The sequence below is a fragment of the Brevibacterium metallidurans genome, from assembly GCF_037101285.1.
In the GTDB taxonomy this organism is placed as follows: domain Bacteria; phylum Actinomycetota; class Actinomycetes; order Actinomycetales; family Brevibacteriaceae; genus Brevibacterium; species Brevibacterium metallidurans.
Window position 1 is genome coordinate 280,432 of sequence record NZ_BAAAAF010000002.1, and the last position, 199,972, is coordinate 480,403.

General features: G+C 68.0%; 174 protein-coding genes and 5 tRNA genes (1 of these 179 cut by a window edge). 53 read left to right on the plus strand and 126 right to left on the minus strand.

The features are described 5' to 3' along the window. The 10 genes from AACX88_RS03975 to AACX88_RS04020 form a co-directional block, all read right to left on the minus strand. Window positions 1–1,140 carry the 5' portion of a hypothetical protein gene (locus AACX88_RS03975; RefSeq protein ID WP_339391803.1) on the minus strand. It extends 306 nt beyond the left edge of the window, so only the first 1,140 of its 1,446 coding nucleotides appear in the window; the start codon lies at window positions 1,138–1,140; the stop codon falls past the left edge of the window. Continuing rightward, window positions 1,133–1,738, minus strand: a complete 606-nt coding sequence (gene nadD / locus AACX88_RS03980) for a nicotinate-nucleotide adenylyltransferase (RefSeq protein WP_339391804.1) — start codon at window positions 1,736–1,738, stop codon at window positions 1,133–1,135. The genes AACX88_RS03975 and nadD overlap by 8 nt, the downstream gene beginning before the upstream one ends. A 1-nt stretch (window position 1,739) precedes the next feature. Continuing rightward, window positions 1,740–1,892 (minus strand): hypothetical protein, encoded by a 153-nt coding sequence (locus AACX88_RS03985; RefSeq protein ID WP_339391805.1) that lies wholly within the window; start codon window positions 1,890–1,892, stop codon window positions 1,740–1,742. A gap of 93 nt (window positions 1,893–1,985) precedes the next feature. Beyond that, window positions 1,986–3,275: a glutamate-5-semialdehyde dehydrogenase gene (locus AACX88_RS03990; protein ID WP_339391806.1), complete on the minus strand. Its 1,290-nt coding sequence runs from the start codon at window positions 3,273–3,275 to the stop codon at window positions 1,986–1,988. Window positions 3,276–3,278: 3 nt separating this feature from the next. Next, window positions 3,279–4,406 carry a glutamate 5-kinase gene (gene proB / locus AACX88_RS03995; RefSeq protein WP_339391807.1) on the minus strand — a complete coding sequence of 376 codons (1,128 nt, stop codon included), beginning with the start codon at window positions 4,404–4,406 and terminating at the stop codon, window positions 3,279–3,281. Window positions 4,407–4,429: 23 nt separating this feature from the next. After that, window positions 4,430–6,004: a GTPase ObgE gene (obgE, locus tag AACX88_RS04000; RefSeq protein WP_339391808.1), complete on the minus strand. Its 1,575-nt coding sequence runs from the start codon at window positions 6,002–6,004 to the stop codon at window positions 4,430–4,432. Window positions 6,005–6,089: 85 nt separating this feature from the next. Further along, on the minus strand, window positions 6,090–6,341 hold the full coding sequence (gene rpmA, locus AACX88_RS04005) for a 50S ribosomal protein L27 (RefSeq protein ID WP_339391809.1): 252 nt from the start codon (window positions 6,339–6,341) through the stop codon (window positions 6,090–6,092). Between the two features lie 15 nt (window positions 6,342–6,356). After that, entirely contained in the window at window positions 6,357–6,665 is a 309-nt protein-coding gene (gene rplU, locus AACX88_RS04010) for a 50S ribosomal protein L21 (protein ID WP_009375428.1), read from the minus strand. 192 nt (window positions 6,666–6,857) lie between these two features. Then, entirely contained in the window at window positions 6,858–7,175 is a 318-nt protein-coding gene (locus AACX88_RS04015; protein WP_339391810.1) for a chorismate mutase, read from the minus strand. 89 nt (window positions 7,176–7,264) lie between these two features. Beyond that, window positions 7,265–8,797, minus strand: coding sequence for an alanine/glycine:cation symporter family protein (locus AACX88_RS04020; RefSeq protein WP_339391811.1), 1,533 nt, complete (start codon window positions 8,795–8,797; stop codon window positions 7,265–7,267). A 142-nt stretch (window positions 8,798–8,939) separates the two neighbouring features. On the opposite strand from AACX88_RS04020, the gene AACX88_RS04025 reads away from it, so the two are divergent. Next, on the plus strand, window positions 8,940–9,992 hold the full coding sequence (locus AACX88_RS04025) for an SPFH domain-containing protein (protein ID WP_339391812.1): 1,053 nt from the start codon (window positions 8,940–8,942) through the stop codon (window positions 9,990–9,992). A gap of 82 nt (window positions 9,993–10,074) precedes the next feature. Here AACX88_RS04025 and AACX88_RS04030 read toward each other — a convergent pair whose 3' ends face one another. Next, window positions 10,075–12,984, minus strand: a complete 2,910-nt coding sequence (locus AACX88_RS04030) for an Rne/Rng family ribonuclease (protein WP_459891661.1) — start codon at window positions 12,982–12,984, stop codon at window positions 10,075–10,077. A 351-nt stretch (window positions 12,985–13,335) separates the two neighbouring features. Here AACX88_RS04030 and AACX88_RS04035 point away from each other — a divergent pair, with 351 nt between their 5' ends. Beyond that, window positions 13,336–13,998: a vitamin K epoxide reductase family protein gene (locus AACX88_RS04035; protein WP_339391814.1), complete on the plus strand. Its 663-nt coding sequence runs from the start codon at window positions 13,336–13,338 to the stop codon at window positions 13,996–13,998. Between the two features lie 432 nt (window positions 13,999–14,430). Here the strand turns inward: AACX88_RS04035 and ndk are convergent, their stop codons facing one another. The 6 genes from ndk to AACX88_RS04065 all read right to left on the minus strand — a co-directional run bounded on the left by ndk (window position 14,431) and on the right by AACX88_RS04065 (window position 22,338). Beyond that, on the minus strand, window positions 14,431–14,847 hold the full coding sequence (ndk, locus tag AACX88_RS04040) for a nucleoside-diphosphate kinase (protein ID WP_339391815.1): 417 nt from the start codon (window positions 14,845–14,847) through the stop codon (window positions 14,431–14,433). A gap of 120 nt (window positions 14,848–14,967) precedes the next feature. Then, window positions 14,968–15,342, minus strand: a complete 375-nt coding sequence (locus tag AACX88_RS04045; RefSeq protein WP_339391816.1) for a DUF4233 domain-containing protein — start codon at window positions 15,340–15,342, stop codon at window positions 14,968–14,970. Continuing rightward, entirely contained in the window at window positions 15,339–16,709 is a 1,371-nt protein-coding gene (locus AACX88_RS04050) for a bifunctional folylpolyglutamate synthase/dihydrofolate synthase (RefSeq protein ID WP_339391817.1), read from the minus strand. Before AACX88_RS04050 ends, AACX88_RS04045 begins: the two co-directional genes overlap by 4 nt. Next, a complete protein-coding gene (ileS, locus tag AACX88_RS04055; protein WP_339391818.1) occupies window positions 16,706–19,987 on the minus strand; it encodes an isoleucine--tRNA ligase in 3,282 nt (1,093 codons plus the stop codon). The genes AACX88_RS04050 and ileS overlap by 4 nt, the downstream gene beginning before the upstream one ends. Before the next feature lie 363 nt (window positions 19,988–20,350). Continuing rightward, window positions 20,351–21,106 (minus strand): SDR family oxidoreductase, encoded by a 756-nt coding sequence (locus AACX88_RS04060; protein WP_339391819.1) that lies wholly within the window; start codon window positions 21,104–21,106, stop codon window positions 20,351–20,353. Between the two features lie 137 nt (window positions 21,107–21,243). Beyond that, on the minus strand, window positions 21,244–22,338 hold the full coding sequence (locus tag AACX88_RS04065; protein WP_339391820.1) for an acyltransferase: 1,095 nt from the start codon (window positions 22,336–22,338) through the stop codon (window positions 21,244–21,246). 129 nt (window positions 22,339–22,467) lie between these two features. Between AACX88_RS04065 and valS the strand changes: the two genes are divergently transcribed. The 3 genes from valS to AACX88_RS04080 all read left to right on the plus strand — a co-directional run bounded on the left by valS (window position 22,468) and on the right by AACX88_RS04080 (window position 26,950). Then, window positions 22,468–25,113: a valine--tRNA ligase gene (gene valS / locus AACX88_RS04070; RefSeq protein WP_339391821.1), complete on the plus strand. Its 2,646-nt coding sequence runs from the start codon at window positions 22,468–22,470 to the stop codon at window positions 25,111–25,113. A gap of 194 nt (window positions 25,114–25,307) precedes the next feature. After that, window positions 25,308–25,997 (plus strand): AIM24 family protein, encoded by a 690-nt coding sequence (locus tag AACX88_RS04075; protein ID WP_339391822.1) that lies wholly within the window; start codon window positions 25,308–25,310, stop codon window positions 25,995–25,997. 545 nt (window positions 25,998–26,542) lie between these two features. Then, window positions 26,543–26,950 (plus strand): SRPBCC family protein, encoded by a 408-nt coding sequence (locus tag AACX88_RS04080; RefSeq protein WP_339391823.1) that lies wholly within the window; start codon window positions 26,543–26,545, stop codon window positions 26,948–26,950. 475 nt (window positions 26,951–27,425) lie between these two features. Here the strand turns inward: AACX88_RS04080 and AACX88_RS04085 are convergent, their stop codons facing one another. From AACX88_RS04085 to AACX88_RS04110, 6 genes are all read right to left on the minus strand, one after another. Beyond that, the gene (locus tag AACX88_RS04085) at window positions 27,426–28,712 is read right to left on the minus strand and encodes an MFS transporter (protein WP_339391824.1); all 1,287 of its coding nucleotides are present in this window, start codon (window positions 28,710–28,712) and stop codon (window positions 27,426–27,428) included. A 13-nt stretch (window positions 28,713–28,725) separates the two neighbouring features. Further along, the gene (clpX, locus tag AACX88_RS04090) at window positions 28,726–30,012 is read right to left on the minus strand and encodes an ATP-dependent Clp protease ATP-binding subunit ClpX (protein ID WP_339391825.1); all 1,287 of its coding nucleotides are present in this window, start codon (window positions 30,010–30,012) and stop codon (window positions 28,726–28,728) included. 256 nt (window positions 30,013–30,268) lie between these two features. Beyond that, window positions 30,269–30,916, minus strand: a complete 648-nt coding sequence (locus AACX88_RS04095; RefSeq protein ID WP_339391826.1) for an ATP-dependent Clp protease proteolytic subunit — start codon at window positions 30,914–30,916, stop codon at window positions 30,269–30,271. Between the two features lie 17 nt (window positions 30,917–30,933). Beyond that, a complete protein-coding gene (locus AACX88_RS04100) occupies window positions 30,934–31,494 on the minus strand; it encodes an ATP-dependent Clp protease proteolytic subunit (protein WP_339391981.1) in 561 nt (186 codons plus the stop codon). A 329-nt stretch (window positions 31,495–31,823) separates the two neighbouring features. Further along, window positions 31,824–33,176, minus strand: a complete 1,353-nt coding sequence (tig, locus tag AACX88_RS04105) for a trigger factor (RefSeq protein ID WP_339391827.1) — start codon at window positions 33,174–33,176, stop codon at window positions 31,824–31,826. A gap of 282 nt (window positions 33,177–33,458) precedes the next feature. Next, window positions 33,459–33,532 (minus strand) — tRNA-Gly (locus tag AACX88_RS04110). 125 nt (window positions 33,533–33,657) lie between these two features. On the opposite strand from AACX88_RS04110, the gene AACX88_RS04115 reads away from it, so the two are divergent. Together AACX88_RS04115 and AACX88_RS04120 are read left to right on the plus strand one after the other, a co-directional pair. Then, window positions 33,658–33,731, plus strand: a tRNA-Pro gene (locus AACX88_RS04115). A gap of 95 nt (window positions 33,732–33,826) precedes the next feature. Further along, window positions 33,827–34,990 carry a PQQ-dependent sugar dehydrogenase gene (locus tag AACX88_RS04120; RefSeq protein WP_339391828.1) on the plus strand — a complete coding sequence of 388 codons (1,164 nt, stop codon included), beginning with the start codon at window positions 33,827–33,829 and terminating at the stop codon, window positions 34,988–34,990. A gap of 41 nt (window positions 34,991–35,031) precedes the next feature. On the opposite strand, the gene AACX88_RS04125 is transcribed toward AACX88_RS04120, so the two are convergent. From AACX88_RS04125 to AACX88_RS04135, 3 genes are all read right to left on the minus strand, one after another. Continuing rightward, window positions 35,032–36,144, minus strand: a complete 1,113-nt coding sequence (locus tag AACX88_RS04125) for an alcohol dehydrogenase catalytic domain-containing protein (protein WP_339391829.1) — start codon at window positions 36,142–36,144, stop codon at window positions 35,032–35,034. 34 nt (window positions 36,145–36,178) lie between these two features. Beyond that, a complete protein-coding gene (locus tag AACX88_RS04130) occupies window positions 36,179–36,652 on the minus strand; it encodes a ribose-5-phosphate isomerase (RefSeq protein ID WP_339391830.1) in 474 nt (157 codons plus the stop codon). 111 nt (window positions 36,653–36,763) lie between these two features. Beyond that, window positions 36,764–37,369: a mycothiol-dependent nitroreductase Rv2466c family protein gene (locus AACX88_RS04135; RefSeq protein ID WP_339391831.1), complete on the minus strand. Its 606-nt coding sequence runs from the start codon at window positions 37,367–37,369 to the stop codon at window positions 36,764–36,766. Window positions 37,370–37,529: 160 nt separating this feature from the next. Here AACX88_RS04135 and pepN point away from each other — a divergent pair, with 160 nt between their 5' ends. Genes pepN through AACX88_RS04150 form a run of 3 tightly spaced genes read left to right on the plus strand, consistent with a single transcriptional unit; the run spans window position 37,530 to window position 41,840 of the window. Next, window positions 37,530–40,184 (plus strand): aminopeptidase N, encoded by a 2,655-nt coding sequence (gene pepN / locus AACX88_RS04140; RefSeq protein WP_339391832.1) that lies wholly within the window; start codon window positions 37,530–37,532, stop codon window positions 40,182–40,184. Window positions 40,185–40,197: 13 nt separating this feature from the next. Continuing rightward, window positions 40,198–41,439: a mechanosensitive ion channel family protein gene (locus AACX88_RS04145; protein ID WP_339391833.1), complete on the plus strand. Its 1,242-nt coding sequence runs from the start codon at window positions 40,198–40,200 to the stop codon at window positions 41,437–41,439. Next, window positions 41,436–41,840 carry a globin gene (locus tag AACX88_RS04150; RefSeq protein ID WP_339391834.1) on the plus strand — a complete coding sequence of 135 codons (405 nt, stop codon included), beginning with the start codon at window positions 41,436–41,438 and terminating at the stop codon, window positions 41,838–41,840. Before AACX88_RS04145 ends, AACX88_RS04150 begins: the two co-directional genes overlap by 4 nt. Window positions 41,841–42,020: 180 nt before the next feature. Here AACX88_RS04150 and AACX88_RS04155 read toward each other — a convergent pair whose 3' ends face one another. Both AACX88_RS04155 and AACX88_RS04160 read right to left on the minus strand, forming a co-directional pair. After that, window positions 42,021–42,734, minus strand: a complete 714-nt coding sequence (locus AACX88_RS04155) for a DUF8185 domain-containing protein (RefSeq protein ID WP_339391835.1) — start codon at window positions 42,732–42,734, stop codon at window positions 42,021–42,023. Beyond that, window positions 42,731–43,270 carry an acyl-CoA thioesterase gene (locus AACX88_RS04160; RefSeq protein WP_339391836.1) on the minus strand — a complete coding sequence of 180 codons (540 nt, stop codon included), beginning with the start codon at window positions 43,268–43,270 and terminating at the stop codon, window positions 42,731–42,733. The genes AACX88_RS04155 and AACX88_RS04160 overlap by 4 nt, the downstream gene beginning before the upstream one ends. A gap of 85 nt (window positions 43,271–43,355) precedes the next feature. Here AACX88_RS04160 and AACX88_RS04165 point away from each other — a divergent pair, with 85 nt between their 5' ends. Together AACX88_RS04165 and AACX88_RS04170 are read left to right on the plus strand one after the other, a co-directional pair. After that, window positions 43,356–44,264, plus strand: a complete 909-nt coding sequence (locus AACX88_RS04165) for an acyl-CoA thioesterase (RefSeq protein WP_339391837.1) — start codon at window positions 43,356–43,358, stop codon at window positions 44,262–44,264. Continuing rightward, window positions 44,261–44,509 carry a hypothetical protein gene (locus tag AACX88_RS04170; RefSeq protein ID WP_339391838.1) on the plus strand — a complete coding sequence of 83 codons (249 nt, stop codon included), beginning with the start codon at window positions 44,261–44,263 and terminating at the stop codon, window positions 44,507–44,509. Before AACX88_RS04165 ends, AACX88_RS04170 begins: the two co-directional genes overlap by 4 nt. A gap of 157 nt (window positions 44,510–44,666) precedes the next feature. Here AACX88_RS04170 and ettA read toward each other — a convergent pair whose 3' ends face one another. The 10 genes from ettA to AACX88_RS04220 all read right to left on the minus strand — a co-directional run bounded on the left by ettA (window position 44,667) and on the right by AACX88_RS04220 (window position 54,190). Beyond that, entirely contained in the window at window positions 44,667–46,349 is a 1,683-nt protein-coding gene (gene ettA / locus AACX88_RS04175; RefSeq protein WP_339391839.1) for an energy-dependent translational throttle protein EttA, read from the minus strand. A 44-nt stretch (window positions 46,350–46,393) separates the two neighbouring features. Next, window positions 46,394–47,077: a DUF6993 domain-containing protein gene (locus AACX88_RS04180; protein ID WP_339391840.1), complete on the minus strand. Its 684-nt coding sequence runs from the start codon at window positions 47,075–47,077 to the stop codon at window positions 46,394–46,396. A gap of 116 nt (window positions 47,078–47,193) precedes the next feature. Next, on the minus strand, window positions 47,194–47,991 hold the full coding sequence (locus AACX88_RS04185; RefSeq protein WP_339391841.1) for a single-stranded DNA-binding protein: 798 nt from the start codon (window positions 47,989–47,991) through the stop codon (window positions 47,194–47,196). Between the two features lie 178 nt (window positions 47,992–48,169). Next, on the minus strand, window positions 48,170–49,750 hold the full coding sequence (locus tag AACX88_RS04190) for a GTPase (protein WP_339391842.1): 1,581 nt from the start codon (window positions 49,748–49,750) through the stop codon (window positions 48,170–48,172). Then, window positions 49,747–51,444 carry a dynamin family protein gene (locus AACX88_RS04195; RefSeq protein ID WP_339391843.1) on the minus strand — a complete coding sequence of 566 codons (1,698 nt, stop codon included), beginning with the start codon at window positions 51,442–51,444 and terminating at the stop codon, window positions 49,747–49,749. The genes AACX88_RS04190 and AACX88_RS04195 overlap by 4 nt, the downstream gene beginning before the upstream one ends. A gap of 77 nt (window positions 51,445–51,521) precedes the next feature. After that, window positions 51,522–51,595, minus strand: a tRNA-Arg gene (locus AACX88_RS04200). A 104-nt stretch (window positions 51,596–51,699) separates the two neighbouring features. Next, a complete protein-coding gene (locus AACX88_RS04205; protein WP_339391844.1) occupies window positions 51,700–51,909 on the minus strand; it encodes a hypothetical protein in 210 nt (69 codons plus the stop codon). A 59-nt stretch (window positions 51,910–51,968) separates the two neighbouring features. Next, on the minus strand, window positions 51,969–52,292 hold the full coding sequence (locus AACX88_RS04210) for a thiamine-binding protein (protein WP_339391845.1): 324 nt from the start codon (window positions 52,290–52,292) through the stop codon (window positions 51,969–51,971). A gap of 42 nt (window positions 52,293–52,334) precedes the next feature. Continuing rightward, window positions 52,335–52,952: an MOSC domain-containing protein gene (locus AACX88_RS04215; RefSeq protein WP_339391846.1), complete on the minus strand. Its 618-nt coding sequence runs from the start codon at window positions 52,950–52,952 to the stop codon at window positions 52,335–52,337. Between the two features lie 47 nt (window positions 52,953–52,999). Continuing rightward, complete coding sequence (locus tag AACX88_RS04220; protein ID WP_339391847.1) at window positions 53,000–54,190, minus strand: acetyl-CoA C-acetyltransferase; 1,191 nt, start codon at window positions 54,188–54,190, stop codon at window positions 53,000–53,002. 230 nt (window positions 54,191–54,420) lie between these two features. On the opposite strand from AACX88_RS04220, the gene AACX88_RS04225 reads away from it, so the two are divergent. Continuing rightward, the gene (locus tag AACX88_RS04225; protein WP_339391848.1) at window positions 54,421–55,968 is read left to right on the plus strand and encodes a coiled-coil domain-containing protein; all 1,548 of its coding nucleotides are present in this window, start codon (window positions 54,421–54,423) and stop codon (window positions 55,966–55,968) included. 99 nt (window positions 55,969–56,067) lie between these two features. Here AACX88_RS04225 and AACX88_RS04230 read toward each other — a convergent pair whose 3' ends face one another. Then, window positions 56,068–56,364 (minus strand): hypothetical protein, encoded by a 297-nt coding sequence (locus AACX88_RS04230; protein ID WP_339391849.1) that lies wholly within the window; start codon window positions 56,362–56,364, stop codon window positions 56,068–56,070. A gap of 30 nt (window positions 56,365–56,394) precedes the next feature. On the opposite strand from AACX88_RS04230, the gene nucS reads away from it, so the two are divergent. Beyond that, window positions 56,395–57,090 (plus strand): endonuclease NucS, encoded by a 696-nt coding sequence (gene nucS, locus AACX88_RS04235; RefSeq protein WP_339391850.1) that lies wholly within the window; start codon window positions 56,395–56,397, stop codon window positions 57,088–57,090. A gap of 77 nt (window positions 57,091–57,167) precedes the next feature. Here the strand turns inward: nucS and AACX88_RS04240 are convergent, their stop codons facing one another. The 30 genes from AACX88_RS04240 to guaB1 all read right to left on the minus strand — a co-directional run bounded on the left by AACX88_RS04240 (window position 57,168) and on the right by guaB1 (window position 89,283). Further along, window positions 57,168–58,133 carry a hypothetical protein gene (locus AACX88_RS04240; RefSeq protein WP_339391851.1) on the minus strand — a complete coding sequence of 322 codons (966 nt, stop codon included), beginning with the start codon at window positions 58,131–58,133 and terminating at the stop codon, window positions 57,168–57,170. A 210-nt stretch (window positions 58,134–58,343) separates the two neighbouring features. Then, window positions 58,344–59,657, minus strand: a complete 1,314-nt coding sequence (gene murA, locus AACX88_RS04245; protein WP_339391852.1) for a UDP-N-acetylglucosamine 1-carboxyvinyltransferase — start codon at window positions 59,655–59,657, stop codon at window positions 58,344–58,346. Further along, entirely contained in the window at window positions 59,657–60,124 is a 468-nt protein-coding gene (locus AACX88_RS04250; RefSeq protein ID WP_339391853.1) for a DUF2550 domain-containing protein, read from the minus strand. Before AACX88_RS04250 ends, murA begins: the two co-directional genes overlap by 1 nt. Before the next feature lie 23 nt (window positions 60,125–60,147). Beyond that, the gene (locus tag AACX88_RS04255) at window positions 60,148–60,408 is read right to left on the minus strand and encodes a F0F1 ATP synthase subunit epsilon (protein ID WP_339391854.1); all 261 of its coding nucleotides are present in this window, start codon (window positions 60,406–60,408) and stop codon (window positions 60,148–60,150) included. A gap of 3 nt (window positions 60,409–60,411) precedes the next feature. Continuing rightward, the gene (gene atpD, locus AACX88_RS04260) at window positions 60,412–61,863 is read right to left on the minus strand and encodes a F0F1 ATP synthase subunit beta (RefSeq protein ID WP_339391855.1); all 1,452 of its coding nucleotides are present in this window, start codon (window positions 61,861–61,863) and stop codon (window positions 60,412–60,414) included. Window positions 61,864–61,890: 27 nt separating this feature from the next. Further along, the gene (locus AACX88_RS04265; RefSeq protein ID WP_339391856.1) at window positions 61,891–62,823 is read right to left on the minus strand and encodes a F0F1 ATP synthase subunit gamma; all 933 of its coding nucleotides are present in this window, start codon (window positions 62,821–62,823) and stop codon (window positions 61,891–61,893) included. Window positions 62,824–62,854: 31 nt separating this feature from the next. Then, a complete protein-coding gene (gene atpA / locus AACX88_RS04270; protein ID WP_339391857.1) occupies window positions 62,855–64,489 on the minus strand; it encodes a F0F1 ATP synthase subunit alpha in 1,635 nt (544 codons plus the stop codon). 77 nt (window positions 64,490–64,566) lie between these two features. Then, window positions 64,567–65,373 carry a F0F1 ATP synthase subunit delta gene (locus AACX88_RS04275; RefSeq protein ID WP_339391858.1) on the minus strand — a complete coding sequence of 269 codons (807 nt, stop codon included), beginning with the start codon at window positions 65,371–65,373 and terminating at the stop codon, window positions 64,567–64,569. Continuing rightward, window positions 65,373–65,924: a F0F1 ATP synthase subunit B gene (locus tag AACX88_RS04280; RefSeq protein WP_339391859.1), complete on the minus strand. Its 552-nt coding sequence runs from the start codon at window positions 65,922–65,924 to the stop codon at window positions 65,373–65,375. Before AACX88_RS04280 ends, AACX88_RS04275 begins: the two co-directional genes overlap by 1 nt. A gap of 27 nt (window positions 65,925–65,951) precedes the next feature. Further along, on the minus strand, window positions 65,952–66,176 hold the full coding sequence (gene atpE / locus AACX88_RS04285; RefSeq protein ID WP_339391860.1) for a F0F1 ATP synthase subunit C: 225 nt from the start codon (window positions 66,174–66,176) through the stop codon (window positions 65,952–65,954). Between the two features lie 80 nt (window positions 66,177–66,256). Continuing rightward, window positions 66,257–67,069, minus strand: a complete 813-nt coding sequence (gene atpB / locus AACX88_RS04290; protein WP_339391861.1) for a F0F1 ATP synthase subunit A — start codon at window positions 67,067–67,069, stop codon at window positions 66,257–66,259. Between the two features lie 221 nt (window positions 67,070–67,290). Then, window positions 67,291–67,743, minus strand: a complete 453-nt coding sequence (locus AACX88_RS04295; protein ID WP_339391862.1) for a Cg1360 family ATP-synthase-associated protein — start codon at window positions 67,741–67,743, stop codon at window positions 67,291–67,293. Next, complete coding sequence (locus AACX88_RS04300; protein WP_339391863.1) at window positions 67,740–68,849, minus strand: MraY family glycosyltransferase; 1,110 nt, start codon at window positions 68,847–68,849, stop codon at window positions 67,740–67,742. The genes AACX88_RS04295 and AACX88_RS04300 overlap by 4 nt, the downstream gene beginning before the upstream one ends. Beyond that, window positions 68,850–69,500, minus strand: coding sequence for an L-threonylcarbamoyladenylate synthase (locus tag AACX88_RS04305; protein WP_339391864.1), 651 nt, complete (start codon window positions 69,498–69,500; stop codon window positions 68,850–68,852). Between the two features lie 14 nt (window positions 69,501–69,514). Next, on the minus strand, window positions 69,515–70,453 hold the full coding sequence (prmC, locus tag AACX88_RS04310; RefSeq protein WP_339391865.1) for a peptide chain release factor N(5)-glutamine methyltransferase: 939 nt from the start codon (window positions 70,451–70,453) through the stop codon (window positions 69,515–69,517). Continuing rightward, window positions 70,437–71,510 (minus strand): peptide chain release factor 1, encoded by a 1,074-nt coding sequence (gene prfA / locus AACX88_RS04315; RefSeq protein WP_339391866.1) that lies wholly within the window; start codon window positions 71,508–71,510, stop codon window positions 70,437–70,439. Before prfA ends, prmC begins: the two co-directional genes overlap by 17 nt. A gap of 1 nt (window position 71,511) precedes the next feature. Continuing rightward, a complete protein-coding gene (gene rho, locus AACX88_RS04320; protein ID WP_339391867.1) occupies window positions 71,512–73,452 on the minus strand; it encodes a transcription termination factor Rho in 1,941 nt (646 codons plus the stop codon). A gap of 219 nt (window positions 73,453–73,671) precedes the next feature. Next, on the minus strand, window positions 73,672–74,580 hold the full coding sequence (thrB, locus tag AACX88_RS04325; protein ID WP_339391868.1) for a homoserine kinase: 909 nt from the start codon (window positions 74,578–74,580) through the stop codon (window positions 73,672–73,674). Next, window positions 74,577–75,698 carry a threonine synthase gene (gene thrC / locus AACX88_RS04330; RefSeq protein WP_339391869.1) on the minus strand — a complete coding sequence of 374 codons (1,122 nt, stop codon included), beginning with the start codon at window positions 75,696–75,698 and terminating at the stop codon, window positions 74,577–74,579. The genes thrB and thrC overlap by 4 nt, the downstream gene beginning before the upstream one ends. Further along, window positions 75,695–77,002 carry a homoserine dehydrogenase gene (locus tag AACX88_RS04335; RefSeq protein ID WP_339391870.1) on the minus strand — a complete coding sequence of 436 codons (1,308 nt, stop codon included), beginning with the start codon at window positions 77,000–77,002 and terminating at the stop codon, window positions 75,695–75,697. The genes thrC and AACX88_RS04335 overlap by 4 nt, the downstream gene beginning before the upstream one ends. Before the next feature lie 40 nt (window positions 77,003–77,042). Then, window positions 77,043–78,482, minus strand: coding sequence for a diaminopimelate decarboxylase (gene lysA, locus AACX88_RS04340; protein WP_339391871.1), 1,440 nt, complete (start codon window positions 78,480–78,482; stop codon window positions 77,043–77,045). After that, entirely contained in the window at window positions 78,483–79,322 is an 840-nt protein-coding gene (locus AACX88_RS04345) for a DALR anticodon-binding domain-containing protein (RefSeq protein ID WP_339391872.1), read from the minus strand. Window positions 79,323–79,396: 74 nt separating this feature from the next. After that, a complete protein-coding gene (locus tag AACX88_RS04350; protein WP_339391873.1) occupies window positions 79,397–80,560 on the minus strand; it encodes an MFS transporter in 1,164 nt (387 codons plus the stop codon). A gap of 43 nt (window positions 80,561–80,603) precedes the next feature. Next, a complete protein-coding gene (locus AACX88_RS04355) occupies window positions 80,604–83,141 on the minus strand; it encodes an ABC transporter permease (RefSeq protein ID WP_339391874.1) in 2,538 nt (845 codons plus the stop codon). Continuing rightward, window positions 83,138–83,896 (minus strand): ABC transporter ATP-binding protein, encoded by a 759-nt coding sequence (locus tag AACX88_RS04360; RefSeq protein WP_339391875.1) that lies wholly within the window; start codon window positions 83,894–83,896, stop codon window positions 83,138–83,140. Before AACX88_RS04360 ends, AACX88_RS04355 begins: the two co-directional genes overlap by 4 nt. A gap of 74 nt (window positions 83,897–83,970) precedes the next feature. After that, window positions 83,971–84,043, minus strand: a tRNA-Arg gene (locus AACX88_RS04365). Between the two features lie 80 nt (window positions 84,044–84,123). Further along, window positions 84,124–85,089 carry a M15 family metallopeptidase gene (locus AACX88_RS04370; protein ID WP_339391876.1) on the minus strand — a complete coding sequence of 322 codons (966 nt, stop codon included), beginning with the start codon at window positions 85,087–85,089 and terminating at the stop codon, window positions 84,124–84,126. Between the two features lie 245 nt (window positions 85,090–85,334). Continuing rightward, window positions 85,335–86,372: a hemolysin family protein gene (locus AACX88_RS04375; RefSeq protein ID WP_339391877.1), complete on the minus strand. Its 1,038-nt coding sequence runs from the start codon at window positions 86,370–86,372 to the stop codon at window positions 85,335–85,337. Continuing rightward, the gene (locus tag AACX88_RS04380) at window positions 86,369–87,700 is read right to left on the minus strand and encodes a hemolysin family protein (RefSeq protein ID WP_339391878.1); all 1,332 of its coding nucleotides are present in this window, start codon (window positions 87,698–87,700) and stop codon (window positions 86,369–86,371) included. The genes AACX88_RS04375 and AACX88_RS04380 overlap by 4 nt, the downstream gene beginning before the upstream one ends. Before the next feature lie 125 nt (window positions 87,701–87,825). Further along, window positions 87,826–89,283, minus strand: a complete 1,458-nt coding sequence (guaB1, locus tag AACX88_RS04385; RefSeq protein WP_339391879.1) for a GMP reductase — start codon at window positions 89,281–89,283, stop codon at window positions 87,826–87,828. Window positions 89,284–89,384: 101 nt separating this feature from the next. On the opposite strand from guaB1, the gene AACX88_RS04390 reads away from it, so the two are divergent. Genes AACX88_RS04390 through AACX88_RS17640 form a run of 3 tightly spaced genes read left to right on the plus strand, consistent with a single transcriptional unit; the run spans window position 89,385 to window position 93,912 of the window. Then, window positions 89,385–93,164, plus strand: coding sequence for a multifunctional oxoglutarate decarboxylase/oxoglutarate dehydrogenase thiamine pyrophosphate-binding subunit/dihydrolipoyllysine-residue succinyltransferase subunit (locus AACX88_RS04390; RefSeq protein ID WP_339391880.1), 3,780 nt, complete (start codon window positions 89,385–89,387; stop codon window positions 93,162–93,164). Further along, window positions 93,161–93,778 carry a GDSL-type esterase/lipase family protein gene (locus AACX88_RS04395; protein ID WP_339391881.1) on the plus strand — a complete coding sequence of 206 codons (618 nt, stop codon included), beginning with the start codon at window positions 93,161–93,163 and terminating at the stop codon, window positions 93,776–93,778. The genes AACX88_RS04390 and AACX88_RS04395 overlap by 4 nt, the downstream gene beginning before the upstream one ends. A gap of 59 nt (window positions 93,779–93,837) precedes the next feature. Then, complete coding sequence (locus tag AACX88_RS17640) at window positions 93,838–93,912, plus strand: 50S ribosomal protein bL37 (protein WP_100227367.1); 75 nt, start codon at window positions 93,838–93,840, stop codon at window positions 93,910–93,912. Between the two features lie 128 nt (window positions 93,913–94,040). Here AACX88_RS17640 and rsrA read toward each other — a convergent pair whose 3' ends face one another. After that, on the minus strand, window positions 94,041–94,307 hold the full coding sequence (gene rsrA / locus AACX88_RS04400) for a mycothiol system anti-sigma-R factor (protein ID WP_339391882.1): 267 nt from the start codon (window positions 94,305–94,307) through the stop codon (window positions 94,041–94,043). Further along, the gene (locus AACX88_RS04405; protein WP_422614403.1) at window positions 94,304–94,921 is read right to left on the minus strand and encodes a sigma-70 family RNA polymerase sigma factor; all 618 of its coding nucleotides are present in this window, start codon (window positions 94,919–94,921) and stop codon (window positions 94,304–94,306) included. The genes rsrA and AACX88_RS04405 overlap by 4 nt, the downstream gene beginning before the upstream one ends. A gap of 231 nt (window positions 94,922–95,152) precedes the next feature. Here AACX88_RS04405 and AACX88_RS04410 point away from each other — a divergent pair, with 231 nt between their 5' ends. Genes AACX88_RS04410 through AACX88_RS04430 form a run of 5 tightly spaced genes read left to right on the plus strand, consistent with a single transcriptional unit; the run spans window position 95,153 to window position 100,028 of the window. Continuing rightward, window positions 95,153–95,650, plus strand: a complete 498-nt coding sequence (locus AACX88_RS04410; RefSeq protein WP_339391884.1) for a DoxX family protein — start codon at window positions 95,153–95,155, stop codon at window positions 95,648–95,650. After that, entirely contained in the window at window positions 95,637–96,950 is a 1,314-nt protein-coding gene (gene aroA, locus AACX88_RS04415) for a 3-phosphoshikimate 1-carboxyvinyltransferase (RefSeq protein ID WP_339391885.1), read from the plus strand. The genes AACX88_RS04410 and aroA overlap by 14 nt, the downstream gene beginning before the upstream one ends. Window position 96,951: 1 nt before the next feature. After that, window positions 96,952–97,971 (plus strand): ribosome small subunit-dependent GTPase A, encoded by a 1,020-nt coding sequence (gene rsgA / locus AACX88_RS04420; RefSeq protein WP_339391886.1) that lies wholly within the window; start codon window positions 96,952–96,954, stop codon window positions 97,969–97,971. A gap of 9 nt (window positions 97,972–97,980) precedes the next feature. Continuing rightward, on the plus strand, window positions 97,981–98,772 hold the full coding sequence (hisN, locus tag AACX88_RS04425) for a histidinol-phosphatase (RefSeq protein ID WP_339391888.1): 792 nt from the start codon (window positions 97,981–97,983) through the stop codon (window positions 98,770–98,772). Continuing rightward, on the plus strand, window positions 98,769–100,028 hold the full coding sequence (locus tag AACX88_RS04430) for an aminotransferase class I/II-fold pyridoxal phosphate-dependent enzyme (protein ID WP_339391889.1): 1,260 nt from the start codon (window positions 98,769–98,771) through the stop codon (window positions 100,026–100,028). The genes hisN and AACX88_RS04430 overlap by 4 nt, the downstream gene beginning before the upstream one ends. 114 nt (window positions 100,029–100,142) lie before the next feature. On the opposite strand, the gene AACX88_RS04435 is transcribed toward AACX88_RS04430, so the two are convergent. Next, window positions 100,143–100,691: a YceI family protein gene (locus AACX88_RS04435; protein ID WP_339391890.1), complete on the minus strand. Its 549-nt coding sequence runs from the start codon at window positions 100,689–100,691 to the stop codon at window positions 100,143–100,145. A 203-nt stretch (window positions 100,692–100,894) separates the two neighbouring features. On the opposite strand from AACX88_RS04435, the gene AACX88_RS04440 reads away from it, so the two are divergent. Beyond that, window positions 100,895–100,971, plus strand: a tRNA-Met gene (locus AACX88_RS04440). Window positions 100,972–101,594: 623 nt separating this feature from the next. Here AACX88_RS04440 and AACX88_RS04445 read toward each other — a convergent pair. Together AACX88_RS04445 and AACX88_RS04450 are read right to left on the minus strand one after the other, a co-directional pair. After that, window positions 101,595–104,591, minus strand: a complete 2,997-nt coding sequence (locus AACX88_RS04445; RefSeq protein ID WP_339391891.1) for a UPF0182 family membrane protein — start codon at window positions 104,589–104,591, stop codon at window positions 101,595–101,597. Next, window positions 104,588–105,628, minus strand: a complete 1,041-nt coding sequence (locus tag AACX88_RS04450) for a YlbL family protein (protein WP_339391892.1) — start codon at window positions 105,626–105,628, stop codon at window positions 104,588–104,590. The genes AACX88_RS04445 and AACX88_RS04450 overlap by 4 nt, the downstream gene beginning before the upstream one ends. Before the next feature lie 258 nt (window positions 105,629–105,886). Between AACX88_RS04450 and AACX88_RS04455 the strand changes: the two genes are divergently transcribed. Both AACX88_RS04455 and AACX88_RS04460 read left to right on the plus strand, forming a co-directional pair. Next, window positions 105,887–107,425, plus strand: a complete 1,539-nt coding sequence (locus AACX88_RS04455; RefSeq protein ID WP_339391893.1) for a zinc-dependent metalloprotease — start codon at window positions 105,887–105,889, stop codon at window positions 107,423–107,425. Then, on the plus strand, window positions 107,426–108,007 hold the full coding sequence (locus AACX88_RS04460) for an NUDIX hydrolase (protein WP_339391894.1): 582 nt from the start codon (window positions 107,426–107,428) through the stop codon (window positions 108,005–108,007). A 108-nt stretch (window positions 108,008–108,115) separates the two neighbouring features. Here the strand turns inward: AACX88_RS04460 and AACX88_RS04465 are convergent, their stop codons facing one another. Then, window positions 108,116–108,667, minus strand: coding sequence for a M48 metallopeptidase family protein (locus AACX88_RS04465; protein ID WP_339391895.1), 552 nt, complete (start codon window positions 108,665–108,667; stop codon window positions 108,116–108,118). A gap of 538 nt (window positions 108,668–109,205) precedes the next feature. Between AACX88_RS04465 and AACX88_RS04470 the strand changes: the two genes are divergently transcribed. Next, the gene (locus AACX88_RS04470; protein WP_339391896.1) at window positions 109,206–110,081 is read left to right on the plus strand and encodes a hypothetical protein; all 876 of its coding nucleotides are present in this window, start codon (window positions 109,206–109,208) and stop codon (window positions 110,079–110,081) included. Here the strand turns inward: AACX88_RS04470 and AACX88_RS04475 are convergent. Together AACX88_RS04475 and nudC are read right to left on the minus strand one after the other, a co-directional pair. Next, entirely contained in the window at window positions 110,058–112,097 is a 2,040-nt protein-coding gene (locus tag AACX88_RS04475; RefSeq protein ID WP_339391897.1) for an ATP-dependent DNA helicase UvrD2, read from the minus strand. The genes AACX88_RS04470 and AACX88_RS04475 overlap by 24 nt on opposite strands. Further along, complete coding sequence (gene nudC, locus AACX88_RS04480; RefSeq protein WP_339391898.1) at window positions 112,094–113,068, minus strand: NAD(+) diphosphatase; 975 nt, start codon at window positions 113,066–113,068, stop codon at window positions 112,094–112,096. Before nudC ends, AACX88_RS04475 begins: the two co-directional genes overlap by 4 nt. Window positions 113,069–113,161: 93 nt before the next feature. On the opposite strand from nudC, the gene AACX88_RS04485 reads away from it, so the two are divergent. Next, complete coding sequence (locus tag AACX88_RS04485) at window positions 113,162–114,202, plus strand: phosphotransferase (protein ID WP_339391899.1); 1,041 nt, start codon at window positions 113,162–113,164, stop codon at window positions 114,200–114,202. Window positions 114,203–114,206: 4 nt separating this feature from the next. Here AACX88_RS04485 and AACX88_RS04490 read toward each other — a convergent pair whose 3' ends face one another. Both AACX88_RS04490 and AACX88_RS04495 read right to left on the minus strand, forming a co-directional pair. Beyond that, window positions 114,207–117,311, minus strand: coding sequence for an ATP-dependent helicase (locus AACX88_RS04490; protein ID WP_339391900.1), 3,105 nt, complete (start codon window positions 117,309–117,311; stop codon window positions 114,207–114,209). Continuing rightward, the gene (locus tag AACX88_RS04495) at window positions 117,308–120,619 is read right to left on the minus strand and encodes a PD-(D/E)XK nuclease family protein (protein WP_339391901.1); all 3,312 of its coding nucleotides are present in this window, start codon (window positions 120,617–120,619) and stop codon (window positions 117,308–117,310) included. The genes AACX88_RS04490 and AACX88_RS04495 overlap by 4 nt, the downstream gene beginning before the upstream one ends. 75 nt (window positions 120,620–120,694) lie before the next feature. On the opposite strand from AACX88_RS04495, the gene AACX88_RS04500 reads away from it, so the two are divergent. Continuing rightward, entirely contained in the window at window positions 120,695–121,294 is a 600-nt protein-coding gene (locus AACX88_RS04500) for a TetR/AcrR family transcriptional regulator (protein WP_339391902.1), read from the plus strand. Window positions 121,295–121,476: 182 nt separating this feature from the next. After that, window positions 121,477–121,701: a DUF3107 domain-containing protein gene (locus AACX88_RS04505; protein WP_339391903.1), complete on the plus strand. Its 225-nt coding sequence runs from the start codon at window positions 121,477–121,479 to the stop codon at window positions 121,699–121,701. A gap of 156 nt (window positions 121,702–121,857) precedes the next feature. On the opposite strand, the gene AACX88_RS04510 is transcribed toward AACX88_RS04505, so the two are convergent. After that, complete coding sequence (locus tag AACX88_RS04510) at window positions 121,858–122,490, minus strand: ferritin-like fold-containing protein (RefSeq protein WP_339391904.1); 633 nt, start codon at window positions 122,488–122,490, stop codon at window positions 121,858–121,860. 61 nt (window positions 122,491–122,551) lie between these two features. Between AACX88_RS04510 and AACX88_RS04515 the strand changes: the two genes are divergently transcribed. After that, window positions 122,552–124,036 carry a DEAD/DEAH box helicase gene (locus AACX88_RS04515; RefSeq protein WP_339391905.1) on the plus strand — a complete coding sequence of 495 codons (1,485 nt, stop codon included), beginning with the start codon at window positions 122,552–122,554 and terminating at the stop codon, window positions 124,034–124,036. Between the two features lie 122 nt (window positions 124,037–124,158). On the opposite strand, the gene AACX88_RS04520 is transcribed toward AACX88_RS04515, so the two are convergent. After that, complete coding sequence (locus AACX88_RS04520) at window positions 124,159–125,016, minus strand: PHP domain-containing protein (RefSeq protein ID WP_339391906.1); 858 nt, start codon at window positions 125,014–125,016, stop codon at window positions 124,159–124,161. A gap of 81 nt (window positions 125,017–125,097) precedes the next feature. On the opposite strand from AACX88_RS04520, the gene AACX88_RS04525 reads away from it, so the two are divergent. From AACX88_RS04525 to AACX88_RS04550, 6 genes are all read left to right on the plus strand, one after another. After that, window positions 125,098–126,612 (plus strand): aminopeptidase P family protein, encoded by a 1,515-nt coding sequence (locus tag AACX88_RS04525; RefSeq protein ID WP_339391907.1) that lies wholly within the window; start codon window positions 125,098–125,100, stop codon window positions 126,610–126,612. Continuing rightward, window positions 126,609–127,712: a P1 family peptidase gene (locus AACX88_RS04530; protein ID WP_339391908.1), complete on the plus strand. Its 1,104-nt coding sequence runs from the start codon at window positions 126,609–126,611 to the stop codon at window positions 127,710–127,712. Before AACX88_RS04525 ends, AACX88_RS04530 begins: the two co-directional genes overlap by 4 nt. Before the next feature lie 123 nt (window positions 127,713–127,835). After that, window positions 127,836–129,110, plus strand: a complete 1,275-nt coding sequence (locus AACX88_RS04535) for a magnesium transporter MgtE N-terminal domain-containing protein (protein ID WP_339391909.1) — start codon at window positions 127,836–127,838, stop codon at window positions 129,108–129,110. Window positions 129,111–129,112: 2 nt separating this feature from the next. Then, entirely contained in the window at window positions 129,113–129,634 is a 522-nt protein-coding gene (locus AACX88_RS04540) for a DUF1003 domain-containing protein (protein WP_339391910.1), read from the plus strand. Window positions 129,635–129,638: 4 nt separating this feature from the next. Next, window positions 129,639–130,763, plus strand: coding sequence for an Mrp/NBP35 family ATP-binding protein (locus AACX88_RS04545; RefSeq protein WP_339391911.1), 1,125 nt, complete (start codon window positions 129,639–129,641; stop codon window positions 130,761–130,763). A 306-nt stretch (window positions 130,764–131,069) separates the two neighbouring features. Next, on the plus strand, window positions 131,070–132,581 hold the full coding sequence (locus AACX88_RS04550; RefSeq protein WP_339391912.1) for a polysaccharide deacetylase family protein: 1,512 nt from the start codon (window positions 131,070–131,072) through the stop codon (window positions 132,579–132,581). A gap of 133 nt (window positions 132,582–132,714) precedes the next feature. Here the strand turns inward: AACX88_RS04550 and AACX88_RS04555 are convergent, their stop codons facing one another. After that, the gene (locus AACX88_RS04555) at window positions 132,715–133,215 is read right to left on the minus strand and encodes a twin-arginine translocase TatA/TatE family subunit (RefSeq protein WP_422614404.1); all 501 of its coding nucleotides are present in this window, start codon (window positions 133,213–133,215) and stop codon (window positions 132,715–132,717) included. A gap of 70 nt (window positions 133,216–133,285) precedes the next feature. On the opposite strand from AACX88_RS04555, the gene AACX88_RS04560 reads away from it, so the two are divergent. Together AACX88_RS04560 and AACX88_RS04565 are read left to right on the plus strand one after the other, a co-directional pair. Beyond that, window positions 133,286–133,624 carry an MGMT family protein gene (locus AACX88_RS04560; protein WP_339391914.1) on the plus strand — a complete coding sequence of 113 codons (339 nt, stop codon included), beginning with the start codon at window positions 133,286–133,288 and terminating at the stop codon, window positions 133,622–133,624. A 30-nt stretch (window positions 133,625–133,654) separates the two neighbouring features. Then, window positions 133,655–134,293, plus strand: coding sequence for an O-methyltransferase (locus tag AACX88_RS04565; RefSeq protein ID WP_339391915.1), 639 nt, complete (start codon window positions 133,655–133,657; stop codon window positions 134,291–134,293). Window positions 134,294–134,418: 125 nt separating this feature from the next. Here the strand turns inward: AACX88_RS04565 and AACX88_RS04570 are convergent, their stop codons facing one another. From AACX88_RS04570 to dapE, 6 genes are all read right to left on the minus strand, one after another. Further along, entirely contained in the window at window positions 134,419–134,589 is a 171-nt protein-coding gene (locus AACX88_RS04570) for a DUF3117 domain-containing protein (protein ID WP_009375197.1), read from the minus strand. Window positions 134,590–134,709: 120 nt separating this feature from the next. Further along, window positions 134,710–135,945 (minus strand): hypothetical protein, encoded by a 1,236-nt coding sequence (locus AACX88_RS04575; RefSeq protein ID WP_339391916.1) that lies wholly within the window; start codon window positions 135,943–135,945, stop codon window positions 134,710–134,712. A 3-nt stretch (window positions 135,946–135,948) separates the two neighbouring features. Continuing rightward, window positions 135,949–136,212 (minus strand): DivIVA domain-containing protein, encoded by a 264-nt coding sequence (locus tag AACX88_RS04580; protein ID WP_339391917.1) that lies wholly within the window; start codon window positions 136,210–136,212, stop codon window positions 135,949–135,951. 30 nt (window positions 136,213–136,242) lie between these two features. After that, a complete protein-coding gene (gene folP / locus AACX88_RS04585; RefSeq protein WP_339391918.1) occupies window positions 136,243–137,136 on the minus strand; it encodes a dihydropteroate synthase in 894 nt (297 codons plus the stop codon). 13 nt (window positions 137,137–137,149) lie between these two features. After that, the gene (locus AACX88_RS04590; protein ID WP_339391919.1) at window positions 137,150–138,097 is read right to left on the minus strand and encodes an LOG family protein; all 948 of its coding nucleotides are present in this window, start codon (window positions 138,095–138,097) and stop codon (window positions 137,150–137,152) included. A gap of 5 nt (window positions 138,098–138,102) precedes the next feature. After that, window positions 138,103–139,269 (minus strand): succinyl-diaminopimelate desuccinylase, encoded by a 1,167-nt coding sequence (gene dapE / locus AACX88_RS04595; RefSeq protein ID WP_339391920.1) that lies wholly within the window; start codon window positions 139,267–139,269, stop codon window positions 138,103–138,105. 43 nt (window positions 139,270–139,312) lie between these two features. Between dapE and dapD the strand changes: the two genes are divergently transcribed. Next, entirely contained in the window at window positions 139,313–140,257 is a 945-nt protein-coding gene (gene dapD, locus AACX88_RS04600; protein WP_339391921.1) for a 2,3,4,5-tetrahydropyridine-2,6-dicarboxylate N-succinyltransferase, read from the plus strand. A gap of 386 nt (window positions 140,258–140,643) precedes the next feature. Here the strand turns inward: dapD and AACX88_RS04605 are convergent, their stop codons facing one another. The 3 genes from AACX88_RS04605 to fdxA all read right to left on the minus strand — a co-directional run bounded on the left by AACX88_RS04605 (window position 140,644) and on the right by fdxA (window position 143,536). Continuing rightward, window positions 140,644–141,927 carry a citrate synthase gene (locus AACX88_RS04605; protein ID WP_339391923.1) on the minus strand — a complete coding sequence of 428 codons (1,284 nt, stop codon included), beginning with the start codon at window positions 141,925–141,927 and terminating at the stop codon, window positions 140,644–140,646. Between the two features lie 171 nt (window positions 141,928–142,098). Further along, the gene (gene dapC / locus AACX88_RS04610) at window positions 142,099–143,211 is read right to left on the minus strand and encodes a succinyldiaminopimelate transaminase (protein WP_339391924.1); all 1,113 of its coding nucleotides are present in this window, start codon (window positions 143,209–143,211) and stop codon (window positions 142,099–142,101) included. Between the two features lie 4 nt (window positions 143,212–143,215). After that, the gene (fdxA, locus tag AACX88_RS04615; protein ID WP_339391925.1) at window positions 143,216–143,536 is read right to left on the minus strand and encodes a ferredoxin; all 321 of its coding nucleotides are present in this window, start codon (window positions 143,534–143,536) and stop codon (window positions 143,216–143,218) included. A gap of 190 nt (window positions 143,537–143,726) precedes the next feature. On the opposite strand from fdxA, the gene AACX88_RS04620 reads away from it, so the two are divergent. Next, window positions 143,727–144,797, plus strand: a complete 1,071-nt coding sequence (locus tag AACX88_RS04620) for a GNAT family N-acetyltransferase (RefSeq protein ID WP_339391926.1) — start codon at window positions 143,727–143,729, stop codon at window positions 144,795–144,797. 78 nt (window positions 144,798–144,875) lie between these two features. On the opposite strand, the gene AACX88_RS04625 is transcribed toward AACX88_RS04620, so the two are convergent. The 7 genes from AACX88_RS04625 to AACX88_RS04655 all read right to left on the minus strand — a co-directional run bounded on the left by AACX88_RS04625 (window position 144,876) and on the right by AACX88_RS04655 (window position 156,474). Continuing rightward, complete coding sequence (locus AACX88_RS04625) at window positions 144,876–146,636, minus strand: VanW family protein (protein WP_339391927.1); 1,761 nt, start codon at window positions 146,634–146,636, stop codon at window positions 144,876–144,878. Window positions 146,637–146,714: 78 nt separating this feature from the next. Then, entirely contained in the window at window positions 146,715–148,049 is a 1,335-nt protein-coding gene (locus AACX88_RS04630; protein ID WP_339391928.1) for a PIG-L family deacetylase, read from the minus strand. Beyond that, window positions 148,046–149,956, minus strand: coding sequence for a translational GTPase TypA (typA, locus tag AACX88_RS04635; protein ID WP_339391929.1), 1,911 nt, complete (start codon window positions 149,954–149,956; stop codon window positions 148,046–148,048). Before typA ends, AACX88_RS04630 begins: the two co-directional genes overlap by 4 nt. Before the next feature lie 139 nt (window positions 149,957–150,095). After that, window positions 150,096–151,988 carry an ABC transporter ATP-binding protein gene (locus tag AACX88_RS04640; protein WP_339391930.1) on the minus strand — a complete coding sequence of 631 codons (1,893 nt, stop codon included), beginning with the start codon at window positions 151,986–151,988 and terminating at the stop codon, window positions 150,096–150,098. Further along, window positions 151,988–153,019: an ABC transporter permease gene (locus AACX88_RS04645; RefSeq protein WP_339391931.1), complete on the minus strand. Its 1,032-nt coding sequence runs from the start codon at window positions 153,017–153,019 to the stop codon at window positions 151,988–151,990. Before AACX88_RS04645 ends, AACX88_RS04640 begins: the two co-directional genes overlap by 1 nt. Then, window positions 153,016–154,560, minus strand: coding sequence for an ABC transporter permease (locus tag AACX88_RS04650; protein WP_339391932.1), 1,545 nt, complete (start codon window positions 154,558–154,560; stop codon window positions 153,016–153,018). Before AACX88_RS04650 ends, AACX88_RS04645 begins: the two co-directional genes overlap by 4 nt. Before the next feature lie 102 nt (window positions 154,561–154,662). Then, window positions 154,663–156,474 (minus strand): ABC transporter family substrate-binding protein, encoded by a 1,812-nt coding sequence (locus AACX88_RS04655; RefSeq protein WP_339391933.1) that lies wholly within the window; start codon window positions 156,472–156,474, stop codon window positions 154,663–154,665. 246 nt (window positions 156,475–156,720) lie between these two features. On the opposite strand from AACX88_RS04655, the gene AACX88_RS04660 reads away from it, so the two are divergent. After that, window positions 156,721–157,302 (plus strand): hypothetical protein, encoded by a 582-nt coding sequence (locus AACX88_RS04660; protein ID WP_339391934.1) that lies wholly within the window; start codon window positions 156,721–156,723, stop codon window positions 157,300–157,302. A 6-nt stretch (window positions 157,303–157,308) separates the two neighbouring features. Here the strand turns inward: AACX88_RS04660 and AACX88_RS04665 are convergent, their stop codons facing one another. The 5 genes from AACX88_RS04665 to AACX88_RS04685 form a co-directional block, all read right to left on the minus strand. Next, a complete protein-coding gene (locus AACX88_RS04665; RefSeq protein ID WP_339391935.1) occupies window positions 157,309–157,965 on the minus strand; it encodes an MBL fold metallo-hydrolase in 657 nt (218 codons plus the stop codon). Continuing rightward, entirely contained in the window at window positions 157,959–159,029 is a 1,071-nt protein-coding gene (locus tag AACX88_RS04670; RefSeq protein WP_339391936.1) for an NADH:flavin oxidoreductase/NADH oxidase, read from the minus strand. Before AACX88_RS04670 ends, AACX88_RS04665 begins: the two co-directional genes overlap by 7 nt. A 29-nt stretch (window positions 159,030–159,058) precedes the next feature. Then, window positions 159,059–160,693 (minus strand): SLC13 family permease, encoded by a 1,635-nt coding sequence (locus AACX88_RS04675; RefSeq protein ID WP_339391937.1) that lies wholly within the window; start codon window positions 160,691–160,693, stop codon window positions 159,059–159,061. Between the two features lie 128 nt (window positions 160,694–160,821). Beyond that, the gene (locus tag AACX88_RS04680; protein WP_339391938.1) at window positions 160,822–161,595 is read right to left on the minus strand and encodes an alpha/beta fold hydrolase; all 774 of its coding nucleotides are present in this window, start codon (window positions 161,593–161,595) and stop codon (window positions 160,822–160,824) included. A gap of 73 nt (window positions 161,596–161,668) precedes the next feature. Next, a complete protein-coding gene (locus tag AACX88_RS04685) occupies window positions 161,669–162,301 on the minus strand; it encodes a thymidine kinase (protein WP_339391982.1) in 633 nt (210 codons plus the stop codon). Between the two features lie 149 nt (window positions 162,302–162,450). On the opposite strand from AACX88_RS04685, the gene AACX88_RS04690 reads away from it, so the two are divergent. The 3 genes from AACX88_RS04690 to AACX88_RS04700 all read left to right on the plus strand — a co-directional run bounded on the left by AACX88_RS04690 (window position 162,451) and on the right by AACX88_RS04700 (window position 166,172). Beyond that, complete coding sequence (locus tag AACX88_RS04690) at window positions 162,451–164,679, plus strand: NADP-dependent isocitrate dehydrogenase (protein ID WP_339391939.1); 2,229 nt, start codon at window positions 162,451–162,453, stop codon at window positions 164,677–164,679. Window positions 164,680–164,940: 261 nt separating this feature from the next. Beyond that, window positions 164,941–165,408: a LapA family protein gene (locus tag AACX88_RS04695; protein WP_339391940.1), complete on the plus strand. Its 468-nt coding sequence runs from the start codon at window positions 164,941–164,943 to the stop codon at window positions 165,406–165,408. A 2-nt stretch (window positions 165,409–165,410) separates the two neighbouring features. Next, window positions 165,411–166,172, plus strand: a complete 762-nt coding sequence (locus AACX88_RS04700; RefSeq protein WP_339391941.1) for a 4'-phosphopantetheinyl transferase superfamily protein — start codon at window positions 165,411–165,413, stop codon at window positions 166,170–166,172. Between the two features lie 148 nt (window positions 166,173–166,320). Here the strand turns inward: AACX88_RS04700 and AACX88_RS04705 are convergent, their stop codons facing one another. Both AACX88_RS04705 and pdxR read right to left on the minus strand, forming a co-directional pair. After that, on the minus strand, window positions 166,321–166,698 hold the full coding sequence (locus AACX88_RS04705; protein ID WP_339391942.1) for a hypothetical protein: 378 nt from the start codon (window positions 166,696–166,698) through the stop codon (window positions 166,321–166,323). A gap of 160 nt (window positions 166,699–166,858) precedes the next feature. Beyond that, a complete protein-coding gene (gene pdxR / locus AACX88_RS04710; protein ID WP_339391943.1) occupies window positions 166,859–168,280 on the minus strand; it encodes a MocR-like pyridoxine biosynthesis transcription factor PdxR in 1,422 nt (473 codons plus the stop codon). A 253-nt stretch (window positions 168,281–168,533) separates the two neighbouring features. On the opposite strand from pdxR, the gene pdxS reads away from it, so the two are divergent. The 3 genes from pdxS to AACX88_RS04725 are packed head-to-tail and all read left to right on the plus strand — an operon-like array spanning window position 168,534 to window position 171,578. Beyond that, the gene (gene pdxS, locus AACX88_RS04715; RefSeq protein WP_339391944.1) at window positions 168,534–169,415 is read left to right on the plus strand and encodes a pyridoxal 5'-phosphate synthase lyase subunit PdxS; all 882 of its coding nucleotides are present in this window, start codon (window positions 168,534–168,536) and stop codon (window positions 169,413–169,415) included. Then, window positions 169,409–169,990 (plus strand): pyridoxal 5'-phosphate synthase glutaminase subunit PdxT, encoded by a 582-nt coding sequence (pdxT, locus tag AACX88_RS04720; protein WP_339391945.1) that lies wholly within the window; start codon window positions 169,409–169,411, stop codon window positions 169,988–169,990. Before pdxS ends, pdxT begins: the two co-directional genes overlap by 7 nt. After that, window positions 169,980–171,578: a helicase HerA-like domain-containing protein gene (locus AACX88_RS04725; protein WP_339391946.1), complete on the plus strand. Its 1,599-nt coding sequence runs from the start codon at window positions 169,980–169,982 to the stop codon at window positions 171,576–171,578. Before pdxT ends, AACX88_RS04725 begins: the two co-directional genes overlap by 11 nt. A 116-nt stretch (window positions 171,579–171,694) precedes the next feature. Here AACX88_RS04725 and AACX88_RS04730 read toward each other — a convergent pair whose 3' ends face one another. After that, the gene (locus tag AACX88_RS04730) at window positions 171,695–172,600 is read right to left on the minus strand and encodes a diacylglycerol/lipid kinase family protein (RefSeq protein WP_339391947.1); all 906 of its coding nucleotides are present in this window, start codon (window positions 172,598–172,600) and stop codon (window positions 171,695–171,697) included. Window positions 172,601–172,623: 23 nt separating this feature from the next. Further along, window positions 172,624–173,706: a winged helix DNA-binding domain-containing protein gene (locus AACX88_RS04735; protein ID WP_339391948.1), complete on the minus strand. Its 1,083-nt coding sequence runs from the start codon at window positions 173,704–173,706 to the stop codon at window positions 172,624–172,626. A gap of 139 nt (window positions 173,707–173,845) precedes the next feature. On the opposite strand from AACX88_RS04735, the gene AACX88_RS04740 reads away from it, so the two are divergent. Then, the gene (locus tag AACX88_RS04740) at window positions 173,846–176,713 is read left to right on the plus strand and encodes a LuxR C-terminal-related transcriptional regulator (RefSeq protein WP_339391949.1); all 2,868 of its coding nucleotides are present in this window, start codon (window positions 173,846–173,848) and stop codon (window positions 176,711–176,713) included. A gap of 5 nt (window positions 176,714–176,718) precedes the next feature. On the opposite strand, the gene AACX88_RS04745 is transcribed toward AACX88_RS04740, so the two are convergent. The 11 genes from AACX88_RS04745 to AACX88_RS04795 all read right to left on the minus strand — a co-directional run bounded on the left by AACX88_RS04745 (window position 176,719) and on the right by AACX88_RS04795 (window position 185,846). After that, window positions 176,719–177,540, minus strand: coding sequence for an LPXTG cell wall anchor domain-containing protein (locus AACX88_RS04745; RefSeq protein WP_339391950.1), 822 nt, complete (start codon window positions 177,538–177,540; stop codon window positions 176,719–176,721). Then, on the minus strand, window positions 177,537–178,226 hold the full coding sequence (locus AACX88_RS04750) for a SipW-dependent-type signal peptide-containing protein (protein WP_339391951.1): 690 nt from the start codon (window positions 178,224–178,226) through the stop codon (window positions 177,537–177,539). The genes AACX88_RS04745 and AACX88_RS04750 overlap by 4 nt, the downstream gene beginning before the upstream one ends. Further along, window positions 178,223–178,828 (minus strand): hypothetical protein, encoded by a 606-nt coding sequence (locus AACX88_RS04755; protein ID WP_339391952.1) that lies wholly within the window; start codon window positions 178,826–178,828, stop codon window positions 178,223–178,225. The genes AACX88_RS04750 and AACX88_RS04755 overlap by 4 nt, the downstream gene beginning before the upstream one ends. Further along, window positions 178,825–179,415, minus strand: coding sequence for a signal peptidase I (locus AACX88_RS04760; protein ID WP_339391953.1), 591 nt, complete (start codon window positions 179,413–179,415; stop codon window positions 178,825–178,827). Before AACX88_RS04760 ends, AACX88_RS04755 begins: the two co-directional genes overlap by 4 nt. A gap of 52 nt (window positions 179,416–179,467) precedes the next feature. Continuing rightward, window positions 179,468–180,070: an alternate-type signal peptide domain-containing protein gene (locus AACX88_RS04765; protein WP_339391954.1), complete on the minus strand. Its 603-nt coding sequence runs from the start codon at window positions 180,068–180,070 to the stop codon at window positions 179,468–179,470. A 28-nt stretch (window positions 180,071–180,098) separates the two neighbouring features. Beyond that, the gene (locus AACX88_RS04770) at window positions 180,099–182,174 is read right to left on the minus strand and encodes a vWA domain-containing protein (RefSeq protein ID WP_339391955.1); all 2,076 of its coding nucleotides are present in this window, start codon (window positions 182,172–182,174) and stop codon (window positions 180,099–180,101) included. Window positions 182,175–182,392: 218 nt separating this feature from the next. Beyond that, window positions 182,393–183,739 carry a carboxylesterase family protein gene (locus AACX88_RS04775; RefSeq protein WP_339391956.1) on the minus strand — a complete coding sequence of 449 codons (1,347 nt, stop codon included), beginning with the start codon at window positions 183,737–183,739 and terminating at the stop codon, window positions 182,393–182,395. Beyond that, the gene (locus AACX88_RS04780) at window positions 183,703–184,212 is read right to left on the minus strand and encodes a phosphoribosyltransferase (protein ID WP_339391957.1); all 510 of its coding nucleotides are present in this window, start codon (window positions 184,210–184,212) and stop codon (window positions 183,703–183,705) included. Before AACX88_RS04780 ends, AACX88_RS04775 begins: the two co-directional genes overlap by 37 nt. 179 nt (window positions 184,213–184,391) lie before the next feature. Further along, window positions 184,392–184,913: a DUF2087 domain-containing protein gene (locus AACX88_RS04785; RefSeq protein ID WP_339391958.1), complete on the minus strand. Its 522-nt coding sequence runs from the start codon at window positions 184,911–184,913 to the stop codon at window positions 184,392–184,394. A 211-nt stretch (window positions 184,914–185,124) separates the two neighbouring features. Beyond that, window positions 185,125–185,565 carry a YchJ family protein gene (locus AACX88_RS04790; RefSeq protein ID WP_339391959.1) on the minus strand — a complete coding sequence of 147 codons (441 nt, stop codon included), beginning with the start codon at window positions 185,563–185,565 and terminating at the stop codon, window positions 185,125–185,127. Further along, complete coding sequence (locus tag AACX88_RS04795; protein ID WP_339391960.1) at window positions 185,511–185,846, minus strand: hypothetical protein; 336 nt, start codon at window positions 185,844–185,846, stop codon at window positions 185,511–185,513. The genes AACX88_RS04790 and AACX88_RS04795 overlap by 55 nt, the downstream gene beginning before the upstream one ends. Before the next feature lie 325 nt (window positions 185,847–186,171). Here AACX88_RS04795 and AACX88_RS04800 point away from each other — a divergent pair, with 325 nt between their 5' ends. Continuing rightward, window positions 186,172–186,750, plus strand: coding sequence for an HhH-GPD-type base excision DNA repair protein (locus AACX88_RS04800; RefSeq protein ID WP_339391961.1), 579 nt, complete (start codon window positions 186,172–186,174; stop codon window positions 186,748–186,750). 7 nt (window positions 186,751–186,757) lie between these two features. Here AACX88_RS04800 and AACX88_RS04805 read toward each other — a convergent pair whose 3' ends face one another. Both AACX88_RS04805 and AACX88_RS04810 read right to left on the minus strand, forming a co-directional pair. Continuing rightward, window positions 186,758–189,094 carry an HNH endonuclease signature motif containing protein gene (locus AACX88_RS04805; protein WP_339391962.1) on the minus strand — a complete coding sequence of 779 codons (2,337 nt, stop codon included), beginning with the start codon at window positions 189,092–189,094 and terminating at the stop codon, window positions 186,758–186,760. Between the two features lie 233 nt (window positions 189,095–189,327). Continuing rightward, window positions 189,328–190,281 (minus strand): cytochrome c oxidase assembly protein, encoded by a 954-nt coding sequence (locus AACX88_RS04810; RefSeq protein WP_339391963.1) that lies wholly within the window; start codon window positions 190,279–190,281, stop codon window positions 189,328–189,330. 304 nt (window positions 190,282–190,585) lie between these two features. On the opposite strand from AACX88_RS04810, the gene AACX88_RS04815 reads away from it, so the two are divergent. Continuing rightward, window positions 190,586–191,155, plus strand: a complete 570-nt coding sequence (locus tag AACX88_RS04815) for a hypothetical protein (protein WP_339391964.1) — start codon at window positions 190,586–190,588, stop codon at window positions 191,153–191,155. Window positions 191,156–191,445: 290 nt separating this feature from the next. Then, on the plus strand, window positions 191,446–192,015 hold the full coding sequence (locus tag AACX88_RS04820) for a hypothetical protein (RefSeq protein WP_339391965.1): 570 nt from the start codon (window positions 191,446–191,448) through the stop codon (window positions 192,013–192,015). Window positions 192,016–192,061: 46 nt separating this feature from the next. Here the strand turns inward: AACX88_RS04820 and AACX88_RS04825 are convergent, their stop codons facing one another. Then, entirely contained in the window at window positions 192,062–193,585 is a 1,524-nt protein-coding gene (locus tag AACX88_RS04825; RefSeq protein ID WP_422614406.1) for a DHA2 family efflux MFS transporter permease subunit, read from the minus strand. 120 nt (window positions 193,586–193,705) lie between these two features. Between AACX88_RS04825 and AACX88_RS04830 the strand changes: the two genes are divergently transcribed. Continuing rightward, window positions 193,706–195,157: an NAD(P)-binding domain-containing protein gene (locus tag AACX88_RS04830; protein ID WP_339391966.1), complete on the plus strand. Its 1,452-nt coding sequence runs from the start codon at window positions 193,706–193,708 to the stop codon at window positions 195,155–195,157. Here AACX88_RS04830 and AACX88_RS04835 read toward each other — a convergent pair. Next, window positions 195,132–195,797: a hypothetical protein gene (locus tag AACX88_RS04835; RefSeq protein WP_339391967.1), complete on the minus strand. Its 666-nt coding sequence runs from the start codon at window positions 195,795–195,797 to the stop codon at window positions 195,132–195,134. The two genes, AACX88_RS04830 and AACX88_RS04835, sit on opposite strands and share 26 nt — an antisense overlap. 225 nt (window positions 195,798–196,022) lie before the next feature. On the opposite strand from AACX88_RS04835, the gene AACX88_RS04840 reads away from it, so the two are divergent. Beyond that, the gene (locus AACX88_RS04840; RefSeq protein WP_339391968.1) at window positions 196,023–196,739 is read left to right on the plus strand and encodes a PIG-L deacetylase family protein; all 717 of its coding nucleotides are present in this window, start codon (window positions 196,023–196,025) and stop codon (window positions 196,737–196,739) included. Between the two features lie 283 nt (window positions 196,740–197,022). Here the strand turns inward: AACX88_RS04840 and tpx are convergent, their stop codons facing one another. From tpx to AACX88_RS04860, 4 genes are all read right to left on the minus strand, one after another. After that, window positions 197,023–197,523, minus strand: a complete 501-nt coding sequence (gene tpx, locus AACX88_RS04845; RefSeq protein ID WP_339391969.1) for a thiol peroxidase — start codon at window positions 197,521–197,523, stop codon at window positions 197,023–197,025. Between the two features lie 86 nt (window positions 197,524–197,609). Beyond that, window positions 197,610–198,602 (minus strand): DUF368 domain-containing protein, encoded by a 993-nt coding sequence (locus AACX88_RS04850; protein WP_339391970.1) that lies wholly within the window; start codon window positions 198,600–198,602, stop codon window positions 197,610–197,612. Window positions 198,603–198,704: 102 nt separating this feature from the next. After that, window positions 198,705–199,220 carry a DinB family protein gene (locus AACX88_RS04855; RefSeq protein ID WP_339391971.1) on the minus strand — a complete coding sequence of 172 codons (516 nt, stop codon included), beginning with the start codon at window positions 199,218–199,220 and terminating at the stop codon, window positions 198,705–198,707. Between the two features lie 98 nt (window positions 199,221–199,318). Next, window positions 199,319–199,690 carry a VOC family protein gene (locus AACX88_RS04860; protein WP_339391972.1) on the minus strand — a complete coding sequence of 124 codons (372 nt, stop codon included), beginning with the start codon at window positions 199,688–199,690 and terminating at the stop codon, window positions 199,319–199,321. Between the last annotated feature and the right edge of the window lie 282 nt (window positions 199,691–199,972).

Here is a 199,972-nt window from a genome sequence, read left to right on the forward strand (position 1 = left end):
GTCGTCGGTGCGCTCCTCCCGGCGGGCTGTCGGGGGCACGGGAGTCGTCTCGGTCGCAACGACCTCGGTGACCTCCGTGCTCTTGGGGGTCTCGGTGACCTGCGCCGAGGCGGCCGTGACGACGCGGACGCCCGAGGTCGTCGGCGGCTGGACGATCGGCATCCGGCGTGAGCGCGTCGACGGCTCTGCCTGCCTGCCGGTGTCCGCGGCCTTCTCCTCCGTCGCCGGGGCGGCCGGCAGGGTCAGCGCATCATCGGAGCTCGGCTTCTCGGTCGCCTCGGCGGGCTTGGCGACGGTGTAACCGGCCGGTGCGGTCTCGGCAGGACGCGAGAGAGCGTCGTCACCGGAGGCCGGACGCGGTGCGGAATCCGCGGTGACCGGGGATTCGAAGTCCCGGGCGGCCACCTCGTCGGAGGTGCCGCCGAAGCCCGCGGTGTCGAAGGATTCGTGTTCGCGCGGCGCTGCCACCGTCTCAGCGTCGGCGCTCTCGGCGTCGGCGGCCGCGGTCTCCTCGGGAGTCGCGATGACGGGGATCGCCCCCGTCGAGAGATCGCCGTCGAGGGAGAGCCCGTGCTCCTTCAGGTAGCGTTTGCGGGCGGCCCGCGACTCGAAGTGCGGCAGCGGTGCCCGCCTCGGGTCCAGACGGTCCTCGGCATTGACCGGGGGCCTCTCCTGCGGAAGGTGATCGGAGGCCAGGGCTCCGCGTTCGTGCGAGATGCGCTCCGCCGGGGCCGGATCGATCCGCGAGGCCGGAGCAGCATCGCCCTTGTCGGCAGCGCCGTCGTTCTTCACAGCCGCCGACTCGTTGTGCTCGGCGTTCTCAGGCGTCGGTGCCGGCGCGGCCGGGGCCTGCGGCGCGGGAGCGCTCGGGGCGGAAGCGCCCTGAGACGGACCGCTCGGTGCGGGTGCGGGTGCGCTCGGAGCGGCGGGGAGGTCGCCTGGGGCGCTCGTCGCCGACGGTGCGGCCGCCTCGGCGGGAGCCTTGGGCTTCTCGGTGGGACGCTGCGGCGGGGTCAGCAGGTCGGCGCGGTTGGTCTCGGTCGGCTGTGCAGGGGTGGACCTGGCCTCGAACTCCTGTTCGGCCGCCAATCGTTCGGCTTCGCGCCTGGCACGCCGTGACGTGAACTGCTCTTCAGCCATTATCACTCCTGTACAGATCGTGTTTCGCGATGTACTGCACCACGCCGTCGGGCACGAGGTACCAGACCGGGGCTCCGTCCATCACCCGTTGTCTGCAATCCGTTGACGAGATCGCCAGCGCCGGGATCTGCGCCAGTGACAGACGGTCGACGGGCAGACCCTCACTGCGCAGTTCGTGGCCGGGCCTGCTGACTCCGACGAAGTGCGCCAAGGAGAACAGCTCATCGACATTCTTCCACGTCAGAATCTGAGCCAAAGCGTCCGCGCCGGTGATGAAGAACATCTCCGTGTCCTCATCGAGCGTCGCGGTGAGGTCGCGCAAGGTGTCGATCGTGTACGTCGGCCCGGGCCGGTCGATGTCGACGCGGGAGACCTTGAACCGCGGGTTCGACGCCGTGGCGATGACGGTCATGAGGTACCGGTGCTCGGCATCGGTGACCGCTTGGTCGTCCTTCTGGTAGGGCCGTCCGGTGGGGACGAAGATCACCTCGTCGAGGTCGAAGGTCGATTGGACCTCGCTCGCCGCGACCAGGTGTCCGTGGTGGATGGGGTCGAAGGTGCCGCCCATGACACCGACCCGACGGGTGCGCTCTGCCATATCAGTGGCGGTACGAGATGCCCTTCCACGACCGAGCCACAATGGCCATGGTGATGAAGATCGAGAGCGTGATGAGGCCGTAGAAGATCGGCTCCATCGGCAGCTCGGGGTGGCCTGCTGCTTCTTCGGCGGCTGCCAGCAGAGTTGCGTTCACGGTGGTGCTCCTTGTGTCGTGGACCGGTGGTGGCCGGTGCGGTTTCTCTTCAGTTTCTCATGTCCAGTCGCCGGCGCATGCAGCGACATGGGGTCAGTCGCGGATCTGTCCGTTGCCCTGCATGATCCACTTCGTCGTCGTCAGCTGTTCGACGCCCATCGGGCCGCGGGCGTGGAGCTTCTGCGTCGAGATGCCCACCTCCGCGCCGAAGCCGAACTCGCCGCCGTCGGTGAAGCGGGTGGAGACGTTGACGCCGACGGCGGCGGCGTCGATGGCTGTGACGAAGGTCTCCGCATTGTCGATGTCCTTCGTCACGATCACCTCGGTGTGTCCGGAGGTGTAGGCGCGGATGTGCTCGATCGCCTCGTCGATGCCGGAGACGAGCTTGACGGCGAGTTCAAGGTCGAGGTACTCCTTGGCCCAGTCGCGACGGGAGACCCGACGGATCCGCATCGACTCCGGCGCCAGGGCCGCGACGTCGGCATCGGCATGGACGACGACGCCGGCCGCCTCGAGGCGTTCGAGGATCTTCGGCAGCACCCGCTTCGCGGCCTTCTCGTGGACGAGGAGGGTCTCGAGCGAGTTGCACACGCTCGGGCGCTGCGTCTTCGAGTTGAGGACGAGGTCGACGGCGTTCTTCACCGTCGCCGAGGAGTCGATGAACATGTGGACGTTGCCGATGCCGGTCTCGATGACCGGGACGATCGAGTCCTGGACGACGGCGTTGATGAGGTCGGCACCCCCGCGCGGGATGAGGAGGTCGACGTAGTCGCGGGAGTTCATGAGCACGCTCGCGCCCTCGCGCCCGTACTGGTCGATGGTGTTGATCGTGTCCGCGGGCAGCCTGACCGATTCGACGGCCCGGCGCAGGACCGCGACGAGTTCGGCGTTCGAGTGCTCAGCCGCCGAACCGCCGCGAAGGATCGTCGCATTGCCTGCCTTGAGGGCGAGGATCGCGATGTCGACGGTGACATTGGGGCGGGCTTCGTAGATGGCACCGATGACGCCCATGGGCACCCGGGACTGGGTGAGGCGGATGCCGTTGGGCAGGGTGCGCCCGAGCACGGTGGTGCCGACGGGGTCGGGGATGTCGATGACCTGCTCGACGGAGTCGGCGATCGCTGCGATCCGGGCCTCGTCGAGGCGCAGCCGGTCGAGGAGGGACTCGCTCATCCCGTTCTCGACGCCCGCGGCGAGGTCGGCTTCGTTGGCCTTGACGATGCGGGCCGAGGACTCCCGCAGGCCGTCGGCGATCGCCTGCAGTGCGGCATCCTTCTCCGCTGTCGACGTCGTCGCCAGTCTGGCCGCGGCCGCTTTCGCGTTCCGCGCGATCCTCGTCACCCCGCGCACGGTCTTGGGGTGGATGTCGGCTGCTGCGGTCATGGACTAACTCCTCTCGCTCACATGCGTGAGAACGAGATCATTGCGATGGATGACTTCTTTACGGTAGTCACTTCCCAGCCGGGTGCCAAGTTCCTCGGTGGTCAGGCCGAACATCATCGGCAGCTCGGCCGAGGAGAAGTTCGTCATCCCCCGGGCCACCGTCTCACCGCGCAGATTGCGGATCTCGACGGGATCTCCGGCTTCGAACTCTCCGTCGACGCCGACGACTCCGGCGGCGAGGAGACTCGTCCCCCGGGAGCGCACGGCCGCCTCGGCGCCGTCGTCGATCGTCACCGAACCGAAGGTCTTCGCGAGGTGCCGCAGCCACAGGAGCCGGGTGCCGCGACGACGGTGGGTGACGGAGAAGGAGGTGCCGACGCAGTCCCCGGCGAGCACCTCGGCGACCCTGTCGGCGGAGGTGAGCACCGCGGGGATGCCCGAATCGGTGACCATGAGGGCCGCGTCGACCTTCGTGGCCATGCCGCCGGTGCCGGTCCCAGCCGCCCCGACTCCCCCGATCGCCACCCCGCCGAGGTCGTCGGGCCCGGCCACGTGATCGATCCGGGAGGAGGTCTCCAGGTTCGGAGGTCCCGTGTAGAGGGCGTCGACGTCGGAGAGGAGGACGAGGGCGTCGGCGTGGGAGAGGTGGGCGACGAGGGCGGCGAGCCGGTCGTTGTCGCCGAAGCGGATCTCCTCCGTGGCCACGGCGTCGTTCTCGTTGACGATCGGCAGGGTGCCGAGGGTCAGGAGCCTGTCGATGGCCCGCTGTGCATTCTTGTACCGGGTGCGGCGGATGAGGTCGTCGGCGGAGAGCAGCACCTGCGAGGGCACGAGGTCATAGCGGCCGAGCGCCCGCGTGTAGGCGGCCATGAGGAGGCTCTGCCCGACGCCCGCTGCGGCCTGCTGGGTCGCGAGGTCCCGGGGCCGGCGGCGCAGGCCCACGGGTTCGAGGCCTGCGGCGATCGCACCGGAGGAGACGAGGACGACCTCGCGTCCGCCGGCGCGGTGGGCGGCGATCGCGTCGGTGAGCGCGATGAGGCGGGACTCGTCGAGTCCGCCGTCGAGCGTCGTCAGCGACGAGGAGCCGACCTTGATGACGATGCGCTTGGCTCCGGCGATGTCGGCACGCACCGCCGACGCCTCATCTTCAGGCCTCACTGCTCGTCGGCGGACTCGACGTCGGCGGACTCGACCTCGGCGGGCGCTGTGCCCGCACGTTCCCGGGCGGCGCGTTCGGCCAGGCGCTCCTTCTCGAACTCCGCGCGCGTGGCAGCCTTGGCGTCCTGGCGCTCATGGTAGGCGGCCTTGCGCTCCTTGCGGCTCGCGCGGGCCTCCTCTTCGAGGCGGAGGTCGGTGCCGCGGGAGCCGAGCAGCTCGGCACCGCCGACGCTCGTGGGATCCCAGTCGAAGACGACACCGGCGCCTTCGCCGATGACGACCGTGTCGCCCGGCTTCGCACCGGTCTTGAACAGCGCCTCCTCGACGCCGAGGCGTTCGAGCCGATCGGCGAGGTAGCCGACTGCTTCGTCGTTGGCGAAGTCGGTCTGGCGCACCCAGCGTTCGGGTTTGTCGCCGAGCACGCGGAAGACGGGGCCATCGGCATCGTGTTCGGCGCGGATCGTGAAGCCCTTGTCGTCGACGGCCTTGGGGCGGATGACCACGCGCTGGGGCACGGCCTCGAGTTCGGCGCGGCGTTCGCGTTCGGCGGCGACGAGTCCGGCCATCGCGAAGGAGAGCTCCCGCAGGCCGGCATGGCTGACCGCGGAGATCTCGAACACCTGGTAGCCGGCGGCTTCGAGGTCGGGACGGACGATGTCGGCGAGTTCACGACCGTCGGGGATGTCGACCTTGTTCAGCGCCACGAGCTTCGGGCGCTGGGACAGCGGCACATCGTTCGCGCCCTCGCCGAGGTCGACGGAGTAGGCGGCGAGTTCGGCTTCGATGACCTCGAGGTCGGAGACCGGGTCGCGGCCGGGTTCCCACGTGGCCATGTCGATGACGTGGACGAGGGCCGCGCAGCGTTCGACGTGGCGGAGGAACTCGAGGCCGAGTCCCTTGCCCTCCGAGGCACCGGGGATGAGGCCGGGGACGTCGGCGATCGTGTATCGCACGTCGCCGGCTTCGACGACGCCGAGGTTGGGCACGAGCGTCGTGAACGGGTAGTCGGCGATCTTCGGCTTCGCCGCCGAGAGGGCCGCGATGAGGCTCGACTTGCCGGCCGACGGGTAGCCGACGAGGGCGACGTCGGCGATGGTCTTGAGTTCGAGGACGAGCGTGGCCTCCTCACCGGGTTCGCCGAGGAGGGCGAAGCCGGGGGCCTTGCGCTTCGTCGAGGCCAGCGCCGCATTGCCCAGTCCCCCGCGACCGCCGGCCGCGGCGACGAACTCGGTGCCGGGGCCGACGAGGTCGGCGAGGATCTCCCCTGACGGCGACTTCACGACCGTGCCGTCGGGCACGGGGACGATGAGGTCTCTGCCGTCGGCGCCGTGGCGCAGGTCGCCCTTGCCGATGCCGCCGCCGTCGGCCTTGAGGTGGGGACGGTGGTGGAGAGGCAGCAGGGTCGTCGTCTGCGGGTCGACGACGAAGGTGATGTCGCCGCCGCGGCCGCCGTTGGCGCCGTCGGGTCCGCCGAGGGGCTTGAACTTCTCCCGTCGGATGGAGCTGCAGCCGTTTCCGCCGTCACCGGCAGCCAGGTGGACCGTGACGCGATCAATGAACTCGGTGGCCATAATGTCCTTATATCAGATGAAGGGTGAGTCGTGAGACTCACCCTTCATGCACCCCCGAGAGCGGGGGAAGATCAGTATCGGTCGGTCAGACGCCGACGATGTTGACGATCTTGCGACCGTTGCGCTTGCCGAACTCGACGGCGCCTGCCGTGAGTGCGAAGAGCGTGTCATCGTTGCCGCGGCCGACGTTCGCACCGGGGTGGAACTTGGTTCCGCGCTGGCGGACGATGATCTCGCCGGCCTTGACGACCTGGCCGCCGAAGCGCTTGACGCCGAGGTACTGCGGGTTCGAGTCGCGACCGTTGCGGGTCGAGCTGACTCCCTTTTTGCTTGACATGTCAGGTGTCTCCTCTTACTTGATGTTCGTGATCTTCAGACGGGTGAGGTCCTGGCGGTGGCCCTGACGCTTCTTGTAACCGGTCTTGTTCTTGTACTTCTGGATCACGATCTTGGGACCGCGCAGTTCATCGACGACCTCGGCGCTCACCGAGATCTTCGAGAGGGCATCGGCATCGGTCGTGACCGCATCGCCGTCGACGAAGAGGACGGCATCGAGTTCGACGCTGTCTCCGGCCTTCGCCTTCATTCGGTTGACTGTGATGATGTCGCCGACGCTGACCTTTTCCTGGTGGCCACCGGCACGGACAATGGCGTAGACCATGGTCGAACCCTTTCTGCTGTTTCACAAACGAACGGCGGTTGATCCCTTGGCTCGGACGGGAGCGAGGCTTCCGCGGGAGACCCATTGAGAGGAATCACCAGCCGTGGTGCGTCAGATCGCACCGACGTATGAGTCTAGTCGATGAGGGCCCGGCACGGCAAACCGCCGATCCCACGACGCTCGGCTCTCGACTCAGGCTTCGCGGGACTCCGCGATCCGTTCGTGATGGTGGATCACCTCGGCGACGATGAAGGCGAGGAACTTCTCCGCGAATTCGGGATCGAGGTGGGATTCCTCGGCCAGCCGCCGCAGCCGCGCGACCTGCCTGGCCTCCCGGGACTCGTCGGCCGGGGGCAGGCCGTGGTCGGCCTTGAGCTCCCCCACGGTCTCGGTGAGCTTGAACCGCTCGGCCAGCAAATGGATGAGGGCGGCGTCGATGTTGTCGATGCTGCCGCGCAGCTGGACGAGGCGCTCCTGTGCGCGGGCCGGGGAATCATGGTCGTCGTTCACCGGACCAGTCTAACCGGGCGGTGACGCACTGCGCCCCGGAACCCGTGGCGGGTCCCGGGGCGCAGTGGGAGCTGAATCAGGCTGCTGACTCAGGCGGGCTGTTCGACAGGGACGGCGTCCTTGGTGTCCGGGTCGGTGAGCGTACCGGCCTTGCGGTCGGCGAGGTACTTCTTCATCTCCTTCTTGACCACCGGCATGAGCAGGTAGAGGCCGAGGATGTTGATGAAGGCGCACATGAACAGGGCCGCGTCGGCGAACTCGACGACCTTGCTGAAGCTGGCCACACAGCCTATGACGACGAACACGCAGACGATGACACGGAAGACCATGATCGTCGCCTTGCTCCGACCGAAGAGGAAGCTCCACGCGCGCTCACCGTAGTAGGCCCAGGTGATGAGCGTCGAGAACGCGAAGAGGGCGACGGCGATGGCCAGCAGCACCGGGTACCACGAGGCGACGGTCGAGAACGCATCCGAGGCGAGGGTGACGCCGCCGATCTCGCCGGTGCCGATGGATTCGGTGTACGAGGGCTGGTTGGCGACGATGATCGTCAGCGCGGTCATGGTGCAGATGACGACGGTGTCGATGAAGGGCTCGAGGAGGGCGACGAAGCCCTCGGAGATCGGGCGGCGGGTCTTGACCGCGGAGTGCGCGATCGCAGCCGAGCCGATGCCGGCCTCGTTCGAGAAGGCCGAGCGCTGGAAGCCGATGATCATGACACCGACGATGCCGCCGGCAATGCCCTGCGGGTTGAACGCGCCTTGGAAGATCTCCCCGATCGCCATAGGGATCGAGGTGAAGTTGATGGCGAGGACGAGCAGGCAGGACAGGACGTAGAAGATGCCCATCGCGGGGACGAGCTTGTCGGTGACCTTCGCGATCGAGCGGATGCCGCCGAGGATGACGAGGCCGACGAGGAGGGCGAAGAGGATGCCGAAGATCAGGCCGGCGAACGGGCCGCCGAGGAAGCCGTCCTCACCGCCGGTCGCGGTGCGCACCTGCGCGAAGGTCTGGTTGGCCTGGAACATGCCGCCGCCGACGACGCCGAAGATGAGGATCGCGACGGCGAAAACGCCGGTCAGCGTCATCGCGACGGGACGGGAGAAGCGGCGGAACGCGACCGGCAGGTACTTGAAGGGCCCGCCGTGGACGACGCCGTTCTCGTCGATCTCGCGGTACTTCACGCCGAGGGTGCACTCGACGAACTTCGTGCACATACCGAGCAGACCGGCGATGATCATCCAGAACGTCGCACCGGGACCGCCGAGGGCCACAGCCACGCCGACACCGGCGATGTTGCCGAGTCCGACGGTTCCCGACAGTGCCGAGGCCAGCGCCTGGAAGTGGGTGACCTCACCGGGGTCGGTGGGCGAGGAGTACTTCCCGCGGACGACGTCGAGGGAGACCTTGAAGCCGCGGAACTGGATGAAGCCGAAGTAGATCGTGAAGATGAGCGCGCCGATGATCAGCCACGCGACGACGAACGGGAAGGAGATCTCGCCGATGGTCACGGGAACGAAGATGACGCTGGAGAACCAGGTGGCGATCGGATCGAACCACGCGTTGATGGCGTCGTCGACAGGTGATGTGGGAGCCTCTGAGGCAAGTAGGAGTGTGTCCATGAGGCCCAAATGTTCCGCAATGGGGAGTCTGGATCAAGCGAAATCGCGTCCGTCATTCGGACAGTTACAGAACTGTTACCTGCATCACATATTCGGCGCCGCCGTACGATGGACGGTGCCGCCTGTGGCCTAGGCTGGCGTCATGTCACAGAATCAGCCACAGCCATCGCCTGACGATCCCCGACGCCCGCACGGGCCGGGGCCTGCAGGCCACCTCGGCGGACCGGGAGGACAGGGTGTGCCCCGCGGGCAGGACGGTCCGGGTGTCCCGACCCGGCTCGTCTCCCCCGAAGGCGAACGGGTGCGCGAACGCCCCGCGGGTGGGGTCTCCGGGTACTTCGCGATCGTCGCCGCCGTCGGCCTCCTCGTCGTCGCGGCTCTCCTCGCGCTCATCGGCTTCGGATTGATGGTCTCCGGTCAGGGCTTCGGCATCATCCTCATCGTCCTCGGCGTGCTCACCTTCATCGCCTCGATGTTCCTCTTCAAGGGCTGCACCTCGGTGGCCCCGGGCCAGGCCGTCGTCCTCCAGCTCTACGGCCGCTACGTCGGCACGGTGCGCCAGTCGGGGCTGCGGTTCGTCAACCCGTTGTATTCGAAGGAGCAGGTCTCGACGCGCATCCGCAACCATGAGACCTCGACGCTCAAGGTCAACGACGCCGACGGCAACCCGATCGAGATCGGCGCCGTCGTCGTCTGGCAGGTCAGGGACACCGCGCAGGCCCTCTTCGAGGTCGATGACTTCGAGGAGTTCGTCGCGATCCAGGCCGAGACCGCGGTGCGCCACATCGCGAACTCGTATGCCTACGACTCCTCTGACCCTGCCCGGATGTCCCTGCGCGACAACGCCGACGAGATCACCTCGAAGCTCTCTGCGGAGGTCGCGGCCCGCGTCGCCTCGGCCGGCGTGACGGTCATCGAGTCGCGGATCACGCAGCTCGCCTACGCCCCGGAGATCGCCCGGGCGATGCTCCAGCGCCAGCAGGCGACGGCGGTCGTCGCGGCCCGTCAGCTCATCGTCGAAGGCGCGGTGGGCATGGTCGAGACCGCGATCGAGCAGATCGAAGGCCGCGACATCGTCACGCTCGGCCATGCCGAACGCAGCGACCTCGTCACGAATCTCATGATCGTCCTCTGCGGCGATCAGGCGGCGCAGCCGACGATCAGCACGACGCGGAACAAGCAGCCGGGCGCCTGAGTCCCGGATGCGACGAGCGCCCCGCGTCGGCTGACGCGGGGCGCTCGTTCTCGTCTCGGGCGGGCTCAGTGCTCGCCGTCGCTCAGTCCTCGCCGATGATGACGAACGAGGTCGGCAGCGACTCCTGCGGGGCCGGCTCCGCCTTCTTCTTCGGCGCCCTGCGCCGCGGGGCTGCCTCCGGCGCCGCCACGGCGACCTTCGTCGTCGTATCCGCACCGATCATCAGCGGCAGCTCACCGGCGGGCTCGGCCGCTGCGGGTTCGGCTGTCGTCTGCTGAGCGGCGGGCTCGGCCGCGGGAGCCTGGTCGGCCGCGGGCTCGGCCTGCGTCTGTTCGGCCGGCTTCTCGGTCTTCGCGGACTTCTTCCGTCCCCGGGACTTCGACCGGTTCGACTTCGACTCCGTGCGCTCGTCCGCCGCGGATTCTCCGCGCTCTTCAGTTCGCGGGGCCGCCTCGGCGGGAGTCTCCTCATCGTCCTTCTTCAGCGTCGCCTTCGCGATCGCGGCGACCGCGGACCGGGAGGCCTCGTTCGCCGCCGACTCCGCATGCGACTCGGTCTCGGCCGACTTCGAGTTCGACCGGCGCTTGCGATCGCGCTTGTTCCCGGAAGACGAATCGGAGTTCGACGGACGACCGCCGCGGTGGGCCTTCGTCCCGTCCTCCTCCGAACCGGGCAGGAGGAGTCCGCGACCGGTGAGGTCGGCGCCGGCGGAGACCATCGATTCGGCCAGTCCGGTGCCGATGCGCTTGCGGGTCATCTGTACGAGACCCAGCGAGGTCACCTCGGCGACCTGGTGCTTCGTCCGGTCCCGGCCGAGGCATTCGACGAGGCGGCGGACGACGAGATCGCGGTTGGACTCGAGGACCATGTCGATGAAGTCGACGACGATGATGCCGCCGATGTCGCGCAGCCGCAGCTGGCGGATGACCTCTTCGGCAGCTTCGAGGTTGTTCCGCGTCACGGTCTCCTCGAGGTTGCCCCCGGCACCGGTGAACTTGCCGGTGTTGACATCGATGACGGTCATCGCCTCGGTGCGGTCGATGACGAGTGACCCGCCCGAGGGCAGGTTGACGGTGCGGTTGAGGGCCTTCTGGATCTGCTCCTCGACCCGGTAGTGGTCGAAGATGCCCTCGTCCTCGGAGTAGCGGTGGACGCGGTCGAGGAGGTCGGGGGCGACCGCTTCGACGTATTCGTGGATCGTGTCCCAGGCGCCGTCGCCGTCGATGACGAGGGAGTTGAAGTCCTCGTTGAACACGTCGCGGATGATCCGCACAATCATGTCCGGCTCACTGTAGAGCAGCTGCGGGGCGAGGACCTTCGTCGACTTCGACTTCTTCTCGATCGTCTCCCAGCGCTTGGTCAGGCGCTCGACGTCGCGGCTGAGCTCCTTGTCAGTCGCCCCTTCGGCGGCGGTGCGCACGATGACGCCGTTGGAGTCGCCGACGAGCTCCTTGAGGAGCTTCTTCAGGCGGGCGCGCTCGACGTCGGGCAGCTTGCGGGAGATGCCGGTCATCGAGTTCCCGGGCACGTAGACGAGGAAGCGTCCCGGCAGGGAGATCTGGCTCGTCAGGCGCGCGCCCTTGTGGCCGACAGGGTCCTTCGTCACCTGGACGAGCACGGAGTCGCCGGGGCTCAGCGCCGTCTCGATGCGACGGGCCTTGCCGTCCATGCCGAGGGCGTCCCAGTTGACCTCACCGGCGTAGAGGACCGCGTTGCGGCCCTTGCCGATGTCGATGAACGCCGCCTCCATGCTCGGCAGGACGTTCTGGACCTTGCCGAGGTAGACGTTGCCGATGAGCGAGGACTGCTGGCGGTTCTCCTTGAGGTAGTGCTCGACGGCGATCCCGTCCTCGACGACGACGAGCTGGGTCTGGTCGCCGCTCTCGCGCACGAGCATCGTCCGGTCGACGGATTCGCGGCGGGCGAGGAATTCGGCTTCGGTGATGACCGGGCGGCGACGCCCGGCCTCACGGCCCTCCTTGCGGCGCTGACGCTTGGCTTCGAGGCGGGTCGATCCCTTGAGCGAGGTGACTTCGTCGGAATCGGAGCTGCGCGAACGGGAGCGGCGACGGCGGCGACGGCGCGAACCGCCGTCCTCGTCATCACTGTCGTCATCGGTATCGCCCGACCGGTCGGCGGGTTCGTCCTCGGACTTCTCGGTGTCCTGACGCTCGGACTTCCGGTCACCGCGACGCCGCGAGCGGGCAGGACGCTCGTCGTCGGATTCGGTCTTCTCGGACTTCTCAGTCTTCTCGGACTCCGCGGCCTCCGACTTCTCGGAATCGGACTCGTCCTCATCGCGGTTGCGCGAGCGGCGGCCGCGACCGCCGCGGCGGCGGCGACGGCCACCGGACTCCGTGTCGTCGTCGGTCTCGCGGTCATCGGAGTCGCGATCGCGGGTCTCGCGGTTCTCGGGCTCGTCGCGGTCGCGGTCGTCGGTGAGGTCGTCGTCCTCGTCGTCGTAGTCATCGTCGGCGACGACGACCTCGGCGAGTTCGGCCTGTGGGACCTGGAAGATCAGTCCGCCGTGCTGCGGTACGGCGGGAGCCGGACGGCTCGCAGGCTCGGCCGGCTGGGGCGCCGCCGGGGCGGCGAAGGGGTTGCGGGGGTCGAAGGCGGGAGCCTGTGGCGGCTGTGGCTCGGACTCGTCGTCGGCTGTGTCAGCGTCGTCTGCCGCTGCCTCGGGGCTGGTCTCGCGGACGAACTCCTCGAAGACGAGGCCGCGGTTGGCCACGGCGTCGCGGGCTTTCTTCGGTGCCCGGCGACCGCGGGGCCGGTCGTCGTCGGTGTCGGAGCCTGAGTTCTCGGCGCCGTCGCGCAGGGAGCCGGCGGCGTCGGCGAGGCTGTCGAGCTCTTCGCGGACCCTCTCATCGACCGGGCTGTCCGCACCGCGTGCGGCGTTGGCACTCTCCTGCAGATCAGCGAGATCGGCGAGGATGCCCTCGGTGGCATCCGATGTGCCGTTGTCGTTCGTCGAATCGTTCATGTTCACTCCTGGACCGGAGTCTCCGTCCACACCACACGGATGACCGGTGTCCTGCATGGTCCGCGATCGGACCGAAACCTGTGGATGGCATGTCGGGCTCGCGCTCAGCGCGTAGGCCGTCGATGCTGCCTCAACTTCGTGTCGACCTGCGAGGCCGTTCCCTCGACTCGGTGGAGGCACGTCGCCTGCCCGGTGTGGAGGCAGGTATCCGTCGCACCATTATGTCACAGTTCTCCCCGGTCCAGCCCGGCGACAGGCACGCCGATCCGTACCGTGCGTCGATCGCAGTGCCTGGGACTGTGGCGGTGGGATCGCTGTGGGTTTGCCGCATTCCGCGTGGCCGGGCATGCTTGAGGGGTGAACACCGCACCCGCGCCCGCAGAAGAGACCTTCGACGACGACTTCGCCACCGGCACACCGATCCGGTCGTGGGTGCTGCGTCCCACGGCGCTGGGGATCTTCCTCATCGTCGGTTCGGTCGTCGGCTTCCTCGCCGCCTTCGCCCTGTCAGTGGAGAAGTACTGGAAGCTCGAGAACCCCGATGTCTCGCTCTCGTGCGACCTCAACCCGTTCTTCTCGTGCGGTTCGGTCATGGAGTACCCCCAGAGCCAGCTCTTCGGTTTCCCCAACCAGCTCCTCGGCGTGGCGGCTTTCATCTTCCCGCTCCTCCTCGGCGTCCTCCTCGTCGCGAAGGCGCGAATTCCCGGCTGGGTGATGGTCGGGCTCAACATCGGGCTCGCCCTCGGCGTCACCCTCGTGATGTTCCTCTTCTACACCTCGATCTACGTCATCGGCGTCGGCTGCCCGTGGTGCATGGTCGTGTGGGCGATGACGATCCCGATGTTCTGCGCGGTCACGGCCCACAATGCGCTGGCCGGCAACTTCGGCTCCGGGATCCGCGACAATGCCGTCGTCCGGGTGCTCGCCCGGGAGAACATCGCGATCTCCGTCGTCTGGCTGCTCATCATCGCCTTCTGCATCGTCATCCAGTTCTGGAACTTCTTCTCCACCCTCTTCTGAGGCGGGTCCTCCCCTCTCTCCCGAGGTGGGCCAACCGCCTGAACCGGCATCTCCTACCCGTGCGCGCATTTCACCCCTCGAGGCACAATCCCTACCCTTAGCGCGTATTCCGCGGTCTGGCTCAGCGAAACTTCCAAGGAGCGGCTCGTCCTACCCGTGCAAAGGTAGGACGAGCCGCTTGAGGTGAGGGGTGGCCGCTCGCGCTCGGGTGCGTTTGCTTGGCGCGGCGCCCGGTTGCGGCTGCTGGTTAGGCCGGCTGGGTGCGCCGGCCAGAAGTGGCGAATGTGCGAATACCCCAGCGGACGAGTTGTCCGATGGGGTATTCGCAGCCCAGCATCGCCGAGGCGGACGGTTGCGCCCAGCATCACCGACGCGTGATTGTCGCCGAGGTGGAGTTCAGTTCCCAGACCTACTGCGCCGAGGTGCCGGTGCTCAGAGGTCGGGGTACCAGATCGCGATCTCACGTTCGGCCGACTCTTCCGAGTCCGAACCGTGGACGAGGTTCTTCTGGACCTTCTCGCCCCAGTCGCGTCCGAGGTCGCCGCGGATCGTGCCGGGAGCGGCCGCCGTGGGATCGGTGGCGCCGGCCAGTGACCGGAAGCCGGGGATGACGCCCTGCCCGGAGGCGACGATCGAAACGATCGGGCCTTCCGACATGAAGTCCACGAGCGGCTGGTAGAACGGCTTGCCCTCGTGTTCGGCGTAGTGGGCGGCGAGTTCCTCACCGGTGGCCGTGCGCAAGCTCAGCGCATCGATCGTGTAGCCCTTGGCTTCGATGCGCGAGAGGATCTGTCCCACGAGCCCGCGGGCGACTCCGTCGGGCTTGATGAGGATGAGCGTGCGTTCCATTCCGGTCCTTCCGGTCGAAGAGATCAACGAGGGCAAGTCTACTAGCGCAGAATCGACGCCCGACGCAGGATCGGTGCCGGACGCAGTCCTACGCGTCCGACGCAGGTCCCCGCGCCCGAGTCACCCCTGTGCTGCGCGTTCGACGACCTCACGATCGATGCGCGCCGACCAGTAGACCGAGACCGCGAACATCGCGACGAAGATCGCTGCGACGAAGAACATCGCGGGAATGATAAAGCCGGTGGCGACGAGGAGGACCTGGACGAACCAGCCGATGGCCACCCCGGGGCGCCGCTGCCCGATCCGCCGAGGCAGGAGGACGACGGCGACGATCGCGACCACGGCGATGGCCGAGGCCCCGATGAGCAGCTGGGGCAGGGTGAGCGTGCCGTTCGTCTTCACCGTGAGACCGAAGGCGGTCAGTGCGGCGAAGTAGACGACGACGAGTTCGCAGATGAGGATCGACCCGGCGAGCACGGGATACTTCGACTTCATTCCCCCTCCTCCCGACCGAGGAGCACACGCGCCTCGGCGACGGTGTAGAGCGACCCGGTGACGATGACTCCCGGACTCTCGGCGGCGGAGGCTTCGACGAGGTCGAAGGCCTTCATCAGCGCCGCATTGAGGTCGGGTGCTGTGAGCACCGCATCCTCGTCGACCCATTCGCGGGCCGCTGCGGCGAGCGTGTCGACCTCCAGCGCCCGATCGCTCACCGGTGCGGTGACGACGAAGGCATCGGCGGAGCGGTGGAGGGCCTCGAGGACGCCGTGGACGTCCTTGTCGGCGAGCATGCCGAGGACGATGACGGTGTAGTCGAAGTCGAACGCCTCGGCGATCGTGTCGGCGAGCACACGCGCGGCATCCGGGTTGTGCGCCCCGTCGACGAGGACGGCCGGTCCCGTGCGCACGAGTTCGGCGCGCCCGGGCGAGGTGACATGGGACAGCCCTTCGGCCACGGTGTCGCGGTCGAGCGGCTTGTCCTCATCGCCGAGGAAGGTCTCAGCGGTGACGAGGGCGACCGCGGCGTTGTGCGCCTGGTGCTCGCCGTGCAACGGGAGGAAGAGGTCGCTGTAGACGTCGCGCAGACCCTGCACGGAGATGAGCTGACCGTCGACGGCCCGCTGCCGCTCGAGGAGCCGGAAGTTCCGATCCTCGACGAGCGTGGGAACACGGCGTGCGGCCGCCTCGGCGTCGAGGACCGTGAGAGCCTCGTCCTCCTGCAGGGCGATGACCGCGGTCGGTTCGGGGGCCGGGCTCGGGTCGATCGAACGGTTGAGGATGCCGGCCTTCGTCGCCGCGATCTCGGCGAGGGTGTCGCCGAGGAAGGCCTGATGGTCCATGCCGATGCGGGTGAACACGCACACCTCGGCGTCGGCGACGTTCGTCGAGTCCCATTCCCCGCCCATGCCCACCTCGGCGACGACGACGTCGACGGGAGCGTCGGCGAAGATCGCGAAGGCGAGGATCGTGAGCACCTCGAAGTACGTCAGGCGCGCCCGACCCGCCTCGGCGAGTTCCGCGTCGACGATGTCGAGGTAGGGGGCGATCTCATCGAAGATCCGCACGAAGTCCTCATCCGGGACCGGGGCGCCGTCGACGGAGACCCGTTCGGTGACCGAATGCAGGTGCGGGCTCGTGAAGCGGCCCACCCGCAGGTCGTGGGCGGTGAGGATCGCATCGATCATCCGCGCCGTCGAGGTCTTGCCGTTGGTGCCGGTGACGGTGATGACGGGCGCGGCCCGGTGGATGTCGCCGAGGAGTTCGACGGCGCGCTTCGTCGCATCGAGGCGGACCTCGATCTGCGTCTCCCCCGCCCGGGTGAGCAGGGCTGCGTACACGCGGGTAAGTGCCTCCGAGCTCATGCCCTCACCACCGTGATCCGGGTTCCCTTGGGAAGCTCTTCGGGGGCGAAGACCTCGGCGGCGCCGTCGAGCGAGGCGAAGTCGAGTCCGGTCGCCAGGGTCTCGGTGCTGATGAGGTCCCGGTGCGCCTGCAGCGCCGCAGTGACCGCGTCCTCGGCTTCGACGACGACGGTGATCCGGTCGGCGACATTGAGGTCGAGCTGCTTGCGGATGCCCTGGATCGCGCGCACCGTGTCCCGGGCGACCCCTTCGGCCTCGAGTTCCGGGGTGACCCGGGTGTCGAGGGCGAGGAAGCCGGAGTCGAGGGCGGCGAGCTCCATGCCCTCGGAACCGGATTCGGCGACGGACTCCAGGGTGTACTCGCCGTCGACGAGTTCGATGCCGCCGCTGGTGACGACTCCGTCCTCGCTCACCGACCAGTCACCGGACTTCGAGCCCTTGATGGCCGCCTGCACCTGTTTGCCCAGGCGGGGACCTGCCGCACGGGCGTTGACGACGAGGTTCTGCGACAGCGAGAACCCGGCGGCCTCCGCCTCGGCGAGATCGAGCGATTCGACGGTGCGGACGTTGAGCTCATCGGCGATGATGTCGGTGAACTCCGTGCCCAGGTGCTCGCCGCTGGCGACGACGAGGCGGTTGAGCGGCAGGCGCACGCGCAGCCGGTTGGCTTTGCGCACCGAGGAGGCCGTCGAGCTGATGTCGCGGGTGAGGTCCATCGCGGCGACGAGCTCGGGATCGGCCGGGAACGCCTCGGCGTCCGGGTAGTCCTCGAGGTGGACCGAGCGGTGACCGGTGAGCCCGCGGTAGATCTCCTCGGCCGTGAACGGCAGCAGCGGGGCCGCGACCCGGCAGAAGGCCTCGAGGCACGAGTAGAGCACGTCGAAGGTCTCGTGCGTCTCGGCACTGCCCGACCAGAAGCGGCGCCGGGAGCGGCGCACGTACCAGTTGGTGAGCATGTCGAGGTAGCTGCGGACGATCTCGCAGGCAGCCCAGACGTCGAAGTCGTCCATGGCCTCAGCGAAGTCGGCGATGAGGTCATGGGTCTTCGCGAGCAGGTAGCGGTCGAGGACCTGGGAGGACTCGAAGCGCTTCTGTGCGCGGTAACCGGAACGGTCCCCGGCTTCGCCGACCCCGGCCGCAGGGTCCGCGGTGTTGGAGTACGTGGCGAAGAACTGCCACGTGTTCCACAGCGGCAGCACGACCTGGCGCACGGCGTCGCGGATGCCCTGTTCGGTGACGACGAGGTTGCCGCCGCGCAGGATCGACGACGCCATGAGGAACCAGCGCATCGCATCCGAGCCGTCACGGTCGAAGACCTCGTTGACGTCGGGGTAGTTGCGCAGGGACTTCGACATCTTCTGCCCGTCGGAGCCGAGGACGATGCCGTGGGAGATGACGTTGCGGAACGCCGGGCGGTCGAAGATCGCGGTGGCGAGGACGTGGAGGAGGTAGAACCAGCCCCGGGTCTGGCCGATGTACTCGACGATGAAGTCCGCCGGGAAGTGGTTGTCGAACCATTCGGCGTTCTCGAACGGGTAGTGGACCTGGGCGTAGCTCATCGAGCCCGAGTCGAACCACACGTCGAAGATCTCCGGGATCCGGCGCATCGTCGACTTGCCAGTCGGGTCGTCCGGGTTGGGACGGGTGAGGTCGTCGACCCACGGACGGTGGAGGTCGACCTCGCCCTTGTCGTTGACCGGGAGGCGGCCGAAGTCGGCTTCGATCTCCGCGAGCGAACCGTAGACATCCGTGCGCGGGTATGTGGGGTCATCGGAGATCCACACGGGGATCGGCGAACCCCAGAACCGGTTGCGCGAGATCGACCAGTCGCGGGCGTTCTCGAGCCACTTGCCGAACTGGCCGTACTTGACGTTCTCCGGCACCCAGTTGATCTGCTCGTTGAGTTCGACCATCCGGTCCTTGAACTCGGTGACGCGGACGAACCACGAGGAGACCGCGCGGTAGATCAGCGGGTTCCGGCAGCGCCAGCAGTGCGGGTAGGAGTGCTCGTAGCTCTCGTGGCGCACGAGCAGGGCGTGACGGCCCTCGAGCGGACCGGTGTGGTCGCGCAGGTCCCGGATGATGGGTCGGTTCGCGTCGAAGACCTGCTCGCCCTGGTAGTCGGGCACGAGCGCATCGAAGAGGCCGGCGTCGTCGACGGGGCGCACGGCGAGGATGTCGTAGGAGTCGGTGAGCTCCTTGTCCTCCTCACCGAAGGCCGGCGCCTGATGGACGATTCCGGTGCCGTCCTCGGTGGTGACGAAGTCGGCGGAGAGGATCGTGTGCATCCGCTGCCCGTACTCGTCCTGGCGTCCCTCGAAGTAGGGGAACGGCGGTTCGTACTCGCGGCCGACGAGCTCACCGGCGGGGAAGGTGCGCAGGATCTCGGGGTTCTCCCCGAGTTCACGGGCGTAGGCACTCAGGCGCGCCTCGGCGAGGATGAGGGTTTTGCCCTGGAGTTCGGGCGCACCGTCAGGGCCGGGGACGACGGCGACGAGCGGGATCTCCGGGTTGACGGCCACGGCCTGGTTCGAGGGCACCGTCCACGGGGTCGTCGTCCAGATGAGGACCCATTCGTCCGCGTCGACGAGTTTGTAGCCGATCGTCACCGCCGGGTCCTGGCGCATCTTGTAGACGTCGTCGTCCATGCGCAGCTCATGGCTCGAGAGCGGGGTCTGGTCCTTCCAGCAGTAGGGCAGGACACGGTAGCCCTCGTAGACCAGGCCCTTGTCCCAGAGCTGCTTGAACGCCCAGATGACGCTCTCCATGTACCGGACGTCGAGCGTCTTGTAGTCGTTGTCGAAGTCGACCCACCGTCCCTGGCGGGTGACGTACTCCTCCCACTCCTGCGTGTAGCGCAGCACGGAGGCGCGGCAGGCGTCGTTGAAGGCGGCGAGACCCATCCGCCCGATCTCGGACTTGTCGGTGATGCCCAGCTGACGTTCGGCTTCGAGTTCGGCGGGCAGGCCGTGGGTGTCCCAGCCGAAGCGACGGTCGACCTTCTTCCCGCGCATCGTCTGGAACCGGGGCACGACGTCCTTGACGTAGCCGGTGAGCAGGTGGCCGTAGTGGGGCAGGCCGTTGGCGAAGGGAGGACCGTCGTAGAAGACGAACTCGTTCGAGCCGTTCTCGCCCGGGTCGCGCTCGTCGATCGAGGCCTGGAACGTGTCGTCCTGCTTCCAGTACTCGAGCACGGCGCGCTCGATCTCCGGGAAGTTCGGGGAGGCGCTGAGGCCGAAGGCGGAGGTCGACACCTTGGGGTAGAGCGGTTGCGTCATGAGCGTCCTTGTGCGTAGCAGCGGTCACTGTCCGCGAGGACGACATCGCTGCCGCGGTACCACCCCGCTTATCCGCATCCGCCGGCGCGTGCGCCGACCGAGCGCGGATCGCTCATTGAGGGGACGATGACGGGTCCGACCGTCCGGTTCTACTGGGCGACCTCCCTCGCCGAGGCGGGTCGCCGTTCTTCCGGATGCTCCCCGGTGATGGCCGGATCGATGCACACACGATTCTATACCCTGCCCGGAGCCTGCGACCACCCGCCGCGGGAGGGTCACACGGGAATGTGCGGAACCTCCCGGGTGGAATCTGCGCCGAGATCGCCCGTGAGTGGGCGCACAGGAACCATGTCTGGTCGGCAGTCACAGACCTCGGTTGCGGGCCACCTTGTGCTGGGCGGCCTGAGCGATGGGCCGGATGACCATGAGGTCGACGTTGAAGTGGTGAGGGCGGGTGAGCGTCCACGTCACGGCGTCGGCGACGTCCTCGGCGGTCAGGGGGTTCTCCACGCCTTCGTAGACCTTGCCGGCACGGTCGGCGTCGCCGCCGACGCGTTTGAGGGTGAACTCGTCGGTGGCGACCATGCCGGGGGCGATCTCGATGACGCGGACCGGCTCGCCGGCGAGTTCGAGGCGCAGGGTCGCAGCGATCGAGTGGGTGCCGTGCTTGGCCGCGACGTACCCGCCTCCGCCTTCGTAGGCCTGGTGGCCTGCGGTCGAGGACATGACGACGATGTCGCCGCGTCCGGACTCGATGAGCGCGGGCAGGAAGGCCTTGACGACGCGCAGCACTCCGAGGACGTTGATGTCGAACATGTCCCGCCAGCCCTCGACGGAGGCCTCGGCGACGGTGTCGGTGCCGTACGCGGCACCGGCGTTGGCGACGAGGGCGTGGACGGGTCCGCCGGCGAGCACCTCGGCGGCCATCGCGGCCACGGCCTCGTCGTCGGTGAGGTCGGCGACGATCGTGCTCGCACCGGTCTCCTCGGCCAGGTCGGCAAGCTTGTCCGCGCGCCGGGCCACGGCGACGACGTCCCAGCCCTGTGCCCGCAGGTCGCGCACCGTGGCCGCGCCGATGCCCGAACTCGCTCCTGTGACCACTGCCCGCAGAGTCTCCATGTGTCCTGCTCCTTCGCATCCGCCTGAGTTCGTCGGTTCTCGTTGACGACGATGTGCGCCCAGTCTAGAGGAGCATCCGAGGTGGGCTGGGTCGATCCGGATCGCGGATCCCGGCGGTCGCCTCGGCGAGGATATGCCTAGGACGACGCCTTCGGTGGGGAGGAGTGCGGGTTGCGGGGCCCGCCTTCGCCGAAGACGGCGCGCACTCCGGGGATCTTCACCGCCACCCAGGTCACGGCCACGCAGATGACGGTGTAGACGATCGGCATGACGAAGGCGTGGAGGAGCACGCCGGGCACGGTCGTGGGCAGGCCGATGAGGTTGCGCAGGGGGTAGAGGACGAGGGGATGGAGGAGGAAGACGCCGAAGGAGTACGGGTAGAACCAGTGGAGGAAGCGGAATCCGGTGCGCATGTAGTGGTGGAGGAGCAGGTAGGCCGCGAGCGAGGCGACGACGACTCCCGGGGAGAGGTACTCGTACGGGTAGAGCCACGGCTTCTCCCCGGGTCCGAAGCCCGCCCACAGGGCGGTCGTGGCCGTCGCCGCGATGAACGCGACCCAGGCCCAGATGACGGTCCGCGTGGTGAGGACGACGTCGCGCAGCACCCAGCCGAGGATGTAGAACCCGGCCATCGGCAGGAACCGGGTCGCGATGTTCGCCTCCCCCACGGAGAAGATCATCGACACGAACTGGTCGACCATGCCGATGCCGAGGAAGATCAGTCCCGTCCCCCACTGCAGGCGCCGCGAGCCGTGGACGCTGAGGAGGCGGAAGAACGGGGTGAGGAGGGTGAGGCCGGCGAGCACGTAGAGGAAGTAGAGCTGGACGAACGGGGATCCGGAGAGGATCGCGAGGAAGGCGTTCCAGTCGGAGTCGGGTCCCAGGAGGTAGAACCGGCGGAAGGCGACGTAGACGATCGTCCAGAAGACGAGCGGGATGCCGATGCGCCACACCCGCTTGGACAGGAACTTCCGCGGTTCGGTCCCCCGTCGCGGATCGAGGGCGAGGGCGCCGGAGATCATGATGAACACCGGCACCGACCACCGGCACGCGGAGTCGATGATGTTCGCCAGCCACCAGTCGGGTCCCTGACCTGCGAAGTTCGCTTCGACGACCGTGCCGAGGGAGTGGATGGCGACGACGGCGACGATCGCGAACGCACGGGCCGGGTTAATCCAGCCCGTCGAGGTGGGCGGCGGATTCTCTGTGCCGATTCTGTCCAAGGTCGCCATGGCCCCATCGTCTCATCTCCCCTCGTCGGTGCGTCCCAAGCTCGCGTTCAGCGGCAGGTCAGCACGCGGTGAGGAACGCGGCCGGGACCGGTTTGGCGAGTCGGGGCGCGAGTGGGAAAATCGACAACTATGAACTCACCTGCCTATGGAGACTCGACGCACGAGTCGGTCAGCCTGCCGGACAAGCCGGCCCTCGAAGGACTTCGCGACAAATGGGATGCCGCCTGGGCAGAATCGGACGTCTACGCGTTCGACGCCGACACCGATCGCGAGCAGGTGTACTCGATCGACACTCCCCCGCCCACGGCCTCGGGGTCGCTGCACGTCGGACACGTGTTCTCCTACACGCAGACCGACATCATCGCCCGCTACCAGCGCATGCAGGGCAAGAACGTCTTCTACCCGCTGGGCTGGGACGACAACGGCCTGCCCACCGAACGGCGCGTGCAGAACTACTACGGGGTCACCTGCGATCCCTCGCAGCCCTACGACGCGGACTTCGTGCCGCCTGCGAAGCCGGCGAAGAACTCCCGTGACTTCGAGCGCGTGTCGAGGCAGAACTTCATCGAACTCTGCGAACGCCTCTCCGCCGAGGACGAGCAGGTCTTCGAGGACCTCTTCCGCTCGACGGGGCTGTCGGTGGACTGGAAGTACACGTACCGGACGATCGACGACACCTCGCGGGCGGTGAGCCAGCGGGCGTTCCTCGCCGATCTCGCCGGCGGACACGCGTACTCGCAGGACGCCCCGACGATGTGGGACGTCACCTTCGGCACCGCCGTCGCTCAGGCCGAACTCGAGGACCGGGAGAAGGAAGGCGCCTATCACAAGGTGAAGTTCTTCCCGCAGGGCACCGACGGCCTCGCCGACACCTCGGTCGATCCGATCATCATCCTCACCTCACGGCCCGAGCTCATCCCGGCCGTCGTCGCCCTCGTCGCCCACCCCGAGGACGAGCGCTACCAGCCGTTCTTCGGCACCACCGTCGTCTCCCCGCTCTTCGGCGTCGAGGTCGAGGTCAGGGCCCACGAGCTCGCGAAGTCCGACAAGGGCACCGGCATCGCCATGGTCTGCACCTTCGGCGACCTCACCGACGTCACGTGGTGGCGCGAACTCGACCTGCCGACCCGGGCCGTGGTCAATCGCGCCGGACGCCTCAGCCTCGAGGTCCCTGAGTGGATCAGCGACTCCCCGAAGTCCGATGCCGTGGCCAACTACGAGCAGCTGGCCGGCAAGACGACGTTCACCGCCCGCAAGGACATCGCGGAGATGCTGCGGGACTCCGGCGATCTCGTCGGTGAGATCGAGGCGATCACCCACCCGGTGCCGTTCTACGAGAAGGGCGACAAACCGCTCGAGGTCGTCACCTCCCGCCAGTGGTACATCCGCAACGGCGGTCGTTCTGCTGCGCTCCGCGATGAGCTCATCGCCCGCGGCCGCGAGATCGACTGGCACCCGTCGTTCATGCGCTCCCGGTACGAGAACTGGGTCGAGAACCTCAACGGCGACTGGCTCGTGTCCCGGCAGCGCTACTTCGGCGTGCCGATCCCCCTGTGGTACCGCCTCGACGAGGCCGGCGAGCCGGACTACGAGAACCCGATCGTGCCGCAGTCGCTGCCCGTCGATCCCATCGCCGAGGTGCCTGCCGGCTTCACCGAGGAGCAGCGGGATGTGCCCGGCGGGTTCTCCGCCGACCCGGACGTCCTCGACACGTGGGCGACGTCGTCGCTGACCCCGCAGCTGCTGGGCAAGTGGAGCCGGGACGAGAAGTTCTTCGAGACCGTCTTCCCCTTCGACCTGCGCCCGCAGGGACACGACATCATCCGCACGTGGCTGTTCTCCACGGTCGTGCGCGCGAACTCCCTCAACGATGCGGCCCCGTGGAAGCATGCGGGACTGTCCGGCTGGATCCTCGATCCCGACCGGAAGAAGATGTCGAAGTCGAAGGGCAACGTCGTCGTCCCCTCGGACATCCTCGCCGAGGCGAAGCCCGGGTTCGGTCCCGACGCCGTGCGCTACTGGGCGGCGAGTGCGAAGCTCGGCGCGGACACCGCGTACGACGTCTCGCAGATGCAGATCGGCCGTCGTCTGGCGATGAAGCTGCTCAACGCTTCGAAGTTCGCGCTCGCTCAGGGCGTCCATGCCGGACTCGTCGGCCAGGTCGGCGCGGTCACCCATGACCTCGACCGGGCACTGCTCGTCCGCCTCGGCGAGGTCGCTGCGACCGCGAGCGAGCACATGGCCGCCTACGACTACGCGCATGCGCTGCGGGTCGTCGAGAGCTTCTTCTGGGAGTTCACCGACGACTACGTCGAACTCGTCAAGGACCGGTCCTACGGCGCCGGCAGCGAGGACGACCAGCTCTCGGCCCATGTCACCCTCGCCACGGCCCTCGATGTCCTGCTGCGGCTCTTCGCCCCGTTCATGCCCTTCGTCACCGAGGAGGTCTGGTCGTGGTGGCGCACCGGGTCCATCCACCGGGCGCCGTGGCCGGGCAAGGAGCAGCTCATCGACCCGATGGGGTCGGTCGACCCGCAGCTGCTCGCCTCCGTCGCCGCGGTGCTCACCGAGATCCGCCGCGCGAAGACCGAGGCGAAGGTGTCCCAGAAGACCCCGATCCTCAGCCTCACGATCGAGGCTCCGGCCCAGATCACCGGGGCCGTCGCCTCGGCGGAAGGCGACCTCAAGGCCGCCGGTCGGGTGCACAGCCTGAAGACCGACGTCGGCGGTGACGGGATCACCGTGGCAGCGATCGAGTTCGAACCGCAGGCCTGATCTGCCAGCCGGCGCGAGTCGGCGGCTGCAGAGACGAAGGCGGGATCGGGACTACTCCCGATCCCGCCTTCGTCGTCCGTGTTCCAGATCCAACACACGAAGCTTCGGCGTTTCGCGGTCGCAGCCGCATATCATTGAGTCGTCGCAGGGGAAGGACAATCGGTCCCAACCGGAACGAAAGGCATGAGACGACCATGAGAAGTGAGCTCTTTGCGCAGCGCAATGCTGAGGTTCAGAACCAGGATCGGTGGACGCTGCAGTCGAGCAAGATGCTGCGCACGGTGATCACGCCGAACGCTCCCATGATCGCCACGAAGGGCGCTATGGTCGCCTACCAGGGCGATGTCCGCTTCTCCCACCAGGGGTCGAAGTCGATGGGCCAGTTCATGAAGAAGGCGGCCACCGGCGAGGGCGGCAACGTCATGCGCGTCGAAGGCCAGGGCGAGGTCTTCTTCGCCCGCGAGGCCTCGAACATCTTCATGATGTCGCTCGAAGGGCAGCAGGACGCGCTGACCGTCAACACCTCGAACCTGCTCGCCTTCGACGACGCCCTGGCGTGGGAGATCAAGCGCATCAAGGGCGGCGTCGGTGCCCTTGTCAGCGGTTCGGGTCTGTTCAACCTCGAACTCAGCGGCACCGGCACGGCGGCGATCTGCTGCAAGGGCGACCCAATGGTCCTCGACGCCTCGCAGCAGCCGACCTTCGTCGACCCGCAGTCGGCCGTGTGCTGGTCGTCGTCGCTGGCCCCGCAGATCAAGACCGACGTCAGCGTCGGATCGTTCTTCGGCCGCGGTTCGGGCGAATCGATCCAGCTCGCCTTCCACGGTCCGGGCTTCGTCGTCGTCCAGCCTGCCGAGAACGCGGTCTACTCCGCCCAGGCCTGATACCCAGGCACTCCCCTCACGCGCGCGTCTCGGCTGCGAGCCTCGAAGCGCGTACCCAATGCGTGTACCCAGCGCGTAGGCAATGCGCGTATATCGCGCATCCCCATGCAGAGACGGTCGTCGGTGACATCGCCCGGCGGCCGTTTCGCGTGCCCGGGGTGCGGGTGGTGAGGCTCTGGGGCACGCTGGGGCGCGGAGCGATGCGGCGCGCGGCTTCACGGGGCTCGAGTTCGCTGCGGCGTCCGGTTCGACAGGGTTCGCGGTCGCTGCGGCTGTCGGCGCATGCACCACCCTCCGCGCCACGCACCACCCGAGGCCGCACACACTACCCTTGGCTCAATACAACGCCCGCTCAGCTCCAAAAACTACCTGTGCACGGGTGGTTTTTGGAGCCGGACCGTCGTATAGATTATCCGCGCGAACACGCCCGTACCCGCCAGCAACCCGAAATCCGGCGTAGCGTTGGACACCGTCGAGCGCTGACGGAGAATGCGCCTCGGCGACCTGACCGCGACCCGCGACCCCGAACGAAACGGAGACTCACGATGACTGATGAGCGCACGATCGACGTCGACCAGTTCATCACCCACTCCCCCGAGACTGTCTGGCGGGCACTGACAGAGCCGGAGCTGCTCGCCGCATGGTGGGCGCCGGGCGACATCGCTCCCGTCGTCGGGCATGCGTTCACCCTCGACATGGGCGGATTCGGCCAGCAGCCGTGCACCGTGACCCACGTTGAACCCGGACGCCTCATCGCGTTCACGTTCGCCGAGGGCAGCCTCGATTCGACGCTGACGTTCACACTCGAACCGGAGGGCACCGGGACGCGTGTCCTCCTTGCCCATTCGGGTCTCGACGTCGACTCCCCGCTGGGGCTGCAGGCCTACAAAGGCATGGGCGCCGGATGGCCGGGTGTGCTCGCTCGCATGGAGCCGGCCCTCGCCGAGGTGTGAGCACGTCCCCGCGCGGACGCCACGGTCCCGACGTCCCAGCGGGGACGCTGATGTCCCCACGTCCTCGCGGGGACGTCCGACACGGAAGAGCGAGAGCGTCGCACCGGTGCGAAAGCGTCCCCGTGGGGACGTCGCTGTCTCCACTTCCGCGAGGGGACGTACATCCCCGAGGAATGAGCGCGAACTCGAGGTGTGAATGCGACCCTGCGGGGACGTCCGACGCCGAGGTGTGAGAGCGTCCCCGTGGGGACGCCGCTGTCCCGACGTCCCCGCTGGGACGTCCGACATCGAAGTGTGAGAGCGCCACAGCAGTGCGAAGGCGTCCCCGCGGGGACGTCCGAGGCCGGGGAATGAGTGCGGACCAGCGTGGCAGAAGCGTCCCCGCGGGGACGTCCGAGGTCGAGGCTTGAGCGCGTCCCCGCAGCATGAAGGCGTCCCCGCGGGGACGCCCGCGGCAACGAGGCCGACGTCCGGCTCACGCCACCGTTCGGAGGTCGTCCTTCCCGCCGCGCTCCACGCGGTAGCGCCGGAACGCCGGGAACGCGAACGCACAGACGAGGACGAGGACGATCACGGCGATGCCCCCGCCCGCCGAGGCGATGGTCGTGTTCGTCGCCTCCGCGGCGTAGCCGTGGACGATGTCGGCGATCCGCGGACCGCCGGCGACGACGACGATGAAGACACCCTGCATGCGGCCGCGCATGTCTTCGGTCGCCGCTTCCTGAAGCATCGTCGAACGGAAGGCCGCGGAGATGATGTCCGCTCCCCCGCCGAGGGCGAGACCGAACAGGGCGACGATGAGGGCAGCCGTCCAGAAGCTGCGGGCGAACTCGAGGGAGAACCCGAAGATCGTCATCGCCGCACCCCACACGATGATCGCTGTGATGACGGCCAGACCCTGCCGCTCGACCTTCGAGACCCAGCCGGAGAAGATCCCGGCCAGCGCACTGCCGGCGGCCAGCGCGGCGAAGAGCAGCGAGAACACGATGCCGCCCTCGGGCGGACCGTCGAAGGTCTCGGTCGCGATCTGCGGGAACAGCGCCCGCGGCATGCCGAAGACCATCGCGATGACGTCGACGAGGAGAGAGACCATGACGACGGTGTTCGTCCCCAGATACCGGAAGCCGTCGATGACCCCTTTGAAGCCCGACCGGGTGTCCGGCTGACTGTCCGGCACGAGCGCCGGCAGCCGGATCACCGCGTAGAGGGTGGTTGCGAGGAAGACGGCGTCGAGGATGTAGAGCATCTGATACCCGAAGACCGGGATGAGCGCACCCCCGATGACGGGACCGGCCACCGCCCCGAGCGTCGCCACCGTCATATTCAGCGAGTTCGCCGCCGGCAGGAGCGAGAGCGGAACGATCGTCGGCAGCAACGCACCCCGTGCCGGCTGGTTGAGCCCGAAGAACGCCTGCTGCATCGCGAACACACTGAGCAGCAGCCACACGTTGTCGACCTGGAGGACCGCCAGCAGCGCCAGCACGATGCTCGTGAGAATGAGACTGGCGGTGGAGACGATGAGCAGCTTGCGCCGGTCGATGACATCGGCCAGTGAGCCACCCCAGAGTCCGAAGACGATGAGCGGGACGAGACCGAAGATGCCGCTCAGCCCCACATAGCCCGAGGAGCCGGTGATGTGGAAGATCTGCGCAGGAATGGCGACGACCGTCATCTGCGCACCGAGGACGGTGACGATGTTGGCCAGCCACAGCCGGCGGTAGTTGTCGTATCTGAGCGGTCGGGTATCCGCGAACAGCTTCATCCGCGCGGTGGCGTCAAGCTGACTTCTTGCGGGTCCGCGTCTGCTCCCGGGGAACGAGGGTGGGGGCGACGTTGCTCTCGACGACGTCCTTGGTCACGACCACCTCGGCGACATCCTCACGGGAGGGCACGTCGAACATGATCGGCTGGAGGACTTCCTCCATGATCGACCGCAGGCCGCGGGCACCGGTTCCGCGCAGCAGCGCGAGATCGGCGATCGCCTCGAGGGCCTCGGTCTCGAAGCTGAGTTCGACCTTGTCGAACTCGAACATCCGCTGGTACTGCTTGACCAGGGCGTTCTTGGGTTCCGTGAGGATCGACATGAGGGCGGCACGGTCGAGGTTGGAGACCGTGGCGAGCACCGGGAGGCGGCCGATGAATTCGGGGATGAGACCGAACTTGAGCAGATCCTCGGGCAGGATGTCCGCGTAGAGGTCCTCATCGTCGTTCTTCGACTGGAGCAGGGCGCCGAAGCCGATGCCGTGCTTGCCCTTGCGTCCGGCGACGATCTCCTCCATCCCGGCGAACGCACCGGCGACGATGAAGAGGACGTTCGTCGTGTCGATCTGGAGGAAGTCCTGGTGCGGGTGCTTGCGTCCGCCCTGCGGCGGCACCGAGGCCTGGGTGCCCTCGAGGATCTTCAGCAGCGCCTGCTGCACGCCCTCGCCGGAGACATCGCGGGTGATCGACGGATTCTCCGACTTGCGGGCGATCTTGTCGATCTCGTCGATGTAGATGATGCCGTGCTCGGCGCGCTGGATGTCGAAGTCCGCGGCCTGGATGAGCTTGAGGAGGATGTTCTCGACGTCCTCGCCGACGTAGCCGGCCTCCGTCAGCGCGGTCGCGTCGGCGACGGCGAACGGGACGTTGAGGCGCTTGGCCAGGGTCTGGGCGAGGTAGGTCTTGCCCGAGCCGGTGGGGCCGACGAGGAGGATGTTGGACTTCGAGATCTCGACGTCCGAGTCCGCGGCACCGAGGGTCTTCGCGTCGTCGCCGCCCTGGAGCGCGCGGATGCGCTTGTAGTGGTTGTACACGGCCACGGACAGGGCCTTCTTCGCAGGGTCCTGACCGACGACGTACTCGTGGAGGAAATCGAAGATCTCCCGCGGCTTGGGCAGCTCGAGTTCGGCGTGCTCGGCCGTGGTCTCGCTGAGCTCCTCTTCGATGATCTCGTTGCACAGTCCGATGCATTCATCGCAGATGTACACCCCAGGTCCGGCGATGAGCTTCCGCACCTGCTTCTGTGATTTGCCACAGAAGTTACATTTGAGCAGATCTGCTCCGTCCGCACTGCGAGCCACTGTCACAACCTTTCGCCAGGGCGCTTCGCCCCAACTCTACCGCTCGTGTTTCCTGTACCTCAATAGCTTCCCATACGACACTGACACAGACCCTGCGCGGTGTCATACGGTGTGTCGCCGCCCCGGTGTCCTGGGCAGGCGCGCCCCGGTGTCCCGAGTGGAGTCCGACCTGGTGTCCGACCCGGGCGCTGAAGTGGGCGCCGACGCCGAACGGGCCCGGACGATCGAGGATCGTCCGGGCCCGCATGGCCGTGTCTCAGACTCCCTTGCGGGAGGTGAGCACCTGGTCGACGAGACCGTAGTCCTTCGCCTGTTCGGCGGTGAGGAAGAGGTCGCGCTCGATGTCGTTCGAGACCTGCTCGGCGGTCTTGTTCGAGTGGTCGGCCAGGGTCTGCTCGAGCCACTGGCGCATCCGCAGCACCTCGGCGGCCTGGATCTCGATGTCCGAGGCCTGTCCCTGTCCCTGACCCTGCATCGAGGGCTGGTGGATGAGGACGCGGGCGTTGGGCAGCGCGAGGCGCTTGCCCGGGGTGCCCGCAGCCAGCAGCACGGCGGCTGCCGAGGCGGCCTGACCCAGGCACACGGTCTGGATCTCCGGCTTGATGTACTGCATCGTGTCGTAGATCGCCGTCAGCGCCGTGAACGATCCGCCCGGTGAGTTGATGTAGAGCGTGATGTCCCGGTCGGGGTCCTGCGACTCGAGGACGAGCAGCTGGGCCATGATGTCGTCGGCGCTCGTGTCATCGACCTGCACGCCGAGGAAGATCACGCGATCCTCGAACAGCTTCGTGTACGGGTCCTGACGCTTGAAGCCGTACGGCGTGCGCTCCTCGAACTGCGGCATGACGTAACGCGAGACCGGCATCTGGCCGGCGGTCGAACCCGGCATGATCATTTCGTTCATTCTTCCCTGTCTCCGTCTCAGTTGTCGGTGACTTCGGACGACTGGGTCACGACGTTGTCGATGAAGCCGTATTCGAGGGCCTCCTCGGCGGTGAACCAGTGGTCGCGGTCGTTGTCTTTGAGGATCTGCTCGAGCGACTTGCCGGTCTGTTCGGCGGTGAGCTCGGCCATCTGCTTCTTCATGTGGAGGATGAGCTCGGCCTGGATCTTGATGTCCGTGGCCGTGCCGCCGATGCCGCCGAGCGGCTGGTGCATGAGGATGCGTGCGTGCGGGGTCGCGTACCGCTTGCCCTTGGCACCGGACGAGAGCAGGAACTGCCCCATCGAGGCGGCCATGCCCATCGCGACGGTCGCGACGTCGGGCTTGATGTACTGCATGGTGTCGTAGATCGCCATGCCCGCGGTGACCGATCCGCCCGGCGAGTTGATGTAGAGCCAGATGTCGGAATCCGGGTCCTCGGCTGCCAGCAGCATCATCTGCGCGCAGATCGCGTTGGCGTTGGAGTCACGCACTTCCGAGCCCAGCCAGATGATCCGCTCTTTGAGCAGACGGTTGAAGATGTGGTCGTCGAGGCCCATGCCCCCACCGGCGTCGAGGCCGACGGGCGCTGTCGTGTCGTGTGCGCTCACGTTTCTCTCCTGATTGGTCGTGATTGGCTTGCTATGGACTCTAACTGGTGACACCTGGGTTTTAGTCCCCCCGCTCACCCGTGTTCGCCCTCAGCGTGATCCCCCGGATCCGCGGGGAGGATCGCCGGCGATGCCCGCTTCGCTGAATGCGGAAACGGCGGGCACGGTCATCCCGTGCCCGCCGTTGTCCCCTGCTGAGGCGGAAGCTGAGCTCACCCGCCGAGGTGGAGGTGCGATTCCCCCGCCGAGGCGGTCAGAGCGTTCGGCTCAGAGCGTTCTCACTTCTCGGTCTCGACCGTTTCGGTCTCCTCGACCTCGACGTCGTCAGCATCGTCGGCTGCGGTTTCGTCACCGGCGGGAGTGGTGAACTCCTCCATGTCGACGACGTTGCCGTCGGTGTCCTTGACGATCGCGCCGGCCAGCGCGGCGGCGAGGGCCTTGCGGCGGGAGACCTCGCCGACGAGGGCGTTGACCTGACCGGAGTTGTCGAGCATCTGCGCGAACTCGTTCGGGTTCATCCCGTACTGCTGCGAGGCGGAGATGAGGTACTCGATGAGCTCGGGCTGGGTGACCTCGACGTCCTCGGCTTCGGCGATCGCATCGAGGACGAACTGCGTGCGCAGGTTGCGCTCGGTCTCCTCGGTGACCTCCTTGCGGTGCTCGTCGTCGTCGACACGGTCCTCGGATTCGAGGTGGCGCTCGACCTCGTCGGCGACGATCTTGCCGGGAACCGGCACGTCGACGGCGGCGATGATGGCTTCGAGGACCTTGTCGCGGGCCTCGGCGCCCTGCGCGAACTCCTTCTGCTTGCCGGCCTGGACCTTGAGGTCCTCACGGAGTTCGTCGATGGTGTCGAACTCGCTGGCCAGCTGCGCGAAGTCGTCGTCGGCCTCGGGGAGCTCGCGCTCCTTGACGGCCTTGAGCGTCACGGTCACACTGCCGGACTCGCCTTCGTGCTCGCCGCCGGCGAAGGTCGTGGAGAAGGTCGTCGACTCATCGGCCGAGAGTCCTTCGAGCGCTTCGTCCATGCCCTCGAGCATGGTGCCTGCGCCGACCTGGTAGGAGATGTCGGAGGCCTGATCGATCTCCTCGTCGTCGATCTTCGCAACGAGATCGAGGGTGACGAAGTCGTCCTTCGCAGCCGGACGGTCGACAGCGGTGAGGGTGCCGAAGCGGGAGCGCAGCTGCTCGAGCTCAGCCTCGACGTCGGCGTCGGTGACCTCGATGGGGTCGACCTCGACGGTGATCGAGTCGTAGGCGGGCAGGGTGATCTCGGGGCGCACGTCGACGTCGACGGTGAAGACGAGGTCGCCGTCCTCGGTGCCGTCGAGGCCGGGGACCTCGGAGATCTCGACCTCGGGCTGGCCGAGGGGCTTGAGGTCGTTCGCCTCGACCGCGTCACGGTAGAAGGCGTCGAGTCCGTTGTTGATGGCTTCCTGGATCACCGTCGGGCGGCCGATGCGCTGGTCGATGATGCGAGCCGGGATCTTGCCCTGGCGGAAGCCGGGAACGGTGACCTGGCCAGCGATGGTCTTGTAGGCCTCGTCGACGCTCGGCTTGAGTTCGGCGTAAGGGACTTCCACGCTGATCTTGACCCGGGTGGGGTCGAGTTGCTCGACGGAGCTCTTCACAGTGTGACCTTTCAGAATCGACAGTCATGCTCGGGGTCGGCATGACCCTGCAGGGTCATGGGACCGGTGAGGCTGCGGACATGGGCCATGTCCGCAAGATGCAGTCACCCATCCTACTTGACACCGGGTCCAAAACACGAAACCCGCCGAGGCGCTCAGCCGCCCGAGTCCGAGCCGGGCTGACAGCGATGCAGGTCCGTCGCCGAGGCGGGCACAGGTGCGGGGTGGATTCGCACCCGGTGAATGCAGAAACCGGCCGGACCCTGAGGTCCGACCGGCCGGTGGAGGGGATGACGGGAATCGAACCCGCACCATCAGTTTGGAAGACTGAGGCTCTACCATTGAGCTACATCCCCGTGTTGCGAATATGACTATAGCCGAGGTCCGCAGGAGCGGACAAATCGAGCTTTCGTGACGTGTCTCACGCCCGGTCCTCCTCGTTGGGCGCCGACGCGCGGGTGTGGTTAGATTGAGTCCGTCGCGGGATGTGGCGCAGCTTGGTAGCGCATCTGTTTTGGGAACAGAGGGTCGCAGGTTCAAATCCTGTCATCCCGACGATCGAGAGCCGTCCGGACCGTATGGTCCGGACGGCTCTCGCGCCTGCGGGCGGTCTTCGGTGACAATGGTGTCCCGACGGGAAAGGACCCGAGATGTCGTGCACGCATCCTCCAGTGAACCCGCAGCGCCGACCGAATCCACGACGGACGACCGCCCTCCTCGCCGGGGTCAGCCTGGCTCTCGCCGCGTGCTCGTCCCCTGCCCCCACAACCGCGCCGACCTCCCCTGCCTCGAGCTCCGCGGCGGCAGCGTCGTCCGACCCCTCAGCGGAAGGGACTCCCCCGGACATCAGCGCCCCGGAGACCGTCGTCGACAACCTGGCCGCACCCTGGTCGATCGCCTTCGCCGGAGATGTCGCGCTGGTGAGCGAACGCGATTCGGGTCGGATCCTCGAACTCTCCACCACCCGCCCCGCGCAGACCAGAGAGGTCGGGACCGTGCCGGGCGTGACGCCGGCGGGCGAAGGAGGTCTGCTCGGCCTCGCCGTCGCCGATGACTTCCTCTACACCTACTTCACGGCCGCACAGGACAACCGGATCGTCCGCTTCCCCCTCACCGGCGGGCCCGGGTCGTACAGCCTCGGCGACCCCGAGGTGCTCCTCGACGGCATCCCCAAGGCGGGAACCCACAACGGCGGGCGCATCGCCTTCGGACCCGACGGCCGCCTCTATGCGACCGCCGGCGACGCCGGAGACCGCGAATCCGCGCAGAACCGGCAGGCGCTCTCCGGCAAGATCCTCCGCCTCGACCCCGACGGTTCCGTGCCCGCGGACAATCCGTTCCCCGGCTCCTACGTCTACACCTTCGGGCATCGGAACCCGCAAGGCATCGGCTGGGATTCCTCGGGTCGGATGTATGCGAGCGAGTTCGGGCAGAACGCATGGGACGAGCTCAACGTCATCGAACCCGGCGGCAACTACGGGTGGCCCGAGGTCGAGGGCATGGCCGAACCCGGGGAGGGCTCGGACTACGTCGACCCCGTCCAGCAGTGGCGCACGGACGAGGCAAGTCCGAGCGGACTGACCGTCCTCGGCGAGTCGATCCTCATCGCCAACCTCCGCGGGCAGGTGCTCCGTGAGGTTCCGACGACCGATCTCTCCCAGTCGCGGACGTTCTACCAGGGCGAGTACGGCCGCCTCCGCGATGTCGTCACGACCCCGGACGGTCAGCTGTGGATGCTGACGAACAACACCGACGGTCGCGGCAGCCCGGCGGCCGGGGACGACAGGATCCTCCGGATCCCCATGCCCGACTGAGCCGAGGTGCAGGAACGTTCCTCAGCCGGTGAGGTCGTGCCTCAGCGGGTGAAGTCGATGACCTGTCGGATGACGCGCCCCTCGGCGAGAGCGTCGAAGGCCGCATTGATGTCGTCCAAGCCCACCGTGTCGGAGATGAGCACCTCGACGGGCAGCCGACCCTCGCGCCAGGCCTGCGCGTAGACGGGGATGTCGCGACTCGGCACGGCAGAACCGAGGTAGGACCCGATGACCGTGCGCGCCTCGGCGGTCAGGGTCACGGGCGCGATGGAGGTCCGAGCCTCCGGCGACGGCAGCCCCACGGTGACAGTCGTCCCGCCGACGGCGGTCGCTGTGAATGCGGTCTCGAAGGCCCGCGGGTGCCCGACGCATTCGATGACGATCGGGGCCCGCCGCTCCCCCAGCTCCTCCGGGGTGTACGTCTCGATCGCGCCGAGCTCCTCCGCGAAGGCGAGCTTGTCCGGATTCGCGTCGACCCCGATGACCCCGGCGGTCTCGACCGACAGGGCAGTGATGAGCGCGGCCATGCCGACGCCCCCGAGGCCGACGATCATCACTTCGTCCTCGGGTCCCGGCGCGCCTGCGTTGAGGACGGCACCGCCGCCGGTGAGGACCGCGCAGCCGAGCACCGCGGCGATTCCGGGCGGCACATCGTCGCCGACCGGAACGACCGAGGCACGGTTGACCACGGCGTAGGTGGCGAACACGGACGCGCCGAGGTGGTGGAGCACCTCGGCGCCGGAATCGTCGTGCAGCCGCACCCGGTGCCCGTCGAAGGGCAGGGTGCCGGCGGAGTTCGTCGCACTGCCGGGAATGCACGGCAGCTTGCCGTCGGTGAGGCAGTTCCGGCACACCCCGCAGCGCGGGAGGAACACGGTGACGACCTGCTCGCCGAGGCGCAGATCGTCGACGCCCTCGCCGAGGGCCTCGACGATGCCGGCGCCCTCGTGGCCGAGGAGCATCGGCAGGGGCCTCGGCCGGTTGCCGTCGACGACGGAGAGGTCGGAATGGCACACGCCGGCCGCAGTGAGCCGGATGAGGACCTCACCGGGGCCCGGCGCATCGAGGTCGAGGTCCTCGATCGTCAGCGGACGGGAGTCCGCGTACGGCCGCTGACGTCCCATCTCGCGCAGGACCGCGCCCCGGATCCTCATCGCCGGATTCCCCCAGCGGGCGCGGTCGGCTCGCTCACAGTCCCGCCTGTCCCTCGGACTCGTAGGCGGCCATGATGCCGATCCGCCGAGAGTGGCGGTCGTCGCCGGAGAACGGGGTCGTGAGGAATGCGTCGACGATCGCGAGCGCCTCGGCCTCCGGATGCTGTCGGGCACCGACGGCGACGATCTGGGCGTCGTTGTGCTCCCGGGCGAGCTTCGCGATCTCCGGGTTCCAGGCCAGGGCCGCACGGGCGCCGGTGACGAGGTTCGCGGCCATCTGCTCGCCGTTGCCGGAGCCGCCGATGACGACGCCGAGCGAGTCGAGGCCGGCCGCACGGTCGTCGACGACGGCCTGGGCGGCGGCGATGCAGAAGGCGGGATAGTCGTCGAGGGCGTCGTATTCGAGGGCGCCGTGGTCGATGACCTCGTAGCCCTCATCGCCGAGGTGGGTCTTGAGGACCTCTTTGAACTCGAAGCCTGCGTGGTCGGTGCCGAGGTGGACCTTCATCGTGTTCCTTTCGTCCCCGGTCGCCGTCGCGGGCCGGGATGAGTCAGTGCAGTCGGTGCGGGAGGCGGCGCCGGGAGGACGCCGGTGCCGTGGGCAGCGCCGAGGTGCCGGTCAGTCGAAGATCGGCCCCTGGTCGCGGGTGCGCTTGAGTTCGAAGAAGCCCGGGGTCGAGGCGACCGCGAGGACGCCGTCGAAGAGGCGTCCGGCGTCTTCGCCCTTCGGGGCGGGGGTGACGACGGGGCCGAAGAACGCGGTGCCCGCGACCTGGCAGATCGGGGTGCCGACGTCGTCGCCGACGAGGGCCATGGCCTCGTCGTGGGACTTCTGCAGCGCCTCGTCGTAGTCGTCCTTCTCGGCGTACTCGATGAGCTCGGCGGGCAGCTCGAGCTCAGCGAGCGCCTCGGCGACGGCCTTGTCGAAGTCCTTCTCCCCGCCCGGGTGGATGCGGGTGCCGATCGCGGTGTAGAGGGGTTCGGCGATCTCCTCGCCGTGCTGGGCGATCGCCGCGGTGACCACGCGCATGGGTCCGAGCGTGCGGTCGATGAGTTCGCGGTAGTCCTCGGGCAGCTCACGGCCGCGGTTGAGGATGTTGAGGCTCATCGGGTGGAAGCGGACGTCGACGTCACGGACCTTCGCGACCTCGAGCCCCCAGCGGGAGGTCATCCACGCCCACGGGCACGCCGTGTCGAACCACAGGTCAAGGGTCTCTCTGCTCATGCTCACTCCTCGTCAGGTCTGCGCGGCGATGCGCCACCGCGATCTCCGAGGCCAATCTACCAACTTCCCGCGTGCCCCACCGAGTGGACCGATGGGTGGGAAGGGTTCATGACAGAATGACGACGAACACACCCGGTCCCGATGCGGAGGTCGCCAGACAGTGCCCCAGTACAACCTCACTCGCGAAGAAGCCAGAACGCGTGCGTCCCATATCCACGTCACCAGCTACGAGCACACCCTCGTCCTCACCGGGACCGGTGAGAGCTTCCGGGTCCGCTCCCGGATCCGGTTCACCGCCGATCCGGGTGCCGAGACCTTCATCGATGCGATCACCGCCAGCGTCGAACGCGTCCAGCTCAACGGCATCGACCTCGAGATCGCCGAGGTGGTGGCCCCCTCCCGCATCACCCTGGCGGGGCTGGCGGCGGAGAACGAACTCGTCGTCGACGCCCACTTCTTCTACATGAACACGGGTGAGGGCCTGCACCGCTTCGTCGACCCGATCGACGACGAGGTCTACCTCTATTCGCAGTTCGAGGTGCCCGATGCCCGGCGCGTCTTCCCGGTCTTCGAACAGCCCGACCTCAAGGCGCCGTTCTCCTTCACCGTCATCGCCCCCGAGCATTGGACGGTCGTGTCGAACTCGCCGACGCCCACCCCGGGCGATGCGAGCGAGACCTTCGCCGACCTCGACGAGGAGGAGACTGCAGGGCTCGCCGTGTGGCAGTTCGCCCCGACCACCCCGATCTCGTCCTACATCACCGCGATCGTCGCCGGACCCTACCGCAGCGTCCACTCCGAGCTCGTCTCCTCCGACGGACAGCCGGTGCCGTTGGGCCTCTACTGCCGGCAGTCGCTCTTCGAGCACCTCGATGCGGAGAACCTCTTCGCGATCACCCGGGCGGGCTTCGAGTTCTTCGAACGCGAGTTCGGCGTGCCCTACCCGTTCGAGAAGTACGATCAGCTCTTCGTCCCCGACTTCAACGCCGGGGCCATGGAGAACGCCGGGGCGGTGACGATCCTCGAGAACTACATCTTCCGCTCCCGCCCCACCGAGGCCCTCGTCGAGCGGCGCACGGTCACCGTCCTCCACGAACTCGCCCACATGTGGTTCGGGGACCTCGTAACGATGCGCTGGTGGAACGACCTGTGGCTCAATGAGTCCTTCGCCGAATTCATGTCGACCCTGGCGACGGCGGAGGCGACGAAGTACTCCGACGCGTGGACGACGTTCGCGACGATCGAGAAGTCGTGGGCCTACCGCCAGGACCAGCTGCCGAGCACCCACCCCATCGTCGCCCCCATCGAGGATCTCGCCGATGTCGAGGTCAACTTCGACGGCATCACCTACGCCAAGGGCGCCTCGGTGCTCAAGCAGCTCGTCGCCTGGGTGGGTCGGGCCGAATTCTTCGCCGGGCTCTCCCAGTACTTCGAGAAGCACGCATGGTCGAACACGGAACTCGATGATCTGCTCACCGAACTCGAGGCCACGAGCGGACGCGACCTCGCCGCATGGTCGAAGCTCTGGCTCGAGGAGTCCGGGGTCAACCTCATCGAGGCCGCGGTGGAGACCGCGACCGCACCGGACTCCCCCGCCGAGGTGGTCCAGCGGCTGCGGGTGACGCAGAAGCCGTGGGTGATCGACGGCCAGCCCGTGCCGTCCCTGCGCTCGCACCGCCTGGCGATCGGGTTCTACTCCGAGAATGCCGACGGCCGGCTCGTGCGCACCCATTCCTTCTCACTCGACCTCGACTCCGCCGAGGCGGATGTGCCGGAGGCCGTGGGCCTGCCGGTGCCCGCGGTCATCGTCGTCAACGACGCCGACCTCACGTACGCGAAGGTCCGCTTCGATCCGGCGAGCATGGCGACCGCGGCCGCCCGGCTCTCGGACTTCGACGACTCGCTCACCCAGCTCCTCGTGCTCTCGACCCTGTGGGACAGTGTGCGCGACGGCGAGGTGCCCGCCCAGGACTACATCGACACCCTGCTCGACCATCTCCTGGCGATCACCCACTCCTCGGGTCTGCTCACGCAGATGCGCCAACTCGACACCGCCGTCGGCGCCTACCTTCCGCCTGCGGCCAGGGCTGCCGCGCACACCCGCATCGCCGACCGCCTCGGCGAGCTCTTCGCCCAGGCCCCGGCCGGCACCGACCAGGCGTTCCAGTTCTTCCGCGGCATCATCCGGCATGCGCAGTCCCCGGAGCAGATCGCGACTCTGAGGGAATGGGTCGACGCCGAGGAGGTCGGGGGCATCACGATCGACACCGACTTAAGGTGGGAGCTGCTCATCGCCCTGTCCAACCACGACGCGATCGACGAGTCCGCGATCGCGGACATGGCCGCCGACGATCCCAGCGCCACAGGTCAGCGGCAGGCCGCGACCGCTCGGGCCGCGCGGACCACCTCGGCGGCGAAGTCCCAGGCATTCACGGCGATGATCGAGCAGATCGACATGCCGAACTCGGAGCTCGGGGCACTGGCCACCGGTTTCGGGATGGGACTGCAGACCGGTGACGGTGAGCTCATTCCCGCGCAGGCGCCGCTGACGGACTTCGCCTCGGAGTACTTCCAGCGCATCTCCGGGTGGTGGGAGACGCGGACGCTGGAGATGGCGCAGACGATGACCCTGCGCCTCTTCCCGCCGGCGAGTGCGAAGGCCGTCGAGGCAGCCCGGACCTGGCTGGAGCAGCATCCGGCGGCACCGAAGGGGCTGACCCGGCTGATGCGGGAGAACCTCGCCGACGCCGAGCGCGCGCTGGCGGCTCAGCGGACGTCCAGCGACGTTGAGGACCCGTCCAAGAACAGCCGATAGGGTCGTTGGCATCATGACAGCTGAATCACTGCAGACCACCCTGCTCTCCGCCGCCCAGATCGACTGGTCGTTCCTCCTCGACGTCCCGCTGCGGGTGACGATCATCATCGTCGGCGCCCTGCTGATCAACTTCCTCATGCGCATCGTCATCCGGCGCTTCGCCGCGAGCGTGGCTAAGGGCACCGTCGATTCGTCGAAGGCGAGCTCGCGCTTCTCCACCTCGGCGATGGAGTCGCAGCTCACCGGCATCGATCAGGCGACGATCAGGGAGCGGCGCGCACAGCGGGCGCAGACGGTGGGGCGGATGCTGTCCTCGGTGACCTCGATCGTCATCGCCATCGTCGCCGGACTCATCGTGCTCAGCGAACTCAACTTCAACGTCGGCCCGATCCTCGCCTCGGCCGGTATCGCCGGTGTCGCGATCGGCTTCGGCGCGCAGGCGCTCGTCAAGGATTACCTGTCCGGGTTCTTCATGGTCATCGAGGACCAGTACGGCATCGGCGATTCCGTCGACCTCGGTGAGGCGATCGGCGTCGTCGAGGATGTGGGACTGCGCACGACCCAGGTCCGCGGGCTCGACGGCACCCTGTGGCACGTGCGCAACGGTGAGATCCTCCGCGTCGGCAACCAGTCCCAGGGCTGGGCGAGGGCCGTCCTCGACATCCCCGTCGCCTACAACACCTCGGTGGCGACGTACTCGACCGTCATCGACGACACGACGAAGGCGATCGAGAAGGACCCGGAGATCGCCGATGCGATCCTCGAACCGCCGGAGATCTGGGGTGTCGAATCCCTCTCCGCACAGTCGCAGGTCATCCGCACCGTGCTCAAGACGAAGCCGAACCAGCAGTGGAAGGTCGCGCGCGCCTTCCGGGCCGAGCTCAAACGTCAGATGGACAGCCGCGGGATCCACATCCCGATCACCCAGGAGACGGTGTTCCGGACCCTGCCCGATCCCAGCGAGGCGGTGCGGATCAAGTCGATGGACGACTCGGTCACCGACGCCGACGAGCACGAGAAGCGGGCTCAGCGCGAATCCGCTGAGGGTGCGGACGAACGCGAGGCGAACGAGGCATCCGGTGCGTCGGCGAGTGCGGGTGCTACAGCGGGTGTAGGTGCATCGGGCACCGGTGCATCCGGTTCCAGTGCGGGCCGGCCTGCGGGCGGCACGGGGACGAACGGGAACACGGGCGGGGCGAACAGCTCCGGCGGGGCGACTGGATACAAAGGACCGAAGACGGGAAGCGGACGATGAGCGAGCAATCGAGCACGGAGACGATCTTCGCGGCCGTCGGCGGCCATCCCACGTTCACCCGGCTCGTCGACGTCTTCTACGAGCACGTCGCCGCCGACGAGGTGCTCATCGCGATGTACCCCGAGGGCCATGAGCTCACCGGCGCCAAGCACCGGCTGCAGATGTTCCTCGAACAGTACTTCGGCGGTCCCACGACGTATCAGGCAGAGCGCGGGCACCCGCGGCTGCGGATGCGCCACTTCCCGTTCCCCGTCGACTTCGACGCCCGGGACCGCTGGCTGAAGAGCATGCGCGCCGCCCTCGACGACGTCGCCCTGCCCCCGCTCTACGACGAGCTCTTCTGGGACTACTTCCAGCGTGCGGCCACGGCGATGGTCAACACGAACAGCACCGGTGCCTGAAGCGCGAAGCGCAGGATCGGAGTCCGGCCTCGCGTGTCGGTGCACGGAGCGGGAGCTTAGCCGACGCTTGGACTGCGGGCTTCAGCGGGCGCGTCGGTGCGGGCCCCGGACGGCTCCTGGAGTGTGTGCTTCGCCGAACGCCTGGAATGAGGGCCTCAGCGAACGCCTGAAATACGCGCCTCAGCCCGCGCGGCGGGTGAGCAGATGACCGCCGGGGGTGACCAGGCGCAGCCACCCCGCGCTCTCCATCACCGCGACCTCGGAGCCGGAGTCTCCCCTGCTGGCCGCCACGGTGCCTGAGCCACCGGCCGCCTCGGTGCCTGAACCTGACGGCAGGAACCGCAGACCGTCGGCGGCGAACGCGAGCCCGCTCGGAATCGGCGTGCCGCCGGTCGCTTCGACGGGACGCGACCACACGCGTGCCCGCAGCGCCTTGACCGCATGCGAGCCCGCTCCGTCGGGAGTGCCCGCACCCACCTCAGCGATGCCCGCCTCGGCGGTCGAGCGCAGCAGCCCGGCATCGACCGTGTCGGTGCGCTCCCACGGACCGCGCGGCGGGGCGATGCCCGCCCAGGACACGAGTGCGGTCGTCGGCGGCAGCGGCAGGGTGCTGCCGTTCTCTGACCGCGCGAAGCGGTCGGTCAGCGCTGAAAGCGGCACGACCTCGTCGAGGCCGTCGAGTTCGGGACGTTCGAGCCGCTGCATGCGCATCGCCAGCACGAGCGGCGTGGAATCCCCGATGCCGTGCGGGTACAGCGGGGCGACGGTGAGGACGAGGACGTTCGAGACGACCTGCAGCCGCATCGCCCCGTCCCGGTCGAGCCGGTGGGCCAGCGAAGTGAACGCGGTGAGGTCGCGCATCGCCTTCTCGTCGGCGATCTCCAGGGTCGTCATCGGCGGCTCCGCAGGCGCACGGGCTCCCGGACGACCTCGGTGAGCCCGGTGGTCTCCTCCTCGGTGAGGCGGCGGGGTCGACCGGTGGTGGTGTCGACGAAGGCGATGACGGTCTCGGCGACGGTGTAGACCCGTGAGCCGTCGGGTTCGCAGACGACGTAGCCGATCGTCACCGAGGCGGGCTTCACCTCGCTGACGACGAGGTCGACGGCGATGGGACCGGGACGGTAGGCGATGGGGCTGCGATATTCGACCAGGTGTGAGGCGACGAGCAGCTCGGTGGTCGCCGAGGCGGCGCCGAAGACCACAGGCATCGGCAGTCCCGAGACCACCTCGGCGGCACCATGGGCACCGGGGACGGCCACGGCGTCGCGGCTCTGCGTCGGCGAACCCAGGGCACGCACGCGCGCCTCTTCGAGCAGCTGCATCTGGGTGACGTTGTTGACGTGCCCGTACGCGTCCATGTCACCCCATCTCAGTTCGAGGAGCACTCGGGTGAAGTCGGTGAGAAGGGGGTTCGTGGGGCCGTTGCGCATGTGTCCATGATGCCATCTCCGCACCCGTGACGAAGACCGCGATAGGATCGGGAGACGACACCCGACCCCGTCCCCGGAGGCCCCTGTGAGCGAAACCGAACCGTCATCCGCCGAGGCGAACGTCGCGCGTCTGCACGAACTCCTCACCCTGCGGAGACTGGAGTCGGAGGCCGGTCCCCGGGAGTCCGATCTCTTCGTCGGCCCGAGCCAGTACAAGCCCGACGGCAGGGTCTTCGGCGGACAGGTCCTCGCCCAGTGCATCGTCGCGGCCTCGGCGACCCTGCCCGAGGACCGGCTCATCCATTCCCTCCACGGATACTTCCTCCGGGCCGGCGACGTCGCCGAACCGATCGAGTTCGGCGTCGAGCGCCTCCGAGACGGACGCTCGTTCTCCGCCCGACGGGTCCATGCGTATCAGAAGGACGCTCCGATCCTCTCGCTCATCGCCTCGTTCCAGGAGGAGCAGCCGGGCTTCGAGCATTCGGAGTCGATGCCCACCGGCATTCCCGGCCCCGAGGACTCCCCCGACCTCCGTGAGCTCCTCGCCGCCGTCGATACCGTCCAGGTCACCGAGTGGCTCAACCGACGCCCCTTCGACATCCGCCCGGTCGAGCCCTTCGGCGTGCCGGGCACGACGATCGACACCGAGCTGCCCGAACAGCACATCTGGTTCCGGGCCAGCGCCCACTTCGGCGACGATCCCGTGCTCAACGCCGCGGCACTGGCGTACGCGAGCGACTTCAACCTCCTCGAACCCGTGCTCCGCCGGCACGGCCTCTCATGGGGCTCTCCCGGTCTGCGGGTCGCCAGCCTCGATCACGCGATGTGGTGGCACCGGCGGGTCCACGTCGACGACTGGATGCTCTACGTCCAGGAGTCCCCTGCGGCCAGGGGTGGGCGCGGACTCGGCTACGGCCGCATCTTCTCCCGCGACGGGGCGCTTCTCGCCACGGTCGCCCAGGAGGGCATGGTCCGGGTCAAGGACATGCCGTGAGCGATGAGAAGACCGCGATGATCGAGATCCTCTCCTCGATCCTCAGCCGCCTCGTCAACGTCGCCCTCTGCCTCGTGATCACGTCGATCGCTCTGCTCCGGCTGCGCAATGGGACGGACCTCCACTTGGGCGTCATCGTCGCCCTCGCTCTCGTCATCGGCGTCCTCGGCACGATCGCGGTGCGCTGGGTGCTCCGGCTCCTCCACCGCCTGTGGCGGAAGGTCTTCGACTCCTTCGCCCGCTGAGGCGGCTCCGCCTCCCCCCCTAAGCCAACCCCGCCTTCCGCTCACGCAACTCTGCCACCGGCCGAGGCTATGCGGTCGGCAGACGTCGACCGCGCGAACGACGTCGGGCCCCAGCGCAGTCGCTGGGGCCCGACGTTCGTGCTGGCGCGGCTGACGTTCAGTCGCGGGTGAGGCGGCGGTGCGTGACCCGGTGGGGGCGCGCCGCTTCCTCGCCGAGGCGGTCGATCTTGTTCTTCTCGTAGGCTTCGAAGTTGCCCTCGAACCAGTACCACTGAGCCGGGTTCTCCTCGGTGCCCTCCCACGCGAGGATGTGGGTGGCGACCCGGTCGAGGAACCAGCGGTCGTGGGAGACGACCACGGCGCAGCCGGGGAATTCGAGCAGGGCGTTCTCGAGCGAGCTCAGGGTCTCGACGTCGAGGTCGTTCGTCGGCTCGTCGAGCAGGAGGAGGTTGCCGCCCTGCTTGAGGGTGAGCGCGAGGTTGAGGCGGTTGCGCTCACCGCCGGAGAGGACGCCGGCCTTCTTCTGCTGATCGGGTCCCTTGAACCCGAACGCGGAGACGTAGGCGCGCGAAGGCATCTCGACGGCGCCGACCTGGATGAAGTCGAGTCCGTCGGAGACGACCTCCCACAGGGTCTTGTCGGGGTCGATGCCGCCGCGCGACTGGTCGACGTAGGAGATCTTCACGGTCTCGCCGACCTTGAGGTCTCCCCCGTCGAGACCTTCGAGTCCGACGATCGTCTTGAACAGCGTCGACTTGCCCACGCCGTTGGGTCCGATGACGCCGACGATGCCGTTGCGCGGCAGCGAGAAGCTCAGACCGTCGATGAGCAGACGCCCATCGAAGCCCTTCTCGAGGTCCTTGGCTTCGATGACGATGTCGCCGAGGCGGGGGCCGGCCGGGATCTGGATCTCTTCGAAATCGAGCTTGCGGGTCTTCTCGGCCTCCGCAGCCATCTCCTCGTAGCGGGCGAGTCGGGCCTTCGACTTCGTCTGCTTGGCCTTCGGGTTCGAGCGCACCCATTCGAGTTCGTCCTTGAGGCGCTTGGCGAGCTTCGCGTCCTTCTTGCCCTGGACCTGGAGGCGCTCCTGCTTCTTCTCCAGGTAGGTGGAGTAGTTGCCCTCGTACGGGTAGAGGTGTCCCCGGTCGACCTCGGCGATCCATTCGGCGACGTGGTCGAGGAAGTACCGGTCGTGGGTGATGGCGATGACGGCGCCGGGGTAGGACTTGAGGTGCTGCTCGAGCCAGAGCACGGATTCGGCGTCGAGGTGGTTCGTCGGCTCGTCGAGGAGGAGCAGGTCGGGCTTCTCGAGGAGGAGCTTGCACAGGGCCACCCGGCGGCGCTCACCACCGGAGAGGACGCTGACGTCGGCGTCGGGCGGCGGGCAGCGCAGGGCGTCCATGGCCTGTTCGAGCTGGGAGTCGAGGTCCCACGCGTCGGCGGCGTCGATGGCTTCCTGGAGCTTGCCCATCTCCTCCATCAGGGCGTCGAAGTCCGCGTCCGGATTCGCCATCTCCTCGGAGATCTCGTTGTACCGGTCGAGCTTCGCCTTGATCTCGGCCACGCCCTCTTCGACGTTGCCGAGCACGGTCTTGTTCTCATTGAGCGGCGGCTCCTGCATGAGGATGCCGACGGTGTATCCGGGGCTCAGCCGGGCTTCGCCGTTCGACGGCTGTTCGAGGCCGGCCATGATCTTGAGGATCGTCGACTTGCCGGCGCCGTTGGGGCCGACCATGCCGATCTTCGCCCCGGGGTAGAAGGACATCGACACGTCGTCGAGAATGACTTTGTCACCGTGCGCTTTGCGCGCCTTGTGCATGGTGTAAATGAATTCGGCCATAGTGGCCCCAGATTATCGGTTGGGCACCCCATGTGCCAATCGATCTAGCCCCCGCCGAGCGACGGCGAATCGCCGTCCGAGGAGCCGTCGGACGACCCTCCCGACGACGAGGATCCACCCGAGGAGGACGAACCGCCAGAGGAAGACCCTCCACCGCCGGAGGACGATCCGCCCGAGGACGACGAGCCGTCGGAGGAACCCGGGCTCGGGGTCTCTGCGTCGTCGCCGGTGATGTTCTCACCCGGCATGTGTCCGGCACCGTTGGAGTCGCCGTCCTCGTCGCGCTTCTCCCCCTTGGGGGCGTCGACGCCTTCGGGTCGGTCGACGTCGCCGAGCAGGCACGCGCCGGTCGACTCGGTGGGCGGCATGAGCTCGGCGGTGGCCTTGCCCTTGCGGATCTCTCCGACCACGCAGCCCTTCTTCGTCTTCACCCCGAACACCTTCGAGGGGACTTCGTTGCCCAAGGGAGAGGCGTCGAGGGTGGCTTCGAGCTGATCGGGCTTGTAGCCGGCATCGATCATCGTGTCGAAGAACTTCTTCGTCGACGGAATCTTATCCTCGTCGCCGGTGAGCGGTTCGACGGCCTTGAGGACCTTGTCGACCTCAGCCGCGGGCTTCTCCTGCGACTTCTTCGGCGCCGGTCCGGCGTCGTCGTCCAATCCGAGCAGGGAGCATCCCGACAGGGCAAAGGAGAGGGCTGCGACACCCAGGAGGGGAGCGAGACGCATGGATCACCTCGGTGAGGACGAACACGAACGACACCACTCTAGCCGATCAGCCTCCTCGTCCGGGTCGCCCGCCTCATCGTGCGGGTCGCCACGACTGATGCATCCGTTCACAGGGATCAGAACGGGGCGGCAGCGGCGACCGTCGCGCCCGCGATGCCGTCGTCGGACTCCTCCCCATCGTCGTCGACGTCAGGGCCGCCGGCTCCGGTGGCGGAGAACTCGCCGCGATCGTCGGCACGGCCATCATCGTCGCCGCTGCGACCATCGTCCTCGCCGAATCCGCCGTCTGCCACGGAGTCCTGATCGTCGCGGTCGTCGACATCCGCGTCACCGTCGACGTAACCGCTTGACTCTGCGTCGGTGCTGAAGCCCGGAGAGACGGTGGCCGCGGCGACCGACACCCCTTCTGTCGTCTCGAACGTCCCCGCATCGCCTCCGTCCGCTCCGAACGGGCCCGCACCGACGCGTGCGGCCGGATCGTCGGCGATCCCACCCCAGCCCGACGATGAGGCCTCACCGGCCTGGGGAGCGGACGACGGCTTCGCCGCGTTCGGTCCCGGCACCTTGACGTAGTGCGCGGTGCCGTACTTGAGGTCGGGACCGAGGTGGTCGGCGATGATCGTCGGTGCGATGCCCGAGCGCTCCCCGGACTCCCATCTGCGGATGCGCAGGTGGCCCTGGACGACGACGTTCATGCCGAGGCTGACCGAGGAGCCGACGTTGCTCGCCAGCTGCCCGTAGCAGTCGATACCGAACCACGAGGTCGTGTCGGTGACGAACTCACCGGTCTGCTTGTCCACCCGCCAGTGGTTGACGGCGAGCCGGAACGACGCGCATGGGCGTCCGGTCGGCAGGGTCCGGGGCTGTGGGACGGTTGCGACTGTGCCGCACACGGTGATGGGGATGTTCGACATTGCTCATTCCTCGCTCTGCTCTGGGGCGGCGGGAACCGTCTGGTCGCGCCCGCCAGGGGTCCCTCCAGCACAGCGCGGTCGACGCAGAGCTGTCGAGGGTGCGAAAAGGCCCTGTGGACGGCGGTTATGCGTCCACAGGGCCGGAGCACACGAGTGAGCGGGCCTGTGAGGATGAGTCTCAGGCGAGGCGCTGATACGCGTCGCGGTGCGTGGCGATGACCGCGTTGACCGGCTGCAGGTACGAACTCTGCGCCGCATGCGCCACCGCCGATCGCAGGTCGGCGTCGACGGCCGCGGCGGCCTCGTTCGCGCCCTTGTTCCGCGCGTTTCGGGCGCTCACCGAGGTGATGACCGACCCGAGGATGCCGAGGACGAGGACGCCGATCGTCACCGCCCACGTCCACCACGGCATCGCACCCGGGGCGGCGAGTTCAAGGGCGGCGACGACGATGAGCCCGAGCGCCCCGATGATCGTGGCGAGGAAGAAGATGACCTGGAGGACGTTCGCAAGCGACCACCAGCCGGGGGTTCGGCGTTCGATATCCACAGCCGTGACGGCCGAGTCGAGGGTGTCGGCGAGCTGATTCGTGCTCGTCCGCTCCGCCTCGGCGGCCGCGGCCTGCCAAGGCCTGGGCAGGGTCGAGACGGACTCCGTGATGAGGTCGTGGGCCATGAGCCGGACCTGGGAGCTCTGCGTCTTGCTCGTCGCCGGCACCGAGGCGCGGACGAGCTCGTCGCGGTTGTCCCCGTGCTTGGCGCCGAGGGGGTCCGGGGCGTTGCGCTGCATCCAGGCGAGCAGCGGATAGCCGGTGCGCCGGTAGGCGCGGCGGATGTAGTCGTCGTGGACGGTCTGCGCGACCGCCTCGACGCCGGCGGCCTCCGACATCGTCTGCATCAGGTGCGCGGCGCCGGGCAGCTCATCGGGGGTGGCGACCGGTTCACCGAGTTCGCCGCGGATGCGACGCGCCATCGCCTGCATGTCCGAGAGCAGGCGTTCGGCGGCGGCCTGCTTGGAATCGAGGGTGTCGGCGAGGATCGAGCGGATCTCCGGGATCCCCTCGCGCGTCACCGCGGAGGACAGGCGCACCGCGGTGTCGGTGAGTCCGTCCTCGTTGAGCAGCTGACGCAGGTGCGCGGCGGCGGCCTTCTGCTCCTCGAGGCTGAGCTTGTCGACCTGGTTGAGGACGACGACCATGTTCGCGCTGTTCTCCGCCAGTTTCGTCAGATACTCCGAATGGAGGGAGAAGTCCGCGTACTTCTGCGGGTCGACGACCCAGAAGACGACGTCGACGAGGCCGACGAGGCGGTCCGATTCGACGCGGTGCTCGACGGCGGTGGAGTCGTGGTCGGGCAGGTCGAGGAGGATGAGTCCGTGCAGGCGGCGCTGGTCGTCGCCGTCGAGGGCGGATTCGCGCCAAGTCCGACTGCGCGGGGGCACGGAGAGCCAGTCGAGGATCTCGGTACCGCCGTCGCCCCACACGCAGGCCGTCGGCCGTGAGGTCGTGGGACGGCGCACGCCCACACGGGCGATGTCGAGGCCGGCGACGGCGTTGAACAGGGACGACTTGCCCGAGCCGGTCGATCCGGCGAAGGCGACGACGGTGAAGTCCTCGCCGAGGTCGAGGCGATCGTCGGCCCGCTCGAGCAGGCTCGCCGCGTCCGCGCGCACCTCGGCGCTGATCCTGTCGTCCTCGAGGGCCAGCGAATGGCGGATGCCCTCGGCGAGTCGCCTGATCTCGGACTGGGCCGAATCGTTCACAATGCCTCCTCGAGGCGGACGCCGGCGGTGCGGAGTGCTCCGGACTGCCTGGTGGGAACCGCTGTCAGTCGTAGTGCTTGGTCGAATGGGATGCGGCAGTCGCCGACGATGCCGGCCGCAGCGGTGAGGAAGCGGTCGCGGATCGAGGCGATGAGGTTGACGGCCTCCTCTTCGCCGAAGATCGTCCCGGCGAGGCTGAGCGCGACTCCGGCGCCCGAGCGGGAGGCGGCGTCGTGCGACGAGGTGTGCCGTGGGTCCCAGAAGGTCGCGTATTCGAGGACGGCGCAGACGCCGCCGACGCCGAAGGAGAGGATCCTCGCCTTCGACTTCTTCCCCTGCCCGATGTCGCGGACCAGCGCGTTGACCTCGTTCGACCAGCCGCTCACGGCGTCCTTGACGCGGTCCTCGAGTTCCGCGGAGGGATTGTGCAGCGCCGGTTCGGATTCGACGAGGGCGTCACCGGCGGGAATGCGGCGCCAGTCGTCGGCGACGACGTCGACGACGTCGACGGCCGCCTCACGCAGGGTGATCGCCGCGCTGCGGAGGATCGCGACGTGCAGGGGGGCTGCGGCATCGTGCTTGCCGGTCACCGCCGCGGAGATGCGGTCGCGCATCCGGGCCATCGTCGGCTCGAGGCCGCGGAAGAGCTGACCGGTGCCGACGAAGTCCTGCCAGCGGGCGTTGACGGCGCCGTGGAGGATGCGTCCGTCGGTGACGACGGTGGCCAGTGACTCGTGGGCGGCGCGGAAGCGCTCGTCGACGATCCCCGCGAGCTCGGCGTGTGCGCGCTCCTGGGATTCGGCCGCCTCGGCGAGGGCGTCGACCCGACCGGGCAGGGAGCCGATGGCCCCGGTCAGCGTGCGGCGGCGGATGCGGGCGCGGGAGTCCGCCTCGGCGCTGACCTCGCGGATCCACGATTGGATCGGGTAGACGGCGGTGTGCGGGAGGAGACCGTCCTCGAGCGGGAGCTCGGCGACGGAGAAGATCGGCGACTGGGCCAGTCCCGCCTCGGAGAGCAGATGGGAGAGGTGGTGGCGGACTTCGCGGTTCGCCTCCGGGGGCACGCGGTCGAGGACGATGGCCACCGAGGTGCTCCGGTCGGCGGCCTCGCGCAGCAGGGCCCACGGGGCGGCGTCGGCGTACCGGTTGGCCGTGGTGACGAACAGCCAGAGGTCGGCGCACATGAGGATGCGCCGGGCGAGGTCGCGATTGGATTCGGCGATCGAGTCGATGTCAGGGCAGTCGAGGATGGCCGTGCCCGGGGCGATGTCGGCGTCGGGGACGAGGACGAGGGCCGGGGACGTCGACTCGGGATCGGAGCTACGCGGCAGGTCGCCGAGGAAGGTCTGGGCCTCGAAATGCTTGGCGTCGGCGGGATTGTGGATGACGATCGGATTGGCCGTCGTCGGCCGACGCACCCCGGCCGGGCTGACGATGCGGCCGACGAGGGAATTGACCAGGGTCGACTTCCCGGCCCCTGTCGATCCGCCGACGGCGATGAGGAAGGGAGCCGGGGCGCGGTTGATCCGCGGGAGGATGAAGTCGTCCATCTCCGAGGTCAGAGACGAAAGCAGGCGACGGCCGGCGGTCGCGTCCTCGGTCTGCAGGGTGAACCGGGTCTCGGAGAGCTTCTTCGCGATATCGCTCAGTGCTCCGCCCACCGGTGGCGTCACGGCATTTCCGCTGTCTGTCATCACGCATCCACTTTCCCTGTTTTCACAGATGAGCACCACGAGGCACGCCGTGACGAGGGACAATTGCCTGCACACTGCGCCCCCGGCGGGGCTCGAACCCGCGACCTACCGCTTAGAAGGCGGTTGCTCTATCCGACTGAGCTACGGAGGCCCACACATCGTAACCGATGAGCTGTGGGCAGACGAAAGCGGCCCCGCACTCGCCCTGCCGGGTCTGAGACCGGGGGCGTGCGGGACCGCGTGAAGGGGCGGGCGTCAGTGGTCGCTGCCGGCTTTCTCCAATGCCTTGCGGATCGTGACGAGCGCGAGGATGACGACACCCGTGAGCGCGAGGAAGACCGCGAGGGCCTCGACGCCGAAGGCGACCTCGGCCGCGATCGGGACGAACCCCGCAACCATGAACCCGAGCAGGGCGATCATGGTCAGAGCAGTGGCTGTGGTGAAATATGCGGATCCATTCTTCATGGGTCATCCTCCTTCTTCCTTAAGCCGAGGATAGACCCGATTGCGATCCGCGTCACTGCCTACTGGTCGGAAACCTTTCGGCGGGCTTCGATCGCCTCTTCGAGACGGTCGACCTTCGCCTCGATCTCGCCGTCCCGGCCCGGTCGGATGTCGGCCTTGATGACGAGTGAGATCCGAGTGCCGAAGGGCGCGACCGCCTCGGTGGCCCGCTTGACGACGTCGAAGACCTCGTCCCAGGTCCCTTCGATCTCGGTGAACATGCTCGTCGTGCGGTTGGGCAGCCCGGAGTCGCGGACGACCTCGACGGCCGCGGCCACGGCCTCGTGGACCGAACCGTCAGCGCTGTCGCCGCCGCTCGGGGCGACTGAGAATGCGAGAAGCATGGTGGGTCTCCTTACTGTTGTGTCGTGACTGGTGAGTCGTCATCACACCGGAGCCAAGGGCTGATGCTCCCCTGTCGGCACCCCGACAGTGATGGTGTCTCCTGATCGAACGATCCCGCCGCGGGAGACGATCCCCATCACCCCGGCGCGCCGCACGACCTCACCCTCGCCGTCGCGCGAGACGACGTGGCGCAGGAGACCGGACTGCCATGAGTCGATCTGTGCGCACGGATTGCGCAGTCCGGTGAGCGTGATGACGGCGGCGCCGATCGTCAGCCGAGTGCCGACAGGGAGCCCGAGAAGGTCGAGGCCTGCCGTCGTGATGTTCTCCCCCAACTGACCCGGGCCGACGGCGAATCCTGCCTCGGCAAGCTCGTCGAAGAGTTCGGAATGGAGGAGATGGACCTGGCGCAGATTCGGAGCAGACGGCGTCCTCTCCAGGCGCGAGCGATGCTGGACGGTCACCCCCGCATGGGCATCGCCGCGCACGCCGAGACCCTCAATGAGTTCGATCGACTCCCGGACGGGCTTGGAGAAGCCGTGCTCCCCATCGCAGGCGACGCTGACGATCTGCGGAACAGCCCGCAGTTCCGACCTGGGCACGACCGGAGCGGAGCGCGTCGCACTGACGTCGCCCCGCTCCCCCGTTGTCGGGCCCATCGGTCGGGTCTCCTCGTCGACCTCGGCAGCCCGTCGGCTCCCTGGCCTCAGCCCTGTTCCGGAACGGTGATGATGAGCGAATCACCCTGCCCACCGCCGCCGCAGAGGGCAGCGACTCCGGTGCCCCCGCCTCGGCGCTGGAGTTCGAGCGCGAGGGTGAGGACGATGCGGGCGCCCGAGGCACCGATGGGGTGGCCGAGCGCGATCGCTCCGCCGTTGACGTTGACCTTCTCCGGATCGATGCCGAGGTCCTTCGTGCTCGCCAGCCCCACGGCGGCGAACGCCTCGTTGATCTCGTAGAGGTCGAACGAGTCGGCGGCCACACCTTCGGCCTCGGCGGCCTTGCGGATCGCCTGCGAAGGCTGGTGCTGCAGCGTCGAGTCGGGTCCGGCCGTCCAGCCGTGGGCGCGGATCTCGGCGAGGATCGGGGCACCGAGCTCCTCGGCCTTCTCCCGGGACATGACGACGACGGCGGCCGCGCCGTCGGAGATCTGCGAGGCGTTGCCGGCGGTGATCGCACCGTCCTTGCGGAAGGCCGGACGCAGCTTCGCCATCGACTCGACCGTCGTGTCCGGGCGCACGCCCTCGTCGACGGAGACGGTGACGTCGCCCTTGCGGGTCGAGATCGTCACGGGCACGACCTCGTTCTCGAACGCGCCCTTCTCCCAGCCGGCGGCGGCCCGCTGATGCGACTGGGCGGCGAAGGCGTCCTGCTCCTCGCGGGAGAACTCGGACTCGCCCTTGTTCGCGTCCTCGGTGAGACCGCCCATGGCCTGATCGGTGAACGCGTCCCAGAGGCCGTCGTAGTCCATGTGGTCCTTGACGACGACGTCGCCGTACTTGTACCCGGCGCGGGACTTCTCGAGCAGGTGCGGGGCCAGGGTCATCGACTCCTGTCCGCCGGCGACGACGACGTCGTACTCCCCTGCCCGGACCAGCTGCGCTGCCTGGGTGATCGCATTGATGCCCGAGAGGCACAGCTTATTGATCGTGATCGCCGGCACGCTCATCGGGATGCCCGCCTCGGCGGAGGCCTGACGTGCCGGTCCCTGACCGAGGCCGGCCTGGAGGACCTGGCCCATGATGACGTATTCGACCTGGTCACCGGAGATGCCCGCGCGGTCGAGCGCGCCCTTGATCGCGGCGGCGCCCAGGTTGACCGCCGTCTGCGTGCCGAGTGCTCCCTGGAGCCGCCCGAACGGGGTGCGCGCACCGGAGACGATCACTGCTTCAGTCATGTTTCCTCCTCGAAGGACTGTGGCTCCGTCGAGCAGCCGCAGTCGGCGGCCGCGCACGCGGAGAGCTGTTGAGTCAAGGGTAGTCGAGGCCTCTGTGGCCTTCGTCACCGGGGTCGCCGAGGCGGCCCTCCGCAGGCCGGATTCGGACACAACACTCATCTTGAGTCCGATAGAGTAGGGAACGCGCAGGCATGACCACATCCCCTTTGACACGACAGGAGTCAGCTTCAGTGACGCCCACCGAAGAATTCCGCACAGCGATGCGCGGGTACGAGAAGAGCGAAGTCGATTCCCGGCTGCAGCAGCTGCGGACGGAGATCGAATCCGTGCGGAAGGCGCTGTCGGATGCTCGCAGTCAGGTCATCAACGCCGATCGCGCGAAGCTTCAGATCGCCGGCGAGCTGTCCGAGGCGAAGGCTCAGCTGAAGAAGGCGGCCAATGAGAACGCCGAGGCGGCCGGTCCCCCCGGAAGCCGCATCGACCATCTGCTCAAGATCGCCGAATCCCAGGCCCGCGAGACGCTGGCTCAGGCGAACTCCGATGCCGAGACGATCCGCAACAAGGCTCGCGCCGAGGCGGCTTCGGCCCGTGCGCGCATGCACACGGAGAGCAACGACACCCTCAACAACGCGCGTTCGGAGGCCGATGCGATCATCAGCTCGGCCGAGCTGCGCGCCGAGGAGGCCGTGAAGTCCGCGGAGAAGCGCGCCGCCGAACTCAAGGCCACCGCCGAACGTGAGTCGGCACAGGCCAAGGAAGCCAACGACGCCGCGTCGAAGGACGCCCGCGAGAGCCTCGAGCACGAGCTCTCCGAACTGCGTGCCGCCGCCCAGAAGGAGGCCACCGACCTCCGCGCCGAGGCGAAGACCCAGGCCGACGAGACGATCGCCGCCGCTCAGGCCCAGGCCGACGAGCTGCTCTCCTCGGCGAAGTCGCGCGATGAGGCATCGAAGAAGGCCGCAAACGACCTCGACGTCGAACTCGCGACGAAGCGCCAGGAGGCCGAGGCCGAGCGCAAGCAGCGCTACGACACGGCGCAGGCGGAGAACAAGAAGCTCATCGAAGAGGCGCAGGAGCGCGCGGCGAAGGCCGACGCCGAGGCGAAGACCGCCGCGGAACGTGCAGAGACGACGCGCGCCGAGGCCGTGACGAAGGCCGACGAGATCATCGCCGACGGCAAGACCCGCGCGCAGACGCTCATCTCGGAGGCGCGTGCGACCGCCGAGGCGACGATCGAGGAATCGGCTGCCGAAGCCAAGCGCAACGTCGCCTCCGCACAGTCGCAGGTCGACCTGCTCACGAAGCAGCGCAAGACGATCACCGCGCAGCTCGACCAGTTGCGTTCACTCTTCGCGATGCCCGGCGTGATGGGCGGCGAAGCGGTCGATCCCGCGAAGGCCGAAGCCGCGACGCATGCGACCGAGCAGATCGCCGACGGCGAGGCGCTGGCCGATCTCATCGCCGCCGATTCCGCCGAGGAGGATTCCGAGGCGAAGGATTCCGAGGCCGGCGCCGAGGACGCATGCTCGTCGTCCTCTGACGCGACGGCCGAGACCGAGACGGTGCAGGCTGAGACCGTGCAGGCTGAGACCGTCGAGGAAGCTGACGACGCCGAGGCGACCGATTCCGAGGATCTGCCCAACGGCGCCACGGATGCCGAGACGATCGCGATCGACGCCCAGGTCTCGGGATCGCCGAAGTCGGGAGACAGCGGTCAGGGTGCGAACCGCCCCGGTGCCAATCCCAAGGCGGCGCGCTCGCGCAACTCGCTGCGCTGACACCAGCGTCCGACTGACGTCACAGTCCGACTGACACCGGCGTCCGACTGACGCCAACGTCCGGAACGGGCCCGCTCGATCGAGCGGGCCCGTTCTGCGTCAGCGGAAGCGCTGAAAGCACCTCGTGTGCCAGTGCCTGCGCGATTCGAGTCCGATGTCGATGCCGTGCGCGGCATCCTGCCGCCACGCGACGATGTGCGCGATCGCCGCTGCGACCTGCTGACCGCAGCCGGGGCACACGTAGGACTTGCCGCTCGAATTCCCCGCGACGTGCTGAATCGACCACGTCCCGTCGGGCAGGTCGCGGCTCCTGCGCATGCCGCTGACGGACTCGGAGAGGTCCCGTGCGGGCGCGCTCCATTTGTTCCGGCGACGCGAGGAGTTCGATCGTGGCATAAGGGGATTCTCTCACGTAGGGTGAGACGCGTGCGTCTCGTGATAGCTGAATGCTCTGTCGATTATGCCGGTCGTCTGACCGCGCATCTGCCCCTGGCCACCCGTCTCATCATGCTCAAGTCTGACGGGTCGATCCTCATCCACTCCGACGGCGGATCGTACAAGCCGCTCAACTGGATGACTCCCCCGGCCACGGTGGCGATCGCCGAACCGACCGAGGAGCAGGCCGCGGCAGGACTGAGCGAGGTCTGGACGGTCGCGCAGGCGAAGACCGGCGACCGACTCGTCATCTCGATCACGAACGTCCTCTCCGACACCAGCCACGACCTCGGCGTCGATCCCGGGCTGGTCAAGGACGGCGTCGAAGCCCACCTCCAGGAGCTGCTCGCTGAGCACATCCACACCCTCGGCGACGGCTACAGCCTCGTCCGCCGCGAGTACATGACCGCGATCGGTCCCGTCGACATCCTCGCCCGCGACGAGGCCCAGCTTTCGGTGGCCGTGGAGATCAAACGCCGAGGCGACATCGACGGCGTCGAACAGCTCACCCGCTACCTCGAGCTGATGAATCGCGATCCGCTGCTCACCCCGGTCACCGGCGTCTTCGCCGCGCAGGAGATCAAGCCCCAGGCGCGGACGCTCGCCGAGGATCGCGGCATCCGCTGCGTCGTCCTCGACTACGACGCGCTGCGCGGCATGGACGATCCGGAGACCCGCCTGTTCTGAGCCGCTCGTTTGGTCCGCAGCGCGGATCGTGGGCCGTGCACCGCCCACGATCCGCGCTACGACCCAATCGAGCGCGGTCAGTCACCGGTCACTCCTCGCCTGCGGACCGCTTCTCTGATCTTGAGGAAGACGTCGGCCCGGAACAGGTCCCGCCAACGGATGCGGAAGACCATATAGCCCTCGTTGCGCAGCGCATACTCGCGCCGACGCTCTTGTTCGAACGCCCGATGCGGGTCCTGGCCGTCGAGATAGTACTTGCCTGCGCCGTCGAATTCGGCTAAGACCTTCGCGGCTTCGTTTCCGAAGTCGGACCGGGCAAGGAAACGACCGTGCTGGTCACGGACGACGAACTGCGGTTCGAAGCCGGGAATCGAATACTCGACGAAGCGCACAGCGCAGATCGATTCGGCCACTGTCTCTCTGCGTCCGTCGATGTTCGCCAGCATCGCGTCGATCCGGCGCCGGCCGGTGCGGACCGGATGGGCTCGGCTGTAGACGCGGAGATCCTCGAGCGCGATGAGCCCCTGATGGACAGCCGCATCGGCTGCAGCCACGGCGAAGTCCAGCGGGCAATCTCGGGCCACGTCGATCAGGGTCTGCGGGAGCGAGGTCACCGGGATCCCGCCGACCGACGTCACCGCCTCGGTGTCCAGGGACCGAAGCCTGATCACCAGGTCGGTCTGCCGGGACGGGTAGTGGGGGCTGACCGCCTCGGCGCGGACATCGCTGCGTTCGAGAAAGGGAACGGGAAGTCCGTGGACGATGAGCGCGCTCCGATGGGAGAACACTGCGTCACGCGGCAGTGCGCCGACGAAGGAACGGACGAGGATCCGCAGGTCCTCAACCCGTTTGCGCATCCCGGTCGTCTCAACGGGCAGATCGGTCGTTGCGGCCCCCGCGATCGCGGCGACGAAGCTGTGCTCGGGACGCGAACACACGCGTGTGACGACATAGTGACCGCGTCGCAGTCGGCGCAGACAGCACCCCACTGCGGAACCGACCCGGTGGAAGTCCCACCCGGCACCGTCGAAGTCGGCAGTCACCAGACACGCGAACATAATCGCAAGGATGGACGAGACTGTCTCGCCTCGCAAGGGCGTCGAGCGCACCTGTGGACAACCCTCCACTTGTGCATCGACCCTTGTGGACAGGCGTGTCGACGATCTCGTTTGGGCCTTAGCTCGTGTTGAGGGCGGTGCACGGGCCTCGATCCGAGCTGCGGCCCAAACGAGGGCGCCCGAGTGAGACGGCGGTCAGTCGAAGCTGAGCGCGTCGGCGCGGCTGACGCGCTCGATGTCGGCACCGAGCGCCCGCAGCTTCTCGACGAAGCCCTCGTACCCGCGGTCGATGTGGTCGACGCCCGAGACCTCGGTCACCCCGGCAGCCCGCAGGCCTGCGAGCACGAGGCCCGCACCGGCGCGGATGTCGGAGGCCTCCACCTCGGCGCCGGAGAGCTCCTCGACACCCGTGACGAGGGCGTGGTTGCCGTCGATGCGGACCTTCGCGCCTAGACGGGCGACCTCCTGGACGAAGCGCCAGCGGGCCTCGAAGAGGTTCTCCGAGAGCAGGCCGACCCCGTCGGAGACCGCGTTGAGGGCGATGACGAAGGGCTGGAGATCCGTCGGGAACCCCGGGAACGGCATCGTCGCGACCCGGATCGCCCGGGGACGCTTGGGCCCGATGACGCGGAAGCCGCGCCCGATCGTGCCGTCACCGAGTGCGATCTCGCCGAGGTCGTCGACCGTGGCCCCGGCATCGCGGAGTTTGATCGCGACGTTGGGCATGATCTCCAGCCCCACTCCCCTGACGGTGACGTCGCCGGCGCTCAGCGCCGCGGCGAACGCATAGGTGCCCGCGACGATCCTGTCGCCCACCGTGCGATGGTCGACGGGGCGCAGCGCGGAGACGCCGGTGATCGTGAGCTCGGCGGTGCCGATCCCCTCGATCTGCGCGCCCATCTCGACGAGCATGAGGCAGATGTCGACGATCTCCGGCTCCTTCGCCGCGTTCGCGATCGTCGTCGTCCCCTCCGCCAGGGTGGCGGCCATGATGAGGTTCTCGGTGGCGCCCACCGAGGGGAAGTCGAGGGCGATGTCCGTGCCGGTCAGCCCCGTCGGGGCCTCGGCGACGAAGTAGCCGTGGTCGAGGCGGACCTGTGCACCGAGCGCTTCGAGACCGGCCTGGTGCATATCGAGTCCGCGGGAGCCGATCGCATCGCCGCCGGGCAGCGCCACATGCGCCGCGCGCATCCGCGCGGTGAGCGGCCCGAGGACGGAGATCGAGGCTCGCATCGCGCGGACGAGTTCGTAGTCGGCCTGGATCCCCACCTCGGCGGGGACGTCGATGCTCACGGTGCCGGCCTCGGCATCGTAGTCGACGGCGCAGCCCAGCCGGCTGAGCAGCTCGACCATGATCCGCACGTCGAGGATCGCGGGCACGTTCCGGATCGTCGAGCGGCCCACGGCGAGCAGGGTGGCCGCCATGAGCTTGAGCACGCTGTTCTTCGCACCGCGGACGTCCACGGTGCCGTGCAGCTGCGTGGGTCCCTTGAGTCGGAGGACTTCCATTACGTGAACCGTCCCATCGTCGGATTGAAGCCGGGGGGCGAGGATTCGAGCCACGAGGACATCGTCGACAGGGATTCGGTGTCCATCGCCAGGGACACGTTCCGGGGACGGCCGTCGGCTTTGCCGTACGAGCAGTCGACGACGACGGCGTCGGGCAGCACCGAGTACTGCTCCCCCGAGGTGGGCTTGCGCCGCACGAGGATGTCGAGATCGGCGCGCGGCAGACGGACGGCCGCGCGCCGATTGAGGGCGAAGACGGGATACCAGTCCAGCGAGGTCACGGCGAAGACCGCAACGCCCAAACGCCAACGTGGGCGGGAACTGGATTCCTCGCCCACGTTGATCGAACAGTCAAAGGCACCCGACAACTTCGAGATCGACCTGCGCCGGATCGTCACCACGACGATCAGGGCAAGCGCCAGTCCCACCAGCGAAAGCAGAACGATGAGCAGGACTGAAGGGTTCACGGTTGCCAAGTGTAATTGACTGATCAGAGAAGTTCGGCCTGATCAGCCGCAATGATGACGCGATTGTTCTCGACCGAGAGGAAACCCCCGTCGGCCTGCACCCGGATGGTCTCATCCGAGGTGGTGAGAATCCGCGCCTCACCGTCGGCCACGACCCCGAGAATGGGTTGGTGACCGGGCAGGATGCCGATCTCGCCGTCCAGGGTACGGGCGATGACGCGCTTGGCCTCACCGACCCATACCTCCTGGTCGGCTGCGACGACGTTGACATCGAGGACGGCCATGGCTTACTTCTTCTGCATTTCTTCGTAGTTGCGCATGACATCGTCCATGCCGCCGACGTTGAAGAACGCCTGCTCCGGGATGTGGTCGACCTCGCCGGAGACGATCTTCGCGAAGCCCGCGACGGTCTCGGCGACGGGAACGGTCGAACCGGGAACGCCGGTGAACTTCTCCGCGGTGTACGTGTTCTGCGAGAGGAACTGCTCGATGCGACGCGCACGGTGGACGACGAGCTTGTCCTCTTCCGAGAGCTCGTCGACGCCGAGGATGGCGATGATGTCCTGCAGCTCCTTGTTCTTCTGCAGGATCGCCTTGACCTCGTTGGCCACGCGGTAGTGCTCCTCGCCCACGACCAGCGGGTCGAGGATGCGCGAGGACGAGGTCAGCGGATCGATCGCGGGGTAGAGACCGCGCGAGGCGATGTCGCGGTTGAGCTCGGTGGTCGCGTCGAGGTGGGCGAAGGTCGTCGCCGGAGCCGGGTCGGTGTAGTCGTCGGCCGGCACGTAGATCGCCTGCATCGAGGTGATCGAGTGACCGCGCGTCGAGGTGATGCGCTCCTGGAGCACACCCATCTCGTCGGCGAGGTTGGGCTGGTAGCCCACGGCCGAGGGCATGCGACCGAGCAGGGTCGAGACCTCGGAGCCGGCCTGGGTGAAGCGGAAGATGTTGTCGATGAACAGGAGCACGTCCTGGTTCTCGACGTCGCGGAAGTACTCCGCCATCGTCAGCCCGGCCAGGGCCACGCGCAGGCGCGTGCCCGGCGGCTCGTCCATCTGGCCGAAGACGAGGGCGGTGTCACCGAAGACGCCGGCTTCGTCCATCTCGAAGACGAGGTCGTTGCCCTCACGGGTCCGCTCGCCCACACCGGCGAACACCGAGGTGCCCGAGTGGTTATGCGCGATGCGGTAGATCATCTCCTGGATGAGGACGGTCTTGCCCACACCCGCGCCGCCGAAGAGGCCGATCTTTCCACCCTGGACGTACGGGGTGAGCAGGTCGATGCTCTTGATGCCGGTCTCGAGGACCTCCTGCTTCGACTCGAGTTCGTCGAAGGCCGGAGCCGGACGGTGGATCGGCCAGCGTTCCTTGATGTCGAGCGTCTCACCCTCGGCGAGGTTGAGGCAGTCGCCGGTGGTATTCCACACGTGTCCCTTGGTGACGTCGCCGACGGGCACCGTGATGGGTGATCCGGTGTCGGTGACCTCCTGACCGCGGACGAGTCCGTCGGTCGGCTGCAGGGAGACGGCGCGGACGATGCCGTTGCCGAGGTGGAGGCTGGTCTCGAAGGTGAGCTTGCGCGTGCCTTCGGACAGTTCCACGGTCGTGGTCAGGGCGTTGTAGATCTCCGGCACGGAGTCGAGCGGGAACTCGACGTCGACGACCGGGCCGATGACCCGGGAAATGCGACCGAGGGCAGTGCCCTGTGCCGGGGAGTTATCCGTAACTGTGGCAGTCATGGTCTCTTTCTTCTCTGCTCGTACCGGTCAGTCGCCGGCTGCCGATGCCGCAAGGGCGTCGGCCCCACCGACGATCTCGGTGAGTTCCTGGGTGATTTCCGCCTGACGGGCCGTGTTGGCCAGCCGGGTGTAGGTCTTGATGAGGTCGTCGGCGTTGTCCGTCGCCGTCTTCATCGCCGCCTGGCGCGAGGCCTGCTCCGAAGCCGAGGCCGAGAGCAGTGCCGAGAGGATCCGCGAGTCGATGTACCGGGGCAGAAGCGCGTCGAGGACGGCTTCGGCGCTGGGTTCGAACTCGTAGAGCGGCTGGCTGCCGGAATCGGCAGATCCCGTCGATCCCGCCGAGGTGGTGGCCTCGTCGGCGTCGACGACCTCGAGGGGCAGCAGGCGCCGGTACTCCGGGTCGTGCTTGACGGAGGAGACGAAGCGCGTGAAGACCATGTAGATCTCCTGCACACCGCCGTCCGCGGCATCCTCACCGAAGGCCTTGAGCAGCGCTTCGCCGATCGCGCGGGCGTCCTCGGCGGTGGGGTTCTCGGAGAACCCGGTCCAGGCCTGGACGATCGGACGATCGCGGAAGGTGTAGTAGCTCTCGGCCTTGCCGCCGACCGTGAACAGTGCGACCTCTTTGCCCTCGCCCTTGAGCAGGCGGACGAGCTCTTCGGACTCACGGATGAGGTTGGCGGAGTAGGCTCCGGCGAAGCCCCGGTCCGGACCGATGACGAGCACCGCAGCGCGGGTGACATGGTCCGGTTCCGAGGTCAGCACATGGTCGACGTTCGATTCGCTGGCGACGGCGGAGACAGCGCGGGTCAGGGCGTTGGCATACGGGCTGGCCGCCTGCGAACGCGCGATCGCCTTCTGAATCCGGGACGCGGCGATGAGCTCCATGGCCTTGAAGATCTTCCTCAAGGACTGAGTCGAGCGGATCTTCTGCTTGAAGACCCTCTGCTGGGCTCCCATCAGTTCTTCCTTTCGCCGTTACAGATCAGGTTCAACGCTTCTGCCGAACGATCTGCTCCTGCTCGACCTCATCGGTCGAGGCCACGGACGAATCCTCGGAGCCGACGTGCGAGCCGTCGTTCTCCTGGGCGACCCAGTTCTCGTTGAACTCCTTCAGCGCCTTCTCGAGCTGCTCGCGGACGTCGTCCTCGAGCTTCTTGGTCTCGCGGATGACGGTGAGGATCTCGGTCTTGCGCTCGAGCATGTCGAGCATCTCGGCTTCCCAGCGCAGGACGTCGGAGACGGCGATCTCGTCGAGGTAGCCGTTGGTGCCGGCGAAGATCGACACGGTCTGCTTCTCGAACGGCATCGGCGAGTACTGGGGCTGCTTGAGCAGCTCCATGAGGCGGGCACCGCGGGCGAGGTCGCGCTTGGTCGCATCGTCGAGGTCGGAGGCGAACATCGCGAAGGCCTCGAGCGAACGGTACTGCGCGAGCGAGAGCTTGAGCGTACCGGAGACGCCCTTGAGCGCCTTGGTCTGTGCGGCACCGCCGACTCGGGAGACCGAGACGCCGACGTCGACAGCGGGACGCTGACCGGAGTTGAACAGATCCGACTGGAGGAAGATCTGTCCGTCGGTGATCGAGATGACGTTGGTCGGGATGAACGCGCCGACGTCGTTGGCCTTCGTCTCGATGATCGGCAGACCGGTCATCGACCCGGCGCCGAGGGCGTCGGAGAGCTTCGCGCAGCGCTCGAGGAGGCGCGAGTGGAGGTAGAAGACGTCACCCGGGTAGGCTTCGCGGCCCGGCGGGCGGCGGAGCAGGAGGGAGACGGCGCGGTAGGCCTCGGCCTGCTTCGAGAGATCGTCGAAGACGATGAGGACGTGCTTGCCGCCGTACATCCAGTGCTGGCCGATGGCCGAGCCCGAGTAGGGGGCGAGGTACTTGAAGCCGGCCGGGTCGGAGGCGGGCGACGAGACGATCGTCGTGTACTCGAGTGCGCCGTTCTCCTCGAGGGCACGGCGGACGTTGGCCACGGTCGAGCCCTTCTGGCCGACGGCGACGTAGATGCAGCGGACCTGCTGCTCGGGGTCACCGGTGGCCCAGGCGTCGCGCTGGTTGATGATCGTGTCGATCGCCAGAGCGGTCTTGCCGGTCTTGCGGTCGCCGATGATGAGCTGACGCTGACCACGGCCGACGGGGATCATGGCGTCGACGGCCTTGTACCCGGTCTGCAGCGGCTGGCGGACTTCCTGGCGGTCCATGACGCCGGGCGCCTGGAGCTCGAGCTCGCGGCGGCCTTCGGTCTCGACTTCGCCGAGGCCGTCGAGCGGACGACCGAGCGGATCGACGACGCGGCCGAGGTAGCCGTCGCCGACGGGGATCGAGAGGACCTCACCGGTGCGGTAGACGTCCTGCTCCTCGGCGATGCCTGCGAAGTCGCCGAGGACGACGACGCCGATCTCGCGCTCGTCGAGGTTCTGGGCCAGGCCCAGGGTGCCGTCTTCGAACCGGAGGAGCTCATTGGCCATGGTGCCCGGGAGACCGGAGACGTGGGCGATGCCGTCACCAGCGGTGACGACCTTGCCGACCTCGGTCTTCTCCGAGCTCTCGGGGTTGTACGACTCAACGAACTTCCCCAGAGCGTCCCGGATCTCCTCCGGGCGAATTGTCAGTTCCGCCATTGTGGTTTCCCTGCTTCCTTTACTTGTCCGGCGACCGGTGGGCCGCCTGCGTCGCCGGACAGACCGGCGAGGGCGATTCAGCTTGCGAGTTTGCGGTGGACCTCGGCGAGGCGATCCGCGATGGTCGAGTTCATCACTTCGTCGCCGACCTGGACCCGGACTCCCCCGATGACCTCGGGGTCGACCTGGACGTTGAGCACGAGCTCACGACCGTAGTTCGCAGCCAGGGCTGCGGCGAGACGGTCGGTCTGCTCCTGGCTCAGCGGCGCGGCCACGGTAACCTCGGCGACGGAGCGCTGCTGGCGAGCGGCGAGGATGTCGCTGAAGTGATCGAGGGCGATCGCCACGCGCAGTCCGCGCGGGTGCACCGCAGCATGCTCGACGAGGGTGATCGTGTCGGGTTCGGCCTTGCCGGAGAGAAGGTTCTCCACGAGAGCCCGCTTGGCCTCGGCTCCGGCGTCGGAGTCGAGTGCGCGCGAGAGCTCGTGATCGCTCTCGAGCAGACGGGCGAAGCGGAAGAGCTCCTCTTCGACCTGACCGAGCTGACCGATCTCCTGGGCGGCCGCGGCGATCGCCGTGACGCCGGCGACCTCGAGGCTCGTGACGAAGTCCTGCGTCCTCGCCCAGCGCTTCGACACGGCCACCTCGGCGACGCGCAGCGCCGCTTCGGGGACCTGGGCTGCGAACACGGCGCGAAGCAGTCCCTGCTTCTTCTCCGCAGGCTCCGAGGAGTCCGCGAGCGCCTTGCGCAGGCCGAGGTTGTCGGCGAGGACGCCGACGACGCCGAGCAGCGACTGCCCGATCTCCCGGGCGTTGCCGCCGGAGATCTCAGCGTTCGCCGCTTCGAGAACGGCTTGCAGGGAGACTCTGCTCGACTGGAGCATCACGCCCCCTTGACCGGCTGGCCGGACGACTGCGTTTCGAGATCGGCGATGAAGCGGTCGACGACGCCAGCGGAGCGCTGGTCATCGGTGAGCGATTCGCCGACGATGCGCGACGCGAGGTCCGTGGCGAGCGAGCCCACTTCGGAGCGCAGCTGCACCATGGCGGACTGGCGTTCCGCGTCGATCTGGGTCTGTGCCTGAGCGATGATGCGATCAGCCTCGGTGTGAGCCTGTGCCTTCATCTCGGCGATGATCTGGGCGCCCTCTTCCTGAGCCTCGGCGCGCAGTCGTGCGGCTTCCGCACGACCGTCGGCGAGCTGCTTCTGATATTCGGCCAGAGCCTGGTCGGCTTCGGCCTGCACCTTCTCAGCCTTCTCGATGCCACCCTGGATGCGCTGTGCGCGCTCGTCGAGTGTCTTGTTGAAGGCGGGGAGGACGTACTTCCAGACAACCAGGAAGACGATCAGCAGACAGACGGCACTCCAGACGATGTCATACAGCGCCGGGAGAAGCGGGTTCTCAGACGCTGCAACGATTTGTACCGGAGTCATCGTTTAGTCCTCTTCGGATCTGTCGGATCAGGGCAGGAAGAACGGGGTCGCGATGCCGATGAGGGCCAGGGCCTCGATCAGAGCGATACCGAGGAACATGTTTCCGCGGAGCGTGCCGGCCATCTCGGGCTGACGAGCGGTTCCCTCGATGGTCTTGCCGATGACGATTCCGACACCGATGCCGGGGCCGATGGCGGCGAGGCCGTATCCGACGGTGGCGATACTGCCGTTGACTGCAGCGAGCATATCCATAGGATGCTTTTCCTTTCATATGGCGGTCGGGGGGTTGGCCCGACCTTGTAACACCTGGGTTACAGACTTAGACGGTCGACTCAGTGGTCTTCCGAGATGGCGGCGTTGATGTACACGCACGAGAGCAGGGCGAAGATGTAGGCCTGGAGGACGACGACCAGCATCTCGAGGAGGAAGACGAAGAATCCGCCGGCGAAGGTAAGGATCGCGAAGAACTGGAAGCCGTTGGAGGCGTCGAAGAGGAAGAAGCTCGTCGCGGAGAAGCAGAGGACGAGGAGGAGGTGGCCGACCATCATGTTCGCGAAGAGTCGGATTGCGAGCGTGAACGGCTGCGTGACGAACTTCGTGATGAACTCGATCGGGATGAGGAGGAAGTGCATCGGCCACGGCACGCCGGGGAGGATGAGCGCATCCTTGAGGTAGCCGCCGAGGCCCTTCTCGGCGATGCCCGCCCAGTGGTAGGTGATGTAGACGACCGCGGTGAGCACGATCGGCAGTCCGATGACGCCTGAGGCCGGCATGTTGAGGAACGGGATGAGCTTCGTGACGTTCCAGAACAGGACGCCGAAGAAGATCGCCACGATGAGCGGCATGAACTTCTTCGCCTTCTCCTTGCCCATCGTGTCCTCGGCGATGCCGACGGTGACGAACTCCATGGCGATCTCCATCGCCGACTGGAAGCGGGTGGGGATGAGCTTCATGCGCTTGGCCCACACGGCCAGGAGGATGACGACGGCGAGAGTGGCGAGGATGCGGATGAGCATCACGCGGTTCATCTCGAACGGCGTGCCGACGAACGCGAACGGTGAGGGAAAGAACTCCGCCATCGACGGGGCTTCGAATCCGCCTTCAGCGGCTTGGATCATTGTCTGCGCGGCGTTGAGTTTACCCACGTTTTCGTTTCTCTCCCATGGTCATTGGCCCTAGATGGCCTGGCCTTCGCACCGCGCGATGAGTGCGCGGCGAACAGATCAGGAGCGACATGGAGCGACACGGCTCCAGCACCGGAACTACTCTACCAACGGTAGAGAGCGCCGACAAATCCATGCGCCCTCGCTGAGCGAAGCCTGTGTTCGCTATGCGGACGGATCAGCGGTTCGCACCGCGCTGCGTCTCAGCGGCTCTGCCCGGCCTCGGGATCGACATAGGGCACGCGGCCCTTGACGACGGTGAGCGCCTCGACGAGTGAGGATCCGATGACGGCGACGACGATGGTGACGAAGGCGACCGTGCCGTCGAGCCAGGCGGCGTCCTTGAGCCGCCAGATGACGATCATGAAGACGAACGCCTTGAACAGGAAGCCCATGCCGAGGAAGCCGGCGATCGCGGTCAGCCCCAGATTGCGGCCGAAGTACATGATGACGAGGGTGACGACGATGAACACCGCTGCCAGTCCCCCGCCGACGGCTCCCCCGGCCAGCCCGCGGGACCCGGAGACGAGCCAGCCGACGCCCATGCCGCCGAGGGCGACGACGGCGACGAGGATCGCCCCGCGGATGAGCATCGTCCTCCACACGCGGGTCCAGGCGGCCTGGACGGCGGTCTCTTCGGGCTGGCGATCGGTCACGAGATCTCCTCTCGGGCATGGCGGCGGATCCGCAGCGGGTAGAACGTAAAGACGAGGGTGACTGCGAAGAGTGCGCCGATGATGGTGATGACGAGCAGCGGGGGCATGAGCAGGAGCATGACCGAGCCGAAGGCGATGAGCGCGGTCCACGTGTAGAGGATGAGCACCGCGCGGGCGTGCGAGTGCCCGAGCCGCAGCATCCGGTGGTGGAGGTGCTTGGCGTCGGCGGAGAACGGCGACTGCCCGGCCATGAGCCGCCGGACCACGGCGAGACCGAGGTCGAGCAGCGGCAGGAACATCACGGCGATGGGGAGGATGATCGGCAGGTAGGTCGCGAACACCCGCTCCTGACCGATGAGCGCGGGGTCGACCTGACCGGTCACCCGGATCGTCGAGGCGGCGAGCAGGAGGCCGATGAGCATCGAACCGGAGTCACCCATGAAGATGCGGGCCGGATTGAAGTTGTGCGGCAGGAAGCCGAGGCATGCCCCGACGAGGATCGCGATGATGAGCGAGGCGAGGTTCGCATACGAGTCCGGTGAGGCGTCGGTGGCCAGCCAGTACGAGTAGATGAAGAACGCGCTGCCGCCGATCGCGACGACCCCGGCGGCGAGTCCGTCGAGGCCGTCGACGAAGTTCACGGCGTTGATCGTCACGAGGACGACGAGGATGGTGATGATGATCGACATCCGCGGGGAGCCGATGATCACCCCGCCGAAGGGGATCGAGAGCAGGGCGACGCCGTTGATCGCCATGAAGCCGGCCGCCAGCGCCTGACCGGCGAGCTTCGTGATCCAGTGGAGGTCCCAGATGTCGTCGATGACGCCGAGGATGCACAGCAGTCCCGCGGCCCCCGCGATGCCGATGATCGGGCCCATATCGACGAAGATCCGGGCGAGGAACGGGGTCTGGGAGGCGAAGACGAGGCCGACGACGACCGCGCCGAACATCGCGACTCCCCCCAGCCTCGGCGTGGGCACGGAGTGGACGTCGCGCTCGCGCAGGGGCGAGAAGATCAGTCCGCGTTCGGCGACCCGCCTGACCATGGGCGTGAGCAGGTACGCCACCAGAGCGGAGACGACGAGGATGAAGAGGTAGGCGCGCACTCAGCCGTCCAGGTCGAGGAGGTCGGGGACGATCTCGCGCAGTTCCTCGGCGGTGATCGGCCCCTGCCGCACGATGCGCGGGGTGTCACCGGAGAGGTCGATGATCGTCGACGCGGTCCCCGCGGTGCGTTCTCCCCCGTCGAGGTAGATCTCGACGTCGGATCCGAGCATGTCCTGGGCCTCGTCCGCCGAGGTGGCCGCCGGCTTCCCGGAGATGTTCGCACTCGAGACGGCGAGCGGTCCGGTCCGAGTCAGCAGAGCCAGGGCGTCATCGTCGTCGGGCATGCGCACGGCCACCGTGCCGTGGGTCTCGCCCAGGTCCCAGTCGAGGGAGGGCTGGGCTGCCGCGATGATCGTCAACGGGCCCGGCCAGAACCGGGCAGTGAGGGTGAGGATCGTCTCATCGACGCCGTCGACGAGGCCGAAGACGGTGTCCGCACGCGGCACGAGCACCGGTGGGGGCATCTCGCGTCCGCGTCCCTTCGCCTTGAGCAGCGCGGTCACGGCGGAGGCGCTGAAGGCGTCCGCGGCGATCCCGTAGACCGTGTCGGTGGGGATGACGAGCAGGTTCCCCGCCTCGATGACGCGTGCGCACTCGTCGAGGACGAGGTCGCGGATGTCGGCTTGGCTGACGTCGAATCGACGGGACACTGATTCTCCGTTTCTCATCTGGTCTCACGCGCTGGGCGGGCCTGTCGGCGGGCCACGGTGTAGCGCTCGCGTCCAGTGTAGTCCGGGAACGTGGCCGCATCGCTCAGGCCGGGCGTGCGCGCGAGCATCTCGCGCACGCCCTCCCCCTGATCCTCGGCGTGCTCCATGGCGAAGAGTCCGCCGGGGCGCAGGAGCTGAGCCGCTTGGACGGCGATGAGGGCGGGCACCTCGAGACCCGTGGTCCCGCCGTAGAGGGCGGCGGCGGGGTCGTGGTCGCGGACCTCGGGGTCCCTGGGCACGGCGGCGTCGGGGACGTAGGGCGGATTGCTCACGACGACGTCGACCGTGCCGATGAGCTCGGGCCGGTCGACGGCGACCGTCGTCGCATCCCCGGAGACGAGTTCGACGTGCGAGGATCCCAGGTCGAGGGGCTCGAGGTTCGCCCGTGACCATGCCAGCGCGGCCTCCTCCCGTTCGACGCCGATGACGCGGGCACCGGGGTGCTCGAGACCGATGGACAGGGCGATCGCCCCCGACCCGGAGCACAGATCGACGATGAGCGGGGTGCCCGGGATGCCCGGACCGCCGAGGTGGTCGAGCACCTCCCCGACGAGCAGCTCGGTCTCCGGCCTGGGAACGAAGACCCCGGGTCCGACGCGCAGTTCGATGCGACGGAAGTGGGCGATGCCGGTGAGATGCTGAAGCGGGATGCGGCGGGCGCGCTCGTCGATGAGATGGGCGAAGCGGGCGGCGACGGCGGCAGGCACCGCCTCGGCGAAGAGACGCCTGCGGGACAGCGTCGCGGAATCGATGCCCCACGCATGCGCGAGCAGGGCCGCGACGTCGGCATCGGGCGAAGGCACGTCCGCCTCGGCGAGCACACGGGCACCGGCGCGCAGCAGCGTGGGGGCGTCCGTACGGGGCTGAGTATCCAGCTCAGTCCCCCAGTGCATCGAGGCGGGCGGCCCGGTCGGCGTCCCGGTTCGAGCCGACGACGGGATCGAGGTCGCCGGCAAGCACCTGGTCGAGGTTGTAGGCCTTGAACCCGGTGCGGTGATCGGTGATCCGGTTCTCCGGGAAGTTGTAGGTCCGGATGCGTTCGGAGCGGTCGACGGTGCGCACCTGGGAGCGGCGGATGTCGGCTGCTTCGGCGGCGGCCTCCTCGGCCTGTTTGGCCAGGATCCGGGCGCGGAGCATGCGCAGGGCCGCTTCCTTGTTCTGCAGCTGGGACTTCTCGTTCTGGCAGCTCGCGGTGATCCCGGTGGGCAGATGCGTGATGCGCACCGCCGAGTCCGTCGTGTTCACCGACTGGCCGCCCGGGCCCGAGGACCGGTAGACGTCGATGCGCAGATCGCTCTCATCGAGGCGGACCTCTTCGGGTTCGTCGACCTCGGGGAAGACGAGGACGCCGGCCGCCGAGGTGTGGATGCGGCCCTGGGATTCGGTGACCGGGACGCGCTGGACCCGGTGGACGCCGCCTTCGAACTTCAGCCACCCGTAGGCGCCGTCGTCACCGGCTTTGACGGCGAAGCTGACGTCCTTGTAGCCGCCGAGGTCGGAGTGCGTGGCGGTGAGTATCTGGGAGGACCAGCCGTGGGAGTCGATCCAGCGCTGGTACATGCGCAGGAGGTCACCGGCGAAGAGCGCCGACTCGTCGCCGCCCTCACCGGCTTTGATCTCGACGATCGCATCGCGGGCGTCGTCGGGGTCGCGGGGCACGAGGAGGTCGCGCAGCTCGGCCTCGGCGCTCTCCTGCTCGGCGCGCAGACGCTGCGCCTCCTCGGCGAGCTCGGGATCCTCGGCGCTCAGCTCCTCGGCGGTGAGCAGGTCCGCGGCGAGTTCGTCGACGCGCTTCGCGGCCACCGCGATCCGGTCGAGTTCGGAGTAGCGGCGGGTGAGCTTCCGCGCCCGGCCGGCATCAGCGTGCACGGCCGGGTCGGAGAGCTCCTCGGACAGCCTCGCATGCTCGTCGAGGAGCATGCTCACACTGGCCCTGAGGCTGTCACTCATCTCAGTGGTCGTCGGTCGCGGACTTCGGCAGCGGCGTCGTCTTCTGCACCTGCATGAGGAACTCGGCGTTCGAACCGGTCTCCTTGAGCTTGGACATGAGGAGCTCGACGGCCTGCTGCTGCTCGAGACCCGAGAGGAGGCGGCGCAGGCGCCACATGACCTTGGTCTCCTCCGGCGTCATGAGCATCTCCTCACGACGCGTCGACGAGGCGTTGACGTCGACGGCCGGGAATATGCGCTTGTCCGCGAGCTGACGGGACAGGCGCAGCTCCATGTTGCCGGTGCCCTTGAACTCCTCGAAGATGACCTCGTCCATCTTCGAGCCCGTCTCGACGAGCGCGGTGGCGAGGATCGTCAGGGAGCCGCCGCCCTCGATGTTGCGGGCGGCACCGAAGAACTTCTTCGGCGGGTAGAGCGCGTTCGCGTCGACACCGCCGGAGAGGATGCGGCCCGAAGCCGGCTGCGCGATGTTGTACGCCCGGCCCAGACGGGTGATGTTGTCGAGGAGGACGACGACGTCCGAGCCCATCTCGACGAGGCGCTTGGCCCTCTCGATGGCGAGTTCGGCGATCGTCGTGTGGTCGTCGGCGGGACGGTCGAAGGTCGAGGCGATGACCTCGCCCTTGACCGCGCGCTGCATGTCCGTGACCTCTTCGGGGCGTTCGTCGACGAGGACGACCATGAGGTGGACTTCCGGATTGTTCTCCGTGATCGCGTTCGCGACCTGCTGCATGATCGTCGTCTTGCCGGCCTTGGGCGGGGCGACGATGAGGCCGCGCTGACCCTTGCCGATCGGGGTGACGAGGTCGATGAGGCGGGTCGACTGCAGCTTCGAGGTCGTCTCGAGGCGCAGGCGCTCCTGCGGGTAGAGCGGGGTGAGCTTGGAGAACTCGACGCGGTTCTTCGCATCGTCGACGCTCAGACCGTTGACCGAGTCGAGGCGGACGAGGGCGTCGAACTTCTCGCGCTTGCCCCCACGGTCGTTCTCGCGCGGCTGGCGGATGGCGCCGGCGACGGCATCGCCCTTGCGCAGGCCGTTCTTGCGCACCATCGAGGCCGAGACGTAGACGTCGTTGGGCCCGGGCAGGTAGCCCGAAGTGCGGAGGAAGGCGTAGTTGTCGTGGACGTCGAGGATGCCGCCGACGGGGATGAGGACGTCGTCGCTGCGGATCTCCGGCTCGTCGCCGCCGCGTCCACGACGCTTGCGATCCCGTCCGCGGCCGCGGCGTCCGCCGCGCTCGTCGTCGTCATTGCCGCGGTTGCGACGGTCGTCGTCGTTGCGGTTGCGACGATCATTGTCACGACGGTCATTGTCACGGCGGTCGTTGGTCCGGCCTCCGCGGTCGTCGCCGCGGTCGTCGCCCTCGCCCTGACGATTGCGACGCTCGCCCTTGCGGTCGTTGTCGCGACGGTCGTTGTCGCGACGGTCCTCGCCCTTGCGGTCGTCCTCGCGACGGTTCCGCCGGCCGGTCTCCTCGCGGGATTCGGGCTGGGCATCGGTCTCGGTCTGCGCGTCACCGCCGCGCGAACGCGAACGGCTGCGGCGGCTGCGCTGACGGTCCTGGCCCTCGCCCTCGGAGGCGTTCGCCTCGGCGGGCTGGGCATCGGCAGACGACTCCGCCGACGGAGCCTCTGCAGACTTGGCCTCGGCAGCCTCGGATGCCTGCGCGGTGGCGGACTCGCCGCGGGCGGCATCGGCGGCGCTGCGGCGGGCCGGGCGACGTCCGCGCCCTGCCTCGCTGGTCTCGGCAGAGGCCGAGTCGGTGGTGGCCGGTTCGCTCGGGGCGCCGGCGGAGTTGATGGCGTCGATGAGTTCGCCCTTGCGAAGTCGACGGTATCCTTTGATTCCCATTCCCGCTGCCATCTCCTGCAGCTGGGGAAGGCGCAGAGCGGTCAGACTGCCGGTGCGCGGTGTGGAATCCGGGGTTGTGGTTTCAGACACGAAGGTCCTTCTCCCTCATTCGGCCGTGCGGCAAGAGCCGTAGTCCCACGGCGACGGAAACACCCTTGACGGTGCATTGTGAAAGTCATCCTGCTCAAGACGGAGCAGGAGATGTTCCAGAAGAATTGATGTGGAGTTCGGAGCGACTGCCCCGGAGTCCGTTCATCGGAGGAACGATGTTCAGTTTACCCTCAGCGGGCCGATCTTGCGAATCCGTGCTCAGACTTCCGCGCTCAGCCGAAAGCCGCCCTGCGCGATCGGGACCGTCAGGGCGCGGACGCCTGTGGGGACCGCCTCGGCGGGGACCGAATCGGTCAGGGCGAGCACGGTCGGACCGGCTCCCGAGATCACCGCGGGGATGCCCCGGGCGCGCAGCGAGTCGACGAGGTCCATCGATTCCGGGTACGCCGCCCGACGGAACTCCTGGTGGAGCTCGTCGACGGTGGCTTCGAGCAGTGCGGACGGGTCGGTGGTGAGCGCGTGGACGAGCAGGCCCGTGCGCGCGGAGTTGCCTGCCGCGACCGCGTGCGCGATGTCCTGCGGGATCGCCCCGCGCGCGGTCTTCGTGTCCAGGCGCACCTCGGGCACGAGCACGGTGACCTCCCCGATCGTGCGCACGGGAACGGTCCAGGCGCGGGCCGGATCCGACAGTGAGATCGTCAGTCCTCCGACGACCGCGGGAGCCGCATTGTCGGGATGGCCTTCGATGACCGCGGCGCGTTCGAGGATCTCCGCGCGGGAGAGGCCGGGCCCGCCGGCAGATTCGGAGAGCGCACCGGCCAGCGCGATGCCGGCGACGACGGCGGCCGCTGAGGAGCCGAGGCCGCGCGAGTGCGGGATCCGGTTGACGCTCTCCAGCGTGATCCGGTCGATGAGTCTCCGGTGGGTCTCGGGGCTGAGCTCGGCGAGCACCTCCCCGAGCACGCGGACGATGAGGTGGGAGCGGTCCCGCGGCAGCTCGTCGGCGCTCTCCCCCTGCACCGTGACCACGGTGCCCGGGTCGACGGGGGCGTCGTGGACGGTGAGCGTCAGCGAGTCGACCAGGCCGATGGCGAGGCCGAACGAATCGTAGCCGGGGCCGATGTTCGCCGAGGTGGCGGGCACCTCGATGTGCAGGGTCCGGATCATTGCCCCTCGAGCCCGAGCGCGCGGGCGGCGGAAACGGCGTCGACGGGCACGCGCACCGGTTCGATCGCCGACCCGTCCTCGGTGTGCAGCGCCCACGACGGGTCCTTGAGACCGTGGCCGGTGACGGTGACGGCGATGACGGCGCCGGCGGGCACCCGCCCCGCCTCGGCCATCTTGAGCAGTCCGGCCACCGAGGCGGCCGAGCCGGGTTCGACGAAGATCCCCTCCTGGCGGGAGAGCACCTTGTGCGCGGCGAGGATCTGCTCATCGGTGACGGAGTCGATGAGTCCGCCCGAGGCGTCGCGGGCCTCGATCGCCCGGTCCCAGCTCGCGGGGTTGCCGATGCGGATGGCGGTGGCGATCGTGTCGGGTTCGGTCACGGGGTGGCCGAGGACGAGCGGGGCGGCGCCGGCGGCCTGGAATCCCCACATCTGCGGCAGCTTCGTCGAGACCCCGATGCCCTGGTACTGGTTGTAGCCCTTCCAGTACGCGGTGATGTTGCCGGCGTTGCCGACCGGCAGGACGTGGATGTCGGGGGCGTCGCCGAGGACGTCGACGACTTCGAACGAGGCCGTCTTCTGTCCTTCGATGCGGTCGGGGTTGACCGAGTTGACGAGGTGGACGGGGTAGGACTCGGAGAGCTTGCGGCACAGCGTGAGGCAGTCGTCGAAGTTCCCGTCGACCTCGAGCAGGGTCGCACCGTGGGCGACGGCCTGGCTCATCTTCCCCGGCGAGATCTTGCCCGCGGGCACGAGGACGGCGCACGTGAGGTCGGCCTTCGTCGCGAAGGCGGCGGCCGAGGCCGAGGTGTTGCCAGTCGATGCGCAGATCACGGCCTTCGCCCCGTGGGCCTTGGCCTTGGTGATCGCCATCGTCATCCCGCGGTCCTTGAACGAGCCGGTCGGGTTGAGGCCTTCGTACTTCACCCACACCTGCGCGCCGGTGAGCTCGCTGAGCTTCTCCGCGCGGATGAGCGGGGTCCCGCCCTCGCCGAGGGTGACTGCGGGGATGTCGGCTGCGATGTCGAGCAGGCTGCGGTATTCGTCGATGACGCCCTGCCACTGGTGGCGGGGGTACTGGGGTGTCGTCACAGGGGTTGCGTCCTTCGTCTCTGTCACTGTCCCTCCGCCCGGATGACGGAGGCCACCGCGCGCACCACGTCGAGGTCGCCGAGGCGGTCGACCGTGCGGGAGAGCGCGGCGTCGGTGTTCTCATGGGTGGCGAGCACGAGCTTCGCGTGCTGCACGCCGTCGTCGTCGACCTCGCCGATGGTCTGGCGCATGAGTTCGATCGACGCACCTTCGTCGGCGAAGACCTCGGAGACCGCGGCGAGCACGCCGGGCCGGTCGACGACGTCGAGGGTGATGTGATAGCGGGTGGTGATCGCCGAGATCGGCAGCAGCGTCGTCTCGGGGTGCAGGGGGCGCTCGTACTGTCCGCGTCCGCCGAGCACCCTGCGCCTGGCCACGGAGACGACGTCGCCGAGCACCGCCGAGGCGGTCGGGGCTCCCCCGGCTCCCTGGCCGTAGAACATCAGCGAGCCCGCGGCCTCGGCTTCGATGAACACGGCGTTGAACGCGCCGTGGACCGACGCCAGGGGGTGGGTGCGCGGGAGCAGGGCCGGGTAGACGCGGGCGGAGAGCCCGGGTCCTGCCGGTGAGTCCTCGACGCGTTCGCACACGGCGAGGAGTTTGATGACGAAGCCCTGGTCCTTCGCGGTCTCGACCATCTCCGCGGTGATGCCGGTGATCCCCTCGACATGGACGTCGTCGATCGTCACGGGTGCGTGGAAGGCCAGGGAGGAGAGGATCGCGGCCTTCGCGGCGGCGTCGTGGCCGCCGATGTCGGCGGTCGGGTCGGCTTCGGCGTAGCCGAGCTCCTGCGCCGAGGACAGGGCGTCTGAGAAGTCCCAGCCCTGGGAGTCCATCTGGTCGAGGATGTAGTTCGTCGTCCCGTTGACGATGCCCATGATCCGGTCGATCCGGTCACCGGCGAGCGAGTCGCCGACGGGGCGGATGATCGGGATCGCCCCGGCCACCGCGGCTTCGTGCTCGAGCCGGACCTCGGTCTCGTCGGCGGCGGCCATGAGCTCGCCGTAGGCCGCGGCGAGCAGCGCCTTGTTCGCGGTCACGACCGAGGAGCCCTGGGCCAGGGCGCTGGTGATGAGCGACTTCGCGGGTTCGATCCCGCCCATGAGCTCGATGACGATGTCCGCTCCCGCGATCGCCGCCTCGGCGTCGGTGGTGAGCAGGTTCGGGTCGATGCCCGGACGCTCCTTCTGCGCGTCACGGACGACGACGGCGGTGAGCTCCAGGGGAGCGCCGATGCGCTCCTCGAGCGCCTCAGCCCGCGACTGCAGTCGAGCCGCGACTTCCGAGCCGACGACTCCGCATCCGAGCATGGCGACTTTCAAAGGCTGCATGGCTCACTCTCTCGTCTGTGTGGTTGGCGCCCAGTGGTGCTCACTGGGCGGTGGTCGGGTCCGCCATTCCCGGGTCGCTGGCGAAGAGCTGCGCATACGTCTCCGGGGTGACGATCCAGTCCACCCTATCCCGGGTCACGGCGAGAACCCCCGGCCGAGTGACATGATTGTAATTGCTCGACAGGGCCCGGCAGTACGCGCCGGTGCCGGGAACGGCGACGAGGTCGCCGGGTGCGACGTCCGCGCCCATGTACTCGTCACGGACGATGATGTCACCGGACTCGCAGTGCATTCCGACGACGCGGACGACGACGGGTGCGGCAGGCGAGTTCCGATTGGCCAAGGTACACGAATAGTCCGCGTCGTAGAGAGCTGTCCGAATGTTGTCGCTCATCCCGCCGTCGACGGCGACGTAGGTGCGCACTCCCTCGTCGGTGACGACCTCCTTGACGGTCCCGACCCGGTAGAGGGTGAACACCGCAGGCGAGACGATCGCACGCCCGGGTTCGATCGAGATCCGCGGGACGTTCGTGCCCAGTCCCCGGCACTCCTTGGCCACGACCGCGGCGAGTTCGGTGGCCATCTCGGCCACGGGGATCGGGGTGTCCTGGGAGGTGTAGCGGATGCCGAAGCCGCCCCCGAGGTCGACCTCGGGGACGTCGACGCCGTGGTCGGCCATGATCTGGGCCCGCAGAGCCAGCACGCGGGCGGCGGCGACCTGGAAGCCGGAGATGTCGAAGATCTGCGAGCCGATGTGCGAGTGGAGGCCGTCGAGGCGCAGGTGGGCGGAGTCGATGACGCGGGCGGCGGCCTCGGCGGCCTTGCCCGCGGAGACCGAGAGGCCGAACTTCTGGTCCTCGTGCGCGGTGGCGATGAAGTCGTGGGTGTGGGCTTCGACGCCGACGGTGACGCGGAGCATGACAGGGGCGATGAGCCCCTTGGCCGCGGCGACGGTCTCGAGTCGGTCGATCTCGTCGAGGCTGTCGACGATGATGCGACCCACCTCGTAGTCGAGGGCGTACTCGAGTTCGGCAACGGACTTGTTGTTCCCGTGCAGGCCGACGCTGGAGCCGGGGACCCCGGCGGCTCGGGCGATCATCATCTCCCCCAGCGAGCACGTGTCGAGGCCGAGCCCGGCCTCGTGCACCCAGCGGGCCACGGCCGTGCAGAGGAAGGCCTTACCGGCGTAGAAGACGTCGATGCCGGCGAGTCCGTTGCCGGGCGCGAACGCGGCCGTGTACGCCTGCCGGTAGAGCTGCGCCCGGGAGATGAAGTCGTCGACATCGAAGACGAAGGTCGGAGTGCCGTACCGGTCGGCGAGATCGGTCACCGGATGACCGGCCACCGTGAGCACCCCGGACTCGTCCTTGGTCACATTGTCCGACCACAGGCTGGGCATGACGGCGTTGACGTCGTCGGGATAGGGCAGCCACACGGGTGCGGGGGTCGCGTGCAGGGGTCCTGCGATGTGCGCGGGCATCTACATCCTCTCCGGGGCGGGTGCGCCCAGCTGTCGCAGTCCTCGGGCGAGGACCGTGGTCACGCCGACCACGAGGCGCAGGCGCGCGGCGTGGAGGCCGGTGAAGTCGTGGTCGAGAGTGGGCACGATCTCGTGGTCGCCCGTCCACGCGAGGTAGGCGCGGGAGAGCTCGTCGAGGGCCGCGATGAGAGTGCGCAGGTCGCCTGCGGTGACCGCGCGGTCCGCGGTCGCGGGGGTGTCGATGATGTGCACGAGGAGGCTGCGATCGACGGCGTCGAGCTGCTCTGCGGCCGCGTCCGGCGCAGCCACGGGCAGGCCAGCGGCCACGGCGCGACGGTGGAGCCTGCGGGTGTGTGCGTGTGTGCGCATGAGCAGGTAGGCCGGATTGGCGTCGACGGCCCGGCGGGAGAGCTGAGCGTCGACCCCCCACACGGTCGACTCCGCTTCGTTCGGCGCCCTCACCGCCGGCACCCGATCGGCATCCCTCGACTCAGGGACGTCGCTCCGTTCAGGGTCGCTGCTCGGTTCAGGGTCGGCGATGAGCGCGGTGACCGCGGCGAGGAGGGACGCCGCGCGGACCTCGATGCCGAGGAACCCGGGACCCGTCACAGTCACGGCCGCGATGTCGGGGTGGGCACGGACGACCTCGGCGATGTGGTCGGCCACCTCGAGGGGGTCGCCGCCGGACTGTGCGGCGGCGCGCAGCGCGATGGTCGAATGCCAGTGGCCGGGGGTGCGCGCATCGGCGCGCCGGAGCACCGCGCCCTCGGGCTGCTGAGCGCACCGGGTGGTCTCGGCCACCGCCTCGACGAGGACGGTGCGCAGCTGTTCCGGGGTCACGCGACCAGCGTACTCGGCGGGCGTCTCGGGCACCGAATCGTCCGCGGACGATGCTCCTGCGCCCGGGGGCCGCCTCAGATGTGGCCGGGTCGGGTCGCCGGCACGGTGACGGCGAGTTTGACCACGACGGAGGCGAGCACGAGGGCGAATGCGGCCCCCAGGCCCGGGCCGCTGTCGACGAGGAGGCCGAAGAGGAGCGGACCGGTCGCGGCGAGCAGGTAGCCCCCACCCTGGACGAAGCCCGAGAGGGCCGCCGAGGCCTCGGGGCCGCGCGAGCGCAGGGTGATCAGCGTCAGGGCGAGCGGGAACGTCGAGATCCCGATGCCCAGCAGCACGGTCCAGAGCACAGGGGCCGCCTGCGGGGCGAGCCAGAGGCCGAGGTACCCGGCGGCGAGGCTGAGGCAGAAGGCGATGACGATCGACGCCGCCGAGCGCAGCCGGACGGCCAGGGCGGGCAGGACGAAGCCGAGCACGAGCGGGATCGCGGTGACCAGGGCGAGCATCGCCCCGGCGAAGGCCGAGTCGAATCCGGCGCGGGTGAGCAGCGGCGGCAGCCACGTGAAGAGGATGAAGTTGTTGAACGAGGTCATGCCCGTCATCGTCATGAGCGCCCAGGCCCGCGGAGTCGAGAGCAGCCGTCGCAGCTCCCGGCCCCCGACCGCGGTGGCGCTCACCGCCGTCCGGGGCGCGGGGCGGACTGCGGTGATGACGATCCACACGGCCACGGCGAGGACGGCGGTGCCGGCCCACACGAGCAGGGAACCCCGCCAGCTCAGCGCGTTCGCCAGCGGCACCGCGACGAGCGGCGGGACGAAGGTGCCCAGTTGGAGGAGGCCGACGTGGAGGGTCGAGACGGAGGCCACCCGGTCGGGGAAATAGGCCTTGACGATCGGGGGCAGGACGACGTTGCCGATCCCCATGCCGGCCAGCGCAAGCACGCTGAGCAGCAGGAACGCGGACGGGTCGGACACGAGGGCGCGGACGCCGAGTCCCACCGCGATCATCACGGTCGCCGCCAGCGTGATCGTCACCGCGGAGAAGCGGGCGATCAGCCGTGGGGCAGCGAAGCCGCAGAGCCCGAACAGCAGCGGCGGCAGCATGCCGATGACGGCGAGGAATCCCCCGCCGAAGCGGATCTCCTCCCCCATCGTCTCGAGCAGCGGAGAGAGCCCCGTGACCCCGGGACGGAGGTTGAATGCCGCGACGACGATTCCTGTGAGGATGAGCGCGGTTCTCATGGGGCCTTTCTACCACTGCCCGCACAGCCGGCCACCGACCGGGTCAGTTCTCCTGCTTGAGCCCTTCGACCGGAGAGAGCCGAGACGCGCGCCTGGCCGGGGCGAGGGCGGAGAGGATGCCGGCGACCACGGCGACCGCGAGAATGCCCAGGGAGGCGGGGATCGACCAGTCGACGACGAAGGCGTTCGAGAAGTCGACGGTGATGAGTCGGGTCCCGACGATGCCGAGCGCACCGCCCAGGGCGAGGCCGATGAGCGCCGAGACGACGGAGATGAGGACGGCTTCGAAGGCGAGGAGGGCGCGCAGCTGGGTGAGACTGAGGCCGAGCGCCCGGAGCAGCGAGTTCTCCCGCCGGCGTTCGATGACGGAGAGGCTGATCGTGTTCGACACTCCGATGAGCGCGATGAGGACGGCGATGAGGAGCACGCCCACGGCCATGAGGAGGAGGATGTCGATGACCTGCGCGAACAGCCCGCGGTCGACGGCGGAGCCGATGACCTCGTCGGTCGTGACATCGAGCGCCTCGGCGACGTCCTGGCGGATGCGCAGCACGTCGGTGACGCTCTGGTCGGGGCGCAGGGTGATGAGCACGGCCGTCGACGCGGCGGAGACCCCGATCCGGTTGCCCACATCCGCGGTGGTGAAGTACACGCGGTCCGATTCCCCGGACTTCTCGACCGGCAGGGAGGCCGTGGTCAGTCCGCGCACCTGAACCGTGTCCCCCGTGAAGCCCTCGGGCACCGTCACGCGTCCCGGCACGAGGGTCGGGGCCGACTCGCCGAGGAGGGCGCTGAGCGAGTCCGGGTCGACGATGTAGAGCTCCGTGTCGCTGTCGACCACGGCCCCGTGATAGGCCAGAGCCGCCGTGTCGACGCCGTCGATGCCGCGGATGCGGTCGACGACGTCCTGGTCCGCGGCATTGCCGAGGTTGACGGCGACGTCGACCGGGAAGTGCTGGGTCAGGCCCGCACTGAACGTCGCCTTCGTCGACATGCCGCCGACGACGAGCGTGGACACGAGGGTGACCCCGATGACCAGGGCCGCCGCCGTCGACCCGGTTCGCCGGCGGTTGCGCAGGGTGTTCAGGGTCGCCAGCTGCCCGGGCAGTCCCCACGGACTGACGACGAGGTCGCCGAACCACGAGACCACCGGCGGGATGATCTCACCCGAGCACAGGACGAGGCCGATGACGACGAGGGTGCCCCCGAGCGCCCCGACGAACACCCAGACACCGGAGGCCGCGGCGAAGAGGAGGGAGAGGGAGACGGCGACGATCCCGAGGCCGATGCTCCCCCACCCCAGCAGCCGCCGGGCACGGGACTGGGAGGTCGGTGCGCTCGGCACGTCGAAGGGCTGGAGGGCTTCGAGCGGGGTCACGGCGATCGCCGCGCGGGCGGGTCGGATCGTCGCCGAGAGGGTGAGCAGCACCCCGACGACGACGCCCGCGATGAGCGTCCACGCCGGCACGGACAGGGACACGTAGGAGAGTTCGCGCTGCCACACCTCGGCGACGATGCCGATGAGCACCGCACTGACCCCGACGCCGGCGAGCACCCCGAGGATCGAACCGACCACCCCGACGATGACGCCTTCGACGAGCACGGAGCCGTAGAGCTGGGACCGCGAGGCCCCGATGCACCGCAGCAGCGCGAGCTCCCGGCGGCGTCCGGCGACGATGACGGAGAAGGTGTTCGAGACGACGAGGACGGCGACGACGACGGAGATCCCCGCACAGCCGAGCAGCATCCACGCGATGAAGTCGCTGCCTTCGGAGAACTCGGCCACCTTCCGGTCGACCGCCTCGTCGACGGTCATCGTCTCCATGCGCTCGGCCAGGACGGTCCCGCCCAGCGCCGCCTCGATCCCCTTGCCCACCTCGGCGGGGTCGGCGCCCGTGGCCGTTCCGATCTGGATCGCGGAGACGTCGCCGGTCCGGGCGAAGTGCTCCCGGTAGCTCGCCGAGGTGGTCATCGCCCGGGCCGTGCCGACGTATCGGGGGTCGTTGCCCATCTCCGCGAGCCCGACGACGGTGAAATCCGTCGCCGAGTGCCGCGGACCGCGGTAGATCGGCTGCGAATCGGCATCCGTGTCGATGCGCGCCGTGCCCGTGGAGAACCGCAGGGTGTCCCCGACGCGCAGGCCGAGGTCGGCCGCGGTGTCCGCGGACAGGACGAGATCGGTGGGGCCGATCGGCCGGGTGCCGGTGGTGATGGAGAAGGTGTCGAGCCGCGGATCGACCGGGGCGGGAGCGACGGCGAAATCGGTGTCGCGCACGCCGCTGCCGCGGGCCGAGGCGATCGCGGTGGCGCTGACCTCGACAGCCCGCACCCCCGGAACTCCGGAGAGCTCCTGGGTCAGGGCTGCGACCTCGGCGGGTTCGATGGCGGCTCCCGGGGCGGGCAGGACGACGACGTCGGCCCGGGCGAAGGTCGCTCCGATCCCCTCCCGCATGCTCTCCTGGAGCGAGGAGTTGACGATGAGGGTGGCCGAGACGAAACCGGCCGCCAGCGCGATGCCCAGCCCGATCGCCGTGAACCGCGCCCAGTGGACGCGGATCTGGGCGAGGGCGACCGCGATCATCGGGCGCTCAGCTCGCTGAGCGCGGTGACGACGGACTCCGTCGTCGGCGCGGTGATCTCACCGCCCACACGACCGTCCTTGAGCAGCACGACGCGATCGGCATGGGCGGCCGCGACGGGGTCGTGGGTGACCATGATGATCGTCTGACCGTACTGGGAGGCGGCGGCGTGGAGGAGATCGAGGACCTCGGCGCCGGAGAGGGAGTCGAGGTTGCCGGTGGGTTCGTCGGCGAAGACGACATCGGGTTTCGTCAGCAGCGCCCGGGCCACGGCCACGCGCTGCTGCTGTCCGCCGGAGAGTTCGTGCGGGCGGTGCTTGAGCCGGTCGCCGATGCCGAGGCGCTCGACGATCTCCGCCTTCCACTCCTCGTCGACGGTGCCTCTGGCCAGTGAGACCGGCAGGTCGATGTTCTGGTCGGCGTTGAGGGTGGGGACGAGGTTGAAGGCCTGGAAGATGAAACCGACGCGGTCGCGGCGCAGCTGCGTCAGCTCACGGTCGTCGAGCCCGGTGATGTCCTCGCCGCGCATGAGGATCTGCCCGGAATCGACCCGGTCGAGGCCGGCGAGGACGTGCATGAACGTCGACTTGCCCGACCCGGAGGGTCCCATGATGGCGCTGAAGCGACCTGCGTCGAAGTCGACGGTGATGTCATCGAGGGCGGTCACCGCCGTCTCGTCGCGGCCGAAGCTCTTGCGCAGCCCGCGGGCGCGCAGGACCACCTCATCCGGGTCCTTGCCAGTGTTCGCGTTCGACATCGGTGACCTCGTCAACGGTTGGGGGCGCAAACGAAGAACCGCCCATCTCGGCGATGGAGATGGGCGGATCGCTGTGCCCGCGACAGGATTCGAACCTACGACCTTCTGCTCCGGAGGCAGACGCTCTATCCACTGAGCTACGCGGGCAACGCATGTCATGCTATCACCGACGATGCACCGATCCCAAAACGACGCCCCGTGCTGGCAACCAGCACGGGGCGAACGGGTCAGGAGCCCTTCATGTCCTTGCGACCGGGGACGTACTCCCAGTGCCAGAGCTCATAGGCATTCGCCTTGGCCCAGTCCGGGTTCTCCCAGCCGTACTTGCCGGCATTGGCTTCGAGCCAGTCGTAGTTCGAGGTGTCGAGGTCGAGGGCGAGCCCCCACCCGTGGTTCGACGTGCCCGGGCGGGCGGCGAAGCCGGGCTTGCGGGCGGCCACGGAGACCTGACCGGCCATGTCGCGGTACGAGTCGGTGATGCCGATGTCCTTGCCGGTGTCCTTCTTGAACGCGGCGTTCATCTCCGCGAAGGCGACAGCGGCGTCCGAGCGCAGCTTGTGATCGCCGACGCCGACCTTGCACAGCCATTCCTCGGGCAGTTCGCCGTTCGACGGCGAGCCCGTCGGCGCCTTCCCGGAGCAGCCGGGCAGAACCGTCTTCTCGATCGCCCGCGAGGCGGCCTCGACCTTGTTCTGCTTCGCGCTCGGGGCGCCGATCTCGACGCTCGTCTTCTCGTCGGTGGCGGGGATGTCCGCGGAGACGGTCTCGGCGTTGATCGCCTTGGCCTGCGAGGCGGCGACGGTCTCGTCGACCTTGACTTCCTGTCCGCCCATGTTGCCCGCGATCATCACCGCGGCGATCGCCGTGCCGGTGACGGAGACGGTGGCCAGCGCCGAGGCGGTGGTCACGCGCTTGCGGCGGACCGAGCGGAGCAGAGCGCCGTCGGAGCCGCGGTTGCCGGCGAAGGCGGCGACGGAGCCGGAGGTGCGCTCGGCGGCCATCGCGGCGCGACGCGGCGAACCAGCCTGCGCTGCGGCCTCGGCGGCCATGGCGGCGCGACGCGGGGACAGCGACTGAGTCGCCGTGGAGGGCTGGAAGGAGGAAGAGGAAGAAGGAACGCTCGAAGAGGCGTGCTGCTTGCGTAGATCGCGGCGGCGGATCGGCGCCTCCACGGTCGAGGTCTCACTCGACATATCACTCCGTACTGTCGGGCACGCCCGCTGTCATCGCGAGCGAAGGAAAAGCTTATGTCACAACACTATAACGGCATTGTTACAGAATGTCATGTCTCGGCAACGTTTCGGCTCTCACCTCGAGCGATACGTCCGTTATGCGTGTCGGAACGAGACCTGGCAGGCCTCGGGCACGCAATCTTCGTAACATTCCGTTACACAGGCCACAGCTGCGCGGAGATGCGAGTCACCGGACGTGGCCGAACTCACAGCCGTCCGCGCTGCATCGCGTCCTGGACTTCGCCGACGAGCTCCTCGAGGACGTCCTCGAGGAAGAGCACGCCGAGCACCTCGTCCTCGTCCGAGAGCACCCTCGCGACGTGGATGCCGACCTTCTGCATCTGCGCGAGCGCCTCTTCGACCTCGTCGTCGGCGCGGACGGTGAAGAGCGGGCGGAAGCGCTTGGCGGGCACGGGCTCGGTGTCGCGGTCGGTGTAGAGGACATCCTTGATGTGGAGGTAGCTCTCCGGATAGCCGTCCTCGTCGACGACGAAGTACCGCGAGTACCCGGTCTTCCCGACAAGGGTGACGAGTTCGTCCGGTGTCACACTCTCGCTGATCGTCACGAGGTCGGTCATCGGCACCATGATGTCGGCGGCGGTCTTGTCGCTGAACTCGAGGGCGCCCTTGAGCAGGCCGGTCTCGTCGCTGAGCAGTCCCTCGCGCTTGGATTCGGCGACGATCGACTCGACCTGTTCGATCGTGTACGCCTCGTTGACCTCGTCCCTGGGTTCGATGCCGATGAGCCGCAGCACGGCGTTGGCCAGCCCGTTGAGCGGGCGGATGACGAAGCCGAAGACCCGGGAGAGGAAGACGAGCGGTGGGGCCAGCAGCATGACGGCGCGGCCCGAGGTCGCCAGGGCGATGTTCTTGGGCACCATCTCCCCGATGACGACGTGGAGGTAGGTGACCACGCCGAGGGCGAGGATGAACGAGATCGTCGTCGACAGGCTCTCGGGGATGCCGAGGCCCTCGAGCGGACCGGAGAGCAGATGCTTGATCGCCGGTTCGGAGACGTTGCCGAGCAGCAGCGAGCACACGGTGATGCCGAGCTGGCAGATCGCGAGCATGAGCGAGACGTGCTCCATCGCGTAGAGCGCGGTCCGGGCGGCGGCCGAGCCCGCCGCGGCGCGCGGCTCGACCTGGGAGCGCTTGGCGGCGACGATGGCGAATTCGGCGGCGACGAAGAACGAATTGCCCAGCAGCAGGACGACGAGCCAGATGAGACCCACCCAGTCACTCATGCCGCACCTCCGTCCTGTTCGTAGAGGGCGTGGTCGGTGGCCCGCAGCACCACCCGGAGGCGTTCGATCCGGCGTCCGTGCATCCGCTCGACGCGGATGAGCGCGTCCGGGGTGCGCACCTCGTCGCCGGGGACGGGGATGCGGCCGAGTTCCTTGAGCACGAATCCGGCGATCGTCTCGTAGTCGGGGTCCTCGGGGATGCTCAGCCCGATCGTCGTGCGGATCTCGTCGGGTCGCAGCTGGCCGGGCACGATCCACGAGCCGTCGCGGGCCGGACGGGCGGCCACGCGCATGCGGTCGTGTTCGTCGGCGACCTCGCCGACGAGCTCCTCGACGACGTCCTCGAGGGTGACGACCCCGGCGGTGCCGCCGAACTCGTCGACGACGACGGCCATCTGCATGCCCTTGCCGCGCAGCTCCATGAGCAGCGGGTCGAGGCGCAGGGTCTCGGGGATCTCGGTGACCTCGGTCATCAGTCCCCCGGCATAGGCGTCGTCGCGGTTGGCCACGGGCACCGCGAAGGCCTGTTTGACGTGGACGACGCCGACGATGTGGTCCTTGTCCTCACCGGCGACGGGGAACCGGGAGTAGCCGGTCTCACGCGCCTGTTCGATGATCTGGCGCGCCGTGGTGTCCTTGACGACCGAGGACATGCGCGTGCGCGGGGTCATGACGTCCTCGGCGGTGCGTTCGGAGAAGGAGAGGGTGCGCTCGAGCAGTCCCGCCGTCTGCTCGTCGAGGACGCCCTCCTCGGCGGAGTGGCGCACGAGCGAGGTGAGCTCGTCGGGCGAGCGGCCCACCGAGCCCTCCTCCTGGGGTTCGATGCCCATGGCCAGGAGGATCTTGTTCGCCGTCCCGTTGAGCGCGGCGATGACCGGGCGGAGGACGACGGAGAAGACGTACTGGATCGGGGCGGCGATCCGGCCGGTGGCCAGGGGCACGGCGATCGCGAGGTTCTTCGGCACGAGTTCGCCGAAGATCATCGACAGCACGGTGGAGACGATGAGCGCGATCGTCAGCGCCAACGGCTCCGAGAGGCCGGGGCTCAGCCCCCACGCCTCGAAGACCGGGGAGAGCAGCCGACCCAGCGACGGCTCCATGAGGTAGCCGGTGAGCAGAGTGGTGATCGTGATCCCGACCTGGGCCGCGGACAGCTGCGTCGACAGGTGCGTCATCGACTGCCGCAGCGTCTTCGCCCCCACGACGCCGTCGGCGACGGCCTGATCGGCCGTGTGCCGGTCGAGGGTGAGGAGCGAGAATTCGGCTGCGACGAAGATGCCCGTGCCGCAGATCAGGAGGAGGGCCAGGGCGAGGAACAGCCATTCCATCAGTGACGTGTCCCCTCGGACGGGGTGAGAGTCAGATCTCTCGTGATGAGCCTCGCGGGGAGGGGGTCATCGTCTGGGGCGCCGGCTTCCCGCCGGCAGGGACTGTCACTGAGCATGGGACGATCCTACCAACTTCCGCTCACGGGTCGACCCTCTTCGTAGCCGGCGGCGCTCTGGACGCCGACGCTGGCGAGCTCGGCGAATCCGCCGAGGTCGCGGGCACCGGCATAGGTGAATGAGCTGCGCACTCCGGAGGTGATCGCGTCGAGGAGGTCCTCGACACCCGGGGAGGACGGATCGATGTACATCGTCGACGAGGAGATGCCCTCCTCGAACAGGCCCTTGCGGGCACGGGAGAACGCCGACTCCGTGCGGGTGCGGTTGGCCACGGCGCGCGCCGAGGCCATGCCGAAGCTCTCCTTGTACTTCCGTCCCTCGCCGTCGACGAGGAGGTCGCCCGGGGATTCGTGGGTGCCTGCGAACCATGAGCCGATCATCACCTGGGAGGCACCGGCGGCCAGTGCCAGGGCGACGTCGCGGGGGTAGCGGACTCCCCCGTCGGCCCACACGTGGGCGCCGAGTTCGGCGGCCGCCTCGGCGCATTCGGCCACCGCGGAGAACTGGGGACGGCCCACGGCCGTCATCATCCGCGTCGTGCACATCGCCCCGGGACCGACCCCGACCTTGACGATGTCGGCGCCGGCGGCGACGAGGTCGCGGACCCCGTCGGCGGTGACGACGTTGCCGGCGACGATGGGCACGCCGAGGTCGGCCGCGGCGACGGCGGTGAGCACGTCGAGCATCTTCGCCTGGTGACCGTGGGCGGTGTCGATGACGAGCGCATCGGCCCCGGCGGCCACGAGTGCCCGGGCCCGTTCGACGGCGTTGCCGTTGACGCCGATCGCCGCCGCGATCTTCAGGCGACCCTGGGCGTCGAGGTTGGGGGTGTAGATGGAGGAGCGCAGCAGCGACTTCGGGGTGAGCGCGCCGAGGAGGACGCCGTCGTCGTCGACGACCGCGGCGTAGTCGGTGCGCGCTTCGTTCATCGTCTCGAACAGACCAGCCAGGGCCTCCGGGTCCTCCCAGTCGACCTCGGAGGCGCGGATGACCTGCGGCGAGGTCTGCATGAGTTCCCCGACCGAGGCGAACCGGTCGACTCCGCGCAGATCGTCGGCGGCGATGATGCCCTCGAGCCGACCCGCCTCGTCGACGACGACGCCGAATCCGTGGGCGCGCTTGCCGAGGACGTGGAGGGCTGAGAGGACGGTATCGCCTGCGGAGAAGCGCAGCGCGGATTCGAAGACGCGGTCGCGGCTCTTGACCCAGCCGATCGTGTCCTCTGCGGCGGTGAGCGGGATGTCCTGGGGCAGGACGGCCAGTCCGCCGCGGCGGGCCATCGTCTCCGCCATCCGTCGGCCCGAGACCGCCGTCATGTTCGCCGCGACGATCGGCGTCGGCGAGCCGGTGGGATCCGTCGTCGTGAGGTCGACGTCGAAGCGCGAGGTCAGCGCCGAGGAATTGGGGACAAGGAAGACGTCGGAATACGTGAGGTCGTGATCCGGTTGGTGTGAAATGAAACGCATGACACTATTGTCCCCCATGTGCACATAGCGGAGCACATCGCGTTAGGCTGGTATGTGTCGTATTGCAGCTATTCTTGAACAGGAAGTAGGCGATCAGCGCCGTGTCCGTCAATACTCCGAACCGCACCGTCGACGACTTCGGATCGAACGAGTGGTTGGTTGAGGAACTGTACGAACAGTACAAGTCAGACAAGAACTCTGTTGACAAGTCGTGGTGGCCGTTCTTCGACCAGTACGAGAAGACGGACGGAGCGCAGACGACCTCCGCTGCGGATTCCGCACCTGCGGGCCAGTCGACGAAGCCTGCGGCGAAGTCCGAGAAGGCGGCAGAGCCGAAGAGCTCCTCCGCCAAGGCCGCCCCGCAGTCGAAGGACGCAGCCCAGACCGGCCGTCCCGACGCGGTGCCGGCCTCGAAGGAGTCCGCCCGCGGCGTCTCCCCGTCCTCGGCGGAGTCCGAGACGCTCAAGGCCGAGACGAAGTCGGTGCCGAAGGTGACGACGAAGGACACCGAGCCGAAGCCGGCCCCGGAGGAGACGGTCACCCCGCTGCGCGGGCCCGCGAAGCTCATCGCCAAGAACATGGACGAGTCGCTCGAGATGCCGACGGCCACCTCGGTGCGGGCCCTGCCGGCGAAGGCGCTCATCGACAACCGCATCGTCATCAACTCCCACCTCAAGCGCACCCGCGGGGGCAAGGTCTCCTTCACCCACCTCATCGGCTTCGCCGTGATCCGGGCGCTGAAGAACTTCCCGTCGATGAACGTCTCCTACGACGTCCGCGACGGCAAGCCCGCCATGGTCTCGCCCGCGCACATCAACTTCGGCCTCGCGATCGACGTCCCGAAGAAGGACGGCACCCGGTCGCTGCTCGTGCCCAACGTCAAGAAGGCCGAGACGCTGTCCTTCCGCCAGTTCGTCGACGCCTACGACGGCCTCGTCGACAAGGCCCGCAAGGGCAAGCTCACCGCCGATGACTTCGCCGGCACGACCGTGTCGCTGACGAATCCCGGCGGCATCGGCACCGTCCACTCGATCCCGCGCCTGACCAAGGGCCAGGGCGCGATCGTCGGCGTCGGCGCGCTCGACTACCCGGCGGAGTTCCAGGGTGCGAGCCAGAAGACGATCAACAACCTCGCCGTCTCGAAGGTCCTCACGCTCACCTCGACGTACGACCACCGGGTCATCCAGGGCGCCGGCTCCGGCGAGTTCCTCAAGCTCGTCCACGGCTACCTGCTCGGCGAGGACGGCTTCTACGACGACGTCTTCGAGTCCCTGCGCCTGCCGTACGAGCCGGTCCGCTGGGTTCCCGACGTCTCGGCCGAGGACCAGGACGACGTCAACAAGACCGCGCGCGTCATCGAGCTCATCGACGCCTACCGGACCCGCGGCCACCTCATGGCCAACATCGATCCGCTCGTCTACCGGCAGCGCTCGCACCCCGACCTCGACATCAACCAGCACGGCCTGACCCTGTGGGACCTCGAGCGCGAATTCCCCACCGGCGGCTTCGGTGCGAAGCCGATGATGGCCTTCCGCAACATCCTCGGCCTGTTGCGCGAGAGCTACTGCCGGACCATCGGGTTCGAGTACATGCACATCGCCGATCCGCTCCAGCGCCGCTGGTTCCAGGCGAAGATCGAGGTCCCCCACCAGGAGCTCACGCGCGCCGAGCAGGGTCACATCCTCGGCCGCCTCAACGCCGCCGAAGCGTTCGAGACGTTCCTGCAGACGAAGTACATCGGCCAGAAGCGCTTCAGCCTCGAAGGCGGCGAGTCGGCCATCGTCCTCCTCGACGAGGTCCTCAACCAGTCCGCGGACTCCGGGCTCGAAGAGGTCGCGATCGGCATGGCCCACCGCGGACGCCTCAACGTGCTCACGAACATCGCCGGCAAGTCGTACGCGCAGATGTTCCGCGAGTTCGACGGCACGATGTCACCCGACAGCGTGCAGGGCTCCGGCGACGTCAAGTACCACCTCGGCACGCAGGGCTCGTTCACCTCGCCCTCGGGCAATTCGACGAACGTCTACGTCGCGGCGAACCCGAGCCACCTCGAGACCGTCGACCCGGTCCTCGAAGGCATCGTGCGCGCGAAGCAGGACGTCATCGACCAGGGTGAGACCGGCTTCACGGTCCTGCCCGTCCTCGTCCACGGCGATGCCGCGTTCGCCGGTCAGGGTGTGGTCGCCGAGACGCTCAACCTCTCCGAGCTGCGCGGCTACCGCACCGGCGGCACGATCCACATCATCATCAACAACCAGGTCGGGTTCACGACTCCGCCCGCCTCGGCGCGGTCCTCGTTCTACTGCACGGACATCGCGAAGTCGATCAACGCCCCGATCCTCCACGTCAACGGCGATGACCCCGAGGCCGTCGTCCGTGCGGCCCGGCTGGCCTTCGAGTACCGGCAGGAATTCAACCGCGACGTCGTCATCGACCTCGTCTGCTACCGCCGCCGCGGCCACAACGAGGGCGACGACCCGTCGATGACCCAGCCGCTCATGTACTCCCTCATCGAGAAGAAGGGATCGGTGCGCAAGCTCTACACCGAGTCCCTCGTGGGCAGGAAGTGCATCACCGACGACGAGGCCGCCGAGGCGCTCAAGGACTACCAGTCGAAGCTGGAGTCCGCGTTCGCCGAGACGAAGGCCGCAGAGTCCGGCTCCGGCAAGGGCAGCGCCTTCAACGCCCCGCATCGTCCCAGCGACATCGAAGCGCTCAACGACGTGTCCACGGCGATCAGCCCGGAGACGCTGAAGCGCATCGGCGAGGCGTTCGTCGACGTGCCCGAGGGCTTCACCGTCCACAAGAAGCTGCGGGCGCTGCTCGAGAAGCGCCGGGAGATGGCGCTGCACGGCGGCGTCGACTGGGGCTTCGCCGAGCTGCTGGCCTTCGGCTCGCTGCTCATGGAGGGCATCCCCGTCCGGCTCGCCGGGCAGGACTCGCGCCGCGGCACCTTCGTCCAGCGCCATTCGGTGCTCATCGACTCGGTCAACGGCAACGAGTGGACGCCGCTGCAGAACCTCAGCGACGACCAGGCCCGCTTCTACGTCTACGACTCCCTGCTCAGCGAGTACGCGGCTGTCGGCTTCGAATACGGCTACTCGGTCGAGCGCAAGGACGCCCTCGTGGCGTGGGAGGCGCAGTTCGGCGACTTCGCGCAGGGCGCGCAGTCGGTCATCGACGAGTTCATCTCCTCCTCCGAGCAGAAGTGGCAGCAGAACTCCGGTGTCGTCATGCTCCTGCCCCACGGCTACGAGGGACAGGGACCCGATCACTCCTCGGCCCGCATCGAGCGCTACCTGCAGCTGTGCGCGGAGTCGAACATGACCGTGGCCTTCCCGTCCTCGGGTGCCTCGTACTTCCACCTTCTGCGCCGGCACGCGCTCACCCCGAACAAGCGTCCGCTCATCGTCTTCACCCCGAAGTCGATGCTGCGCCTCAAGGCTGCGGCGAACTCGCCGGAGGACTTCACCTCGGGGAAGTTCGAAGCCGTCATCGACGATCCGCGTGTCGATCCCTCGCAGGTGAAGAAGGTCGTCCTCGTCTCCGGCAAGCTCTACTGGGAGCTGCTCGCCCAGCGCGAGAAGGCAGGCGACGACACGACCGCGCTTGTGCGCGTCGAGCAGCTCTACCCGCTCGACGAGACCGCGATCACCGCCCTCCTCGACCGGTACCCGGCCGATGCCGAGCTCGTCTGGGCGCAGGAGGAACCGGAGAACCAGGGTGCATGGCCGTTCATGGCCCTCAACCTCACCCCGCTCCTCGGCGGTCGTGACCTCACCCTCGTCGCCCGTCCCGCCTCGGCGTCGACGGCGACCGGACTCAAGCACGTCCACGAGCTCCAGCAGGAAGAGGTCGTCGGCAGGGTGCTGCAGCGGTGAGCTCCGAGACCTCGACGACGATCGCCGTGGTCGGCGGCCCCCTGGTGGCCGGCCACGGCGACGGCCGCGGTCTCGGATGGGTGGGCAGGGTGACCGCGCGGACCCTGCCGTCGCTGCCCGGTCTGCGCGTCTATCCCCTGGCCGTGGGCCGGGAGGATTCCGCAGGCCTCCACGCGCGGGCGATGTCCGAGGCCGCACTGCGCTTCTCCGAGGACGGCGACAATCGTCTCGTCCTCGCGCTCGGCTCCGGTGACCTCGACACGGGCCGCTCGGTCGCCCGGGCGCGCCTCGATGTCGCCAATGTCCTCGACGAGGCGCTCTCTCGCAAGGTCTCCGCGTTCGTCATCGGGCCTCCGCCCGACCACGGCACCGACCGCAACCGGGCGATCGCGGAGCTCAACGGCAGCTTCTCCGATGTCGCCAAGCGCCGCGGCATCCCCTACGTCGACACGTACACCCCGCTGCTCGGCCATCCGGTCTGGCAGCGGGAGCTCGCGTCCTCCCATGACCGTCTGCCCGCCCAGGAGGGCTACGGGCTGCTCGCGTGGCTCGTCCTCCACCGCGGGTGGTTCCCGTGGCTGGGAGTCAGGGACGTCCTCGGCGACGACGCGTGAACTTGGACCCCGGTCCGCTGACGTGAAACAATGAACCGTCCAATCGAAGGAGAACTGCTATGAGCAAGCGAGGCCGCAAGCGTCGCGATCGCCGTCGTTCGAATGCCAACCACGGCAAGCGTCCGAACAGCTGATCCAGGGTGCACCTGAGGTGCACACACGAAGGCGGGGAGAGTCAGATGACTCTCCCCGCCTTCGTGGTTCACAAGCGCTGGTGTCCGCGCGCAACGCTGCGCTCAGTGCTCAGCGCTGCGCTTGGTCCTCAGCGCTGCCAGCGGACCTGTTCGACGGCAATGCGCCGCCGGATCTTCTCCTTCAGCCCGAGGGGCGCCTCCTCCCGACCGCACGAGCGGCGGACGACCTCTTTGAGCATCGCCTCGATCTCATACTCGTCGTGGCAGGAGGGACAGTGCTCGAGGTGGATGGAGATCTCACGGATCTCCGTGGTCGTCAGCTCACCGTCGAGGTAGTGGTAGATGCGCATGAGCGACTCGGCGCGCACGCTCTCACAGCATTCGCTCTCACTCATTTCTTCGCACCTCCCTCGGACGTGCCGAAGCCGCGCTCGGCCGCGTACTCCGAGAGCATCTCACGCAGCTGGCGGCGGCCCCGGTGCAGGCGCGACATCACGGTGCCGATGGGAGTGTCCATGATCTCGGCGATCTCCTTGTACGGCAGGCCCTCGACGTCGGCGTAGTAGACGACCATCCTAAAGTCCTCCGGCAGAGCCGAGAGGGCATCCTTGATGTCGGAGTCGGGCAGGTGGTCGAGGGCTTCGAGTTCGGCGGACCGACCTTCGGACGAGGTGTGGCTCGCCGCCTGGGCGATCTGCCAGTCCTCGATGTCCTCGCTGCCGTGTTCCTGCGGCTGCCGCTGCTTCTTGCGGTAGTTGTTGATGAAGGTGTTCGTGAGGATCCGGTAGAGCCACGCTTTGAGGTTCGTGCCGGGGGTGTACTGGTGGAACGCTGCGTAGGCCTTCGCGTACGCCTCCTGAACCAGGTCCTCGGCGTCGGCAGGGTTGCGGGTCATCCGCAGGGCCGCAGCGTAGAGCTGGTTGAGGTATTCGAGGGCATCGCGCTCGAAGCGGGCCGAGCGCTCGGCTTCGGTCTCGGCTTCGGTGGCTTCTCTGACTGATTCGGTCATCACGGTCAATGGTACGCCCGATCTCTCCAGCACGGCAGTGGCGCTCATCGACTCCTCCTCATCCTCGGTTCACTCGGACCCTGCACACAGCCCACGCCGAGGCGGGTCCCGGGTCGCGGGGACGTGGAGCCCCAGCGACGTCTGCTCAGTGAACGCCCAGCGGCGGTCACGATATTCCCGTCTCGGCTATGCTTGCGGGTGAGATGCCCGACAGCGTCAGGAAGGAACCCTGTGTCTCCGATTCGTCTTCTCGCCCGGCCCATGCTGGCTGCCGGCTACATCAGCAACGGCGTCGCCCGACTCCGCCACCCTGAGGCGGCCGCGGCCTCGATCTCCCCCCTGCTCGCCCAGGCGCGCAAGCGGGTCGATGTGCCGCTCGATGCGACGACCCTGGCCCGGGCGACGGGAGCCGCACAGGTCGCGGCGGGCTCCCTGCTCGCGATCGGCCGCTTCCCCCGCTTCAGCGCCTCGATCCTCGTCGGGACCTACCTGCTCGACACCATCGGCGAACGCATCGCCGCCGAGAAGGCCACGTCGAAGGAGGAGAAGCGCGCCCGCCTCGAACGCACGCTCACCCGCACCTCGATGCTCGGCGGTGCCCTGCTCGCCAGCGTCGACACCGCCGGCAAGCCCGGACTGTGGTGGCGCACCCAGCACGCCGCCGAAGACCTGTGGTCCTCGGTCGAGAACACCTCGAAGCAGGCAATGAGTGCCCTTGGCGTCGACTGAGGCCGCACCCGTGGCCTCCGGGGACTGGCGGCCGGCGCCTCCGGTCGGCCGGATCGACGCCGTCGTCACCGTCCCCGGATCGAAGTCGCTGACCAACCGCTACCTCGTCCTCGCCGCACTCGCCGAATCCGAGTCGATCGTCCGCGGGTGGCTGCGCAGCCGTGACACCGAGCTCATGGTCGCGGCCCTGAGACAGCTGGGCGCGACGATCGTCGAGGACGGGGACGCGCTCATCGTCACTCCCATCGACTTCGCCACGGCCGCCTCGGCGGGACCGGCCGTCGTCGACTGCGGACTCGCGGGCACCGTCATGCGCTTCGTGCCGCCGATCGCGGCGGCCACGGGCCGGGAGGTCGTCATCGACGGCGACGAGCAGGCCCGGGTCCGTCCCATGGACGTCACCATCGACTCGCTGAACCGCCTCGGCGCGACGATCACCGCGACCGAGAACACCCTGCCGATGACGATCCACGCCGGGTCGGCGCTGCGCGGAGGTCACCTCGAGATCGCGGCGGGCTCATCGAGCCAGTTCGTCTCCGGTCTCCTGCTCGCCGCTGCGGCGATGCCGCTGGGCCTCGACCTGAGCAACCGCGGCCGGCCCGTGCCCAGCCGGGCGCACATCGACATGACCCTCGAGGTCCTCGCCGATGCCGGGGTCGATGTCAGCGAACCCGCTGCCGAGCACTGGATCGTCGAACCGGGACTGCCGCGCGGACTCGACGTCGTCGTCGAACCCGACCTGTCCAATGCCGCAGCCTTCCTCGCCGCGGCGCTCGCGACGGGTGGGACGGTGACCGTGCCCGGGTGGCCTGCACACACGACCCAGGCAGGCGATGACTTCCGGCGCATCGCCGCGGCCTTCGGCGCCGAGGTCGACCTCACCCGGCAGGGTCTGCGCGTGAGCGGACCGGCCGACCTCTCCCCCGTCGACCTCGATCTCTCCGCGGTCGGCGAGCTCACCCCCGTCGTCGCGGCCCTGGCCGCGCTCGCACCGGGCACCTCTCATCTGCGCGGCATCGGCCACCTCCGCGGGCACGAAACGGACCGGCTGGCAGCCCTGACCGCCGAGCTCAGCGCGCTGGGCATCGCCGTGGACGAGGCGCCCGATGCGCTGACGATCACCGGCGGCCGCCTCGGCGCGGGCCTCTGGCATACCTACCACGATCACAGGATGGTCATGGCCGGAGCGGTGCTCGCCCTCGTCGGACCCGGCATCGTCATCGAGAACGTCGGCACGGTGGGCAAGACCCTTCCCGAGTTCGCGCACCTGTGGGAAGCCATGCTCGGCTCCGAGGCCTGAGATGGCGCGCATCTTCCGTGACGAGGACTACCGTCCGCGACCGAACCGGAAGGGCACTCGCCCCCGCACGAAGAACCGCCCCAGCCACGAGGAGGCGGTGACCGGCCTCGTCATCGCCGTCGACCGGGGCCGCTACCGCGTCGTCCTCGCCGACGCCGCCGGCGCCTTCGACGCCGAGGGGACGACCGTGACCGCGGTGCGTGCCTCCCATCTGCGCCGCGTGGCCGTCGTCCCCGGCGACATCGTGCGCATCGTCGGCGACACCACGGGCGCCGAGGGCAGCCTGGCCCGACTCGTCGAGGTCACCGAGCGGCGCACCCTGCTGCGCCGCAGCGCCGATGACACGGACCCGACCGAACGCGTCATCGTCGCCAACGTCGACCTCATGGGCATCGTCACCGCGACGGTCGACCCGGAACCCTCCTTCGGGCTCATCGACCGGGCCCTGACCGCGGCCATCGACGCCGGTATCACCCCGCTCATCATCGTCACGAAGACGGATCTCGCGCCCGCCGACGAGATCGCCCGACGCTTCTCCGCCGCCGAGGTCGACATCGTCTCCTCGGGCCTGCGCCCCGACGGCAGCCTGTCCGACGACGAGGTGGCCTCCCGGCTGGCCGGTCACATCAGCGTCCTCGTCGGCCATTCCGGCGTCGGCAAGTCGACGCTGACGAACGCCCTCGTGCCCGCCGCCGACCGTGCCACCGGGGACGTCAACGACGTCACCGGCCGCGGTCGCCACACCTCCTCCTCGGCGGTGTGCCTGCCCCTGGCGACCGGCGGATGGCTCATCGACACCCCCGGAGTGCGCAGCTTCGGCCTCGCCCACGTCGACCGGGACGGCCTGCTCGCCGCGTTCCCCGAACTCGTCGAGGCGACCACCGAATGTCCGCGCGGGTGCACCCACCTCGCCGATGCCCCCGGCTGCCGACTCGACTCGTGGGTCGCCGGGGGCCGGGCCGGGCCCGGCGGGGTCTCACGGCTGGAGTCGCTGCGGAGGCTGCTGGCCAACGCTGGCTAGAGTGGAGGGATGAACGACCTCGACCTCGCCCTCGACCTCGCCGATCTCGCCGATTCGCTCAGTCTCTCTCGGTTCATCGCCCAGGATTTCACGATCGAGACGAAACCGGATCTCACCCCCGTCACCGAATGCGACCGGGCCGTCGAGGCCGCGATCGTCGAACGGCTCGCGCTCACCCGCCCGGACGACAGCGTCCTCGGTGAGGAGTTCGGTGCGCACGGGACGAGTGAGCGCCGGTGGATCATCGATCCCATCGACGGGACGAAGAACTACGTGCGCGGCGTGCCCGTGTGGGCGAGCCTCATCTCCCTCTACGAGGGCGAGCGTCCGCTGCTCGGCGTCGTCTCCGCTCCCGCCCTCTCCCGCCGCTGGTGGGCGGCCGCGGGGCAGGGAGCTTTCGCTTCGTTCCCGGGCGGGCCGGTGCGTCGGATCGCGGTCTCCGGGGTCGACGACCTCGGCGATGCCTCCCTGTCGTTCGCGTCGCTGAGCGGTTGGCGGGACCTGGGCGTGAGGGAGGAGTTCCTCGCCCTGACCGACCGGGTGTGGCGCACCCGCGGCTACGGCGACTTCTACTCGTACATGCTCGTGGCCGAAGGGGCCGTCGACATCGCATGCGAACCCGAACTCGCCCTCTACGATATGGGGGCGCTCGTGCCGATCGTCGCCGAGGCGGGCGGGACGTTCACGAACACGCTCGGCGTCCCCGGTCCCTTCGGCGGCAATGCGGTCGCGACGAACGGGCGCCTGCACACTGCGGTGCTCGACGCCCTCGGCCGGGTCGCGCCGGAGGTCGTCTCATGAGCATGCCGGACCTCTCACGCTCCCCGCTGTGGCGGGAGATGGCCGAGGCGGCGGGGCTCATCGGGGCCGACGGGACGATCTCGGAGACGATCTACGGTGAGATGACCCGGCTGGCGGCGGAGACCGGGGCGATCAACCTCGGTCAGGGCGCCCCGGGCACGGATGCTCCGCCTGCGCTCATCGAGGCGACCGCCGAGGCGATGCGCCAGGGATACAACCGGTACGCTCCCGGTCAGGGTCATCCCGCCCTGCTCGAGGCCGTCGCCCGACAGCGGGCACGGGACTTCGGTCAGGCCGTCGACACCGCGCAGGTCCTCATCACCTGCGGGGCGACCGAGGGGCTGACGGCGGCGATCCTCGCGCTCGTGCCCCGAGGCGGGACGGTCGTCGCGTTCGAACCGTTCTACGACTCGTATCCGGCCGCAGTGGCCGCCGCTGGCGGTGAGTTCGTCACCGTTCCCGTGCTGCCCGACGGCGACGGCTTCCAGCCCGACTGGGAGGCCTTCGCTGCCGCGATGGCGACCGGGCCGGCACTCGTCATCGTCAACAGTCCGCACAATCCCACCGGGTTCGTCTTCTCGCGTGCCGACCTCGCCCGCATCGGGGAGGCCGCCGAGGCGGTCGACGCGTGGATCCTCACCGACGAGGTCTACGAACAGCTCGTGCTCGGTGAGGCGGAGCATGTGCCTCCGGCGCTCGCGGTCGCCGACGCCTCCCGGGTCGTCACCGTCTCCTCGGCGGGCAAGAGCTGGAACATCACCGGCTGGAAGCTCGGATGGGTCATCGCCGCCCCGCCGGTGCGCGCCGCAATCCAGGCCGTCAAACAGTTCCTCACGTTCACCGGAGGCGGGCCGATGCAGATCGGGCTCGCCCGCCTGCTGGATTCCGACGACGCCTTCGTCTCATCGAACCGGCGGTCGCTGGCCGAACGGGCCGGAGTGCTCGTGCCGGCGTGTGAGGCCGTTCCCGGGGCCGTCGTCTCGAGGCCTGCGGCGGGATACTTCACGGTCGTCGACTTCTCCGCGCTCACGGGACTCGATGCGTTCGCCCTCAACAACCTGCTCGCCCGCGAGCACGGCCTCGTCGGCATTCCCGTGCCGGCCCTGTGCAGAGCGGGGACTCCCGCGCACGCGGCGTACCGGAGCGCGATCCGGTATTCGTTCTGCAAGTCGCCCGCCGACGTCGAGGAGGGTGCGGCGCGCTTCCGGACGCTGGCAGCCGCCATCGAGGCCGATCCCGACCTGCTTCGGCGCTGACTTGCTTCGGCGCTGAGCGGACTGCGCTCAGTCGCTGGCGAAGAGACGACGCAGCGGACCGTTCCGGCAGGAACGGTCCGCTGCGTGCGTATCGGCGCCGATGGGGCCGAGTGATCAGGCCTTCGCGAGCTCGAGCTCGAGGGCGATCTTGATCTTGTCGGAGACGAGGAGCTCGCCGCCGCCGAGGACGGCGCTGAACTCCATGCCGAACTCCTTGCGATCGACCGTGGTCTCGGCCGAGAGTCCCGCAACAGGGGTACCGGCCGGATCGGTGCCGGCGCCGTTGAATTCGGCGTTGAAGACCACGTGCTTCGTCACGCCGCGCATCGTCAGGTCGCCTTCGAGAGCGAACTCGTCACCCGATTCGGCCTTGATGCCGGTCGAGGTGAAGGTGAGCTTCGGGTGCTGATCGGCGGCGAAGAAGTCGCTCGTCTTCAGGTGCTGGTCGCGCTGGGCATTGCGCGTGTTGATCGAGTCAACGACGGCCTCGGCGGTCACCGAGCTGTCCTCGAGGGTGTCGCCGACCTCGACGGTGCCGGCGATCGTCTCGAAGTTGCCGCGGACCTTCGACACACCGGCGTGGCGGGCGGTGAAGGTGAACTCGGAGTGGTTCGGGTCGATGTTCCACGTGCCGGCGGTGAGTCCGTTCGGAAGAGCGGTCATCTGGCTTGTCTCCTTATGGTTGAAATTTGAAGTACGTGAAGGACTATAGTTCAACGTTCAACTACATGCAAGTCCCCCTCGCGCAAGATCCAGCCGCCTCTCAGGATGGGCGGCGAGAGTGAACCCCAGGTTACCGTGTGGCAAAGGTCACTTGTCCAGGATTTGTCTCCGGGAAATGCGCTCCTGTAATGTTGAGACCACGCCGCGGGGTGGAGCAGTTCGGTAGCTCGCCGGGCTCATAACCCGGAGGTCGGAGGTTCAAATCCTCCCCCCGCCACCACAGTGGCAGAACCCCCAGTCAGTTCAACTGGCTGGGGGTTCTTCTCATTCACAGATCTTCCGGGCTATGACCCCACTCCCCTGCTCGGTCGCTCCCGATCCGGTCTACAGTCCCACCCTCCCCTGCCTGGTCGCTCTCGATCCACGCCGAGGCGGATTATCGCTGCTCCGTCGCAAGCCTCCTGCTCTCGATCCACGCGGGGCAGGAATTCCGCGTCGCCCGCGACGCGGATTTCAGAGCCCACGTGGATCGAGAGCGAACCGTGGGTAGAAGTGCGCATGGATCGAGACCGACCCGCAGACAGAAGCACAGACGGACCTGGTCGCTCTCTATCCGGTCTACAGCCCCATCCTCCCCTGTCTGGTTACTCTCGATCCACGCGAAGGCGGAATATCGCTGCTCCGTCGCAAGCCTCCTGCTCTCGATCCACGCGGGGCAGGAATTCCGCGTCGCCCACGACGAGGATTTCAGAGCCCACGTGGATCGAGGGAGACCCGCAGGCAGACGTGCGCATGGTTCGAGAACGCCCTGAATGCAGGAACGCAGACGGCCGCGGCTCCCGAAGGAATCCTCCGGGAGCCGCGGCCACTCTCAGCTCAGCGCTGTCTCAGCCCAGCGCCGGCTCAGTTGCTGCCCTGTTCGGGGGCCGGCGTCGTCGGAGCCGGCGAGGCTCCGCCGTCCTCGGCGATCGAGGGATCGGCGGCCACCGCATCCTCGATGGCCTTGCGCAGACGATCCTGCGCCTTGCCGTACTCCTCGAAGTTGCCGTCCTTGAGCGCGGCGTCCGAGTCCTCCATGGCCTTGCGAGCCTCCTGGAGCGCGTCGTTGAGGCTCTTATTGTCCGAGGCTCCGGAACCGCCTTCACCGCCGGAGGTCCCTGAGGTCCCACCGCCGCCGGACTCGGTTCCGGCGTCGCCGGCCTGGGCGCCGGAGTCGCCGCCGAACACCTGATCGAGCGCTTCGTCGAGCGTCGGCGCGAAGCCGATGTTCTCACCGAAGGCGACGAGCACGTGCTGAAGCAGCGGGTACGACGTCTCACCGGCCGAGCGGACGTAGACGGGCTGCACGTAGAGCAGTCCGCCGCCGAGCGGCAGCGTGAGCAGGTTGCCGTTCTGCACCTGCGACTCGCCCTGACGCAGCAGGTTGAGGCTGCGCTGGACCTCGGGCGCGGTGTTGAAGTTGTTCTGTGCCTGACCGGGACCGGGCACCGTCGTGTTGCGCGGCAGCTGGAGGAGCCGCAGCTTGCCGTAGTTCTCCGAGATCTGCCCCTTCGTCGATCCCGCATCGGCGTCAGCGGAGAGGAACCCGGTGAGGTTGTTCCGCGACTGGCCCTCCGAGGAGCGGGCCGGGATGTAGGAGCTCGTGAGCGAAAACGACGGCGCCTGCTGGCCCGGCATCTGCAGGGTCATGTAGAACGGCGGCTGCGTCAGTCCGCTGTTGGCGTTCTTCGTCGGATCCGTGGGCAGAGCCCAGAAGTCCTGACCCGTGTAGAACTCGCTCGCCGTCGTCACGTGGTAACGGGTGAGCAGCTCGCGCTGGACCTTGAACAGGTCCTCCGGGTAGCGGACGTGGCTCATGAGGTCACCGGACATCTGGTCCGAGGACTGGATGAGGCCGGGGAAGATCTTCATCCACGTCTTGAGCACCGGATCGTTCTTGTCCCATTGGTACATGTCGACCGAGCCGTCGTAGGCATCGACGGTGATCTTCACGGAGTTGCGGATATAGTTGACCTCTTCGTCCGGCAGTGTCGCCACCGTGCCCGGAGCCGAAGCCGTCGTCGAATCCTCGGTCGCCTCCTGCAGCGGCTGCGGAGTCGAGTACGGGTAGTCCTTCGCGGTGGTGTAGCCGTCGAGGATCCACTTGATCTTCCCGTCGACGACGGCCGGGTACGGGTCGCCGTCGATCTTGAGGAAGGGCGCGAGCTTCTGCACGCGCTGACGCGGGTTGCGTTCGTAGAGGATCTGCGATTTCGAGTTGACCGCGTCGGAGAGCAGGATCTGCTCGTCCTGGTACTTCAGCGCATACGCCAGACGGTTGAACAGATTGCCCACCGACGGTCCGCCGCTGCCCTGGAAGGTGTTGTTGACCTGGCCCGATCCGCCCTCTTCGTCGGAGGGGTAGTCGAGTTCGCGCGGGGTCGCGCCTTCCGGAGCGCCGACGATCGAGTACTCGGGTGAGCTCTCACCGAAGTACACGCGCGGCTCGTAGTCGGGGAACTCGCCCTTCGGCGGGATGTCGGACTCCATGAACGTCGGTTCGCCGTCGGGATTGCGCTGGTTGCCGTTGGCGGCGACGACGCCGAAGCCGTGCGTGTAGACGATCGCCCGGTTGTACCAGCTCTGGTTGTTCACCGAGGCGGGGCTGAGCTCACGCACCGCGATGACGGTGTCGCGCATCTGTCCGTCGATGTTGTAGCGGTCGACGTCGAGCTGGGCGGGGAACGAGTAGTAGGGACGCACCTGCTGCAACTGGCGGAAGGTGTCGGAGACGAGGTTGGGATCAAGCAGGCGGATGGATGCCGCGGTCTCCGCATCCGAGCGCAGCGCCCCCTTCTCACCACTCGTGCTCGGTTCGTAAGGGGTGACCTCGATGTCCTGGAAGTCGAAGGCCTCCCGGGTGGCGTCGATGTTGCGCTGAATATACTCCGACTCGAGGCTCTGCTGCGAGGGGTTGACCTGGAACTGCTGGACGAGCGCCGGGTAGGCGATGATCGAGACGCCGCCGAGGACGAGGAGCGTGAGGGTCGCGATGATCGAGATCCGCCAGTTGCCCTTCCACGCCGTGTAGACGAAGAGAAGGGCGACGAGCACCGCGGCGATCGCGACGATCGCCATCGCCGGCAGGGCGGCTCGGTCGTCGACGTAGGTCGCGCCGGGCACGATGCCGCCGGTCGCGGTGAGCCGGTCGTAACGGGCCAGCCACAGGCGGCCGGCCTGGACGAGGACGAGGACGGCGACGGTGATGCCGATCTGCCACTGGGCGGTCTTCGTCAGCACGATGCCCCGCTGGTCGCCGGGGCGGATGCCGCCGAAGAGGTAGTGCGCGACGAGGGCGGCGATGAGCGAGAGGACGAGGGCCATGCCGAGTTGGTCGCCGATGAGGCGCAGTCCCGGCAGGACGAAGACGAAGAAGGACTTGTCGATGCCGAACTGCGGGTCGGACTCCCCGAACGAGCTCGCATTCATCCACTGGAGCACCGTGCTCCACTGGGAGGAGGCGGTGATGCCGGCGAGGATGCCGACGACGGCGGGGATCGCCAGGGTCGCGACGCGGCGCAGAGGCTCGATGGCCTCACGGTAGCGGTCGAGGTTCTCCTGCCGCGGCGTCGTGGGCGCGTAGACGGGGCGGTTGCGGTAGGCCAGGTGCAGGCTCAGCCACACCGGCACGGCCATGACGATGAAGCCGCCGAGGAAGGTCAGACCGCGGGTGAACCACATTGTGCGGAAGACGTCGGAGGCCCCGAGCTGACCGAACCACAGCACCTCGGTGTAGACCTGGGTGAAGGCGATGAAGGCGACGAGCAGGATCGCCACCGACACGAGGGTGAGCAGCAGGGGGGAACGCTTGGAACCCGATCCGGGCAGTTTGGCGGAGGTGGGTGAGGACGAAGTGCTCACTGCTTCCCTTTCTCATTGGTGGTCTCGCCTGCCGGGCACGTCTTCAGTGCTGACGTGTCGCCGGCGGCGAAGCCTTCGACGGCGTTCTGGGCGTCGTCGAGGGTGTCGATGCGTGCAACGGTGATCTTCGACTGGTCGGCCGCGGCGATGACCTCGGCGCAGTTGCCGGCCGGAGAGAGGAAGAGCTTCGCGCCCTTCGCGGTCGCGGCGGCCACTTTCTGACGGGCACCGCCGATGGGTCCGACCTGGCCGGACGGGGTGATCTCGCCGGTGCCGGCGACATGCTTGCCCCCGGTCATGGCTCCCGGTGTGAGTTCGTCGACGATCGCGAGGGCGAACATCGTTCCGGCAGAGGGTCCGCCGATGCCGTCGACGTTGAACGTGACATCGACGGGGAACTCGAAGTCCTGCTTCATGGTGATGCCGATGGCCTTCCGCCCGTCGACTGTGCCGGGTGTGAGTGTGAGGTTGACGTCCTTGCCGTCGCGGCTGACGACGAGATCGACGGAGTCCGAGTCCCGGACGGTCCGGCTCATCTTCGTCGCCGCTTCGGGATCGGACTTCAGCGAGGTGCCGTTGACGGAGAGGATCCGGTCACCCGATCGCAGCTGACCGTCCGCAGGAGCCCCCGGGGTCACCTCGTCGACGAGGAGAGAGACGGAGTACGGCTTGTCCAGCTGCTCCATCGCCGCGGCGACGGCGACATCCTGGCTCGAGGTCATCTCGACCGAGTTCGATTCCGCGACCTGTTCGCGGGTGGTCTCGAGCGGGTAGTAGGCCTCGGTGGGCACGACCGTCTCCTTGCCGTGCAGCAGCGCGCCGAGGGCCTGCGAGGCGTAGGTGTCACGGCCCGGCCCCCCGCTCACGGCGACGGTGAGCATGTCGATCTCACCGGAGGTGGGATAGGTCTGCGCACCGGAGACCGAGATCATCGGCTTGCCCTGGTAGTCGCCGAGGGTGTTGAACACCGGCCCCGGCAGCTGAAGCATGTAGGGCACCGGCAGGAGCACGGCAAGCGCGATGAGGAGATAGGTCATGACGCCGGACACTGTGGCAAAACGGGGTGAACGTCGACGTGGTCGGCTCCGCTGGGACGGTGCCGTCACCGGCACGGCCCGGGGGGCATTCTCTGACATGTATTCCTTTCGCTGCACCGCGTGACCAGTCTAGTTGAATCCCGGTCACCGATTTCCCAGACTCCTTTCGCCCGGTGCGAACATCGCACCGGATTGGGAAGCTTCTGACAGGGAGGACCGTTAACGTGGTGATGACTACGAGTGAAGGCGCGTGAGATCATGAGCAACGACAACACCAATGACAACGGCAACGGCAACGAGCAGAACCCGTTCGAGCAGATCTTCGGCATGCTCTTCGGCCAGGGCGGTCCCGGTGGCCAGGGGGACGGCTCTCAGGGTGCCGGCGGTGCGCAGGGCTTCTCGATCGATCCCGCGATGATGGCGACGATCATGAACCAGATGCAGGGCCTCTTCGGCCAGGGCGCGGACCCGTCGGCACAGGCGACCCAGGTGGCGCTGCGCAGCGTCCCCTCCCCCGATCCGGCCGTCAGCGATGACGCGGGCCATGCCGCCACCGACGCTTTCCGTCTCTCCGAACTCTGGCTCGCCGAGGCGACCGACCTTCCCGTGACCAACCGGACTTCGGCGGCCCTGACCCGGGCCGAGTGGGTCACGCGCACGATGCCGGGCTGGCAGCGGTTCGTCCTCCCGATCAAGGAGAACATGTCGACCGCGCTCACGGACACGCTGCAGACGCAGATGCCCGAGGAGATGAAGGGCATCCTCGCCGGAGCCTCGTCGATGTTCTCCACGATGAGCGATTCGATGTTCTCCATGCAGATCGGTCAGGCCGTCGGTGCCCTCTCGGAGAGCGTACTCACCGGCACCGAGGTGGGTCTGCCGCTGCTCCCCCACGACCAGGCCGTGCTCGTCGAGGCCAACCTCGACGCCTTCGCCGAGGAGATCGGCGTCGAGGTCTCCCAGGTCCGCATCTACCTCGCCGCTCAGGAGCTTGCGCATCTCGCCCTGTTCGAACGCGCACCGTGGCTGAGTGCGCAGGTCGAGACGGCGCTGACCCGGTATGCGCAGGGACTCAAGGTCGACACCTCGCAGATCGAGGAGATGGCATCGTCGATCGATCCCTCGAACATCTCCGATCTGTCCGACAACATCCGGCAGGGACTGTTCAACCCGCCGACCACCGATGAGCAGAAGCGGGCCCTGACGACCTTGGAGAACCTCCTGGCTGTCATCGCCGGCTGGGTCGATGTCGTCGTCTACGCCGCGTGCGAGAAGCTGCCGGCCCGCGAGCAGATCCGTGAGGCCCTGCGCCGTCGACGGGCGACGGCAGGTCCGGCGGAGAAGACGTTCTCCACCCTCGTGGGACTCCAGCTCAACCCGCGTCGCCTCCGCGACGCCGCGGCTCTCTTCGCCTACCTCGAGACGCAGGGCGGTGCGGAGGCGCGCGACAAGGTCTTCTCGCACCCCGACCTGCTGCCGACGACGGAGGATCTCGACGATCCGCTCGGCTACAGCGAACGCCGGCGCGCCGAATGGGAAGGTGAGTCGACGCTCGACGAGGCGCTCAGCCGCATCCTCGCCGAGGGAGCCGCCGGCACCGCGGGCACGGAGGGTACCGAGAGCACGGGCGATGCGAGTTCCACGACCGAAGGCGCGGGCGACGCGACTGCCGGGACCGAGGGTTCAGGCGCGGTCGATTCGGACTCCCGCACCGACGATGCCGGCCCTGACGCTCCTGCCTCCGGCACTGACGATGCCGGCGAGGACGACACCCCCTCGGACCGCGACGAGAAGTGAATGATCACCCTCGACACCGCGCGGGCTGAGGTCGCCGGCGCCGCGCGCACCGGAGGGTTCGCCGAGGAGTTCGCGCAGCTCTTCGCCGCAGCGGGCCCCGCGTCACTCGTCCGCGAGGGCACCGCTGAGCATGTGACCGCGAGCTGCCTCGTCGTCGATCCCGCCGCCGAGGCGGTGCTGCTCACCCACCACCGTCGGGCCAGGCGGTGGATGCAGTTCGGCGGGCACCTCGAGTCCGCGGATTCGAGCCTGCACGCCGCGGCCTCCCGCGAGGCGGCGGAGGAGAGCGGACTCGACTCGTTCACCTGGGTCTCCCCCTCCCCCATCGACCTCCACGTCCATGACCTGGCCGGGGACTTCGGCACGTGCCGACGCCACTTCGACGTCGTCTTCGCCGCCGTCGCGCCGGTCTCACAGCTGCCTGCTGTCTCCGAGGAGTCCCTCGACGTCGCATGGTTCCCGCTTTCACAGCTGCCGGAGGCGCTCATGCCCGACCTCGTCGTCAGGCTTCCGCAGCTCTACCGCAGCGCGGTCGAGCAGTTCGATCGCGCCGCGCCCAAGGGCCTCAGCCCCCGCCGCTGAACCGCTCGAACCCGGTCGTAGATACCGCGCCCGCACGACACCGCTCGCGTCCCGCGACTGCACCGCTCACGCCCGCACCGGCGCCGCTTACGCCCGCACAGGCACCGCTCACGCTCCGCGGCTGAACCGCTCCCCCGCGCTGAAGCCGTCGAGGAAGAGCTTCGCCTCGGCCTGCCGAGGATGCCGATCGGCAAGAGCGTGGAACTCCTTCGTGTGCGGACCGATCTGCAGGTGCGCGAGCTCATGGACGATGACGGTCTCGAGCACCCACCTGGGCACTGCCTGCAGCCGATGCGAGATCCTGATGTCGCCGGTCGAGGTCGTCGTCGACGCCCACCGGCTGAGGTTCTGATTCGTCACCCACCTGATAGAGGCCGGTCTCAGCCGCCCGGAGAAGTACCGCTGACTGAGCTCCGCGGCGAGCTCGACGAGGTCGGCGGTCGAGGAGTGGTCTCTCGCGGCGAGCCGGTTGAAGAGATCGGTGAGCGCCCGGATGTTCGACTCGACGCTGTAGCGGATCGGTGCGCTGAGGACGAACGTGTCGATCTCCTTCGACACCGCAATCGTCTTCTTCCGCCGCGCCGAACGCCGCACCACGATCTCGCCGCGGGCGATCGCCCGCAGCACTCGCTCTTCCGTCCACCGGTCTACTGCTGCCATTCCCCCATGATAGGGAGGCGCACTGACACGAGAGACCGCCGCGGTGTTACTTGTGAGTTTCCTGAGTATCCGTGCGCGGTGTCGACGAGCGTGTGTCCACAGACCTCCGCACCGGTCGGGATCGTCCGGCATCGGAAGTGACCTACGCATTCATCCGGAGGGGATCGATTCCCGGTCCGCTCGCCTCACGGTGGTCCTCCACAGCCGTTCGCGGCTTGTCCACACCTTATCCACAGACACGGGCGTCGCGGCGGCCCGAAGCGCCATTGACGGGGCCGGGAATGGGGCATAGGTTCTATGTTTGACCCCGGAAAACCCGGAGATGCGTGCGGAAGGGGAAGCCGCACGAGTCACCGCGAGCGCCTGGGGCACAATGCGGTTGAGGGCATGTCGGAAGCACTTTCCGGCCTGTCCTCTTCCGTTTTTCCACAGGCTTTTCCACAGACTTGAGCACACCCTGGCGCTCGGGACGCGCAGTCACTAGCGTTGATGGCCCGAACCGACGATGAGGTGCCCGATGCTGAGGATCTGTCCGAGCGTGCCGATCACATGGCGCAGCCATACCTGCCTGCAGTTCGGCGTCGAGGATCCCGTCCTCATCGACGGACTCCTCCCCGCCGAGGCCTCACTCATCGACGACCTGCGCATGGGGTTGGGCTCGGCCCAGTTCCATGCCCGCGCGCAGGAGCTCGGCATCGATCTCGCGCGAGCCACGTCGCTGATCTCCCTGCTCGCCGAGGCCGACGTCCTCATGGATGCCGATGCCTCGGCGGTCGCCAAGGGCTCGCGGTCACTGTCGACCGCGCGACTGTTCCGCCGCCCGCCCGGCGAGGTCACGGGCGTCTTCGCCGCCCGGCCGGTCAGCGTCCTCGGTCCCCTCCGCGCACCCGTCGCCCACCAGCTGTCACTCGCCGGATTCGCGGTCTCGCAGGCGACGAGGGTCGAGGACGTCGAGGTGCTCGGCCGGCCCGTCGTCGTCTCCACCGCGCATCTCGTGCCCGATCTCCACTCCGCCACGTGGCTCGTCGACCGGGAGATCGACCACTGCCAGATCGTGTGCGGGGAGTTCACCGTGACGATCACCGGACTGGTCCGACCGGGGCGCACTCCGTGCACGATCTGCGCGTGCCTCGGGTTCAAGGACCTCGATGCGGACTGGTTCGACCAGTACCCGCGGATCAGGGCGCTCAGCGACCGGGACGAACTCGGCGACCCGCTCTCCCCCGGTGTCGGGGCCGTCCACCTCGCCCTCGTGCTGCGTCGCGCCCTGCTCACGGACACCGCGGACGCGGTGTGCCGGAGGGTGGATCTGCGCACCGGTCTCGCCGATGATGACCTCCTCGACTTCCACCCGCGCTGTCACTGCCGGGTGCCGGTACCGGGCCTCGACCTAACCGGCGAGCAGGCGCAGTAGGCTCGCGCCGTAGAGTTCGAGCTTCGTCGCCCCGACCCCGGGCACCCGTGCCAGGGCGCCGAGGTCGCTCGGACGCATCTCGGCGATCGCCGAGAGCGAGGTGTCGGTGAGCACGAGGTAGGGCGGCAGCCCCTGTTCGAGCCCGACCCGTGCCCGCCACCGACGCAGCTGGTCGAGGAGGGCGAGGTCGACCTCGCCGGGACAGTTCGCGCACCGGCCCAGGGACCGGTCGACCTGGGAGACGAGGACGCGTCCGCACACCCGGCAGCGATTCGTCGTCACCGTGGCGCTGGGCCTGCGCCCGCTGCCGGGGCCGGACTCCACCCGGCCGAGTTCGGCGAGGAACCGTGAGGCGGCACGCGGCTTCTGCTTCGACTCATGCCTGGCCAGCGACCAGCTCAGCGACAGGTCGGTGCCGGCGCGGGTGAGGGCGACGTAGAAGAGCCGACGCTCCTCGGCGATGGCCCGCGGGGTCTGGGCGTAGCTGATCGGCAGCAGTCCTTCGCTGAGTCCGACGAGGTGGACGCTGTCCCATTCGAGGCCTTTGGCCGCGTGGAACGACGCGAGCGTCACTCCTTCGATGTCGGGGGCGAACTGGTGTTCGGCACGGTCGGCGAGGTCGGCGAGGAAGTCCTCGAGCGGCACGGGCAGCTCCGAGGCCGCCTGATGGGTCTCGGCGAGATCGACGAGGGCTTTGAGCGACTCCCATCTCTGTCGGCTCGCGCCGGGCGGCGGAGGAGTGCGCGCGAAGCCGGCGCTCACGAGCACCTCGGCGACGATCTCCGGCAGCGGTCTGGCCCCGGCGGCGGCACGGGCCGCCCGGAGCATGAGGACGGCCTCCTTGACCTCCTTGCGGGCGAAGAAGCGCTCCCCGCCGCGCAGCACATACGGGATCCCGGCGCCCGTGAGCGCCTGCTCGTAGGCGGGGCTCTGCCCGTTGGTGCGGAAGAGGACCGCGATGTCGCGGGGGCGGCGACCCGCCCGCACCTCGGCGGTGATGGCCTGGACGACGCCGAGGGCCTCCGCTTCGTCGGTGGGGTACTCGGTCATCCGCGGCGGCCTGCCCTCGGGATTGTCGGTGCGCAGGCTCAGTGCGGTGCGCGAGGTGTGGCGCAGCAGGCTGTTGGCCGTTGTCACGATCGACTGCGTCGACCGGTAGTTGCGCACGAGGCGAATCGTCGTCGCCGACGGCAGGGTCGACGGCAGCGCCTCGAGGAGGGAGGCGTCGGCACCGGCGAAGGAGTAGATCGTCTGTGCGGGGTCGCCGACGACGCAGAGGTTCTCCCTGGGTCCCAGCCACCGGGAGAGCAGGTCGAACTGGAGCGGTGAGACGTCCTGGAACTCGTCGACGACGAAGTGCCGGTACTGCTGCCGGATCTCCGCGGCGATCGCCGGGTACTCGGCGAGCACACCGTCGAGGACGAGGAGGACGTCTTCGAAGTCGAGGAGGCGTCCGCGGGTCTTCGCCTCCGAGTAGGCTTCGGCGATGCGGACCATGTCCTCGACTCCGAGGTCGCCGGGAAGGTCCCTGGCCTGCGCCTTCGTCGCATAGTCGGCGATGCCGAGCAGGGAGGCCGCGGCGAACTCGATCTCCGCGGCGACATCGCGGGTCAGCTCCCGGCTGACCTCGATCCCGAGCTCCTGCATCACTGAGGCGAGCACGCCCGTCTTGTTCTCGATGATGCGCGGGAAGTCCCCGGTGGCGAAGCGGTCCCAGAAGAACCGCAGCTGACGCAGGGCGGCGGAGTGGAAGGTGCGCGCCTGCACGGCAGGCACCCCGAGTGATCGCAGCCGGGCCCGCATCTCTCCGGCCGCCTTCGCGGTGAAGGTGAGGGCGAGGACCTGGGTGGCGGGGAAGACCTCGGTGGCGATGCCGTAGGCGATGCGGTGCGTCATCGCCCGGGTCTTTCCGGTGCCGGCCCCGGCGAGGACGATGACCGGGGAGGAGAAGTGGGTGGCGACCTCCCGCTGCTCGTCGTCGAGGGCGGCGAGGAGGCCGGCGGCTCGAGCGTTCACGCGTTCTCCAGCCAGGCGTGCAGAAGCTGCCCGGCGATCGAGACGGTGCCCGGTGCGCTCACCCGGCCGGCGGCGATGTCAGCGGCCAGCTCCTCTCTGGTGAACCAGCGCAGCGAGGCGATCTCCGTCTCATCGGCGGCGAAGTCCATGGTCGTCGCCTCGGCGGAGAACCCGAGCATGAGCGAGCACGGGAAGGGCCACGGCTGGGAGCCGAGGTAGCGCGGGTTGGTCACCGGCAGGTGCGCCTCCTCCCAGATCTCCCGGATCACCGCGTTCTCCAGTGTCTCCCCCGGTTCGACGAAGCCGGCGAGGAGGGAGAACCGGTCGGCCGGCCACGCGGCGTTGTTGCCCAGCAGAACGCGTTCGACGCCGTCCTCGTCGGTGTGGACGATGACGACGATGACGGCCGGGTCGGTGCGCGGGAAGTGCTCGCTGCCGGTCTCCGGGTCCCGGCGCACCCAGCCGCCTGCGACCGGTTCGGTCGGGGTGCCGGTGAGCGGGGAGAATGGGTGGGCGCGGTGCCAGTTGCTCACGGCGACGAGCTCGCAGGCCAGGGACACGTCGACGTCGTCGAGCGCCTCGGCGAGCTCCCGCAGCGGCAGCCACACGGGTTCGGCGCTGTCGATGCCGGAGCCGGGGGCGGTGAGCAGGTCGGTGGCGTCGCGGGCCCTCGAGGCGGCCAGAGTCGTGTCGAGTGTGCTGCGCCCGGCATCGTCGAGGCCGATCCCGATGAAGCGCTGGGTCCCGTCGCGGCCGAGGTAGAGCTCGGTCTGGTCGGCGGGGACGAGCGTGTGGTCGGCGCGGAGGAGACCGCCGCGGGCGACGAGCAGCGAACCGCGATGTTCGAAGACCGCCAGTGCCCCGGCCGCCCACACCTCACCCAGGTCACCGTCGCTGCCGCGTCCGAGATGATCGCGATCGATGCCCTGCCGGGCGAGACTGACAGGCGTGATCGGGGGCAGCGGTTCCATGGCTTCCACGATAACTCAGCCCCCTGACGCGCCTGACACGCTCAGCACCCGAATCCCGGGGCTGCGGAGACTGCAGACGGTACATTGGGGAAGGTGGATACGAAGGCGCTCAAGTTGGCAGCAGTCGCAGCGACGATGCTCGACGATTTCTCCCCGACGACATGGACCTCCCTGCCGCCGCTCGATGCCGGTGTGAGGATCCTCATCACCGACGGGCAGACCGAGTACGTCGCCACTGCGCATACGCGCATCGACCGCTCCGCCGACGCCGGATCGACTGCCGAGGCGGCCCGCATCTACGAGTCCGCGTACCCGCACGCCGACTTCACGTGGCCCCATCTGCGGGCGATCACCGAGGTCGAGGAGAGCGTCTTCGCGACCCCGTCCCCGGTGACCGTGACGCTGTCCGACCCGCTGCCGGGCGCTCCGGTCGGCGATGAGCCGATCGCCGATGTGGCCCGCGCGAGTTCGCTCGCCCAGACGCTCGCGACGATCCACTCCGCCGCCCCCGAACCGATCTCCGACGCCGGGTTCCCCGTCGAGGAGCCCTCGCGATTCCAGTTCCAGATCCTCGACCGTCTCGATCAGGCCGCAGCGACCGGCCGAGTGCCTGCGACCCTGCTCCAGCACTGGGAGGAGGAGTTCGAGAAGGTCGCGCTCTGGCACTTCCTCGCCACACCGATCCACGGGGCACTCGACGAGGCGAGCGTCTACACCGATGAGGAGCGCGTCCTCGCTCTCGCCGACATCGGTCGGATGCGCGTGTCCGACCCGGCGATCGACCTCGCTGCCGCCTCGGCGCTCATCGATCCCGCCGCCGTCCCGACGTTCTTCACCGAGTACCGCAGCTCCCGACCCAGGGCTGATGACCACATCGTCACCCGCGCCGAACTGCTGGCGGAGTTCGCCGTGCTCGACTGGCTGCTCGAGGCCGTCGACTCCGGTGACGAGGAGGCCATCGCGGATGCCGCGGACCTCCTCACCTCGTTCGATCAGGTGCTGCTGCGCCCCGACGGTTCGGACGTGCCCACAGCTCCGGTGTCCGCCGACGACGTCGCCGAAGGGTCGTCGAACCAGGACATCGCCGAAGGCTCGACCGCCGAAGGGCCCTCGGGCGGGACCGCCCGCGACTGACCCGTCAGTCGTGGGCGTCGAGCCAGGCGATCACCTCCTCTTCGTCGGGGAGATCGGTGACGCTGACGACCTCGTCGCTGCCGACGAAGTAGAAGGTCCCCGTCACCTCTGAGACCTCGGGGTGGACGCGCTGGACGGCGAACCGGTAGAGCGCGAGCTGCCACTTCATCACCTCGAGCGTCTGCGCGTCCGGGGTCTTCGAGGTCTTCCAGTCGACGACCTCCGCGTGGTCCCCTGTGATGAAGACGGCGTCGATCTTCCCCGGCACGCGGAACCGGCCGAGGACGAGTTCGAAGGACATCTCGATCTCCGCGGCCTGTCGGCTCGCGAACGCCGAGGCGAGGAACGTCTCCTGGAGGCGTTCGAGCAGAGCAGTGTCGCCCGGGCGTGCGACCTCATCGTCGTCGACGTCGATGCTCGCCTGCCCGAAGTGCCGTTCGACCCACGCATGGAAGCTCGTGCCGATCTCCGCCGCCCGGCTCGGGGGTTCCGGGACCGGCCGCAGGGTCCGGGTGCGGAACGACTCGGGGTCCCGCCGCCACGAGACGAGGTCGGTCGCCGAGAGCCGATCGGGAAGCCTGCCCGCAGCACTCGGCACCGGCTGGGTGAGGATGCGCTGGGCCCGGCGGGCGAGGACCGCGACCTCCGAGTCTCCGCGGGCCAGCGCAGCGAGGTCGGGCCTGCCCGCACTCTCCACCCAGGACCCGGCCAGACGTGCCGACGCGACCCGGTTCTCCCGCGGCACCGGCCAGATGCTCGTCTCGATCCGATCGGCCGCGGTCTCCTCCGCCGGTTCCGGGATCTCCGGGGACAGACCGGCGGCCGCCACAGCCTCGGTGAGGAACGGGGAGAGCTCGTCCGGGGTGGAGCGGGAGCCCATGAGTTCGGCTCCGAGCCACAGATGATGCTTCGCGCGGGTGAACGCGACGTAGGCCAAGCGCCGCTCCTCCTGTTCGTGGGCGTCGGCGATCTCAGGCCGGATGAACTCGTTCACCCATTCGTCGAGGGCCTTCTTCGTCTCGAACTGCGCCTCCCTGAGGTCGAACCTGACGAGGTGCGTCCAATCCCCGCGCAGCGGATAGGGCAGGGAGGTCCGCCCCATCCACCCTTCCTTGTCCCGCGGTTCGGTCGGGAAGTCCTTGACGACGAGCGAGGGCACGGCGACGGCATCGAACTCGAGGCCCTTCGAGGCGTGGACGGTCATGACGTTGACCGCGCCGGGGGCGACGGTGGGTTCGGCAACGCTGAGGGCGTCCTTGGCCTCCATGAGGGAGAGCCATTCGAGGAACCCCGGCACGCTCGGGCGCTCCACTGCGGCGGAGTACTGCGCGGCGGCGGAGAGGAAGCCGTCGATCGCCTGCCGGTGGAGTCGGCGCAGCGCATCGCTGAGCCCCCAGATGTCGGAGTCGATGCCGGTCTCGTCGAGTGCCGTGCGCACCACCGAGGTGACCGTTCCCGACCCCGAACGCACCGCACGCAGGGCCCGGGCGAAGCGGACGAGGCGCTCTTGGGCGGTCGGGCTCAGACCCGTCTCCCGGTTCGCGGGGGTGTCGATGAGCTCGTCGAGGCCCTCGACGATCGTGGGGACGTCGATGGATTCGGGCACGACGTCGTCGGCGACGCTGCGTCGCTCCGCCTGCCGGCGGGTGAATCGCGCGAGTGCGGCGATGTCGGTCGCGCCGAGGCCGAGGAGGCGGCCGCTGAGCAGACGCATGACCTCGTCTCCGGCCATGGGGTCGACGGCGGCTGAGAGCACGGCCCGCAGGTCCGCGACGTACGGGTCGGCGAGCAGACCGGAGGAGCCGTGGACGTGGACGGCGAACCCGGCGGCCTCCAGGGCCGCGCTCACCGGGGCGAAATGGGCGCGTTTGCGGCAGAGCACCGCCGTCGACGACCCGGCGGGCAGGGAGGCCACCCAATCGGTGAGGCTGCGCAGTCCCGCCGTGAGGTATGTCTCGTCGTGGGCTCCGGAGGAGACGTCGACGACGACTTCGCCGACTCCCGCATCGGGGCGCGTGGACAGCGGAGTCTCCTGCCGGCCGCCGAGCCCGTCGGCGATTCGGTTGGCCACGGTGAGGATCGAGGCGTCGTTGCGCCAGCTTGTGCTCAGTGTCAGGGAGCGGACGTCGGTGAAATCGGTCTCGAACCGGATCATGTTGTCCGCGCTCGCTCCCCGCCAGCCGTAGATCGCCTGCCGGGGGTCGCCGACGGCGGTGACGGCGCTGCCACCGAAGAGGGTGGAGAGGAGGGTGAGCTGGGCGACCGAGGTGTCCTGGAACTCGTCGAGGAGGACGATCCGCCAGCGGGCCCGTTCGGCGGCCAGGGCCTGCGGCACCTCGTCGACGATCCGCTGGGCGAAGCGGACCTGATCGGAGAAGTCCATGGCCAGGTGTCGTCGTTTCGCGGCCATGTACTCTCCGGCGAGGACGGCCAGCCGCTTCTTCTCCTCGAGTCTCCGGCGGCGTCCGTTCGGGTCGACGGGCTTGCCCTTCGAGGACACGAGGGCTGCCAGGCACTCCTCGAGGTACCCGGTGACCTCGGGGACCTCGCGCCCGTGATCGTTCATCGCCCCCGCGAAGTCGATGATGTCGGCGATCATCGTGTCCCGGGCATAGCTTCCGGGTATGTCCTCGGGACCGGCCGCATCGAGGACCTCGGCGGCGATCGTGTGCGCGGCGGCCTCGTCGAGGAGCACCGTCTCGGGTTCGATGCCGATGCTCGCCCCGTGCTCGCCGACGATGGCAGCGGCATACGAGTTGTACGTCGAGACGGTCGGATAGTCGAGGCCGGGCAGGCTGAGTGCGGAGTCCTCGCCGAGGTTGTGCCGCAGCCGTGAGAGCAGCACCCGGATCCGGCTGCCGAGCTCCCCCACGGCCTTGCGCGTGAATGTGAGTCCGAGGATCTCCTCGGCGGCGACGTGCCCGTTGGCGACGAGCCAGACGACGCGTTGGGAGATCACGGTCGTCTTGCCCGAGCCGGCGCCCGCAGTCACCTTCATCGAGGCCTCTGGGTCGGCTTCGATGATCCTGCGCTGCTCCTCGCTCGGCCCGAACGCGCGGGCGGGCTCGGCTGCGGTGAGGCGAGCGAGGTCGTCGGCGCTGAATCTCATGAAGGGTCCTCCAGCATGTGGGGTCCGATGGCCGGGCACGAGGAGCGGACCGGGCAGGTCTGGCACGTGGCCGCTTCGACGCGGGCCGGGAAGTGGGCGGCGCGCATGCCCGCGGAGACCTCTCCGATGAGCTGCCTCGCCCACTCGGGGTCGTCGTCGGCGCTCACTGCGCCCTGGAGCCGGGTCGTTCCGCCGGTGCGCCTGAGGAAGACGAGTTCGGCTCCGGCCGAGACCGCATCGACCGTCCGGCCGTCGGGGAGTTCGAGGAGGCCTTGGTCGACCGCCTCCTGATAGACGCCGAGCTGGGCGTGCCGGGCCATCTCGGCTCCGGCGGGGACCACCTTGCCCGTCTTGAAGTCGACGATGCGCACGCCGTCGCCGACGTCTTCGACCCGGTCGAGTCGGCCGGTGACCTTCCACTCCTGACCGAGGTCGTCGATCCCGGTCGCATACACGCGGGCTTCGACGCCGAGGACCGTGCCCGGGGCGTTGTCGATGTACTCGCCGAGGCGGTCGACCATGGCCATCGCCGTCGTGTGCTCGCGTTCGCGCTCCCAGTCGGTGGGGAAGTCGAGGGTCGCGAACTCGCGGTCGACGTAGTCGCGGATCGCCGAGGTGGGTCCTTCGGGGTGGTGTTCGGCCGCGGCGTGGAGGATCGTGCCGAGGTTCTGCGCGGTGGTGGCTCCGCGGTCGCCGCCGTGGCGGGTGAGGAACCAGCGCAGGGAGCAGTCGGAGAACGTCTCGACCTGGGAGGGCGAGATCGTCACGACGTCGTCGGCGGCGAAGAGCGGGGCGGTGGAGCTGATGTCCTCCGCCTCCCGCCATTCCTCCGGGGTCCCTGTCTCGGCGCCGGCGGCGGTGAGCGCTGCGCTCAGCTGCGCCCACTGCCGTGTCCGCTCGTCCGGTGCGGCCAGCCCTACTCCGGCCGACCCTGCCCCAGCGAGCTCGTTGCCGGCCTGCCCGTCCCCAGCCTGCCCCTCGCCAGCTGGTCTGTCCCCTATGCCGGCGTCCCTGGCCGCGGTGAGCAGGTGGGCTCGGGCGAGCGAGGCGATCTCGGTGAGACCGAGCGGCGGCAGTTCGTCCTCGTCGGTGATCGCATACCCGTCGACTCCCGAGGTGCCCCGCTGGGTGCCGGCGGCGATGACGTCGAAGAACGCCGAGGGTGAGCGTTCGGCGTCGGAGAGCGCGGTGACGATGACATGCTCCGAGGCGCGGGTGAGCGCGGTGTAGAACAGCTCGGCCTCCTCACGGAGGTTCGTCCGCTTCGCGTGTGCGTGGTAGCCGGGCTCGGCGGTGATCGGGTCGTCGCCGCCGAGCAGCGCGACGAGGTCGCCGAGGCCGAGCATCCCACCGCGCAGCTTGGGGTTCGGCCACACGCCTTCGTCGACCTCGGCGATGATGACGCACGGGACCCGCACGTGCGCGAGCGAAGCCGGAGTGCCCACGCGCACATGGTCGGCGAAGCCGGCCGTGCGGGCCAGAGAGTCCTGCGCGATGTCCTGTTCGGCGACGATGCCCGCGAACGACCGTGCGGTGAAGCCGCCGCGGTCGGCGATCTTCTCGGCCAGCGTGAACAGCCGCAGCACGGAGTCGAGGCGCGCCCCGGCCGGCCCGTCGGGGTCGCGCAGCGCTTCGGTCTGCCACCGGTCGGCGACGCCGGAGGCGTCCCAGATCGCCCACAGCGCCGTGTGCGGATCGGCCTCGGCGTGCTCGGCGGCTGCCCGCAGCATGCGGGAGAGGGTGGAGAGTCCCGGGATGTCCGTGACGTCCTCGGTGCTGCGCAGCGCCAGCGCGAGTGAGGCGGTGCTGTCGGGGGCGGGGAAGCGCGTGCGCACGAGTCGGCGGAACCGACGCTGCGCGACCGGGTCGAGGCGGATGTAGACGCTGCCGGCCAGTTCGAGGGCGATCGCCGTGAGCGTCTCGTCGCGGTCGAGTCCCGGGGCGTGGGTGAGCAGCTCGAGCAGCGGCGCGGTGGCCGGGTCGACGTTGAGAGGTTGGACGATCGTCGCCGTCGGCGTGCCCGCCGCCTGGAGTTCGCCCGCCATGACCCGGGCGGTCGAGGCGTTGCGGCAGATGACGGCGACATCGGAGTGCGCATGACCGTCGGCGACGTATTCGGCGATGCGGCGGGAGAGGTACCGATGCTGTGAAGCGGCGCCGGAGAAGACATGCGCCTCGACCGCCTCTGCCTCTCCTGGCGTTCCCGCTGCGGCCGTCTCTCGCGGCGTCCCGATCACCTCCGACTCTCCTGGGGCCCCGGCCGACTGCGGTCGGGGCATGTGCCCGAGCGCCCACCGGGTGGTGATGCGCGCCCCGAAGTCGTCGCAGACCTCGCTCAGGTCCGGTGCGGCTCCGTGCACCTCGGTGAGGACGACCGTCGTGTGGGCGCGGGAGGCGGCGGCACGGTCGAGCACCGAGGCATCGGCGCCGTGGAAGCGACCCGTGACGGTCTCGGGCGTGCCGAAGAGCGCGAGCGCGCATCCGCGCTCGCGCAGCGCCTCGAGCAGCCCCCAGCTCGCGGCGGGGAAGTCCTGGACGCCGTCGGCGAGGACGACTGCGGGCAGACGGTCGGGAGCGAACGACCACGGCCGGCCCGCGGTCACCTCGGCGGGTTCGCGAAGGACCTCGAACGCCGCCCGGGCGAGCACGGTGGCCGAGTCGATGCCGCCGTAGCCGGGCATGCTCATGATGTCGAGGTACTCCTCGAGCACGGAGCGCAGCGCCGCCCACCGCGGGTCGGGGCGGGCGGCGAGCACCCGGTCGAGGGCGCCCAGACCGGAGTCGAAGACGAACTCCCCAGCCTCGGTGGGCGCGGGCGTGCGGACGCCGAAGTCGAACTCCATGACCCGGTTGAGCGCATCCCGGACCTCGGTGCGGAACGCCGAGGTGGCGCGCACCTCGGCGGTGATGTCGGCGGGCCATGCGGGCCGGCGCCCGTGCCCGGCTTCGTGTCCGGCGAGGAGGTCGGCGAGGAAGACGTCCTGGTCGGCTCCGGAGACGAACTCGAGGTCCTCCCCCGTCGCCGTCGCATGCGCGGCTCGGACCAGGCCGTAGGCGAACGAGGACAGACTCCTGGCGGGGGCGGCCCGGAGCACCGCCTCGGCGGGCACGGGCAGGGTGTTGCGCAGGACGTCGGCATGGTCGCGGTCGGGGGTGAGGACGAGGACGGAGGACGGATCGGTCGAAGCGACGAGACGGCCGTAGACCTCGGTGAGCAGACTCGTCTTGCCGGTGCCCGGACGGCCCACGATCGCGCACGAGGTGCGGGCCAGCAGTGCGGCGGTGAGCTCGGAGGTCAGATCGTCCATGGACTCATTCCATCACGGACCACTGACACGACGGATCCGCCCTGCCCACGCCCCGACTTCGCGTAACATTGGAGGATGCCGAGCCCGCAGCAGAGAATGCCCCGTGAACAGCGACGAGACCAGTTGGTCGGGGTCGCGCGTGCGGTCTTCGCCGGACGGGGCTACCGGACGACGTCGATGGACACGATCGCCGAGGAGGCGGGCGTGTCGAAGCCCGTGCTCTACCAGCACTTCGCCTCGAAGCAGGACCTCTACCTCGCTCTCATCGACGATTCGGCGAGGCATCTGGCCGGGCAGGTCGAACACGCGCTCAATTCGACCGACGACCCGCGCGGACGGATCCGGGCGACCTACCGGGCGTACTTCGACTTCGCGATCTCCCATCGTGAGGAGTTCGTCATCCTCTTCAACTCCGACGTCTACGAACCTGCCGCGCAGGCCAGGGTGCGGTCGATGCGCGAGGGCACGGTGGCGAGCATCGTCTCCGCCCTGCAGAGCTTCACCGACTTGGACGACGCCGAGGCGGACCTGCTGTGCCGGACGCTCATCGGCACCGCCGAGGTGGTCATCAAGCAGATCGAGGCCACCCACGAGATCGACATCGACGCGACCGTCGACCTCCTCACGCAGATGAGCTGGGGCGGGCTGAGCTCGTTCGCCACCGTCGTGCGATAGAACGACCGTAGTGCGGCACAGACCGCGGGCGCATCCGCGCACTGTCGCGCACGCTTTCGCGGTCGATTGCGGGCGCGGTCGCTTCCGCGGTCGCGTTCGCTCACAGCCGAGCGGCGGCGGGAAGTTCCCGACGCTGTGCGGACGTTAAGCTGAACACGACCACCAACGCCACAAGGAGAACCATGGAAATCAAGATCGGCGTCCGCCAGTCCCAGCGCGAGATCGTCCTCGAGACCGACGAGTCCGCCACCGACCTCGCCGCGCGCATCGAGGAGGCCGTCAAGGCCGAGGCCCTGCTCACGTTCACCGACACGAAGGGCCGTCAGGTCTTCGTGCCCTCGACCGCTCTCGGCTACATCGAACTCGGCACCGAGGCTGTGCGCCGCGTCGGGTTCGGCGCCGCCTGAGTCACACGGCCTGCGCCGCGCCACCTGCGTACGCGCCGGCTGCGGACGCGCTCGCACACGGACGAAAGAGGAGCCCGGTCACTGCGACCGGGCTCCTCTGTGTTCGGGACGCTTCAGCCTCCTCGGCGCGAATCACACCCTCACGGGGCAGCGCACCTAGGCGACGAGGCCGAGAGCGGACATCCGCCGCGAATGGTTCGCCGTCACCGCGGGGATCGCCTCGACGACGAGATCCTCCTCGATGCCGAGCACGGGGCCGGTGAGCATCTGGCGGGCCCGGCCGAGGGTCTCGGCGACGAGCTTGCGTCCCCACAGGGCCAGACGGGAGGCCAGCTGCGTGTCCTCGGCGACATCGGCGGTCAGACGATTGCGGACGTAGTCAGAGGCCCGTGTATCATCGAGAACAGCAATTGCCAGGCTGTGCGCGGGCTCATCGAGCTTGTCGGCCGCCATGCGATAGAAGTCGTTCATGATCCCGTCGAAGACGAAGCCCTTCATGAGGCTCTCGTGCCAGTCACGGGGACGAGTCCTCTCCGCGAGCACCGAGAACGTCGGTTCGAAGAGCCGGCAGAGCTCGATCACATCCTGGCCCGAGTCACTGATGCGCGCCGAGAGCTCTTCGAAGTGCGAGAATGAGTGCGATGCCAGTCGTGACAGAGTGACTGTGTCGTCGAGATCGAGGGCTGTGGAGGCATTCGTCGCCATTCTCTCGAAGGCGGTGAGCTCACCGTAGGCGACCAGCGCGAGCGTTGCAGCATCAGCACTGGCCAAGAGGTGCGAATCGGGCATAGGTCAAGAGTACCGGTTCGCCACCATCACGAGCGCGAAGGCGCCAAAAGGAGTTTGAGACATGGCGGAGACAGACGCCGATTTCGCTGAGTTGGGGGTCTCCGGACCGATCGTGGCCTCGTTGGCCGCCGCCGGCATCACCCATCCCTTCCCCATCCAGGCGATGACCCTGCCCGTGGCGCTCTCGGGCGCCGACATCATCGGGCAGGCGAAGACCGGAACGGGCAAGACGCTCGGCTTCGGCATCCCGCTGCTCCAGCGGGTCACCGGCAAGGACGAGCCCGGCGGGCAGCCCGCCGACGGCGCCACCCGCCTGCCGCAGGCCCTCGTCGTCGTCCCCACCCGCGAACTCGCCAAGCAGGTCGCCCAGGACCTCGTCACCGCATCGAGCCAGCGCAACATCGACATCGTCACGATCTACGGCGGCAAGGAGTTCGAACCACAGATCAATGCGCTGACCGCAGGCGTCGACGTCGTCGTCGGCACGCCCGGTCGCCTCCTCGACCTCTACGGCCGCAAGGTGCTCAAGCTGAGCAAGGTCCGCACCGTCGTCCTCGACGAAGCCGACGAGATGCTCGACCTCGGATTCCTCCCCGACGTCGAACGCATCATCGCAGCCCTGCCGGCGAACCGGCAGACGATGCTCTTCTCCGCGACCATGCCCGGCGCCGTCATCACCCTGGCCCGCCGGTACATGAACCGTCCCACCCACATCCGGGCGCACGACAACGAGGACCTCTCGCTCACGGGCAAGAACACCACCCAGTACGTCTACCGCGCGCACGCGATGGATAAGAGCGAACTCGTCGCCCGCATGCTCCAGGCCGAGGGCCGGGGCCGGACGATCATCTTCACGCGCACGAAGCGCACCGCCGACAAGCTCGCCGCCGAGCTCACCGACCGCGGCTTCGCGGTGCGCGCCCTGCACGGCGACCTCGGTCAGGCGCAGCGGGAGAAGGCGCTGAAGTCCTTCCGCGACGGCGTCGTCGACGTCCTCGTCGCCACCGATGTCGCCGCCCGCGGCATCGACATCGACGACGTCACCCATGTCGTGAACTTCCAGTCGCCTGAGGACGAGAAGACCTACGTCCACCGGATCGGGCGCACCGGTCGCGCCGGCAACTCCGGGGTCGCGGTCACCCTCGTCGACTGGGACGACATGCCCCGCTGGCGGCTCATCAACAAGGCCCTCGGCCTCGACCACGACGAACCCGCCGAGACGTATTCGACCTCGCCGCACTTCTTCACCGACCTCGGCATCCCCAAGGGCACGAAGGGCCGCCTGCCCCACAAGCACGGGGAGAGCACCGACAACACGGGTGAGGAGCGGCCCCGTCGCCGCCGCGGTTCGTCGTCGAAGTCGGACTCCCAGGGTTCGTCGTCCGATGCCCGCCGAGGCGGCGGCTCGGATTCCCGCCGAGGCGGTGATGGGGATGCGGATGCCCCGCGCAAGCCGCGCCGGAACCGTGAGCGTCGCCGCACCCGCGGCGGCAAGCCCGTCGGCCGCGCCAGCCGCTCGGAGTCCTCGGACACCAACGCCGAGTAGTCCCACCTCGGCGAAGCACGGCCGGAACACCCCCGCCGCAGCGACGCACCCCGGCACGACAGCGCCCCGCCCCGATCCGTTCGCGGCGGGGCGCTTCGCGTGCTCAGCCCTGGATGAAGCCCTCAGCCCTGGATGAACTCGACTCCCCCGGGGCGGCTCGCGGCCCGGTCGAGCAGTTTGGCGAGCATGTGCTCGGACGTCGAATGCTCGCCGAGGCGGTTGGGCTTGCCCGTGCCGTGGTAGTCCGAGGAGCCGGTGACGATGAGGTCGTTGTCGTGGGCGAGCCGACGCATGATCTCGCGTTCGTTCGGCGGGTTGTCCCGGTGGTCGACCTCGAGACCGTCGAGTCCTGCGGCGATGAATTCGCGCATCGCGGCATCCGAGACGACGAGACCCCGCATGGCCGCCCGCGGGTGGGCGAAGACGGAGACTCCCCCCGCCTCGGCGATGAGGCGGATCGCGGTGATCGGGTCGATCGTCGGCAGGGTCACGTGGTACTTGCCGTGGCTGGAGAGGATCGAGGCGAACGCCTCCGAACGGGTCTCGACGATGCCGGCGGCCACAAGCGCATCGGCGATGTGGGGTCGCCCGATCGTCGCGTCCTCGCCGGCCACGGAGAGCACGGCGTCCATGTCGATGGGATAGTCCTCGGCGAGGCGGTCGATGATGAGGTGCGTGCGGTCGAGGCGCGAGCGCCGCGTCTCCTCGACGACGCTGGCCAGCCCCGTCGCATACGGGTCGTGGAGGTAGGAGAGCAGATGGACGCTCACCCCTTCGTGCCGGCAGGAGATCTCCATGCCGCGCACCAGCCCGAGCCCGTAGACCCGGGCGGCTTCCTCGGCGGGAGCCCACCCAGCGGTCGTGTCATGATCGGTGATGCCAACGACGTCGATGCCTTCCATCGAGGCTTCTGAAACGAGTTCGGACGGGCTCTGTGTCCCGTCCGAGAACGCCGTGTGCGCATGGAGATCGATGACCATGGGCCCAAGTCTATCCACTCGCCGAGGCGGTGCTTCTCCACGGCTCGAAGCCGGCACCGTCCCCGTGCCTAGAATGGAGGCATGACTGAGCACAGCGCCGCCAGCACGGACACCGACCAGCCCCTGACCGACCGCGTGAACAACCGCTCGCACCGACCGAACTCGAAGGCGTTCCGCGACTTCGTCGCCTCCGGCTGGGACCGCACCCCGCTCGACGCCCAGGCACTCGCCGCCGCCGGCTTCACGCCTGAACGCCGTGCGAAGGTCTCCGCCGCGTTCCCCGGTGAGCGCCTCGTCATCCCCGCCGGCTCACTCAAGGTCCGCTCGAACGACACCGACTACCGCTTCCGCGCCCACTCGGCGTTCATCCACCTCACGGGGCTCGAGACCGACTCCGAACCCGACGCCGTCCTCGTCTTCGAACCCGAGGGCGAAGGGCATACCGTCACCCTCTACTTCCGTCCCCGCGCGGGAGCTGACACCGAGGAGTTCTTCTCCGACGCCCGCTACGGCGAGTACTGGGTGGGTCCGCGGGCCGACGAAGAGGCGATGGCGACGATGACGGGCATCGCCACAGCCTCCTCGGCGACCGTCGACGATGCGATCACGAAGGACCTCGGAGCGATCTCCGTGCGCCTGCTGCGCGCGGCCGACACCCGCATCGACTCCGTCATCGACCTCGCCCGCACCCAGGTCCAGGCCGACCTCGAGACCTCGGAGGCCGGGGACGCGGAGCTGGCGCAGATGCTCTCCGAGCTGCGCCTGATCAAGGACGACCACGAGATCGAGCAGATGCGGCAGGCCGTGGCGATCACCCGCGCCGGCTTCGACAACGTCGTCGCCTCCCTGCCCACGGCCGTCGCCCACCGCCGCGGTGAGCGTGTCATCGAGACCGCGTTCGAGACCGCGGCCCGCAGCGACGGCAACGGCATCGGCTACGACACGATCGCGGCCTCGGGCAACCATGCGTGCACGCTCCACTGGATCCGCAACGACGGCGTCGTCGCAGACGGCGACCTCGTCCTCGTCGACGCCGGAGCCGAAGCCGACTCCCTCTACACCGCCGACATCACCCGCACCCTGCCTGTGTCCGGGACCTTCACCGAGGTGCAGGGGCGGATCTACGATGCCGTGCTCGCCGCCTCCGACGCCGCGTTCGCCGTCGCCGCCGAGCACGCCCAGCGCCCCGTGAGGTTCCGTGAGGTCCACGAGGCGGCCATGGAGGTCATCGCCGCCCGCCTCGAGGAGTTCGGCATCCTCCCGGTCACCGCCGCCGAGGCGCTCTCCCCCGAAGGCCAGCAGCACCGTCGGTGGATGGTCCACGGCACCAGCCACCACCTCGGCCTCGACGTCCACGACTGTGCGCAGGCCAGGGCGGAGATGTACCTCGACGCCGTCATCGAACCCGGCATGGTCTTCACGATCGAACCCGGCCTGTACTTCAAGGCCGACGACCTCCTCATCCCGGAGGACTTCCGCGGCATCGGCGTGCGCATCGAGGACGACGTCCTCGTCACCGCCGACGGTGTGGAGAACCTCTCCGCCGACTTCCCCCGCACCCGCGCCGAGGTGGAAGCCTGGGTCCAGGGACGATGACCGCGACCCGCGGGCGGGGGATCCTCGAGGTTCCGGGGATCTCGCTCGGTCATGCCGGCCAACTCACCTCCGAGCGGCTCACCGGCGTCACCGTGCTCCTCCCGCCCGCGGGCTCGAGTGTGAGCGTCGACGTCCGCGGCGGCGGGCCTGCCACCCACGAGACCGACGTCCTCTCCCCGCTCGCCCACGCCTACGGCGCGGATGCGCTCGTGCTCACGGGCGGGTCCGCGATCGGCCTGCGTTCGATCGCCGGAGTCTCCCAGGTGCTCGCCGAGGCGGGGCGCGGTTTTCCCGCCCCCGGGCTGATCGACGCGGTCGTGCCGATCGTGCCCGGTGCCGCGATCTACGACCTCGGGCGCGGTGGGCACCTCGCTCTCCCGACGATCGCCGACGGCGCCGACGCCACCCGTGCCGCCCTGGCCGGAGTCGGGCCGGCCAGAGCTGGCACGCCCGACCATGATGCCGGCACCGCGGGATCGGCGGTGCCAGTGGAGGTCCGCGGCAGCCTCGGCGTCGGCTGCGGGGCACGGGCCGGAAGGCAGACCCTGCGCAGCTCTCTCGGCTCGGTGTCGGTGAGCGTGCCCGGCGGATACACGGTCGCGGCCCTCGTCGTCGCCAATCCGTTCGGGACGATCGGCACCGAGTCCGGGGCGCTGTGGGCGGGTCCGCTGCTTGCCGAAGTCGGCTGGGACCTGCCGCCGCTGCCCGGGCTGCCAGCCCCCGACCCTGCACCGACCGCCTCGGCGACGAACACGACGCTCGCGATCGTCGCCACCGACGCCCGTCTCGACACCGCGCAGACCGCGTGCCTGGCAGCCGGCGGGCATCCGGGCATCGCCCGGGCCGTGCGCCCTTCGCACACGCTCGCCGACGGCGACACCGTCTTCGCCCTTGCCACCGGGGACCTTCCCCTGCCGGCTGACCCCGCCGAGGCGGGCGCCGCCCTCATCGCGATGACCGCGGCGGCCGCGGACGCGATCACCCTGGCGATCATCGACGCCGTGGTCAGCGCTACCCCGGTCGATGAGTCGTGGGGTCAGCCGCCGACGCTTGCCGACATCGCCCCCGACTTCGCCGAGGCGTTCTCCGCCATCCCCTAGCAGCAGGCGCCGCGCACTAGGCCGCCCACGGGCCCGGGCACCTGCGCGACAAGCTGACTTGAACACTCGGACGTGACGCGGACGACGCTGAAGCCCACCGGGTCACGAAGTAGGCTTGGGATCATGAGTGGCTCCTCGAAACGCGTCTTCGTCGCCCGCCTCATCTCCGCCCCGGTCTTCGACCCGCTCGGGGACCAGGTGGGCCGGGTCCGCGACGTCGTCATCGTCTACCGCACGACGATGCGCCAGTTCCCGCGCGTCATCGGACTCGTCGTCGAAGTCCCGGGACGCCGCCGTGTGTTCGTCCCGATGGGCAGGGTGACCTCGATCGACGCCGGTCAGGTCATCACGACCGGCCTGGTCAACATGCGCCGCTTCGAACAGCGGCGCTCGGAGACGCTGGTCGTCAACGACCTCCTCGACCGCCGTCTGCGGTTGCGCGAGGACGACTCCCCCGTCCAGATCGAGGACGTCGGCATCGAACAGCAGGTCAACCGCGACTGGGAGGTCACCCGCCTCTTCGTCCGCCGCGTCCAGGAGCGCACCGCGTTCTCCGCATTCCGCCGGCGCGGGGAGACGATGCAGATCTCGTGGTCCGACGCCGACCATCCGGCCGACTCCGCACAGGACCAGGAGGCCACGCAGCTCATCGCGGCCTACCAGGACACGAAGCCCGCCGACCTCGCCGACGTCCTCTTCGAGATGACTCCCGAACGCCGCCTCCAGGTGGCTCGGGCGCTCGACGACGAACGCCTCGCCGATGTCATCGAGGAGCTGCCCGATGACACGCAGGTCGAACTCCTCTCCGCCCTCGACACCGAACGCGCGGTCACCGTGCTCGAGGAGATGGAGCCCGACGACGCCGCCGACCTCCTCGGCGAGCTCACCGACGAACAGGCCGAGCAGTTCCTCACGCTCATGGAACCCGACGACGCCGAGGACGTGCGCACCCTGCTCTCCTACGACGAGCACACCGCGGGCGGTCTGATGACGACCGAACCGGTGATCCTCACCCCGGAGACGACCGTCGCCGAGGCGCTCGCCCACGTCCGCCGCGAGGATCTGCCGCCCGCGCTCGCGGCCGCCGTCTTCATCTGCCGTCAGCCCATCGAGACGCCCACCGGCAAGTATCTGGGGCTCGTCCACATCCAGGAGATGCTGCGCCATCCCCCGCACGAGGCGGTGGGCATCATGCTCGACACCGAGGTCGACCCGATGCCGCCGGACACGTCACTGGCCGAGGTGACGAAGTTCCTCGCGGCGTACAATCTTGTCTCGGTGCCGATCACCGACGACAACGACCGGCTCATCGGCGTCGTCACGGTCGACGACGTCCTCGACGAGCTGCTTCCCGAGGACTGGCGCACGACCGGTCGCGATGACCACAGAAGGGGGTAACCATGCCGACCGACGATTTCGACGTCCCCCGCTCCTCCAAACGCAAGCTGCCCCGGTTCGCGATCTCCCCGGAGACCTTCGGCCGCGGCGCCGAGGCGTTCGCCCGCTTCATGGGCACCCCGGCCTTCCTCGTGGGCATGACCGTCTTCTGTGCCGTCTGGCTGCTGTGGAACACCCTGCTGCCCGAGGCGGTGCAGTTCGATCCGCGTTCGCTCAACTTCACCCTGCTCACCCTCATCCTCTCCCTCCAGGCCTCCTACGCGGCCCCGCTCATCCTGTTGGCGGAGAACCGCAGCGCCGACCGCGACCGGGTCGAGTTCGAACACGACCGGCAGCGGGCCGAACGCAATCTCGCCGACACCGAGTACCTGGCCCGTGAGGTCGCGGCCCTGCGGATCGCGATGCGCGAGGTCGCCACCCGTGACTTCATCCGCTCCGAGCTCAAGGACCTGCTCAAGGAGCTCGAGGAGGAGAACCGGGACGAGACGGCAGGGTCGAAGGCCCGCGAGAAGGGAAAGGGATGAGCCGATGACAGAGACTCCGACGACCGAGACCGTGACCGAGGCGCTGCGGACCGTCATCGACCCCGAGATCCGCCGGAACATCGTCGACCTCGACATGGTCTCGGACATCAGCATCGACGGCGGCCGGGTCACCGTGACCGTGCTGCTCACGATCGCCGGCTGCCCGCTCAAGGACACGATCACCCGGGACACCGAGGCGGCGGTGGGCAAGGTCGCAGGCGTCACCGAGGTCACAGTCGAACTCGGCACGATGACCCCCGAACAGCGCACCGCGATGCGCGAGAAGCTCCAGGGCACAGGTGTGCGTGAGATCCCGTTCGCCAAGCCCGATTCGCTGACGAAGGTCTACGCGATCGCCTCCGGCAAGGGCGGGGTCGGGAAGTCCTCGGTGACGGCGAACCTCGCCGCGGCGCTCGCGAAGCAGGGTCTGCGGGTCGGGCTCGTCGACGCCGACATCTACGGCTTCTCGATCCCCACGATGCTCGGACTCACCGGCCAGCCCACACGGGTCGACGAGATGATCATCCCGCAGGTCGCCCACGGGGTGAAGGTGATGAGCATCGGCATGTTCGTGCCCGGCAATCAGGCCGTGGTGTGGCGCGGCCCCATGCTCCATCGCGCCCTCCAGCAGTTCCTCACCGACGTCTTCTGGGGCGACCTCGACATCCTCCTCCTCGATCTGCCCCCGGGCACCGGGGACATCGCGATCTCCGTGGCTCAGCTGCTGCCGAGCTCCGAGCTCCTCGTCATCACCACCCCGCAGCAGGCCTCCGCGCAGGTCGCCGAGCGGGCCGGTGCCATCGCCACCCAGACCCACCAGCCGATCGCCGGGGTCGTGGAGAACATGTCGTGGATGGAGATGCCCGACGGGACCCGCATGGAGGTCTTCGGCTCCGGCGGCGGCGCGACCGTCGCCGGCAACCTCGCGGAGACGACGGGCACCGAGGTCGAACTCCTCACCCAGATCCCCCTCGACACCGCGGTGCGGGAGGGCTCGGACACCGGCACCCCCGTCGTCCTCTCCGCCCCCGACTCCCCCGCCGCGCAGGCGCTGGAGTCGCTCGCGACCCGGCTCGCGCAGCGCTCCCGGGGACTGTCGGGACGGTCCTTGGGGCTCAGCCCGGTCTGAGAGTGGGTTCAGTCTGAGGGTGGGCTCTGCCGAGCGCGTGCCCAGTCCGAAGGTGGGCTCAGTCTGAGGGCGGGCTCTGTTTCGAGTAACAGTTTCGTCATCTGCACAACGATCGAGCATCCATCGTGTGATCTATGCCCTTGACATCTGTAGTCGGACATCCCCGCTAATGCCCGTCGCCCCAGGTCAGCGGCGCGATCGGCGCTTTTCTCGTCGCGGCGGTCGATGATTCCCGCGTCAGCGGCGGCCCCTAGACTGAATGACATATCCCCATAGACATCTGCAGTCTCCCGCTAGGACCTCCTCTTGACTCATACTCCCCTGCGGCCGTTTTCGTCCCTGCGGCGCGCCGCGGCCCTCACTGCCGCGTCGACCGCCCTCATCCTCCTCTCCGGCTGTACGATCGCCGGGCAGAACCGCGACGACGACGCAGCCGATGAAGCCACCGTGGAGTCCTACCGCAAGAACGCCTCGGACAACCTTGCGACCCTGACGAAGACGCTGCGCAGCTATGCCATCGTCGACGAAGAATCGACGCCGGAGCTCAACGCGCACCTCTTCGGCCTGCCCGGTGCGACGTCGCTGGGCCAGGAGACCGAGAAGGTCGTCCTCGACAGCTTCGAGGCCGCCGGTGCCTTCGCGGGACGCAAGGCCTTCGATCCCGTGCTCACCGATCCCTCTCAGCGCTGGGAGGCGGCGGCGTTCGCGACCCCTCCGGCCGCCTCGGCGAGGCCGACGCCGAGCACCGGACCGACATCCGAGGGCGCGGACACCGGTGTCGACATCAGCAACCGCATCATCGCCGCAGGCGGCTCCTACCTCATCAGCTCGGTGAGCCAGAAGGAGAACGCGGGCACCGGTGCGAGCCCGACGGCGTCGGAGACCTCGGCGCCCTCGCAGAGCCCGACGGCGAAGGCCGCGGGCATGACCCGCGCGTTCGTCACCGACCTCGCGACGGACACGACGGTCGATGCCGCCAAGCTGTTCGCCGGCGACGTCGACCCCGCCGCGATCTCCGCCGACGACGCAGGCGCCCTGCTCAAGGACGGCGAGTCGGTGCGCTCCGACGATCTCACCACCTTGGGCAAGAAGGTCGCCAAGGCACTGCACACTCCCCTGACCCTGCCTGACGGCGCCGATGACCGGGATCCGGATTTCTCGTGCGCGCTGCTGCCGTGCGTCGCCCTGACCTACGACGACGGTCCCGGTGAGACCGACGTCGAGGACCGTCTGCTCAGCGCCGCGAAGACCGCGAACGTGCGACTGACCTACTTCCTGCTCGGCAAGAACGTCAAGCACAATCCCGGCGTCGTCAAGCGCATGGCCGAGGCCGGACACGAGATCGGCAACCACTCGTTCAACCATCCGCAGCTGTCGAAGAAGTCCCCGGACGCGGTGAAGAAGCAGATCGAGGACACGAACAAGGAGATCGAAGCCGCCGGCGGCGGGAAGTCGACCCTGGTCCGTCCGCCCTACGGCGCCCTGACGAAGGCCACCGCGAAGGCGCTCGGCCATCCCTCGATCATGTGGGACGTCGACACCGAGGACTGGCGCTCGAAGAGCTCTTCGATGGTCGTCCAGTCCGTGCGGACCGCGACGAAGCCGGGATCGGTCGTGCTCATGCACTCGATCCATCCCTCGACCGTCGACGCCGCCCCCGAGGTCTTCAGCACCGTGCTCGACAAGGGCTTCTACCCCGTGACGGTCTCCGACCTGTTCGCACCCCAGAAGCTTGAGAAGAGCGCCGAGTACTTCTGCCGCGGCTACTCGAACGCCCTGTGCTCGAACCCCGAGCACCCGGACGTGCGCCGGAACTGACCGCACTGAGACATACGACAGCCCCGAAGCGACCGAATGGTCGCCTCGGGGCTGTTGCGTGTCTGCCGCTGTAGTACAGGGCGCGTCGGGGTCGGGCTTCCAGTCGCGTGGGCTGCTTCGCTGCCGCCTGAGATCAGGTCGCGTCGGGGTCGAACGGGGCCGGGGCGGAGCGGTCGCGTTTGGCGTGCTGCGCCTGGAACCGTTCGATCGGAGAGCGCTGTGCCGCCGTTGCAGCACCCGCACCCGCCGAGGCGGTGCCCGCCGAGCCGGTTTCGGTCGATGCCGGGTTCGAGCCCGCTGACGTGCTCTCTGTCGTCGTACCCGATGTCGCGTCCTGCTCCCGGCGCTTGGCTTCGCGGATCGCCGAATCCTCTTCGACGAGGGCCTCACGGACGATGCGACGCGGATCGTACTGGCGGGGGTCGAGCTTCTGCCAGTCGACGTCCTTGAAGTCATCGCCGAAGTCACGTTTGACGTTGTCCTTCGCGCCTTCGGCCATGCGGCGGAGCTGACGGACGAGATCCCGCAGCTTCTGCGCGTATTCGGGGAGGCGTTTGGGCCCGATCACCACGAGTGCGACGATCACGAGGATGACCATCTCGGTCCCATTGATGCCCATGAACATGGTCTCCATTCTAACGTCTGCGCAGTAGGCTCATCTCCAGGCGGACTCTCAGAGGACACTGACCGACGGAAGGGGCGGAATGGACGACATCGTCGTCGAACGGGTGCTGCGCATCGTCGAACTCGTCCCCACCGGCCGGGTCGTCAGCTACGGCAGCGTCGGCATCGTCGCCGACTGCTCGCCGCGCTACGTGGGCCGGGTGATGAAAGAGTTCGGGTCGAATGTCACGTGGTGGAGGGTCGTCAACGCCGCCGGCAGACTGCCGGCGGAGCTGTTGGGGCGCGCCCGGGAGAAGTGGGCCGATGAGGGCACCGATCACAACCCCGACAAGGCGCTCACCTCGGCGTTCCTCACCCCCGAAGCACTCGACGCGCTGTGGACCGCGCACGGAACCGACCCCGATGAGCGGTTAGACTGAAGCGGAAGCAACAGGGAAAGCGAGGGGCGTTTGTCACGCGAGCACGCCGGAGATGTCACATTCTCGGAGCAGTACAACGGACCCGATGCGCTCCTCGACGCCGCCCGCACCCTCTCCCACGACTACGGGCTCACTCCCGTCTCCCAGACGACCTCGTCCGCGCTCACGCTCATGGCCCGCCTGCTCCGGCCCGTCGCCGCCGTCGAAGTCGGCACGGGCACGGGCACCGCGACCCTCGCCCTGCTGCGGGGCATGCCGAACGCCGGGATACTCACTTCGATCGACACGAACTCGACCGTCCAGGGTGCCGCCCGTGACCTCATCGACCTGGCCGGCATCCGCCCGGGACGGCTGCGGCTGATGAGCGGACGTGGAGAAGAAGTGCTCGGACGACTCGCGCCCGGCGCCTACGACCTCGTCGTCCTCGACATCGATCCGACGGGACTGGAGAGGATGATCGAACCGGCGCTGCGTCTGCTCGACACGCACGGTCTCCTCGTCATCCATCAGACGCTGCTCTCCGGCGCCGTCGCCGACCCCGTCGACCGATCGGCGCGCACGCAGGCGGCGCGGTCACTGCTCAGCCGCCTCGGCGAGCAGGAGAGACTCGAACGTGTCCTCCTGCCCATCGGCGAAGGCCTGCTCACCCTGCAGAAGACCTGGAGCTGACGACAGCATTCAGCTCAACGGCGGACGGCACAGGACCGGGCCACTCCGGCAAGCTGCCCAGGATCGGGCCGTGAATGACGAAGCAGCAGAGACTTCGTCTCTGCTGCCGTCTGTCCGACTCGTGCTCAGATGCCCAGGGTCTCCGCCAGAGTATCGTGGAGAGCCGTCGCCTCATCGGCGCTGAGTTCGATCACAAGTCGCCCGCCACCCTCGACAGGAAGCCGCATCACCATGCCTCGGCCTTCCTTGGTCACTTCCAGAGGTCCGTCGCCGGTGCGGGGTTTCTGAGCTGCCATGTGGGCGCTTCCTTCCATCGATTGAACAGGGCCGGTTCATCCAGGACGCACCGACTGTACTCATCCGATTATTCCACGAACCTGTGGTCAGCGGGGACACCGGCGTCAAAAACGCGCCCGTCACGGCGGCAGGTCCGCCGGCGGGGTGAAGTGCCACAGGTAGCCGACCCAGACGATCTGCAGGAGCACGAACGCCGTGATCACCGCGACCCGATACCCGCGGGAGCGGATGACGGAGAGGGTGAGTGCCAACGGGAAGAGCGGCAGCAGCAGCCGCAGCGTCGAGGTCTGCGGGGTGAAGAAGATGAGCAGGTAGATGCCGTAGGCGAGGCAGAAGAGCTGCAGGGTCCGGCCCATCCGGGCACCGGCCGGGGAGAAGATGAGGGCGAGCATCCCGGCGACGACGCCGATGAGCAGAAGCGGTCCGAAGGGACCGACGAGGCTGTTGGCCTGGGCCAGCCACTGGACGACGTAGGTCGACTTCCCCGTGTGCCAGGCCGCCTCGGTCTCGGTGTAGGCCGTCATCGACCCCGTCGACAGCCACGCATGGACGGGATGGATGAGGGCGGCAGCGCACGAGAGGACGCCGAGCGTCCACGACCGGACCACCTCGGCGGGCGGATACGGATCCGTGCGGCGGCGGAGGAAGCGGTCGATGAGGACGAAGAGCATGAAGAAGGAGAACGCCACCCCGATGGGCCGGGAGAGGTCCATGAGGACGACGACCGGCAGGGCCGTGAGGTACCGGCGCTCGACGATGAGGTAGAGGGCCAGCGCCTGGAGGAGCAGGGTGAGCGATTCGGCGTAGCCGGTGGAGAACACGGCCGCCGGCGGGAAGACCATGACGAAGGTCAGCGCGGTCACCGCCTGGCCGGGGGGCACGAACTTGCGGAAGAGGGCGAGGATGACGATCGCGGCCAGGCCCGCGGCCACGGTGGACACGAGCGGTGAGACGACCTCGTAGCTGACCCCCGTCAGGCGCGCGATCTCCCCGGTGATCGCCGGGTGCAGGGGGTAGAACGCCCACTGGTTCTGCGCGACCCGGCCCGCCTCGTCGATGGGCAGGACCGTGGGGTAGCCCTCCTTCGCGACACGGGCGTACCACGCGGAGTCCCAGAAGTTGAGGAAGTCCCCGAGCGTCGTCTCCACGGGGGACGACGACCACACGGCGACCTCCTGCCGACGCAGCACCGCGGCGAAGATCGCGATGCTCACGATCCGGGAGGCGAGGTAGACGGCGAGTGCCTGCACCCACATCGGCAGGGTGAGGAAGAGAACGCCCAAACGGTGCAGGCGGGAGGTGCTGAAGAGTTCGGGAAGGACGGTGATGCCGGGGAGGTCTGGGGCTCTGCTCATCGCTTACGGCTGGGCGGCTTCGAGTTCGCTGATCCGTTCCCGCAGTCGCTCGATCGCGTGGTCGACCTCATCCATGCGGTACCCGCGCAGGGCCGGACGGAAGCTCAGCGAATCGACGTCGGCGAGCGTGAAGCCCTCCGGCAGCGGCGCTGAGACGGTGTCGGTCTCCTCGGCGGCATCGGAGGAGAAGAGGTCGAAGGACGCGGCGAGGACGATGATGAGGACGAAGATCGCCGCGGCGACCCCGAGGACTATCCACAATGGCATAGGACCATCTTTTCACACGAGTCTGGGGACTCAGCGGAGGCCGCGGACCGTGTGCCGGGCGGGCCCGTCTCCGGTGATCGCGAGGGTGACGGCCAGGGCGTCGGCGGTCGCGCGGACGTCGTGGGCGCGGATGATCGCCGCTCCTTTGGCCACGGCCAGGGCGGTCGCCGCGATCGTCCCGTGGAGTCGGTCGGCCGGACCCACCTCGCCGATCGCCTCGCCGACGAAGTCCTTCCGAGAGATCGCGAGGAGGACGGGGAAGCCCGTGTCGCGGAAGCGTTCGAGGTCGCGCAGCAGTCGCAGCGAATGGTAGGTGTTCTTGCCGAAGTCCGGGGTGGGGTCGATGACGATGCGGGCGGGGTCGACCCCGGCCGTCCGCGCCGCCTCGGCGAGTTCGAGGACTCCGGCCAGCGTCTCGTCGACGACGTCGGAGCCGACCAGGCCGTAGCGGCTGCGATGGGCGTCGGTGCGCGGGGACAGTCCCCCGGTGTGCGAGCACACGAGGCCGACGTCGAAACGCGCGGCGACCTCGGCGACGAGCGGATCCGTCCCCGCCCATGTGTCGTTGAGCAGTCCCGCACCGGCACCGCAGACCGCCTCGGCGACCTCGTGGCGCCAGGTGTCGACGCTGATGAGGAGCTCAGGCCGGCTGCGCGCGACGGCCTCGACGACGGGCACGACGCGGTCGATCTCCTCGGTCACGGGGATCTCCCGCCCCCGCCCCGCTCGGACTCCGCCGATGTCGACGATCCGGGCACCCGCCTCGGCGGCGGCATCGACCGCATGCAGGGCGGCGTCGAGGGTCGCTGCGGATTCGTAGAACGAATCGGTCGACCTGTTGACCACGGCCATGATCGCCGGTGCTCCCGCCCGCGCATCGGTGAGCGAGAAGGGGGTCGGGCGCGCGTCGACGCCGTCCCTCACAGCATGCGACCCGTCACTGTTCGGGGCCCCGGCCGACGGCGGGAGCGTGCGGGAGCGTCCCGGCGGGGCCGATCGTGGCGACGACCTCGTCGATGTCGTCGGTGAGGGTGAAGAGGTCGAGATCGCCGGGGCTGATCGTGCCCGCCTCGATGAGCGTGCTCGCCATCCAGTCGACGAGTCCCTGCCAGTAGCGGGTGCCGAAGAGGACGATGGGGAACGAGGTGACCTTGCCGGTCTGGACCATCGTGAAGGCCTCGAAGAGCTCGTCGAGGGTGCCGAAGCCGCCGGGCATGACGACGAAGCCGCGCGAGTACTTGAGGAACATCGTCTTGCGGACGAAGAAGTAGCGGAAGTTCACGCCGAGTTCGACATGGTCGTTGAGCCCGGATTCGAAGGGCAGCTCGATGCCGAGTCCGATCGAGACGCCCCCGGCCTCGGTGGCGCCGAGGTTGCCGGCCTCCATGATGCCCGGTCCCCCGCCGGTGATGATCGCGTTGCCGTTCTCCGCAAGCCGACGGGCGATCTCCCGGGCGTCCGCGTATGCCTGAGTGCCGGCGCCGAGGCGGGCCGAACCGAAGATCGACACGGCCGGTCCGACTTCGGCCAGGGAGCCGAAGCCCTCGACGAACTCGGCCTGGATGCGCATGACCCGCCACGGGTCCTCGTGCACCCAGTTCGACGACCCCCGGGACTCGAGCAGGTTCTGGTCCGTCGTCGTCGCCGGCACCTGGGAGCCGCGCAGCCGCAGTGGACCCTTGCTGTAGAACTGTGCGTCCTCGCCCTGCTCGGCGGTGCCCGGCGGCGCCGGACGCGGGTCGGCGGGGTGCTGGTCTGCGGGATGCTGGTCTGCGCCGTTCTGGTCTGCGGCCACGTCGATCTCACTCTCCTCGGTGCTCACGGATGCCTCGGTTCGCTCAGTCGCCTCGGTGCTCACGGTCGCCTCGGTGTGTTCGCCTGGCATCGCCCTCACCCCTTCTCGAGGTAGCTCAGCAGCGCCCGGGTCGCCGATTCCACTTCCCGGACCCTGACATGTTCGTCTGACTTGTGGGCGTACAGCGGGTTGCCCGGGCCGAAATTCACCGCCGGCACGCCGAGGGCGCTGAATCGGGAGACGTCGGTCCACCCGAGCTTCGCGGCGGGTTCGGCGCCGAGAGCGGTGAGGAAATCCTGCGCGATGGGACGGTCGAGGCCCGGCCGGGCCCCTTCGGCGGAGTCGGTGACGACGACGTCGTAGCCGGTGAAGAGCTCGCGGAGGAAGCCTTCGGCCTCGGCGGCCGACTTCGACGGGGCGAAGCGGTAGTTGACGGAGATGCGGCATTCGTCGGGGACGACGTTGCCGGCGACTCCCCCGCTGATGCCCACGGCCGACAGCGACTCCCGGTAGTCGAGGCCGTCGACGGTGACGGTCTCGGCGACATGGTCCGAGAGGCGGGTGAGCACCTCGGCGGCGGCATGGATCGCGTTGACCCCCATGAAGGCGCGCGCCGAATGCGCTCGGGTGCCCGAGGTCGTCACGTCGACGCGGATCGTGCCGTTGCAGCCGCCTTCGACGCTTGCGTTCGAGGGCTCCCCGAGGATCGCGAAGTCACCGGCAAGCCAGTCGGGGTGGTTGCGGGAGACCCGGCCGAGCCCGTTGAGTGCGGCGTCGACCTCCTCATGGTCGTAGAAGACCCAGCTGACGTCGCGGATGGGATCACGCAGCGCCGAGGCGGCCGTGAGCGCCATCGCCACGCCCGCCTTCATATCGCACGCGCCCCGACCCCAGATGACCTCGTCGCCGGCGGCCTCCCCGGTCTCAAGCACCATCCGGCGCGGCGGCAGGTTGCCTTCGACGGGGACGGTGTCGAGGTGGCCGGCGATGACGATGCGCTCCTCGCGGCCGAGCCGGGTGCGCGCGACGATCGTGTCCCCGTCGCGGAGGATCTCGAGGTCTGGGCCGTCGCCTGCGCTGATCGCCTCGAGCACGGTGACGACGGCGTCGGCGATCGTCCCCTCGTTGCCGGAGACGGATTCGATCGCGCAGAGGCGACCGGTGAGCTCGGCGGGATCGTCGATCGCGGCGAGCAGATACGCGCCGAGGTCGTCGTCGGGAGAGAAGTCCGCGGCGGTCTCAGCAGGTGGATGAGCAGTCATACGGCTTAGCCTAGTACCGCGGTCACCGACTAGGCTTGCAGGCATGACACAACGCATCGTTTCCGCGCGTGGACTCGCCACGCTGCATGAGAAGACCGTCCTCTCCGTCTGGTACCCGACCCTGAGCACGGGTGACGATCCCGCTGACGCCGAGGCGGCCGCGACCGCTCTGGCCGCCGACGACGGACTCGATGCGCTCACCGGCTCCGACCCCGCCCGCGGGACGACGACGACCGTGGTGACGACGACGATCGACCTCGACGAGGCCCCCGCCTCGGCGGCCGATGTCTACCTCCGCCTCCATGCGCTCTCCCACCGGCTCGTCGTCCCCAATGACGTCAACCTCGACGGCATCTTCGGCCACATCGCCAACGTCGTGTGGACCTCTGCGGGCGCGTGCTCGCCCGAGAACTTCGAGTCCACCCGCGCGAAGCTGCTCGCCCGCGGACCCGTCGCAGTCTTCGGCCTCGACAAGTTCCCGCGGATGACCGACTTCGTCATCCCGTCGGGCGTGCGCATCGGCGATGCCGACCGGGTCCGCCTCGGTGCGCACCTGGCCGCCGGTACGACCGTCATGCATGAGGGCTTCGTCAACTTCAACGCCGGCACCCTCGGTTCGGCGATGGTCGAAGGACGGATCTCGCAGGGCGTCGTCGTCGGCGACGGCTCGGACGTCGGCGGCGGGGCCTCGATCATGGGCACGCTCTCCGGCGGCGGCACGCACCGCATCTCGATCGGCTCGGGCAGCCTGCTCGGCGCGAACTCGGGTGTGGGGATCTCGATCGGCGATGACTGCATCGTCGAGGCGGGTCTCTACCTCACCGCGGGCACCCGGGTCACCGTGCTCGGCGAGGACGAGCGGGTCGTCAAGGCCTCGGAGCTCAGCGGCGCGAACAACATCCTCTTCCGCCGCAATTCGGTCACGGGAGCCGTCGAGGCTCTCGCCCGCTCGGCGAAGGGCATCGAGCTCAATCCCGACCTGCACTGAGGTCGCGGCTGAGGCTGAATCTGCTTGGCTGAGGCGGCTCGGTTGACGCCGCTCGGCTGAGGCGGCTCGAGCATCCTCAGCAACCCCAAGGGCGCATTCGCCGGTGGCGTCACCGGCGGATGCGCCCTTCGCATTGTCTGGACGATGCGCGGATGGCTGGAACGACGCCGAGCGCACTACGCGCGACTGTCTCGGCGGGGCCTTCCCCCTCATCACACCTTGAGCGGCTCTTCCTACCCTTCCACGGGTAGGAGATGCGACTGAGGGTGCCATGAGGCGGACGTCACCGCAGCCCCTGCAGACGCCAGCAACCCTCCGGGCGCTCAGCCACCCTGCGCAGGGTTGCTCAGCGCCCGGAGGGTTGCCGAGAGAGGACGACGCGCGACTCAGCGCTCGCTGATGTCCTCGTAGTTGCGGGTGACAGCGCCGGTGTAGACCTGGCGCGGACGGCCGATCTTCGTCTCGGGATCCTTGATCATCTCGCGCCACTGGGCGATCCAGCCCGGGAGGCGACCGACGGAGAAGAGGACCGTGAACATGTTCGTCGGGAATCCGAGGGCCTTGTAGATCAGACCCGTGTAGAAGTCGACGTTCGGGTAGAGCTTGCGCTCGACGAAGTAGTCATCGGCCAGCGCGATCTCCTCGAGCTGGACGGCGAGTTCGAGCAGCGGGTCGCCGCCGGAGCGGGCGAGGACCTCGTCGGCGGTCTTCTTGATGATCTTCGCGCGCGGATCGTAGTTCTTGTACACCCGGTGGCCGAAGCCCATGAGGCGCACGCCCTCTTCCTTGTTCTTCACCCGCTCCATGAACTTCTTCGGCCCGTCGTCGGAGGCCGAGATCGTCTGGAGCATCTCGAGGACGGCCGAGTTCGCTCCGCCGTGCAGCGGTCCCGCGAGGGCGTTGACGCCGGCGGAGATCGACTGGAAGAGGTTCGCCTGCGAGGATCCGACGAGGCGCACGGTCGCCGTCGAGCAGTTCTGCTCATGGTCGGCGTGGAGGATGAAGAGCTGATCCATGGCCTTGACCGCCAGCGGGTCCGGCTCGTAGGGCTCGGAGGGCACGCCGAAGTTCACGCGGAGGAAGTTCTCCACGAGGCTGAGCGAGTTGTCCGGGTGGATGACCGGCAGTCCCATGTTCTTCCGGTGCGCAAGCGCCGCGATCGTCGGCATCTTCGCGAGCAGGCGGAACGACGAGGTCTCGATCTGATTCTCGTCAAAGACATCGAGGTCATCTTGGTAGAAAGTCGACAAAGCCGCGACCGCAGCTGCCACCATGGGCATCGGGTGCGCATCGTAGGGGAACGCACGGAAGAACCGACGCAGATCCTCGTGGACGATCGTGTGCTTGCGCAGACGCGCATCGAAGGCATCGTAGTGCTCCTGAGTGGGCAGCTCACCGTGGATGAGGAGGTAGCAGACTTCGACGAAGTTCGACTTCTCTGCCAGCTGCTCGATCGGATATCCCCGATACTGCAGCACCCCGGCGTCACCGTCGATGTAGGTGATGGCCGACGAGGTGGACGCGGTGTTGGCGAATCCTGGATCGTAGGTCACGGCTCCGGTCTCCTTGAGCAGGGAGCCGATGCGATATCCGTCGTTGCCCTCAGTCGCCGGCACTTCCGGCAGTGCCAGCTCCGTATCGGCGATCCTGAGATTCGCTTCGTTCGGCATGTGTTCTCCTCACCGTCGACCCACCTCAAGAACTTCTTGAGGTGTCTTGCACAGTTCCCTCAAAGACTACCCACTGGTGGGGGAATCGAAAAATCACTGCGCCCTGATCGTACTGGTCAGTAACAAGGTTCGCGCGCCGAGGCGGCCCGCCGTGACGACGGAATCCGCGACTCAGGCGAGCAGTCGGTCGGCTGCCGCGGCGATCCGCTCATCGGTCGCGGTCAGCGCGACGCGGACATGCTGCGCGGCAGCCTCTCCGTAGAAGGCTCCGGGTCCGGCGATGATGCCGAGATCGGCGAGAGCGCCGATCGACTCCCAGCAGTCGACACCCGCGGTCGCCCAGAGGTAGAGCCCGGCATCCGAATGGTCGATGCGGAATCCGCAGCTCTCGAGCGCCGGACGCAGACGGTTCCGGCGCAGCCGGTAGCGCTCCTTCTGCTCGAGCACGTGCGCTGTGTCGGTGAGCCCCGCGATCATCGCCGCCTGGATCGGAGCGGGCACGATCATGCCGGCGTGCTTGCGCGTGCGGGTGAGGTCGTCGATGAGCGCGGCATCGCCGGCGACGAACGCCGCCCGATACCCGGCGAGGTTCGACTGCTTCGACATCGAGTAGACGCTGAGCACACCCGCATGATCGCCCTCGGTGACGGAGAGGATGCTCGGGGCAGCCTCGTCGGAGACCCAGTTGAGAAGTCCGTAGCATTCGTCGGAGGCGACGACGACACCGGCTGCTCGGGCGAGACGGACCACCTCGGCGAGGGTGTCGGCATCGAGGACCGCACCGGTCGGATTGCCGGGGGTGTTGAGCCAGAGCAGGCCGATACCCTCGAGCGAGGCGCCGGCGACGATCTCCTCGGCGTCGAGGCGCACGCACTCGACCCCGGCGATCGTCGCCCCCATCTCGTACGTCGGGTAGGCCGCGTGGGGGCAGGCGACGGACAGGCCGGCCTGCCGGAGACCGAGCAGGGTGGGCAGCCAGGCGACGAACTCCTTCGACCCGATGGTGGGCAGCACCTCGGCGGATGGGTCGACGCTCACCGAATGCCAGGTCCGGTACCAGCCGGCTATCGCGGCACGGAGCTCATCGGTGCCGGCCGTCGTCGGATAGCCGTGGGCGTCACCGGCGGCGGCCAGGGCGTCCTGGATGACCTGCGGGGTGGGATCGACGGGAGTGCCGATCGAGAGGTCGCAGACCCCGCCCGGGTGCTCGGCGGCACGGGCGCGGAACTCGGCGAGCTTGTCCCACGGGTAGTCGGGCAGGTGAAGTCCGAGGTCGGCCGCCACCGGCTCAGCCGTTCTGCGGCGGCAGGACGGAGATGATCGGGTGGTCCTTGCCGGTGTTGCCGAGCTTCGCGGCACCGCCGGGTGAGCCGATGTCGTCGAAGAACTCGACGTTGGCCTTGTAGTACTCCGACCATTCCTCGGGGACGTCGTCCTCGTAGTAGATCGCCTCGACCGGGCAGACCGGTTCGCAGGCACCGCAGTCGACGCATTCGTCAGGGTGGATGTAGAGGCTGCGTTCGCCTTCGTAGATGCAGTCGACCGGACATTCGTCGATGCAGGCCTTGTCCTTCACGTCGACGCAGGGCTGGGCGATGATGTACGTCACGGGTTGTGCTCCTCGGGAGGCTGCGCTGATCTCTGACCTCAACCATACGCCTTGACGGTGTCCCCAGTCTCGCCCGGGGTGACGTGATCCTCATTGCATTGTCGTGGCCTCCGTCACGCCTGACGCATGAGAGGCGGCACCTGGCCTAGGGTGGTCTGGGAAGAGATGGCCGAGCCGCGGAAGGGGCACAGTGGACGAGCTCGCACCAGGCAGACGGGTGGTCGTGCGCTACGCGCTGGCCCCCGGCGACGCCCATTCGACCTCCGACGCCCTCGGCGTCGTCGAGAGCGCCGACGAGTCATCCGTGGTCATCGGCACGAAGCGCGGGCCCGTGCGCATCGCCCGTGACCGCATCCTCTTGGTCCACGAGGTTCCGCCCGCACCGACGCGGACGGGCCGCACCCATGAGATCGTCTCCGCCGTCGATCTGCGCCGCATCTCCGCAGCCGCGTGGCTGCCCCGCGACGTCTCCTGGCTCCACGCCGAGAACCTGCGCAACGAATCCGACGACTCCGCCGAGGTCGGGCTCCTGCAGAAGGGCTGGCTGCTGCGCAGCTCCGAATCGGCGACCAGGCGCGCCGGCAGCGCCCTGCCCGTGACCGCCTCCGGCCTCGGCTGGGCCGAGACGCTCGATGCCGTCGAAGCCTGGTATGCCGCCCGGCAGCAGCCGTCGGTCGTCCAGATCTTCTCCGCCGACGACTCCACGACGCTCGCCCCCGAGTGCGAGGGGCTCGGTCCCCTCCTGGCAGAACGCGGGTACGCACCGTCGACCACGGTGCTCCTCCTCACCGGTGCCACCGCCGAGGCGGCCGCCGGTGCGCACTCCCCCGCCGAGGCGGCCGCCCCCGGCCTGAGCATCGACGTCACGGAAACGCCGAGTGAGCTCCACTATGCGGCGTGGTCGAGCGAACGCGAGCTCGGTTCACCCGAGGCGTTCCGGGAGCTCGTCGAAGCCGACTCCCCGTGCCAGTTCGTCACGGCCTGGGCGACGCGCCCCGATGGGAGTCGGACGATGGTAGCGACCTGCCGCGTCGTCGAACGCAGCAAGTGGGGTGTGCTCACCAATCTCGTCACCCGCCCCGACCTGCGTCGGCGCGGCGCAGGCCGCTCCGTCGTGCGTGCGGCCGCGGCTCTGCTCGCCCAGCGCGGAGTCCGCTCCTACCTCGTCGACATCGAAGCGGACAACGCGGCCTCGCTCGGGCTCTTCACCGCGCTCGGGGCAGGCGTGCGCCACCGCAGCTGGTACGCCCGACAGGGCTGAGCTAGTCGCCCGGCTCGCCTCAGGTCTACCGTGCGCCGCCGCAGCTGGTACACCCGGCAGGACTGAATCGAGCAGAGCCTACTTGCACTCGACCTTGTTGACCGGGCGATAGGTCGTGACGAAGGAGTCCTTCGTCTCGCGGCCCGTGGCGATCTCCTTCATCGTGCGGGTGATCTTGATCGACCATCCCTCACGGGGAGACTGGGCGCTGCACGAGGGCCCGGATTCGGTCACCGTCGCCGGCGAGGTGAACGCGTACCGACCCGAAGCGCTGGCCTTGACGTCGTAGTACTTCACGCCGTAGACCTTCGCGTAGACCTTCCCTCCGGAGAGGTACATGTCGAGGACGACCGGGGTCTTCTGATTGTTCGTGAACTTCAGGTCGATCGAGGTGTAGTCGAGCGTCGTCTCCCGGCCCTCGGGGTAACGGGAGATGTAGCGCGAATGCGCACGGTGCTCGTCGAGGTCGAAGCCGGCGAAGAACGCCGCATTGAACAGGGTGGTCGAGACCTGGGAGACGCCGCCGCCGAAGTCCTCCTTCATCTGTCCTTCGGAGATCACGCCGGCGGGCTTGTAGCCGTTGCCGGCGGTCCGGGGTCCGAGCGTCTCATTGAGGGAGAACTGCTCACCGGGCTGGAGCACGGTGCCTGAGACCTTCTTCGAGGCCACCCGGAGGTTGTTGTCGCGGTTGGGAGACGACGAGTACGGGGTGGAGAACTCCGAGACGGTCTGGGAGACGTCGACCTTCTTCGCATCCTCGGTGGTGAATTCGGGGTCGACGGAGGCGAGTGTCACCTCGGCCTTCGCCGTGTCCCCGTTGATCGCATCGGTCACGGCCGTGGAGAGGTCGTCGGCCTTGATGCCGATGCCCGGCTCCGAGGCGACGACCTGCGGCTTGCCGTCCTTGATGGTGAACGTCGCGTCCTTCGCGGGACGGCCGATCTCCTTGTTCTCCGCGAGCGCGCGCTTCTGCAGCTCCTTCGCATCGAACGTCGGCACGAGAGCCGAGTCCTTGGCCTCGAAGCTCAGGGTCTTCGCGATGGTCTTCGGCGAGATCGTCAGGTCTCCGCCCTTGACGGCGGAGTCGGCGTCCTTGCCGGGAACGGCCTTGACCGTGACGTCTCCCTTGACGGCATCGGCGGCGAAGCCCTCGGCGACGTCCTTCGCTTCGGCGGTCGTGATGTCCGGCTCGACCTCCTCGACGACGACGGGCAGCGGGTTGTCCTTGACCAGCCACTGTGCGGCCACGGCCGAGCGGATGTTCTCCACGCTCACGGTCTGTCCGGTCGTACCGTCCTTGACCTGCGGGGTCGTCTTGTCATACGTGAGTTCGGCGTTGACCGGCTCGACCTGCAGTCCCTTCGCGGCCGCCTCGGCGCTCTTGTCGAAAGCGGCATCGTCGACGGCGAGGACGGGGTCGACGGTGCTGTCGCCGAAGAGCCGGTCGTAGAGGATGACGGGGTTGAGCGTGAACCCGGTGACACGGGCGACGGTGCCCTCGACGTCGAGGCGCAGGCCCGCCTTCTCCGGGTTGAGCGTCGCCGTGGCGTCTGCGGCTTCGAGTTCGATGTCCTGCTTCGCCTTGTCTCCGAGCGCGTCCTGCAGGGTCGTCTCCGCGTCCGCGGCGCTCTTCGACCCGATGTCGACACCGGCCACGGTCGTGCCGGGAGCGACGATCCGACCACTGAAGAAACCGAGCGCGAGGTAGACGAGCGCGAGTCCGAGAAGGACGAAGAGGGCGATGAGCCAGGGTCGCCGACGTTTGCCTGCCGAGGTGTCGGCCGGGCGACCGGCCGAGGGGTCAGGCGCGCCGCCTGCGAGGGTCTGGGTGGGCATCATTCTTCCAAGTCTATCGAGGGGGTCTGAGTCTTATACGGGAAGTCTTCTCCAGCACGATGAGTGCGGACAGGTGTCGTCCTAGGCGGGTGCGCGCTCGCGTGCCCGCACGGGCACGAAGGCGAGGACTGCGGCGATGACCATCGGCCCGAGCAGCCAGACGACGGAGCGCAGGGTGCCGGTGACGACGACGTCGGCGCCGGGCAGCCATTTCGGCTGACCGAGGATGTAGGAGACGACCGCGACGATGATCGCCGCGACGAGCATCGGACCGGTCGAACGGTAGAGCGTCTTGAGGTGCCAGAACCCGACGAGGGCGAGCACGAGGCTCAGAGCAAGACCCCAGGGCACGATGACCGGGGTCTCGCCGAGGCGGAGCACCGTGACGTTGAGGTGCTGGAATCCCCCGAGGACGCCGATGAGGAGTCCGAGGACCCCGGCGTGGAGGAAGGCGAAGACGCCGGGCTTCTTCGGTTCGCGACGACGCCGCTGGGATCCCGCGTTGGCGTCCTCGATCGCCTCGATGTCGAGGCCGGCCAGCACATGCGGGGCAAGTCCCGCACTCAGAGTCTCTGCGGGGATCGGGGCGCCGGCGCCGATGGAGAAGTACTCGTGGTCGGCGGGCCGCGTGCCGATGCCGTTCGACAGGGCCATGAAGTCCCCGCTCACGCTCACCTGCGTGCGGTGGGCGGCCAGGGCCGCCCGTCGCGCCTCGCGGACGCCTGCGACGTTCTGGGCGACGACGATCTCACCGACCGGGGTCTTCGTCGGAATCGTCTGTGCGGCCGTGAAACCGGTCTCCGCGAAGCCGGGCCGGCGGGGATCGAAGGAATCCCGGGCCACCTCGGCGGGGACCTCGACGAAGAGCAGCCGCCCGGTCCGCCAGCGCGCTGCCTCGACGGCTGCGACCGTCGCGTCATGGACGCGGACGTGGTCGGGGTGACCGTAGCCGCCGTTCGCGGAGTACGTGATGACGGCGTGCGGACGCACCTCGTCGATGACGGCGGCGATGTAGTCGGCGACCTCAGACACCTCGGCGGCGCACAGCGCGGCGGCGGGCATCGACGGGGCGGGCACGGCATGGCCGTCGGGACCCCAGGCCATCCCGGAGTCCTCGAACCGGCGTTCGGGCAGGGTCGCCGCCCCACCCCGGCGGGTGCCGAGGAACCGGTGATCGGTGACGCCCAGGGCGCGCATGGCGGCGTCGATCTCGGACTCCCGGACCTGGGCGAGTCCCGCCCGGTCGCCTTCGAGGGCCTTCATCTCGGGCGGGATGACCTCTCCGCCCTCACCACGGGTGGCGGTCAGCACAGTGACCTGGTCGCCGTCGGCGACCAGGGCTGCGATCGTGCCTCCCGTGGCGATCGTCTCATCGTCGGGATGAGCGTGGACGAAGAGGATGCGCGGCGTGATCATGCGTTCTGGCGGCGCAGCTTCGCGTAGATCTTCGCACGTTCCTTCTGGTCGAGCTCGACCTTGCGGATGCGCACGGCACCGGGGGTGACCTCGACGCATTCGTCCTCACGGGCGAACTCGAGGCTCTCCTCGAGGGTGAGCTTGCGCGGGGGCACGAGGTTCTCGAAGGAGTCCGCCGAGGCCGAACGCATGTTCGTCAGCTTCTTCTCCTTCGTGATGTTGACGTCCATGTCGTCGGCACGGGAGTTCTCTCCGACGATCTGGCCCTCATAGACCTCCGAGGTGGGTTCGACGAAGAACGATCCGCGCTCCTGGAGGTTGATCATCGCGTACGGGGTGACGGCACCGGCGCGGTCGGCGACGAGCGAACCGTTGGTCCGGAACTCGATGTAGCCTGCCCACGGACCGTAGCCTGCGGAGATCGAGTTCGCGATGCCCGTGCCGCGGGTCTCGGTGAGGAACCGCGTACGGAAGCCGATGAGACCGCGGGCGGGGACGGTGAACTCCATGCGCACCCAGCCGGTGCCGTGGTTCGTCATCGTCGACATGACGCCCTTGCGGCTGGCCATGAGCTGAGTGACGGCGCCGAGGTAGTCCTCCGGCACGTCGATCGTCAGATCCTCGAAGGGCTCGTGGACCTGGCCGTCGACCTGCTTCGTGACGACCTGCGGCTTGCCGACGGTGAGCTCGAAGCCCTCACGGCGCATCTGCTCGACGAGGATGGCCAGGGCGAGCTCGCCGCGGCCCTGGACCTCCCACGCGTCGGGACGCTCGGTCGGCAGGACCTTGAGCGAGACGTTGCCGACCAGCTCCTGGTCGAGACGGTCCTTGACCATGCGGGCCGTGACCTTCGTGCCCTTCTCGCGGCCGGCCAGCGGCGAGGTGTTGATGCCGATGGTCATCGAGATCGCGGGATCGTCGATGACGATGGCCGGCATCGGCTTCGGGTTGTCGATGTCGGTGAGGGTGTCGCCGATCATGATGTCGGGGATGCCGGCAACGGCGACGATGTCACCGGCCGAGGCCTCCGTGGCGGGCACCCGGTCGAGGCCCTGCGTCTCGAGGAGCTCGGTGATCTTGACCGAGCTGATCGAATCACCGCGCGCCCATGCGACCTGCTGGCCCTTCTTCAGCGTGCCGCCGAAGATGCGCAGGAGGGCGAGACGGCCGAGGAACGGCGAGGCGTCGAGGTTCGTCACATGCGCCTGGAGGATGCCGTCGGCGTTGATCTCCGGGGCCGGGATGGTCTCGATGATCGTCTTGAACAGCGGCTCGAGGTCCGGGTTGTCCGGTGCCTCGCCGTCGGCGGGCTGGTCGAGCGAGGCCGCACCGACCTTCGCAGCGGCGAAGACGACGGGGACGTCGAGGACGGAGTCGACGTCGAGGTCGGGCACCTCATCGGCGAGGTCGGAGGCGAGGCCGAGGAGCAGGTCCTGCGAGTCCTCGACGACGCCGTCGATGCGCGCATCGGCGCGGTCGGTCTTGTTGATGACGAGGATGACGGGCAGCTTCGCGGCGAGTGCCTTGCGGAGGACGAAGCGCGTCTGCGGCAGCGGTCCCTCGGAGGCGTCGACGAGGAGGACGACGCCGTCGACCATGGACAGTCCGCGTTCGACCTCGCCGCCGAAGTCGGCGTGGCCCGGGGTGTCGATGACGTTGATGACGATCGGTTCGTCGCCGGCGGAGGGTCCGTTGTAGAGCACCGAGGTGTTCTTCGCGAGGATCGTGATCCCCTTCTCCCGCTCGAGGTCGCCGGAGTCCATCACGCGATCGGCGAAGTCACCGTGCTCGTTGAACACACCGGTCTGCCGGAGCATGGCGTCGACCAGGGTGGTCTTGCCGTGGTCGACGTGCGCAACGATGGCCACGTTGCGGCGGTTGTCACGGCGCATGGGAGCTTCTGTCATGGGTAGCCTTCATGAGGTAGGGAGGGTGGTCCGGACCGGACCCAACAGACGATTATACGCACCGAAGCCCCACCTCCCGTTCAGGGGCGATGGGGCTTCGGTGAGAATCCCGCCGAGGCGGTGTCCGATCTCCGCCGACTCAGGCGTTCATCGTCGCCTCGAGCACGGCGTCCCTGGCCTCCCTGCGCTTGCGCTGCTCCTTGGGATCCGGAACCGGAACCGCCGAGAGCAGACGCTGCGTGTACGGGTGGACGGGGTCGGTGACGACCTGCGAGGACTTGCCGATCTCGACGAGGTAGCCGTGGCGCATCACCGCGATGCGTGAGGCGATGCGTTCGACGACCGCGAGGTCGTGGCTGATGAACAGGCACGCGAACCCGTAGAGGGCCTGGAGGCTCTCGAACAGGTCGAGGACCTTCGCCTGCACCGAGACGTCGAGGGCCGAGGTCGGCTCATCGGCGATGAGCAGCTTGGGCTGCAGGCTCAGCGCCCTGGCGATGCCGATGCGCTGCCGCTGACCGCCGGAGAGCTCGTGCGGGTAGCGGTTGCGCATCGAGGTCGGCAGCTCGACGGCGTGGAGGAGCTCCTCGACCTTCTTGTTCAGCGCTGGCCCCTTCATCCCCTCATGGAGGTAGAGGGGTTCGCCGATGGACTCGCCCACGGGCAGACGCGGATTGAGCGAGGAGCCGGGGTCCTGGAAGACGATCCCGACCTCCTTCCGCAGCGGCCGCATCTGCTTGTTCGACAGCCCCTTGATGCTCTTGCCGTTGACGAGCATGTCGCCTTCGACGGTGGGCAGGAGTCCGAGGGCCGCACGGCCGATCGTCGTCTTGCCCGAGCCGGATTCGCCGACGAGGCCGACGACCTCACCGGGAGCGATCGAGAGGTTGATGTGGTGCGCCGCCCGGAACGCCTTCTTCCGTCCGATCGAGGGGTACTCGATCGCCGCATCGCGCAGCTGGAGGGCCGAGGGCTTCGAGAAGTCCGCCTGCGACCCCGGATGGTAGTAGGTCTCCGTCGAGTCCATCTCGATGTGCGGATGAGCCGCTTCCCCGGTGGAGACCGCGGTCGCCTCGGCATCGTCGTCGGCAACCGATCCTGCCCCGAGGTCATCGCCTGCGGATTCGTCGGCGAAGGTCTCCTCGAGTTCGTGGATGACCTCCTCGACGTCGGCGAGATCCGTGCCGAAGGCCTCGCCCTCGACATCGGCGCCGAGGTGGGGCACCGCTTCGAGGAGCTGCTTCGTATACGGGTGCTGCGGATGGTAGAAGATCTCATCCGCCGTCCCCGACTCGACGACCTTGCCCGCGCGCATGACGATGATGCGGTCGGCCATGTCCGCGACCACGCCCATGTCGTGCGTGATGAGGATGATGCCGGCGTCGAGCTTCGACTTGAGCTCGCGCATGAGCTTGAGGATCTCCGCCTGCACCGTGACGTCGAGGGCCGTGGTCGGCTCGTCGGCGATGAGCAGCTTCGGCTGGCACGCGAGCGCCTGCGCGATCATGATGCGCTGACGCTGGCCACCCGAGAGCTGGTGGGGGAACGAATGATACCGCTCCTCCGGGTCAGGGATCTCGACGAGGCGCATGAGCTCGAGCGCCCGTTCCTTCGCTTCGGTCGGTCCGATGTCGAGGTGGACGCGCAGGGTCTCCGTGATCTGGAAGCCCGCGGTGTAGACCGGGTTGAGCGCGGTCATCGGCTCCTGGAAGATCACGGAGATGTCGTTGCCGCGGATGTGCTGCATCCGCTCCTGCGGCATCCCGATGAGCTCCTTGTCTCCGAGCTTCGCCGAGCCCGTCGCACGACCGTTGCTCGGCAGCAGGCCGAGCAGGGACATGCTCGACTGGGACTTTCCGGAACCGGATTCGCCGACGATCGCAAGCACTTCGCCTGCGTTGACCGTATAGGTCAGCCCTTCGGCGGCCATCCACCATTCGTCGCTCACCCAGAAGTGGACGCCCAGGTCCTTGACCTCGAGGATCGGCGACTTCGCGGACGAGGTCTGATCTGTCGCTGTCTGCTCACTCATCACTTGTCCCCCTTCTTCGCCATGCGCTCGGCCTTCTTCATCTTCCTCCAGCTCGGGATCGTCTTCATCCGCGGGTCGAACGCGTCACGCAGACCGTCGCCGATGAAGTTCACGCACAGAGCGATGACGATGATGAAGAAGCCGGGCCACCAGAACAGCCACGGACGGGTCGCGAACGAGGTCTGGTATTCGCTGATGAGCTGACCGAGCGAGATGTCGGGCGGGGCGATGCCGAAGCCGAGGAAGCTCAGCGCCGCCTCGAGGACGATCGCCTGGCTCATGAGCAGCGTCGTGTTGACGATGATGACGCCCATCGCGTTCGGGAGCATGTGCTTGAACATGATCCTGAAGTCGCTCGCACCTGCGACGCGTGCCGAATCGACGAATTCGCGTTCGCGCAGGGACAGGAAGTCACCGCGGACGAGTCGGGCCAGGCCGGTCCAGAGGATCGCTCCGAGGACGAGGCCGAGCATCGCTCCCCCGGTGCCCGAGACGAGCTTGCCGAGGATCGCGCCGACGACGATGACGGGGAGGATGATGAACCCGTCGGTGATGCGCATGAGGATCGAGTCGACCCAGCCACGGTAGTACCCGGCCAGGGCTCCGACGATCGTGCCGATGATCAGAGCGACGAGGCCGATGATGAGCATGACCATGATCGAGATCTGGGTGCCCTTCATCACGCGGGCGAAGTTGTCCCGGCCGATCTCGTCCTGACCGAAGGGATGGTCCCCCGGAGAGAAGAAGTTCGACAGCGTCCAGGTGGGCGCACCACCCGGATTGGTCACCGGCCCGGAGGACGTGTGGTTGAAGATCCACCAGCCGGGGATCGGCCCGATCCCCTGTGCGGTGTAGGCGAAGATCGTGACGATCACCAGGACGATGAGGCCGATCATCGCGCCCTTGTGGCGGATGAATTTGCGGAAGACGATCTTGCCCTGCGACAGGCCTTCGGTCTCCTTGTTCTCGATCGCGTTCTCGCCGACGGAATCGGTCGCGATCGGACTCTGTTCTTTGTCTTCGATGCTCATGCGTTCACTCGGATTCTCGGGTCGAGGACGGCGTAGAGGAAGTCCGCGACCAGGTTGGCGACAATGGCGAGGATGCCAGTGATGAGGATGTAGGCCATGATCGGGTCGAGCTCGGACTGTCTCATCGAGTCGATGAAGAGCTTGCCCATCCCGTTCCAGCCGAAGATCGTCTCCGTGATCACGGCACCGCCGATCATCGTGATGACGTCGACCGGAATGATCGAGGCCAGCGGCAGCAGCGCATTGCGCAGTGCGTGGCGCATGATCACTGTGCGCTCATTGAGCCCCTTGGCACGCGCGGTGCGGATGTAGTCCTGCCCCATGACCTCGAGCATCGAACCGCGCGTGTAGCGCGTGTACGAAGCGAAGGAGATGAGGATGAGGGCGATCGACGGCAGCAGCAGGTGCGTGAACGTGTCGAGGTTCGTGATCCAGAAATCGCCGTTGATGTTCGGCGCCGAGGCGCCGATCGTCGCGATCGGCCGGTTGTTGATCGCCGGGTGCGAGGAGTACTCGCGCCAGCCCTGCAGCACCCGATCGGCGAAGATCGTCACCGCGATGATGAGCGTCGTGAAGCACGTCGTGCGCACCGTGTCCCAGGGGTCCGGGCCGCGGAAGGCAAGCCCGACGCCGATTGCGACCGCGAGGGCGACGACGAGGAGGCCGAACATCCACAGCCAGTTCATCTCCTGGTAGTAGAAGAGGTACTGGAGCGGCATGTAGAGCAGGGCGCCGATGACGGCGCAGGTCAGCGTCGCGTAGAGCACCCGCTTGTTCTTCAGGCCCGTCGAGAGGAAGGTCATGACGACGGCCGCGCCGGCACCGATGATGATGACGCCGACGACGCCGATGGTCGGCTGCTGGAGCCAGCCGCTGGCGAGGATGTAGTAGATCGTGCCGAAGGTGACCAGGGTCGCCGTGACGAAGGTGATGATCCGTCTCTTCTTCCCTCCGCCCAGGGCGCCCATCCAGAACAGGCCCATGGCGAGGCAGGCGATGATGATCGGCCACCAGCTCGTCAGCGTCGGATCGTTGATGAAGTTGTTGATCTCGATGGCTCCGTACTGCTTGAGCAGCACCGCGACCCAGAAGACGGGCAGCGAGTAGAGGAGGAACGAGACGAAGGTGATGAAGTAGTCGAAGCCCGAGTACTGGCGGATGGCCGAGATCATGCCGACGGCGATGCCGAGGATGATGGCGACGATCGTCGAGGCCGTGATGAGCTTGATCGTGTTGATGATCGCGCCCTGGAGCAGGTAGGTGACTTCCTGACCGCTCTTCCACGCGATGCCGAGGTCGCACTGCCCGATGAGGCAGCCGCTCGCACCGGCAAGCCACTTGAAGTAGCGGACCACGGCCGGGGTCTCGAGATCGAGGAGGCGGATGCGCGATTCGTAGAGAGCGTCGATGTTGGGCGACGTGCTTGCGCGGAGGTCCCAGAAGAAGTCGAGGGCGACGTTGAGCAGGAGGTAGAGGACGAAGGTGACGACGAGGAGGACGATCACTGTCGACAGGAGACGCCTGAGGATGAATTTGATCATGGTGTATCCGATTCAGTCTGAGCGGAAACGCCACTGTGGGGATCACTGATGTGATCCCCACAGCAGCTGGGATGGAGTGGTACCGATCGCATCAGATGCGGATCAGTTGGCCTTCTCCCACTCCCAGTAGTTCCAGAACATCGTCGGCGACACGGACGTCGACTTCACGTTCTTCACCTTGTCGTTGTAGATCGTCAGTTCGGGGAACTGGAAGATCGGCGCACCGAAGGCATCGTCGACGAGCTGCTTCTCGAGGTCGATCGAGAGCTGCTCGGCGTTGGACTCGTTGGCCGTGAGCATCTTGTCGAGGATGTCGTCGACCTTCTTGCTCGAGTAGCCGCCGTAGTTGTTCTGCGAACCCGTCCGGTAGTTCGCGTCGCTCGACGTGATGCCCGTGTCCTCGGACTGCCAGCCGAAGAGCGAGAGGTCATACGTTCCATCGCCGAGGCGGGTGCCCCAGTTGACGTCGCCGACGTCCTCGATCTTGAAGCCGGCCTTCTCAGCCGATTCCTTGATGAGCTGGAACTCCTGCTGACGGCGCGAGTTCGTGTTGTCGTACATGATGCGAACGGGCTTGATGTCCCCGCCGACCTCTTCGAGGAGCTTCTTCGCTTCGTCGACGTTGACCTCGGAGTAGTCGGCCTTGAGACCGTTGCCGTTGACGATGCCTTCGTACATCGGCGAGCCGGGCACCTGGGTGAAGGAGTCGCGGACGACCGCTTCGGGGTTGAGCGGCTTGATGATCTTGTCGACGATGTCGGCACGGGGAGCGATCTTGAGGAAGGCCTGGCGGACCTTCTTCGCCTTCTCCTCATCGCCGCCGTAGCTCTTCGGGTCGAACGGACCGTTGTTGTTGAAGGTGAAGTCGACGTGCTCGTAGGTCGCACCGTCGGCCGAGTCGACGGTGACGCCGTCGATGGCCTTCGCGGCATCGAGGACGTCAGCGGTCGCCTGCGGCTGCGTCATGTCGACCTCGCCGTTCTCGACTGCCTGGACCATGGCCATCGGGTCGCCGTTGTAGCGGACCGTGACGGTGTTGACCTTCGGCTTGACGGGGCCCGAGTAGTTCTCGTCGAGGGAAGCCGTGATGTACTGACCTTCCTTGAAGTCGGTGATCTTGTACGGACCGTTGTGGACGAGGAGGTCCTGGTCCTCGGGCATCGAGGTGAAGTCGAAGCCGGTGTTCCAGGTGTTCGAGATCTTCGACAGCGCAGCGGTGTCCTTGTTCTTGATCGCATCGAGGATCGCCTTCTTGCCTTCAGCGGGATCGTCGATGCCGAGCGCCTTCTTCGCCACGATGTGCGAGGGCACACCGACGCCGTCGGCACCGACGCCGAAGGTGAGCTCCCAGTCGGCGAACGGCTTCGAGTACTCGAAGGTGATCTCCTTGCCGTCCTCGGAGATCTCCGGGAAGTTCTTGATCAGACCCGGGCCGATCGATGCGGAGTCGAAGTAGACGGTCTTGTCGTCGTTCTCCTTGACCGACCCGTCATCGTTGTTGTTCGATTCGACGGTGTTGAAGTTCGCCGAGGTGCCGGCCCACGTCAGGGCGAGGTCCGCTGCGTCGACCGGGGTGCCGTCCGACCACTTCGCCGTGTCGTTGAACGTGTACTTGACCTTGAGCGGGTCGTCGGAGACCTTCTCGACCTTGCCGAGCGAGCCGTCCTGCAGCTCCAGCTTGTCGTCGTAGTACTTGAAGTTGTCATTCATCATGTAGGTGAGAATGGCGTTCGACACGGCATTGCCGTTGGCAGTCATCGTGTTCATCGACCGGAAGGACTCGTTCCATCCGACGTTGAGGATCGAGTTGTTCGAGGCCTGGTCATCACTGCCACCGCCGGGAGGGGTGCAGGCAGAAAGCACCATTGCTGCTGCGGCAACTGAGGCGCCGGCTGCGAGGAAGCGCTTGTTCACGTTCTCTCCTTGTTGTTCTCTGGGCTTGCGCCCACGTGCTCGTGTCCCGGATTCGGGACTCGATGCGGTCACTCGACCCGCCTTCGGGAATGTGACCTCGTTCATGCTTCTGCATGGATTGCCTCAAAGTTAATTCACACCCGACTGTGACTGAGTCCACATTCTGAGCCAAATCTCGAATCGTTACCGTTTCGAGACCCACGCCACATTCATCCGATGGACGGTCTCAGTGGATAGGATGTTCGGATGGCAGACAGTGAGATGAGCCCCGGTGAGACCCGAATCGTGAGAACGACGGGTTCGACCGTCCTCTTCGTCATCATCGGGGTCATCGCCCTGCTCGGAGTGGGGTCGATCGTCGTCGGCGACTTCACCCTGCGCGGTCTCGCCGTGGCAGGTCTCCCGCTCGCTCTCCTCGCGGGCGTCTGGGTGCTCTACCGCTTCCCGCGCGTCGAACTGCGGCGGCAGGAGATCGTCCTCGTCAACCCGCTCAAGACGATCACGGTGCCGTGGAACCTCGTCGACGGATTCGACACGCATTTCGGCCTGGCCGTGCGCACGGATGCGAAGAATTTCTCGTCATGGCCCTTGGCCGGCCGGGGCAAGAAGATGGAGAAGGACGCCGCGGGAATGCGCCGCCTCGTCGATCAGCCGAGCCCGGCCGTCGACACCGTGCTCGACCACCACGCCGGACTCGGCGACGCCGAGCTCGCCAACCCGCGCGGCGAGCGGACGATCACCGAGTCGTGGAACACCGGCATCATCGTCCTCCTCGCAGCGGCGATCGTGTGGGCGGCCATCGGCTTCATGGCGCTGCCGACCTGGTAGCGGACCTCACCACCCGCGTTCGCGCCACTCCCCCAGCTGACCCCGCTCCGCGCCGAGCGTCGTCGGCGCACCATGACCGGGCAGCACCTGCGTGTCATCGGGCAGCTGCTCGAAGACGCGCTCCTCAAGGTCGTCCATGAGAGACGTGAAGTCCTCCGGAGACCATGTCTTTCCGGGTCCCCCGGGGAAGAGCGAATCACCGGAGAAGAGGATCGTCTCTCCCCCGTCCCGGAGCAGCAGTGCGATCGAACCCGGCGTGTGACCGCGCAGCCCGATCGCCTGGAGGACGAACCCGCCGAAGTCCCCCACGTCGAGGTGGTCGACGGAATGGGCGATGTCCACACCTTCGGCCTCGGTGATCGCGGCGGCATCGGCGGCACCGGCGATCGTCATCGCATCCGGGTGCTTCTCCGCTGCGGCCGGCAGTGCGCGGATGTGATCCCAGTGCCGGTGGGTCGTGATGATCGCCTCGAGGATCGGCGGGGCGCTCGTGTCCTCAGCGCCCGCGGCGATGAGGTTCTCGATCGCCGCGATGTCATCGGCGGCGTCGATGAGGACCTGTGCGCCGGTCTCCTTCGCCGTGATGAGGTAGACGTTGTTCTCCATCTCGGACACGGAGATCCAACGGATGACGACGTGCTCTGTCTCGATCGTGTTCACCATCTGCCCCTTGTGTACTGCGGTGGATACGGTCCCGGCTCGACGCCGAGTTCATGGGCGGCCCGCTGCGGCCAACCGGGTTCGCGCAGCGCGACTCGGGCCAGGAGGATCGCATCGGCCTGGCCGGTGGTCAGGATCGTCTCGGCCTGACCGGGTTCGGTGATGAGTCCGACTGTCGCCGTTCTCACTCCCGCATCCTTGATCGCCGCAGACAGCGGCACCTGGTAGCCGGGACCGACGGGCACTCTGACCGGAACGTTCCCGCCCGAGGACACGTCGATGACGTCGACGCCGCGGGACTGAAGTTCACGGGAGACCTCGACCGCCTCGGCGATGTCGAAGCCGTTCTCCACCCATTCGCTCGCCGAGAGCCTGACGAACACGGGCACATCCTCACCGACGGCGGCCCGCACGGCCTCATACGTCTCGATGAGCAGCCGGGAACGGCCGGCAAGGTCACCGCCGTAGCCGTCGGTGCGCTGGTTCGACAGCGGGGAGAGGAAGGAATGGAGGAGGTAGCCGTGGGCGGCATGGAGTTCGACGAGGTCGAAGCCGACCCCGATCGCCCGCTCGGCCGCCGTCGCGAAGGCGGCGACCACCTCGGCGATGTCCTCCTCCGTCATCTCCGTCGGCTCGGTGTAGCCGGGGTAGGCGATCGGGCTGGCCCCGAACGGCTGCCAGCCGCCCTCGGACGCGGGAACGGTGCCGCGCGGATTGCCCTCGAAGGGACGGTACGTGCTCGCCTTCCGACCGGCATGGGCGAGCTGCATGCCGATGACCGCGCCCTGCGAGTGGACGAAGTCGACGATCGGCGCCCACGCCTGGGCGTGCTCGTCGCTCCAGATCCCCGCGTCCTGCGGTGAGATGCGGCCCTCGGAAACGACGGCGGCCGCCTCGGTGAGGATGAGACCGAAGCCGCCGGTCGCACGGGCGCCGAGGTGGACGAGATGCCACGTCCCGGGCATGCCGTCCTCCGCTTCGCACGAGTACTGACACATCGGGGCCAGCCAGATCCGGTTGTCGATGGTCAGTCCGCGCAGCGTCATCGGGGAGAAGAGTTCAGCCATGGCACAAGTCTGCCTGAGTGAGTCCGCTCTCACAGCATGATGTTGAACACTGGGACGGCGAGCAGGTACACGGTGGCGGTGATGAGGACGATGCCGATGAGGTTGAGCCAGATCCCTCCCTTGACCATCTGCCCGATCGTCACGTATCCGGAGCCGTAGGCGACGGCGTTGGGCGGAGTGGCCACCGGGAGCATGAACGCGCAGGTGGCGGCCAGGGCCACGGGGATCGTGAGGATGAGCGGATCGAGCTGGAGGCCGAGTGCCACCCCGCCGACGACGGGGATGAACGTCGCCGCGGTCGCCGTGTTCGAGGTCAGTTCCGTGAGGAAGAGGATGATCGCGGCGAAGACGGCGACGATGAGGATGAGCGGCAGCGCGCCCAAGCCCACGGAGACCTCGCCGATCCACTCGGTCAGCCCCGAGGACGAGAACTGCGCGGACAGCGCGAGCCCACCGCCGAAGAGGAGGAGGACACCCCACGGCAGCTTCTCCGCGGTCTCCCAGTCGAGCAGGCGCACACCGCGGTTGGCCCCGCCGGGGATGAGGAAGAGAAGGAGGCCGATGACCATGGCGATGCCCTCGTCGCTGATCGGCGGGTCCTCGAAGATGAGCGGGATCGCGATCCAGCTGACGGCGGCGAGGACGAACATGCCGAGGACGAGCTTCTCGCCGGTCGACATGGGGCCGAGCTTCGCGAGCTCCTCGCGGATGAGCTCACGGCCGCCGGGGATCTCGTCGATCTCGGGTTTGAAGAGGACCTTGACGAGGAGGAACCACGCGACGGCCATCATGACGACGGCCAGGGGCACGCCGACGAGCATCCACTGGCCGAAGCCGATCGAGATGTCGTGGTTGTCCTTGAGGTAGGCGACGAGGAAGGTGTTGGGCGGGGTGCCGATGATCGTGCCGAGCGACCCGATCGAGGCGGCGTAGGCGATGCCGAGCATGAGCGCCGTACCGAAGTTCGACTTCACGACGTGGCCGAGGCCGACCTCGTCGGCTGTGGTGTTCTCGGCTGGGCCTCCCGCGGCTGCGCCGCCCTTGGCTGTGCCGGCCTCGGCTGGGCCGTCGCCTTCGGCCTTCTCCCCCGTGGCGATCGCCGAGCCGACGACCTTGGCGACGATCATGAGCACGGAGATGCCGATGGGCAGCATCATCACAGCCGTCGCCGTGTTCGAGACCCACATCGACATGAAGCCCGTGGCGATCATGAAGCCCGCGATCATGGGGCCGGGCTTGTTGCCCATGAGGCTGAGGGTGAAGAGTGCGATGCGCCGGTGGAGGTTCCATCTCTGCATCGACAGGGCGATGAGGAACCCGCCGAGGAAGAGGAAGATGATCGGGTTGCCGTACGAGGCCCCGACGTCGGCCATTTCGATCTCCGCGCCGAAGACGGGGAAGGCGACGAGCGGGACGAGCGAGGTCGCGGGGATCGGCAGCGCCTCGGTCATCCACCACGCGGCCATGAGCACGGCGACGGCGGCGGTGAGCTTCGCGTTGTGGGAGACCCCGTCGGGCATGATCGCGTAGACGAGGGTGGCGAAGATGAGGCCGAGGAAGAATCCCGTCCAGCGGATCCGCACGGTCTTGAGCGGGAAGCCCGGCGCTCGCTCCCCCGGTGACTTCTCCGCGATCTCCGTTGACAGGTTGACGTTCTCGTTCACGATGCGCTCCTCGTCGAGCCGTCGACTACAGGTGTCCCTGCCATCCTATCGGCGAGAGCGGACACAGCGGCGGAGGCGCCTATTGCGGTTCGGAGACGATCTGCGCGGTCGTCCTCTCAGTGGTCCCGTCAGAGCCCGGCGATGAAGGAGTGGATGCGGTCGGCGACGAACTCGGGGTGCTCGGCCATGGGCAGGTGAGCCGAATCGGGGATGACGGCGAGCTCGGAGCCCTCGACGGCGTCGCGCAGCTGACCCATCGCCTCCGGGGTGCAGCCGGGATCCTGGGTGCCGGCCATGAAGAGCGTCGGCGTCGTGATGCCGCCCAGCCTGCCCTCGAGGTCGTAGAGCGCGAGCGCCCGACAGCACGCGATGTAGGCCGCATCGTCGACGGTGGCGAGGTCGGTGAGGACGAGGGGTCCGGTGGCGATGTCCTCTTCGAGGAAGCCGGCGGCGAACCAGCGGTCGGCGGTGTCGGGCAGCAGTGACTGGGTGCCGTCGTTCTCCACCTCGGTGATCCGCTCGGCCCAGGAGACGTCGGTGCCGAACTTCGCCGCCGTCGAACACGCCACGAGCCCGGTGAGCTTGTGCGGATGTTCGAGGGCCAGGGTGAGTCCGATGCCGCCGGAGATCGATGCACCGCAGTAGGTGAAGGACTCGACCCCGCGGTCCTCGAGCGATTCGACGAGGCCGGATGCGAGGTCGGAGATCGTGAAGTCGGTCGCCAGCTCCGATTCCGGGACGGGATACGTGTGCCCGGGCAGGTCGGCGAGGTAGATCTGGTGGTCGTCGACGAGGCGGGAGGCCACGGCCGCCCACAGCGGGATCCGAGTGCCCAGGGCGCCGCCGAAGACGAGGGCGGGCGAACCGGGATTGTCATTGAAGGCGTGCAGGGCGATGCGCATGAGGGCTCCTCATTCTCAGGTCAGGATCGGCAGTCGTCGCAGGTCAACAGGATCGGGCTGGTGCGGAGGGTCTCTACCCCGACAGCCTACCGTCGGAGTATCGGAGATAACAGCGCGGACACAGCGATTCGTACGTCACGGCATTGCCGTCGATGGCCACCTGGTCGCCGTCGAAGATGAACCGCCCGTCGACGAGGCGGCCGTTGAACATCGCCTTGCGTCCGCACCGGCAGATCGTCTTGAGCTCCTCGAGGGTGTGGGCGATCTCGAGCAGACGCGCCGAACCGGGGAAGGCACGGGTGCGGAAGTCCGTGCGGATGCCGTAGCACATCACCGGCACCCCCGCCTCGGTGGCGATGCGCATGAGCGAGTCGATCTGGGCGGGTTCGAGGAACTGGGCCTCGTCGATGAGCAGGCATGCGACCGGGGCCTTGGGGGTGTCGATCGATTCGATGAGGGCGTCGTGGTCGACGTAGTCGGCATGCTCACGGTAGATGAGCTCGACATCGGCGCCTGCGGGGATGAGGAAGTCGACGGTCCGGGTGACGCCGAGGCGGGAGACGATCTCGTCGGCCCCCTTCGTGTCGATGTCGGGTTTGGCCAGCAGCACCCGCTGCCCGCGCTCCTCGTAGTTGAAGGCCGCCTGCAGCAGGGCCGTCGACTTGCCGGAATTCATCGCTCCGTACCGGAAGTAGAGCTTGGCCACGTGGTCCCCCATCTGTCGATCCCGCCACGACACTCTACCCGGACCCGCGTCCCACCTCGGCGGGCGGATGGAACGCGAGCGAGTCCAACGCGACCAAACGGTAGGATGGTGAGGTCAAACCCCACGACGATTCGGAGCAGTCCATCACCATGGCCAAAATCATCTACACACGCACCGATGAAGCGCCCCTGCTGGCGACCTACTCGCTCAAGCCGATCATCGAAGCCTTCGCCACCTCGGCGGGCGTCGATGTCGAGACCAGGGACATCTCCCTGGCAGCCCGTGTGCTCGCACAGTTCGCCGATCGTCTCCCGGCCGACCAGCAGGTCGCCGACGCACTGACCGAACTCGGGGAGCTCGCCAAGACCCCCGAGGCCAACATCATCAAGCTCCCCAACATCTCCGCCTCCGTCCCGCAGCTCAAGGCCACGATCGCCGAACTGCAGTCCCAGGGCTTCGACCTCCCCGACTACCCGGAGGAGCCGGAGACGGACGAGGACAAGGACGTCAAGGCCCGCTACGACAAGGTCAAGGGATCGGCCGTCAACCCGGTCCTGCGCGAGGGCAACTCCGACCGCCGCGCCCCCGAGGCCGTTAAGAACTACGCGAAGAAGCACCCGCATTCGATGGGCGCATGGTCGCCGGAGTCGAAGACGAACGTCGCGACGATGGATGCCGATGACTTCCGCGCGAACGAGCAGTCCGTCGTCATGGGCGCCGATGACACCCTGAGCATCGTGCTCGTCACCGACTCCGGCGACGAGGTCGTCCTCAAGGAGTCCCTGCCCGTGCTCGCCGGCGAGGTCGTCGATGCGACGAAGATGAATGTCGCCGCTCTCGACGAGTTCCTCCGGGCGCAGATCCAGCGGGCCAAGGACGAGGGTGTGCTCTTCTCCGTCCACCTCAAGGCGACGATGATGAAGGTCTCCGACCCCATCCTCTTCGGCCACGTCATCGAGGCGTTCTTCCCCGAGGTCTTCGCCGAGTACGGTGACGCGCTCGCCGAGGCGGGACTGACCCCGGACAACGGCCTCGCAGCGATCCTCGACGGCCTCGATGCCCTGCCCGCCGAGGTGGCGGCCGGTGTGCGTGCCGGCATCGAGAAGGGCTTCGCCGAGGGACCGGCACTGGCCATGGTCAACTCCGCCAAGGGCATCACCAACCTCCACGTGCCCTCCGACGTCATCGTCGATGCCTCGATGCCCGCGATGATCCGCGTCGGCGGGAAGATGTGGGACAAGGACGATCAGACGCAGGACACGCTGGCCGTCATCCCCGACTCCTCGTATGCCGGGATCTACCAGACCGTCATCGACGACTGCCGCGTCAACGGGGCCTACGATCCCACGACCATGGGCACCGTTCCCAACGTCGGTCTCATGGCGCAGAAGGCCGAGGAATACGGCAGCCATGACAAGACCTTCGAGATCGAAGCCGCCGGTGTCGTCGAGGTCCGCAACTCCGCAGGCGAGGTGCTCATGAGCACCGAGGTGGCCCCCGGCGACATCTGGCGCGCATGCCAGACGAAGGACATCCCGGTCCGCGACTGGGTCAAGCTCGCCGTCACCCGGGCGCGCCTGTCGAACACGCCCGCCGTGTTCTGGCTCGACGACTCCCGGGCGCACGACCGCAACCTCAAGGCGAAGGTCGAGGAGTACCTGGCCGACCACGACACCGAAGGCCTCGACATCCGGATCATGAGCCCGGTCGATGCGACCCAGTTCTCGATCGACCGGATCCGGCAGGGACTCGACACGATTTCGGTGACCGGCAACGTGCTGCGCGACTACAACACGGACCTCTTCCCGATCCTCGAGCTCGGCACCTCGGCGAAGATGCTCTCCGTCGTCCCGCTCATCGCCGGCGGCGGCCTGTTCGAGACCGGTGCGGGCGGTTCGGCGCCCAAGCACGTCCAGCAGCTCGTCGAGGAGAACCACCTGCGCTGGGACTCCCTCGGTGAGTTCCTGGCTCTCGCCGAGTCGTTCCGCCACGAGTTCAACGTCCACGGCAACGCCCGCGCCGGTGTGCTCGCCGACACGCTCGACGCCGCGACGGGCCGCTTCCTCGAGGAGAACAAGTCGCCCTCGCGCAAAGTCGGCGAGATCGACAACCGCGGCAGCCACTTCTACCTCGCCCTCTACTGGGCGCAGGAGCTGGCCCAGCAGACCGAGGACGCCGAGCTCGCCGCCGCGATCGCCCCGGTCGCCGAGGAGCTCGAGGCGAACGCGGAGACCATCGCCGGCGAACTCCTCGCCGTGCAGGGATCGCCGGTCGACCTCGGCGGATACTACAACCCGGATGAGGCGAAGACCGCAGCGGTCATGCGCCCGTCCGAGACGCTCAACCGGATCATCGCGACCCTGAGCGAGAAGGTCTGAGGCTGAGCGTCAGCGTCTGAACGATCCTGAGCGTCAGCGCCTGGGCGATGCTGGGCGTCTCCGTCTGAGCGATGCTGGGCGTCTCCGTCTGAGCCCCTGGTCGGATCACCGACCAGGGGCTCGGTCGCATCGCTGCCCGTCGTTTCACACCAGCGGCCAGACGCCACGGTAACTGCGCTGCGCTGACTCGCCACTCGGCTGAGGCGTGGGCCCGGTTCCGCGCCGCTGACTCATCGGCCCATCAGCATCTATGATGGGCCCATGAGTTCTCCAGACCCCCGTGGACGGTCCCAGACGCCCGAAGAGCTGCTCGCCGAGACCGATGCGCTGCTCGGCCAGTCCCAAGCGCCCTCCCAAGCCGAGCAGGACGGCCAGGCTCCGACGCAGGAATCACGGACGCCTGTCCAGCAGTCGCCTGCCGGACAGTCGCCTGCCGGACCGGCACCGACAGGGACCTCGCGGGTCGAGAAGCAGAACGGCGGCATGTCAGCGGGCATGTGGTTCTCGCTCATCCTCGGCGCGATCATTGTCGTCCTCCTCCTCATCTTCATCCTGCAGAACAACGTCCCCGCGCAGTTCCAGTACTTCGGCTGGCAATTCCAGCTGCCGCTCGGCGTGGCGATGCTCTTCGCCGCGATCGGCGGCATCCTCGTCGCCGGGATCATCGGCTCGGTGCGAATCTTCGTCCTCGGGCGCAAGCTCAAGAAGATCGAGAAGGCAGCGCGCTGAGCGTGCATCCCGACTTCACCGTTCTGCCCACAGACCTTCCCGCGACTCTCGTCCTCGCCGACACCGACGGTGCCGCCGCATGGGCGCGCAGCGATGACACGATCAGCACCGTGCTCACCGAGCAGGAGCGGAACTATGCCAAGGAGTTCGGCGGCGAGGCGGCCCTGACCTGGGCGGCGGGTCGTGTCGTCCTGCGGTACGTGCTCGGCGCTGTGCTCGACGCCGATCCGTCGTCGATCGAGATCCGACTCGATTCCGCGGGCAAGCCCCGCGTCGAGGACATCGAGTTCTCCGTCACGCGAGCTCAGCGGCTCGTCCTCATCGCCGTCTCCGATGATCCTGTCGGTGTCGACCTCGAAGCCGTTCCCGACGCCGCGGTCGCCTCCGAGGCGCTCACGCTCCTCCACCCGCGGGAGCGCGAGGAGCTCGAATCGCTCGCCGAGGCGGTGCTCCCAGACGCGGAGTTGCCCCGTGCGCAGCGGCCCACTGCGAAGCAGTCCAGTGCGGAGCGATCCGAGGCGGAGTTCCTCGTCGCTCAGCAGCCACCGGCTGCGCATTTGACCCTGCCCGAGGCGTTCGTGCGTGTGTGGGCGCGCAAGGAGGCGTTCCTCAAGGCACTGAGCACCGGTCTCGCCCGGGATCCCGGCATGGACTACATCGGCGCTGGTGAGGTGCCCGAATCGCCGCACCCTGATGTCGACATCCACGACCTCGTCGAGGGCGTTCCCGCCGGGTACCGCGCCGCGATCGCCTTCAACCGCTGACACTCCCCCGGCAGGTCGGCTCGCTCAAGCCAGCCGCCACTTTTCGACGCGCCCAGCCTCAGCCGCTGCTCGTTCAAGCCAGCCGCTACTTTTCGGCGCGAGGAACGTTCGAAAAGTGGCGGCCGGCTTGAGCGAGCGTGGCCGGCGCTCAGTCGTCTTTGCCGAAGTCGGGGCCGTTCGCTCCGGTGGTGAAGACGATGGCGATGCCGAGCGAACCGAGGGCGACGAGTCCGAAGAGGATGAATCCGCCGGCCGGATTCGCCGCAGCCGCCAGGACGATGCCGAGGATGAGACCTACGATGAAGACCGCGTCGGCGATGACGATGTGCTTGAGATACGTCCTCGCGCCTTTGCTCACACCGTACGAGATCTCCGTGGCCGAGCTGAGGAAGAGCAGGACTGCCGCCGTGATGACGGTCCACGTCGGGACGAGGAAGAAGTCAGTGAGTCCGGGGATGAACACGAGCATTGCGCCCGCGAGGAGAAGTTTGACGATTCCGTCGACGACATACACGGGCTTGATCATGGTGCAATTCTACGGGGCCTGGGCGCCCGCAGACGGTGAGCTTCATCGCGGGCGATCGACTCGGCGCCGGACGGTTGCCGCAATAACGCTGGCTCACGACGTGCTTGCCCCGTACTCACGACTGGCTGGCCCTGCGCTCAACGACCGGCTGGCCCCGCGCTCAACCACCGGCTGGCCCCGTGCTCAGCGACTGGATGACCCCGAGCACCGAACGCAGCACTGAGGCCTCGACGTTCGAGTGAGCGACGACGATGCCGTGGCGCACCGCGCTGTCACCGCTCCACCCGTCTGCCAGCGACGCGACCCGGATGTCACGGTCGAGGAGTTCACGCTGGAGCAGTTCGGCCTCGTCGGTCTCGATGACGAGCGTCCTGCCCTCATGGACCAGCCCGGGAATCGCACCCACCTCGGCGACGACCGCTTCCGCGGCACGCAGTCGCCGTCGTCCGCGAGCGATCCGCCGCCGCAGCCCACCGGATTCGAGGTACCCGGCCACCGCGCTCTGCAGCACAGGCGCGACCGCCGGACCCCATGACCTCCGCACCCCGGCCATGGCCTCACCCGACCGTCCTCGGGCCACGACGTAGCCCGTCGACACCGCGGTCGTGAGCAGTGTGGAGAACGTCCCGATGTGGACGAGATCGACGTCGAGATCCATCGATCCCGCCAGATCGTAGAGCGTCGGCACTGCCGTGCGCTGGAACCTGGCCTCGCTGTCGTAGTCGTCCTCGATGACCGTGACTCCGGCGTGCGCCGCCCAGTCGAGCAGCTGCATGCGCATGCTCACCGGCATCGTCGTCCCATGGGGGAACTGGTGGTTGGGGGTGACGACGACCGCAGACACCCGACCCTCGAGGTCCCGCAGCCGGTCGATGTCGAAGCCTGTCGAGACGTCGAAGGGAACGAGCTGACGATCGGCCATGGCCAGCCGGAGGCCGGGAAAGCCGGGATTCTCGACCCCGATCGGCCCGTCGAGGCCCGCGGCGAAGAGCAGACGCAGACCATCACGCGAACCGCTCGTGAGGATGATGGCGTCGGGATCGACGCGCATGCCGCGCAGCAGGCGGAGGTGGTCGGCAACGGCCCAGCGGGCGCCGGGCTGCCCGAGCGGGTCGGTCGTCCCCGGCTCGACGTCGAGCGCGTCCCGCCACGCCTTGCGGAACGCAGGATCGCGCAGCGGATCGTCCCCGCCGTGGCCGGGACGCAGGTCGATGAGTCGCCGAGGCGGCCTGCGGGGAGTCGGCGGCGGTGCCGGCGCATCGGATCGGCGCAGCAGGGCCGTCGGCAGATCCGGATCGACGATGGTGGCAGCCCGCTCGCGGGTGAGCAGGTAGCCCTCGACGGCGAGCTGAGCGTACGCCGTCTCCACAGTGCCCCGCGAGACGCCGAGGTGGCTCGCGAGCTTCCGGCTCGAGGGCACCGCTTCGCCCGGGCGCAGCTCTCCCTGGGCGACGAGCTCGCGGATGCCGGTGACGAGCTGATCGGGCAGCGGAATCGCCGAGGTCTCATCGATGTCGACGTTGAGCGTCTCCCGGCTCGACCGGGTCAGCGCCGCTGCCCGTGGCCCTGACGGCGTCGACACACCCGCCGCTGATCGCGCCGCTGCCCGCGCCCCTGATCGTGCCGACGCATCCTTCCCCGACCCGACCTGTGCCTTCTGCACTTGGTGCTGCGCCGCAGAGCCGGATGCCCTGGAACCGTGAGCTGTCATACCGCGATTCTATCGCCGCCCTGCACAACTGGCCCAAAATGTCACCTCTACTCTGGCCCTGCGCATAGGCCACTTGCGCATCTAGCCTGAATGGGACCACGCACATCAGAACGAAGGCACAGCAATGACCGAAACCCAGACCCTGCTCAACACCGGACTCGCCCAGATGCTCAAGGGCGGCGTCATCATGGACGTCGTCAACGAGGAGCAGGCGCGCATCGCCGAGGCCGCGGGCGCCTCGGCGGTCATGGCCCTCGAACGGGTTCCCGCCGACATCCGCGCCCAGGGCGGCGTCGCCCGGATGTCCGATCCCGACCTCATCGAGTCGATCATCAGCGCCGTGTCGATCCCCGTCATGGCCAAGGCCCGCATCGGCCACTTCGTCGAGGCGCAGATCCTCGAGACCCTCGGGGTCGACTACATCGACGAGTCCGAGGTCCTCTCCCCCGCCGACTACGTCAACCACATCGACAAGTCCGTCTTCAAGGTGCCCTTCGTCTGCGGTGCGACCAACCTCGGCGAGGCCCTGCGCCGCATCACCGAAGGCGCCTCGATGATCCGTTCGAAGGGCGAGGCCGGCACCGGCGACGTCTCCGAGGCGATGCGCCACCTGCGCACCATCAACTCCGAGATCCGGGCGCTGGGTGCGAAGAGCGAGGACGAGCTCTACGTCGCCGCCAAGGAGATCGCCGCCCCGTACCCGCTGGTCAAGCAGGTCGCCGGCCTCGGCCGTCTGCCCGTCGTCACCTTCGTCGCCGGCGGCATCGCGACCCCGGCCGACGCGGCCATGATGATGCAGCTCGGCGCCGACGGCGTCTTCGTCGGCTCCGGCATCTTCAAGTCCGGCAACCCTGCGGCCCGCGCCCGCGCGATCGTCGAGGCGACGACGCACTACGACGATCCCGCCGCCGTCGCCGCCGCCTCCCGAGGTCTCGGCGAGGCCATGGTCGGCATCAACGTCGCCGACGTCCCCGCACCGCACCGCCTCGCCGAGCGCGGATGGTGACCCTCGGCGTCCTCGCCCTCCAGGGAGCGTTCCGCGAGCACCTCACGGTGCTCAACTCCCTGGGGGTCGAGGCCCGCAAGGTCACCCGGCCCGAGCACCTCGAAGGCCTCGACGGGATCATCCTCCCCGGTGGGGAGTCGAGCGCGATGGTCCGTCTGGCCGCCCCCACGGGACTCTTCGTCCACCTCGGCGAGAGGATCCGTGACGGCCTGCCCGCCTTCGGCACCTGCGCCGGACTCATCCTGCTCGCCGACCGGCTCACGGACGACACGCTCACCGGTTTCGACCGTCCCGGCGGACTCGACGTCACCGTCGCCCGCAATGCCTACGGCCGGCAGCGGGAGTCCTTCGTCGCTCCCCTGGAGATCACCGGGATGACCCCGGATTTCGACGGCACGTTCATCCGTGCCCCGCAGATCGTCGAGACCGGAAGCGCCGAGGTGCTCGCCCGTCACGACGGGGCCGCCGTCCTCGTGCGGCAGGGGAATGTGTGGGGTGGGAGCTTCCATCCGGAGTTGGGTCCGGACACGAGACTCCACGCGGAGTTCGTGCGAAGATTGGGCCATGACGACTGAGGCGATCGACACGCTCAAGACCGGCTACACCTTCGACGGCGCCACCCTCGAACTGGGGGTGGCGCTCGACGGGGAGACACCGGTTCCCGACGTTCCCATCTCGATTCCACTCTCGATGCTCAACCGGCACGGCCTCGTCGCCGGTGCCACCGGCACCGGCAAGACCGTGACCCTCCAGGTCCTGGCCGAACAGCTCTCCCGGGCCGGCGTCCCGGTCTTCGCCTCCGACATCAAGGGCGACCTCTCCGGCATCGGCGCCCCCGGCGTCGCCTCGGAGAAGCTGACGAAGCGCCTCGAGGCCGCAGGCCAGCAGTGGGACCCGAAGGCGAACCCGACGGAGTTCTACACGCTCGGCGATTCGGGTCTCGGCACGCCGATCCGGGCGACCGTGACCTCGTTCGGTCCGATCCTGCTCTCGAAGGTCCTCGAGCTCAACGACACGCAGGAGTCCGTGCTCTCCCTCGTCTTCCACTACGCCGACAAGGCCGGTCTCGCCCTCCTCGACCTCTCCGACCTCCAGGCCGTGCTCACCTACCTCACCTCCGCTGAGGGCAAGGCCGAACTCGAGGGCATCGGCGGGGCCTCGAAGGCCACCGTCGGCGTCATCCTGCGCAAGATCGCCGAACTCTCCGCCCAGGGCGGCGACGTCTTCTTCGGCGAACCCGAGTTCGACACCGCTGATCTCCTCCGCGTCGACGACTCCGGCGCCGGCATCGTCTCCGTCCTCGAACTGCAGAAGCTCAGCCAGTCCCCCGCCCTGTTCTCGACCTTCCTCATGTGGCTGCTCGCCGATCTCTTCCAGGATCTGCCCGAGGTCGGCGATGCGGACAAGCCCGCCCTCGTCTTCTTCTTCGACGAAGCGCACCTGCTCTTCGCCGACGCATCGAAGGCGTTCCTCGAATCCGTCACCCAGACCGTCCGCCTCATCCGGTCCAAGGGCGTCGGCGTCTTCTTCGTCACGCAGACGCCCAAGGACGTCCCCGAGGATGTGCTCGCCCAGCTCGGCTCCCGCATCCAGCACCAGCTGCGGGCGCACACCCCCAATGATGCGAAGGCACTCAAGGCAACGGTGCAGACGTTCCCGAAGTCCGGCTACGACCTCGAGGAGCTGCTCACCTCGCTCGGCATCGGCGAGGCGATCGTCACCGTCATGGACCCCGACGGCGCACCCACCCCCGTGGCCCCGACGCGGATGCGCGCACCGGAGTCGAAGATCGGCCCGATGAGCGAGGACGAGGTCCGCGCGGCCGTCGCGGCCTCCCCGCAGCAGAAGAAGTACGGCACCGCGATCGACAACGAGTCCGCCCGGGAGATCCTCACGGCCCGCCTCGAGGCAGGGGCAGCGGAGAAGGACGCCGAGGTGAAGGCCGGCGATTCCGCGGGCTCAGGTCCGGCAGGGACTGGTTCGGGAGGGGCCGGGAAGGTCCCGTTCCCCGAGGACCCGGCGCCAACGCGGTCGAAGGAGGCACCGAAGGAGGACAACCTCTTCTCGCAGGTCGTCAACTCCTCCGCTTTCAAGCAGTTCACGCGCACCGCGGCCCGTGAGATCGCCCGCGGCATCTTCGGCACCTCGCGCCGCCGACGCTGAGGCTGTCACCGGCGGTAAGACGCCCAGTCTCTCTGCGCCGACGCTGAGAACTCAGCTCCGGCGGTGAGGCTCTCATCGCCGGTCGCACCCCGGCGGTGAGCGCGTCCTGCAGTGCCTCAGTTCGGCGGCGTGACGACGTCGAGAAGCAGCTCGCCCGTGCTCACTTCGATCGCGGTGAATTCGCCGAGGTGGTCCCCGTCGAGATGCACGGGCGCGGGCTCGTCGACGGTGACCGTGGCCGCCGGCGCGGTCCAGTACCGCATCGCAGGGTCGGCCTCGGGGCAGCCGCGCACACAGGCTGTGCCGATCCCCGCCCACACACGCAGGCGGGCGACGGGCGAGTCGGTGCCGAGGACGACGGCGAGGAAGTCGATGTCCTCATCGGTCACCTCGGCGCCGGGGAAGACGGGAATGGGACCGGCCGGGCGGGAGGTCTTCGCGGCCATGACTGCCCACACGCGCAGACTCTCGCCGTCGATGCTCACCGTGTGCTCGGGGGCGAAGAGCGCACCGATCGCACCCCGGGCGTAGCCGAGCAGACCCCATGCGCGCCGGTGTCCGGCCACCGCGTGGGCGTCGCCGCCGATGCCTGACAGGGAGAGGAAGTGCTCGTGACGGCGCACCCCCTCGGCATCGGTGCAGTCGGCCGTGCACACGGGCACGGCCGCTCGGCCGGCCGCGCCGTGGACGAACTCCTCGCACAGGCGCAGTCCTGCGCGGACCGTGTGGACTCCGATCGCCCGGCTGAAGACGTTGCCCGTCCCGGTGGGGATGATGAGGACCGGGACGTCCGCCTCGGCGAGCACCGGGGCCGCAGCGCGGAGAGTGCCGTCGCCGCCGAGGACGACGACTGCCTTCGCACCCCATTCGACGAGGTCAGCGGCCTGCCGGGCGCCCGTGCGCGTCGCGGTCGTCGACACCGTCCGGTAGCGGACGTGGACGGCGTCGAGCAGGGTGACGAGCCGGTGGTGGGCACGATGGGTCCGGGCGTGGAGCGGATTGACGATGATCCCGAGCCTCATGGTCTTCCCTCACTCTGTCTGCCTCAGCCGAACGCCGGGTGGGTCTCGGCGATCGCCTCGGCGCGGTCGAGGTCGACGGACTCCCCGGTGAAGGGTTCGACGACCACCCGTGGACCTGTCTTCTTCGGTGAGCGCTTCCACGTTCCGCGCGCCCGCGTGCCGGCGATGACGGTGTTCTTGAACATCCCGTTGCCGCCGGGCACGACGGCTTTCTCGTGGGCGGGGGCGAGCGTCTGACTGCGGTCCTTGTAGCCGAGGATGAGTTCGTCGAAGCCCGGCAGCAGCAGCATCGTCTGTGTGTCGGCTTCCCCCTCGCCGAGGCGGTCGTCGAGGTCGGGGGCCTGGAAATGCTCGCGATCGTCGATGTCGGTCGCGACGATCGCGCCCTCGTCGACGGCGGCTCGCAGCGCCGCGCGGATCAGCGTCTTCGGCAGGCCCGTCCAGCGCGCCGCATCATCGACAGTGACCGGCCCATGACTGAGCACATAGCGCCGCATCCACTCGGTCAGCGCGGTCTCAGCGTCGATGCCGGCGTCTCCCGAGTGATCGCGCAGGACGTAGGCGAGCTCGTCGCGATCGGCGGCGAAACCGGATTGGACGATGATGCCGCGCATCGCCAGGGTCGTGAGAAGGTAGCGTTCGCGACCGTACTCCTCCCCTTCGCCCACCCCGTGCATGAGGGGTGCGAACTCCGCGAGGAGGTCCTCCCTGCTCAGCGGCCCACGTGTGGAGATCGCCGATTCGGCGAGGTCGGCGGCACGTTCGAGCATCTCCTCGCTCACCCCGAAGTGCTCGCGCCTGGCTGTCTGCGACCTGATCAGGCGGGGTGCGGTGAGGGCGAGGATCCAGCCGATGTCCTCGGCCGCAGCGAAGTGGATCGTGCCGCGCTGCGTCCACGACCGCACGATGTCTCCCGCCTCGATCGCCGCCCGCACCGCAGCCACCGACGGCTGCCGCAGACGCAGGGCCACGGACACCAGCGCCCCGGGCAGGGCCTGGGCCTGGACGCATGCGAGGCGGCGGACCACCTCGGCGGGATCATCCGACGACGAACCGATCAGGTCGAGGGAGAGCAGCCGGGCGGCGGAGACTTGTGTGATCTTCACATCTTCAGCGTAGCCCCCGCACACGAGGATGGATTACGGTCGGATAACGAGGCACTCTCCACGGCGTGTTGACTTCACCTGTCGTGAACGGATGTTCGATCATGAGAGTGCAGCCCTCCCCACCACAAAGGAAACATCTGTGACTTTGAGCCCCATCAGAGCACGCGATCGCCTCGTCGACGACATCTGCCGCAGGGCGGTGACCGAAGGCGGGATGCTGTGCATGGTGACCGGATTCGCCGGCACGGGCAAGACCTGGCTGCTGCGCAAGATCGGGGAGAGGATGTTCCCCACCTCGCCCGTCGCCTTCGCCACGGCTGACGAGTTCGAGAAGGACGCCCCGTACAGCTTCGTCGAGAGGCTGATGAGCACCGGTCTCGCACCGTTCCGCGTCATCGACGTCCACCGCTCGCCCATCGACATCGCCCGGGAGAGCATCGCCGAGTTCGCCGAACGCGACCGGCCCGAGCTGCAGACCATCATCGTCGACGACGCCCAGTGGATCGACGTCGAATCCCGTCTCGTGCTGCGCTACATGGTCCCCCGGGTCATGGGCCTGGGGATCTTCATCGTCGTCGCCGGCAGGCTGCCCGACATCGAGGCCGCACCCGTGTCGTTCTTCGCCGATCTCGCCGAGTCGGCTCCCCACGGGGAGAACATCGTCCTCGAACCGCTGACCGTCGAGGAGATCCAAGCCCTCGCCGTCGATGTGCTCGGGGCCTCGATCTCCCCATTCACAGCCGAGACCCTGCGCAACGCCACCGGCGGGTCGTTCCTCAGCGTGGACAGCATCTTCCGCCGCATCACCCCGCAGGAGCGCAACAAACTCCACCTGCTCTGGGACATTCCCATCCGCGGGGTCGATCCGGTCCACAATCCGCTGCTCGCCCCGGTGTTCGAACTGCCCGATCCTGCCCGGTTGGCAGTCGAGATCGTCAGCTGCGCCGACACCGAGCTTGCGCCCCACGTCGTGCGAGAGGTGGCCGCGCACCTCGATGAGGTCGTCGACATCGAGCCTGCGGTGACGGCATCCGTTCTCACCGAATCGGGGTTCGGTTCGACCGTGGCGACCCGACACTCCCTCATCGCGCATGCGGTGCGCCAGACCCTTCCACGTGAGCGGGCACAGGCGATCTATCGGGCGCTGGCGCCGTCGGCGCACGGGTTCCGGCGCATGTGGTACACGCTGAGCGGGGCGACGGAATGGAATGCGGAGCTTGCGGCAGCGGTCGAAGCGTTCGTCACCGAGGCGGTGCGGGCGCGCAATTTCGAAGCGGTCAACGATGTCATGCGCCGCAGCCTCGACATCGCCGACGGTGAGGCGCGCACCTCGCTGCTCATCCATCTGGCTCTGCTCAATATGCAGAACAAGACGGTGTACTCGGTGCTCGATCTCATCGACGAGTTCGAGGCCCTGCCTCCGAGCGCGGTCCGCGAGTGCATCATCCTCACGATCTTCGCCCACCGCAAGGATCAGGAGTTTCCCGTCCACCGGCTCGCGGAGTTCCTCGCCGTTCCCACCGACTCACCGGAGGAGCGCACCCTGCAGGCGTATGCGGCGTTCCTCGAGGTCATCGAGATCATCCGCAGTCAGGACTTCAGCGACCTCGGCGCGGCGATCGACCAGGCGCAGGCGATGATCGCCCGTGCTCCCAGGCATCCCGACGAGGTGGACAACCCGGCGATGCGCTGGATGGTCGCCCCGGCGCTGTGCTCGCTCGTCCTCGAGGCCTTCCGGATGCTCCAACTCGTCCTCGAACTCGATGCGGCGACGATCTCCGACCGACTCGACGAGTTCGAGCCTCGGGTCCTCGGTCTCGAGCCGAGTTCGTACAAGATCGACGCCCTCACCCCGCTGGCCGTGGTCGCCATGACGATCGGCGAGATCGACCGTGCCCGGCGGCTCTCAGGGGTCGGCGTCGACCTCCTCGAAACGGTCCGGAAACCGTGGGCGGCCGGCACCATGCGCCTCATCCACGCCCATGCGTTCTCGCTGACCGGATCGCTCGATGAGGCCGCCGAACTCGTCGTCGCCGCCACCGAGTCGAGCGGCAGCACGATCGACGTCGAGACCCGGCTGCCGCTGAGCGGGCTGCAGGCGTGGCTCAATGCCGCCCGTGGGGTTCCCGACTTCATCGACCTCGAGGCGCAGACACACCGGCAGACGGCTATGTCGTGGCAGCCGTACGCCGCGGACATGGTCATCACGGCCTCGTGCGAACGTGCTCGCGCCCACGGCGATCCGGACGGGGTCGTCGCCGCATCGTCGCCGCAGAAGGTGCGAAACCTCCAGGGCACCCAGCGCGGGTTCCTCAGCTATCGTGCGCACGCCCTCATCGACCTCGAGCGGTTCGACGAGGCCAGGGAGCTCATCGAGGCGATCGACGCCGCTCGGAGCCAGGGATGGCAGCCGTACTGGGGGTCGGTCGACTGGCTTCGGGCCAGGCTCGTCGCGGCGGAATGCGCGGCCCCGAGGTTCGAGATCGACGGTGTCATGGGCCGCGATTCCGTGTCCGGAGGGGGCCGCGGTTCCGTGTCCTCAGGGGGTCGGTCGGACAAGTCGAAATCCGTCGCCGAGGCGGAACGGCACTTCGATGCGGCCCTCGGCGACGATCGGTTCCCGCTCCCCCGGGCGCTGACACTGCGCGACTACGGGATCTTCCTCATCGGCTTGGGCGACCGGGACAGAGCCCGGTCGGCACTCGACCATGCGTTGGCGATCGTGCGCAGAATCGGTGCCGAGGCCTACGCTCCGGGCATCGTCGAGGCATTGGGCACGGTGGCGAAGATGGGTGAGAATCTCGTGGGGACGCTGACGGCCCGCGAGCTCGAGATCGGGCGGCTGCTCGCCCGGGGGCGGAGCAATCAGGAGATCGCCGCAGAGCTCTTCGTCAGCCCGGCGACGGTCCGCTATCACGTGTCGAACGTTCTGCGGAAGCTTCAGCTCAAACGGCGCAGCGAGGTCGCGAAGGTCTTCCAGGACGCCGGTGAGACTGTCACGCGGTAGTCATCTCAGCTGCGGCGGCGGACGGCTCGGACCATGGCGGCACCGGCACCGGCGAGCACGGCGCCGAGGATCGCCATCCACCACATCGCACCGCCGGTGCGCGGCAGGTAGCCGCCGTCGGCGGTCGTGCCGTCGGCGGTCGTGCCGTCGGAGTTCGACCCCGCGTTCGATGCGGCGTTCGACCCCGCGTTCGAGGATGCGTCGCTCTGCGTCGAAGAGTCGTTGCCCGACCCATCGCTCCCCGAGTTCTTACCCGACCCGTCGCTGCCCGAGTCCTTGCCCGAGCCATCACTGCCCGAACCGCTGTCGGGGTCGGTGGCGTCGCCGCCGAGTTCGAGGAGGACGTCGAAGCTGCCCTGTCGTGCACCGACGTTCGACTTGTTGCCCGAGGTCGCTTCGATCGGGAAGTCGTAGCCGATGGTCACCGGAGTGGTCTCCCCCTTGGCGAGGGGGATCTCCATGATCCGGGTCGTCCCGGCAGCCGCGAGGTCCTTGATCGACGAGGAGCCGCGCTTCCAGTCGATGCCCAGGTCGTCGTAGAACTCGTCGGGGATGTCGGCTGTGAGGAGGTCGACGTCGACGATGCTCACCGTGAGGGTTCCATCGGTGGGACCGTCATTGCGCACGGTGAGGGTGCGGCTCGTGGAGTCGCCGGGGACGGTGACGGGGAATCCGACGAAGGTCTCCGTCGTCGTGTCGCTGTAGGCGCTGCCGTCCCAGGACATCTGGATGGCTGTGTCGGTCGGGGCCGCCTCGGCGGCGGTCGCAGTGCCGAGTGCGAGGAGGCCGGCGATCGTCAGGGTCGCCAAAGCACGTGGGAGTCTCACGGGGTGGCACCTCCCGGGCGGAAGGTCTCGTAGTCGAAGGCGATCTCTCGTGTGGGTTCCTTCTTCGGGTCGAGCCCGAGTCGAACCTTCGCGTTCCACGAGTCCGTCGCCTCGACTTCGGTTCCGGCGGGGTCCTTCGCGGTGACGGTCGCGGTGTTCTCATACTCACCGACCACGCCGTCGTTCTTCAGCTTGGCCGTGACGCACCAGTATTCGGTGGTCGGCTCGGTGGTGTCCGAGTAGTCCGCGCTCACGGGCGTCGAGCGCAGCTCTTGGGGCGTGCTCGGTGTGTTGGGTACGGTGCATTCGCTCGGTGCGCTCACCCGGAAGATCGAGACGTCTGAGGCTCCGAAGATGCCGTCACTCCAGTTCGGCGGGGTGATCTCGTAGCGCAGGCCCTTGTTGCCCTGGCTGAGCGAATCGGTCTGGAGGGGCACGGCGACTTCGCCGTTCTTGAGCAGGACCTCCGCCTCGGCGGGGCCGATTCCCACCTTCACGGAACCGTCCTTCGCGGCCTGAGTGTTATCGACCCGGCCGGCGGCGAAGTACTCGTAACCGCTGGAGATCTCACCGTCCCCGTGGGCGGTGTCGCTCCACAGGGCCAGAGTTCCGCCACCCACGCCGAGGAGGATGCCGAGCGCCGCTGCGATGCTGAGGATTCCGGTGTTGCGCAGCTTCCGGTTCATGGCCGGCCTCCCGCGTCACGGACCTGGTCGAGGGTGAGGGAGAAGCGGCCGAGGTCGGCGACCTGGACGGGACTCTCGGCACCGAAGCGGTCGTCGAGGTCGGCGAAGTCGAGGGAGACGGCAACGGAGAACTCGTCCTCACGTCCAGCGTCGTCGGTGCTCAGGCGGTCCTCGTCGAGGGTGATCGCCGTGCCCAGTGGGGCGGGATCGCCGAGGCGCTTGCCGGCGGCATCGCGGACCTCGTAGTTCGCGCTCACGCCGTCGGGGAGCTGCGCGGGGTCCACCCAGGCGACGCTGATCTGCGCGGTCATGTTGTCGCCGTCGATCCGGGTCGTGAACTCCTGGCTCATCTCCACGGTGTCGCCCTGGCGGACGAGGAAGGTCTCGGGGTCGATCGTGCGTCCGGTGTTCTTCACATCGGGCGAGGTCTCCGTCCACGTGGTCTCACCAGCGGTGACGCCGAGGTCTCCGGCGATGATCGTCGCAGGGGTGGCCTGACCGGCGGTCTTCCACAGCGCCATGGTCCCGCCTCCTGCGGCAGTGCCGGCGATGAGGACTGCGGCGGTGAGGATCGGCATGCGCCAGCTCTTCCTCGTCGTCATGTCCTGTTCTCCATCTCGCGAGTCTGTGGTGCTGTATCAGTCGCCTCGTGGGCTCCGTGCTTCTTCGCGCGGCGTTTCTCGATGCCTGCGGAGACGAGCGCGTAGACGGCGTAGGCGATGAGCACGAAGCCGATGCCTGCCACGAGCAGTCCCTTGTTCCCGCCCACGGCCTGCTGCACGTAGCCGAGCTTCGGGATCGAGTAGATGACCTTGCCCATCACCTGGGCGTCGACGATGGGTTCGTCGTCGTTGCCGTTCGCGTCTCCGCGGGTGACGTAGGTCCGGCCGTCTGGGGTGTCGGTGACCGCGACGACCCGGTGCGTGATGAGCATGGGATCGCCCGAACGCGGCTGGAAGGTCACCGGGTCGCCGATGCTGTAGCTGTCCTGGGGAACCGAGACGACGATGTCGCCGGGTTCGTAGGTCGGCTCCATCGACCCGGTGAGCACCGTCAGCGCCGCACCGTTCATCACCTTGGGCACGACGCCGATGGCGACGGTCAGGCCGAGAAAGCCGATGAGGACGATGGCGAACACCCCGGACCGCAGTCCGCGTGCGAATCCCGAGGTCCGGGAGTGTCGTGCCATCGTTGTCATCCTCGTGTGTCGGTCGCCTGATTCCTCAGGCTGCGGGTCAGCCTCAGCGATCCTGCTGGAGCTGGATGTTCGAGCCGGCGAGGGCGGCCTGGGTCTTGACGAGCTCCTGGTTCGGGGTGCTCTTGTCGAATTCGGCGGTGACGACGACGTTGAAGTCGGCGGTGCCGTCGACGGCCTTGCCGGCGGCGACCTGGGTGCTGCCGGGGTCGGTGTTGTCCGAGGAGACGAGGGAGAGCTCGACGCCGGCGTTGTCACCGGTGGCGATCTCCTTGCCCGAGGCGTCCTGGACGGAGTACTTGAGCGAGAGGCCCTGGGAGAGGGCACCTTCGAGCGCTCCGCCGCCGGCGAGCTTGAGCTTCGCGACCATGTTGTCGCCCTCGAGGCCGACGTCGACGCCGTACTTGCCCTGGACGGTGTCGCCCGGGATGATCTTGAAGGTCTTGAGGTCGATGGCGTGCGGGCTGTCGGCACGGTCGGCCGAGATGTCCTGCCAGCCGGATTCGGTGACGGCGACGTCGAGGTTACCGGCGGTGATCTGTCCGCCGTCGGCTTCGGCGCTGTCGGTCCAGAGGGCGAAGGTTCCGCCACCGAGGAGCAGGGCTGCTCCGGCTGCTCCGGCGATGATTCCGAGGGTCTGCTTCTTCACGATTCTCTCCTGTTGTCGTGTTTCGGTTCTACTTCACTGCGCCAGAGGCGGAGCAGGTCATGGTTTCGCCCGGGTTCAGGCGGGTCTTCGGGCACTTCACTGAGGAAGCGGGAAGCTTGTCGTCGACGACCGTGATGCCGTCGAGGGGGGTCTTGCCGGTGTTCTTCACGAGGTAGGTCCAGGTCACGGTGCGCCCGTCGGTGACGGTCTCCCCGGCCTTGATCTCCTTCGCCCCGTCGAGGCCGGCGGCGGTCGGGGTGTCCCACGCCTTCTTCTCGATGTCGATGCCGGGCACGAGGCTCTGCTTGTTCGTCACCGTGCACTTGACGGCGTCGCCGACGGTGACGTTGAGGCTGATCGCGTCCTTGGTCACGGAGACCTTCTGGCCGTTTATGCGGCATTCGACGGCGTCGAGTGCCCATCCGTCGGCGGTCTGGGCCTGCGTGAGCAGCTCTTCGATGCTCACCTTCGACGAGGTGGCGGGCTTGGGGGTCTGGAACTTCACCTGGTAGGCGACCTTGGAGGTCTCCCCGGTCGTCTGCTTCGAGGTGGGGCCCAGTGTTCCCGGCGCCGAGGCGGTCACCCCGAACGTCCATCCCGCACCGCCGGGTGCCGGTGTGTTTGCTCCGTAGGCGAGCGTCTTCTTGTCGATCTCGATGTCCGCCCGGCAGGTCGCGCCCTTGGCGACGCTGGCCATGAGGTCGGCGAGTTCTTCCCAACCGGCTTGGAAGTAGTCGGCGTCGTTGATCGAGCCTCCGGTGGTGTGCTTGGTGCTGCCGGAGATCGCTGCGAGGTTGGGGCCGCCGTTCTTGACTCCGTCGCCGACGCCGACGGCCATGAGGCGGCTGCCCTTGGCTTTGATGGCGTTGGCGGAGAAGACTGCGGATTCGATCTCGTCGAAGTTCGTCTTCGAGCCGTTGCCGCCGTCGTTGCTCGTGTTGCCCATCGAGTAGGTGGGCATGCCGTCGGTGACGACGACCACGAGGTCGTAGGGGTCGGCGACGTTGGCGGCCTGCCACATCGCGCTGTCCCAGTTCGTGCCGCCGCCGGTGTTGTAGGCGTCGATGCGCTTCTTGATGGTGCCGGCGTTGTTGCCGGGGTCGATCGACATCGAGGGCCAGTTGCGTCCGTCGTCGGTGTCGTTGCGCGGCGAGTTGTCGGAGAACGTGTACAGGGCCATCGAGGAGTTGGTGCCCTTGAGGGCGTCGACCATGCCCTTCGAAGCGTCCTTGAGGGTGCCGAGGGCATTGGAGTTCGACACCGAACCGGAGAGGTCGAGGACGAGGGCGACGCGGAGTCCCGCCGAGCAGGAGACCTGCAGGCTGGGGTTGCTGCGGGTGTTCTGCCACGTGCCCGTCGAGTTCGTCAGGTCGGACCCGCGTTTGCCGACGGTCATGAAGTGCTGGCCCGAGCGGTAGGTGTTTCCAGAGCGCAGCTGGTCACCAGTGCGGAAGGCGTAGCGCTCGGTGGAGTTGTCAGCGGCGGTGCCGACGACGAACCTGTCGTTGGCCGACCAGCCTTCGGGAGCGGATTCCTGGACGATCCAGAAGCGCTTGTCGCGGTTGGCCTGGGAGGTAAATGAGGTGCAGAAGAGCGTACAACTGGTCTGGGGAACCGTGAACGAGCAGTCACCATCGGCATCAGAGGTGCACGAGGCCCAGCTGTCGCCGATCCGGGAGCCGACACTGCCGCGGTTGTCGGAGTACAGGCGCAGCTTGACGCCTGCGAGACCCTTGACGGTCGTCTCGCTTGTCCGGTCGCCGCCGACCTTGACAGTGATGACGGCGTTGTCGCCGCTGGCGCGGGGCACCGATTGCGGGGCGACACTCTTAGGTGCCTTCGCGGAGGCATCGTCCTGCGGAGCGACGCTCTTCGGTGCCTTCGCGGGAGCATCGTCCTCAGGCGACGAGGACTTCGGCGTTTCGTCTGGGGCCGAGGCCGGAGCCTCGGCGGGGATGGGGGTATCGGAGGGGGTATCGCTCTGGGTGGGAGCGGTCTCGTCGGCGTGAGCTACGGGGACGGTCGAGAACGAGAGGACCAGGGCGGTGGCGACGGCGACGCCGGCGCGCGCAAGCCGGGATACGAATCCTTGCTGGTGTCTCACGGTTCTCCTCGAACAGCTTCAGGCAACTCTTCGAGTTTAGGAATCGGGGAGACAGAACACCCTAGCCGAAAGGCTAGGTCGGGTGTTGGGAAAGTGTTGGGATTCGCGTCGGGTCCGCATCCCGGTGTCGGCATCCGTTCACAGACGGTGTCCGACAATGATCCTCAGCCGACTGTCCGGGACCAGGACTGTTCGAGTGCCCAGAGTACCCGAGATTCTCAGCCGAGGATGTCGATGAGGCCTGGGACCCGCACGCGGGGCAGCGCCCCGGAGGTGGTGAAGCGGCCCCAGATCCGTCGCAGTTCGGGGCCGGCCACCTCGGCGGTGGAACCGTAGTCGAGGAAGCTCTCATCCCACACGGGACCGGGGAAGAGCAGGGGCAGATCACCGGAATGGGCGGCGTCGAAGAAGCTGCCGTCGCCGCGGGAGACGATGAGGAGGCGGGCACCTTGGCCACCAGACATCCGGTGGCGGTCGTAGAAGGCCTTTGCCGCGCGGGTGTAGACGGCTGAGGTGATCCCGGAGATGAGGGATTCGAGCATCGGCGAGGTCAGGCGGCGGTCGTGGAGGCGGTGGAAGGCGGGGACGAAGCCGGCGAAGAAGGCGATCTCACGTTCGGTGCGGGTCATGAGCACGTCGTACTTCGGTGCGACTCTCGCCCAGGCAGCGGCGGCGTCTGCACGGGGCGGCAGGGGGTAGGCGCCGTAGTGGACGCCGAAGCACATGCCGGCGTGGAGGCCGCCGACGAGCGCGGCTTTGTGCACTTCGTCCTGGGCGGCGAGGATCTCGGTGATCGTCGCACCGTCGGGGATGCGGGCGGCGACCTTCGCCATCGCCCAGTTCATCGAGTCGGTGCCGCCGGAGAGTCCCAAGGGAGCGGATGCCATGATCACACGCGAGAAGAGGCCCTCGGTCGCCTCGGCGATCATGAGGTGGGCGCAGGCGTCGGCACCGGCGCTCTGCCCCGCGATGGTCACGGCGTTCGGGTCGCCTCCGAAGGCGGCGATGTTGCGCTGCACCCAGCGCAGGGCGGAGATCTGGTCGAGGAGCCCGAGGTTCGAATGCTCCGGCCGGCCCTGCCCGAGGTAGCCGAGCACGCCGAGGCGGTAGGTGAGCGAGACGACGATGATGCGCTGTTCGGTCACCAGGGTGTGCGGGTCGTAGATCTCCGCGTCTCCGGCCCCGGTGACGTAGGCGCCGCCGTGGATCCAGACGAGAACCGGCAGCGGGGTCTCGGCGTCGCGCGGCATAGTCACGCTCAGCCGCAGGCAGTCTTCGCTGGTGGTCAGGCCGCCGATCTGGTCGAAGCTGATGTCCGCGTTGGGGTCGACTCGATGTTGGGGGCTCGCAGGCCCGGGTCGGGTGGCGTCGATGAGGTCGACGGGTGGTTCGTCGACGGGGTGGGCGAACCGCTCGGCACGGGCGTAGCGGATGCCGCGGGCACGGATGACGTCGCCGTCGATGATCCCGCGCACCTGGCCGCAGGGTGCGGGGATCTCCGTCGTCGAGTCGTCCGCGCCTCGGCGGTCTACTTCGACGGTTCGACCGGGGGCTCTGCTGACCATGGGAAGACGATCCACTGATCGGTGCGCTTCCACACGAAGTCGGGGTCGACGATCGATGCGGACTTCGCGTAGATGACGGCGGACTGTGCTTCGGCGCCGTTCTTCTTGAGCAGTTCGAGGACGAGGGCCAGGGTGCGGCCTGAGTCGGCGACGTCGTCGACGACGAGGAGCTTCTTGCCTTTGATCGCGTCGATGTCGAGCATCGGGGCGAGCAGGATCGGGTCGGGAAGGGTCTCCTCGACGTCGGTGTAGAACTCGACGTTGATGGCGTCGGAGAGCTTGAGGCCGAGCGCGTACGCGAGGGCTCCGGCGGGCAGGAGGCCGCCGCGGGCGATCGCGATGACGATCTCCGGGTCGTAGTCGGAGTCGGCGATGATCTGGGCGAGGTCTCTGGCCGACTGGCCGAAGGTGTCCCAGGTGAGGATCTCTTTGTCGGTGAGGTCGGTCGAATCGGCGTGGTATGCCTGGCCCATGGATGCTCCTTCTGCGGTCCTTGTCCGTCGAGATTCCAAGAATACGCGGTCGTCACCGCGGTGCCGAAACATTCGCAGCCCATCATTGCAACAGTTCCGTCCGCATTCGCTGCGGGAGTGTCTACGTCGCCGCGAACAGGCCTCGGTCGACGCCCTCAGCGCAGCCTCGCCCATCGCCCTCAGCGCAGCGCGGTCTCGAACACCCCGGCCTCCTGGTAGAGGTTGCCCTCTCGCTTCGGCAGTGTCGCAGCCATCCAGTACTCACCGGTGTGGGCGTTGCGTTCGAGGTAGCCGTAGTCGATGAGTTCGCGACGCAGCCGGGCGAAGTCCGGGTGGAATCCGCCGAGGTGGTCGTTGAGTTCCTTCTCCGTATAGATCCGGTGCGGATCGAGTGTCTCGCGGATGTCGAGGAGGAGGACGACGAGCGCTCGGCGCTTGGTCGGGATCGCTGTGAGCGTCCCGTCGTTGACGAAGGTGCGCCGGACCTTGGCTTTGAACCGCTCGAGAGCTGTGTCGGCCGTCGGGTCAGTGCTTCCGCTCTGCACCGCGTCCACGGCGGGCACGGAATTCTGGGCTCGGTCGACGCTTTCAGTTCGCTCAGCGTTCTCGGCCAGCAGTGCGGCTCGAGCTGAGGTGTAGTTCTCCCCCGTCGTCGCCATGCGTGCACGGATGAGGGTTTTGAAGTCGCTGTTCTTGGTCACGGTGGATGTCCTTGCTCGACCGCGCATCGCCCCAGCTCGACGCCCGGTCAGGAGTTCTCCACTGACAAGGCGGTCCGAGGATTCTCTCCCCTTCGCCGAATGGTCTGCTAGCTGGGGTGTCAGACCGCGGCTGGGCGTCGGATTCGCCACCGACAGTATAGCGGGAATCTCGGGCCCTCAGTCCCCCGTGATTAAGGCAATCCCCAGTGACTTAGTCCTCGACCGGAGCGAGGTACAGCCACCGACCCGCCCGCCGGGCGAATGCGGAGTTCTCTTCGAGCACATGATCGCCGAGGTCGTCGCGATAGTGGGCGCGGAAGTGCACGGTCCCCGTGTCGTCGGCTTCAGATCCTGCCCTGATGTCGAGGATCTCGAGGCCCGTCCAGGTGACGTGTTCGTCGACGCCGAGGTCGCTCGGACGCGTGCGTGGGTGCCAGGTGCGGAAGAGGTGGTCGGCGTGCTTCCGGGAGAAGGCGGTGTAGCGCGAACGCATGAGCGCCTCGGCGGTCGGCGGCCACACCTCCCCGTCAAGGGCAGGGCGACAGCAGTCGTCGAAGTCGGCGCCGGTAGGCACCCCGGAGCACGGGCAGATCAATGTCAGCTCGTCGAGCCGGGTTCGACGTGCATCTCCTCGGGCGCGAGCTGGATCCATTCGGTGAATTGTCCCGTGCCGTTGCGCTCTTCGAGGTGGACGATCTCGCCCTCGGCGAGGAGGTCGGTCACACGGGAGTAGGCGTCGTCGACGTCGTCACGGGTGGCGTAGTGGGCGACGAATTCGCGGGGTGTGAGTTCGGTGCCGTTCTCGGTCATGGCAAGCATGCCGTCCTTGGCGAAGTCTTCGTCCTCCCGGACTTCGAGCCTCAGCCGGTATTCGCCGGTGCTCACACGCTTGTCCTGCTGGGGAGTCTCGAAGTAGTCGACTGCTGCACTCATGTCACGTCGCCCTTTCTCGCATCGCTGATGGCTGCCTCCAGCTTATGCCCGTTCGCAGCCGCCGATGGCGGTGTTCTCCATTCGGGATGTTTCAAAGGCTGGTGGGCGCAGCAGGCTGGTCTCATGGCTCGACGTTCGACCCGCACCGCCAGCGTTCGTGAATGGTGCCTCGTGTTCGGGCACGACTCCTCGCGTTCGTGCATGGCGCCTCGCATTCGGGCAACCTTGCCACCTTGTGTTCGGACATCTACGACACCTCGCGTGCGAGTTTGGTGTCCCGTGGTTGTGCATGGCGCCTCATGTTCGAGCGTGCGAGGATGGACGGATGACTACCGTGTTTCTCTCCGGCGATCCCAAGTCCGACGAGCTGCTGGCCGAAGATCCCTTCGCACTGCTGACAGGGATGCTTCTTGACCAGCAGGTGCCGATGGAGGTCGCGTTCGCGGGACCTGCGAAGCTCGCCGACCGCCTGGGCAGGCTCGATGTAGACGAGATTGCCGAGATGAACCCGGACGAGTTCCTTGAGAAGTTCGCAGAGAAGCCTGCGGTGCACCGCTTCCCGAAGTCGATGGCCGGGCGCGTGCAGAAGCTTGCCGAGGCGATCGTCGACGAGTATGACGGCGACACCGCAGCGATCTGGACCCGGGACGCACCGACCGGTGCCGAGGTGCTCAAACGTCTGAAGAAGCTGCCCGGGTTCGGCGAGCAGAAGGCCAAGATCTTCCTCGCTCTCCTCGGCAAGCAGTTCGGGCTGGAGGCCCCCGGGTGGCGCGAAGCCGCTGGCGACTACGGAACCGAGGGCAGCCGTCGGTCGATCGCTGACGTGGTCGACGAAGGCACTCTGCAAGAGGTCCGTGCGTTCAAGAAGCAGGCGAAGGCAGCAGCGAAGGCCGCGAAGCAGTAGGACATCCCTAAGGCCCGTCGTTACGGTCATCGAAGAGGGATTCGATGATCTCCTCGGTGATGAATCGGGGATGCAGGATCGGCCTTTGGGCAGGGTCCACCGTTGCCGGTGGTATCCACGCCGGCCGACCGTCGATCAACATGCGCATCTCCCAGTCAGACCGATCCAACAGATGATGATGGGCGCTGCATGCAAGGGCCAGATTGTTGATCTCCGTCTTCCCGCCGAGAGCCCACGGGACGACGTGGTTCGCTTCGCACCATCCGGGTGGAGCATCGCAACCGGGGAATGTGCACCCTTTGTCGCGAGCGGTGATGACCGCGACCTGATGTTTGTTCGCAAACCGCTTCTCTGTCAGCACCTGCACCGTTCGGGCCTTTTCGCTCATGAGATGGAAGAACACCGACCCGTTGAGACCATTCGCGATGAGTTCGTGCATCGGAATGGGTGTCTCGGCACCCGTGGTGCCCTCCCCAGTGCCATTCGCAAGGTCTTCGGCCTTTGCCGTGACGACGAGGGCATACGGTGAGCCGGTTCCGGCCTGTTCCATGCTGATCCGTCCCAGCAGAGTAACGAAGCGTTCGTAGATCCATGCCTTGGCGGAGGGCCGTTCGGCGGTGAGATCGACTGGGGTGCCGTCCTCACACAGTCCCACACCGACAGGGAACTCCCCTGCAGCGTCGTTGCCGTCATCTGCGGCTGATCGCTCATCAACGCCGACACCTGTGTCAGGCGTGGTCTGGAGGGCCCAATCGGGAGGAGCAGACATCGCCGGCAGCGGAGCGTCGAAGACATCGCCGCGAAGCACCGGATCGACCACGTCGAAGAGCGATTGCTGCCCCGGGACAGCGGGGTGATCAGCGGTGCTCTCTCCAGAAGTGGGCGCAATCTCACCAGAATTCGGTTGAGGTCCCGACAATGGCGATGGCGCAGTGGCTTCGCCGTCTGTGCTCGCCGAGCGGATACGTGAGGTGAGCAGCCCGTTGAGGGTGGCTCCGGAGACAGGGTCGAGCAGTCCGCCGAGCACCCAGTCGCCGTTCTTCTTCGGACGAATCGTGATCGAATAGTCCCTTCGAGGCGTCTCCTCGCGGGGCTCCTCCCCGTCCGGGTCGATGTAGGCAAGCATGTGGTCGAAGATTCCACGCAGATCCTTGACTCGCACGGTCGGGGCATAGTCGACCAGCTGCTTCTCCACATCGGCTCGCTGCTCCGCGGTCACCCAGTCCGGCAGGTCGTTCATGCAGTCGTCGATGGCCTTCGCCTGTCCTGCCGAGAGCTTTCCGGTGTGCAGTCCTTCTGCCACCTCGGGGCACAGTGGTTCGAGTGCCTGACCGGTGGTGTCGACTCGACCGCCGAGGTTCTTCGCCAGTTCGGTGCGCCGATGCGCTTCCGATGGGGTGAGGTTGAGGCGGTTCTGAATGAGAGCTTTCGTGTTCTTCGCCCCGGTCTCGGTCGGAGTTCCGACTCGTTCGTAGACGGAGAGCGCGAGGGTCGAGAGCGCTTCGCTGATACGTGAGAGCGCCTCGGCTCCGTCGACGAGGAGCAGAGCCTCACTCGGACCCATGGGGCGGTCGAACGATCGCAGCTCCGAGTCGAAGTCCATGAGAGAGCTGATGCTGCCGGTGACCTCGGGCGCGAATGCAGTCAGATCGGCCCATGCTTCGTCGGTGAGAAGCGGGTGCCGACCCACCCACGCCGGAGACTCATCATCGGCCCCTGTCCGACGGCTCATGCCAGAGGCCGAACTTCCCTGCTCCCCTGCCTGATGAGCAGCAGTGGATCGGGGCTCGTCCACGTCAGGCCGCTGACCGGCACTGGTCGTCCCGCTCTGAACCCCCGCGTCCGCAGTGCGGTCTGCGTTCTCAGTCCGGTCTGCTTGCTCGCTGCGGTTTGCGTACTCAACGGGGTCGATCTCCACGACGCCGGCGCGGTCCCCGACGCACGCGAAGTCTTCAACGCCGCAACAGTCCGCGGCGCCGGGAGGATCTTCGACGCCTGAGGGATCGCCGACAGTAGAGAAGTAATCGATTTCAGGCTCGTCAGGTGATGCCGGCTCGCTCACGTCGACGGCATCTCTGGCACCGAACTCGTCGGCAAGCGGGTGCCCGGTCAGGTCGAATCCGGCCGCAGCGAGCTGGTCGCGCAACGAGATGACGTCTGCGATTATGCCGTCTTCTCGGCTGTCGTTGTCATCGTGCACACCGGCGTCGTCACCACGGCCGGCGGGAAAGAGATCGTTCGACTCCCACTCAGAACCGGGCACGTTCTCGAGAGGAGTCGAAGCGTGGTCATTCGCCTTCTCGGGTTCGCGGTCCGGGTTGAGAGTCATGGCCTCCAGGTCCATCCATCAACGACTGTGCTGATCTCTCCATTATACACTGTTTTAGAACTTGTCAAGCACTATTTTTGTTTTTTGTTCTACACAGAGAGGCAGTTTCGAGTGTGTTCGATTCTGAACTCAAGAATACTTGCCACCATCTCGGTCGAATAGCGTCGATTCTGCCGATCTGATCAGGAACGATGCGTCAACTCCGGGGACAGTCAGGCCCCGACCGACAGCCCGGATCGCAGGGTCGCTCAGACCTTCTCTTCGCCGTTGGCGAGACGTTTCAGGTACTCGTTGTAGGCGTCGAGTTCCTTGTCCCCGTGCAGAGCCACTTCGCGGTCGCGGATCGTGTTGTTCTTCGACTCCTGGCGGAACCACGTGATGAGGATGATCAGCAGGATGAGGACGGCGGGTCCTTCGCCGTAGGCCCAGGCGATGCCGCCGGCGAGTTTCTGGTCTTCCATCGGATCGATCCCCCAACCTGACGGGAGTTGGGCGAATTTGTCGACCAGCGGCAGTGCGGCCATCATGACGATGACGCCGAAGAACGCGTGCAGTCCAGCTTCCATGAACGAGTGGAAGATGCGGACGACGTGGGATTCGGGAACCGGGAGCGGGTCGGCGGGGATGAGAGTGGCGTTGAAGACGATACCCGTGAACAGCAGGACGAGTTCGAGGGCGATGTGGACGCCGACGCCCTGATTGAATACCCAGCTGGCTGCGTTGGAGAGGTAGAGGCCGTAGAAGAGCACGAGGAAGAGCGGCAGCGAGAAGAGAGGGTGGACCATGACCTTGCCCGGCCATGAGCGCAGACCGAAGATCGCAGTCTTGAGCAGCATCCGTCCCGGGAGATTGCGCGGAGTCGAGCGCAGGAGCAGGGTTCCCGGAGCGCCGAGGAGGAGCAGCGGTGGTACGGCCATCATCAAGGTCATCTGCTGGAACATGAAGACCGAGAACATCACCTGTCCGTAGCCTTCGATGGCCAGTCCCATGGTTGCGGCGAGCAGGACGCAGCCGAGGAGGAAGAGGATGCCGCGCCAGACGGGCCACGGGCGTCCGAGGACGGCGAGGCGGATCCAGCCTGCGATGTAGCCGACGGCGACGATTCCCGCGATGACCGGGATGACGGGGATGGGTTGGAGGTCGAAGCCGAGGAATGCACTCAGCGATGGGGCTTCGGTCGGGATCCACGTCAGGTCGGTCATTGCTCAGTCGGCACCAATCTTGCAGGGGCGCGCGCACATCTGCGGCGGTCACGGTCGGGGTCTGTCCTCGGACAAGATTACTCCTCCAGCATGTGTGGCTCGGCGACCGACTCGTGGGCAGGTTATCCACAGATTCAACTTCATCTGTTCTCAATCTCCGGGAACTCGCATAATGTGGAGCTCCCGGGCACCAACACTGAGACGGTGCCGGCATCACTGACCACAGAGGCGTGGAATGAGAACCGGAGTCGCTAGACCTGCTCGTCGACCCCTGCATCTTTTGCGAGCATGCACTGCGATCGTCATGGCCATCGCGGTGAGCGCGGCGTCGACCGCGTGCGGGGACAACTCTCCCGTGTCGGTGCCGACCTCCACTCTTCCGGGCCAGCAGCCTTCGCCCACCGAGGTCGCGCCGACGGTTCCCGAGTACACGACGGACCTCGACCTCAACGACGAAGAGAAGAAGGCCGTCGACGGTGCGTTGGTGGCGTTTGATGGATTTATCGAGTCAATCAACTCGGCCTACTCTGGACAGTTTCAGGCGGCTGAGAAGTTTCCCGAGTTCGCGAGCGGCGAAGCACTCAGTTCGATCACCGGCGAGGCTAAGTCAATCGAGTCAGGGGAAGCGGTGTTTGAAGGTGAGATTCAGCCACTGTCCGTCCAAGTCTCCAATGTCGAATCGGCTTCGGGTGAAAAGGTGCCAAACAAGGTCGTAGTTCTCTTTTGCGTAGACACCACGCAATGGAGTCTGACCGAAGCGGGTCAAGAGCCGACTGCAAACCCTGACGGTCAAGTCACCATGGAACACCAGATTAAGCGGAGTGGCGACAAGTGGAAGGTAGAAAAGCAGTCACTCTGGGAGCGAGCGTGCTGACCCTCAACCGAACACCATGCGGGCTTCTTTCGCTGATAGCGGCCGCGATTCTGATGCTCGTAGTTGCTCCAAGCCCGGCTCATGCTGGTCCCGGGTGCTCCATCGGAGACACCAGTAAATGTGATGTCGTGAAGCCACCTGGACCGCCTGGTGGCGGATCCGGCGGCGGCGGTTCCGGTGGAGGCGGTGGCTCTGGCGGGGGTGGCGGATCCGGCGGCGGCGGTTCCGGAGGCTCCGGTGGTGGCGGCGGCTCTGGCGGCGGCGGGGGCGGCAGTGGGCAGCCGGATTGTGTGTATGAGGAGCTCGGCTACATCTGCGCCGACCTCCCCGGACCTGGTCCCGGACCCGGCGGTGGAGGTGGAGCGCCTGTACGTCCCGAACCGCCTTCCGAGATCCCGGAGTCACAGTTCCAGACATTCGACATCCCCGCTCCGCAGATCAACGCATGGCCCAAGGACTGGGCCGTCATCGGCAAACCCGCGGCCTTCTGGACCGACGCCGATGTCAGCTACATCGACATGACCCTGCTCACCTACGCCGTGACCGTCAAAGTCACTCCGGAGAAGTACAACTGGGACTTCGGCGACGGCACCGGCGATACGACCACGGTCAAAGGCTCAAAACCGCGCCCCGGAGACAAACCTGCCATCGGCCACGACTTCCAAAAAGTCGGCCCGACGACGGTCGTCATGACGACCACGTTCTCAGGAGAGTTCTCCGTCGACGGCGGCCCCTGGATCCCCATCGACGGCTACGCCTATGTGGCGAGCAACGAACTCACGATCGACGTCTACCGCTACCACCGGTACCTCGTCGACGAAGACTGCCGAACCAACCCCCGCGGCCCTGACTGCAACTGACCCGTCGCCCCACCATCGAAACCGCGCCCGCCAGCACCAGCCACCCTCACGCCCCGGTGCGCGCCTTCGGCCGCTCGAAGAAGAGCACCGCGACGAACCCGATGAGGATGAGCGTCGCCGGCACCCACAGCGACTGCCCCATCGCGTGGGCGAAGCCCTCGGCGATCGCCGGAGGCATGCCGGAGCCGATCTCGGCGCTTCCCGCGACTCCTGAACCGGCGCTCATTCCCGCGCCCGCTTCACCACCGCCCATGCCACCGGTCATCCCGCTGGCATCGCCGATGTTCGCCTCCAACCGCGCTTCCATCGCCACGGCCATCGCCGCGCTGCCGAGCACCGCACCGACCTGACGCACCGTGTTGTAGACCCCTGACCCCGCCCCGGCGAAGCGCATGGGCAGGTTCCGCGTCGCCGTCGAACTGATCGGCGCCCACATGAACCCGTTGGCCACACCGAGCAGCAGCACCGGCGGCATGATCGCCCACGGCGAAGTGTCCGGCCCGAGCATCGCACCCAACCAGAACAGCGCCACCGAGAACGACGCGAGCCCGATGCCCGCGAGCACCCGCGGATTGCCCGTATCGACCATCCGCCCGACGAACGGCGCCAGCACCCCGGAGAGGATCGCCATCGGCGCCAGCAGCAGCGCCGCCTGCGTCGGCGAATACCCGAGCACGCTCTGCGCCCACAGCATGATCGGGAACGCCATCGACGTCACCCCGAACCCGACCGTCGTCATCGCGATGCACGCGAGCGTGAAGTTCCGGTCACGGAACAGCGAGAGGGGGACGAGCACCTCGGCGGTGGTGTGCTTCTGCCACAGCACGAACGCCACGAGGAACGCCACTCCCCCGCCGATGACGAACGGCACCGTGATCGGCCCGATGAGCGGCCCCCACTCCACCCCGTGCGCCTGCTGGATCCCATAGACGAGGAGGAACATCCCGCACGCCGAGAGCACCACACCGACCCAGTCGAAGCTGTGCGCATGCGTCTCCAGCTTCGGCACGAGCCGCCACGCCAGGACGAGGGCGATGAGGCCGACCGGGACGTTGACGAAGAAGATCCACTCCCAGCCGAACCCGTCGACGAGCAGCCCGCCGAGGATCGGCCCGACGAGCGTCGCGATGCCCGCCACCGCACCCCACAGCCCCATCGCCGGACCCCTGCGATCAGGCGGGAAGACCCGAGTGATCACCGCCATCGTCTGCGGCGTCATCGCCGCCGCCCCCAGCCCCTGGACGACGCGGGCGAGAATGAGCGCACCGACGCTCGTCGTCAGCCCGCACCACAGCGAACTCAGCGTGAAGACGACGAGCCCGACCATGTAGACCCGCTTCGGACCGAATTTGTCGCCGAGGCGGCCGGTGATGAGCAGCGGCACGACGTAAGCGAGCAGATACGCCGAGGTCACCCACACGACCGCGTTGATGTCGGCATCCAACGATTCCATGATGTCGGGCATCGCAACGGAGACGATCGTCGAATCGACGAGGATCATGAAGAAGCCGACGCACAGCGCCCACAGCGCACGCCACGGGTTCGCCGTGGTCTGAGAGGGAGAGTTCACTGCCTCATCCTCGACCTCTCCCGACGCCTCGTCAACTTACGCAGGCTCGTCGTCGACTCACACGAACTTCCCCGTCGACTCACACAGGAAAACCCCAAGGGTCCCTGAGAGACTGTCGCCATGGTTTGCCGACTCACCGAGTTGCTCGTCGATTCCCACTGGCCGGTCGTCATCATCGGCGCAGGTCAGGCCGGACTTTCGGCGGCCCACTACCTGTGGCGCGATGGACTCAAGCCGGGCCGGGACTTCATCGTCCTCGACGCCGGCGACGGTCCCGGAGGCGCGTGGCGACAGCGATGGGAATCACTGACCCTGGGCTCGACGAACCACATCGCCGACCTCCCCGGCTTCCCGCTGGGCACCCCCGACCCGTCCGTTCCCGCCTCCGCAGTCGTCACCGACTACTACTCCCGGTTCGAGAGGGAACTCGAACTCTGCGTCGTCCGTCCCGCCGAGGTGGCCACCGTGACCTCGGCCGAGCCCGGTACCGGTCCGCTGCAGATCACCGTCCGACTCGACGGCGAACGTGTTCACCTGACCAGCGACTTCATCATCAACGCGACCGGCACGTGGACCCACCCGTACGTCCCTTTCGTCCCCGGCATCGCCGAATTCGAGGGCCTGCAGCTGCACACCGCCCAGTTCCGCGAGGTCGAGGACTTCCGGGGACTGCGCACCCTCGTCGTCGGCGGCGGCATCTCCGCCACCCAGTTCCTCCTCCAGATCGCCGAGGTGACCGACACCCTGTGGGCCACCCGCCGCCCCCCGAACTTCACCTCCCGCGAATTCGACGGCAACTGGGGTCTCGAAGTCGAACGCGCCGTGCGCTCCCGCACCCTGGCCGGTCTGCCGCCGGCCAGCGTCGTGCGCACGACCGGGCTGCCGCTGCGCCGCGAATTCCTCGACGGCGTCGAATCCGGCGTCCTCGTCTCCCACGGCATGTTCGATGAGATCCTCCCCCACGGTGTGCACTTCCCCGCACGCCCCGCCGAGGGGACCGCCTCCTCCGAAGGGCTCGGGCCCTCCCAGAGCGACCACCTCGCCCTGCCGCAGTCCTGGCAGCCCTACCCCGAGGAACGCGTCGAGGAGGTCGACGTCATCTTCTGGAACACCGGGTTCCGGGCCGCACTCAACCACCTCGCTCCCCTGCATCTGCGCAGCCGTGCAGGCGGAATCGCCATGGACACCGAGGTGGCGGTGACGAACGACCAGCGCATCTTCCTCGTCGGCTACGGTTCGGCGAGTTCGACGGTCGGGGCCACCCGCGCCGGTCGCCTCGCCGCGCGCGAACTCCTCAAACGACTCGAAGCGACACGGTCACCCGGCAGCGATGAGACGGCACCGCGGGGCGGAGAGGGGTCGCAGGCCAGAGCGGCAGAACCGGACAACGCGGCACCGCAGGACGGGACGGGCTCGCGGGCAGCGGCGGCACCGCGGGACGACGCTGCACCACAGGACGGAACGGCACCGCAGGCAGAGGCGGGAGACGACAGCTCATCGGACGCGCGTCCTGTCGGGGCGACCCACAGTCCCGCCTCGGCGCCTCTCAGCTCAGTGTCGGCGGCGGAGTGAGCGCAGCTCCGCCGATCTGCACGGTCGGCAGCATCTGCGCGAAGACATCAGCCGTCGCCTGATCATCGCTTTTCACGACCAGCTCCACGGTGATCTTGAACAGCCGGCCTTCGACCTGGACGCCTGCCACGGCTCCGAAGATCGACGACTCGGTGGACTCGATCGCGCGAACATCACCAGCGCCGATCGTGCCGGTGAACGTCATGTACTCCCCGCCTGGCAGCGTCCCCGACGAACTCGACCGCAGCGTCGAACCCGAAGAGGCGAAGATCGTCCCTGTGCCCTCATCGACGATGTCACTCGGCGTGACGTCGTCGTTCTCGTAGCAGTTGACGGTCATGAGCGCACCGTTATTGCGTTCGTAGAGGCGATAGCCGTCATAGCCGATGGGCTGGTTCCACTCGTCGTCGATGGCCACGCTGATCGAGGTCGGACACGTCGGGCCGATATCGACGGCGACCTCGTCCATCCCCGGTGGCACCGTGGGGGCCGCCGCGCTCGGCGTCTGCCCATGCTTGCTGCCGACACCGACCTTGACCGGTGCCGAGTCTCCCTCGCTCGTACTCACCGTGAACGCCGAGCATCCTGCGGTCAGGAGACTCGTGAGAAGCAGCCCGGACAGCAGCAGTCGACGGGACATGGGCCTGCCTTCGCATCGGGTCGGAGGGACAGGTTCATCGTACGGCACGACTCATGGGCCGGAATTCCAGTCCCTTCTCGGCGAGGGACGACTCCGCAGGAGGGATTGCCGGGTGCGAAGGATGGCTCCGCGCGAGGGCCGGAACTTAGGTGCCGCCTCGGCGGGACCACGTTCTGGCCAGCACGAGGTATGGCGCGCGACCGAGGCGAGGCATAGGCTCAGACCATGGCTGATCTCCCGCTCTTCGACGATTCCGACCTCTCCCGCATCCTCTGCATCGTCGCCCATCCTGACGATATGGAGTACGGGGCGTCTGCCGCAGTGGCCAAATGGACGGGTGAGGGCAAGACCGTCGCCTACCTGCTCCTCACCCACGGCGAGGCCGGGATCAGGAACCTTCCCCCGGTCGAGGTCGGTCCCCTGCGGGCCGAAGAGCAGGCCTCAGCGTGCCGGATCGTCGGCGTCTCCGACCTCGAGATCCTCGACTTCCCCGACGGCCTGCTCGAACCCGACCAGGCGGTGCGGCATGCGATCGCCAAGCGGATCCGGGAGTTCCGGCCCGATGCCGTGATGATGACGAACTGGCGGCTGGAAGTCCCGTGGGGGCTCAACCACGTCGATCACCGGGCCGCCGGGGTCGCCGCGATCGATGCGATCAGGGACGCCGACAATCCGTGGCTGTTCACCGACCTCGGCAACGCGGGTCTCGCGGCATGGAAGGCCGAGAAGCTCCTCGTCACCGGCGCCCAGCCGACGAATGCGATCGAACTCAGCGCCGACGACGTCGCCAAGGGCGTCGAATCGCTCAAAGCGCACACGGTCTACCTCGAAGCCCTACCCGACCATCCCGACCCGAACGAGATGATCACCGACATCTGCTCGACCACGGGCAAGGAAGCCGGCGTCGCCTACGCGCTTCCGATCGAAGTCATCGACATGTGAGCTCGCGCGGTCGGGTTCACTCGCGCCGCCGGTTGCAGTGCCGGTTCCAGCGACGGCCGAGAGACGACGAAGGACCCGGCGGTCCGATGACCGCTGGGTCCTTCAAGTTCGTGCCGGCGTGTTCGTGGCGGGCGTGTTCGTGTCGAGCTGCCGTGGCCTCCGCGCAATCGTGACCGCCGAGGCAGGACCTCTCCGGTTCTGGGCGCCAGTCCTCACTGGGCGGGTACGGCAGTCCTCGCCCTGCCGAGGTCGTCAGCCCTCGCTCTGCTGAGGACGGCAGTCGTCACTCGCCGAGGGCGGCCACCGCTGCGTCGTAGTCGGGTTCGGTCGTGATCTCCTTGACGAGCTCTTCGTAGACGACCGTGCCGTTGGCGTCGAGGACGACCACGGCGCGGGCGAGCAGACCCGCCAGCGGACCGTCGACCATCGTCACTCCGTATTCCTTGCCGAAGGCGCTGCGGAAGCCGGAGGCGGTGACGACGTTCTCGATGCCCTCGGCACCGCAGAAGCGGGCCTGCGCGAAGGGCAGGTCGTTCGACACGCACACGACGGTGGTGTTCTCGAGTCCGGAGGCGAGTTCGTTGAACCGGCGTACCGAGGCGGCGCACACTCCGGTATCGACGCTCGGGAAGATGTTGAGCACCACACGGCTGTCGGCGAACTCCGAGGAGTTGACCTCGCCGAGGTCGTTGCCGACGAGCGTGTAGGCCGGAGCCTGGTCGCCGATGGCCGGGAGATCTCCGACGGTGTGGACGGGGGTGCCTTCGAGTGCTGTGGTCGCCATGCTTCGATCATTCCTTCATCTGAGGGTGATGCGGTCGACACTCACTCTACGTCAATCGGCGCGGCCCCACCCGTGCGTCCGCGTGCTCACTCGTGAGCCCGCTTGCCGGCGAAGCGGGACTCGATGATGACGAGGATGAGGACGACGACGGCACCGGCGAGAGCGAGCAGGATCGGCGCGAGGACCGGGTCGTAGGGGGCCAGCAGCCCACCCGCACCGTGCGGTTCGCCGTCGGCGCCCACCTCGGCGGCGGACTGCCACGGCCACAGCGCACGCAGTGAACCGAGCATGAGTCCGGCCATGATGAGCAGCGTCCACCAGCGGTGGTTGTGGAGGAAGTAGCGGAGGATGTTGACGAACACCGCGAGTCCGACGACGGCGCCGAGGCCGAAGACCGCGATGTAGACAAGGTCGCGCTCATCGACGGCGCGCAGCGTCGTCGTGTACATGCCCACGGCGAGAAGGAAGAACGATCCGGAGACGCCGGGGACGACGAGAGCACAGATCGCGATCGAGGCGACGAGGAAGACGGCGATGAGCGGCGGGTTCTCGACGTCGGCTCCCCCGGCGAGGCCCGTCATCCAGAAGGCCAGGGCGGCCGCGGCGAGAAACGCGAGGATGCCCAAGAGGATGGGCTGACGCGGAGTGCGTGCGGGCAGCATGCGCAGGGGCACCATGATGCTCGCGGCGACGAGGCCGAAGAAGAGCCCACGGGCGAGTTCCGGGTTGTTCGTGACGAACGCAGCCATGACGCCGGCGATGCTGAACACCGCGGTGGCCATGCCGAGGAGGACGGGGATGATGAGGAACCAGTCGGTACGGCGCAGCTCAGCAAGTGCGCCGGCGATCCGGTCGGGACCTGTGACGAGGGTCTTCGCGGCCTTGACAACGTGGGCGGCGGAGTCGATGAGTTCGTCGTAGACGCCGGTGACGAGCGCCACCGTGCCGCCGGAGACGCCGGGGACGAGTTCGGCCGAGCCGATGAGGAATCCGCGAACGAGGTCGAGGGGGATCCACGCCTTCGAGCGCGGCGTCGGCTCGTCGGTCGTGCTGGTTTCATGCGGGGCAGGAGAGGTCAAGGATCGCTTTCTCGTCCGGGAACAGGGCGTGAAGTGTCCCCTCTAGGGTCTCACAGGTCCCGCCCCCACGGCAGGCGATGTGAGCCGACGCACGGGCGCGGATCAGTCGCCGACCCTGCCGTCGATGCTCTCCCGGAGAAGGTCGGCGTGCCCGGCGTGGCGGGCATACTCCTCGATCATGTGGATGAGGACCCACCGGACGTTGAGTCGCTGACCATGATGTTTCCGGCTCAGCGGAGCGTCGAGGTCGTCGATGCCCTCGAGCACCGTGCGCGAGGCCGCGCACGCCGTCTCGAATCCTGCGATGAGGTCAGCGGGCGGAAGGTCTGCGGCGCTGTTGAAGTCCCAGTCGGGATCAGCCTTCCAGTCGACGTCCGTCCACGGGGCAGGCATCCCCTCCCCCGCGACACGGTCGAGGAACCAGAGGTTCTCCACGAAGGTGAGATGTCTGATGAGCCCGCCGAGCGTGAGGCTCGAGGCCGCGGCGGTGCGCCCCAGGTTCTCTGCGCTCAGACCGTCGACCTTCCGGCGCAGCACCTGCCGTTGATACTCGAGGAAGTCGACGAGACCCTCGCGTTCGTTCGGTCTCGGCCGCGGATCATCGAGCGGCAGGCTCATCGGGACTCCTCTGTTCTCTCATGTTGCGTCGGGGTTCTCGTCATTGGTTCCGACTCTCTCCTGCACTGCTCCGACGACAGATCAATTCCGTCGGCGTCTCAGTTCTGCTTCCGACGGCCGATGTCGAAGACGTAGCCCTCGGGATCTTTGAGCGTCGTCCATTCGATGCCGTACTCATCGAACGACCCGACCTTCGTCGCCCCGAGTGCGATCGCCCGGTCGACGTCGGCCGGGTAGTTCGGATCGTCGAGGTCGATGTGGAGCGGGTTCTTCGTCTCGACGTGGTCATCGACCTTGAGGAAGAGCATGCCCGGAGTCGGCGACTGCCCCGAGTGGACTCCGCCGATGCTCGCGACGAACTCGTTTGCGCCCTCGTCGAGGTCCGCGCCGAGGAGTTCGGCCCAGAACAGCGACTGGGTTTCGACGTCGAGGCAGTCGAACGTGATGCTCAGGGACTGAAGCGATGCCATACGGTTCCTTTCGGTTCGGCGTTGCCGTCGGCACCTCGGGACTGCCGTCAGCGCCTCGGTGCTGCCGTCAACGACTCAACGCTGCGGTCAAGGTCTCGGCGTCATCGTCGGCGAGTGTCGGCTTGTGGTGCTGGGGATCACTCTAGACTGCGGCACTGACGTAGAGAATGTTAAGGACGGGAGTCCGGTGTGACCCCGGCCCTGACTGCCCCACTCGCGTGGTGTCTTTCTCGTGATCTGTCCACCGACTCTCGTCATGACCCCCCAGCCGGACGGGACATG

Excerpts from the sequence above, each read along its gene's own strand:
- nadD (WP_339391804.1), bottom strand. The coding sequence starts at position 1,738 with ATGGCAGAGCGCACCCGTCGGGTCGGTGTCATGGGCGGCACCTTCGAC.
- AACX88_RS03990 (WP_339391806.1), bottom strand. The coding sequence starts at position 3,275 with ATGACCGCAGCAGCCGACATCCACCCCAAGACCGTGCGCGGGGTGACG.
- obgE (WP_339391808.1), bottom strand. The coding sequence starts at position 6,004 with ATGGCCACCGAGTTCATTGATCGCGTCACGGTCCACCTGGCTGCCGGT.
- rpmA (WP_339391809.1), bottom strand. The coding sequence starts at position 6,341 with ATGTCAAGCAAAAAGGGAGTCAGCTCGACCCGCAACGGTCGCGACTCG.
- rplU (WP_009375428.1), bottom strand. The coding sequence starts at position 6,665 with ATGGTCTACGCCATTGTCCGTGCCGGTGGCCACCAGGAAAAGGTCAGC.
- AACX88_RS04020 (WP_339391811.1), bottom strand. The coding sequence starts at position 8,797 with ATGGACACACTCCTACTTGCCTCAGAGGCTCCCACATCACCTGTCGAC.
- AACX88_RS04025 (WP_339391812.1), top strand. The coding sequence starts at position 8,940 with ATGTCACAGAATCAGCCACAGCCATCGCCTGACGATCCCCGACGCCCG.
- ndk (WP_339391815.1), bottom strand. The coding sequence starts at position 14,847 with ATGGAACGCACGCTCATCCTCATCAAGCCCGACGGAGTCGCCCGCGGG.
- AACX88_RS04045 (WP_339391816.1), bottom strand. The coding sequence starts at position 15,342 with ATGAAGTCGAAGTATCCCGTGCTCGCCGGGTCGATCCTCATCTGCGAA.
- AACX88_RS04050 (WP_339391817.1), bottom strand. The coding sequence starts at position 16,709 with ATGAGCTCGGAGGCACTTACCCGCGTGTACGCAGCCCTGCTCACCCGG.
- ileS (WP_339391818.1), bottom strand. The coding sequence starts at position 19,987 with ATGACGCAACCGCTCTACCCCAAGGTGTCGACCTCCGCCTTCGGCCTC.
- AACX88_RS04060 (WP_339391819.1), bottom strand. The coding sequence starts at position 21,106 with ATGGAGACTCTGCGGGCAGTGGTCACAGGAGCGAGTTCGGGCATCGGC.
- AACX88_RS04065 (WP_339391820.1), bottom strand. The coding sequence starts at position 22,338 with ATGGCGACCTTGGACAGAATCGGCACAGAGAATCCGCCGCCCACCTCG.
- valS (WP_339391821.1), top strand. The coding sequence starts at position 22,468 with ATGAACTCACCTGCCTATGGAGACTCGACGCACGAGTCGGTCAGCCTG.
- AACX88_RS04075 (WP_339391822.1), top strand. The coding sequence starts at position 25,308 with ATGAGAAGTGAGCTCTTTGCGCAGCGCAATGCTGAGGTTCAGAACCAG.
- AACX88_RS04080 (WP_339391823.1), top strand. The coding sequence starts at position 26,543 with ATGACTGATGAGCGCACGATCGACGTCGACCAGTTCATCACCCACTCC.
- AACX88_RS04085 (WP_339391824.1), bottom strand. The coding sequence starts at position 28,712 with ATGAAGCTGTTCGCGGATACCCGACCGCTCAGATACGACAACTACCGC.
- AACX88_RS04095 (WP_339391826.1), bottom strand. The coding sequence starts at position 30,916 with ATGAACGAAATGATCATGCCGGGTTCGACCGCCGGCCAGATGCCGGTC.
- AACX88_RS04100 (WP_339391981.1), bottom strand. The coding sequence starts at position 31,494 with ATGGGCCTCGACGACCACATCTTCAACCGTCTGCTCAAAGAGCGGATC.
- AACX88_RS04120 (WP_339391828.1), top strand. The coding sequence starts at position 33,827 with ATGTCGTGCACGCATCCTCCAGTGAACCCGCAGCGCCGACCGAATCCA.
- AACX88_RS04125 (WP_339391829.1), bottom strand. The coding sequence starts at position 36,144 with ATGAGGATCCGGGGCGCGGTCCTGCGCGAGATGGGACGTCAGCGGCCG.
- AACX88_RS04130 (WP_339391830.1), bottom strand. The coding sequence starts at position 36,652 with ATGAAGGTCCACCTCGGCACCGACCACGCAGGCTTCGAGTTCAAAGAG.
- AACX88_RS04135 (WP_339391831.1), bottom strand. The coding sequence starts at position 37,369 with ATGAGCAGAGAGACCCTTGACCTGTGGTTCGACACGGCGTGCCCGTGG.
- AACX88_RS04145 (WP_339391833.1), top strand. The coding sequence starts at position 40,198 with ATGACAGCTGAATCACTGCAGACCACCCTGCTCTCCGCCGCCCAGATC.
- AACX88_RS04150 (WP_339391834.1), top strand. The coding sequence starts at position 41,436 with ATGAGCGAGCAATCGAGCACGGAGACGATCTTCGCGGCCGTCGGCGGC.
- AACX88_RS04155 (WP_339391835.1), bottom strand. The coding sequence starts at position 42,734 with ATGACGACCCTGGAGATCGCCGACGAGAAGGCGATGCGCGACCTCACC.
- AACX88_RS04160 (WP_339391836.1), bottom strand. The coding sequence starts at position 43,270 with ATGCGCAACGGCCCCACGAACCCCCTTCTCACCGACTTCACCCGAGTG.
- ettA (WP_339391839.1), bottom strand. The coding sequence starts at position 46,349 with ATGGCCGAATTCATTTACACCATGCACAAGGCGCGCAAAGCGCACGGT.
- AACX88_RS04180 (WP_339391840.1), bottom strand. The coding sequence starts at position 47,077 with ATGCGTCTCGCTCCCCTCCTGGGTGTCGCAGCCCTCTCCTTTGCCCTG.
- AACX88_RS04185 (WP_339391841.1), bottom strand. The coding sequence starts at position 47,991 with ATGTCGAACATCCCCATCACCGTGTGCGGCACAGTCGCAACCGTCCCA.
- AACX88_RS04195 (WP_339391843.1), bottom strand. The coding sequence starts at position 51,444 with ATGACAGACAGCGGAAATGCCGTGACGCCACCGGTGGGCGGAGCACTG.
- AACX88_RS04205 (WP_339391844.1), bottom strand. The coding sequence starts at position 51,909 with ATGAAGAATGGATCCGCATATTTCACCACAGCCACTGCTCTGACCATG.
- AACX88_RS04210 (WP_339391845.1), bottom strand. The coding sequence starts at position 52,292 with ATGCTTCTCGCATTCTCAGTCGCCCCGAGCGGCGGCGACAGCGCTGAC.
- AACX88_RS04215 (WP_339391846.1), bottom strand. The coding sequence starts at position 52,952 with ATGGGCCCGACAACGGGGGAGCGGGGCGACGTCAGTGCGACGCGCTCC.
- AACX88_RS04220 (WP_339391847.1), bottom strand. The coding sequence starts at position 54,190 with ATGACTGAAGCAGTGATCGTCTCCGGTGCGCGCACCCCGTTCGGGCGG.
- AACX88_RS04230 (WP_339391849.1), bottom strand. The coding sequence starts at position 56,364 with ATGCCACGATCGAACTCCTCGCGTCGCCGGAACAAATGGAGCGCGCCC.
- murA (WP_339391852.1), bottom strand. The coding sequence starts at position 59,657 with ATGGAAGTCCTCCGACTCAAGGGACCCACGCAGCTGCACGGCACCGTG.
- AACX88_RS04255 (WP_339391854.1), bottom strand. The coding sequence starts at position 60,408 with ATGGCCGTCCTCGATGTCAACGTCGTCGCAGCCGACCAGGAGGTATGG.
- atpD (WP_339391855.1), bottom strand. The coding sequence starts at position 61,863 with ATGACTGCCACAGTTACGGATAACTCCCCGGCACAGGGCACTGCCCTC.
- AACX88_RS04265 (WP_339391856.1), bottom strand. The coding sequence starts at position 62,823 with ATGGGAGCCCAGCAGAGGGTCTTCAAGCAGAAGATCCGCTCGACTCAG.
- atpA (WP_339391857.1), bottom strand. The coding sequence starts at position 64,489 with ATGGCGGAACTGACAATTCGCCCGGAGGAGATCCGGGACGCTCTGGGG.
- AACX88_RS04275 (WP_339391858.1), bottom strand. The coding sequence starts at position 65,373 with ATGCTCCAGTCGAGCAGAGTCTCCCTGCAAGCCGTTCTCGAAGCGGCG.
- AACX88_RS04280 (WP_339391859.1), bottom strand. The coding sequence starts at position 65,924 with ATGACTCCGGTACAAATCGTTGCAGCGTCTGAGAACCCGCTTCTCCCG.
- atpE (WP_339391860.1), bottom strand. The coding sequence starts at position 66,176 with ATGGATATGCTCGCTGCAGTCAACGGCAGTATCGCCACCGTCGGATAC.
- prmC (WP_339391865.1), bottom strand. The coding sequence starts at position 70,453 with ATGCACTGGGGGACTGAGCTGGATACTCAGCCCCGTACGGACGCCCCC.
- prfA (WP_339391866.1), bottom strand. The coding sequence starts at position 71,510 with ATGAGTGACAGCCTCAGGGCCAGTGTGAGCATGCTCCTCGACGAGCAT.
- thrB (WP_339391868.1), bottom strand. The coding sequence starts at position 74,580 with ATGATCCGGACCCTGCACATCGAGGTGCCCGCCACCTCGGCGAACATC.
- AACX88_RS04335 (WP_339391870.1), bottom strand. The coding sequence starts at position 77,002 with ATGCAGCCTTTGAAAGTCGCCATGCTCGGATGCGGAGTCGTCGGCTCG.
- lysA (WP_339391871.1), bottom strand. The coding sequence starts at position 78,482 with ATGCCCGCGCACATCGCAGGACCCCTGCACGCGACCCCCGCACCCGTG.
- AACX88_RS04350 (WP_339391873.1), bottom strand. The coding sequence starts at position 80,560 with ATGAGAACCGCGCTCATCCTCACAGGAATCGTCGTCGCGGCATTCAAC.
- AACX88_RS04355 (WP_339391874.1), bottom strand. The coding sequence starts at position 83,141 with ATGATCGCGGTCGCCCTCGCCCAGATCCGCGTCCACTGGGCGCGGTTC.
- AACX88_RS04360 (WP_339391875.1), bottom strand. The coding sequence starts at position 83,896 with ATGTCGAACGCGAACACTGGCAAGGACCCGGATGAGGTGGTCCTGCGC.
- AACX88_RS04370 (WP_339391876.1), bottom strand. The coding sequence starts at position 85,089 with ATGTCGAGTGAGACCTCGACCGTGGAGGCGCCGATCCGCCGCCGCGAT.
- AACX88_RS04375 (WP_339391877.1), bottom strand. The coding sequence starts at position 86,372 with ATGAGTGACTGGGTGGGTCTCATCTGGCTCGTCGTCCTGCTGCTGGGC.
- AACX88_RS04380 (WP_339391878.1), bottom strand. The coding sequence starts at position 87,700 with ATGGAATGGCTGTTCCTCGCCCTGGCCCTCCTCCTGATCTGCGGCACG.
- guaB1 (WP_339391879.1), bottom strand. The coding sequence starts at position 89,283 with ATGCGTTTCATTTCACACCAACCGGATCACGACCTCACGTATTCCGAC.
- rsrA (WP_339391882.1), bottom strand. The coding sequence starts at position 94,307 with ATGAGTGAGAGCGAATGCTGTGAGAGCGTGCGCGCCGAGTCGCTCATG.
- AACX88_RS04405 (WP_422614403.1), bottom strand. The coding sequence starts at position 94,921 with ATGACCGAATCAGTCAGAGAAGCCACCGAAGCCGAGACCGAAGCCGAG.
- rsgA (WP_339391886.1), top strand. The coding sequence starts at position 96,952 with ATGGCGCGCATCTTCCGTGACGAGGACTACCGTCCGCGACCGAACCGG.
- hisN (WP_339391888.1), top strand. The coding sequence starts at position 97,981 with ATGAACGACCTCGACCTCGCCCTCGACCTCGCCGATCTCGCCGATTCG.
- AACX88_RS04430 (WP_339391889.1), top strand. The coding sequence starts at position 98,769 with ATGAGCATGCCGGACCTCTCACGCTCCCCGCTGTGGCGGGAGATGGCC.
- AACX88_RS04435 (WP_339391890.1), bottom strand. The coding sequence starts at position 100,691 with ATGACCGCTCTTCCGAACGGACTCACCGCCGGCACGTGGAACATCGAC.
- AACX88_RS04450 (WP_339391892.1), bottom strand. The coding sequence starts at position 105,628 with ATGACCTATCTCCTCATCGCGCTTGCCGTGCTCCTGCCGGTGCCCTAC.
- AACX88_RS04455 (WP_339391893.1), top strand. The coding sequence starts at position 105,887 with ATGAGCAACGACAACACCAATGACAACGGCAACGGCAACGAGCAGAAC.
- AACX88_RS04460 (WP_339391894.1), top strand. The coding sequence starts at position 107,426 with ATGATCACCCTCGACACCGCGCGGGCTGAGGTCGCCGGCGCCGCGCGC.
- AACX88_RS04465 (WP_339391895.1), bottom strand. The coding sequence starts at position 108,667 with ATGGCAGCAGTAGACCGGTGGACGGAAGAGCGAGTGCTGCGGGCGATC.
- nudC (WP_339391898.1), bottom strand. The coding sequence starts at position 113,068 with ATGGAACCGCTGCCCCCGATCACGCCTGTCAGTCTCGCCCGGCAGGGC.
- AACX88_RS04490 (WP_339391900.1), bottom strand. The coding sequence starts at position 117,311 with ATGAGATTCAGCGCCGACGACCTCGCTCGCCTCACCGCAGCCGAGCCC.
- AACX88_RS04495 (WP_339391901.1), bottom strand. The coding sequence starts at position 120,619 with ATGGACGATCTGACCTCCGAGCTCACCGCCGCACTGCTGGCCCGCACC.
- AACX88_RS04500 (WP_339391902.1), top strand. The coding sequence starts at position 120,695 with ATGCCGAGCCCGCAGCAGAGAATGCCCCGTGAACAGCGACGAGACCAG.
- AACX88_RS04505 (WP_339391903.1), top strand. The coding sequence starts at position 121,477 with ATGGAAATCAAGATCGGCGTCCGCCAGTCCCAGCGCGAGATCGTCCTC.
- AACX88_RS04510 (WP_339391904.1), bottom strand. The coding sequence starts at position 122,490 with ATGCCCGATTCGCACCTCTTGGCCAGTGCTGATGCTGCAACGCTCGCG.
- AACX88_RS04515 (WP_339391905.1), top strand. The coding sequence starts at position 122,552 with ATGGCGGAGACAGACGCCGATTTCGCTGAGTTGGGGGTCTCCGGACCG.
- AACX88_RS04520 (WP_339391906.1), bottom strand. The coding sequence starts at position 125,016 with ATGGTCATCGATCTCCATGCGCACACGGCGTTCTCGGACGGGACACAG.
- AACX88_RS04525 (WP_339391907.1), top strand. The coding sequence starts at position 125,098 with ATGACTGAGCACAGCGCCGCCAGCACGGACACCGACCAGCCCCTGACC.
- AACX88_RS04530 (WP_339391908.1), top strand. The coding sequence starts at position 126,609 with ATGACCGCGACCCGCGGGCGGGGGATCCTCGAGGTTCCGGGGATCTCG.
- AACX88_RS04535 (WP_339391909.1), top strand. The coding sequence starts at position 127,836 with ATGAGTGGCTCCTCGAAACGCGTCTTCGTCGCCCGCCTCATCTCCGCC.
- AACX88_RS04540 (WP_339391910.1), top strand. The coding sequence starts at position 129,113 with ATGCCGACCGACGATTTCGACGTCCCCCGCTCCTCCAAACGCAAGCTG.
- AACX88_RS04545 (WP_339391911.1), top strand. The coding sequence starts at position 129,639 with ATGACAGAGACTCCGACGACCGAGACCGTGACCGAGGCGCTGCGGACC.
- AACX88_RS04555 (WP_422614404.1), bottom strand. The coding sequence starts at position 133,215 with ATGGAGACCATGTTCATGGGCATCAATGGGACCGAGATGGTCATCCTC.
- AACX88_RS04560 (WP_339391914.1), top strand. The coding sequence starts at position 133,286 with ATGGACGACATCGTCGTCGAACGGGTGCTGCGCATCGTCGAACTCGTC.
- AACX88_RS04570 (WP_009375197.1), bottom strand. The coding sequence starts at position 134,589 with ATGGCAGCTCAGAAACCCCGCACCGGCGACGGACCTCTGGAAGTGACC.
- AACX88_RS04575 (WP_339391916.1), bottom strand. The coding sequence starts at position 135,945 with ATGAGCAGAGCCCCAGACCTCCCCGGCATCACCGTCCTTCCCGAACTC.
- AACX88_RS04580 (WP_339391917.1), bottom strand. The coding sequence starts at position 136,212 with ATGCCATTGTGGATAGTCCTCGGGGTCGCCGCGGCGATCTTCGTCCTC.
- AACX88_RS04590 (WP_339391919.1), bottom strand. The coding sequence starts at position 138,097 with ATGCCAGGCGAACACACCGAGGCGACCGTGAGCACCGAGGCGACTGAG.
- dapE (WP_339391920.1), bottom strand. The coding sequence starts at position 139,269 with ATGACTGCTCATCCACCTGCTGAGACCGCCGCGGACTTCTCTCCCGAC.
- dapD (WP_339391921.1), top strand. The coding sequence starts at position 139,313 with ATGACACAACGCATCGTTTCCGCGCGTGGACTCGCCACGCTGCATGAG.
- AACX88_RS04605 (WP_339391923.1), bottom strand. The coding sequence starts at position 141,927 with ATGCCGAACGAAGCGAATCTCAGGATCGCCGATACGGAGCTGGCACTG.
- AACX88_RS04625 (WP_339391927.1), bottom strand. The coding sequence starts at position 146,636 with ATGATGCCCACCCAGACCCTCGCAGGCGGCGCGCCTGACCCCTCGGCC.
- AACX88_RS04630 (WP_339391928.1), bottom strand. The coding sequence starts at position 148,049 with ATGATCACGCCGCGCATCCTCTTCGTCCACGCTCATCCCGACGATGAG.
- typA (WP_339391929.1), bottom strand. The coding sequence starts at position 149,956 with ATGACAGAAGCTCCCATGCGCCGTGACAACCGCCGCAACGTGGCCATC.
- AACX88_RS04640 (WP_339391930.1), bottom strand. The coding sequence starts at position 151,988 with ATGAGTGAGCAGACAGCGACAGATCAGACCTCGTCCGCGAAGTCGCCG.
- AACX88_RS04645 (WP_339391931.1), bottom strand. The coding sequence starts at position 153,019 with ATGAGCATCGAAGACAAAGAACAGAGTCCGATCGCGACCGATTCCGTC.
- AACX88_RS04650 (WP_339391932.1), bottom strand. The coding sequence starts at position 154,560 with ATGATCAAATTCATCCTCAGGCGTCTCCTGTCGACAGTGATCGTCCTC.
- AACX88_RS04660 (WP_339391934.1), top strand. The coding sequence starts at position 156,721 with ATGGCAGACAGTGAGATGAGCCCCGGTGAGACCCGAATCGTGAGAACG.
- AACX88_RS04665 (WP_339391935.1), bottom strand. The coding sequence starts at position 157,965 with ATGGTGAACACGATCGAGACAGAGCACGTCGTCATCCGTTGGATCTCC.
- AACX88_RS04670 (WP_339391936.1), bottom strand. The coding sequence starts at position 159,029 with ATGGCTGAACTCTTCTCCCCGATGACGCTGCGCGGACTGACCATCGAC.
- AACX88_RS04680 (WP_339391938.1), bottom strand. The coding sequence starts at position 161,595 with ATGCGCATCGCCCTGCACGCCTTCAATGACAATCCCGGTTCGCCCGCC.
- AACX88_RS04690 (WP_339391939.1), top strand. The coding sequence starts at position 162,451 with ATGGCCAAAATCATCTACACACGCACCGATGAAGCGCCCCTGCTGGCG.
- AACX88_RS04695 (WP_339391940.1), top strand. The coding sequence starts at position 164,941 with ATGAGTTCTCCAGACCCCCGTGGACGGTCCCAGACGCCCGAAGAGCTG.
- AACX88_RS04705 (WP_339391942.1), bottom strand. The coding sequence starts at position 166,698 with ATGATCAAGCCCGTGTATGTCGTCGACGGAATCGTCAAACTTCTCCTC.
- pdxS (WP_339391944.1), top strand. The coding sequence starts at position 168,534 with ATGACCGAAACCCAGACCCTGCTCAACACCGGACTCGCCCAGATGCTC.
- pdxT (WP_339391945.1), top strand. The coding sequence starts at position 169,409 with ATGGTGACCCTCGGCGTCCTCGCCCTCCAGGGAGCGTTCCGCGAGCAC.
- AACX88_RS04725 (WP_339391946.1), top strand. The coding sequence starts at position 169,980 with ATGACGACTGAGGCGATCGACACGCTCAAGACCGGCTACACCTTCGAC.
- AACX88_RS04730 (WP_339391947.1), bottom strand. The coding sequence starts at position 172,600 with ATGAGGCTCGGGATCATCGTCAATCCGCTCCACGCCCGGACCCATCGT.
- AACX88_RS04750 (WP_339391951.1), bottom strand. The coding sequence starts at position 178,226 with ATGAACCGGAAGCTGCGCAACACCGGAATCCTCAGCATCGCAGCGGCG.
- AACX88_RS04755 (WP_339391952.1), bottom strand. The coding sequence starts at position 178,828 with ATGACGACGAGGAAGAGCTGGCGCATGCCGATCCTCACCGCCGCAGTC.
- AACX88_RS04760 (WP_339391953.1), bottom strand. The coding sequence starts at position 179,415 with ATGGCACGACACTCCCGGACCTCGGGATTCGCACGCGGACTGCGGTCC.
- AACX88_RS04775 (WP_339391956.1), bottom strand. The coding sequence starts at position 183,739 with ATGGTCAGCAGAGCCCCCGGTCGAACCGTCGAAGTAGACCGCCGAGGC.
- AACX88_RS04780 (WP_339391957.1), bottom strand. The coding sequence starts at position 184,212 with ATGGGCCAGGCATACCACGCCGATTCGACCGACCTCACCGACAAAGAG.
- AACX88_RS04790 (WP_339391959.1), bottom strand. The coding sequence starts at position 185,565 with ATGGATCCAGCTCGCGCCCGAGGAGATGCACGTCGAACCCGGCTCGAC.
- AACX88_RS04795 (WP_339391960.1), bottom strand. The coding sequence starts at position 185,846 with ATGAGTGCAGCAGTCGACTACTTCGAGACTCCCCAGCAGGACAAGCGT.
- AACX88_RS04800 (WP_339391961.1), top strand. The coding sequence starts at position 186,172 with ATGACTACCGTGTTTCTCTCCGGCGATCCCAAGTCCGACGAGCTGCTG.
- AACX88_RS04805 (WP_339391962.1), bottom strand. The coding sequence starts at position 189,094 with ATGGACCTGGAGGCCATGACTCTCAACCCGGACCGCGAACCCGAGAAG.
- AACX88_RS04810 (WP_339391963.1), bottom strand. The coding sequence starts at position 190,281 with ATGACCGACCTGACGTGGATCCCGACCGAAGCCCCATCGCTGAGTGCA.
- AACX88_RS04815 (WP_339391964.1), top strand. The coding sequence starts at position 190,586 with ATGGCCATCGCGGTGAGCGCGGCGTCGACCGCGTGCGGGGACAACTCT.
- AACX88_RS04830 (WP_339391966.1), top strand. The coding sequence starts at position 193,706 with ATGGTTTGCCGACTCACCGAGTTGCTCGTCGATTCCCACTGGCCGGTC.
- AACX88_RS04835 (WP_339391967.1), bottom strand. The coding sequence starts at position 195,797 with ATGTCCCGTCGACTGCTGCTGTCCGGGCTGCTTCTCACGAGTCTCCTG.
- AACX88_RS04840 (WP_339391968.1), top strand. The coding sequence starts at position 196,023 with ATGGCTGATCTCCCGCTCTTCGACGATTCCGACCTCTCCCGCATCCTC.
- tpx (WP_339391969.1), bottom strand. The coding sequence starts at position 197,523 with ATGGCGACCACAGCACTCGAAGGCACCCCCGTCCACACCGTCGGAGAT.
- AACX88_RS04855 (WP_339391971.1), bottom strand. The coding sequence starts at position 199,220 with ATGAGCCTGCCGCTCGATGATCCGCGGCCGAGACCGAACGAACGCGAG.
- AACX88_RS04860 (WP_339391972.1), bottom strand. The coding sequence starts at position 199,690 with ATGGCATCGCTTCAGTCCCTGAGCATCACGTTCGACTGCCTCGACGTC.